General features: G+C 69.9%; 168 protein-coding genes and 1 pseudogene. 90 read left to right on the plus strand and 79 right to left on the minus strand.

Features of this window, described 5'->3' with window-relative positions:
- The 6 genes from ACFP3H_RS13230 to ACFP3H_RS13255 all read right to left on the minus strand — a co-directional run.
- Positions 1 to 1,323 (minus strand): DEAD/DEAH box helicase (locus ACFP3H_RS13230; protein WP_378604797.1); only part of this gene is annotated, 1,323 nt, incomplete at its 3' end.
- 151 nt (positions 1,324 to 1,474) lie between these two features.
- A complete protein-coding gene (locus tag ACFP3H_RS13235) occupies positions 1,475 to 2,413 on the minus strand; it encodes a M56 family metallopeptidase (protein ID WP_378604800.1) in 939 nt (312 codons plus the stop codon).
- A gap of 65 nt (positions 2,414 to 2,478) precedes the next feature.
- The gene (locus tag ACFP3H_RS13240) at positions 2,479 to 2,868 is read right to left on the minus strand and encodes a BlaI/MecI/CopY family transcriptional regulator (protein WP_279537543.1); all 390 of its coding nucleotides are present in this window, start codon (positions 2,866 to 2,868) and stop codon (positions 2,479 to 2,481) included.
- 63 nt (positions 2,869 to 2,931) lie between these two features.
- Positions 2,932 to 3,756: an ABC transporter ATP-binding protein gene (locus tag ACFP3H_RS13245; protein WP_378604803.1), complete on the minus strand. Its 825-nt coding sequence runs from the start codon at positions 3,754 to 3,756 to the stop codon at positions 2,932 to 2,934.
- On the minus strand, positions 3,753 to 4,865 hold the full coding sequence (locus tag ACFP3H_RS13250; RefSeq protein WP_378604806.1) for a FecCD family ABC transporter permease: 1,113 nt from the start codon (positions 4,863 to 4,865) through the stop codon (positions 3,753 to 3,755). Before ACFP3H_RS13250 ends, ACFP3H_RS13245 begins: the two co-directional genes overlap by 4 nt.
- The gene (locus tag ACFP3H_RS13255; RefSeq protein ID WP_378604808.1) at positions 4,862 to 5,908 is read right to left on the minus strand and encodes a FecCD family ABC transporter permease; all 1,047 of its coding nucleotides are present in this window, start codon (positions 5,906 to 5,908) and stop codon (positions 4,862 to 4,864) included. The genes ACFP3H_RS13250 and ACFP3H_RS13255 overlap by 4 nt, the downstream gene beginning before the upstream one ends.
- Before the next feature lie 111 nt (positions 5,909 to 6,019).
- Here ACFP3H_RS13255 and ACFP3H_RS13260 point away from each other — a divergent pair, with 111 nt between their 5' ends.
- Positions 6,020 to 6,718 (plus strand): hypothetical protein, encoded by a 699-nt coding sequence (locus ACFP3H_RS13260; RefSeq protein WP_378604810.1) that lies wholly within the window; start codon positions 6,020 to 6,022, stop codon positions 6,716 to 6,718.
- Between the two features lie 3 nt (positions 6,719 to 6,721).
- Here ACFP3H_RS13260 and ACFP3H_RS13265 read toward each other — a convergent pair whose 3' ends face one another.
- From ACFP3H_RS13265 to ACFP3H_RS13275, 3 genes are all read right to left on the minus strand, one after another.
- Entirely contained in the window at positions 6,722 to 7,744 is a 1,023-nt protein-coding gene (locus ACFP3H_RS13265) for an alpha/beta hydrolase (protein WP_378604813.1), read from the minus strand.
- A gap of 85 nt (positions 7,745 to 7,829) precedes the next feature.
- Entirely contained in the window at positions 7,830 to 8,342 is a 513-nt protein-coding gene (locus ACFP3H_RS13270; protein WP_378604816.1) for a pyridoxamine 5'-phosphate oxidase family protein, read from the minus strand.
- A gap of 35 nt (positions 8,343 to 8,377) precedes the next feature.
- Positions 8,378 to 11,944 carry an AfsR/SARP family transcriptional regulator gene (locus ACFP3H_RS13275; RefSeq protein WP_378604819.1) on the minus strand — a complete coding sequence of 1,189 codons (3,567 nt, stop codon included), beginning with the start codon at positions 11,942 to 11,944 and terminating at the stop codon, positions 8,378 to 8,380.
- A 115-nt stretch (positions 11,945 to 12,059) separates the two neighbouring features.
- On the opposite strand from ACFP3H_RS13275, the gene ACFP3H_RS13280 reads away from it, so the two are divergent.
- A complete protein-coding gene (locus ACFP3H_RS13280) occupies positions 12,060 to 13,622 on the plus strand; it encodes an MFS transporter (protein ID WP_378604822.1) in 1,563 nt (520 codons plus the stop codon).
- Positions 13,623 to 13,663: 41 nt separating this feature from the next.
- On the opposite strand, the gene ACFP3H_RS13285 is transcribed toward ACFP3H_RS13280, so the two are convergent.
- The 4 genes from ACFP3H_RS13285 to ACFP3H_RS13300 are packed head-to-tail and all read right to left on the minus strand — an operon-like array spanning position 13,664 to position 19,747.
- Positions 13,664 to 14,683 (minus strand): polyprenyl synthetase family protein, encoded by a 1,020-nt coding sequence (locus tag ACFP3H_RS13285; RefSeq protein WP_378604825.1) that lies wholly within the window; start codon positions 14,681 to 14,683, stop codon positions 13,664 to 13,666.
- The gene (locus ACFP3H_RS13290; RefSeq protein WP_378604828.1) at positions 14,680 to 16,074 is read right to left on the minus strand and encodes a family 2B encapsulin nanocompartment shell protein; all 1,395 of its coding nucleotides are present in this window, start codon (positions 16,072 to 16,074) and stop codon (positions 14,680 to 14,682) included. The genes ACFP3H_RS13285 and ACFP3H_RS13290 overlap by 4 nt, the downstream gene beginning before the upstream one ends.
- Positions 16,071 to 18,329 (minus strand): terpene synthase family protein, encoded by a 2,259-nt coding sequence (locus tag ACFP3H_RS13295; protein WP_378604831.1) that lies wholly within the window; start codon positions 18,327 to 18,329, stop codon positions 16,071 to 16,073. The genes ACFP3H_RS13290 and ACFP3H_RS13295 overlap by 4 nt, the downstream gene beginning before the upstream one ends.
- Positions 18,330 to 18,334: 5 nt before the next feature.
- On the minus strand, positions 18,335 to 19,747 hold the full coding sequence (locus ACFP3H_RS13300) for a family 2B encapsulin nanocompartment shell protein (RefSeq protein WP_378604834.1): 1,413 nt from the start codon (positions 19,745 to 19,747) through the stop codon (positions 18,335 to 18,337).
- Positions 19,748 to 20,233: 486 nt separating this feature from the next.
- On the opposite strand from ACFP3H_RS13300, the gene ACFP3H_RS13305 reads away from it, so the two are divergent.
- Positions 20,234 to 21,151, plus strand: a complete 918-nt coding sequence (locus ACFP3H_RS13305) for a MerR family transcriptional regulator (protein WP_378604837.1) — start codon at positions 20,234 to 20,236, stop codon at positions 21,149 to 21,151.
- Positions 21,152 to 21,244: 93 nt separating this feature from the next.
- On the opposite strand, the gene ACFP3H_RS13310 is transcribed toward ACFP3H_RS13305, so the two are convergent.
- The 4 genes from ACFP3H_RS13310 to ACFP3H_RS13325 all read right to left on the minus strand — a co-directional run bounded on the left by ACFP3H_RS13310 (position 21,245) and on the right by ACFP3H_RS13325 (position 24,031).
- Positions 21,245 to 21,655 (minus strand): arsenate reductase ArsC, encoded by a 411-nt coding sequence (locus tag ACFP3H_RS13310; RefSeq protein WP_378604840.1) that lies wholly within the window; start codon positions 21,653 to 21,655, stop codon positions 21,245 to 21,247.
- Entirely contained in the window at positions 21,652 to 22,728 is a 1,077-nt protein-coding gene (gene arsB, locus ACFP3H_RS13315; RefSeq protein WP_378604843.1) for an ACR3 family arsenite efflux transporter, read from the minus strand. Before arsB ends, ACFP3H_RS13310 begins: the two co-directional genes overlap by 4 nt.
- Entirely contained in the window at positions 22,725 to 23,087 is a 363-nt protein-coding gene (locus ACFP3H_RS13320; protein ID WP_378604846.1) for an ArsR/SmtB family transcription factor, read from the minus strand. The genes arsB and ACFP3H_RS13320 overlap by 4 nt, the downstream gene beginning before the upstream one ends.
- Positions 23,088 to 23,164: 77 nt before the next feature.
- Positions 23,165 to 24,031: a helix-turn-helix domain-containing GNAT family N-acetyltransferase gene (locus ACFP3H_RS13325; RefSeq protein ID WP_378604849.1), complete on the minus strand. Its 867-nt coding sequence runs from the start codon at positions 24,029 to 24,031 to the stop codon at positions 23,165 to 23,167.
- A 101-nt stretch (positions 24,032 to 24,132) separates the two neighbouring features.
- Between ACFP3H_RS13325 and ACFP3H_RS13330 the strand changes: the two genes are divergently transcribed.
- The gene (locus tag ACFP3H_RS13330) at positions 24,133 to 25,464 is read left to right on the plus strand and encodes an FAD-dependent oxidoreductase (protein ID WP_378604852.1); all 1,332 of its coding nucleotides are present in this window, start codon (positions 24,133 to 24,135) and stop codon (positions 25,462 to 25,464) included.
- A gap of 3 nt (positions 25,465 to 25,467) precedes the next feature.
- The gene (locus ACFP3H_RS13335; protein WP_378604855.1) at positions 25,468 to 26,691 is read left to right on the plus strand and encodes an MFS transporter; all 1,224 of its coding nucleotides are present in this window, start codon (positions 25,468 to 25,470) and stop codon (positions 26,689 to 26,691) included.
- A 4-nt stretch (positions 26,692 to 26,695) separates the two neighbouring features.
- Here the strand turns inward: ACFP3H_RS13335 and ACFP3H_RS13340 are convergent, their stop codons facing one another.
- From ACFP3H_RS13340 to ACFP3H_RS13355, 4 genes are all read right to left on the minus strand, one after another.
- The gene (locus ACFP3H_RS13340) at positions 26,696 to 27,952 is read right to left on the minus strand and encodes an MFS transporter (protein WP_378604858.1); all 1,257 of its coding nucleotides are present in this window, start codon (positions 27,950 to 27,952) and stop codon (positions 26,696 to 26,698) included.
- Complete coding sequence (locus ACFP3H_RS13345) at positions 27,949 to 29,010, minus strand: LLM class flavin-dependent oxidoreductase (protein WP_378604861.1); 1,062 nt, start codon at positions 29,008 to 29,010, stop codon at positions 27,949 to 27,951. Before ACFP3H_RS13345 ends, ACFP3H_RS13340 begins: the two co-directional genes overlap by 4 nt.
- Before the next feature lie 28 nt (positions 29,011 to 29,038).
- On the minus strand, positions 29,039 to 30,118 hold the full coding sequence (locus ACFP3H_RS13350) for an acyl-CoA dehydrogenase family protein (protein WP_378604864.1): 1,080 nt from the start codon (positions 30,116 to 30,118) through the stop codon (positions 29,039 to 29,041).
- 130 nt (positions 30,119 to 30,248) lie between these two features.
- Positions 30,249 to 30,674 (minus strand): PaaI family thioesterase, encoded by a 426-nt coding sequence (locus ACFP3H_RS13355; protein ID WP_378604867.1) that lies wholly within the window; start codon positions 30,672 to 30,674, stop codon positions 30,249 to 30,251.
- 297 nt (positions 30,675 to 30,971) lie between these two features.
- Here ACFP3H_RS13355 and ACFP3H_RS13360 point away from each other — a divergent pair, with 297 nt between their 5' ends.
- A complete protein-coding gene (locus ACFP3H_RS13360) occupies positions 30,972 to 31,484 on the plus strand; it encodes a L,D-transpeptidase (protein WP_378604870.1) in 513 nt (170 codons plus the stop codon).
- A 77-nt stretch (positions 31,485 to 31,561) separates the two neighbouring features.
- Here ACFP3H_RS13360 and ACFP3H_RS13365 read toward each other — a convergent pair whose 3' ends face one another.
- From ACFP3H_RS13365 to ACFP3H_RS13400, 8 genes are all read right to left on the minus strand, one after another.
- Positions 31,562 to 32,896: an NtaA/DmoA family FMN-dependent monooxygenase gene (locus ACFP3H_RS13365; RefSeq protein WP_378604873.1), complete on the minus strand. Its 1,335-nt coding sequence runs from the start codon at positions 32,894 to 32,896 to the stop codon at positions 31,562 to 31,564.
- A 69-nt stretch (positions 32,897 to 32,965) separates the two neighbouring features.
- Positions 32,966 to 33,997, minus strand: coding sequence for an aldo/keto reductase (locus ACFP3H_RS13370; protein WP_378604876.1), 1,032 nt, complete (start codon positions 33,995 to 33,997; stop codon positions 32,966 to 32,968).
- Between the two features lie 25 nt (positions 33,998 to 34,022).
- A complete protein-coding gene (locus ACFP3H_RS13375; protein ID WP_378604879.1) occupies positions 34,023 to 35,399 on the minus strand; it encodes an acyl-CoA dehydrogenase family protein in 1,377 nt (458 codons plus the stop codon).
- Complete coding sequence (locus ACFP3H_RS13380) at positions 35,396 to 36,766, minus strand: acyl-CoA dehydrogenase family protein (protein WP_378604882.1); 1,371 nt, start codon at positions 36,764 to 36,766, stop codon at positions 35,396 to 35,398. Before ACFP3H_RS13380 ends, ACFP3H_RS13375 begins: the two co-directional genes overlap by 4 nt.
- Positions 36,763 to 38,415, minus strand: coding sequence for a dipeptide ABC transporter ATP-binding protein (locus tag ACFP3H_RS13385; RefSeq protein WP_378604885.1), 1,653 nt, complete (start codon positions 38,413 to 38,415; stop codon positions 36,763 to 36,765). The genes ACFP3H_RS13380 and ACFP3H_RS13385 overlap by 4 nt, the downstream gene beginning before the upstream one ends.
- Positions 38,412 to 39,278: an ABC transporter permease gene (locus tag ACFP3H_RS13390; protein ID WP_378604888.1), complete on the minus strand. Its 867-nt coding sequence runs from the start codon at positions 39,276 to 39,278 to the stop codon at positions 38,412 to 38,414. Before ACFP3H_RS13390 ends, ACFP3H_RS13385 begins: the two co-directional genes overlap by 4 nt.
- On the minus strand, positions 39,275 to 40,318 hold the full coding sequence (locus ACFP3H_RS13395) for an ABC transporter permease (RefSeq protein ID WP_378604891.1): 1,044 nt from the start codon (positions 40,316 to 40,318) through the stop codon (positions 39,275 to 39,277). Before ACFP3H_RS13395 ends, ACFP3H_RS13390 begins: the two co-directional genes overlap by 4 nt.
- Positions 40,319 to 40,331: 13 nt before the next feature.
- Positions 40,332 to 41,966 (minus strand): ABC transporter substrate-binding protein, encoded by a 1,635-nt coding sequence (locus ACFP3H_RS13400; protein ID WP_378604894.1) that lies wholly within the window; start codon positions 41,964 to 41,966, stop codon positions 40,332 to 40,334.
- A 209-nt stretch (positions 41,967 to 42,175) separates the two neighbouring features.
- On the opposite strand from ACFP3H_RS13400, the gene ACFP3H_RS13405 reads away from it, so the two are divergent.
- The 10 genes from ACFP3H_RS13405 to ACFP3H_RS13450 all read left to right on the plus strand — a co-directional run bounded on the left by ACFP3H_RS13405 (position 42,176) and on the right by ACFP3H_RS13450 (position 54,795).
- The gene (locus ACFP3H_RS13405) at positions 42,176 to 43,831 is read left to right on the plus strand and encodes an ABC transporter substrate-binding protein (RefSeq protein ID WP_378604897.1); all 1,656 of its coding nucleotides are present in this window, start codon (positions 42,176 to 42,178) and stop codon (positions 43,829 to 43,831) included.
- Between the two features lie 3 nt (positions 43,832 to 43,834).
- On the plus strand, positions 43,835 to 44,788 hold the full coding sequence (locus tag ACFP3H_RS13410; protein ID WP_378604900.1) for an ABC transporter permease: 954 nt from the start codon (positions 43,835 to 43,837) through the stop codon (positions 44,786 to 44,788).
- Entirely contained in the window at positions 44,785 to 45,639 is an 855-nt protein-coding gene (locus ACFP3H_RS13415; protein WP_378604903.1) for an ABC transporter permease, read from the plus strand. The genes ACFP3H_RS13410 and ACFP3H_RS13415 overlap by 4 nt, the downstream gene beginning before the upstream one ends.
- Positions 45,636 to 47,552: a dipeptide ABC transporter ATP-binding protein gene (locus ACFP3H_RS13420; RefSeq protein ID WP_378604906.1), complete on the plus strand. Its 1,917-nt coding sequence runs from the start codon at positions 45,636 to 45,638 to the stop codon at positions 47,550 to 47,552. Before ACFP3H_RS13415 ends, ACFP3H_RS13420 begins: the two co-directional genes overlap by 4 nt.
- A 111-nt stretch (positions 47,553 to 47,663) precedes the next feature.
- Positions 47,664 to 48,569, plus strand: coding sequence for a LysR family transcriptional regulator (locus ACFP3H_RS13425; protein ID WP_378604909.1), 906 nt, complete (start codon positions 47,664 to 47,666; stop codon positions 48,567 to 48,569).
- Positions 48,570 to 48,851: 282 nt separating this feature from the next.
- Positions 48,852 to 50,042 carry an acyl-CoA dehydrogenase family protein gene (locus ACFP3H_RS13430; RefSeq protein ID WP_378604912.1) on the plus strand — a complete coding sequence of 397 codons (1,191 nt, stop codon included), beginning with the start codon at positions 48,852 to 48,854 and terminating at the stop codon, positions 50,040 to 50,042.
- A complete protein-coding gene (locus tag ACFP3H_RS13435; protein ID WP_378604915.1) occupies positions 50,039 to 51,382 on the plus strand; it encodes an LLM class flavin-dependent oxidoreductase in 1,344 nt (447 codons plus the stop codon). Before ACFP3H_RS13430 ends, ACFP3H_RS13435 begins: the two co-directional genes overlap by 4 nt.
- The gene (locus ACFP3H_RS13440; protein ID WP_378604918.1) at positions 51,379 to 52,719 is read left to right on the plus strand and encodes an NtaA/DmoA family FMN-dependent monooxygenase; all 1,341 of its coding nucleotides are present in this window, start codon (positions 51,379 to 51,381) and stop codon (positions 52,717 to 52,719) included. Before ACFP3H_RS13435 ends, ACFP3H_RS13440 begins: the two co-directional genes overlap by 4 nt.
- 4 nt (positions 52,720 to 52,723) lie before the next feature.
- Complete coding sequence (locus ACFP3H_RS13445; RefSeq protein WP_378604921.1) at positions 52,724 to 53,767, plus strand: aldo/keto reductase; 1,044 nt, start codon at positions 52,724 to 52,726, stop codon at positions 53,765 to 53,767.
- Entirely contained in the window at positions 53,764 to 54,795 is a 1,032-nt protein-coding gene (locus tag ACFP3H_RS13450; RefSeq protein WP_378604924.1) for an aldo/keto reductase, read from the plus strand. Before ACFP3H_RS13445 ends, ACFP3H_RS13450 begins: the two co-directional genes overlap by 4 nt.
- Before the next feature lie 152 nt (positions 54,796 to 54,947).
- Here ACFP3H_RS13450 and ACFP3H_RS13455 read toward each other — a convergent pair whose 3' ends face one another.
- Genes ACFP3H_RS13455 through ACFP3H_RS13465 form a run of 3 tightly spaced genes read right to left on the minus strand, consistent with a single transcriptional unit; the run spans position 54,948 to position 56,719 of the window.
- Positions 54,948 to 55,457 (minus strand): nuclear transport factor 2 family protein, encoded by a 510-nt coding sequence (locus ACFP3H_RS13455; protein WP_378604927.1) that lies wholly within the window; start codon positions 55,455 to 55,457, stop codon positions 54,948 to 54,950.
- Positions 55,458 to 55,468: 11 nt separating this feature from the next.
- Complete coding sequence (locus ACFP3H_RS13460; RefSeq protein ID WP_378604930.1) at positions 55,469 to 56,041, minus strand: 3'-5' exonuclease; 573 nt, start codon at positions 56,039 to 56,041, stop codon at positions 55,469 to 55,471.
- 42 nt (positions 56,042 to 56,083) lie between these two features.
- Positions 56,084 to 56,719, minus strand: a complete 636-nt coding sequence (locus tag ACFP3H_RS13465) for a DUF3761 domain-containing protein (protein ID WP_378604933.1) — start codon at positions 56,717 to 56,719, stop codon at positions 56,084 to 56,086.
- A gap of 191 nt (positions 56,720 to 56,910) precedes the next feature.
- Between ACFP3H_RS13465 and ACFP3H_RS13470 the strand changes: the two genes are divergently transcribed.
- The 7 genes from ACFP3H_RS13470 (at position 56,911) to ACFP3H_RS13500 (ending at position 62,324) form a co-directional block, all read left to right on the plus strand.
- Complete coding sequence (locus tag ACFP3H_RS13470) at positions 56,911 to 57,213, plus strand: urease subunit gamma (protein ID WP_101467224.1); 303 nt, start codon at positions 56,911 to 56,913, stop codon at positions 57,211 to 57,213.
- Between the two features lie 9 nt (positions 57,214 to 57,222).
- Entirely contained in the window at positions 57,223 to 57,534 is a 312-nt protein-coding gene (locus tag ACFP3H_RS13475) for an urease subunit beta (RefSeq protein WP_378604936.1), read from the plus strand.
- Between the two features lie 57 nt (positions 57,535 to 57,591).
- Positions 57,592 to 59,313, plus strand: a complete 1,722-nt coding sequence (locus ACFP3H_RS13480; RefSeq protein ID WP_378604939.1) for an urease subunit alpha — start codon at positions 57,592 to 57,594, stop codon at positions 59,311 to 59,313.
- Between the two features lie 332 nt (positions 59,314 to 59,645).
- A complete protein-coding gene (locus ACFP3H_RS13485; RefSeq protein ID WP_378604942.1) occupies positions 59,646 to 60,173 on the plus strand; it encodes a YbaB/EbfC family nucleoid-associated protein in 528 nt (175 codons plus the stop codon).
- Positions 60,174 to 60,270: 97 nt separating this feature from the next.
- Positions 60,271 to 60,600 carry a type VII secretion target gene (locus ACFP3H_RS13490; protein WP_378604945.1) on the plus strand — a complete coding sequence of 110 codons (330 nt, stop codon included), beginning with the start codon at positions 60,271 to 60,273 and terminating at the stop codon, positions 60,598 to 60,600.
- A 2-nt stretch (positions 60,601 to 60,602) separates the two neighbouring features.
- Positions 60,603 to 61,610 (plus strand): WXG100 family type VII secretion target, encoded by a 1,008-nt coding sequence (locus ACFP3H_RS13495; RefSeq protein ID WP_378604948.1) that lies wholly within the window; start codon positions 60,603 to 60,605, stop codon positions 61,608 to 61,610.
- A gap of 42 nt (positions 61,611 to 61,652) precedes the next feature.
- Entirely contained in the window at positions 61,653 to 62,324 is a 672-nt protein-coding gene (locus ACFP3H_RS13500) for an O-methyltransferase (RefSeq protein ID WP_378604950.1), read from the plus strand.
- 74 nt (positions 62,325 to 62,398) lie between these two features.
- Here ACFP3H_RS13500 and ACFP3H_RS13505 read toward each other — a convergent pair whose 3' ends face one another.
- Positions 62,399 to 63,625 carry a cytochrome P450 family protein gene (locus ACFP3H_RS13505; protein WP_378604952.1) on the minus strand — a complete coding sequence of 409 codons (1,227 nt, stop codon included), beginning with the start codon at positions 63,623 to 63,625 and terminating at the stop codon, positions 62,399 to 62,401.
- Positions 63,626 to 63,701: 76 nt separating this feature from the next.
- The gene (locus tag ACFP3H_RS13510) at positions 63,702 to 64,688 is read right to left on the minus strand and encodes a zinc-binding dehydrogenase (RefSeq protein ID WP_378604954.1); all 987 of its coding nucleotides are present in this window, start codon (positions 64,686 to 64,688) and stop codon (positions 63,702 to 63,704) included.
- A gap of 195 nt (positions 64,689 to 64,883) precedes the next feature.
- Here ACFP3H_RS13510 and ACFP3H_RS13515 point away from each other — a divergent pair, with 195 nt between their 5' ends.
- Positions 64,884 to 66,086: a DUF418 domain-containing protein gene (locus tag ACFP3H_RS13515; protein WP_378604957.1), complete on the plus strand. Its 1,203-nt coding sequence runs from the start codon at positions 64,884 to 64,886 to the stop codon at positions 66,084 to 66,086.
- Here the strand turns inward: ACFP3H_RS13515 and ACFP3H_RS13520 are convergent.
- The 3 genes from ACFP3H_RS13520 to ACFP3H_RS13530 form a co-directional block, all read right to left on the minus strand.
- Complete coding sequence (locus ACFP3H_RS13520) at positions 66,083 to 66,757, minus strand: class I SAM-dependent methyltransferase (RefSeq protein WP_378604960.1); 675 nt, start codon at positions 66,755 to 66,757, stop codon at positions 66,083 to 66,085. The two genes, ACFP3H_RS13515 and ACFP3H_RS13520, sit on opposite strands and share 4 nt — an antisense overlap.
- A gap of 122 nt (positions 66,758 to 66,879) precedes the next feature.
- Positions 66,880 to 67,848 carry a zinc-binding dehydrogenase gene (locus tag ACFP3H_RS13525; RefSeq protein ID WP_378604963.1) on the minus strand — a complete coding sequence of 323 codons (969 nt, stop codon included), beginning with the start codon at positions 67,846 to 67,848 and terminating at the stop codon, positions 66,880 to 66,882.
- Positions 67,849 to 68,031: 183 nt separating this feature from the next.
- Complete coding sequence (locus tag ACFP3H_RS13530) at positions 68,032 to 68,751, minus strand: TetR/AcrR family transcriptional regulator (RefSeq protein ID WP_378604966.1); 720 nt, start codon at positions 68,749 to 68,751, stop codon at positions 68,032 to 68,034.
- Between the two features lie 90 nt (positions 68,752 to 68,841).
- Between ACFP3H_RS13530 and ACFP3H_RS13535 the strand changes: the two genes are divergently transcribed.
- The 4 genes from ACFP3H_RS13535 (at position 68,842) to ACFP3H_RS13550 (ending at position 72,499) form a co-directional block, all read left to right on the plus strand.
- Positions 68,842 to 70,311 carry an MFS transporter gene (locus ACFP3H_RS13535; RefSeq protein WP_378604969.1) on the plus strand — a complete coding sequence of 490 codons (1,470 nt, stop codon included), beginning with the start codon at positions 68,842 to 68,844 and terminating at the stop codon, positions 70,309 to 70,311.
- 108 nt (positions 70,312 to 70,419) lie between these two features.
- Positions 70,420 to 71,070, plus strand: a complete 651-nt coding sequence (locus ACFP3H_RS13540) for an urease accessory protein UreF (RefSeq protein WP_378604972.1) — start codon at positions 70,420 to 70,422, stop codon at positions 71,068 to 71,070.
- Positions 71,071 to 71,136: 66 nt separating this feature from the next.
- A complete protein-coding gene (gene ureG / locus ACFP3H_RS13545) occupies positions 71,137 to 71,844 on the plus strand; it encodes an urease accessory protein UreG (RefSeq protein ID WP_378604975.1) in 708 nt (235 codons plus the stop codon).
- Positions 71,834 to 72,499, plus strand: a complete 666-nt coding sequence (locus tag ACFP3H_RS13550; RefSeq protein ID WP_378604978.1) for an urease accessory protein UreD — start codon at positions 71,834 to 71,836, stop codon at positions 72,497 to 72,499. Before ureG ends, ACFP3H_RS13550 begins: the two co-directional genes overlap by 11 nt.
- A 76-nt stretch (positions 72,500 to 72,575) precedes the next feature.
- Here the strand turns inward: ACFP3H_RS13550 and ACFP3H_RS13555 are convergent, their stop codons facing one another.
- The 4 genes from ACFP3H_RS13555 to ACFP3H_RS13570 all read right to left on the minus strand — a co-directional run bounded on the left by ACFP3H_RS13555 (position 72,576) and on the right by ACFP3H_RS13570 (position 76,173).
- Entirely contained in the window at positions 72,576 to 73,313 is a 738-nt protein-coding gene (locus ACFP3H_RS13555; protein WP_378604981.1) for a hypothetical protein, read from the minus strand.
- A 154-nt stretch (positions 73,314 to 73,467) separates the two neighbouring features.
- Complete coding sequence (locus tag ACFP3H_RS13560; RefSeq protein WP_378604984.1) at positions 73,468 to 74,904, minus strand: NAD(P)/FAD-dependent oxidoreductase; 1,437 nt, start codon at positions 74,902 to 74,904, stop codon at positions 73,468 to 73,470.
- Positions 74,905 to 74,986: 82 nt separating this feature from the next.
- Positions 74,987 to 75,883: a serine hydrolase gene (locus ACFP3H_RS13565; protein ID WP_378604987.1), complete on the minus strand. Its 897-nt coding sequence runs from the start codon at positions 75,881 to 75,883 to the stop codon at positions 74,987 to 74,989.
- 83 nt (positions 75,884 to 75,966) lie between these two features.
- The gene (locus ACFP3H_RS13570) at positions 75,967 to 76,173 is read right to left on the minus strand and encodes a hypothetical protein (protein WP_378604990.1); all 207 of its coding nucleotides are present in this window, start codon (positions 76,171 to 76,173) and stop codon (positions 75,967 to 75,969) included.
- A gap of 189 nt (positions 76,174 to 76,362) precedes the next feature.
- On the opposite strand from ACFP3H_RS13570, the gene recC reads away from it, so the two are divergent.
- From recC to ACFP3H_RS13585, 3 genes are read left to right on the plus strand one after another with little or no spacing between them, the layout of a single operon-like run.
- Positions 76,363 to 79,773 (plus strand): exodeoxyribonuclease V subunit gamma, encoded by a 3,411-nt coding sequence (recC, locus tag ACFP3H_RS13575; RefSeq protein ID WP_378604993.1) that lies wholly within the window; start codon positions 76,363 to 76,365, stop codon positions 79,771 to 79,773.
- A complete protein-coding gene (locus tag ACFP3H_RS13580; RefSeq protein ID WP_378604996.1) occupies positions 79,770 to 83,132 on the plus strand; it encodes a UvrD-helicase domain-containing protein in 3,363 nt (1,120 codons plus the stop codon). The genes recC and ACFP3H_RS13580 overlap by 4 nt, the downstream gene beginning before the upstream one ends.
- 49 nt (positions 83,133 to 83,181) lie before the next feature.
- The gene (locus ACFP3H_RS13585; RefSeq protein ID WP_378604999.1) at positions 83,182 to 85,308 is read left to right on the plus strand and encodes an AAA family ATPase; all 2,127 of its coding nucleotides are present in this window, start codon (positions 83,182 to 83,184) and stop codon (positions 85,306 to 85,308) included.
- Positions 85,309 to 85,550: 242 nt separating this feature from the next.
- Here the strand turns inward: ACFP3H_RS13585 and ACFP3H_RS13590 are convergent, their stop codons facing one another.
- From ACFP3H_RS13590 to ACFP3H_RS13605, 4 genes are all read right to left on the minus strand, one after another.
- Positions 85,551 to 87,911, minus strand: coding sequence for a DUF4153 domain-containing protein (locus ACFP3H_RS13590; protein WP_378605002.1), 2,361 nt, complete (start codon positions 87,909 to 87,911; stop codon positions 85,551 to 85,553).
- A gap of 70 nt (positions 87,912 to 87,981) precedes the next feature.
- Entirely contained in the window at positions 87,982 to 88,989 is a 1,008-nt protein-coding gene (locus tag ACFP3H_RS13595; RefSeq protein WP_378605527.1) for a HAMP domain-containing sensor histidine kinase, read from the minus strand.
- A 35-nt stretch (positions 88,990 to 89,024) separates the two neighbouring features.
- Positions 89,025 to 89,726, minus strand: coding sequence for a response regulator (locus tag ACFP3H_RS13600; protein ID WP_378605005.1), 702 nt, complete (start codon positions 89,724 to 89,726; stop codon positions 89,025 to 89,027).
- Between the two features lie 69 nt (positions 89,727 to 89,795).
- Entirely contained in the window at positions 89,796 to 90,476 is a 681-nt protein-coding gene (locus ACFP3H_RS13605) for a TetR/AcrR family transcriptional regulator (protein ID WP_378605008.1), read from the minus strand.
- Positions 90,477 to 90,624: 148 nt separating this feature from the next.
- Between ACFP3H_RS13605 and ACFP3H_RS13610 the strand changes: the two genes are divergently transcribed.
- Together ACFP3H_RS13610 and ACFP3H_RS13615 are read left to right on the plus strand one after the other, a co-directional pair.
- The gene (locus tag ACFP3H_RS13610) at positions 90,625 to 92,199 is read left to right on the plus strand and encodes a succinic semialdehyde dehydrogenase (protein ID WP_378605011.1); all 1,575 of its coding nucleotides are present in this window, start codon (positions 90,625 to 90,627) and stop codon (positions 92,197 to 92,199) included.
- A gap of 33 nt (positions 92,200 to 92,232) precedes the next feature.
- Positions 92,233 to 93,060 carry an SDR family NAD(P)-dependent oxidoreductase gene (locus ACFP3H_RS13615; protein ID WP_378605014.1) on the plus strand — a complete coding sequence of 276 codons (828 nt, stop codon included), beginning with the start codon at positions 92,233 to 92,235 and terminating at the stop codon, positions 93,058 to 93,060.
- 51 nt (positions 93,061 to 93,111) lie between these two features.
- On the opposite strand, the gene ACFP3H_RS13620 is transcribed toward ACFP3H_RS13615, so the two are convergent.
- Positions 93,112 to 94,170, minus strand: coding sequence for a putative protein N(5)-glutamine methyltransferase (locus ACFP3H_RS13620; RefSeq protein ID WP_378605017.1), 1,059 nt, complete (start codon positions 94,168 to 94,170; stop codon positions 93,112 to 93,114).
- Between the two features lie 177 nt (positions 94,171 to 94,347).
- Between ACFP3H_RS13620 and ACFP3H_RS13625 the strand changes: the two genes are divergently transcribed.
- On the plus strand, positions 94,348 to 95,199 hold the full coding sequence (locus ACFP3H_RS13625; protein WP_378605020.1) for a bifunctional 5,10-methylenetetrahydrofolate dehydrogenase/5,10-methenyltetrahydrofolate cyclohydrolase: 852 nt from the start codon (positions 94,348 to 94,350) through the stop codon (positions 95,197 to 95,199).
- Positions 95,200 to 95,292: 93 nt separating this feature from the next.
- Here the strand turns inward: ACFP3H_RS13625 and ACFP3H_RS13630 are convergent, their stop codons facing one another.
- The 3 genes and pseudogenes from ACFP3H_RS13630 to ACFP3H_RS13640 all read right to left on the minus strand — a co-directional run bounded on the left by ACFP3H_RS13630 (position 95,293) and on the right by ACFP3H_RS13640 (position 98,305).
- The gene (locus ACFP3H_RS13630) at positions 95,293 to 96,789 is read right to left on the minus strand and encodes a DUF8176 domain-containing protein (protein ID WP_378605023.1); all 1,497 of its coding nucleotides are present in this window, start codon (positions 96,787 to 96,789) and stop codon (positions 95,293 to 95,295) included.
- 188 nt (positions 96,790 to 96,977) lie between these two features.
- Positions 96,978 to 97,367: pseudogene (locus ACFP3H_RS13635) on the minus strand (L,D-transpeptidase); the annotation flags it as partial.
- Between the two features lie 278 nt (positions 97,368 to 97,645).
- Positions 97,646 to 98,305 (minus strand): cyclodeaminase/cyclohydrolase family protein, encoded by a 660-nt coding sequence (locus ACFP3H_RS13640; RefSeq protein WP_378605026.1) that lies wholly within the window; start codon positions 98,303 to 98,305, stop codon positions 97,646 to 97,648.
- Positions 98,306 to 98,454: 149 nt separating this feature from the next.
- On the opposite strand from ACFP3H_RS13640, the gene ACFP3H_RS13645 reads away from it, so the two are divergent.
- Complete coding sequence (locus tag ACFP3H_RS13645; RefSeq protein ID WP_378605029.1) at positions 98,455 to 99,492, plus strand: LLM class F420-dependent oxidoreductase; 1,038 nt, start codon at positions 98,455 to 98,457, stop codon at positions 99,490 to 99,492.
- A gap of 79 nt (positions 99,493 to 99,571) precedes the next feature.
- Here the strand turns inward: ACFP3H_RS13645 and ACFP3H_RS13650 are convergent, their stop codons facing one another.
- The gene (locus tag ACFP3H_RS13650) at positions 99,572 to 99,907 is read right to left on the minus strand and encodes an STAS domain-containing protein (RefSeq protein ID WP_378605032.1); all 336 of its coding nucleotides are present in this window, start codon (positions 99,905 to 99,907) and stop codon (positions 99,572 to 99,574) included.
- Between the two features lie 163 nt (positions 99,908 to 100,070).
- Here ACFP3H_RS13650 and ACFP3H_RS13655 point away from each other — a divergent pair, with 163 nt between their 5' ends.
- From ACFP3H_RS13655 to ACFP3H_RS13665, 3 genes are read left to right on the plus strand one after another with little or no spacing between them, the layout of a single operon-like run.
- The gene (locus ACFP3H_RS13655; protein ID WP_378605035.1) at positions 100,071 to 100,550 is read left to right on the plus strand and encodes a cation:proton antiporter regulatory subunit; all 480 of its coding nucleotides are present in this window, start codon (positions 100,071 to 100,073) and stop codon (positions 100,548 to 100,550) included.
- Positions 100,551 to 100,609: 59 nt separating this feature from the next.
- A complete protein-coding gene (locus ACFP3H_RS13660; protein ID WP_378605038.1) occupies positions 100,610 to 101,092 on the plus strand; it encodes a cation:proton antiporter regulatory subunit in 483 nt (160 codons plus the stop codon).
- Between the two features lie 4 nt (positions 101,093 to 101,096).
- On the plus strand, positions 101,097 to 102,296 hold the full coding sequence (locus ACFP3H_RS13665) for a cation:proton antiporter (RefSeq protein WP_378605041.1): 1,200 nt from the start codon (positions 101,097 to 101,099) through the stop codon (positions 102,294 to 102,296).
- A gap of 50 nt (positions 102,297 to 102,346) precedes the next feature.
- Here the strand turns inward: ACFP3H_RS13665 and ACFP3H_RS13670 are convergent, their stop codons facing one another.
- Together ACFP3H_RS13670 and ACFP3H_RS13675 are read right to left on the minus strand one after the other, a co-directional pair.
- The gene (locus ACFP3H_RS13670) at positions 102,347 to 103,003 is read right to left on the minus strand and encodes a response regulator (RefSeq protein ID WP_378605044.1); all 657 of its coding nucleotides are present in this window, start codon (positions 103,001 to 103,003) and stop codon (positions 102,347 to 102,349) included.
- Positions 103,000 to 104,016 carry a sensor histidine kinase gene (locus ACFP3H_RS13675; protein WP_378605047.1) on the minus strand — a complete coding sequence of 339 codons (1,017 nt, stop codon included), beginning with the start codon at positions 104,014 to 104,016 and terminating at the stop codon, positions 103,000 to 103,002. Before ACFP3H_RS13675 ends, ACFP3H_RS13670 begins: the two co-directional genes overlap by 4 nt.
- Before the next feature lie 178 nt (positions 104,017 to 104,194).
- Here ACFP3H_RS13675 and ACFP3H_RS13680 point away from each other — a divergent pair, with 178 nt between their 5' ends.
- From ACFP3H_RS13680 to ACFP3H_RS13690, 3 genes are read left to right on the plus strand one after another with little or no spacing between them, the layout of a single operon-like run.
- On the plus strand, positions 104,195 to 104,470 hold the full coding sequence (locus ACFP3H_RS13680) for a hypothetical protein (RefSeq protein WP_378605050.1): 276 nt from the start codon (positions 104,195 to 104,197) through the stop codon (positions 104,468 to 104,470).
- A gap of 29 nt (positions 104,471 to 104,499) precedes the next feature.
- Positions 104,500 to 104,958 (plus strand): CBS domain-containing protein, encoded by a 459-nt coding sequence (locus tag ACFP3H_RS13685; RefSeq protein WP_378605053.1) that lies wholly within the window; start codon positions 104,500 to 104,502, stop codon positions 104,956 to 104,958.
- 13 nt (positions 104,959 to 104,971) lie between these two features.
- Positions 104,972 to 106,255, plus strand: a complete 1,284-nt coding sequence (locus tag ACFP3H_RS13690; RefSeq protein WP_378605056.1) for an ArsB/NhaD family transporter — start codon at positions 104,972 to 104,974, stop codon at positions 106,253 to 106,255.
- A 48-nt stretch (positions 106,256 to 106,303) separates the two neighbouring features.
- Here the strand turns inward: ACFP3H_RS13690 and helR are convergent, their stop codons facing one another.
- Positions 106,304 to 108,496 carry an RNA polymerase recycling motor ATPase HelR gene (helR, locus tag ACFP3H_RS13695; protein ID WP_378605059.1) on the minus strand — a complete coding sequence of 731 codons (2,193 nt, stop codon included), beginning with the start codon at positions 108,494 to 108,496 and terminating at the stop codon, positions 106,304 to 106,306.
- 630 nt (positions 108,497 to 109,126) lie between these two features.
- Between helR and ACFP3H_RS13700 the strand changes: the two genes are divergently transcribed.
- The 13 genes from ACFP3H_RS13700 to ACFP3H_RS13760 all read left to right on the plus strand — a co-directional run bounded on the left by ACFP3H_RS13700 (position 109,127) and on the right by ACFP3H_RS13760 (position 122,907).
- Entirely contained in the window at positions 109,127 to 109,327 is a 201-nt protein-coding gene (locus tag ACFP3H_RS13700; RefSeq protein ID WP_378605062.1) for a hypothetical protein, read from the plus strand.
- A gap of 9 nt (positions 109,328 to 109,336) precedes the next feature.
- Positions 109,337 to 109,924, plus strand: coding sequence for a hypothetical protein (locus ACFP3H_RS13705; protein ID WP_378605065.1), 588 nt, complete (start codon positions 109,337 to 109,339; stop codon positions 109,922 to 109,924).
- Between the two features lie 821 nt (positions 109,925 to 110,745).
- Complete coding sequence (locus tag ACFP3H_RS13710) at positions 110,746 to 111,795, plus strand: polyprenyl synthetase family protein (RefSeq protein ID WP_378605068.1); 1,050 nt, start codon at positions 110,746 to 110,748, stop codon at positions 111,793 to 111,795.
- Positions 111,792 to 113,051, plus strand: a complete 1,260-nt coding sequence (locus ACFP3H_RS13715; protein WP_378605071.1) for a hypothetical protein — start codon at positions 111,792 to 111,794, stop codon at positions 113,049 to 113,051. Before ACFP3H_RS13710 ends, ACFP3H_RS13715 begins: the two co-directional genes overlap by 4 nt.
- 36 nt (positions 113,052 to 113,087) lie before the next feature.
- Entirely contained in the window at positions 113,088 to 114,083 is a 996-nt protein-coding gene (locus tag ACFP3H_RS13720) for a fatty acid desaturase (protein WP_378605074.1), read from the plus strand.
- On the plus strand, positions 114,083 to 114,868 hold the full coding sequence (locus ACFP3H_RS13725; protein ID WP_378605077.1) for a methyltransferase family protein: 786 nt from the start codon (positions 114,083 to 114,085) through the stop codon (positions 114,866 to 114,868). Before ACFP3H_RS13720 ends, ACFP3H_RS13725 begins: the two co-directional genes overlap by 1 nt.
- Before the next feature lie 46 nt (positions 114,869 to 114,914).
- On the plus strand, positions 114,915 to 115,961 hold the full coding sequence (mvk, locus tag ACFP3H_RS13730; RefSeq protein WP_378605080.1) for a mevalonate kinase: 1,047 nt from the start codon (positions 114,915 to 114,917) through the stop codon (positions 115,959 to 115,961).
- On the plus strand, positions 115,958 to 117,022 hold the full coding sequence (gene mvaD, locus ACFP3H_RS13735; protein WP_378605083.1) for a diphosphomevalonate decarboxylase: 1,065 nt from the start codon (positions 115,958 to 115,960) through the stop codon (positions 117,020 to 117,022). The genes mvk and mvaD overlap by 4 nt, the downstream gene beginning before the upstream one ends.
- Entirely contained in the window at positions 117,019 to 118,101 is a 1,083-nt protein-coding gene (locus tag ACFP3H_RS13740) for a phosphomevalonate kinase (RefSeq protein WP_378605086.1), read from the plus strand. The genes mvaD and ACFP3H_RS13740 overlap by 4 nt, the downstream gene beginning before the upstream one ends.
- Positions 118,098 to 119,198 carry a type 2 isopentenyl-diphosphate Delta-isomerase gene (fni, locus tag ACFP3H_RS13745; RefSeq protein WP_378605089.1) on the plus strand — a complete coding sequence of 367 codons (1,101 nt, stop codon included), beginning with the start codon at positions 118,098 to 118,100 and terminating at the stop codon, positions 119,196 to 119,198. The genes ACFP3H_RS13740 and fni overlap by 4 nt, the downstream gene beginning before the upstream one ends.
- Positions 119,191 to 120,249 carry a hydroxymethylglutaryl-CoA reductase gene (locus ACFP3H_RS13750; protein ID WP_378605092.1) on the plus strand — a complete coding sequence of 353 codons (1,059 nt, stop codon included), beginning with the start codon at positions 119,191 to 119,193 and terminating at the stop codon, positions 120,247 to 120,249. The genes fni and ACFP3H_RS13750 overlap by 8 nt, the downstream gene beginning before the upstream one ends.
- Entirely contained in the window at positions 120,246 to 121,418 is a 1,173-nt protein-coding gene (locus tag ACFP3H_RS13755) for a hydroxymethylglutaryl-CoA synthase (RefSeq protein ID WP_378605095.1), read from the plus strand. Before ACFP3H_RS13750 ends, ACFP3H_RS13755 begins: the two co-directional genes overlap by 4 nt.
- 7 nt (positions 121,419 to 121,425) lie before the next feature.
- A complete protein-coding gene (locus ACFP3H_RS13760; RefSeq protein WP_378605098.1) occupies positions 121,426 to 122,907 on the plus strand; it encodes a flavin-containing monooxygenase in 1,482 nt (493 codons plus the stop codon).
- Between the two features lie 20 nt (positions 122,908 to 122,927).
- Here ACFP3H_RS13760 and ACFP3H_RS13765 read toward each other — a convergent pair whose 3' ends face one another.
- The 6 genes from ACFP3H_RS13765 to mftR form a co-directional block, all read right to left on the minus strand.
- Positions 122,928 to 125,285, minus strand: coding sequence for a SpoIIE family protein phosphatase (locus tag ACFP3H_RS13765; protein WP_378605101.1), 2,358 nt, complete (start codon positions 125,283 to 125,285; stop codon positions 122,928 to 122,930).
- The gene (locus tag ACFP3H_RS13770; protein WP_378605104.1) at positions 125,282 to 125,905 is read right to left on the minus strand and encodes a PP2C family serine/threonine-protein phosphatase; all 624 of its coding nucleotides are present in this window, start codon (positions 125,903 to 125,905) and stop codon (positions 125,282 to 125,284) included. Before ACFP3H_RS13770 ends, ACFP3H_RS13765 begins: the two co-directional genes overlap by 4 nt.
- A complete protein-coding gene (locus tag ACFP3H_RS13775; protein WP_378605107.1) occupies positions 125,898 to 126,311 on the minus strand; it encodes an ATP-binding protein in 414 nt (137 codons plus the stop codon). The genes ACFP3H_RS13770 and ACFP3H_RS13775 overlap by 8 nt, the downstream gene beginning before the upstream one ends.
- Entirely contained in the window at positions 126,301 to 126,681 is a 381-nt protein-coding gene (locus ACFP3H_RS13780; protein ID WP_378605110.1) for an STAS domain-containing protein, read from the minus strand. The genes ACFP3H_RS13775 and ACFP3H_RS13780 overlap by 11 nt, the downstream gene beginning before the upstream one ends.
- Before the next feature lie 10 nt (positions 126,682 to 126,691).
- Positions 126,692 to 127,597 (minus strand): STAS domain-containing protein, encoded by a 906-nt coding sequence (locus tag ACFP3H_RS13785; protein ID WP_378605113.1) that lies wholly within the window; start codon positions 127,595 to 127,597, stop codon positions 126,692 to 126,694.
- A gap of 108 nt (positions 127,598 to 127,705) precedes the next feature.
- Positions 127,706 to 128,305, minus strand: coding sequence for a mycofactocin system transcriptional regulator (gene mftR / locus ACFP3H_RS13790; protein WP_378605116.1), 600 nt, complete (start codon positions 128,303 to 128,305; stop codon positions 127,706 to 127,708).
- A 68-nt stretch (positions 128,306 to 128,373) separates the two neighbouring features.
- Here mftR and mftE point away from each other — a divergent pair, with 68 nt between their 5' ends.
- Positions 128,374 to 129,075 (plus strand): mycofactocin biosynthesis peptidyl-dipeptidase MftE, encoded by a 702-nt coding sequence (gene mftE / locus ACFP3H_RS13795; protein ID WP_378605119.1) that lies wholly within the window; start codon positions 128,374 to 128,376, stop codon positions 129,073 to 129,075.
- Positions 129,072 to 130,316, plus strand: coding sequence for a pre-mycofactocin synthase MftD (gene mftD, locus ACFP3H_RS13800; protein WP_378605122.1), 1,245 nt, complete (start codon positions 129,072 to 129,074; stop codon positions 130,314 to 130,316). Before mftE ends, mftD begins: the two co-directional genes overlap by 4 nt.
- 100 nt (positions 130,317 to 130,416) lie before the next feature.
- On the opposite strand, the gene ACFP3H_RS13805 is transcribed toward mftD, so the two are convergent.
- The gene (locus tag ACFP3H_RS13805) at positions 130,417 to 130,638 is read right to left on the minus strand and encodes a hypothetical protein (RefSeq protein ID WP_378605125.1); all 222 of its coding nucleotides are present in this window, start codon (positions 130,636 to 130,638) and stop codon (positions 130,417 to 130,419) included.
- Between ACFP3H_RS13805 and ACFP3H_RS13810 the strand changes: the two genes are divergently transcribed.
- On the plus strand, positions 130,631 to 130,903 hold the full coding sequence (locus tag ACFP3H_RS13810) for a hypothetical protein (protein ID WP_378605128.1): 273 nt from the start codon (positions 130,631 to 130,633) through the stop codon (positions 130,901 to 130,903). The genes ACFP3H_RS13805 and ACFP3H_RS13810 overlap by 8 nt on opposite strands.
- Here the strand turns inward: ACFP3H_RS13810 and ACFP3H_RS13815 are convergent.
- Positions 130,900 to 131,412 (minus strand): MarR family winged helix-turn-helix transcriptional regulator, encoded by a 513-nt coding sequence (locus ACFP3H_RS13815; protein WP_378605130.1) that lies wholly within the window; start codon positions 131,410 to 131,412, stop codon positions 130,900 to 130,902. The two genes, ACFP3H_RS13810 and ACFP3H_RS13815, sit on opposite strands and share 4 nt — an antisense overlap.
- A gap of 256 nt (positions 131,413 to 131,668) precedes the next feature.
- Between ACFP3H_RS13815 and ACFP3H_RS13820 the strand changes: the two genes are divergently transcribed.
- From ACFP3H_RS13820 to ACFP3H_RS13830, 3 genes are all read left to right on the plus strand, one after another.
- Positions 131,669 to 133,345 carry a fumarate hydratase gene (locus ACFP3H_RS13820; RefSeq protein WP_378605133.1) on the plus strand — a complete coding sequence of 559 codons (1,677 nt, stop codon included), beginning with the start codon at positions 131,669 to 131,671 and terminating at the stop codon, positions 133,343 to 133,345.
- A 74-nt stretch (positions 133,346 to 133,419) separates the two neighbouring features.
- Entirely contained in the window at positions 133,420 to 134,817 is a 1,398-nt protein-coding gene (locus ACFP3H_RS13825) for an ABC1 kinase family protein (protein ID WP_378605136.1), read from the plus strand.
- Between the two features lie 10 nt (positions 134,818 to 134,827).
- The gene (locus ACFP3H_RS13830) at positions 134,828 to 135,337 is read left to right on the plus strand and encodes a M15 family metallopeptidase (RefSeq protein WP_378605139.1); all 510 of its coding nucleotides are present in this window, start codon (positions 134,828 to 134,830) and stop codon (positions 135,335 to 135,337) included.
- Positions 135,338 to 135,356: 19 nt separating this feature from the next.
- Here the strand turns inward: ACFP3H_RS13830 and ACFP3H_RS13835 are convergent, their stop codons facing one another.
- The gene (locus tag ACFP3H_RS13835; protein ID WP_378605142.1) at positions 135,357 to 136,493 is read right to left on the minus strand and encodes an epoxide hydrolase family protein; all 1,137 of its coding nucleotides are present in this window, start codon (positions 136,491 to 136,493) and stop codon (positions 135,357 to 135,359) included.
- A gap of 85 nt (positions 136,494 to 136,578) precedes the next feature.
- On the opposite strand from ACFP3H_RS13835, the gene ACFP3H_RS13840 reads away from it, so the two are divergent.
- Positions 136,579 to 137,541, plus strand: a complete 963-nt coding sequence (locus ACFP3H_RS13840) for a helix-turn-helix transcriptional regulator (protein WP_378605145.1) — start codon at positions 136,579 to 136,581, stop codon at positions 137,539 to 137,541.
- Positions 137,542 to 137,778: 237 nt separating this feature from the next.
- Entirely contained in the window at positions 137,779 to 138,087 is a 309-nt protein-coding gene (locus ACFP3H_RS13845; RefSeq protein ID WP_378605148.1) for a hypothetical protein, read from the plus strand.
- Between the two features lie 48 nt (positions 138,088 to 138,135).
- Here the strand turns inward: ACFP3H_RS13845 and ACFP3H_RS13850 are convergent, their stop codons facing one another.
- Entirely contained in the window at positions 138,136 to 138,558 is a 423-nt protein-coding gene (locus ACFP3H_RS13850) for a RidA family protein (RefSeq protein ID WP_378605151.1), read from the minus strand.
- Positions 138,559 to 138,620: 62 nt separating this feature from the next.
- Here ACFP3H_RS13850 and ACFP3H_RS13855 point away from each other — a divergent pair, with 62 nt between their 5' ends.
- Positions 138,621 to 139,634, plus strand: coding sequence for a helix-turn-helix transcriptional regulator (locus tag ACFP3H_RS13855; RefSeq protein WP_378605154.1), 1,014 nt, complete (start codon positions 138,621 to 138,623; stop codon positions 139,632 to 139,634).
- Here ACFP3H_RS13855 and ACFP3H_RS13860 read toward each other — a convergent pair.
- From ACFP3H_RS13860 to ACFP3H_RS13885, 6 genes are all read right to left on the minus strand, one after another.
- Positions 139,599 to 140,036 carry a hypothetical protein gene (locus ACFP3H_RS13860; RefSeq protein WP_378605157.1) on the minus strand — a complete coding sequence of 146 codons (438 nt, stop codon included), beginning with the start codon at positions 140,034 to 140,036 and terminating at the stop codon, positions 139,599 to 139,601. The two genes, ACFP3H_RS13855 and ACFP3H_RS13860, sit on opposite strands and share 36 nt — an antisense overlap.
- Complete coding sequence (locus ACFP3H_RS13865) at positions 140,033 to 140,824, minus strand: hypothetical protein (protein WP_378605160.1); 792 nt, start codon at positions 140,822 to 140,824, stop codon at positions 140,033 to 140,035. Before ACFP3H_RS13865 ends, ACFP3H_RS13860 begins: the two co-directional genes overlap by 4 nt.
- A 515-nt stretch (positions 140,825 to 141,339) precedes the next feature.
- Positions 141,340 to 145,809, minus strand: coding sequence for an SbcC/MukB-like Walker B domain-containing protein (locus tag ACFP3H_RS13870; RefSeq protein ID WP_378605163.1), 4,470 nt, complete (start codon positions 145,807 to 145,809; stop codon positions 141,340 to 141,342).
- 2 nt (positions 145,810 to 145,811) lie between these two features.
- A complete protein-coding gene (locus ACFP3H_RS13875; protein WP_378605166.1) occupies positions 145,812 to 147,164 on the minus strand; it encodes a TIGR02678 family protein in 1,353 nt (450 codons plus the stop codon).
- Complete coding sequence (locus ACFP3H_RS13880) at positions 147,161 to 148,657, minus strand: TIGR02677 family protein (protein ID WP_378605530.1); 1,497 nt, start codon at positions 148,655 to 148,657, stop codon at positions 147,161 to 147,163. The genes ACFP3H_RS13875 and ACFP3H_RS13880 overlap by 4 nt, the downstream gene beginning before the upstream one ends.
- A 131-nt stretch (positions 148,658 to 148,788) precedes the next feature.
- Positions 148,789 to 149,928 (minus strand): XRE family transcriptional regulator, encoded by a 1,140-nt coding sequence (locus tag ACFP3H_RS13885; protein WP_378605169.1) that lies wholly within the window; start codon positions 149,926 to 149,928, stop codon positions 148,789 to 148,791.
- A 267-nt stretch (positions 149,929 to 150,195) separates the two neighbouring features.
- On the opposite strand from ACFP3H_RS13885, the gene ACFP3H_RS13890 reads away from it, so the two are divergent.
- A complete protein-coding gene (locus tag ACFP3H_RS13890; RefSeq protein WP_378605172.1) occupies positions 150,196 to 150,501 on the plus strand; it encodes a hypothetical protein in 306 nt (101 codons plus the stop codon).
- 58 nt (positions 150,502 to 150,559) lie between these two features.
- Here ACFP3H_RS13890 and ACFP3H_RS13895 read toward each other — a convergent pair whose 3' ends face one another.
- Positions 150,560 to 151,390 carry a PAC2 family protein gene (locus tag ACFP3H_RS13895; RefSeq protein ID WP_378605533.1) on the minus strand — a complete coding sequence of 277 codons (831 nt, stop codon included), beginning with the start codon at positions 151,388 to 151,390 and terminating at the stop codon, positions 150,560 to 150,562.
- Positions 151,391 to 151,582: 192 nt separating this feature from the next.
- On the opposite strand from ACFP3H_RS13895, the gene metH reads away from it, so the two are divergent.
- The 10 genes from metH (at position 151,583) to ACFP3H_RS13945 (ending at position 164,655) form a co-directional block, all read left to right on the plus strand.
- Entirely contained in the window at positions 151,583 to 155,179 is a 3,597-nt protein-coding gene (gene metH / locus ACFP3H_RS13900; protein ID WP_378605175.1) for a methionine synthase, read from the plus strand.
- 221 nt (positions 155,180 to 155,400) lie between these two features.
- Entirely contained in the window at positions 155,401 to 157,287 is a 1,887-nt protein-coding gene (locus ACFP3H_RS13905) for a serine/threonine-protein kinase (protein ID WP_378605178.1), read from the plus strand.
- A gap of 71 nt (positions 157,288 to 157,358) precedes the next feature.
- Positions 157,359 to 158,030: an HAD family hydrolase gene (locus ACFP3H_RS13910; protein ID WP_378605180.1), complete on the plus strand. Its 672-nt coding sequence runs from the start codon at positions 157,359 to 157,361 to the stop codon at positions 158,028 to 158,030.
- 190 nt (positions 158,031 to 158,220) lie between these two features.
- The gene (locus ACFP3H_RS13915; RefSeq protein ID WP_378605183.1) at positions 158,221 to 159,084 is read left to right on the plus strand and encodes a HalD/BesD family halogenase; all 864 of its coding nucleotides are present in this window, start codon (positions 158,221 to 158,223) and stop codon (positions 159,082 to 159,084) included.
- A gap of 12 nt (positions 159,085 to 159,096) precedes the next feature.
- Entirely contained in the window at positions 159,097 to 159,927 is an 831-nt protein-coding gene (locus ACFP3H_RS13920; RefSeq protein ID WP_378605185.1) for a class I SAM-dependent methyltransferase, read from the plus strand.
- Positions 159,924 to 161,735 carry a choline/carnitine O-acyltransferase gene (locus ACFP3H_RS13925; RefSeq protein ID WP_378605188.1) on the plus strand — a complete coding sequence of 604 codons (1,812 nt, stop codon included), beginning with the start codon at positions 159,924 to 159,926 and terminating at the stop codon, positions 161,733 to 161,735. The genes ACFP3H_RS13920 and ACFP3H_RS13925 overlap by 4 nt, the downstream gene beginning before the upstream one ends.
- A 131-nt stretch (positions 161,736 to 161,866) precedes the next feature.
- Entirely contained in the window at positions 161,867 to 162,148 is a 282-nt protein-coding gene (locus ACFP3H_RS13930) for a phosphoribosyl-ATP diphosphatase (protein ID WP_378605191.1), read from the plus strand.
- A gap of 58 nt (positions 162,149 to 162,206) precedes the next feature.
- Positions 162,207 to 163,058, plus strand: coding sequence for an ATP phosphoribosyltransferase (gene hisG, locus ACFP3H_RS13935; protein ID WP_378605194.1), 852 nt, complete (start codon positions 162,207 to 162,209; stop codon positions 163,056 to 163,058).
- A 335-nt stretch (positions 163,059 to 163,393) separates the two neighbouring features.
- A complete protein-coding gene (locus ACFP3H_RS13940) occupies positions 163,394 to 163,528 on the plus strand; it encodes a hypothetical protein (RefSeq protein ID WP_378605197.1) in 135 nt (44 codons plus the stop codon).
- Entirely contained in the window at positions 163,528 to 164,655 is a 1,128-nt protein-coding gene (locus ACFP3H_RS13945; protein ID WP_378605200.1) for a YeiH family protein, read from the plus strand. The genes ACFP3H_RS13940 and ACFP3H_RS13945 overlap by 1 nt, the downstream gene beginning before the upstream one ends.
- A 79-nt stretch (positions 164,656 to 164,734) precedes the next feature.
- On the opposite strand, the gene ACFP3H_RS13950 is transcribed toward ACFP3H_RS13945, so the two are convergent.
- On the minus strand, positions 164,735 to 165,811 hold the full coding sequence (locus ACFP3H_RS13950; RefSeq protein ID WP_378605203.1) for a helix-turn-helix domain-containing protein: 1,077 nt from the start codon (positions 165,809 to 165,811) through the stop codon (positions 164,735 to 164,737).
- A gap of 94 nt (positions 165,812 to 165,905) precedes the next feature.
- Here ACFP3H_RS13950 and ACFP3H_RS13955 point away from each other — a divergent pair, with 94 nt between their 5' ends.
- On the plus strand, positions 165,906 to 167,111 hold the full coding sequence (locus ACFP3H_RS13955) for a cytochrome P450 (RefSeq protein ID WP_378605205.1): 1,206 nt from the start codon (positions 165,906 to 165,908) through the stop codon (positions 167,109 to 167,111).
- A 194-nt stretch (positions 167,112 to 167,305) separates the two neighbouring features.
- On the opposite strand, the gene ACFP3H_RS13960 is transcribed toward ACFP3H_RS13955, so the two are convergent.
- Positions 167,306 to 168,217, minus strand: a complete 912-nt coding sequence (locus ACFP3H_RS13960) for a RecB family exonuclease (protein ID WP_378605208.1) — start codon at positions 168,215 to 168,217, stop codon at positions 167,306 to 167,308.
- A gap of 210 nt (positions 168,218 to 168,427) precedes the next feature.
- Between ACFP3H_RS13960 and ACFP3H_RS13965 the strand changes: the two genes are divergently transcribed.
- Positions 168,428 to 169,261 (plus strand): tRNA (adenine-N1)-methyltransferase, encoded by an 834-nt coding sequence (locus ACFP3H_RS13965; RefSeq protein WP_378605211.1) that lies wholly within the window; start codon positions 168,428 to 168,430, stop codon positions 169,259 to 169,261.
- On the opposite strand, the gene ACFP3H_RS13970 is transcribed toward ACFP3H_RS13965, so the two are convergent.
- Complete coding sequence (locus tag ACFP3H_RS13970; protein ID WP_378605214.1) at positions 169,262 to 170,542, minus strand: acyltransferase family protein; 1,281 nt, start codon at positions 170,540 to 170,542, stop codon at positions 169,262 to 169,264. It lies immediately after the preceding gene.
- A 274-nt stretch (positions 170,543 to 170,816) separates the two neighbouring features.
- Here ACFP3H_RS13970 and ACFP3H_RS13975 point away from each other — a divergent pair, with 274 nt between their 5' ends.
- The 4 genes from ACFP3H_RS13975 to ACFP3H_RS13990 are packed head-to-tail and all read left to right on the plus strand — an operon-like array spanning position 170,817 to position 176,117.
- Positions 170,817 to 172,079: a glycosyltransferase gene (locus ACFP3H_RS13975; RefSeq protein WP_378605217.1), complete on the plus strand. Its 1,263-nt coding sequence runs from the start codon at positions 170,817 to 170,819 to the stop codon at positions 172,077 to 172,079.
- Entirely contained in the window at positions 172,076 to 173,656 is a 1,581-nt protein-coding gene (locus ACFP3H_RS13980; protein ID WP_378605220.1) for an ArnT family glycosyltransferase, read from the plus strand. Before ACFP3H_RS13975 ends, ACFP3H_RS13980 begins: the two co-directional genes overlap by 4 nt.
- Entirely contained in the window at positions 173,653 to 175,707 is a 2,055-nt protein-coding gene (locus ACFP3H_RS13985) for a galactose oxidase-like domain-containing protein (RefSeq protein WP_378605223.1), read from the plus strand. Before ACFP3H_RS13980 ends, ACFP3H_RS13985 begins: the two co-directional genes overlap by 4 nt.
- 11 nt (positions 175,708 to 175,718) lie before the next feature.
- Positions 175,719 to 176,117 carry a hypothetical protein gene (locus tag ACFP3H_RS13990; RefSeq protein ID WP_378605225.1) on the plus strand — a complete coding sequence of 133 codons (399 nt, stop codon included), beginning with the start codon at positions 175,719 to 175,721 and terminating at the stop codon, positions 176,115 to 176,117.
- A gap of 106 nt (positions 176,118 to 176,223) precedes the next feature.
- Here the strand turns inward: ACFP3H_RS13990 and ACFP3H_RS13995 are convergent, their stop codons facing one another.
- Positions 176,224 to 176,754, minus strand: coding sequence for a WKL family lipoprotein (locus ACFP3H_RS13995; protein ID WP_378605227.1), 531 nt, complete (start codon positions 176,752 to 176,754; stop codon positions 176,224 to 176,226).
- A 187-nt stretch (positions 176,755 to 176,941) separates the two neighbouring features.
- Here ACFP3H_RS13995 and arc point away from each other — a divergent pair, with 187 nt between their 5' ends.
- Positions 176,942 to 178,702, plus strand: coding sequence for a proteasome ATPase (arc, locus tag ACFP3H_RS14000; protein WP_378605229.1), 1,761 nt, complete (start codon positions 176,942 to 176,944; stop codon positions 178,700 to 178,702).
- A 297-nt stretch (positions 178,703 to 178,999) separates the two neighbouring features.
- Here the strand turns inward: arc and ACFP3H_RS14005 are convergent, their stop codons facing one another.
- From ACFP3H_RS14005 to ACFP3H_RS14015, 3 genes are all read right to left on the minus strand, one after another.
- The gene (locus tag ACFP3H_RS14005; protein ID WP_378605231.1) at positions 179,000 to 179,680 is read right to left on the minus strand and encodes a peptidylprolyl isomerase; all 681 of its coding nucleotides are present in this window, start codon (positions 179,678 to 179,680) and stop codon (positions 179,000 to 179,002) included.
- Positions 179,681 to 179,791: 111 nt separating this feature from the next.
- The gene (locus ACFP3H_RS14010) at positions 179,792 to 180,943 is read right to left on the minus strand and encodes a methyltransferase (protein ID WP_378605233.1); all 1,152 of its coding nucleotides are present in this window, start codon (positions 180,941 to 180,943) and stop codon (positions 179,792 to 179,794) included.
- Positions 180,944 to 181,160: 217 nt separating this feature from the next.
- Positions 181,161 to 182,558 carry an aminotransferase class I/II-fold pyridoxal phosphate-dependent enzyme gene (locus ACFP3H_RS14015; protein WP_378605235.1) on the minus strand — a complete coding sequence of 466 codons (1,398 nt, stop codon included), beginning with the start codon at positions 182,556 to 182,558 and terminating at the stop codon, positions 181,161 to 181,163.
- 123 nt (positions 182,559 to 182,681) lie between these two features.
- Here ACFP3H_RS14015 and ACFP3H_RS14020 point away from each other — a divergent pair, with 123 nt between their 5' ends.
- The 7 genes from ACFP3H_RS14020 (at position 182,682) to ACFP3H_RS14050 (ending at position 189,847) form a co-directional block, all read left to right on the plus strand.
- On the plus strand, positions 182,682 to 183,521 hold the full coding sequence (locus ACFP3H_RS14020; RefSeq protein ID WP_378605237.1) for a nitrilase-related carbon-nitrogen hydrolase: 840 nt from the start codon (positions 182,682 to 182,684) through the stop codon (positions 183,519 to 183,521).
- Positions 183,521 to 184,939: a dihydropyrimidinase gene (gene hydA / locus ACFP3H_RS14025; protein WP_378605239.1), complete on the plus strand. Its 1,419-nt coding sequence runs from the start codon at positions 183,521 to 183,523 to the stop codon at positions 184,937 to 184,939. The genes ACFP3H_RS14020 and hydA overlap by 1 nt, the downstream gene beginning before the upstream one ends.
- 24 nt (positions 184,940 to 184,963) lie before the next feature.
- On the plus strand, positions 184,964 to 186,004 hold the full coding sequence (locus tag ACFP3H_RS14030; protein ID WP_378605242.1) for a TIGR03842 family LLM class F420-dependent oxidoreductase: 1,041 nt from the start codon (positions 184,964 to 184,966) through the stop codon (positions 186,002 to 186,004).
- A 112-nt stretch (positions 186,005 to 186,116) separates the two neighbouring features.
- Positions 186,117 to 187,058, plus strand: coding sequence for an ABC transporter permease (locus ACFP3H_RS14035; protein WP_378605245.1), 942 nt, complete (start codon positions 186,117 to 186,119; stop codon positions 187,056 to 187,058).
- A 47-nt stretch (positions 187,059 to 187,105) separates the two neighbouring features.
- Positions 187,106 to 187,930, plus strand: a complete 825-nt coding sequence (locus ACFP3H_RS14040) for an ABC transporter ATP-binding protein (protein WP_378605248.1) — start codon at positions 187,106 to 187,108, stop codon at positions 187,928 to 187,930.
- Positions 187,927 to 188,691: an ABC transporter permease gene (locus tag ACFP3H_RS14045; protein ID WP_378605251.1), complete on the plus strand. Its 765-nt coding sequence runs from the start codon at positions 187,927 to 187,929 to the stop codon at positions 188,689 to 188,691. Before ACFP3H_RS14040 ends, ACFP3H_RS14045 begins: the two co-directional genes overlap by 4 nt.
- A gap of 13 nt (positions 188,692 to 188,704) precedes the next feature.
- Entirely contained in the window at positions 188,705 to 189,847 is a 1,143-nt protein-coding gene (locus ACFP3H_RS14050) for an ABC transporter substrate-binding protein (protein WP_378605254.1), read from the plus strand.
- A 54-nt stretch (positions 189,848 to 189,901) separates the two neighbouring features.
- Here ACFP3H_RS14050 and ACFP3H_RS14055 read toward each other — a convergent pair whose 3' ends face one another.
- Positions 189,902 to 191,197, minus strand: coding sequence for an NtaA/DmoA family FMN-dependent monooxygenase (locus tag ACFP3H_RS14055; protein ID WP_378605257.1), 1,296 nt, complete (start codon positions 191,195 to 191,197; stop codon positions 189,902 to 189,904).
- 12 nt (positions 191,198 to 191,209) lie between these two features.
- Complete coding sequence (locus ACFP3H_RS14060) at positions 191,210 to 192,127, minus strand: LLM class oxidoreductase (protein WP_378605260.1); 918 nt, start codon at positions 192,125 to 192,127, stop codon at positions 191,210 to 191,212.
- Positions 192,128 to 192,401: 274 nt separating this feature from the next.
- Between ACFP3H_RS14060 and ACFP3H_RS14065 the strand changes: the two genes are divergently transcribed.
- Both ACFP3H_RS14065 and ACFP3H_RS14070 read left to right on the plus strand, forming a co-directional pair.
- Complete coding sequence (locus ACFP3H_RS14065; protein ID WP_378605263.1) at positions 192,402 to 193,610, plus strand: acyl-CoA dehydrogenase family protein; 1,209 nt, start codon at positions 192,402 to 192,404, stop codon at positions 193,608 to 193,610.
- 184 nt (positions 193,611 to 193,794) lie between these two features.
- Positions 193,795 to 193,926: a hypothetical protein gene (locus ACFP3H_RS14070; RefSeq protein ID WP_378605265.1), complete on the plus strand. Its 132-nt coding sequence runs from the start codon at positions 193,795 to 193,797 to the stop codon at positions 193,924 to 193,926.
- The last annotated feature ends 40 nt before the right edge of the window (positions 193,927 to 193,966 follow it).

A 193,966-nucleotide genomic window follows, 5' to 3' on the forward strand; every position in this document is an offset into this window, starting at 1 on the left:
CTCGCGGCGCGGGGCACCGCCACGGCTCGCCTCGCCGGTCGGCGCGCCACCGGCACGCGGACGACGGGTCCGCCCGCCACCGGTCGCCGAACGGGCCGGCTGCGCGGGCGCGGCCGGGGCGGCCAACGCGATACCGGAGGGCTTGCGGGCGCCGGTGATCTCCACCAGGTTCCGGTCGCCGGGGCGCACGTCGACACCGTCGGTGCGCACGCCCGCCTTGCGGGTCATCGCGGCGACGTCCTTGCGCTCCTCGTCGGTGACGAGGGTGACCACGACACCGTCCTCCCCGGCGCGCGCGGTGCGCCCGGCGCGGTGCAGGTAGGCCTTGTGCTCGGCGGGCGGATCGAAGTGCACGACCAGCGACACACCGTCGATGTGAATGCCACGCGCGGCGACATCGGTGGTGACCAGCACCGGCACCGACCCGTCGGCGAAGGCAGCCAGGGTGCGCACGCGGTTGTTCTGGGCCTTGCCGCCGTGCAGCGAGCCCGCGTCGACACCGGCGCCGCGCAGCTGCTTGGCCAGGCGGTCGGCGCCGTGCTTGGTGCGCACGAACATGATGGTCAGGCCCTCGCGGGCGGCGATCTCGGTGGCCACGGTGCGCTTGATGTTCTTGTCGCGCACGTAGAGCAGGTGGTGGGTCATGGTGCTGACCGAGGCCTCGGCGGGCGCGGTGGAGTGCGTCACCGGGTTGTTCATGTAGCGCTTGACCAGCTTGTCCACGTCACCGTCGAGGGTGGCCGAGAACAGCAGGCGCTGGCCCTGCTTGGGGGTGCGGTCGAGCAGGCGGGTGACCTGGGGCAGAAAGCCCATGTCGGCCATGTGGTCGGCCTCGTCGAGGGCGGTGATCGTCACATCGGACAGATCGGCGTTGCGCTGCTTGATCAGGTCGTCGAGGCGACCCGGCGTCGCGATGAGCAGGTCCACGCCGCGCGCGAGCCGGTCGGCCTGGCGCTTGATCGGGGCGCCACCGACGACCGAGGCGACGCGCAGGCCCAGCGAGCGGGCGGCGTCTTCGAGGGCCTTCTCGATCTGGGTCGCGAGCTCGCGGGTCGGCACCAGCACGAGACCGCGCGGGCGACCGGGCTTGGCCGGGGAACCCTCGGCCAGGCGGGTCAGCATCGGCAGGCCGAAGGCCAGGGTCTTGCCCGAGCCGGTCGGGCCGCGCCCGAGCACGTCGCGCCCGGACAGCGCGTCACCGATGGTGGCGGCCTGGATGGGGAACGGCGCGTCGATCCCGGCGTTGCGCAGGGTCTGGATGAGCGCGACGGGCAGGCCGAGGTCGGCGAAGGTCGGTTCGGCGGGCAGAGAAGTGGTAGTCAAAGTGGCCTTTCGTTGGGCTGCGAATCGCGCCGGAAGAGGACCGGCGCCGATTACCCGAATACGCGCGAGGGCGTGAGCGGGGCGCGGCCCAGCAGGAAGGACCGGTCTCCCAGGATAGGCGCGTTCGGCCTCGGTTGGGTAAACCGGCAGGTCAGCCGCGGAAGAGTCGGCTCAGTTCCTGCAACCACGGCACCGCGACGGCCAGCGTCGGCACGACCAGGATCGCGGCCGAGCCGAGGTAGGCGGCGGTGGCGACGCGCACATCGCCGGTGGTGCCCGCGAGACGTTGGATGCGGATGAGGGTGCTCGGGCCGCCCGCGGCCAACGCGCCCTGCGGGGCGGTCGATTTCGCGCAGGCGATCAGGGCGCGGGCGAGCGGTTTGGGGCCGGTGACCTTCACGGCCGAGTCGTCGGCGAGCAGTTCGATGAGCAGTTTCACCTGGCCCAGCGCGGCCTTGCTGCGCACCACCCGGGGAAACGCCTCGTGCACGGCGGTGAACGCCTCGAGCACCAGATCGTGGCGGGCGCGCAGGTGCGAGCGCTCGTGGCTCACGATGGCGGTGACCTCGGCGTCGTCGAGGCTGGTCAGCGTGCCCTCGCTGATCACCACGCGCTGGCGCAGGCCCGGCAGGCAGTAGGCGATGGGCTCGGTGGCGGCCAGCACCCGGATATCGGCGGCGCGGCGCACCGGGCCGCTCTGATCGAGCAGATCCACGAGCATGCGATGGCGCGAGCGACGGCGGCGGGTGTGCACCCCGACGCGCACGATCGAGAAGATCAGGCGGGCGCCGACCATCAGGGTCAGGGCGAAGACCAGCACATACAGCGACCACAGGGGCAGTCCGAGCGCGTCGATCTCCCGGGTGGGGGAGGTGGTCGGGCGGCCGTCAGGGCCGGGAACGAGCAGCATGCTCGCGATCGCCAGGCCCGAGCCGAAGGCGCTGAGCACGGCGGCCAACGCGATGGCCTGCCACAACACCAGGGCCGCGCGGGGCGTGCGATGCACCCAGCTCGCACGACTGAGCAACGCTGGTACCGGCCCTGCGAGAAGCAAGGCGAGACCGGCGAAGACTGCCGCGGTTGCGTTCATCGACTCTGCTCACTGCGTTGTGGGGCGAGGTGGCGCTCACCCCATTGTGAGAGCCGCCAGGGAGTCTAGCCGCTGTTTTCGTCGGATTCGAGCTTGGCGAGCGCTTCGCGCAGCGCGTCGGCCTCGTCCTTGCCCACCTGTTCGACGAAGTGGACCAGGGCCGCGGCCCGACTACCTGCGGCGTCGGCCTGTTGTAGCGCGTCGACCATGAGGCTCGCGACGAGTTCGTCGCGACTGTGAACCGGTGCGTATCGGTGCGCGCGATCGTCGCGCCGCTGCACCACCAGATCCTTCTTCGCCAGTCGTTGCAGCACGGTCATCACCGTGGTGTACGCGAGCTCGCGTCGCGCTGCCAGCGCTTCGTGTACCTGTCGCACCGTCAGTGGTTCGTCGGCTGACCACAACTGGTCCATGACCGCTTTTTCGAGTTCGCCCAGACCTGCCATCCCACCGATTTTACGGGCACAACGACAATGATGCGTACTACAGGTTGTCGTAACGGGGTGTTTGCTGGTGTGTCATTCGTCATACCCGGTCGCGCCGTGCACGTGTCGGGTGCCGATCGGCACGATCATCGGCCGCCCCGAGACCGGATCGGTGAGCACGGTGGCGTCGAGTCCGAAGACCTCCGCGAGCAGTTCGGCGGAGATGATCTCGCCGGGTTTTCCCCGCGCGACGATCCGGCCCGCCGACATCACCACGAGCTCGTCGCTGTAGCGGATGGCCAGGTTCAGATCGTGCAGGACCATGACCACGGTGCGCCCGTAGTCGTGGTGCAGGCGGTCGACCAGGTCGAGCACTTCCAGCGAGTGCGCGAGGTCGAGATAGGTGGTCGGCTCGTCGAGCAGCAGGATGTCGGTGCCCTGGGCCAGCGCCATCGAGATCCAGGCGCGCTGGCGCTGACCGCCGGACAGTTCGTCGAGGGTGCGTTCTGCCAGGTCGGCGATGCCGGTCTGGGCCAGCGCGGCGGCCACCTCGACCTCGTCGTCGGCCGACCACTGCCGCATCCAGGACTGATGGGGATGGCGTCCGCGCGCGACCAGGTCGGCGACGGTGAGTCCTTCCGGGGCGACCGGGGTCTGCGGCAGCATGCCGACCACCTTGGCCACGTCCTTGGTCTTCATCGACGAGATCGCCTTGCCGTCGAGTACGACCTGGCCCGCGCGCGGGCGCAGCAGCCGGCCCAGCGACTTGAGCAGGGTCGACTTGCCGCAGCCGTTGGGCCCGATCACCGTGGTGACCACGCCGGGTGCGATGTCGAGGCTGAGCTCGTCGACGATCACCCGCTCGCCGTAGCCGAGGGACACGGCGTCGGCGGCAATGCGATGCGCGGGGCTGGTCATGACAGGGTGGCCTTCCGATTCATGCGGACGAGCAGGTAGAGCAGGAACGGTCCACCGAGTGCCGCTGTGACGATACCGACCGGCAACTCCACCGGCAGCAGTGCGCGCGAGATGAGGTCGGCGACGGTGACCAGGGCGGCGCCGGTCAGCGCCGAGGCGATCAGCGGTTCGCCGGGGGTCCGCAGGGCCATTCTGGCGATCTGCGGCGCGGCCAGCGCGATGAACCCGACCGGGCCCACGGCCGCGGTCGCCACCGAGGCCGCCACGACCGCGGCGCCGATGAGCAGGGCCTGCTGGGTTTGGATCCGCACCCCGAGCACGCGCGTGGACTCCTCGCCCAGGCGCAGCGCGGCCAGGGTGCGCGCCGAGATCAGGGCGACCACCGCGACCACGGCCAGCGCGAGCGCGGCGGGGATCACCCGGGAGATGGCGGCGGCGTTGAGCGAGCCGCTGAGCCAGAGTTGGGCGCGGGCGGCGTCGGTGAGGCTGGCGCGGGTGAGCAGCCAGCTGATCATCGAGACCAGCACCGCGTTCACGCCGATACCGATCAGGACCAGGCGGAATCCGGTCACCCCGCGTTCACCGCTACCGCCGCGACCCCACGCGAGGACGTAGATCGCGGCCGCGGTGAGCAGCCCGCCTGCCAGCGCGGCCAGTGGCGCGCCGACGGTGGCCAGCACCCCGGTGGTCGCGCCGCCGGTGAACACCAGCACCGCCACCGCGCCGACGCTCGCGCCGGTGGTGATGCCGAGTACGTCGGGTCCGGCCAGCGGGTTGTGCAGGATGGACTGCATCAGCGCGCCCGAGAGCCCGAGCGCGGCCCCGACCACCACGGCCGTGAGCGCGCGCGGCAGTCGTGATTCCAGGACGATGAACCGCTGCGATCGACTGCCGCCGCCACCGAGCACATCGAGTACCCGACCCAGCGGGATCGTCGTGTCGCCGACGGCGATATCGAGGCAGAACAGCGCGAACACGGCCACCGCCAGGGCGATCACCGCGCCCAGCATCACCGGGCGAAGGACCAGCGAGACCGGTCCGACCCGCAGCGCGGGCCGCACTTTGCGCAGAGCCTGTGCGGCAGAGGGCTTTTCGAGGTCGATACTCACAGACTCACCAGCTTCTTGCGACGCACCAGCGCGATGAAGAACGGCGCGCCGACCGCGGCCAACATCACCCCGACCTGGAGCTCACCCGGACGCGCCACCACCCGGCCCGCCACATCGGCGACCAGCAGCAGCAGTCCGCCGAGCAGGCCGGAGTAGGGGATCAACCACTTGTTGTCGGGTCCGGTGAAGGCGCGCGCGATATGCGGCACGACCAGCCCGAGGAACGCGATCGGCCCGATCGCCGCGGTCGCGCCGCCGCTGAGCAGCACCACCGCGAACAGGCCGTAGCCCCGCGCCCGGGTGACGTCGACACCGAGCCCGCGCGCGACGTCGTCGCCCAGGCTCAGCAGGTTCAGCGTCGGCGCCGCGCTCACCGCCATGCCGACGCCGAGTGCCAGGAACGGCAGCACCTGCCAGAACACATCCGCTTCGCGTCCGGCCACGTTGCCGACTACCCAGAACCGGTAGGTGTCGAGCGCGGCGTTGTCGAGCACGATGATCGCGTTGGTCATCGCGGTCAGGAACGCGGTGACCGCCGCACCGGCCAGGATCAGGCTCAGTGGACTGGCCTTGCCGCCGCCGATCGAGGACACCCCGAACACGATCACGCCCGCGATCGCCGACCCGGCGAAGGCGAACCAGATGTACTGCGCGGGCATGGTGAATCCGAACAGGAAGATGCTCAGCGCGGCCAGAAAACCCGCGCCGGCATTGAGTCCCAACAAACCGGCATCAGCGAGCGGATTGCGGGTATACCCCTGGATGAGCGCGCCCGCGATGCCCAGTGCCACTCCGGCGGTCAGGGCCAACGCGGTGCGCGGCAGACGTAGCTCACGCACGATCTCTTCGGCGGTGGAGCGGGCCGGGCATCGGAACGGGCCGCCGTCGCAGCCGAGAGCGTGGGTGATCGCGTCGAACACCACCGAGGGTGCGAGCGAGCGGGTGCCGATGGCGATGCTGGCCACCACCGCGAGGGTGAGCAGGACGGCGAGCAGGAGCAGCCCGGTCAGACGACGACGTCTGACGGTGCCAGGTGTGATCACGGCGACGAACTTCTCCTACCTCGAATCAGCACTCGACTTGTCGAGTCTGGTAAGCCTAACCTAATGTTCCGGACAGCATCGTCACGGGATCCCACAGTTCGAGGAGGTTCGATGTCCGAGCCCGTCACCACCGCCACGTCCCGCACCACCGCCGCGTTCGACCGCGCGTGTGCCAGATTGCAGGCCCTGCAACCCGAGCATCCGCGCGTGTACGCCGTGGCGGCGATGAGTGGACAGGGTAAGCGGCGATGGTGGCACGTGCCCAACGGACTGTCGGAGGGCCGCGTCGAACTCATGTACCGGCGCCACACCGCGGAGATGATCAGCGACGAGATGGCCGCCGAGGTGGTCGCGACCGCGCTCATCCACGCGGTGGTCGGTCGGGTGACCGCGCTGTTCGTGATGGACGCCCAAGCCTGGGATCCGGGTCATGACAATCTGTGGATCCACCACGACAACGACGGCGGTATCGACTGGGCGGGCTTGTCCGACATCAGGATTCGCGTCGTCGACGGCGATCCGGAGCCCGGCGTCGTCGCCTTCCCGTGTGAAGCGGCGATGGCTGTGTGGCTCGCTCAACGCTGCGCGTCCTCCCTGATCCCGTTGCAGTCGGTCCTCACCCGCTGCTCGGGTCTACCCGCGCGACGTTTCTGGACCCTGGTCGGCGAGTCCATTATCGGTGCCGCGACCTACGTGCCGGATCTGGCCCGTGCCGACAGTGCCGCCGGTGCGCGACGCGGCCAGTTGTTGCTGGCCGCGTTCGGTGAGCGGGGCCTGCAGGTTCGGCGCAGTCGTTGCCTGCAACGGTAGGGCTCAGAGGCCGAGCGCGGTGGCCATCATCGGCCAGGAGTCGTGCAGATCGTCCTGCCAGTATCCCCACGAGTGGGTGCCGGTGGGGCGGATGTTGTAGGTGATGTTGGTGCGGCCGAGTTCGCGGGTCCGGTTGGCCAGGTTCGCGGTGCACAGGCCGGTGACCGCCTCGATCGCACCGCCGACGATCATCTGGCTGGTCACCGCCGCGTCGGGGTCGGTGCCCTGCGCCTGGATGCGCGGATTGGCCACGGTGTCGTGCGCGCCCGGCAGTCCGGTGCCGCTGGAGATGTACATCGGGATGTCGGGCAGGAGCGCGGCCTGCACGAACGGGTCGCGTTGGCGCCACGCCTCGGCGTCGGTGCCCCACATGTTGGCGATATCGCCGCCGCCCATGCCCACCACGGTCGAGACGAACGTCTTGCCGAGCGGATCGCTGGTCATCGCGCAGCCGCTGTAGGCCGCGACGCTGCGGTAGAGGTGCGGTGCCCGGATCGACAGGTCGAGCACCGAGGTTCCGGCCATGGAGATCCCGGCCAGGGCGTTGACGCCGGTGGTGCCCAGCGCCGCGTCGATCACCGGCGGCAGTTCCTCGGTGAGGAACGTCGCCCACATGTTGCGCCCGTTGTTCTTCAGGTTCTCGCCCATTTTCGCGTCGGGCGCCAGCCAGTCGGTGTAGTAGCTGAACGCGCCCTCCATCGGGATCACGACGTTGACGTGCTTGTCGGCGAAGAACGCCGCCGCGTCGGTCTGGCCCGGCCAGTTCGCCTTGTCCTCACCGCCGCCCGCGCCGTTGAGCAGGTACAGCGTCGGCGCCGCGACCCCGGTCTCGGCCGCCCGCAACACCTTCAACGCGATCGTGCGATCCATCGACGGCGAGTACACCCCGATCTCGGCGACGCGACCGACCTGGGTCTGCGTGACCACGTGCGCACCGGGCGCCGCGTGCGCGCCGAAGGTCGGGGTCGAGATCAGCGCGGCGGCACACAGCGCCACCCCGAGCGTGCGGAGCGTGGAAAGGTTCATGAAACGACGAGCCTGCTGACTTCTCGAGGGGCGTTGTGACGTCGGTAACATAAACCGCCCACGCGGCATCTGGCAAACCGATGTTTCACTCCTTGGTGTTCGGGCTGCGCCAGATCCGGGCGGGGATCCCGGTGACGAGATCGTGGCGGCGCAGGACCTGGACGCGCCACGGCGTCAGCCGCAGCACTCCGAACTTCGGGTCCTGGGGCCCGTGCCAGAACTGGCCGGGGTCATAGCCCGCGCCGGGCGGGCTGCCGTGGCGGTAGAGGTCCCACACGTGCGCGCGTTCGGCGGTGTCGGCGGTCCACGCGGCGACGGCATCGACGGCGACCGTGTTCTGCGCCGGACTCCAATAGGAGAAGGTGACGTGCGGATTTCCCGCGAGATGGGCGACCTTCACCGGGGTCCGGTAGGTGCCGAGCCACCCCACCGGCTCCTCGCCGTCGGTCTCCCACACCGGGATCAGCACCCGCGAGCGCGGTCGCCCCATGGTGTCGACGGTGGTCATGGTCGCGTAGTTGACGGCGCCGACGATCGTGTCGAAGTCGGCTCGGAGGTCGGCGAAGGTGTGGACGTGGGCGCGGTGGCGATCGGTCATGTGCTCCACCGTGCCGGGGTGGGCTTCGGATCGACTCAGGGTCGGCTCGAGGGAGTGGCGAGGGTCAGGGGATCGAGGTGGTGGCCGTGGTCGAATTCGGCGGCGAAGCGGGCGGCGCCGAGGTCGGTGCGGATGCGGGCTTCGATGCGGTCGACGTCCGCGCGTTCGGCGGCGGGTAGGGGTGCGCCGGTGGATCGCCGCAGGGCGTCGGCCGCCCCGAGCAGGTGGGCGGCTCGCACGGAATGCCCGGCGAGGGAACGGGATCCGGCGAGTCCTTCCAGGGCGAGGGCGTGGGCGCGCGGGTCGCCGGTGGGTAGGGCCGAGGCCAGGCCGCGCAGGTGCAGCGCTTCGGCCTCGGTGGCCTCGCCCGCGAGTTCGGCGGTGAAGCCGAGTTCGGCCAGGATCAGGGCCGCCCCGAAGTGCGAGCCCGCCCGCAGGTGCCAGTCGAGCCAGGCGCCCAGGTGCTCGCGTGCCGCCGCCAGGTCGCCGCGCCGCCGGGCGACGAGCCCGAGCCCGAGCACCGCGGATTCCTCGCCGACGAGGTGGCCCTGCCCGACGGCGATCCGCCGAGCCCGTTCGTGCAGCTCAGCGCTGCGTTCGAGGTCGCCCCGCAGCAGCGCGATCCGCCCCAGCGAGGTCAACCGCTCACCGACCTCGTTCCACAACCCGAGTTCCTCGGCGGTGCTCAACGCGGCCCGGTGGTGCGCGCGGGCGGCATCGAGATCCCCGGTGACCTCCGCGTACCCACCGAGCAGGAATCCCGCGATACCCAGCCCCCACCGATCGCCCGTCCGCGCGAAGATCTCCCGCGCCCGCTCGGCGTTGTCCCGCAGCCCCGCGAGATCCCCGTGCCCGAACGCTTCCCGCGCCAGCGACGCCGACGCCGCGGCGACACCCCAGTCATCGCCGTTGTCCGCGAAAGCCTTTCGCAGCACGTGCGCGTCGTCCATGCCCTGGTGCGCGGCGAACCCGGAGTGGGTGTGCGCGAGATACCAGCGGGCGCGAAGTTCGGGCAGGGACAGTCGATCCGGGCTCGGTGTCGAGGCGTGGCGGTCGACCTCCGTGCCTGACGGAGTTGCCGTGACTGCGGGCCGGTCACCATCGGTGCGCGGCGAAGGCGTTGCCGGGCCTGTGGGCCCGTCACCATCGCCGTGTGGTGTGACCGCTGTCGGCGGCTCGGGCGGGAGGTCGACGGTGATGCCCGCGCCGAGTCGCAGGGCGCGCCGCCACAGGTCGGCGACGCGGTGGGCGGTTGAGTGGTGCTCGCTCGGGACGGAGAGCGCGATGCCGAGTGAGCGGATTCCCTCGGTGAGCCGTCCGCGCATCACCCAGTACCAGGCCAGCGCGTTCACCAGGCGCAGCGCGTCCTCGGATCGTGCTGTCGCGCGGGCGGTGTCGAGGGCGCGGCGCAGGTCGGCGGATTCGGCGTCGAGGCGGGCCAGCCAGCGGCGCTGGTCGGTGGAGCGTAGATGGCGGTCGGCCTCCTCGGCGACGGCGACGTAGTAGGCGAGGTGGCGAAGTCGGGTGTCGGCGTCCTCGCCGCTGTCGGTGAGCTGTTCGCTCGCGTACGCGGCGACCGACTTCAGCAGTCGGTAGCGCGGGCGCGCGTCGGCGGCGGGGGTGATGATCAGCGAACGGTCGACCAGGCGGGCCAACGATTCCGCGACCTCGACCCGCGCGACCGCGCCACCGGCGCACACCGCCTCCGCCGACTCCAGGGTGGCCCCGTCCGCGTGCGCCGAAAGCCTGCGCAGTACAGCGCGTTCGGGCTCATCGAGCAGTTCCCAGCTCCAATCGATCACCGCCCGCAGGGTGCGCTGCCGGTCCGGTGCGTCCCGGTATCCGGCGGAGAGCAGCGTGAATCGATCCTCGATCCGTTCGGCGAGGACGTGCACGCCCAGTGCCCGCACCCGGGTCGCCGCCAATTCCAGCGCCAACGGCAACCCGTCGAGGTGCGCGACGATGGTGGCGATCGCGGCGGCATTGTCCTCGGTGACCGTGAAATCGGGCAGCGTCGCCCGGGTGCGCTCGACGAAAAGCCTTACGGCGGGCGCGGATTCCGCATCGATCCGAGCGTCCGTGCCCGCCCGCGCGGCAACCGCGACGTGGCGGCTGTCGTGCGCCGCCGGCCGGCTGTCGGTCGAGACCTGGCGGGCATCCGCGACGTGGCGGCTGTCGTGCGCCGCCGACCGGTTGTCGGTCGAGACCTGGCGGGCATCCGCGACGTGGCGGCTGTCGTGCGCCGCCGCCAGGCTGTCGGTCGAGACCTGACGGGTATCGCGCGGGAGTGCTGGAACCGTCAGGGGCGCAACGGAGTACACGTATTCGCCGGCGATGTTCAGCGGCACCTGGCTGGTGACCAGCACTCGCAACCCGGGCACCGCCGCGAGCAGCCGTGACACCACGATCGCGGCGGCCTCGGCGACGTGCTCGCCGTTGTCCAGTACCAGCAGCACCTCTTCGGCGCGGATCGCCTCCACCAGGTGCGTGAGCTGAGTTCCGCTGTCGGGCAACGGGAACGGGCTCGAGCCGGCCGAATCATCGCGCACCTCGAACGCCGCCGCGACGACCTCGGTCAGCGTCTGCACCGCGCCACCGGTGTCGCTGTCGAGGCACAGCCCGGCCAGTTCGACGAACAGCACCCCGTCGCGCACCACTTGGGCCGCCGCTGTCGCCAGCGCGAGTCGGGTCTTCCCGACACCGCCGGGCCCGGTGAGCGTCACCAACCGCCGCGCACCCACCAGCTCGGCGATCGCGGCGAGGTCGTCTTCGCGCCCGATCAAGGATGTGGCAGGCACCGGCAAACCGCGTCGTGGCGGCACCGGTGCCGCGAGCACGGGCCGCACGGACGCACCGAGCGCCGGATCCTGTTCCAACACAGCACGATGCAGCGCGACGAGCTCAGGACTCGGATCCAACCCGAGCTCCTCGGCGAGATGCTCGCGCAACCGCCGATAGGAATCCAGCGCCTCCCCGTGCCGCCCCGACCGGTACAGCGCCAGCATGTGCGCCCCCCGTAACCGTTCCCGCAGCGGATGTTCCTCGGTGAGCGCGCCGAGCTCGTCGGCCACCTGATCGTGCTCGCCGAGCGCGATCCGCGCCCGCGCGTGCTCCTCCACGGCGGTCAGGCGCTGCTCCTCCCACCGCGACACCGGGATCCGCGCGAAGTCGTGATCGGCGAGGTCGGCCAGCGCGGCACCCCGCCACAGTCCCAGCGCCTCGGCGAGAAGCGTTGCCCGCGCACCGATGTCGTCGGCCGCGCGCGCCCGGTGCAGCAACTGATGGAACACCTGGGAATCCACCGAGCCCTCGGCGACGTCGAGGAGATAGCCGGGGGAGCGCGACACCAGCAGTCCCCGCCCACCCGCCTCGGCGTCTTCGAGCACGCGCCGCAACTGCGAGGCCCTGGTCTGGAGCGACCCGGCCGGGTTCGCGGGCAACGCGGTACCCCACAGCTGTTCGACCAGCCGGTCCGCGGGCACGACCCGACCGGGTTCGACCAGCAGCGCGCCGAGCAGCACGCGCACCTTGAGTTCGGGTATCCGCACCGGCTGCCCGTCCTCGGTCCACACCGCCAACGACCCGAGCACCCCGAAACGCATGGTGACCACCCTAGTCGCGCGCTCGAGCCGACCCGGAGTCGATCCGAAGGGTTTCCGAAGGGCGCGCGAGCAGTGTCGGTGCAGTTCGCATCATCGCCGAAGGGAAGACGTCCTGATGTCCGAGTTCACCGAAGTCCCCGAGCGGGCGGGCACCCGCCAGTGGTGGGGGTTGACGGTCCTGCTGCTGCCCACCGTCCTGCTGTTCCTGACCATGACCGTGCTGTTCCTCGCCACCCCCTATATCGCCGCCGACCTGTCGCCGAGCAGTGGCCAGCTGCTCTGGATCAACGACATCTACGGGTTCGTCATGGCCGGTTTCCTGGTCACCATGGGCACCCTCGGTGACCGGCTCGGCCGCCGCCGACTGCTGATCGCCGGCGCCGCCCTGTTCGGTGTCGCCTCGGCGCTGGCCGCGTTCGCGCCGAACGCGGAACTGCTGATCGGCGCGCGCGCCCTGATGGGCTTGGGCGCCGCGGCGGTCATGCCCGCCACCCTGTCGTTGATCACCACCATGTTCCGCGACGAGCGCCAGCGCGCCACCGCGATCGGCCTGTGGGCGGCGTCGGTGTCGGTGGGCGTGGCACTGGGCCCGCTGCTGGGCGGGTTGATGCTGGCCACGATGTGGTGGGGCGCGTCCATGCTGATCGGTGTGCCGGTGATGGCGGTGGTCGTGCTGGCGGTGCCGGCGCTGATCCCGGAATATCGTGCGCCGCAGGCGGGTCGGATCGATCCGCTGAGCGTGGTGCTGTCGCTGGCGGCGCTGCTGCCGTTCGTCTACGGGGTGAAGAAACTCGCCGAGACCGGGGCGAGCGCCGAATCGGTGCTCACCCTGCTCGCCGGGATCGCCTTCGCGGTGATCTTCGTCCGCAGGCAGCTGCGCCTGGCCGACCCGATGCTGGACGTGCGGTTGTTCGCGAACCGCACCTTCAGCGGATCGCTCGGCGTCTACATGCTCGCCGCGATCGCCCTGGGCGGGGTGTATCTGCTGTTCACGCAGTACCTGCAGTTGGTCGCCGCGCAGTCGCCGCTGCGGGCCGGCCTGTGGATCCTGCCCGCCGCACTGGGCCTGGTGGTCGTCTCCACGCTCACGCCCGCCCTCGCCCGCCGGGTCCGTCCGGCGTACCTGATCGCCGCCGGTCTGCTGGTGTCGGCCGTGGGCTACCTGGTGCTCGCGCAGGTGCCCAGTGCGGCGGGTCTGCCGCTGCTCATCGTCGGCTTCTACATCCTCTACCCCGGTATCGCCCCGGCGATGGCCCTGATTCCGGGCCTGGTGATCGGCGCGGCGCCGCCGGAGAAGGCCGGTGCGGCCTCGGCGGTGGAGAGCACCGCCAGCGACCTCGGGGTGGCACTGGGTGTCGCGTTGCTGGGCAGTGTGGGCGCGGCGGTGTATCGCGCCGGGATGTCCGAGACCGAGGGTGACGCCGCCGAAACCCTTTCCGGCGCACTGACTTCGGCCGAATCGCTGCCCGCCGACCTCGCGCAATCGCTGACCGCCGCGGCGCGCGACGCCTTCACCGACGGGTTGAACGCGGCCTCCTGGACCGCCGCGCTGCTCTCGGCCGTCGGTGCGGTCCTCGCGGTGGCGCTGCTGCGCCGGATTCCGGCCGGTGCGACCACCGTCCCGGAACCCGCACCGGCCGTGGACATCTCGACGGATCGTCCGACTGTCACGGCCTGAGCGAACAGCCCGGATCGCAGCACGTCGATCCGGGCTGTCGGTCAGCTCTGGCGGTGCGTGGCCGAGTCGGCCAGGCTCGCCAATCCGGCGATGGCGGTCGGGTCGCCGTCGAGGCCGGACAGGGCCAGCATGGCGCTGGAATGGAGCAGTTCGATCTGGGCTCGACTCCAGTCCCGCCCGCCGGCCGCCTCGACGAGTTCGGCCGCGTGCGCCAGTTCGGCCTCGTCGAGATCGTCGGTGCGACCGTACAATTCGGCCAGCGCCCGTGCCTCCGGGGTCTGCGAGCGCAACGCCCACACGACCGGCAGCGACTTCTTGCGATTGCGCAGGTCGGAGTGGGCGGGCTTGCCGTGTACCGCCGGATCGCCCCAGATACCGAGCAGGTCGTCGGCGTGCTGGAAGGCGCGCCCGAGCGCGTTGCCGAAGCCCTGTAGTCGGGCGATATCGCTGGGCCCGGCGTCCCCGGCCAGCGCGCCGAGCGCGCCCGAGCACCCGAACAGCGCCCCGGTCTTGCGGTCGACCATCGCCACGCATTCCTCGACCCCGACATCGGCCCGGCGCTCGAATTCCATATCCGCGGTCTGTCCCTCGACCAGGCTCAACACCGCCGCACTGAGAATCCGGGTCGCCGCGTCGGCATTGGCCCGACCGTTGCCCGCGAGCCCGGCGAACGCGAGCGTCACCAGCGCGTCCCCGGCCAGAATGGCCGGGCCGATGCCGAAGACGTGCCAGGTGGTGGGACGGTGGCGGCGGGTGGTGTCGCGGTCCATCACATCGTCGTGCAGCAGCGAGAAATTGTGCACGAGTTCGACCGCGACCGCCGCGGGCAGCCCGCACGTGCTGTCCCCGCCGACGGCTCGGGCGGCGAGCTGAACCAGAGTGGGCCGCAATGCCTTTCCGCCATCGGCGTGTTCGGGGGCTCCGGCGGGATCCCACCACCCGAAGTGATACCCGGCGATGTGGCGAATCGACTCGGGCAGGGTCTCGACCGATGCCCGCAGGGCCTGGGGAAAGCGGCCGCCGGCCTCGGTGGCGGGGTCGACGATCGGACTGGCGGTCATCGCGCGGTCTCCTTTCTTGGCTGGACCGAGACGGTCAGCGAACCGAGTGCGTCGGGCACCAGCACCGCCGCGCTGTGATAGGCGCTGACCAGGTACGACGCGATCGCCTGGTCATCAATCCCGGTGAGCCGGACATTGACGCCGGGGGAGTACTCGTCGGGCAGTCCGGTACTGCGCAGCGCCACCACGCCCTCGTCGGCCTCGCCGACCCGCATCGCCAGGATCGTGCTCGACCCCGCCGCGCTGATCGGGATCTTGTCCGACGGCAGCAGCGGCACATCACGCCACGTGCGCACCGTCTTGCCCTCGAATTCGGCGGTGGCGGGATAGATTCCGCGCGCGTTGCACTCGTGCCCGAACTGGGCGATGGTGCGCGGGTGGGCCAGGAAGAACCGGGTCTTGCGGCGCCGGGCCAGCAGGCGATCCAGGTCGTCGGGGGTCGGCCGGTCGGTGCCGGACCGCAGCCGCTGGGTCGGGTCCACATTGTGGAGCAGCCCGTAGTCGGGGTCGTTGAGCAGATCCGATTCCTGGCGTTCCCGCAGCGCCTCGACCGCCAAGCGCAGCTGCTGGTCGAGCTGGTTCATCGGCGTGTTGTAGAGGTCGCTGACGCGGGTGTGGACCCGCACCACGGTCTGCGCGACGGCGAGTTCGTATTCGCGCGGGCTGAGGTCGTAATCGGCGAAGGTGCCCGGCAGCACGGGCTCACCCGCGTGCCCGGACGCGAGATCGATCGAGGCCTCACCGCGTTTGCTGTACTTGCCCCGCGCCGCGCGATCGGCCTCGCGCACCTGCGAAAGCTGCTGTGCCAGTGCGGGACTGCGGTCGAGGATGCGGTCCAGTTCGGTCCGCGACAGGCTCAGCACCGTGCACGCGGTCTCGGCGGTGGCGGTGAATTCCCAGATCGCCGACGCGTCGAGCAGCACGTCGCTGCCCAACGGCGCGCCGTCGCCGAGGACATCGAGCACGACCCGGTCGCCGTACTCGCCGGTGCGCTCGGTGACCGCCTGCCCGTGGGCGAGCACGGACAGGCGGTCGATCGGGTTGCCGAACGCGGCGATGGTCTCGCCCGCAGCGAACTCCTCCTGCACGAAAGCGGCGGCGAGTTCTTGCAACACGTCGTCGTCGGCGCCGCGCAGGGCGCGCAGTTCCCGCAGGTCCGGCGCGATCACCTGGTACCGGCCACCGGCCAGCGTGCAGGTGATGAGGTCGTCGCCGACGGTGTAGGTGCGACGGCGGTTGACCCGGTAGGTGGCGCCGGCGACCTCCACCCACGGCAGGGTGCGCAGCAGCCAGCGCGGGGTTCGCGACTGGTTCTGCGGCGGGGTTTTGGTGGTGGTGGCCAGCGCCCGCGCGGCGGGCAGGCCGAGGGCGGTGAGTTCGGGAAGGGTCACAGTGTGCTCCTGACCTCGGTGGGAAGAAGGTGTCGGGCGGCGGCGGTGCCGAGCCCGCGCGGTCCACGCGAAAAGGCTGGGGTGGCGGGGTGTTCGGGGCCGCCGCCCACGGCCGGTGGGTAGCGCAGGTTCTCGGGCAGATAGCGACTGCATCGCTGGTGCCACAGCAGGATTCCGGCGATCCAGTCCTGGAGTTCGCCGACGTAGTCGGACAGGGCCGAGCGGGCGGCGGCGTCGAGTCTGTGGTGCTCGAACACGATCGGCAGTTCTTCGAGCACCAGCCGCTGGAACTGGCGCATCCTGGCCTTCATCAGATCGGCCACGATCCGAGCGGCGGCGTCGCGATCGCAGTCGAGGAAGGTCTCGACCACGAGCACCATGTTGTGCAGCTCGCCCTCGTACTCGATCTCCTTCTGATAGGAGAACCAGTCGTTGATCAGGCACCCGTAGTCCTGGGCGGCGTTCTCGATGCCGCGCAGGGTGCTGGTCGCGAACACCTCGTCGGGCACGATCCCGCCGCGCGCCAGTTTCGACAGCCCGATCGTGAGCTCGGAACCGAAAGTGCGCCTGCGCATTTCGAGGTAGTCGACCGGGTCGGGCACCCGGTGCTGGATGTGGTTGGCCAGCTCCCACAGCCAGCTCTCGATCATCGATTCGACCGAGGCCTTGAAACTGGCCCGCGCCGCCGGGGTCAGGGTCGCGGTGGTGCGCGGCCACAGCTCCTCGAGACCCCGTTCCAGCGGGTTGAGCGGTTCCGGTGTGGTGTCACCGGCCAGGGGCATGAACAGGGACAGGCGCGCGTTGGCGGCCTTGGCGGCGGCCATCGCGCCGGTCGGGTTGAACACCGCCGGGTAGTAGTCGTCGGCCCAGGTGCCCCAGGTCAACCAGCACGCCGACAGGGTCAGCGCCTCGGCCGTGGCGTCGGGATCCAGGCCCGCCGAACACAGCGCGAAGTCGAATCCGATGTTGTCCTGGCGGGTCCACAGTGGGCGCCCACCCAGTTCGGGAACCGGATCGTAGAACCCGACAGCGCCCGCCCAGTCGACACTCTCGCGCCGCGCGGTGGGCAGGTGCGGGCACACACTGACCTCGAACGGCAGGTCGAAATCGGGCAGCGGCAGGTGTCCGCGCGGCGGCGACGGCGTCCGGGTGTGGTTGCGCAACCCACCCGGCCCCGCCAGCCCCCGCAGGAACCCCGAGTAGCCCGAGGTGCCAAGGCCGGTCGGACCGCCGAGCACCGGTACTGTCCCGGACCCGGCCGAGTCGTTCATGTACCGGTTGGACCGCAGGTGCCACTCGTGCCCACCGGACTGCCAGTCCTGCAGACCCTGCACGTACGACAGCGTCGCCGCCCGCCCGGCCCCGTCGATCGCGTGATCGTCGAACAGCGGCCCGAGCTCGGTGAGGACCGTGTTCTCGAACTGGTGGATGCGCGAGGTGAGCTGGTCGTTGACCCGGTCCGCGGCCTCCTGCGGTGAGCACCCGAGAAAGCGCTCCGCGACCAGCACCCCGTTGTTGACCTCGCCTTCCTGCTCGGTTTCGCGCTGGTACGAGAAGATGTCGTTGCGCAGGTGCACCGCGTCGGAGAAGGTGTCCTTGAGTACCCGCAGCGGCCGCGAACCCACCAGGCACTCCGGGATCTCGATGCCGCGCGCGTACTCCACCAGGTCCGCCGACCACGGCGCGCCACCGACTTTGCGCCGCATCTCGATGTAGTCGATCGGGTTGGGCACCCGGTCGCCGTTGATATTGCGGATCTCCCACACGCAGTCCAGCAGCAGATTGCGGGTGCTCTCGACGAACCGCCGCTGCCACGCCGCCGACATCACCGGCACCGTGCGCGCCCACAGATCGCCCAGTCCGGCCTCGTCGGGATTGGTCGGCTCCGGCATCGTGTCCAACGTGGCTGGCATGAATGTGGCCAGGCGGTCGAGGTATTCGCGGGCGCCGTCGAGATCGCCGGTGCGTTTGAACGCCTCGAGGAAGTGGTCGTCGAAGTAGAAGACCCACGTGTACCAGTCGGTGACGGTGTTCAGGACATCGGCGTCGGCGTCGGGATGGGTGTACGCGCACAGGCCCGCGTAGTCCATCCCGTCGAAAGTCGGTTCGTCCCAGACGATGTCGCCGCCCACGGTCTCCCCGAGCATCCCCATCTCGTAGGCCCACGCCTTGGTGTGCGCGCGGGCGGTCTCGACGTGCGGATTGAGCCGTGGGGGATGGGCGACATAAAACTCCGGGAGCTGAAAAGGCTGCACGCCGCTCAGCCTTCGCGCCCGATTTCGACGTCTTCGAGGATGGCGAGCGCGTCGGGGACCAGCACCGCGGTGGAGAAATAGGTGCTGACCAGGTAGGAGATGATCGCCTTGTCGTCGACGTTCATGAACCGCACGTTCAGGCCGGGCTCGACCTCGTCGGGAATGCCGGTCTGGCGCAGGCCCACCACGCCCTGGTTCTCCTCGCCGGTGCGCAGCAGCAGGATCGAGGTGGTGTTGGTGGCCGAGACGCCGATCTTGTTGCACGGCAGGATCGGAATCCCGCGCCACGCGGGGACCTTGTGCCCGCCGAAGTCGATGCCGGCCGGGTAGAGCCCGCGCCGGTTGCATTCGGCGCCGAACGCCGCGATCGCGCGCGGGTGCGCCAGGAAGAACGACGGGTCCTTCCACACCAGGGCGAGCAGGTTGTCCAGGTCGTCGGGTGTCGGTGCGCCGGACTGGGTGGGAATGCGCTGGTCGAGGTCGGCGTTGTGCAGCAACCCGAAGTCCGGGTTGTTGATCATCTCGTCTTCCTGGCGCTCGCGCAGGGCCTCGATGGTCAGCCGCAACTGCTGTTCGGTCTGGTCCATCGGCTTGTTGTAGAGATCGGCGACGCGGCTGTGCACCCGCAGCACGGCCTGGGCGACGCTGAGTTCGTACTCGCGCGGGGCCAGGTCGTAGTCGACGAAGGTGGTCGGCAGCACCGGTTCGCCGACGTGCCCGGAGGCCAGGTCGATCGCCGCTTCACCGTGCGCGTTGGCCTGGGCGGCGAGCTGCTCGATCTCGGTGCCGACCGACTCGATGTGCGCGCGCAAGCTCGGGTGGGTGCGCCACAGCTGTTCCAGGGCAGTGCGTTCCAGGATCAGCGCGGTGACCGGGGTGACCGCGTCGACGCTGAACCCCCACCGGGTGTCCTCGCTCGCGAGGGCCTGCTCGCCGAAGAACGAACCACCCACCGACGTCGCGACCACGGTCGGTTCGCCGTACTCGCCCGCCGCGATCGTGTTCGTCTTGCCGTGCGCGATCAGCACCAGCCGCTCGACCGGGTCGCCCTCGGTCACCAGCTGCTCGCCCGCGGCGTAGTCGCGTCGGACGAACAGCTCGGCCAGCGCCGCCAGGGCCGCGTCGTCGTCCGCGTCGCGCAGGGAGCGCAGTTCGCGCAGCTCGGCCGGGATGACTCGGATCTCGGAACCGGTGGTGACGAAGGTGATCTTCCCGTCGCCGATGGCGTAGGTGAGCCGCCGGTTCACCCGGTAGACGCCACCGTCGACCTGCACCCACGGCAGCAGCTTGAGCAGCCAGCGCGAGGTCTTGCCCTGCATCTGGGGCGCGGTCTTGGTGGTGGTGGACAGCTTGCGCGCCGCCGCGGTGCTCAGGCTCTGCTGGGGCGTGGAAGCGATGTGATCGGCCAGATCGGTCATGTGAAGTCCCTTGTCTCGCAGGATGTTCAGGTCACGAAGGGCTAGCAGGATGAGGCATGGAACCAAAAATGTTGCGGCACAACATAATTCAAACCTCACCAGGGCATGACGGAACAACGCTCAGGTCCTGTGGAAGCGCGCAGTGGCGACGAAGGGTAATGAATAACGTTGTGACACAACGAGTCTCGATACTCGAGCTCGGCTCAGGATGCGATCACCCGGCAACAAGATAACCACGCCGGCGACAACCTGGCAATCCCCCCACCCGCTTCGACCACCCGATAGAACCGGCCGGTCGGTGCTCGAATTCCCCACCAGCACAACAACTCTCGAGCAACCCCCGATCCCACCGAAATTTTCCGAACCCACCCCGCACAACTCCGGCAACCCCTATGATCGACCACGCCTAACCGGATCGCCCGTGAGGCGAGTTCCGGTCGTTATCGGTACCGTAGGAATTCCACCGAGGTGGAGGTGCCAACGGAGATGACACAGGTCAGGTACACGACGATCGGGGAGCTCGCCGCCCGCTCCGGCGTGGCGGTACGAACCATCCGGTTCTATTGCGACGAAGGACTTCTCGACGCCACCCGCACCGCCACCGGCCACCGGGTCTTCGATCCGGCAGCGGTCGAGCGGCTGATGCTGCTACGCAGACTCCGGTCCTTCGGCATCGGCCTGTCCGCCATCCAGGACATCCTGACCGGCGCCCGCTCGATCGCGGAGGTGGTCGCCGCCGAACGCCGCACCCTCGACGACGACATCGACGCACTCAACCACCGCCGAGCCCTGCTGCGCGCCGTCGAATCCGGCACTCCCGACCGCTGCGACGAACACCTGAATCACCTGGCCGCCGTGATCGATCCCCGCGCCGCCCGCGAAGCCCTCATCACCTTCTGGCGTCGCCAACTATCCCCACTGCCCTCTTCGTCCATCGACGGCTTCCTCGCCATGAACGTCCCCGAACTCACCCCCGACGCCCCACCCGAACATCTCATCGCCTACGCGGAACTCGTTGCGGCAGTGTCGAACCCGGATGTTTCTGTTTCCGTCCACGACACCCTTCGTCACCACGCCACCCCCGGCGTCCGCGACGAACGCCGCCTCCTGCTCGATATCGCCGATACCTGTCTGGAAGCCGCGCCCCACGTAGCCGCAGCGACCCCGCCCACTCCTGGCCCCGAACTCGACCACTACGTCACCGCCCACGCCACCGCCCGATCCCGCCGCGACACCCCCGCCTTTCGTCACCAACTCCTGCGAGACGCCCCCGGTGCCAGCCCTCACGTCCGCCGATACTGGCAACTGACAACAACACTCACCCCGGAGCCCACCTCCGGCACGGCCCAACTCTGGCTCTCCGACGCCCTCGCGGCCTCGGTCGAGTCCGAGGGTCGGTGTTGAGGACCGCGTTCCGTCGGTCGCGTGTACGGTCCTGGCTCGATGATGTGATGTCGCTGATCTTGCTCACCGACATGGTGGTTTCTCGGGGGATGTTCAGGTGTGGGCGGGGAGCAGTTCGGTGATCAGGTCCTGGATGCGCTTTTTGATCTCGTCGCGGATCGGGCGCACCGATTCCATGCCCTTGCCCGCCGGATCGTCGAGCTGCCAGTCGCGGTAGTCGACACCGGGGAAGTACGGGCAGGCGTCGCCGCAGCCCATGGTGATCACGACCGAGGAGGTCTCGACCGCGTCGGGGGTGAGGATCTTCGGTGCCTGGGTGGTGATGTCGATGCCGAGTTCGGCCATTGCCTCGACCGCGGCGGGGTTGAGGGCGTTGCCGGGGGCGCTGCCGGCGGAGCGGACCTCGATGGCGTCGCCGGCGAGATGGGTCAGGAAGCCCTGGGCCATCTGGGAACGGCCCGCGTTGTGGACGCAGACGAAGAGCACGCTGGGCTTGGTTGTCATGGGAGGCAAGGCCTTTCGGGGCGGAATCGTTTGCGTAGGGCGAGCGAGACGTAGACCAAGCCGACCAGTACCGGTACCTCGATCAGTGGGCCGACCACGCCGGCGAGGGCTTCGCCGGAGCCGGCGCCGTAGGTGGCGATCGCGACGGCGATGGCCAGTTCGAAGTTGTTGCCGGCGGCGGTGAAGGCGAGGGTGGTGGTGCGGGCGTAGCCGAGGCCCATGGCGGCGCCGAGGGCATAACCGCCGCCCCACATGACGGCGAAGTAGATCAGCAGCGGGATCGCGATGCGAACCACGTCGAGGGGGTGGGAGGTGATCTGGTCACCCTGTAGCGCGAACAGGACCACGATCGTGAAGAGCAGACCGTAGAGCGCCCACGGGCCGATGCGGGGTAGGAACTTCCGCTCGTACCACTCGCGCCCCTTGGCGCGTTCGCCGAAGCGGCGGGTCAGGTACCCGGCCAGCAGCGGGATGCCGAGGAAGATCAGCACCGATTTCGCGATCTCCCAGGGCGAGACGTCGATCGTGGTCTGTTCCAGGCCCAACCAGCCGGGCAGGACCGACAGGTAGAACCAGCCGAGCACGGCGAACATGAACACCTGGAACACCGAGTTCAAGGCGACCAGTACCGCCGCGGCGTCACGGTCGCCGCACGCGAGGTCGTTCCAGATGATGACCATGGCGATGCAGCGGGCCAGGCCGACGATGATCAGACCGGTGCGGTACTCGGGCAGGTCGGGCAGGAAGATCCAGGCCAGCGCGAACATCAGCGCGGGGCCGAGGATCCAGTTCAGCACCAGCGAGCCGATCAGGAGCTTGCGGTCGCCGGTGACGGAATCGAGCCGGTCGTAGCGGACCTTGGCCAGCACCGGGTACATCATGATCAGCAGACCGATCGCGATCGGCAGCGAGATGCCGTCGATCTCGACCGCGCCCAACGCGTCGCCGAGGCCCGGAATCGCCCGGCCCAGCAGCAGTCCGGCGGCCATCGCGACGCCGATCCACACCGGCAGGAATCGGTCGAGGGTGGACAGTGTGCCGACAACGGGCGGGTGGTCGGTCGTGGTGCTCACGCGTCGGCGCTGTCGGTGCTCAGCGCGCTGGACACGCGGGCGAACGCGTCGGGCACGACGCGGTAGTACACCCACGACGCGCGGCGCTCACTGGTGAGCAGACCGGCTTCGCGCAGCACCTTGAGGTGGTGCGAGATCGTCGGCTGGCTGACCTCGACACCGTCGGAGATATCGCACACGCACGCTTCCCCGCCGGCCCGGCTCGCCACCAGCGAGAACAGTCGAAGGCGCACCGGATCCGCCAACGCCTTGAATACGGCGGCGAGCTCGACCGCCTCGGCGGGGCTCAGGGGATCGCGGACGACCGGCTCGGCGACACAGGCCGCGACCGGCGTCAGACTCAGCTCCGACTTAGACATTCTTCGATATTGACGTATGTCGAATCAATGCGCAAGCAAACGCCGGGTGAACAGGTGTCGGCGCGGATTCGGCCGCGTCAGGAACGCGCGTTGCGCCGTTCGAGCAGGACGGTGTCGCGCCAGACGCCGTCCAACTGCGCGATCCGTTCGCGGACGCCGACGGTGCGGAACCCCGCCGAGTGATGCAGGGCGATACTGGCGCGATTCTCCGGGAAGACGGCGCTCTGGAGGGTCCACAGGCCCGCGTCGTCGGCGGCCATGACCTGGGTTCGCAGCAGCGACTTCCCGACACCGCGTCCACGCATGCCGTCCGCGACATAGACCGAGTTCTCGACGACGCCGGCGTAGCAGTCCCGCCCGGAAACCGGACTCAGACCGGCCCATCCGACAACCGTGCCGTCGATCTCGGCCACCCAGCGATGCTCGGGCAACCACTGCGCTTCCAGGGTCGCGCGGTCGGGCACCTCGGTGGCGAAGGTCGCGAGTCCGGTGGCGATGCCCTCGCCGTAGATCCGGCGAACCGCGGCCCAGTCGTCGTCGCGCATCGCTCGCACCGACACGTCCGAGGGCGGGTCGGTCGGGCAGCATGGCCGTGGCGCGAGCACGCCCATCACCGCGTCGGCGGCGTGCGGAAGGCCGGTGCAGCAGGACGGGTTGACGGCGACGACCGTGGAGGTCCCGCTCTTGTGGGTGGTGACGAAGCCGACCTCGGCGAGCTTGCGGACATGGTGCGACACCGTCGGCTGCGTGATGTCGAGGGCGGCGGTCAACTCGCGCACCGTGATCCCGGTCGGGCGGGTGGCGACCAGGTGCAGCAGCTGGATGCGGGTCGGATCGGCCAGGCAGGCGAACCATTCGGCGTAGGTCGTGGCGTCGCCGACGGCCAGCGCGTCGACCCGTGCGGGGTTGGCGTCGCGCACGACGGGCATATCCAGGGACGTCATGACCGCCATTGTATCGACGGTGATCAATGGTTGCATTCATCGACGGCTGTCGATACAGTCACTCCTGTTGGATCGATGAGTGTCGATGAATGGAGAGTGTGATGACCGATCTGCCTGTCGTCGTCGTGGGAGCGGGCCCCGTGGGGCTGGCCGCCGCCGCGGAACTGCGTGAGCGCGGTGTGGACGTGCTGGTGTTCGAGCGTGGACCCCGCGCCGGTGCCGCCGTCGCGGAGTGGAATCACGTGCGGTTGTTCTCCCGCTGGGCCGAGCTGGTCGCCCCCGCCGCGCGCCGAGTGCTCGACGGAACCGGCTGGGTCGCCCCGGCCGACGAGGGCTATCCGACCGGGCAGGAGTGGGCGCGCGACTACCTCGCCCCGCTGGCCGCCGCGCTCGGCGACACCGTGCGCTACGACACCGAGGTCGTCGGCCTCGCCCGGCGCGGCCGTGACCGCGTCGTCGACGCCGGCCGCGACAGCGAACCGCTGTCGGTCCATCTGCGCCGCGCCGACGGCACCGAGGAACGAGTCCTCGCGCGTGCGGTGATCGACGCGTCCGGCACCTGGGGAGCACCGAATCCGCTGGGCGGCGAAGGACTTCCGGCCCTCGGCGAGCGCACCTCCGACGCGGTGACCTACCGGGTTCCCGACCTCGACGCCGTCGAGCAGGTCGAACGCTTCGGCGGGAAGCACACGGTCATCGCGGGTGGCGGCCACTCCGCCCTCGGCGCGATCGTGGCGCTGGCGCGATTGTCGCGGCAGCGGCCCGGCACCCGGCTCACCTGGATCCTGCGGCGCGGATCCGCCGACTCGACCTTCGGCGGCGGCGACGCCGACGAACTGCCCGCGCGTGGGGCGCTCGGTCTGCGGGCGAAGGAGGCCGTCGACGCCGGTCTGCTGGATGTCGTGACCGGGTTCCGCACCGCGGCAGTCGAATCCGGCGCGGACGGGCGCGTCGTGCTCGTGGCCGACGACGGTCGCCGGATCGACGATGTCGACAATGTCGTGGCGCTCACCGGTTTCCGGCCCGAGCTCGGTTGGTTGTCGGAAGTGCGCCTCGATCTGGACCCGGTCCTGGGGGCGCCGGTCCGGTTGGCGCCGCTGATCGACCCGAACGTCCACTCCTGCGGCACCGTCTATCCCCACGGCGTCGCCGAACTGACCCACCCCGAACCCGGCGTCTATCTTGTCGGCATGAAGAGTTATGGACGCGCGCCCACCTTCCTCGCGATGACCGGCTACGAGCAGGTTCGCTCCATCGCCGCCTCGCTGGTCGGCGACCACGAGTCCGCAGCCCGGGTCGAGCTCACCCTGCCCGAGACCGGAGTCTGCGGCGGCGCGGGCGTTTTCGATGAACCGGAAGGGGCGAGTTCGGGTGGCTGCTGCGGCGCCGCACCCGAAGTGCTGACCCTGACGGCACCCTCGCGGGTCCGCTGAGACGTGTCGAGGTCCACCACCATCGCGCAGACCGGGTCCACCGAGCCCGGTCTGCGGCGGCGCGTACTGATCATCCTGTGCCTGACCGAGATCACCAGCTGGGGAATCCTCTACTACGCCTTTCCCGTGCTGTCGGTGTCGATCTCGGCCGACACCGGCTGGTCGCTGCCGATGATCACCGCGGCCTTCTCGCTGGGCCAGTTCGCGGCCGCGCTCACCGGCATCCCGGTCGGTCGCGTGATCGACCGCGTCGGGCCGCGCACGGTCATGACGGCGGGTTCGATACTGGCCGTGCCCGCACTGATCGTCGTCGCGCTGGCACCCAACCCTGCCGTGTTCTTCGCCGGGTGGTTGGTCGCGGGTGTCGCGATGGGCGCGGTGCTGTACCCGCCCGCGTTCGCGGCGTTGACGCGCTGGTTCGGCGCCGATTATGTCACAGCGCTGATGATCCTCACCCTCGTCGGCGGGTTCGCCAGCACCGTCTTCGCCCCGCTCACCGCGGCGCTGGACCAGCGGACCGATTGGCGCGCCACCTATCTCACGCTCGTCGTCGTCCTGGCGGTCGTCACGATTCCCGCGCACCTGTTCGGACTGTCCGGCCCGTGGCCGAACCCGCCGATCGCCGCCTCACCCGGCGACGACGACCACGGCGCGGTGTCGCGCAGTCCCGCGTTCGTGATGCTCGTCCTGGCCTCTAGCCTGGGTGCGTTCGCGGCCTTCGCCGCGGTGTTCAACCTGGTCCCGCTGCTGATCGAACGCGGGTTCTCGCCCTCGCTGGCCGCGCTCACCCTCGGACTGGGCGGCGCCGGGCAGGTGCTCGGACGCATCGGCTACCTGCCCCTGGTCACCCGCACGACCGCGCGTGCTCGCATCGTCGGCGCCTTCGCGGCGACCGCTGTCGCGACGGCGCTGACAGGCTGGGCGACAACAGTATTCGCGCTGATCGCCATCTCGATCGGGGCCGGCTTGGTTCGCGGGATCATGACGCTGGTCCAAGCCACCGCGGTGACCGACCGCTGGGGCGCCACCCACTACGGGCGCCTCAACGGCCTGTTGTCCGCGCCGGTAGTGATCGTGATGGCGCTGGCCCCGTGGGGCGGAACCGTGCTGATGACCTGGACCGGCAGCTACGCCGGCACCTATTTCGTCCTCGGCGGCATCGCCGCGGTGGCGGCACTCGCCGCCGTCTCGACCATGCCACGCCCGTCGAAACAGCCTGTGTCGTGACCGGCTAGGGAGCCGCCGCACCACCCGGTCCCGCGACCGCCTCCGTCGTCGGGACCGGTGGGTGGTCGACCGGGGGTGTGCGGGACAGGGGGATCAGGGCGAGGGCGGCGAGGAGGGCCGCCACGCCGATCGCGACCAGGAAGCGCCAGTCGCCGAGCCAGGTGGCGGCCAGGGGCACACCGGCCCGGGACAGGGCGATCGGGACCGTCATGACGGCGAGGATGCCCGCGAACTGGGGGACGCCGAAATTGTCGGCCACGATCGAGGGGCGGGCGATCACGCTGATGCCGTAGCCGGTGCTGAAGGCGGCGATGCAGACCAGGGTGAGCGGCAGGGAGGTCCCCGCCAGCGGCAGAGCCAGCAGACCGAGGCCCTGGAGGGCGAAGGACACCCCGGTCACGCTGGTCATGCCGAAGCGGCGAGCCAGGGGCGCCAGGGCCAGGCGGGAGGCGATCTGGGTGACGCCGACCGCGATCGGCAGCGCCGCGGCCGAGACCGGCGAGTACCCGATGTCGCGGAAGTAGGTGACCATCATCAGCAGAAACGCCGACGTCGAACCGCTCTGGGCGACGAAAGAGACCACCAGCAGCCAGAATCGGCGATCCCGCAGCGCGTCCCCGAGGGGAACACCGGAGCGCTGCGCCACCCGACTGGTGTGCGCCACTCGCCCCGGCACCGCCCACAGGTGCGCGGGCACCACGATCACCGCGAAGCCGACCGCGAGCACCAGCAGTGTTGTGCGCCAGCCGAGTTCGGTTTCCAGCCACCCCGCGAAGAAGTAGTACAGGCTCGTGGCCAACCCCACCACGGTCGTCACGGCCACGATCGCGGAGTCGCGGTGCTCGGGTTCGGTGGCCACGACCAGCACCGCGAACGCGGCCTCGTAGGTGGAGGTGGCCAGCGCCAACCCGATCAGCGTGAACGCCACATACAGCTGGGTCAGGTTCTGCGCCTGCGACCACAGCACGACCGCGCCGACCCCCAGCGCCGACCCGGCCGTCATCAACGCCCGCCCACCGTAGCGGTCGAGCAGAGTGCCCACCGGCACCGCGGCCAATGCCCCGACCAGCGTGGAAATGGTCGCGGCCGCCGCGATTTCGGTGCGCGAGACCGCCAGCGCCTGCGCCATCGGCACGAGCAGCACCGTGAAGGCCTGGATCATCGCGCCGTAGCCGACGGTCTGGGTCACCGCGAAGACCACGATGAGCCGCAGCCGTCGACCGCGGGTGGGATCGGCGATCAGAACAGGGGCAGCACTCATTCTCCGAGCAACGGCAGCAGCTGGGAACCCTGACGTTCGATCTCACGCAGGTACGGGGTATCCGACAGCACGAAGTGGGTGATGCCCAGATCGCGGTACTTGCGCAGCGACTTGGCCACGTCCTCGGCGGAACCGACGAGCCAGGTGGTGCCCGCGCCGCCGCCACCGTAGCGGCCGGGCGCGGTGTAGAGGTTGTCGTCGAGTACGTCACCGCGCGCGGCGAGGTCGAGCAGGCGCTGCTGGCCGACGGCGGTGCGCCGGTGCGGATTCTGGGTGCCCTGGTGCTTGTCGGCCATCTCGGCCACCTTCGCCTCGGCGTCGGCCCACGCCTGCTCGGTGGTGTCGCGCACGAAAGTCGTGACGCGCAAACCGAATTCGAGCGGGGCGTGTTCGCGGCCGAGTTCATCGCTCAGCGCGCGCAACCGTTCGATCCGTTCACGCACTCCCTCGAGGGGTTCGCCCCAGAACAGCTGCACGTCGGCCTCGGTCGCGGCGACCCGTTCCGCCGCCGCCGAGGCCCCACCGAAGTACAGGGTGGGATGGCGACGCGCACCGCGCGGCACGATCCGCGGCACCACCGTGGAATCGGTGACCTGGAAGTGCTCGCCCCGGTAGGTGACGTTCTCCTCGGTCCACAGTTTGCGCACGAGCTGGAGGAATTCCTTGGTGCGCGCGTACCGGTCGGCCTGATCGCCCTCGCTGTCGCCGTAGGCGGCCAGATCGTCCTTGCCCGAGACGATGTTCACCCGCACCCGGCCGCCGGACAGATGATCGAGGGTGGCCGCGGCGGAGGCGAAGTTCGCCGGACGCCAGTAGCCGGGCCGGATCGCGATGAGCGGTTCGAAGCTCTCGGTCCGCGCCGCCAGGGCCGCGGCGACGGTGAGGGTGTCGGGGCGGCCCCAGCCGGTTCCCAGCAGCGCGCCCTTCCAGCCGTTGGCCTCGAGGGCCTTCGCCTGGGCGGTGAGCGTGTCCAGGCTGTTGTGGTCGGCGACGACGGGTTCGCCCCGGTGGCCGGGGGTGACCTGATTGGGGATGTACCAGAGGAATTCGAGACTCATTGTTGCGGTGTTTTCCATTCGGTGGTGATCAACGTGCCAGCGCGGCGAGCTGGGCGCGGCGGACATCGGCGGTCTGGCCTTGGACCAGGACGAAAAGCACGGAGCGAGCGTGCAATTGGGCGGTGTCGTCGCGGCTGAGCCCCCGGCCCGACCGGGCGATGAGCAGGGCGCGACTGATGGCCGAGAGTGCTTCTCCGCTGGCGGCTTTGGTGGCCAGGCGCTCGTCGAGACGATGCGGGCCACCACCGGCGGCCAGGGCTTCGTCGGCCAAGGCGTAGGCGGTGGAACGGATCTCGGCGACCCGGGGGCGCCAGGTCGCGGCGACCTCGGCGGCCAGCGGAACCGTGGCGCGTTCGAGCTCGGTCAGGATGGTCTCGGCGAGCCCGAAGTGGTGGGCGCGGGCGTCGCCGGCGGTGCCGACATCCACGAAGCGGGCCTGCTCCAAACTCTGGGTGCTGAGGACGTTCTCGTCCGGGACGAAGACCGCGTCGAGCTGGACCCGCGCGGTGCGACTGCCCGACACCGCGCCCAGTTCCAGGGGCCCGGGGCTGTGGATGTGCTCGTCGATCGGTACCAGCGCGGTGACGACCGTTTCGGTGTCGGGCTCCACCGCCGCCAGGGTCAGCGCCGAATTCAGCCCCCACCCGCTGACCCAGGACAGGGTGCCGTCGAAGATCCACCCGTCGGCGACCCGGCGAGCCGCGACGTAGTGGTCCGGGAACCTGCGCACATCGCTGACCCCGGCGCCGAGCAGCAATTCGCCGCGCAGAATGCGGGCGGCCAGAGGTGACACCGTGGCGCCCTGCGCGCGAAGCGCGGCGATCCGGCCCGCCAGCGGCGCGTGTTGCGCCCATACCAGCCAGGTGTTGAAGCAGGCGCCCGCGATGGTCTCGTGCACGCGCCGGTCGGTGTCGCGATCGAGCGCGAGGCCACCGAATTCGCGCGGCGAGAGGTGGTTGAGCAGGCCGAGGGCGCGCAGTTCGTCGACGCGTTCGGCGGGCACGCCGTCCCGGTCGGTCGTGAGCGCGGCGGGTCGAAGGACCCGGTCGGCGTAGTCACGCACCGAGGCGAGGAACGTGTCGAGAGAGGTGTCGTGCGCTGCCTTCACCTCGAAAGTATCGACCCGAAATCGGCGTCGAAGTCCTTACCGGCCCGCGTCTTTCGCTCTTGTCAGGGCGTTCACCTGCGACGACGGGCCGGTTGCTGAGATAAATTCCCGCAGATCGAGACGTCGCGGGTCAGGAGAGGTTCTGCAACCGCACCTGTCCGCGCGCCACCGTGCGACCCTCGGCGTCGGTGATCACGACGACCCACAGCTGCTGCGAACGGCCGCGATGAATCGGGGTGGCCTCGCCGGTGAGCACGCCCTCGCGCACCGCGCGCAGGAAATCGGTGTTGTTGTTGACGCCGACGACCGTGCCGCGCTCACCCAACCACACGCCCGCGCCCACGCTGGCGAGGGTTTCGATGACGGTGCAGTACACGCCGCCGTTCTGGATCCCGGCGGGCTGATACAACGTCGGCCGCACTTCCCATTCCCCGCGCACCCGATCGGGGGTGACCTCGGTGAATCGCAGCCCGATCAGATCGGTGAAGGTCCCCTCACTGAGTTCGGTCATCAGTTCGGGGGTGACATCGGCGAGGGACAAGGGCTTTTCACTCATACCGTCCGGTCTACACCATCGGCGAGCGACGTAGCGGCGGACCCCGTCACGAAGACGGAGCCCGCCGCGGCTGAATGAGGGGGTCGACCGCAGCCCTCGGGACCACCGACTCATCCGTACGCCGAGATCAGCGTAGGTCAGGCTTACCTAAGTAGTCAAGTCCGGGCTTGCTCAACACGATCGCAATACTCCATGATCCCTACTACCTCTATGTTCCGAGGCTTGTGTCGATGGTGAAAGCTCACTGCTCGGTCGCACGACGGCCTGGGGTGGGCGTGGCGAGAGAGGCAAGATTTCGTGAGTAGTAGTCGTATTCCCCGATGGGCCGTGCGGGCGGCGATGTGCGCGGCGGTGGTCGGGGCCGCGGTCACCGCGCCCGCGCACGCGGAGCCGCTGTGGCCCGGCGGACCCGATGTCCCCGGCGTCCCGGCCATCGTGCCCGCGCCCGAACCGGAGCCCGTGGTGGCACCGTGCAGCGAGAAAGCCCGTGCGTGCCTGCAATTGTCGACCAATAACGCGTGGTTGATGGACAACGGCAAGGTCACCTTCGGCCCCAGCCCGATGTCGCACGGCCGCCCCGGTTACGAAACACCCCCCGGCGTGTTCAAGGTCGCGTTCAAGAAGCCCTTCCACTGGAGCACCCTGCACAACGCCCCCATGGAATACGCCGTCTTCTTCAACGGCGACATCGCCTACCACATCGGACCCACCGAAGAGCAGTCCCACGGCTGCATCCGCCTGACCCCCGAAGGGGCCAAGGCGCACTACGAATGGCTCGAGCCGGGCGACATCGTCGAAGTTGTTCCCTGAGTTGATTTCTCGAACAGGGGAGGCCGCTGGTCGGCCTCCCCTGTTCCTGTCTCGTGGTGCTCCCGCTCGAAAACCGACTACGCCGGCAGGCTCTCGACCGCACGATCGGCCGGGAACGGCAGACCGAAGCGGGCGCGCAGAGTTGGTGCGGTGTAGTCCTTTTGGAAGAGGCCGCGTTCCTGGAGGATCGGGACGACCAGGGTGGTGAAGTTCTCCAGGTCGACGGCGGTTTCGGCGGGCATGATGGTGAAGCCGTCGGCGGTGCCTGCTTCGTACCAGGAGGTCAGGTCGTCGGCGACCTGTTCGGCGGAGCCGACGAGCAGGCGGTGGCCGGAGCCGCCCGCGCCCTGGTGGATCAGTTCGCGTGGGGTGCGCGGGGATTCGGCGATGAGGGCGCGGGTGGAGATGCTGAATCCGGTCGAGAACGCTCCGGTGGGGACGGTGTCGGGGAGGTCGGCGGCGGTGATCGGGTCGTCGGGGCCGAAGGAGTCGGCGGGGAGGCCGAGGTTGCCGAGCAGGACGGTGGTGAGGCGGTCGATCGGGAGCAGGTCGTAGAGCTCCTGTTCGCGGCGGCGCGCTTCCGCCTCGGTCGCGGCGACCAGCACCACCACGCCGAGCGAGATCTTCACATCGTCGGGGTGGCGGCCGGCTTCGGCGGCGCGGCGGCGGATGTCGTCGCGGAAGGCGACCGCCTTGGCCTGGGTCTGGGCGACGGTGAACACCACGTCGGCGAAATCACCGGCCAGTTTCAGCCCGCCCTCGGACCCGCCCGCCTGCACCACCACCGGTCGACCCTGCGGTCCCGGCGCCACCGGCAGCGGGCCGGCGACGGCGAAGAACTCGCCCTCGTGGTCGATGCGGTGGATCTTGTCGGTGTCGGCGTAGCGGCCGGTGGACTTGTCCGCGATCAACCAGTCCGGCTCCCAGCTGTCCCACAGCCGCGTCACCACATCGAGGAACTCCCACGCCCGCCGGTACCTGGTCTCCTTCTCCGGATGGTCGGTGAGGCCGAAATTCGCTGCGGCGGCGGGTGTTCCGGTGGTGACGATATTGACCGCCGCGCGCCCCTTGGTCACGTGGTCGAGGGCCTGGAATCGGCGCGCGAGGTTGTAGGGAGAGTTGTAGGTGGTCGAGGAGGTGATCACGACGCCGAGGTTCTTCGTGACCGCCGCGACGCTGCCGAGCAGGACCAGCGGGTCGATGCCGGTGCCGGGCGCCTCCTCGATCTCCCCGCGCAGGGCTGGGCCGTCGCCGAGGAAGACCGCGTCGATCTTGGCGTCCTCGGCGATCTTCGCCAGGCGCTGGAAGTAGTCGATGTCGAGGTAGGCCAGCGGGTCGGCGTGGGGCAGGCGCCACGCCTGGCGGAAGTGTCCCGGGGTCATCAGGGACAGGTTCAGGTGGAATCCGGACATGTCGGTGCCTTCGGAAATCGGCGACGCCGATGACGCGGTGGTGTCCACGTCATCGGCGTCGGGAGGGGATCAGAGCTTCAGGCCGGTGCCGTGGACACCGTGCTCCTCGATCAGGGCGAGTTCCTCGGCGGTGAAGTCGGGGAAATTCAGGGCGGCGGTGTTGTGGTCGAGCTGGGCCACCGAGCTGGCGCCGATCAGCGCCGAGGTGACCTCGGGGCGCCGCAGCACCCACTGCAACGCCAGCTGGGCCAGCGACTGTCCGCGCGCGGCGGCGATCTTGTTCAGCTCGGCGGTGCGCTGGCGGTAGGTCTCGTCGATGACATCGGGGGACAGGAAGGTGCTGTTCTGCGCCCGCGCGCCCTCGGGGATGGTCTCGAGGTACTTGTCGGTGAGCAGGCCCTGGGCCAGCGGCGAGTACACGATCACGCCGAACCCGTCCTGGGTGGCGGTATCGAGCAGACCGTTCTGTTCCGGGCGGCGATCGTAGATCGAGTAGCGGGCCTGGTGGATCAGCAGCGGCACACCGGCCGCGCGCAGCTGCTCGGCGATCTCGTGGGTGCGGTCGGGCAGGTAGTTGGAGATGCCGACGTAGAGCGCCTTGCCCTGCTGCACGGCGCTGACCAGCGCGGAGACGGTCTCCTCGAGCGGGGTGCTCAGGTCCGGGCTGTGGTGGTAGAAGATGTCGACGTAGTCGGTGCCCAGATCGCGCAGGCTGTGCTCGAGGGAGTTCAGGATCGACTTGCGTGAGCCGCCGCGCAGGTAGGGGCTCGGGCCGATGGCGTTGCCCGCCTTGGTCGAGAGCACGATCTCGTCGCGGTAGGGCGCGAGGTCCTTGGCGAGCACCCGGCCGAAGTTCTGCTGGGCGGCGCGGTGCGGGGGACCGTAGCGGTCGGCGTTGTCGAAGTGGGTGATGCCGAGATCGAAGGCATGCAGGATGATCTCGCGCTGGGTGGCGAAGGCGTAGTCGGTGCCGAACTTCTGCCACAGGCCGAAGGAGAACGCGGGCAGGTCGAGCCCGGAGGTGCCGGTGCGGCGGTACGGGACCTTCTCGTAGCGGTCTTCCGCGGCGGTGTAGGTGCGGTCGAAGGGGCCGTAGCTCATCAGGTGTGTTTCTTTCTCTCGGTGTTCAGAACAGGCCGGTGGTCGGGGGATGCTCGCCCGTCAAGTGAAACGCGCCCGCGACGGCTTGCTTCCACTGGCGGGGGTTGTGGTTGGCGGCGGTGCGGGCGTTGCGCCAGTGCCGGTCGAAACCGAGGGCGCGGTCGGTGATCGAACCGCCGCCCACGTCGAAGACGAGTTCGGCTGCGGTGAGCGCGGATTCGATCGCGATGACGCCCGCCTGGGCGATCTCGATCGCCGCCGTCGCACCTGCCGCGCGAGCGTCGTCGCCGGTGCGGCCGCGCACGCCCTCGAGGGTTTCGGCGGCCAGCAGGACCACCGCGCGCGCCGCCTGGGCGCGGGCGGCGATCTCGCCCACGGTCTCACGCACGTAGGGGTCCTCGGCGCTGGTGGACGCGGTGCTGTGTTTGATCGGGCGGGCCCGCTCGCGCACGTAGGCGATGGCGTCGTCGCGGGCGCGGGCGGCGATGCCCGCCTGCACGGCGGCGAGGTAGAGCTGGGCGGCCGAACCCTGCCAGGGGTTGTCGGGTTCGGTCTCCGGGGTGGGGGTGATCTCGTCGTCGGCGATCCGCACGCCGGACAGGCGGGTGGTGCCGCTGGCGGTGAGGCGCTGGCCGACGGCGTCGAAATCGTCGAGACGCTCGACACCCTCGCGATCTACCGGCACGGTGAACCGCAGCACCTCCCCGTCCTCGGTGCGGGCCTGCGTGGAGAACCAGTTCGCGTACAGGCCACCGGTCGAGTAGTACTTCTCCCCGTCGATCACCCACTCCGCACCGTCGCGGCGCGCCGTCGCGTTGACCTGCCCGCTGGCCCCACCGGTGCGTTCGTTGACGGTGCCCGCGAACACGTCCCGGTCGCGCAACCGCGCCAGAATCCGCTCCCGATGCGGGAGGTCGGCCCGACCCGCCACCTGGTTCGCGATCAGGAATGTGCCCCGGAGTGCTTGCGCCACACTGGAATCAGCGTGTGCGATGGCGATCACGAGGTCGATGACATCGCGCAGGGAACCCCCGGCTCCGCCCTCGGCGACGGCGATGCCGGTGAGCGCGATCCCGGTGTCGACGAGCGCGCGCACGTCGGCGAAGGCGTAGTCGTGGTCGACCTCACGCTGGTGCGCGGTCTCGGCGAGGCGGCGCAGAATCGGTTCGGCGGCGACACGAATACCGTTGACCGACAGGGGAACCGAGCCCGGAAGGGGATCAGCGACCAGGTGGAGCCGTTCCTTCGTCCCGGGTGAGCGGTCCGGCGCGCCCACGTCGTTCGCGACATCCGCCGATCGACCCGGCCCGGTGGCGGAATTCGAGTCCGGCGAGGTGCCCGCCGAGGCATTCGTGGTTGTTGCGCGCAGGGGTGGCGGGATCGACTGGCCCAGCGGGGTCATCGGGCCTCGCTCGTCGTGGCGGCGGCCGACGCGAGTTCGCCACTGTCGGGGTTCGACTCGAAGACGTCGTTGCCGGGGCTCGAGGTGACATGACCGCTGTCGACGGGCGAGGAGACCTGAGTGTCCTCGTCGGGGGTGTCGTTGATCGAGGGGCGCTGGCGGTAGTAGCCGGGGACGGGGGCGTTGCCGTTGAGGACGAAATCGCCCAGGACGCGGGGCTTGTAGATGACCGGGTTGTGGGAGGCGAGGGTGCGGGCGTTGCGCCAGTGGCGGTCGAGGTGGACGCTGTTGCGGACCGTGGAGGAGCCGCCCGCGTCGAAAGCCCGGGTGGCGGCGTCGAGTACGGCTTCGATCACCGCGATCTGGGCGGCGGAGGTGTCGAGGTAGGCGCGGGTGTAGGCGGCTTCGGTGCCCGCGGCGTGGGCGGTCTCGAGCTGTTCGGCGGCGTGGCGCAGCAGGGTCTCGGCGGTCAGGCGACGGGCCTCGAGGGTGCCGATGACGGAGAGGATGTCGGGGTCCTCGGTGGCGCGGGGGGACAGCGCGTGCAGGCTGGTGCGGGTGCGGGCGCGCACGATGTCGGTGGTCTCGGCGACGATGCTGCGCGCGATGCCGGTCAGGTTCGCCAGGTGCACGATCTGGACGAAGGAGTCCAGGCCGCGCAGCGACTCCTTGAACCGGCCGATGTCGCCGTTCTCCTCCACCGGCACGTTCTCGAAATAGGTGGTGCCGCTGCCGGTTTGGCGCTGACCGATGCCGTCCCAGTCGTCGGCGTGGGTGACCCCGGAATGGCGTGCGGGAATGACCACGAACCCGCGCACGTCCTGCTCGTCGATCACCGCGGCCCGGATGTAATCGGCGAAACGCGCACCGGTGGAATAGAACTTGGTGCCCGAGACCGTGCGCACCCCGTCCGCGCCGACCACGGCGCGCGTGGTGGTCACGCCCCAGCCGACGGCCTCGCCGACCGCCTCGGCCACCAGCGCCGAGGGCTCGGACTGGGCGTTGCCGAACACCGCGCCCTGCCCGATGCGCCGGAACCAGTGCTCGCGCACCACCGGATCGGTTTCGGCGCGCAGGATCTCGGTGGTGGTGAAGTGCCCACGCCAGATCTGCGGAATATTGGAATCGGCCTGACCCGCCTCGGCCAGCAGCCCGAACAGCGTCGGCAGGTCGACCCCGAAACCGCCGTATTCCACCGGCACCCGCAACCGGCCGAAACCGGCGTCGGCCAGCGCCTGGATCAGCGCGTCGGGGTGCTCGAAGGCGAGGTCGCGCGCGCCGACGCCGGGGGCGAACTCGGCCAGGATCGCTCGGATGCGGGGCAGCGCTTCGGCCAGGGTGGCGGGCGCGGTGGTGGCAGTGGTCATGGCAGTCCTCCGATGAGGTCGCGGCCGGCGATGGCGTCGAGCAGACGCACGGTGTAATCGTCGGTGGGGGAAGAGAAGACCTGGTCGACGGTGCCGTGTTCGACGATGCGGCCCTGCCGCATCACCGCCACCCGATCGGAGATCGCGCGCACCACGGCCAGGTCGTGCGAGATGAAAACGTAGGTGAGCCCGCGCTGTTCCTGGAGACCGCGCAACAGGTCGAGAATCTGCGCGGCCACCGAAACATCGAGGGCCGAAATGGGTTCGTCGAGCACGATCACCTTCGGCTCGAGGATCAACGCGCGCGCGATCGCCACCCGCTGGCGCTGTCCACCGGACAGTTCGCGCGGGTGCCGGTTCACGAAGTCGGCGGGCAGGGCGGCGGCCTCGAGCGCGGCCACCACCCGGTCCCGATTCGGCCTGCCGCGCCGCAGTCCCCGACGCGGCTCGAACGAGCGCAGCGGCTCGTCGACCACGTCGTAGACATCGAAACGCGGATCGAACGAGGAGTAGGGGTTCTGGTAGACGATCTGCACCTCCCGGCGCAGCGGCCGGAACTCGCGCCGACCCAACCGGGTGATATCGGTGCCGAGCAGTTCGACCCGCCCCGAATCCGCCTCGGTGAGCCCGGTCAGCACCCGCGCGGTGGTGGACTTGCCGCTGCCGGATTCGCCCACGATGGAATAGGTTTCACCGCGCCGCACCCGGAAGGAGATGCCGTCCACGGCGGGCACGCCGCCGTAGTCCTTGCGCAGGTCGGTGACCTCGATGACGGTGTCGGTGCCGACCTCGACCGGGGTGCGGGCACGCACCCAGGGCCGGCGCGAGGGCACACTGTCGAGCAGTCGCCGGGTGTAGGGGTGCTGGGGATCGGCGACCACCCGCGCGGTCGGCCCGAACTCCACCAGCTCGCCCCGGTGCAGCACGCCGATCAGATCGGAGCGGTCCGCGGCCACGCCGAGGTCGTGGGTCACCAGCACCACGCTGGTGCCGGTGCGCACCCGGATCTCGTCGAGCAGATCGAGAACCTGCTTCTGCACGGTCGCGTCCAGTGCCGAGGTGGGTTCGTCGGCGATGATCAGTTCCGGTTCGGCCGCCACCGCCGCCGCGATGAGCACGCGCTGGCGCATCCCGCCGGACAGTTCGTGCGGATACTGCCGGTAGCGCCGCTCCACATCGGTGAACCCGACCAGCTCGAACAGCTCGTAGACCCGCTCGCGGCGCGCGTCGGCGTCGAGGTCGGTGTGCAGGCGCAGCACGTCCTCGACCTGGTGGCCGACCCGGCGCACCGGGTCCAGCGAGACCGTCGGATCCTGGGGGATCAGGCTGATCGCCCGCCCTCGGATCGAGCGCCACCCCTTCGCGCCGAGTTCGGTGAGCACCTGGTCGCGGAAGGTGATGGAACCGCCGGTGACCTCGCCGTTGCCGGGCAGCAGGCCGAGCACGGCGTGGGCGGTGGTGGTCTTGCCCGACCCGGATTCGCCCACCAGCGCCAGCACCTTGCCCGCCGGGACGTCGAAGGACACCCCGTGCACGACGGGGGAGACCCGGTCGCCGACGCGGTAGCCGACGCGCAGGTCGCGCACCCGCAGCACCGGTTCGACCTCGACTCCGGTTGCGGTGGTGCGGGTTTCGTCGATGACGCTCACGCCGGGTTCCTCCTGGACAGGTGACGGGACAGGTGGTTGGTCGCCAGCACCATCGCGACGATGGTCAGCCCCGGCCACAGCGTGAGCCAGCCGCGGGTGGCGATGTAGTTGCGTCCGTCGGAGACCAACCGACCCCACTCCGGGTCCGGCGGTTGCGCGCCGAGCCCGAGGAAGCTCAGCGAGGCGATCCAGATGATCGCGATGCCGAACTGGACGGTGACCAGCGAGGCGGTCGGCGCGATCGAGTTGGGGATCACGTGCCGCCACAGGATCGCCGCCGTGGAGGCCCCGCTGGTGGTGGCGGCTTCGACATAGGTGCTGGTGCGGGCCTTGACCACCTCCGAGCGGATGAGCCGGGCGAAGGTCGCCGAGGATGTCAGGCCCACCGCGATGCCCGCCTGCCACACACCGAAGCCGAGCAGGACCACGATGGTGATGGCCAGCAGGAACCCCGGAATTGACAGCACCACGTCGATGAGTCGCATGACCACGCTGTCGGGGAACCCGGCGAACCAGCCGGCCACCGCCCCGAGCAGCGAGCCGACGAGCACCCCGACCCCGACCGCGATGGCCGAGCCGAGCAGCGAGGGGCGCGCGCCGTAGACGATGCGCGCGTAGAGATCTCGGCCCAGATGGTCGGTGCCGAAGAGGTGTTCGCCCGAGGGCGGTCGGAGTTTCTCGCGCGGGTTCACCGCGAGCGGGTCGTAGCTGGTGAACAGGTGCGGCACGAGGGCCCAGAGCAGGATGGTGGCGACCACCAGGATGGCCAGGGCCACCGTCGGGTGGCGTCGTATCCAGCGCAGGGTCGCGCGGACCCGACCCGGCGCGGTGCGGGTCTCGGACTTGTCGAGGGTTGTGGTCATGGCATTGCCACCTCGGCGGGCAGGCGGCGCGGGCGCGAGGCCACGGCCGGGACGGGGACGGCGATCCGGGTGCGGCCCACGGTCCGCGCGCGGGTGACCCGGCGCGTGCGCCCGTCCACCAGCACCCGCGGATCGATGAACGGGTAGGCCAGGTCCACCGCGAGATTGACCAGCACGTAGGCCACGGTCGAGAGCAACACCACGCCCTGCACCACCGGCAGGTCCTGGGTGTCGACCGCGCCGACGGTGAGCTGACCGATGCCCTGCCGGGCGTACACCGACTCGGTCACCACGGCCCCGGCGATGAGTTCGCCGAAGGCCAGCCCGAGCAGCGTGAGCACCGGCAGCGAGGAATTGCGCAGCACGTCCTTGCGGAAGATGTAGCCCTCACCCGCGCCCCTGGCCGCCACCACGTGCACGAACGGTGTCGCCCGTGTGCTGCGCACCGAGGTGGCGAACACCTGGGCCAGCGGCGCCGCCACGATCAACCCCAGCGTCGCGGCCGGGGCGATCAGGGCGAGCACGGTGCCGTTGTCGACCGAGGGGATCAGGTGCCACCGGAACGAAAGATATTGCAGGGCGAGCACACCGACCACGAAGGTCGGCACGGAAGCGAACAGTGCGGGCGCGGAATCGAACAGCCCGCGCAGCCACGCCCACGGCGCGTAGTTGGCCGCCACCGCCACCACCGCGGCGAACACCAGACCGAACACCAGACCCAGGCCGGTGAGCGTCAGGGTCGAGGGCAGCGCCTCGGCGACCGCCTGGGTCACCGGCCGCCCTGAGGTGAGCGAATAGCCCAGGTCACCGTGCAGCAGGGCCCACAGCGCGCGCAGGTACTGCTCCCAGACGGGCCGGTCGAGTCCGTAGAACTCGAGCATCAACCGACCCGCCTCGGGGGTGATCTGCGCTTCCGGGTCCTGGATCCGGTTGGTGACCGAGTCCCCTGGCAGCGCGCTGAGCAGGATGAACGACAGGGTGTAGGCGGCCAGCAGGACCAGTACCGCCTGCACCAAGCGCCGAAGGACGTAGCTGCGCATTGTGTTTCGCCCCCTACCCGGTGATCCAGGTGTCGTAGAGCCAGGTGCGGGCCGTGGACTCGGTGGTGAAACCGTGCACGGTCGGCGCCAGGCCGAACACCTGGGTCTCGTCGTAGAGCGGAATGGCGTAGCCTTCGCCGAACACCCGGTCCTCGACGGCCTGGATGGCCTTGGTGCGGGCGGCCGGGTCGAACTCGAACGCTTGGGCGCGGACCAGCTCGTTGAGCGTCTCGTCGGGCACCGGCGCGAAGAACTCGTTCTGCGCGGTGCTGTCGAACGCGGTGCGCAGCACGTCGGCCTCGGCGCGCGAGGTCTGACCCTGCACCAGCGCCCAGTTGTCGGGACGCGCGTTGCGCACCGACTCGTACTCGGTCTGGGAGACGGTGTGCAATTGCAACTCCACCCCGGCCTTCTTCCACTGCGACTGCAGCAGTTCCAGCACCGGCTGGGCCACCTGGTACACCGGTGCCACCCAGATCTCGAGCTTCAGGCGGTTGCCGTCCTTGACCCGGATACCGTCGCCGCCCTTGACCCAGCCCGCGCCGTCGAGCAGCGCGTTGGCCTTGGTCAGGTCGTAGCCCAGATACTTGCTCGCGTCACCACGATTCGGGGTGTTCCGGACCAGGATGCTGGTGGGGATCGGGTAGCTCGGCGAGAGCACCGTCTCGTTGATCTCCTTGCGGTCGGTCGCGGCCTGCAACGCCAGGCGCACGTCCTTGTCGAGGATCGCCGCGGTCGAATCCAGTTGCACCGACAGCTTGTTGGTCTGGCCCTGCACCGCGAACGCCTCGATGCGGCCGCCGTTGGCGGTCACCGTGTCCTCGTCGTAGGGGCTGATATTGCGCGCGATGTGCGCCTCACCGGATTGCAGCGCGCCGACCCGGGTCCCGGCCTCGGGCACAGTCTTGAAGACCACCCGCTCGAGGTATGCCTTGCCCTGGTGGCCCGACCCTTCCGGCGCCCAGTTGTAGTCTTCGCGACGCTTGAGGGTGATGCCGGTGTTGCCGGTGACCGACTCCACCACGAACGGCCCGGTGCCGATCCAGTTCTTGGCCTGGCCCTGGCCGTTGAGATCGCGCTCCAGGAAGGGCTTGGCCAGGATGGAACCGGCCCGATAGAACGAGGCCACCTGCAGGAAGCCGGCATTGGGCTTGGTGAAGGCCACCTTCAGGGTCAGCGGGTCGACCACCGTGGAGCCCTGGTAGTCGGAGAAGAAGCGGTCCGGCGGGATGCCCAGGGCCTTGTCGCCGAGGGCGTGCTGGTCGTAGTTGGCCTTCACGATCGCCGCGTCGAACGGGTCACCGTTGCTGAAGGTGACGCCCTCGCGCAGGCGGAAGGTGTACTCGAGCTTGTCGGGACTGATCTCCCACGACTCGGCCAGCCACGGCTTCAGGGTGCCGGTCTTCGGGTCCTGCCAGATCAGCCGCTCGGCCAGGTTGTTGGCGACCTGACTGTTGGACCAGATCGAGTTGGTCGGCGTCCACGCCGTGTACTCGATGGGGTCGTAGAAGTTCAATGTGCCGCCGAAGACGGGGTCGCCCACGGCCTCGTTCTGCGACGCACCACCACCACACGCGGCCAGGACGGTGGCGAGGGCGATGGCCGCGGTGCCGGTGGCCAGGAGTTGACGGAATCGGGTATTCCTCATGCGGTCGTGGGTCTTTCGTCGAATCGGATTGTCGTGTTTGACACTTCGGAGGTTAGGTGCGCGACCGCCGAATTCCGCGAGTTCGGATCGCCAAGAATGACTACACCGTCGTTGAAGTTTCCCTTCACGATCCGGATTCACTAAAACTGAACAAATCCGAAAGTTCAGCTTGGTTGTTCGCGGAGTCGGCCTTGTGCAGACTTCGCGAAATGTCATCGAAAAGATTTTCCGCGGCGACGGTGTTGGTCGCCGTCGCCCTGCTCGCCTCCGCGCTGACGGGCTGCGCGGCCTCGGGCAACCGGGTCGCGGGCAGCGACGACGCGGGTCCACCGGTCGCCGGCGGCACCCTGCGCTTCGCCGTGCTCGACGCGCCCGCCAACCTCGATCCGCATTCGGGCAGTTCGTATCCGGAGTCGCTCATCACGAGCAATATCACCGACAAACTGACCTATCAGAATCCCGAAACCGGGGCCATCGAGCCGTGGCTGGCCAAATCCTGGGAAATCAACCCCGAACTCACCGAATTCACATTTCGGCTGCGCGACGACGTCACCTTCACCGACGGTACGAAATTCACCGCCGATTCGGTGAAGGAGAATTTCGACCTGCTCGGATTCGGGAACAAGGAACTCGGCATCGTGCCGGTGACCGCCTACTGGGTCGGCTACACCAGCACCACCGTGCTCGACCCGACCACGGTCAAGGTCGTCTTCAACCGCCCGAATGCGGGGTTCCTGCAGGCACTGTCGCTGTACTTCTCGGGCATCGTCGGGCATTCGACCTTGCAGCTGAGCAAGGAGCAGCGCGCGCTGGCGCAGAATCTGGTGACCACCGGTCCGTTCGTCGTCGCCGAACACGTCTACCAGCAGAAAACGGTGCTGAAGAAGCGGCCCGGCTACAACTGGGCGCCCGCCAGCCGCAAGCACAATGGTGAGGCCTATCTCGACGCCGTGGAGATCTCGGTGATTCCCGAGGCCGCGGTGCGCACCGGTGCGTTACGCGCGGGCCAGGTCGACGCGATCCTCGACGTCAACAACACCGACGAGGCACCGCTGAAGGCCGAGGGCTACCGGATCGTGCCGCAGCTCATCCCCGGCCGCGACATCTCCTTCGACCTCAAGACCGACCTGTTCCCGACCGACGACCGCGCCGTGCGCGAGGCGGTGAAGCTGGGCTGGAATCGCGACGCGCTCACCAAGACCGTGCTCACCCCGAGCTACACCGTGTCGAGTTCGGTGATCTCCTCGCGCGTGCCCGGTCACGTCGACTTCTCGGCGGAACTGAAGCAGGACCAGGCCGAGGCCGAACAGATCCTGGAGGCCGCGGGGTGGAAGAAGGGTTCCGACGGCATCCGGGTGGACGGACAGGGCCGCCGCCTGGAACTGGCGCTGCTCGGCATCAACAACCTGGTCAACAACAAGCCCGCCTATGAGCTGATCCAGCAGGACCTGCGCAAGATCGGCATCGACCTGAAGCTCAATGTGCTGCCGATCCCGGACTACACCGCCGCCGCCACCCAGCAGAAACGCTGGAACATCCAGGTGGCCAACCAGAGTCGCGCCGACGTGGCGGTGCTCGAGCAGGTGTACTCGCCGCAGTACACGAACTCGGCCAAGCTCGCGCCGGAGAACCCGATCTACCAGCAGGCGATCGACAAGCTCAGCGCGGTGAGCAAGACCCTCGACCCCGGCAAGCGGGCCGAGGCGGCCGAGGCGGCGCAGCGGTTCCTGCTCGTGGACCAGGTGCTCACGGTGCCGGTGTACAACCCGGCGCAGGTCACCGCGGCCTCGCCCCGGGTGCACAACATCGGCTACGAGGCGCAGTCGCGCAATGTCTTCTACGACACCTGGATCGAGCCGAGGTAACCGATGACGCGCTATGTGCTCGCCACACTGGGGCAGGCGGTGTTCGTGGTGTGGGGCGCCTACACCCTCACCTTCGTGCTGCTGTTCGTGCTGCCCTACGACGCGGTCGACTTCCTGTTCGACCCCTCGCAGGGCGACCTGATCTCCGAGACGGACAAACAGAACTCCCGGGAGTACTTCGGGCTGAACCAGGACCTGCTCGGCCAGTACACCGACCGGCTGTTCGCCGCGCTGACCGGTGATTTCGGGGCCTCGACCCGCACCGGTGAGCAGGTCTTGCCGCTGATCGTGTCGGTCCTGCCGCACACCGCCCTGCTGGCGGGCGCCGCGCTCGTGCTCGCCGTCGCGTTGGCCTTCGCGGTCGCCGTGACGGCGGGCTACACCCGCACCAAGTGGGTCGCCGACTTCGTCGCGACCCTGCCCGCGGCGGGGGTGTCGGTACCGGTGTTCCTGGTGGGACTTGCGCTGCTGCAAGTGTTCTCGTTCCAGCTGGGGTGGTTCCCGCCGATCGGCAACGAGGGTTTCGGGGCGCTGGTGTTGCCCGCGGTGACCCTGGCCATCCCGGTGTCGGCGCCGATCGCGCAGTTGCTGATCAAGAACTTCGACGCCGAACTGCACGCCGGGTATGTGACGGTGTCGGTGGCCAAGGGCGCGACCCGGCTGTGGGTGCTGGTGCGGGAGGTGCTCGAGAATGCCGCTTTGCCCGCGCTGACCATCGCCGGGGTCACCTTCGGCAATCTGCTCGCCGGCGCGGTGATCGTCGAAACCGTGTTCTCCCGTGCGGGATTGGGCCGTCTGACCGAGACGGCGGTGCGCACCCAGGACGTGCCGCTGGTGCAGGCCGTGGTGGTGTTCGCCGCGCTGGTGTTCGTCACGGTGAACTTCCTGGTCGATCTCGTCTATCCGCTGGTGGATCCGCGGCTGCGGTCCCGTGTGCGAGCAAGGACTCCGGCATGACCGTCCTCGACAACGACCTCCGCACCGCGCCAGGGGGTTTCGCTCGCGTGCGGCGGGTGCTCACCGCCGCGCCGGGACTCACCCTGGCGTGGTTGGTGATCGCGACCGTGCTCGCCTGGGCGGTGGTGCCGTCCTGGTTCACGAAATACTCGCCGCTGGAAGGGGATTCGGACGCCAGTTTCAGCGCGCCGAGTCTCGAGCACCTGTTCGGCACCGACCGGCTCGGGCGAGACCTGCTGGCCCGCACCATCTACGGCACCTCCACCACGCTGACCGCGACCTTGCTCGCGGTGGCGTTGGGGTTCGTGGTCGGGTCGGCGATCGGGTTGCTCAGCGGGTTCGTGGGCGGACGGGTCGACGCGGTGATCATGCGCTGTGTCGATGTGCTGCTGGCCATCCCGAGCCTGCTGCTGGCCATGACCGTGGTCACCGCGCTGGGCTACGGCACCGTGAATATCGCTGTCGCCGTCGGTATCTCGGCGGTGGCGGCGTTCGCGCGGGTGATGCGCTCGGAGGTGCTCAAGGTCGCGGGCACCGACTACGTGGAGGCCGCCTACGGGTCCGGCGCCGGTTTCGGTCGGGTGGTGGTGCGCCACGTGCTACCGAACTCGGTCTCGGCGGTGCTGTCGCTGGCCGCGCTCGAATGCGGCACGGCGGTGCTGGCCGTGGCGGCGCTGGGCTTCCTCGGTTACGGCGCGCCGCCGCCGGACCCGGAGTGGGGCCTGGCGGTGTCGGAGGGCCGCGACTACCTGGCTACCTATCCGTGGATCTCGCTGCTGCCCGGCATCGTGATCGCCGTGGTCGTGCTGTCCACCAATCGAATCGGGCGAGCACTGGGAGAGAAGCGATGAGCGAGAAGGACACCCTGCTGCGGGTCGATGACCTGTCCGTGCGCTACCGCGCCAGCCGCACGGCGGCGGTCGACGGTGTGTCGCTGAGCGTGGACCGGGGCGAATTCGTTTCCATCGTGGGCGAATCCGGCTCGGGCAAGAGCACCACCATCCACGCCGCCCTGCACCTGCTGCCCGCCTCGGCGCGGGTCGAGGCCACGGCGTTGGAATTGAACGGGCACGACACCGCGTCCTGGAGCGACCGCAAGCTGGCTCGGTTGCGCGGCCCGTTCGTCGGTTTCGTGCCCCAGGACCCCGGCACATCGTTGAACCCGGTCAAACGGGTCGGCACCCAGGTGCTCGAGGCATTGCGGCTGCACCGGCGCGTCGAGTCCGGGCCGGGTCGCGCGCTGGCGGTGGAGAAGTTGGCCACCGCCGGCCTGCGTGACCCCGAACGGGTCTACCGGCAGTACCCGCACGAACTGTCCGGCGGCATGAAACAGCGCGTGCTCATCGCCATCGCCCTGGCCAACGACCCGGCTCTGCTGGTGGCCGACGAGCCCACCTCCGCCCTGGACGTGACGGTGCAGAAGGTGATCCTCGATCACCTCGCCCACCTGCGCGAAACCCTCGGCCTCGGCGTCCTGCTGGTCACCCACGACCTCGGCGTCGCCGCGGAACGCTCCGACCGCCTGATCGTCATGCAACACGGCCGCATCGTCGAGGAGGGCCCCGCCACCCGCATCCTCACCGACCCCCACCACGACTACACCCGCCGCCTGGTCGCGGCCGCGCCCACCCGCCACAGCACCCGGCTGACCGGCACCGAACCGGGTGGCGGCACTGGGACGACGAGCCCGCGGTCCGGCACCGAACCGCGCTACGAATCGGGCGCCGGTTCGACCGCCCGACCCGGGACGACGAGCCTGCGCTCCGACACCGACCCGCGCCACGAATCAGGCGCCGGTGCGACCACCCGAGCGGGGACGATTCGCAGGTCCGACACCGCCCCGCGCCAGGGCACCACCGAGCCGACGCCGGACATCGGCTCGTCCGCGAGGCCCGGTGCGGATGCGACGTCGGCGCCGATCTCCATCGGTACCGCCTCGGCGCGCGCGAAACCGGTGCCGACGGCGGGCACGGCGCTGCTCGAGGTCCGTGATCTGGCCAAGACGTTCGCCCACGGTGGTGTGCGGGCGGTCGACAAGGTCTCCCTGGCGGTGCGCGCGGGCACCACACACGCGCTGGTGGGGGAGTCGGGGGCAGGCAAGTCGACCGTCGCGCGGATCGCGGCCGGGTTCGCTTCGGCGGATTCGGGTGAGGTGTGGTTCGACGGTGCGCGGATCGACGGACTCTCGCGGGGCAAGTTGCGGCCGATCCGGCGCGGGATCCAATTCGTCTACCAGAACCCGTATTCGTCGCTGGATCCGAAGTTCACGGTCGAGCAGATCATCGCCGAACCTCTTGTCGCGCTGGGCTTGCTCCCGCGCGGACCGCGCCGCCGCGAGCGGGTCCTGGAACTGCTCGACGAGGTGGCGCTGTCACGAGAACACTTGGCGCGCAAGGCCACCGAGCTCTCGGGCGGTCAGCGTCAGCGGGTGGCGATCGCGCGGGCGCTGGCCGCCGGACCGCGCATGCTGATCCTGGACGAGGCCGTGTCGGCGCTGGATGTGTCGGTGCAGGCGCAGATCCTGCGGTTGCTGGTCGACCTGCAACACCAGCAGGGCCTGACCTACCTGTTCATCACCCACGACCTGGGGGTGGTGCGCCTGGTGGCCGACGAGGTGACCGTGATGCGGGCGGGCGCGGTGGTCGAATCCGGTTCGGTGAGCACCGTTTTCGAGAACCCGACCCAGGACTACACCCGGCAGTTGCTCGACGCGGTCCCCGTCGGCGCGGACCGCGCGACGCCCGTGGCGGCGGTGGTCGCGTGATCGGCGTAGACGAGCTGCGCAGAATCGCTCTGATCGTAAGGATTTCCTGCATTGTCGGTGGTGCGGATGATTAGCGCATCCGGACGGCAACCGGTCGAAGCGAGGAAACCCATGTACGACATTCGACGCCTTGTCCTGTTGCGCGATCTCGCCGAGCGAACCACCATGACCGCGGTGTCGGAACTGCACGGGATCACCACCTCGGCGGTCTCCCAGCAGTTGCGCATCCTCGAGGAGGAGGTGGGCACCGTGCTCACCCGCCGCGAGGGCCGGGTACTGCGCCTGACCCACGCGGGGCGGGTCCTGGTCGACTACACCTCCCGGATCATCACCGCGCTCGAGGAAGCCGAGAGCGCGGTGGCCGCGACCGCGGAGGCCATCACCGGGGTGCTCACCCTGGCCACCTTCCGCACCGCGCAAACCCAACTCGCGCTGCCCTGCGCGGCCAAGCTCATGGCCGAGAACCCGGGCCTGCGGGTGCGCGTGGTGGACCTGATCCCGGTGGAGTCGGTGCCCGCGGTGCGCCAGCAGGAGGTCGACATCGCGATCACCTACTCCTATTCCTTCCGCGCCCGCGACCTGCCGCTGGGCTTGGCCTCGGAGTTCCTCTTCGCCGACCCGCTCGTGCTGCTGGCCCCGCCCGGCCTGCGCGAACGGGCCCGCCAGCAGGGACTGTCGGCGGTGCGTGACGCGGACTGGGTGGCCGCGCGCGACGGCGCGCCCTCGATCGTGTCGGTGATGTACGCCTGCCGCGAGGCCGGGTTCTCCCCGCGCATCGAGCACCGCAGCGGCACCTTCGTCGGGATGGCCGAGATCGTCGACCACGGGCTCGCGGTGGCGGTGGTGCCAGAGATGTCGGTGCCGCCGCAGTACCGGCACCTGGTGGCGTGCACGGTCGCCAACGGGTCGCGCCAAATCGGGGTGACCTACCGGCAGGCGTCGCTGGAACGGCCCGCCATCGCCGCCGCCATCCGCGCCCTGCGCACCATCGCCGCCCCCGAACAACTGGCGTCCTGACCGTGCGCACGGTCGAGAAAAACTGAACGAATCTCGTAGACCCGCTGTCTTGTTCGGCGGCATGGACCGTTCCGATACTGGGAGCACGGAAACCGCACGCGGAAAGGAGGTCTCGTGACATTCCCGGCGCGGACCTCGACGGTTCCGCTCTGTTGTCGTCGCTGACTTCGACGATTCCCCTTCCTCGCGCACCGAGACGCCGTTTCGGCGAATGCCGGTGTGCCGCACAACCATGCGTCACGACCACCGCTGTCGTGACGCGACCAGGAGAGTGACCACCGCATGACTTCCGTGGCCCCAGCGCCCACCGCGCACGGTCTGGACGAGGACGCGTTCGCCGCAGCGCTGACCCTGATCGCCGACCGCGCCGCCGACCACGACCGGGCGGGCGGATTCCCGTTCGCCGCCTTCGAAGCCCTGCGCGCCATCGGCGCCCCCGCGCTGACGGTGCCGGTCGAATTCGGCGGGCTCGGTGCGGGATTGGCGCAAGCCGTCGAGGTGATCGAACGCGTCGGCGCCGCCGATCCCTCGGTCGGGCTGATCCTGCAGTGGAACTACACCAACCAGCTCGGCCTGATCCGCGACGACAGCCCGTGGCCTGCCGACCTGAAGGAACTGGTGCTGCGCTCGGCGGCCACCGACGGCGCGCTGATCAACGGCCTGGCCGTGGAACGCGAACTCGGCAGCCTCTCGCGCGGCGGCGTCCCCGCCACCACCGCCACCCGCCTGCCCTCGGGCGACTGGCGCATCGACGGTGAAAAAGCCTATGCCACCGGCATTTCCGGGCTGACCTGGTTCACCGTCACCACCAGCACCGCCGAACCGAATCCGCGCATCGCCACCTTCCTGCTCGACCGCTCCGCCACCGGCTGGCATGTCGAACCCACCTGGAACCACCTCGGATTGCGCGCCTCCGACACCCAGTCGGTGATCTTCGAGGGCACCGTCGTGCCGCACGAGCGCCTCGTCGACCTGCGCGATCCCAACGCGGGCACCGCGAAGATCCGTCGCGCGGGCCGTCAGGCCCTGCCGCTGCTGCTGGCCGCCAACTACAACGGCGTCGCCATCGCCGCAAGGGACTGGCTGGTGCGCTACCTGCACACCAGAGTGCCCACCGCCCTGGGCGATTCGCTGGCCACCGTGCCGCGTTTCCACGACCGGGTCGGCGAGATCGAAGCCTGGATCCAGACCAGTCGCGCCCTGCTGCGCCAGGGGGTGGCGAGCCTGGCCGACGACGAACACGGCCGCCTGCCCGCCCTGGCCAAACACGTGGCCACCGCCACCGCCATCCGGGTCACCGAATCCGCGCTGGACCTCACCGGCAACCCCGGCCTGGACCGGCGTCACCCCCTCGAACGCCACCACCGCGACGCCATGGTCGGCCGAATCCACTTCCCGCAGAGCGATTTCGTGCTCGCCGATCTCGGTCGCGCCGCCCTGGCCGCGGGCCGCACCGAGGAGGCACGGCCGTGACCCGACGCCAGGTGCACCTCAACGTCAACATCCTCAACGCGGGCGTCTTCGGCGGCTCGTGGCGGTTCCCCGGCACCGACCCGGCCGCGAGCTTCACCCTCGACCACTACGTCCGCATCGCCCAGCGCGCCGAAGAGGCCAAGTTCGACGCGATCTTCCTCGCCGACGGCCCCGCTGTCCGCGAGGACATCCGCTACCGCCCGTTCAACAGCCTCGAACCGTCGGTGATCCTGGCCGCACTCGCCGCCGCGACCGAGCGCGTGGGCCTCATCGCCACCCTGTCCTCGAGCTACAACGACCCCTACGACGTGGCCCGCCGTTTCGCCTCCCTCGACCTGCTCAGCGGCGGACGCACCGGCTGGAACGTGGTCACCACCGCCGGCGTCGAATCCGCCCGCAACTTCGGTTTCGCCGCCGAACCCGCCCACGCCGCCCGCTACGAACGCGCCGCCGAATTCGTCGAGGTGGTGCGCACGCTGTGGAACAGCTGGGAGCCCGACGCGCTGATCGGCGACAAGGCCACCCACCGCTTCGCCGACTACACCCGCATCCACCCCGCCGATCACCACGGCCCACACTTCGACGTGGCGGGCCCGCTCAATGTCCCGCGCTCGCCGCAGGGCGAACCGGTGGTCGTGCAGGCGGGCGCGTCCAAGGACGGTCGGGCGCTGGCCGCGAAGATCGGCGAGGTCATCTTCACGGCCGCGCAGACGGTCGAGGAAGCGGGGGAGTACTACCGCGATGTGAAGGCCAGGGCGGTCGGCTACGGACGCCGCCCCGAGGACATCCTGATCCTGCCCGGCCTCTCGACCGTCATCGGCTCGACCGAAGCCGAAGCGGCGCAACGCCGGGAGCTGCTGGCCGAGTTGGTCCCCCCGGACTACGCCCTGGACCGCCTGGCCACCCAGCTCGGGGTCGACCGCGACGACCTCACCCTCGACGGCCCCCTCCCGTGGCACCTGCTCGCCGACCCGGACGAGGCGGGCGGGTCGCAGACCTTCTACAAGATCGCCCTCGGCCTGGCCCGCCGCGAGAACCTCACCGTGCGCCAACTGCTGCGCAGACTCGGCGGCGGTGCGGGCCACCGCATCGTCACCGGCACCCCCGAACAGGTCGCCGACGCCATCATCGACTGGGTCGATCGGGGCATCGCCGACGGCTTCAACCTCATGCCCGACGTGCTGCCCGGCGGCTTCGACGACTTCGTCGACGGCGTCGTGCCGATCCTGCGCGAACGCGGCGTGTTCCGCACCGAATACGAGACCACCACCCTGCGCGGTCACCTCGGACTGCCCGTCCCCGCCTACCGGGGCACCATCGCCGAAGGGGCTGCCCGATGACCCGTAAACTGCACTTCTTCGTCAATGTCGGCAGCGCCGGATACCACCCGGCCGCCTGGCTCGAACCGAGCCTGCCCGCCGACGCCTTCATCCAACTCGCGCACTACCAGCGGATCGCGGCCGAGGCCGAACGCGGCGGACTCGACGGGTTGCTGTTCCCCGACATTCCCGTGCAGCAACCCGGCATCGCCCGCGGACCCGCCGCCACCCTCGACCCGATCCTGCTCAGCTCCGCCCTGGCGGTGACCACCGAGCGCATCGGCCTGATCCCCACCGCGACCACCTCGCTGAACCTGCCCTACAACCTGGCCCGGCGGATCCTGTCCCTCGACCATGTCAGCGGGGGCCGCGCGGGCTGGAACGTGGTCACCACCTTCGAGCCCAATGCCGCCCGCAACTTCGGCATCAGCGCACTGCCCGAGCGCGACGAACGGTACCGCCGCGCCGCCGAGTACGTGTCGCTGACCGAAAAGCTGTGGGACAGTTGGGAATCCGACGCGCTGATCGGTGATCAGGAAGCCGGGGTCTTCGCCGACCCCGATCGCGTGCACGCGGTGAATCACCAGGGCGAGTTCTACTCGGTGGCCGGACCGTTGAACGTGCTGCGTTCCCCGCAGGGCCGCCCCGTCCTCGTGCAGGCCGGCGCGTCCGAGCAGGGCCGGGCCTTCGCCGCCGCGCACGCCGAGGCGATCTACACCACCCAGCTCAGCCTGTCCGCCGCCCGCGCCTTCACCACCGAGATCCGCGCGGCCGCAACGGCGTCCGGCCGCGACGGCAACGCCATCCGGATCCTGCCCGGCCTGGTCCCGGTCATCGGCTCCACCGAGGTCGAGGCGCACGCCCGGTTCGACGAACTCCAAGCCCGCCTGCACCCCGACAGCGCCCCGGTGCGCCAGTTCGCCCGCTGGCTCGGCTACCCCGACGCCGAACTCGACCTCGACGCCCCGCTGCCCCGGCACCTGACGATCCTGCCGCCGGACCGCGTCGGCCCGCAGGGCTTCTTCGCCTCGATCACCGGCTACGCCCTCGAAACCGGCCACACCGTACGCGAATTGCTCACCGAGTTCCTCGGCGGGCATCGCGTCGTGATCGGCACACCGCGCACGGTCGCCGACCACATCGAACTGTGGCACCGCAACGCGGGCATCGACGGCTTCACCATCATCCCGGCCGTGCTGCCCGGCTACCTCACCGATTTCGTCGACGAGGTCATCCCGGAACTGCGCCGCCGCAGGCTCTTCCGCCGCGACTACGAACACACCACCCTGCGCGGTCATCTCGACCTGCCCGAGCCGGCGAATTCCTTCGCCCGCCAACCCGTCTCCACCGGAAAGTGACTCCATGACCTTGCGATACCTCGGCCGCACCGGCGTGCTGGTGAGCCCACTCACCCTGGGCGCCATGAACTTCGGCGCCTGGGCCAACCCCGACCACGACGACGCCGCCACGATCATCCACCGGGCCCTCGACGCGGGCATCAACGTCGTCGACACCGCCGACGTCTACTCCCAGGGCGAGAACGAGGAAATCGTCGGCAAGGCCCTGCGCGGTCGCCGCGACGAGGTGGTGCTGGCCAGCAAGTTCCACGGCCAGATCGGCACCAACCCCAATACCCGGGGCAATTCCCGGCGCTGGATCATCCGGGCCGTCGAGGACTCGCTGCGTCGCCTCGGCACCGACCACCTCGACCTGTACCAGGTGCACCGCCCCGACCCGGAGGTTCCGCTCGAAGAAACCCTGCGGGCCCTCGACGATCTGGTGCGCGCCGGCAAGATCCGCTACTACGGCACCACGACGTTCGAACCGCACCAGCTGGTGCAGGCGCAGTGGGTGGCCCAGGACCGCCACCTGACCCGCCCGGCCACCGAACAGCCGCCCTACTCGATCCTGGCGCGCGGCGCCGAACGCGCCACCCTGCCCCTCGCCGAACGCTACGGCCTCGGCGTGCTCACCTGGAGCCCCCTCGCGGGTGGCTGGCTGTCGGGTCGGTACCGGGCGGGCGAGACCGCGCCCGAGTCGAGCAGGCTCACCCGTCAACCGCACCGTCACGACCCCGAACTCGTCGCCAACCAGCGCAAACGCGCCGCCGCCGAGGAACTCGCCAAGCTCGCCGACGAGGCGGGGCTGTCGCTGGTGCACCTGTCGCTGGCGTTCGTGCTGCAACACCCGGCCGTGAGCAGCGTGATCATCGGACCGCGCACGCTGGCCCACCTCGAAACCCAACTCGGCGCCGTCGACGTGCGCCTGAGCTCCGAGGTTCTCGACCGGATCGACGAGATCGTCGCCCCCGGCACCACCCTCAGTCCCGCCGACGAGGGCTACCTGCCGCCCTCGCTCACCGACGCGTCCACCCGCCGTCGCCCCACGATCGGAGCCACCCGATGAGCCTGTCCGACCTGCGCCCGCTCGGCCGCACCGGAGTCCGCGTCAGCCCGTATGTGTTGGGCACCATGAACTTCGGCTCCCGCGGCGGCACCACCCACGAGGAATCGATCGCCCTGATCCACCGGGCCCTCGACGCCGGCATCAACATCGTCGACACCGCCGACACCTACTCGCGCGGCGAATCCGAGATCATCGTCGGCAAGGCCCTGCACAGCCGCCGCGACGACGTGATCCTGGCCAGCAAGTTCCACAACGCCGTCGACGACGACCCCACCCACCGCGGCAACTCACGGCGCTGGATCGCCCGCGCCGTCGAGGACTCCCTGCGCCGCCTCGACACCGACCACCTCGACCTCTACCAGGTGCACCGCCCCGAGTCGGTCACCGCGCTCGAGGACACCGTCGCCACCCTCGACGATCTGGTACGCGCCGGCAAGATCCGCTACTACGGCACCTCGGTGTTCTCGCCCGGCGAACTCATCGAAGCCCAGTGGATCGCCGACCGCACCAAGGCCAATCGCGCTGCCACCGAACAGGTTCCGTACTCGCCGCTCGTTCGCGGCATCGAACGGGAAACTCTGCCGATCGCGCGTACCTACGGTCTCGGCGTCATCACCTACGGCCCCCTCGCCGCGGGCTGGCTCTCCGGCAACTACCGCCTCGGCGCCGACCAACCGCACTCCCACCGCGCCGACCTGATCCCCGGCCGCTTCGACATCGACGCCCCCGCCAACGCCGCCAAACTCGCCGCCGCCGACGCCCTCGCCGTCCTCGCCGAAGAATCCGGCCTCACCCTGATCCAATTGGCGATCGGTTTCGTCCTCGCCCACCCCGACGTCACCGCCGCCATCATCGGCCCCCGCACCGAAGAACACCTCGACACCTATCTCGAGGCGGCCGAGGTGGTGCTGAGCCACGACATTCTCGACCGCATCGACGAGATCGTGCCCCCCGGCACGATCTTCCACGAACGCGACACCGGAAAGATCCCGGACGCATTGGCCGATCCGGCGCTGCGCCGCCGCTGAGTTGTCCTCGACCGTCCCCGAGTGGAATTTCCGTTCCGCTCGGGGACTTTCGCGTTCTCCGCGGCGGCTCCCGAGCGCGACTCCGACCGATGCCGTGGTTAGGCGGATGAGCTCACGGCAGCGGGACAGATCCGCGCCGGTGCTCCGGGCGATCAGGCGGGGCCGTGCCCGGCGGCTACTCGGCCCGCGACGTGGCGGACGTCGCGGTGGGAGATCAGCCATTCGCCGTCGTGCTGGGCGAACTCGTCCCGGACCAGGCCGATGACGACCCAGTCGGCGGGGCGGCCCACATCGGCGGCGGCGGTGCTCGAAAACCAGTGCCAGACAGTGGCATAGGCGGTGAGGAGGGGGCGGTCGGCGGTCCATTCGATGGTGGTCTGGCCGATGACGTGGGCGACGAGGGAGCGTTGGGATTTCGGGACGCGGCTCATGTGGGCGGTGAACGAGTCACGGCCGTGGAAGAGCACGGGCGGGCCGGGCATGATGCGGTATTCGATCAGGGCGTCGGGGGTGAAGCACTCGGCGAAGCGTTCGCTCTGGGCGGTGTCGGCGATGCGGAAGAACCTGTGGAAGGTGCGCAGGATCGCGCGCTCGGCCTCGATCGCCGGGTCACACGGGCGGAGCCGACCCGACAGGAACAGGCGGGCCAACCGGTCGGCCACGGCCAGCCGGGTCAGTCGACGGTCGTGACCCGCCAGCCGCCGCGATCGAGGACGTCGACGACCAGGGCGCCGATATTCCACGCGTCGTCATCACCGCGATGATGGGTGCCCTCGAGCGGCAGGTCGGCGATGCGCAGGGCGCCGTCCATGCCAGGACGACGGCGCAATCCGTAGGACTCGGCGAAAACCTGCTTGGCGTTGGTGTGTTCGGAGCTGAACGGGTAAGGGACGCCGGTGATCTCGCACTGGGAGCGGAACTGTTTGCGGTCGTAGTCGCCCCAGCTCGCCCACGGGCGTTCGGTGGCCGCGAACTCCGCCACCAGCAGGCGACACGCCTCGTCGAAGGTGACGCCGGTGTCGACCTGTTCCTGGGTGAGGCTGGTGAGTTCGGTGCAGAACGCGCTGACGGTCGAGCGGGTGGGACGCACGAGGATTCCGTGCTTGCTCACCCGCGTTCGAGTCGCCAGATCGACCACGGTGACACCGATTTCGATGATCTCGTTCATCTGGCCGGGTGGCGGTGCGCCATCCCAGCAGGTGGCTTCCACATCGACCACGTTGAGAAGTCCGGTCCATTCGCTCATGCGTGCGACGCTAGACCGCGAGTCGCGCTGGGAGCCAACGAATTACCCCAGCCAGCGCGCGACCCCGCCGTTGCTCGAACAGGCCCCCGACCTGGTCTTGCTGTAGGAGTACTCGCCGTTGTTGCACAGGGCGGTCGCGCCGGGCGGGGCGTCGGGGGCGGGCGCGGGAGTCGGGACACAGTCGCCCGCGCTGTTCTCGTAGGAACCCGGTCCGCACTCGACCGGAGGGACCTCCGATGGCGTCGTCGGAGCGTCGGTGGTCGGTGGTGTGGTTGTGGTCGACGGGGGTGGTGTGGTCTTCGGTGGCGGCGGCGGAACGATGGGGGTGGCGACCGGGGTGCGCGGTACGTTCGCGGGCACTCGGGGCGCCGGAGCGGGCGGTCGCGGGTCGGCGGCCGAGGGTGGGCCCTGCCGGGTGGTCGGCGGCTCGTCCGGGGAGCGCGGCGGGGCACCGGGGGACGGCGGTGGGTCGCCGGGAGACGGTGGCGGATCGCCCGCCGCGGTGTTCGGCCGCTGATGCAGGATGTCGCCGACCTGATCGGGTTCGATCACCACCGGCTTCGTCCGGGTGGTGGTGCTCTTCGTCATCGGCGCGTCCGGTTCGGGAACCGGCGCGCAGGCCGCGCCGGCGGTGAGCAGAGCGGCCGCCGCGAGCGCGGCGAGCAAGCGCCTGACCATGGAACATCACCTGGTTTCGCCATCGGAACTATCAGTAATGTCGATTGGCTATCGTCTCGGGTCGGTGCTTCGTTAACATCTGGTGAACCGGTTCGGAGTCGTCCCCGGTCACGGTCGCCGCGGTCGGGCAGCGGTGCGTGGGGCGTGTCAGAATGTCGCTCACCGACCACCACCCGCCGAGGAGAGAACGTATGCGCCTGTCGCCGCACGAGCAGGAACGGTTGCTGCTGAGTTACGCGGCCGAACTGGCACGCCGCAGGCAGGCGCGGGGGTTGAAGTTGAACCACCCGGAATCGATCGCGCTGATCACCGACCACGTGCTCGAGGGCGCGCGCGACGGGCGGACCGTGGCCGAACTGATGTCGTCGGGACGCTCGGTGCTCACCCGCGAGGACGTGATGGAGGGCGTGCCCGAGATGATTCACGACGTGCAGGTCGAGGCGACCTTTCCCGACGGGACCAAGCTCGTCACCGTGCACCACCCGATCGGATAGGCGACGCGCATGATTCCCGGTGAATACCTCTGTGCCGAGGGCACGATCGAACTCAACGCCGGCGCGGTGCGCGTCGAACTCGAGGTGGTCAATACCGGCGACCGGCCGGTGCAGGTCGGCAGCCACGTGCACTTCCCGCAGTCCAACGCCGCCTTGGACTTCGATCGCGACGCCGCCTACGGGCACCGCCTCGACATTCCCGCCGGTACCGCCGTGCGATTCGAACCCGGTCTGCCACAGCGGATCTCGCTGGTTCCGCTCGGCGGAACCCGCGAGGTCTACGGAATCAGCATGAACCCGCCGGGGCAGCTGGATGCCTGAGCACAACGACATTCACCGCGCGGCAGCCGAATCGCCGCGACGTCCGGGAGAGAGCCGATGACCGAACTGAGCCGCGCCCGCTACGCCGAACTGTTCGGGCCGACCACCGGCGACCGAATTCGCCTGGCCGACACCGACCTACTCATCGAGATCACCGAAGACCGCAGTGGCGGACCGGGACTCGCGGGCGAGGAAGCGGTGTTCGGCGGCGGCAAGGTGCTGCGCGAGTCGATGGGGCAATCGCGCGCCACCCGCGCCGACGGGGCCCCCGACACCGTCATCACCGGCGTGGTGATCGTCGATCACTGGGGCATCATCAAAGCCGACGTCGGCATCCGCGACGGGCGCATCTGCGGCATCGGCAAGGCGGGCAACCCCGACACGATGTCGGGCGTGCATCCTGACCTGGTGGTCGGGCCCTCGACCGAGATCATCGCCGGGAACGGGCGCATTCTCACCGCCGGGGCGATCGACTGCCACGTGCACTTCATCTGTCCGCAGCTGATGGACGAGGCGCTCGGCGGCGGCATCACCACCCTCATCGGTGGCGGCACCGGCCCGGCCGAGGGTTCCAAGGCCACCACCGTCACCCCCGGGTCCTGGCACCTCGCGCGGATGCTCGAATCCCTCGATCACTGGCCGATGAACATCGTGCTGCTCGGCAAGGGCAACACGGTCAGCCAGGAATCGATGTGGGAGCAATTGCGCGGTGGCGCATCGGGTTTCAAACTGCACGAGGACTGGGGCTCGACCCCGGCCGCGATCGATGCCTGCCTCACCGTCGCCGACGCGGCGGGCGTGCAGGTCGCCTTGCACTCCGACACGTTGAACGAGGCCGGGTTCGTCGAGGACACCCTCGCCGCCATCGCCGGACGCGGCATCCACGCCTACCACACCGAGGGTGCCGGCGGTGGGCACGCGCCCGACATCATCACGGTCGCTTCGCATCTCAACGTGCTGCCCAGCTCCACCAACCCCACCCGACCGCACACCGTGAACACCCTCGACGAGCACCTCGACATGCTCATGGTGTGCCACCACCTGAGCCCGTCGATCCCCGAGGACCTGGCCTTCGCCGAATCCCGGATCCGCCCGTCCACGATCGCCGCCGAGGACCTGCTGCACGACCTCGGCGCCATCTCCATGATCGGCTCGGACTCCCAGGCCATGGGGCGCATCGGCGAAGTGGTGATGCGCACCTGGCAGACCGCCCACGTGATGAAACGCCGCCGCGGCGCCCTGCCCGGTGACGGGGCCGCCGACAACGCGCGCGTGCAGCGCTACATCGCGAAATACACCATCTGCCCGGCGATCTCACACGGACTCGACGACGAGATCGGCTCGGTCGAGGTCGGCAAACTCGCCGATCTGGTGCTGTGGGAGCCCGCGTTCTTCGGTGTCCGCCCGCATGCGGTGCTCAAGGGCGGCATGATCGCCTGGGCCGCCATGGGCGACGCCAACGCCTCCATCCCCACCCCCCAACCGGTCCTGCCGCGCCCCATGTTCGGCGCCGCCGCCCCCGCCGCCGCCGCGACCTCCCTGCACTTCGTCTCCCAGCAGGCCATCGACGACGGCCTCGCCAACCGCCTCAACGTGCGCCGAAAACTGGTGCCCGTCAAGAACGCCCGCCGCGTCACCAAGGCCGACATGCCCCACAACGACGCCATGCCCCACATCGAAGTCGACCCCGACACCTTCACCGTCCGCATCGACGGCGAGGTCTGGGCCGAACAACCCGCCACCGAACTCCCCATGGCCCAGCGCTACTTCCTGTTCTGAACGGTTGATCACCACGCTCTCAGGGATGGTCGGCGAGGAATTCTCGCCACCAGAGCGTGGTGATCAACGGTCCAGATGGGGGAGGATTGTGCTATGGGTGGGGGCGGTTGGTGCCGTTGTGGCGGGAGGCACGCTCCTCGTCGGTGGTGCGGCACCGGTTTTCGTCGGGATCCTGTCGGTCAGCGTGATAGTGGTGGGCGTCGGTGTGCGACAGGGGAGAATGGGCGTTCACGTGGTGGGGTGGGGTGGGGGTCGGGTAGTCTCGGCGCGGTCTGAGTGGGGTTGGGTTCGGGGCCGTCCTGCTGTGTCGAGGGTCGGTGGGAGGGTGTGGCGTGGACGATTTGAGTAGTGCCGCTGAGGATCTCGCGCGGCGGGCTCGGGAGCTCGAGGGGCAGGCGCAGCGGTATCAGGAATTGCACGACCGGATGGCGCAGGTCAGCGTGACCGAGACGTCGGCGGACGGGCGGATCAGTGTGACCGTCGATGCGAATGGGTCGACGACGGCGATCACTTTGGCGCCCGCGGTGCGGGGGATGGATCCGGCGGCGGTGGCGACCGAGTTGATGGCGTGCACGCGGCGGGCGCAGACGGGGTTGCGCGAGCGGGTCACCGAGTTGGTGCGGGACACGGTCGGTGGGGACGAGGCGGGGGCGGCCATCGTCGGGCAGTACAGCGAGCGATTCCCCGGTGGTGACACGGCGGGGGCCGTTCCGCCACCGCCGCCACCGCCGGTCGAGCCGTGGACGCCGCCTGCGCCGGCCGGGCCCGCGACGCGCACGCCCGATCGTGACCGGGTCGTCGCACCCGACGAGATGTCCGATGAGGACTTGTTCTACCAGCGGAAATCCTGGTTGCAATAGGATCGCCGACCCCGTCGCGGGCACCGGACGGGGCACGTTTCACCTGAATCGAGAACGTTGCGGGCTCGTTCGAGTTCGCCGACGAAGGGAACTCAGCGTGACCGGTCTCGTGAATATCGACCTCGAAGCGATCAGGGCGCAGGCCGGGTCGGTGGACGGCGTCTCGAACGGAGTCGCCAAGGCCCTCGAGGCGGTGAACTATCTCGCCCACGCCGACGACGGGTACGGCCTCCTCGTGAAGCCCTACGCGGTGATCACCCTGAACTCGCTGCACGACGAGATCACCACCGCCTTGGCGCGGCTCGACACCGTGACCGCGAGCATGCCCGGCAAATTGCGCACGGCCGCAGACACTTTCGAATCCTGCGACACCACACGGGCAGGCGAACTCGCCGCGCAGGCCGCCGAGATCGATCGGCGGGTCTGATCATGGCCGACGGACCCAACGCGGCGGGCAGATTCCTCAACGAGAACACCCTGGCGTTTCCCGGCAACGCCGACACCTTCGACGACGGCCCCGCGCCGGACAACGATCTGCTCACCGTCGAGGACGGCTCGGTGGATTTCCGCGACACCTATTACCAAGAGGGCAACCCGTTCCTCAGCAGTGTCGGCCTGCCCGAGGTGAAGGACAAAGACGGCAAGCAGGAAGTCGACTCGGGCATTTTCAAAGGCACCATCCATGGCGACACGCTGGAGAACGGATATGGCCTCTACCAGGCGCTGACCACCGATGCCTCGGTCCTGGACCGCACCGAGGCCATCGCCAAAGCCGCCATCACCGGCCGTGATTGGTACGACGCGGCCACGACCATCGGCAAGGCCGTCAAGGGCGGCTCCGCGCTGGCGAAATTCGACCCGTTCAATTTCCTGGGCTCTCAGCTGATGAGCTGGATGCTCGAACATGTCGAACCGATGCGTAAATCCCTCGACTCGATCAGCGGCAATCCCGACATGGTCCAGGCCTACAGCGACGCGTGGGGGAATATCGCGCAACATCTGCGGACCACCGCCACGGAATGGGCGGCCGCGCTCGACACCGGTATCGGGGGTTGGGTGGGCTGCGCGGCCGACGCCTACCGCACGAGGGCCACCGAACTCACCGGGCAGATCGCGGAGAAGGCCGCGATCGCTGAGGTGCTGTCGAAGTGCAACGAGGGCATGACGCGGGTCGTGGAGACGGTGCGCGCGATCATCATCGAGATCCTGAGCAGTCTGGCGGGGATGCTCGCCGAGGCGACCGCGATCCTCATCGTGTCCGGCGGGACCGCCACACCCGGGTTGATCGCGCGGGCACTGCTGGACATCTCGCTGGCCATGACCTCGGTCGGGAGCCTGTTGGTGGAACTCGGCAAATCCCTGATGACATTGAAGACGATGGCGATGGACGCGGTGCAGCTGATCCGCGGCGTCACCGAAGTGGAGACCGCGAAGTAGCGGCTCTGCGACACCGGGGTCGCTCGGTGGCAGACTGCGAGCATGACCACCAACGATTGGGCCGACGTCGACAACTACCTCGTCACCACGCTCGTCGGCGAGGAAGGGGCGCCCGCCCTCACCGCCAACGCCGATGCCGGACTGCCCGCCATCGACGTCTCCCCGCCGCAGGGCAAACTGTTGAACCTGTTGGCGCGCACCGCGAAAGCGCGCCGCGTGCTCGAGATCGGCACCCTCGGCGGCTACAGCACCGAATGGCTGGCGCGCGCGGTCGGCGACGGCGGGCTCGTCGTCACCCTCGAATTCGAACCCCGCCACGCCAAGGTCGCCCGGGACAATCTCGACCGCGCCGGCGTGGGCGACCGCGTCGAGATCCTCGTCGGCGCCGCCCTGGACACCCTGCCCGGTGTCGCCGAAGACCTCACCGAACCCTTCGACCTGGTCTTCATCGACGCCGACAAGGTCAACAACTCCAACTACGTGCAGTGGGCGCTGCGCCTGACCCACCCCGGCTCGGTCATCATCGTCGACAATGTGGTCCGCGCGGGCACCGTCGCCGACGAACAGACCGACGACCCGAACGCCCGCGCCAGCCGCGACCTGATCGACCTGCTCGCCGCCGAACCCAGCCTCGACGCCACCGTCATCCAAACCGTCGGCGCCAAAGGCTGGGACGGCTTCGCCTACGCGGTGGTCAACGGCCCGACCTCCTGACCGCACAGGGACGCTCGCCCCGCATCGCCGCGCGACGGGAGTTCGGAACCCGTTCTCGCGGTGCGGGTTCGAGGTCATCGACGCAACCGCACCGGGAGGTCTCGTAGTCCTCGGATGAGGGTGCTGGATTGCCAGTGGAGGTCGGCGGTGGGGGACAGGGTGGGGTCGGGGTAGCGGGCGAGCAGGGCGGTGAAGGCTATTTCGGATTCCAGACGGGCCAGGGGGGCGCCGACGCAGAAGTGGATGCCGTGGCCGAAGGCGAGGTGGCCGGAGGTGGGGGTGGCGGTGGCGAGGGTGTCGGGGTCGGTGAAGCGGGCGGGATCGCGGTTGGCGGCGGCGAGGGCGACGTAGACGAGTTCGTCGGCGGGGATCTCGATGCCGCCCAGGGTGACCGGCTCGGTGGTGTAGCGGACGGTGGCCATGTCGACGGGGCCGTCGAAGCGCAGGAACTCCTCGATCGCGGCGGGGATGCCGGTGGGGTCGGCGCGCAGGGCCTGCCACTGTTCGGGGTGGCGGAGCAGGGCCAGCACGCCGTTGCCGATCAGGTTCACCGTGGTCTCGTGGCCGGCGACCAGCAGCAGGAAGGCCATCGACACCAGCTCGCGGTCGGTGAGTCGGTCGCCGTCGTCGTCGGCCAGGACGAGGTGGGAGAGCAGATCCTCGGCGGGCCGGGACTGCTTGGTGCGCACCAGTTTCGCGAGGTAGCCGACCATCGCGGCCGAGGCGGCGGGGCGATCGTCCTGCTCGCCCTCGCCGACCACCGTGACCAGGGTTCTCGTCCACGCCTGGAAGTCGTCGCGGTCGGCGAACGGGACGCCGAGGAGTTCGCAGATCACCGTCACCGGAAGGGGATCGGCGAAGGCGCTCATCAGGTCGACCTCGTCGTGCTCGCTCATGGCGTCGAGCAGGGACGCGGTGATCTGTTCGATGCGCGGGCGCAGCAGCGCGACCCGGCGGCTGGTGAACGCCTTGTTCACCAGCTTGCGCAGGCGGGTGTGCTCGGGCGGGTCGGAGCTGAGCATATGGCTCAGCAGGGCAACGACATTCGGGTCGCTCGGGGTGGAATTCCTTTTGGCGTGCAGGATCTCGTCGACGCGGCCGATGTTCTTGCGGAACCGAGGATCGGCCATGGCGAGCTTGGCTTCTCGGTAGCCGACGATCACCCACCGCACGACATCGTCGGGGAAACGCACCTGATGCACGGGACCTGTTGCGCGCCAGCGGTGATAGTGGGCGTGCGGATCGTCGAAGAAGTCGGCGCCGATGGACTCGACAGGGGTGGAGGCGATGAGGTCGGCCATCGGATCGACGGTACCTGCGCGGGGGTGACGGCGCATCAGCCGGGCGATACGCGACCGCCCGGCCGGACGGGAGAACTCAGCGGTTCCCCGCGTGCAGCACCACCTTGCCGTTGCGGCCGGGCGTCTCGGAGACCACGGCGGCCGCACCGGCCTGATCGAGTGGGAAATCGGCCTGCACATCCAGGCGCAAGGTGCCGTCGGCGGCGAGGGTGACGAGCTCGGTGATCAGTCGGACGTAATCGGCCCGGTCGATCTCGGAACTGCGCTGCTGCCCCCAGAAGCCTTTCACCACAGCCTGTTTGAAGATCAGCGCGCCGGTGTCGATCACCATCTGCTTGCCCGAGAGCGCACCGAAGGAGATCAACTCGCCGCGCGGGGCGAGCAACGCCATCAGATCGCCCGCGCCGGGGCCACTGACCTGGTCGACCGCGCGCACGATCGGCTCACCGCCGGTGATGTCGGTCGCCGTGGCCAGCCACCCCACCGACTCGGTATCCAGGACCGGACCGTAGCCGAGCTTCTCCAACGCCAGCACCGACGACGGGCCGCGGACCAGGCTCAACACCCGCACCCCGCGTTCCTTCGCGAACAGATTCAGCAGTCGACCCACCGCGCCGTTGGCCGCGTTCACCACGATCCACTGCCCGGATTTCACCCGCAGATCGTCGAGCAGCATCAGCGCGCTCAGCGGCATGGCGAGCAGCTGGCAGGCGGTCTCGTCGGACACCGAGTCCGGAATCGGCACGGCCTGCTCGGCGCGGGCGACGAAAGAATCCGCCCAGGCGCCCCGCACGCCGGCGATCGCCACCCGCTGCCCGACCGCGAGCTTCTCGACCCCGGGCCCGACCGCGTCGACGACACCGGCGGCCTCGGTCCCCGGCACGGCGGGCAGCGGCGGCCGATAGCCGTAGACGCCGCGGATGATCGCCAGATCGTGGTTGTGGATCGGCGACAGCGACATCGCGATCCGCACCTCACCCGGGCCCGGCTCGGGCGTCGGCACCTGCTGTGCGGTGAGGACGTCCTTCGGTTCGCCGAACTCGTCGATGACAACTGCCTGCATGTCCGCCTCCGTGCTGGTTGCGAGTACCTGCCGTGCTGGTCGTGTCCCATTGTGGCACCGCGGGCCGCGGGCGCGGCGGAGGCGGTCGCCGCTGTCAATACGCCGCGGGGATGATCGGCGCACCGCCCGGCGTGGGGGTGCGGGTCCCCCGCGAGGAGGACGAATTCGGTCCGGTCGCGCGCCTACGCTCGATCGGTGGTCGAATCCCGTTCTCGCGCAGCTCGATCCGCTGAGCGGATCGCCGAGGTCGATATCCTGCGCGGGTTCGCCCTGTTCGGGATCCTGATCACCAACGCGATCGTGGCCACCACGCTGTGGTCGGTGGTCGGCACGCGCGAGAACCCGGTATCGCACTTCGCCGGCACCGCCGACGTGCTGGTGCGCGCGGGCGTCGACGCGCTGTTCACCGGGCGGTTCTACCTGCTGTTCGCGTTCCTGTTCGGCTACTCGTTCACCCTGCAGATCGCGGCGGCCGAACGCGCCGGGGTGTCGCCGACACCGCGACTGGTGCGGCGCGCCGTCGCGCTGCTGGCGATCGGGGCGGTGCACGCCTACCTGCTGTGGATCGGGGACATCCTCACGCTGTACGCGGTGCTGTGTCTGATCCTGATCGCGATGCGCGCGATGGCGCCGCGCACCGCGGTGATCACGGCGGTGGTGCTGTACACGATCTGGTCGGCGTGGAGTTTCATCCCGGGCTACCACGGTGTGCTGGCATTCGCGCAGTTCGCCGATCTGCCCGCGCTGGCAGCCGATTACACCGGCACCCCGGCCTCGACCCTCGCCGCCCAGACTTCGGTGGCGCCGGGTTTCGCGCTGATGATCTGGTTCGGGCAGGGCGTGCCGAGCCTGGCGATGTTCCTGCTCGGCCTGGCGGCGGGCAAACGTGCCCTCTTCACGGACCCGGAACTGTTGCGCCGCTGGTCTTCTCGCGTGCTCGTCAGCGGGCTCGTGATCGGGCTTCCGGTCTCGGCCATGACCTTCGCCGAACTGATGAACTGGTGGCACCTGCCTGTCGTCCACGGCCTGCAGATGCTGGTCAACCCGGCCGTGACCTTCGCCTATGTGGCCGCGATCCTGGTGGCGGCACGGTCGGCGCGCCTGGGTCGATTCCTGGCCCCGCTGGCCCCGGCCGGTCGCATGGCCGCCACCAACTACATCGGACAGTCGATCGTCCTGGTCCTGGTCTACACCGGCTACGGCCTCGCCCTCGCCGACACCGTCGCACCGCTCGGCGTCCTCGCGATCGCCCTGCTCACCTTCGCGGCGCAACTCGGTGTCAGCGCGTGGTGGTTGCGCCGACACCCCTACGGCCCGGTCGAGTGGATGCTGCGCGCCGCGACCTACCTGACGGTGCCGCCATGGCGACGGCCCGCCGGTCAGCGCGGTGCGGACTAGGGGTTCGGTTGTGCCGGGCGGTGGAATTCCGCGCGCCAGCGGTGGCGGTCGGGGACATCGGGGCGGGGAACGGTTTCCACGCGGATCTGGGTGAGGGCGGGGGTGGTGAAGGAATCGATGTCGGCGCGGGTGAGGGGCCAGGGTGGGCCGGAGGTGGCGGGAGCGGGGGCGATGTCGGCGATGACGAGCAGGGTAGCGTTGGGGGCCAACAGAATTCGGATATTGGCGATGGCGGCGTCGCGCACGGCCGGGGGCAGGGATTGGACGGTGATGGATTCGACGACGAGGTCGAAGGCGTGCTGCCAGGACTCGGGTGGGTTGAGCAGGTCGGCGACGGTGTAGGTGACGGGGGAGCGGGGGAAGCGGGCGCGGGCACCGCGGATGGCGGTGGGCGAGATGTCGAAGGCGGTCGTCCGGATGCCCTGGGCGGCAACGAATTCGGCGTCGGTGCCGTAACCGCAACCGAGCACCAGACCGCGGGTGCCCGGGGGTTGCGGGGTCGCGTGGAGCCAGTCGACCAGCAGGGGATTGGGTTCGTCGCGATCCCACGGCACCATCGACGTGCCCGCCGCGGCCTCGGCGTAGAGCGGCTCGAACCACCCGGTCGGATCATCGGCCGCCAACGCCTGCGCGGCCAAGCGGCGATCGGCGGGTGGCTGCGCGTCGTTCATGGGCCCAGTCTTGCGCACCGAGGGGCAAACCGCCGCGCGACAGTCGGTCCGGTGGTCGACCAGCACGCGTCGGCGGCCGAGATCCGGCCGGGGAATCTCGGCCGCCGATCACGGCTGATCGACTAGGGGATCAGCACGACCTTGCCGGTCGTGGCGCGCGATTCCAGGGCGCGGTGGGCGGCGGCCGCCTCGGCCAAGGGGAATTCGGTGAGCGCGGGTCGGAACAGGCCGGTGGCCGCGGCGGTGAGCGCGCGTTCGGACAGGATGCGCAGGTCGCCACCGGCCCGCTCGACCATCGCCGGGCCCAGGACGTTCCGGGAGGTGATGTTCAGGGCGGGGTCGAGGACGGCGGGGGCGCCGCTGGACCAGCCGAAGACGACGTGGGTGCCGCCGGGCGCGAGCAGGTCGACGGCGGCGCGGGCCGTCGGGCCGCCGATGCCGTCGAAGACGACCGTCGCCGCGCGACCGCCCAGGTGGGCGCGCACCTTCTCGGGCCAGTCCGGCAGGGTGTAGTCGACGGCGATATCGGCGCCGTTCGCGCGCACCAGCGCCACCTTGTCCGGTCCACCGGCCAGGCCGACCACGGTCGCGCTCGCCGCCACGGCGTACTGCACCAGCAGCGTGCCGAGCCCGCCCGCCGCCGCGGTGACCACCACGACGCTGTCGGGCGTGATCTCGGTGAACAGGGTGATGCCGAGCGCGGTGCGGCCGGTGCCGACCATCGCGACCGCCGCGGCGGGACTCACACCGTCGGGGATCGTGAGCAGGCGCTCGGCGTCGGTGATCGCGAGCTCGGCGTACCCGCCGGGCGCGGCGCCGAGGTGGGCGACGACGCGCGTGCCGAGCAGCGCCGGGTCGACACCGGCACCGAGTCGGTCCACCACCCCGGCGACCTCGCGGCCGGGCACGGTCGGCAACGGCGGAACCGGGAACGGGCCGGGTTCGCCGCGCCGCAACGCGGTGTCGACGAGATGGACCCCGCTCGCCGCCACCGCGATGCGCACCTGACCCGGACCCGGTTCCGGATCGGGGATCGACTCGTAGCGCAGGTTCTCGGCGGGACCGAATTCGTGAAGCTGAATCGCGTGCATGAGCCCAGTGTTCAACCTGAACCATAGTCTAGGTCAAGGGCGTGTGAGCAGCTGTGGCCGCGCAGTCTCAGTGGCCGGCTCTGAGGCTGGGTCGACCTCGCGGGAGCAGCCGGGGCCGCGCAGTATCGGCGGTCGGATCTGGGGCTGGGTCGACTTCGCGCGAGCGCCGGTGGCCGTGCCGGCTCAGCGGTCGGAACCATCCGGCGTGCCCGCGGGTCGGGTGTCGGTCGCGGCGGCGCGGCGGGCGGCTCGGTCGGCGAAACCGTCGCAGAGGGCGTCCAGGCCGAGGAACAGCAGGTCCTCGGAGGTCAGGTCGCTCACGCCGGCGCCGTTGAGGTCGGCCAGTGCGGGCGGCACGGGGAAGGAGGGCTTGCCCTCGAGTAGGTCGCGCAGGCCGTTGGTGTCGTCGGTGGCGGTGCGCTTCTCGGCGAGCAGCGCGCCGCCGACCACCGGCAGGCTCGCGCCGGAGATGTAGTTCCAGACGGTGAACCCCATCGTGGTCGCCTCGCGTGCGGACACGTCGAGTTCGCGCAGGCCCTCGACCAGCCAGGCCAGGCTCGTCAGGCCCTGCGGGCCGAAGCTGTAGCGGGGGACGGCGAAGGTGAGCAGCACCCAGGGGTGCTGCTGGTAGAGCTGCCAGTCGATCTCCGCGGCGATGCGCACCCGGTCGCGCCATGTCCAACCCTGGCCGGTCGGGTCGGGGTAGGGGTGGCGGGCGGCGATCTCGTCGGTCATCGCCGCGATCAGTTCGTCCTTGTTCGCCACGTGTCGATACAGCGACATGGTGCCGACATCGAGGCGATCGGCGATGCGCCGCATCGAGACGGCATCGAGGCCGTCGGCGTCGGCGAGGGCGATCGCGGCGTCGACGATCGCGGGGCGGGTGAGCTTCGACTCGGTCATCCCATGACTCGCTTTCGTAATACGACCTTCATGCGTACACTGTACCCAGAACTCGCGTACACCGTACGCAATCCTCGGAAGGAAGTCGGAATGACGAAGCTGGAACCGGCGGTGCCCACCGCAGTCGCCGGTGGACGCCGCGCATGGCTCGGACTGGGCGTGCTGCTGCTGCCGGTGCTGCTGGTGTCGATGGACATCTCGGTGCTCTTCCTGGCCATGCCGACCCTCACGGCCGACCTGGATCCCTCTGCCGCCCAACAACTCTGGATCCTCGACATCTACGGGTTCCTGCTGGCGGGCCTGCTCATCACCATGGGCAACCTCGGCGACCGGATCGGGCGACGCAACATCCTGCTCGTCGGCGCCGCCATCTTCGGCGTCGCCTCGGTGCTGGCCGCGTTCGCGCCCACCGCCCCGATCCTGATCGCCGCGCGCGTGCTGATGGGCATCGGCGGCGCGACCCTGCTGCCGTCGAGCCTGTCGCTGATCTCCACCCTGTTCCCGAACGCGCGCGAACGGGCGACGGCGATCGGCATCTGGACCGCGTTCTTCGCCGGCGGCGGGGCGGTCGGGCCGATCATCGGCGGGCTGCTGCTGCACCACTTCTGGTGGGGTTCGGTGTTCCTGATCAACATCCCGGTGCTGGCGATCCTGCTGATCTTCGGGCCGATCCTGCTGCCCGAACACCGCGCGGTCGCGCTCGGCCCGATCGACCTGCCCAGCGTGGCGCTCTCGATCGGTGGCATCCTGCCGCTGATCTACGGGATCAAGCACATCGCCGCCGAGGGGCTCGACGCGATGTCGGCGGCGATCGCGCTGATCGGCGTGGTGCTGCTGGTGCTGTTCGTGCGCAGGCAGCGCCATCTCAGCGAACCGCTGCTAGACCTGTCGCTGTTCACCCGGCCGCTGTTCCGGGTGGCGATCGGGGCGAGCATGGTGGGCATGATGTCGCTGGCCGCGATGAGCTACCTGACCAGCATCTACCTGCAATCGGTCACCGGGCGCGACGCGCTGGCCGCCGCACTGCTGGGCATTCCGATGGCGATCGCGGTGTTCGTGTGCTCGATGAGTGGCGCGCGGGTCGGGCTGCGACTGGGCGTGCGGGCGACGTTCACCCTGGCGCTGTTGCTCTCGGCGCTGGGCAACCTGATGCTGCTCGGCGTGGGCGTCGACGGCGGAATCGGCTGGTACATCGCGGGCTCGGTGATCGCCGGTGTCGGCTACGGCCTGTCGTTCACGCTCGTGTCGGACGTGGCGGTGTCGGCGGTGCCCGCCGAGCGCGCCGGTTCGGCGGTCGGGATCTCCGAGACCAGCTTCGAATTGGGCAATGCGCTGGGCCTGGCCCTGCTCGGTTCGGTGGCGGCGCTGGTGTTCCGCTCCGGCGGCGACTTCGGCGACACCCTCGGCGATACGCTGCTGCACTCCGGGGGTGACGCCGGGTTGATCCACGCCGCGCGCGAATCCTTCGTCAGCGGAATGCATCTCGCGACCACCGGTGGCGCGCTGCTGCTGATCGGAATGGCTGTGTTGGCTTGGCGTTCGGCCCGCGCCGATCGCTGAGCCGCCGGGCGTGGGCCGGAGCCGGCGCCGGCGTGATCGTCGCCACGGTGCGGGTGGTGGGCGGGGCTCACCGGGCGGACCGGCGGGGTTATTGCTTAGGATCGGCGGATGCGAAACGAGGGTGCGGCGGGACTGGCGACATTGCTCGCCCTGGCCGATTCGCGCCTGCCCATCGGCGGGCACGTGCATTCGGGCGGGGTCGAGGAGGCGGTGTCGTCGGGGCTGCTGCGCGACAACGCGAGCGTGGAGCTGTACCTGCGACGGCGCGTCGCCACCTCGGGACTGGTGACCGCCTCGCTCGCCGCCGCGGTCTGCGCGGGCACGCTCACACCCGAACGTGCCGAGCTCGAAGCCGACGCCCGCACCCCCGCCCCGGCCGCGCGCACCGCATCCCGCGCGCAGGGGCGTGGGCTGCTGCGGTTGGCCAAACAGTTGTGGCCGCACCAGGATTGGGTCGCGGCGGGTCCGCGTCCGCACCTGTCGACAGTGTTCGGAATGGTCGGCGTCGCGACCGGTGCCACCACCGAACAGCTCGCGGGCGTCGTCGTCTACACCACGCTCACCGGGGCCGCGACCGCCGCGCAACGCCTGCTCGCGCTCGACCCCGCCGCCATCGCCGCGAGCACCGTGCGCCTCGCGCCGCTGTGTGACCGCGTCGCCGCCGAGGCCGCCCTCGGACTCGCGGCGCTGTCGGATCCGCTACAGGACGCGATGGCCGAACGTCACCTGCTGCGGGACATGCCGCTGTTCGCCTCCTGACCCCCGCGGACCCATCGCCGGTGTCCGCGTCCCGTCCCCCGAACATCCCGAGAAGAATGGAGCCCCATGCCTCCCCACCTGATCGACGGCGAACCGCACGATCACAGCCACGACCGGCCCAAGCGCGACCGCGCGGCCGGGGAGGCGCTGCGGATCGGGATCGGCGGACCGGTCGGGTCCGGCAAGACCGCGCTGGTCGCCGCGCTGTGCAGGCAGCTGCGCGACGAACTGTCCCTCGCGGTGCTGACCAACGACATCTACACCACCGAGGACGCGGACTTCCTGCGCCGCCACGCCGTGCTGCCCGACGAGCGGATCACCGCCGTGCAGACCGGCGGCTGCCCGCACACCGCCATCCGCGACGACATCACCGCCAACCTCGACGCCATCGACGATCTGGTCGCGGCCAACCCGCCGCTGGACCTGATCCTGGTCGAATCCGGCGGCGACAACCTCACCGCCACCTTCTCCTCCGGCCTGATCGACGTGCAGATCTTCGTCGTCGACGTGGCCGGCGGCGACAAGGTGCCGCGCAAGGGCGGACCCGGCGTCACCTTCTCCGACCTGCTCGTGGTCAACAAGACCGACCTCGCCCCGCTGGTCGGCGCCGACCTGGGCGTGATGGAGCGCGACGCCGCCAAGGTGCGCGAAGGCCGTCCCACCGCGCTGGTCTCGCTCACCGACGACCCGGCCGCCACCCCGGTGCTGGCGTGGGTGCGCGAACAGCTGCGGGTCGCCGCCGAACAGGACGCGGCCACCGGCGTTGCGCACTGAACTGAGCATTATCGCGGCACCGGGCAGGTTGCCGCGCATCGACGCGGTCGGCGGCCTGGCCGGGCGCCACACCGGCACCGACACCGTGCACCTGATCGGCACCGCCGCGACCCCGCTGGGCGGGGACGAACTCGACATCACCATCGTCGTGCGGCCCGGCGCGCGGCTGGTGGTGCGCTCGGTCGCGGCGACGATCGCGCTACCCGGCCCGGACACGCTGTTCTCGAGCGCGCGTTGGCATTTCGAGATCGGGGCGGGCGCCGAACTGGATTTCGATCCCGAACCGACCATCGTGGCCGGTGGGGCGATCCACCACACCGTGACCACGGTGCAGGTGGCGCCCGACGCGCGGCTGCGGCTGCGCGAACGGGTGCAACTGGGCCGCAGCGGTGAGGACGGCGGCGGGTGGCGCGGGGATCTGAGCGCGGATCTCGGTGACATTCCGCTGCTGCGACACCGGCTCGAGGTGGGTGCGGGTGCCTCGACCGACGACCGGTTGACCGCGCCGCGCGCCCTCGACAGCGAACTGGTCTACCCCGACACCAGGCCCGCGTGGGCGGGCAGCGTCGAGGAGGTGCGGTTGCCGCTGGCGGCGGGAGGATCGCTCACCACCCGCACGAGTGCGAGGTTGCACGCGGCAGTCGCCGTGCACTGATGGGTGCGCGTCGGGCCGATCGACGACGAAGGGGAGCCGGGCACTCGGCCGGGCTCCCCTTCGCGATAACAATCGACTACGCGTCGACGAGCACACCCTCGGAATCAGCCGGGGTCTCGCCGTGCGCGGGGGCGAGGAAGCCGCTCGCCGCACCCACCGCCGCGCCGATCCCGGCCCCGACCGCCGTGAACGGCAACGACACCGCCATGTAGGCGACGGCCGCGCCCAGGATCGGGCCCGCGACCAGACCGACCGGCAGCAGCGGAATGCCGGCGACGAGCCCGGCGACCGCGCCCAGCGGGGCGCCCAGCATCGCGATCGGCGAGGCGAGGGTGTTGCCGATCGCCGCGCCGCGCACCGCCGAACCGATGGTCTCGGCCGCGATCCGGTCGGACCGGCTGCGCTCGAGGCCGACCGAGTCGAGGAAGGTCGCCAGGTCCGCCTCGGTGCGCGCGGACGCGTCGTTGATCTGGATCGAGGCGTCGACCGGAACGAAGTCGGGCACCGGAACCAGCTGGTCACCGAAACGGAACTGGCCCGGCGGCGGCAGGATCGGCGCCACCGGGGTGACCGCGGTGGGCGCGTGCAGCGTGCCCACCGGGGAGAGATAGTCCTGCTCGGGACCGGAGCGCGCGTTCTGCAACGAGCTGCGGGTATTGGCGGGTACCACGGCGTCGGCCACCACCGTGTCGACGCCGGGCGCGGCCTGGTCGGACTGGGTCACCGCCGCCTGCGTGGGATCGGCGTTCGCGGTGCCGGTGCCGACCAGCGCCATGATCAGCGGTACCGCTCCGGCAGCGACGACCGACCCCACTTTGTGTCGCTGCGGGTTGGGTACCCTGTGTTTCCCCGTCGCCATAGATCACCTTTCGTCTTCCGGTTCGGTCACACATATGACGTCCGGCATTCGGATCAGTGCTCGGCGCGGATGGGTCGCAATCGCCCGCGAGCCGCAAACGTTACAGGTGCTACCCGATCTTGCGTTGTTCCTCGGTGAGCGGTTCGGCACTCGCCGGTGGCGCGCCCACATCGGCCGCGAGCTGTTTGGCCTCGGCCTGATCGGCGTTGACCTCCTCGATCGCGAGTCGGGCGAAGATCCACTGCTCGGTCGCCGCCATCTGGCCGCGATTGCGACCCAGGAACGACACGAACCAGCCGATCACCGTGACGATGCGGCTGCGGTAGCCGACCAGGTAGTACAGGTGCAGCGCGAGCCAGGCGAGCCAGGCGAGAAAGCCGCTGAACTCGAGCTTGCCGATCTGGCAGACCGCGTCGAAGCGCGAGATCGTGGCCATCGAGCCCTTGTTGAAGTACTTGAACGGCCTGCGCTCGTCGGCGGTCTGACCGTGCAGCCCGGCCTTGATCGCCTTGGCCGCGTAAGTGGAACCCTGGATCGCGCCCTGGGCCTGGCCCGGCACGCCGGGCACCGACATCAGATCGCCCACCACGAACACGTTCGGGTGACCCTTGACGGTCAGGTCGGGCTCGACGATGACGCGGCCCGCCCGGTCGACCTCGGTGCCGTCGGAGCGCTCGGCGATCATCTTGCCCAGCGGGCTGGCCTGTACGCCCGCCGACCACACCTTGCAGGTGGCTTCGATGCGGCGGGTGGAGCCGTCGGCGTCCTTGACGACGACGCCGTTGGCGTCGACGCCGGTCACCATGGCGTTGAGCTGGATCTCCACGCCCATCTTCTCGAGCCGCTTGGCGGCCTTGTGGCCGAGCTTGGGGCCCATCGGGCCGAGCACCGCGCCCGCGCCCTCGAGCAGGATCACGCGCGCGTCACGGGGGTCGATGGTGCGGAAGGTGCCGTCGAGCGTGCGGTCGGCGAGTTCGGCGATCTGACCGGCCAATTCGACACCGGTGGGGCCCGCGCCGACGACGATGAACGTCATCAGCCGATCGCGGTCCTCCTGCGTGGTGGCCAGTTCGGCCTGCTCGAACGAGCCGAGAATGCGCGCGCGCAACTCGAGCGCGTCGTCGATGGTCTTCATGCCCGGCGCGAACGTGGCGAAGTGATCGTTGCCGAAGTAGGACTGCTGGGCGCCGGTCGCGACGATCAGGCTGTCGTAGTCGGTGACGGTGTCGCGATTGAGTAGTCGCGAGGTGACCTTCTTGCTCGCCAGGTCGACATCGATCACGTCGCCGAGCAGCACCTGCGCGTTCTTCTGCTTGCGCAGGACCAGGCGCGTGGCCGGGGCGATCTCGCCGGTGGACAGGATGCCGGTGGCCACCTGGTAGAGCAGTGGCTGGAACAGGTGGGTGGAGGTTTTGGAGATGAGGGTGACATCGACATCGGCCTTGCGCAGATGCCGCGTTCCGAACAGTCCGCCGAATCCGGAGCCGATCACCACGACGTGGTGCCGCTTGTTGGCAGACCGCTGTTCGACAGGTTCAGTGCTCATCGTCGCGCTCCTCGACTGACTGGGGCGGGCCCCGCGGTGGTGGTGACAGAACCTCGAGTCCGACAATACGGGATGTGGGGGGTCAGCGACCTGACAGCAGCAGTTCGGCCACGCGAGTGTCGGTTTCGGCTCCCTCGGTGTATCCCCCGGCGTTACCGAGCGCGTTCATGATCGCCAACGTATAACGCTCGTCGCCGCCCGCGACACCGACCGAATTGACCACCCAGCCGTCGGCTTCGGCCGACCAACCGTTCTTCAGACCGGGCCGCATCCGCGCGCCCGCGCCCCACACGCCCCAGTGCTGGTTGGAGTCCACCGAGCGCATCCGGTCGAGCAGGTAGGCGCGGTCGTCGGGGTGCATGGTGTCGAGAATGCTGTTCATCAGCCGGTCCAGGTCGGCGGCGGTGCACTTCTGGAACGACCAGTCCGGGAACAGCGCGGTGGTGGTCGGCTGCGGGATCAGGCTGACCATGCCGTAGGCGCGGAAGGCGTTGTTGTAGGCCATCCGGTCGAAGCCGATGTACTTGTGCCACAGCACGTCGGCGGCGTGATCGTTGGAGGTGGCCAGCATGGCCTCGAGGTTGAAACGGTCCTCCGGGGCCAGCCCGATCGCGCCGACCCTGGCGCGGTTGAGCAGATCGGCGGCGATGGCGAGTTTGATCGTGGAGGCGGTCCAGATCTGCTGCTCGGCGTGCTGGTTGGCGTAGACGCCGCCGGTCTTGCGATCGCGCAGCACATAGCCGACCACGCCGGGGCGACCGGCGAGATAGGCGTCCACGCGCGCGATCCTGGCACTCATATCGGCGTCGAATCCGGGCACCGTCACCTGGGTCAGGGCGGGCGGGGCCGCGTGGGCTCCGGCGACGAGAACGGGCACGCCCGGGGTGAGGGCGGCGCCGGCGGCGAGCAGGCAAGCAGTTGCTGCGACTCGGGAAACGACACGGGTGGAACGAGAACGGTCACGCACGAGGGACCACATTCGCACACCCGCGCCCACATCGCACTAATTCGCCCGAATCACCCCGCCTCGGACGGCGCCGTTGGGGCGCACGATGATTGCGCTCAGTGGTGCGCGGCGTGCGGGGTGGCGATGGGGCAGCCGTTGAGGCGATGGCAGTGTTCGAACGCTTCGCCGTGGCGGTCCAGCGGCCACGAGTGCAGGACCTGATCAGGCCCGTAGCGGCGGGAATTGATCAATTCCCAGCGCGCGCCGACGCGACGGACGATGAAGCCACCATCGGGAACCAGGGCTAACACCTGCGCGATCATGAAACGAAACCAGCCTTTCGCCCGCGGCCGAACTGTCCCACCGGAGGAGCAACGATCCCACGGGCGCGCACGGGGTCGTCGCAGGCGCGGCGGGGACCGCTCGGGGTGTGGCGTATCTCACTAACCCGGTTCAGTGATGGTCGCGGGGGCGCGCGATTGCGGGTCGGTCGCTGGGCGTATAAACAACGGATGCCGTTGCACCTCCATCGCGCCGAACGCGCCGACGCGTTGGCCGACGGACTGGGGCGATTGCTGGCGGCGGTGCCCGCCGATCCGTTCGTTCCCGAGGTCGTGTCGGTGCCTGCCAAAGGCGTGGAGCGGTGGTTGGCCCAGCGACTGTCCGGGGTGCTCGGGGTCGACGGCGGGGCCGGAGACGGGATCGCCGCCAATATCGCGTTTCCCGCGCCCGCCGCGCTCGTGGCCGAGGTGCTCGCGGGGGCCGGTGGGGTCGCGCCCGCCGATGATCCGTGGGTCGGTCAGCGGCTCGTGTGGACGCTGCTGCGGGTGATCGACGAGAGCGCCGCCGAACCGTGGGCGGCGGTGCTGGCCCGCCATCTCGGGCTGCCGGAGTCCGATCATCGCCTCGGTCGGCGCTATGCCACCGCCGCGCACCTGGCGGCGCTGTTCGAGTCGTATGCGGCGCAACGGCCGCGGGTCCTGCTGGACTGGACGGCGGGGGCCGACACCGACGGTGCGGGCGGGCCGGTGCCCGACGATCTGGCCTGGCAGCCGCGACTGTGGCGGGCGTTGCGTGCGGCGGTGGGGTCGCCGAGTCCCGCCGAGCGGCTCGCCGCGGCCTGCGCGCGGTTGCGGGCCGCGCCGGATTCGGTGGATCTGCCGGAGCGGCTGTCGGTTTTCGGCCTCACCCGGTTGCCCGCCGACCAACTCGCGGTGCTGTCGGCGCTGGCCGTTCACCGGGACGTGCACCTGTGGATGGCACATCCGAGTCCGCGGCTGTGGGAGGCGTTGTGCGGTGCGCGCGACCTTCCCTCGGCCGACCTTGTCGCGACCCGCGCCGACGCTGTGGACGACGAAAACCGCAGTGCCGGTGGGGAATCGGCACACGATGTCAGGGTCGGTCCGCGCGTCGCCGATCGCAGTGCCGATCTCGTCGCTCACCCGCTGCTGTCCGGGCTCGGTCGGGACGTGCGGGAGTTGCAGCTGCGGCTGATGCCGTTGCTGGACAGCGATATTCACCTGACCGGTGCCGAACCCCCGGCCACGCTGCTCGGCGCCGTCCAGCAGGCCCTGCGTGAGGATCGGACACCCGAGTCGGGTGCGCACCCGGACGGGACCGTCGAAGTGCACGCCTGCCACGGACCCGCCCGGCAGGTGGAGGTGCTGCGGGATCTGCTGCTGCGGATCTTCGCTGCCGACCCCACGCTCGAGCCGCGCGACGTGCTGATCATGTGCCCGGATGTCGAGGCGTACGCGCCGCTGGTGCGGGCCGCGTTCGGGCAGCGCGGAACCGGTGTCGACCTCCCGGTCGAGGGCGAGCATCCGGCGCACCAGCTGCGGGTGCGGCTCGCCGATCGCGGGCGCGCGGTCACCAATCCGATGCTCGCGGTGGTGCTCGAGCTGCTGGAACTGGCTGACGGGCGCGTCACGGTGACGCAGGTGCTCGACCTGGCCGCGAGCGAAACTGTCCGCCGCCGTTGCGGTTTCGACGATGACGAGATCGAACGGCTGCGCCAGTGGGCCGCCGAATCCGGTGCGCGGTGGGGGATCGGGCAGCGGCAACGCGAGGCGTTCGGGCTGGCCGACTTCGCGCAGAACACCCTCAACGCCGCGGTCGACCGCATCCTGCTCGGGGTCACCGCCGACGAATCCGGCGACGACTGGCTCGATCTGGCGTTGCCGCTCGACGATGTCGACTCCAACGATGTCGATCTGGCCGGTCGCTTCGCCGAGTTCATCGACCGGCTCGCGGTCTGCCTGCGTGATCTGCGCGGCCCCCGCCCCGGCGCGGAGTGGACCACGGTGCTGCTGCGCGCGGTCGAGCTGCTCACCGAGGTGCCGGTCGCGCAGTCCTGGGTTCGCGCCGAAGCGCGTCGCGAGATCGTCGCCGCCACCGAACACGCCGACCGGACCCCGTTGCGCCTGGCGGATGTGGCGGTCCTGCTGACGAGTCGGTTGGCCGGTGGTCCCGGCCGCGCCAATTTCCGCACCGGCGAACTCACGGTGTGCACGCTGGTGCCGATGCGCTCGGTGCCGCACCGGGTGGTGGTCCTGCTCGGTCTCGACGACGACGTCTTCCCCCGTCCGGGCAGTGTCGACGGTGACGATCTGCTGGCCCGTGACCCGCTCGTCGGCGAACGCGACGCGCGCGGCGAGGACCGCCAACTCCTGCTCGACGCGATCATGGCGGCCGGTGAGCGCCTGGTGGTCCTGCACACCGGCGCCGACCCGGTGACCGGTGCCGTGCGCCCGCCCGCCGTGCCGGTGGCCGAACTGCTCGATGTGCTCGCCGCCCACGTGGGCCCGGCCGCGAGGGACGCCGTCCACGTGCGCCACCCCCTGCAAGCCTTCGACCGCCGCAACTTCGCCCTGGGGAACCCGCGCAGCTTCGATCCCGTCGCCCTCGCGGGTGCGCGCGCCGCGGCCCGCCCGTCCCAGCCGCGCCCGCCGCTGCTCACCGCCCCGCTCCCACCGGTTCCGGCCGCGGATATCGCACTGGCGGAACTGATCTCGTTCGCCGAACATCCGGTGCGCGCGTTCCTGTGGCAGCGCCTCGGGCTGCGGGTGCCCGAGGAATCCGAGGACATCGCCGATCAGCTCCCGATCGAACTCGACGGCCTGGCGAAGTGGGATCTGGGCGAACGGATGCTGACCGCGCGCCTCACCGGCGCCGACCCGGCCGGGCTGCGGGCGGCCGAGTGGCGTCGAGGAACGTTGCCGCCCTTCGGTTTCGGGACCAAGGTGCTCGACGAGGTGGAGGGCACCGTCGACACCCTGGTCCGCACCGCGCTGCCCGACTACGAGGCGCCGGCGCGCGCGGTCGACATCGCCATCGACCTCGGCAACGGGCGCACCCTCGCGGGCACGGTTCCCGAGGTGCGCGGCGAGACGCTGGTGCGCACCACCTACTCCCGGCTGGCGCCGAAACACCGTCTGGCCGCGTGGGTGTCGCTCCTCGCGCTGGCCGCCACCGAGGACCGCTCGTGGCAGGCGATCAGCACCGGGCGGGGTCAGTTCCGCAGCCGACCGGTCACCCGGTCGATCATCACCGCACCGGAATCGACGGCGGCGCTGGCGATCCTGCGCGACCTGGTCCGTCTGCGCGATGAGGGACTGTGCGAACCGCTGCCCTGCGCACCCACCGCCACCGCCGCCTACGCCGAGCGCCGCGTCCGGGGCGACAGCGTCGCCGACGCCCTGCTCGCCGCCGAACACGCCTTCGACGGCGGACAGCACGGCCCCGACAAATTCGGCGACCACACCGACCGCTACCTGCGCTACGTGTGGGGTCGCGCGCCCCGATTCGCCGCGCTGGCCACCGAATCCGCGCGACCGGGCGAACCCGAGACCACCCGCTTCGGTGCGCTGGCCCGTCGCTGGTGGGCGCCGTTGCTCGCCGCGGAAAGTCAGGGGCAGCCGTGACCGGGACGATCTCCGCGCCGACCGCGTTCGACGCCACCGGCCCGCTGCCACAGGGCACCACCGTGCTCGAGGCCAGCGCGGGCACCGGCAAGACCCACGCCATCGTCTCGCTCGCGGTCCGCTATGTGGCCGAGGCCGGGATCGCGATCACCGAACTGCTGCTGGTCACGTTCAGTCGCGCGGCCACCCAGGAACTGCGCGAACGCACCAGGGACCGTTTCGTCACCGTGGCGGCGGCCCTGGCCGAACCCGACGCGGCCCGCCATCACGCCGACGAACTCGTCCGCGCGCTGGCCGAGGCCGATCCGGTGACGGTGCGGCAGCGCAGGCACCGATTGCTCACCGCCCTGGCCGATTTCGACGCGGGCACCATCGCCACCACCCACTCGTTCTGTCAGCGGATGCTCGACGAACTCGGTCTGGCCGGGGAACACGATCCGGGTGCCCGGCTGGTCGAATCGGTCGACGACCTGGTCGCCACCGTCGCCGACGACCTGTATCTGGCCCGCTACGCCCGCGCTCGGGCTCCCTTCTCGCTGCGCGACGCGCACACCCTCGCGCTGGCCGCGGTGCACGACCGCCACGCCGAACTCGCGCCGCGCACCGACGGGACCGCGGGCGAGCGGGTCGCGTTCGCCTGCGCCGTGCGTGCCGAGACCGACCGGCGCAAACGCCGTGCGGGACTGCGCGATTTCGACGATCTGCTGGTCCTACTGCACGACGTGCTCGCCGATCCCGAGCACGGGCCGCGCGCTCGCGCCCGGATCCGGCAGCGGTATCGGGTCGCGCTGGTCGACGAGTTCCAGGACACCGACCCGTTGCAGTGGGACATCCTGCGCCTGGCCTTCCACCAGCACGCCACCCTCGTCCTGGTCGGTGACCCCAAACAGGCCATCTACGCCTTCCGTGGCGCGGAGGTGCTCAGCTATCTCGACGCCGTGAGCTCGGCCGATCGGCGCAGCGAGCTCACCCGCAACTGGCGCAGTGACGCCGGGCTGCTGCGCGCGGTCGACCACCTGTGCGGCGGTGCGGAATTGGGGCATCCCGAGATCAGCGTGTACCCGGTGACCCCCACCCGCCCGGCCACCCGCCTGCACGGCGCGCCGGAGATGATCACCCCGCTGCGGGTGCGGGTGCTGCCGCGCACCGGCGCCGGACCGCGCAACAAGTCGGGTTTTCCCTCGGTGGGCAGGCAGCGGGCGAAGGTGGCCGACGACCTGGCCGCCGACATCGTCACCCTGCTCGAATCCGGCACCACCATCGAGGCCAAACCCGAACGCGGCGTGGATCATTCGCTCACCGAGGTCGGTGACGGGCGGGTGCGCAGGCCGATCGGGCCCGGCGACATCGCGGTGCTCGTGCGGACCCGCTCGCACATCGAGGTGGTGCGGGCGGCGCTGGATCGGGTCGGGGTGGCCTCGGTGCTCGCCGGTGGCACCAGCGTGTTCGCGACCCCGGCGGCGACCGACTGGCTGTGGGTGCTGCGCGCGCTGGAACAGCCGCATCGCGGTGACCGGGTCCGGCTGGCGGCGTGTACGCCGATCCTGGGGGCGAGTGCCGCCGAGATCGACTCCGGCGGTGCGGATCTCGTCGGTCGGATCTCCACGCAGTTGCGCGACGCGGCCCGGCTGTTCGCGCGCGCCGGGTTCGCCGCCGTCTTCGACAAGCTCGCCACCGAAACCGATCTCGCGCCGCGCCTGCTCGCGGTGGACAACGGCGAACGCGAACTCACCGACCTGCGCCACCTCGCCCAGTTGCTCGACGAGGTGGCCATGGCCGAAGGGTTGGGGCTCACGGCACTGACCCGCTGGCTCGCCGACCGGGTGCGCGAGCCGGAGGCGGGCAGTGTCAGCGGGCGCAGTCGTCGGCTCGATCGGGACGCGGCGGCGGTACAGATCGCGACCGTGCACGCCAGCAAGGGGCTCGAATTCCCCATCGTGTACCTGCCTTTCGCGTGGGACAGCGCCAAGAACCCCTACCCGGCGACGCTGCTGTTCCACGACGACCACGGCACCAGGGTCCTCGACATCGGCGGCAAGGAAGCGCCCGGCTACAGCGAACGCCAATTGCGCTGCGAGACCGAGGAATCGGGGGAGGAACTGCGGCTGCTGTACGTGGGGCTGACCAGGGCCATGTGCCAGGCGGTGCTGTGGTGGGCGCCCGCGGTGACCACCGGGGCGGCGCCGCTGCACCGGATGATGCTGGGGCGGCGACCGGGTTCGGCCCAGGTGCCGCGCCGCGCCGAGATCCCCGCCGATTCTGCTGCGGTGCAACGGATTTCCGACTGGGCCGCACCGGCGGGCGAGGTGATCTCGGTGACCGCGGTGGACCGGCCCGAGGATGTGGCGCCGCGGCGGGTGCGCGCCGACCTGCCGACCGGTGAGCTGGCGGCCGCGGAGTTCACGCGTTCGCTCGATCAGCAGTGGCGGCGCACCTCCTACTCGGCGTTGACCGCGGGCGCCCATGACGCGGCGGGTGCGCGCGCGGAGGAACCGGAGGACGGGCCGGGCCCCGACGACGAACCCGCCGAGGCACCCCTGGACGCCCCGGTCGCGGCCACCGGGGCGCCCTCGCTGATGAACGCGCTGCCCTACGGCGCCGAATTCGGCACCCTGGTCCACAGCGTGCTCGAAACGGTCGACACGTCGGTGCCCGACCTGGCCGCCGAGGTGCGTGCGCGGTGTGTCGAGGCCGTCGAGCACACCATGGCCGAACTCGATGTGGACCTGCTGGCGACCGCGCTGCTCGAAGTCATGCGCACCCCAGCCGATTTCGGGTCGCTGGCGGCGATTCCGACCCGCGACCGGCTCAACGAACTGGACTTCGAACTGCCCCTCGGCGGTGGGGACACGCCCGGCCCACGATCGGCGGGCATGCACGCCATCGCCGCCCTGCTACGCGCGCACCTGCCCGCCGACGACGACCTGGCCGAGTATCCCGATCATGTTGCGGCGCTGCCGGATACGGTGCTGCGCGGGTATCTCACCGGCAGTATCGACGCGGTGCTGCGGGTGCCCGACGGGGCGGGCGGGCACCGCTATCTGATCGTCGACTACAAGACCAACCGGCTCGGCACGGGTGACCTCACGGTCGAGCACTACCGGCGTGAGCACATGGTCGCGGAGATGATCCGGTCGCACTATCCGCTCCAGGCACTGCTGTATGCCGTGGCGCTGCACCGGTATCTGCGGTGGCGGCTGGCCGGATACGACCCGGCCGTGCACCTCGGCGGCGCGCGATATCTGTTCGTGCGCGGCATGATCGGGGCCGAGACGCCGTCGGGGCACGGGGTGTTCGACTGGTATCCGTCGGCGGAACTCGTGGTGGCGCTGTCGGATCTGCTGGCGGGGCCGCGATGAGGGCTGGTCTGTACCCGCGACCCGCCGACGCTGTCGAGGAGGGGCGATCGTGACGTCGATTCAGGTGGCGCAGCGGGGGACCGGGTTGCTGCGGGTGTTCAACGAGGCCGGCGTGCTGTCGGCGGCGGATGTGCACGTGGCCGTGCGGCTGGGACGGCTCGGGCGTGAGGACAGTGAGGATGTGCTGTTCGTGGCCGCGCTGGCGGTGCGCGCGGTGCGGTCGGGATCGGTGTGTCTGGAACTGTCGCGGATGCGGGAGATCGGCATCGATGCCGACGAAAACCGTGACGGCACACCGGGAATCGACCCGGCGACACTGCCGTGGCCCGATACCGACCGGGTGCTCACCGCCCTGCGGCGCAGCCCGCTGATTCGCGGTGGACAGTCGGGGCCGTTGCGTCCGCTGCGGATCGTCGAGGCCGACGCCGAGGGCGGGGCGCTGCTCTACCTGGACCGCTACTACCAGCAGGAACAAACCCTGCGTCGCGTGCTGATCGAACGCAGCACCGACCACCCGGTGATCGATCCCGAACTCGTTCGCGCCCAACTGGATCGGCTCTTCGCCGACCCGCTGGGCGAGGGCCCCGACCGGCAACGCCTGGCCGCCGCCCTGGCCGCGACCCACTGGACCACCGTCGTCGCGGGCGGGCCCGGCACCGGCAAGACCCACACCATCGCGCGCATTCTCGCCCTGCTCACCGCCCACCGCGCCGCCAGCCCCAAGCTGCCCGCCCTGCGCATCGCCCTGGCCGCCCCCACCGGCAAGGCCGCCGCCCGCCTCCAGGAAGCCGTCCGCGAACAGGCCGCCGACCTGGGGCTGCCCGAACTCACCGCCGCCACCCTGCACCGCCTGCTCGGCTGGCAGCGCGGGCGCACCACCCGCTTCCGCCACCATGAACACAACCGGCTGCCCTACGACGTGGTCGTGGTCGACGAGACCTCCATGGTGTCGCTGACGATGATGAGCCACCTGTTCTCGGCCCTGCGCCCCGACACCCGCCTCGTCCTCGTCGGCGACCCCGATCAGCTCGCCTCCGTCGACGCGGGTGCGGTGCTGGCCGACCTGGTGGCCGGGCCGGTGACCGGGGCACCCAACCCGGCGTTGCGGGAGATCCTCGATCTCGAGGAATCGCGAACGGAGCGGACCGGCGCGCTCGGTTACGAACAGTCGGTGGGCGCCGGTGATGGGCGGGCGGTGAGCGCCGGTGACGGGCAGTTGGCGGGCGCTAGTGACGGGCAGTCGGCGGGCGCCGGTGATGGGCGGTCGGCGGGCGCCGGTGGCGGGCAGTCGGCGGGCGTCGGTGCGGATTCGGGTGCTGTGGCGTCGAGCGCGACCACCGACTCCTCGACCGGCGGCTCGGTGAATTCGACTGTGGCACAGGGGCTCAGCGCGCTCGAGCGGCGGCGGTTGCAGGGTGGGATCGTGCGGTTGACCAGGGGGCGGCGGTTCGGTGGGCACATCGCCGATCTGGCGGTCGCGGTGCGGGCGGGCGACGCCGATACGGCCCTCGCGATCCTACGGGCCGGGGGTGAGGATGTGTCGCTGTGCGGTCCCGACGATGTGCGGGCGGTGCGGGCCGATGTCACGACCGCGGCGCTGGCTGTCACCGCCGCCGCTGATGCGGGGGACGCGGTCGGGGCGCTGAGCGCGCTGGAATCGCACCGGCTGCTCTGCGCGCACCGCCAGGGCCCCTTCGGCGTCGAACGGTGGGATCGGATGGCGGCCGAGTGGGCGGCGGCGGGCGGCGCCGGACCCGAAGGGCCGCAATCGGTCTGGTATCCCGGGCAACCACTGCTGGTCACCGCCAACGACCACGAAGCCCGCATCTACAACGGCGACACCGGCGTCATCATCCGCCGCCCCGACGGTTCCCTGCGCGCGGCCCTGCAACGCGGCAGCGAGCCCTACCTGGTCCACCCGACCCAATTCCCCGCCGTGGTCACGGTTTTCGCGATGACCATCCACCGCAGCCAGGGCAGCCAGTACGACACGGTCTCGGTGGTCCTGCCCGAACCCGAATCCACCCTGCTCACCCGCGAACTCCTCTACACCGCCATCACCCGCGCCCGCACCCACGTCCGCATCATCGGCACCGAGGACTCCATCCGCGCCGCGATCGGCCGCCGCGTCCTACGCGCGAGCGGCCTGTCCAGAACCGTCGCACCCCAGTCCTGATCGCGATCGGCCGACAGCTGGGCGGGGCGGCGCAGTCGACGCGGTGCAGAGGATCTCGCACCGAACCGGGTGTCGGGAACTTGATCGTGACCTGCGTCGATGTGGTGGGATCGCCGCACGGCCGACAGGCAGGTCGGGACCACCGTGCGGCCGACCGGCAGGTTGGGATCGCCGTGCGGCCGACAGGCAGGGTGGGACCATCGTACGGCCGACGGGGATTACGGTGTCGGCCGTGCGGTGGATCAGTGGGCCGAGCTGCGGGACAGGTTCCAGGCCCACCACGGGTCGTTGTCGACCTCCGAGCGGATGGTGGATTCGATGCGGGTTCGCAGGTCGGTGGGGAGGGGAGTGAGGGCGGGGAGGATGTCGGGGGACAGGCTGCTCAGGTAGTCGGTGTCGAGGCGGCCGCTGGTTTGCCAGCGGTCGATATTGCGTTCGGCGACAAGGTGTTCCGGGTCGACCACGGCCAGGGCGATGAGGGTGCCGAGGGCGGTGGCGAGCGCGGCGCGGGTGACCCAGGTCCAGCGCAGGCGGGCGATGGCGAACAGCACCAGCACGTACACCAGGCCCACCCACAGTTCGAACACCGTCACCAGCAGGCGCAGGACGGTGAAGCCGTAGGCCTGCTGGTAGGTCCACATGCGGGCGAGCGCGGAACCGACGATGACCAGGGCCAGCACGCTCACCGCGCTCAGCAGCACGCGCAGGGACAGGCGGTCGGTGGCGTGGGCCTGGACCGACCAGTGCAGCACCGCCAGGATCACGGCCAGGGTCAGGATGCTCACGGCCGACAGCTGCCAGAACCCGCTGCGCGCGTACTCGGCGTAGGTCAGGCCCGCGGTGCGCTGCACGTAGTCGTCGCCACCGAACAGGGCGACGAACTGGGCGCCGACGAACACCGCGAACAAGGTGGTCAACGCGCCCACCGGCAGCATCCACTCACCGCGCGACCACAGGCGCAGTGGCCGAACCGAATCCGCCGCTCGCGCGGGCGGCCCGGCCAGCACGTACAGCGCGCCGAGCGCCCCGATCGCGACGACCACGAACAACGCGATCCAGCCCCAGGTCGCCGCCGCGTCCACGGTCGGCACCAGGTCGTTGAGCAGCCCCGCGAACGTCGCGTCGGCCCCGCCCAGCAGCGGAACGAACACCACCAGCAGCGCCGCCGTGGCCGCCACCGACACCCCGTAGCGCCGCACACTCGCCTGCGCGGGCCGCGAATCCCGCACCCCCGAGAACGCCCACGGCACCGCACCGAACACCGCGCACGGCACCGCGAACACATCGTGCACGATCCCGCGCACACTGCGCCGCCCCAACACCGCCAACGACCCGGCGACCCCGGCCCCGATCACACACAGCACGAACAACCACCCGGCCGCCCGAAACGTCCCCACCCCGAGCAGTGCCAACGCGGCCACCGCCCACCACACCCGATCGTGCACCGAAACCGGCTGTGCGCCGGCGACAGGTGCCTCCGAGTCCGCCGCCTCGCCCGCCAGCGGATCTGCTACATGGCCACCCGTGCTCGAGTCGACACCGTCGCGAGGGAGCGGACCTGCCTTCGTGCCACCGAGTTCCGTGCCGTTGTCGGTCAGCGGCGCTGTCTTCGTGTCACTGAGTTGTGCACCGTTGTCGGTCAGCGGGCCTGCGTTCGTGTCACTGAGTTCTGCGCCGTTGTCGGTCAGCGGGCCTGCGTTCGTGTCACTGAGTTGTGCACCGTTGTCGGTCAGCGGGCCTGCGTTCGTGTCACTGAGTTCTGCGCCGTTGTCGGTCAGCGGGCCTGTCTTCGCGTTACCGAGTTCCGTGCCGTTGTCAGTCAGCGGACCCGCCTTCGCGTCACCCACTTCCGTGCCGTTGCCAGTCAGCGGACCTGTGGTCGCGCTCGCGGTGGGTTTCTCGGCGTCGATGGCGGCTGATGCCGAGATCCCGTCAACGGGTCGGCCTGCCCTCGGGTCTGTTTCGGAGTCGTCGTCACCCTGTCCGTCGGTGGGCCGACCCACTACCGTGCTCGCTCCGGAGACCTTCGCGGAAGGTTCGACCGCCGGCTGGGCACGCACACCGGTGGCGTCGTCATCGGGGGCGGAATTCTGTTGCGCCCCAGCAGTGTTCACCCCGAGTGCATAGTCGGAGGTGGGCTCTCTGACATCGACCGACGTCGGGGCCACCCCCTCAGCCGCGCTGTCGATCTCGGGAGTATCGGATACCTCCGCCGACCGCGATGTGGACGAGTTCGTTTCCTCGGGGCCGCGAGTGCGGGCGCGGTAGTCGACCACGCACAGCGCCCCCGCCGTGGTGAGCCCCGCGAGGAGCCAGCCGATGCCGGGGCGGTCGACGGGGATCACCGTCGCGCCGACGATGCCGGTGATGGCGGCGGCGGGCAGGACGCCCGGGGGACGGGCGACCATGCGCCAGCGGGGTGGGACCGGGGGGATCGGTGGGGGCATGGTGGGCAGGGCGGGCATGGGACCGAGGGCGGCCGGTTGCCAGGGTTGCGCGGGCCGGTCGGTGTTCTCGCGTCGGGCGGCGAGCAGGGTCGTGACCGGCACCGAACTCGACTCGGCCGGTTCAGCGGGTGTTTCGGACAGTGACTTCTCAGACATGGTTTTCCCCTCCGATAGGTGTGCGACATGGGCCCGGGACCGTGTGGTCTCGGGAAGTGGTCGGTGTGGGTCAGTGCGGTGGCAGGACCACGCGCATGCGGGAGCCGGGGTCGGCGACGGCGATGGTGCCGCCGTGCAGGTCGATCACCCAGCGGGCGATGGCCAAGCCGAGGCCGGTGCCGCCGCCGTCGGTGCGTCCGCCCCGGGTGAAACGGTCGAAGACGGTGGCGCGCTCGGCTTCCGGGATGCCGGGGCCCTCGTCCTGGATCTCGAGCACGGTGGCCTCGGGTCGCGCCGTCACCGAGACCCGCACCTCGCCGCCGGAGGGCCCGTGCCGGGCGGCGTTGTCGAGCAGGTTGAACAGCACCTGGTGCAGCCGTGCGCGGTCGGCGTAGACGACGGCGTCGGCGGGTTCGACCGAGGTCGTGAACCGCACCCCGCGTCCGAGCGCGGCCGTCATCACCTCGGCCTCGGCGATCACCTGCGCCAACAGTGTTGCCACCGGCAGGTTTTCGCGATCCAGGGTGAACGCGCCCGCTTCGATGCTGGACAGATCGAGCAGTTCGGACACGAGCAGTCCGAGCCGTTCGGTCTGGGCCAGCGCGGTGCGCAGGGTGGCCGGATCGGGTTCGCTCACCCCGTCCACGAGGTTCTCGAGCACGGCGTGCAACGCGGTCACCGGGGTGCGCAGCTCGTGGGAGACATTGGCGATGAGGTCGCGGCGCTGACGGTCGGCGGCGGCCAGATCCGCGGCCATCTGATTGAACGCGGTCGCCAACTGACCCACCTCGTCACGCGAGGACGCCCGCACCCGAAAGCTGTAGTCGCCGTGGGCCATATGGCGTGCGGCGGCGGTCATCTGGCGCAGCGGGCGGGTGATGCCGTGCGCGAGGAACTGCGAGGTGATCAGCGCGATCACGAACGCGGCGAGCGTGGTGCGCGGCGGCAACCAGCCGATCTGCCACCGGAAATACCCGAACGCCACCCCGCCCGAACACAACATCAGCACGGCCAGTTTGAGTTTGATCGAGCGCAACCGGTCCAGCGGACGCGGCAGCACATCGGCGATCCGGTCCATCACCGTCGGCACGGGCACCCCGTGTTCGCGGGTGATCATCGCGCGTCCAGGGCGTACCCGACACCGTGCACGGTGCGGATCAGATCGGCACCGAGCTTGCGCCGCAACGCTTTCACGTGGGAATCCACCGCGCGCGTGCCCGCCGCGTCGGACCAGTCCCAGATGTCCTCCAGGAGGCGTTCCCTGGCCAACACCGCGCGCGGCCGTTGCGCGAGCCGGGTCAGCAGATCGAATTCCAAGGGGGTGAGCCGGGCTTCGGTGACCCCGCGCCACACCCGCCGCTGCGCCAGATCGATCCGCAGGTCACCGACGACGATGCTGCTGTCGCCGCGCTCGGCGGCCCGCTCCACCCGACGCAACAGCGCGTGCACCCGCGCGGCGAGCACCCGCATCGAGAACGGTTTCGTCAGATAGTCGTCCGCGCCGACTCCCAGCCCGACCAGCTGATCGGTCTCGTCGGTGCGCGCGGTGAGCATGAGCACCGGCACCGGCCGGGCGGCCTGGATCCGGCGACACACCTCGAGCCCGTCGAAGCCCGGCAGCATCACATCGAGCACCACCAGGTCCGGTGCGGTCGCCGCGGCCGCCGCCACCGCGGCCGGACCGTCGTGCGCCAGCTCGACCACGAAACCCTCGGCCCGCAACCGCGCCGCCACCGACTCCGCGATCGTCACCTCGTCGTCGACCACCAGGACCCGGCGAACCGCCGGACCGGACCCGCCCCCACTGTTTTCCATGGTGCGACCCTAGCGAGGCCGTGTGGAGGGATGTGCGCCCGAATGTGGAGATTCTGTGTGGGTGTGGGCTCAGACGTCCGGGAAGATTCCGGGCAGCTCCATCGCGTAGGCGAGGTCGTCGCGGGTGCCGAGGGTGACCAGCAGGACCCGGATCATGGTCAGCCGGGCCTCCGAGGCCAGCACCGGATCGGGATCCTCGCCGGGCTCGGTGCCGGCGGCCAGCCGGTAGACGATGTACTCGCACACGTGCAGGGCCGCGTCCAGGTCCAGCGGCGCGGGTGGGCGGCGACCGAGTTCGTCGAAGGATTTGCGCACCAGCGCGCGGATGTCCTCGATCGCGCGTTCGCGATAGGCCGACACGACCGAGCTCGGGTCGTGCAGTTCGGCGAACAGCGGGCGCAGCATCGGCCCGTGCCCACGCGCCCAGTCCATATAGGCGTCGATCAGGCGTATACCCAGCTGAACGGGCTCGTCGGTGCCCTCGAGCGCCGCGCCGATCCCGCCGACCAGCCCGTCGTTGGACACCTCGAGCACCGCGTGCAGCGGCTCGGCGGCGTTCCCGAAATAACGGTAGAACGTGGGTCTGGCCAGGCCCGCCTGCTCGATGATCTGGGCAACGCTCAATCCGCGCGAGCCGTGCCGGGCGAACACCGCCGCGGTCGCGTCCACGATCCGGGCGCGCACTTCCTCGGCCTGCTCCTGGGTTTGCGGCGGACGACCACGACGTACCGCCGTCGCTTCCTCGGTCATCGACACCTCCTCACCCTCGGCGCACGCGCACTGAAAGCTTGACACGAACCAGGGCGCACGGATTAATCTAACACTAGTGTTCAGCAAATAATCTGAACCTGCGCGACCCGCTTGCGCGCGACACTTTCGTTGAGGAGAAGGGCCGACAATGACGACCGCCCCCGAGTTGACCGCCGAACCGACCGCGCTGCCCACCAGCCTGGTCAAGCCCCTGTTCGATCGCGGAGTCGCCGGCGGCGCCCCGTCGGTCCCCGTCTTCGCCCCCGCCACCGGTCACAAGATCGGCGACCTGCCGCAGTCCTCGATCGCCGATATCGAGCGCGCCTTCGCCGTGGCCCGCCACGCGCAGCGCGACTGGGCCAAGGTCGAGGTCAAGACGCGCACCGAGATCGTGCGTCGCTTCCACGACATCCTGCTCGCCGAGCAGAACACCATCCTCGACATCGTGCAGACCGAGACCGGCAAGTCCCGGCCGCACGCCTTCGACGAGGTCGCCGACGTCGCGCTGAACTCGCGCTACTACGCCACCGTCGCGCCCAAGCTGCTCGCCGACCGCAAGCCGCGCGGCGTGCTGCCGGTGCTCACCTCGGTCGAGGTGCACAACCGGCCCAAGGGCGTCGTCGCGGTCATCTCGCCGTGGAACTACCCCCTCGCGCTGGCCGCCTCCGACGCGCTGCCCGCCCTGATCGCGGGCAACGCGGTCATCGCGCGCCCCGACAACCAGACCGCCCTGTCGGCGCTGTGGGCCATCGACGCCGCCGAGCGCGCCGGTCTGCCGCGCGGGCTGTGGCAGGCGGTGCTCGGCCGTGGTCGCGAGATCGGCGGCGAGGTCATCGCGCGCGCCGACTACGTCGACTACACCGGCTCCAGCGCCACCGGTCGCACCATCGCCCAGCAGGCCGGTGAGCGCCTGATCGGCTACTCCCTCGAGCTCGGCGGCAAGAACCCGCTGCTCGTGCTGGCCGACGCCGATGTCTCCAAGGCGGCGAAACTGGCTGTGCGCGCGTGCTTCTCCTCGGCCGGTCAGCTGTGCGAGTCGATGGAGCGCATCTACATCGACGCCGCGGTTTATGACCAGTTCGTCGCCGAGTTCGTCGGCAACGTCAAGAACATGTCGCTCGGTGGCGAACTCGACTACAGCCGCGACATGGGCTCGCTGACCTTCCAGCGTCAGCTCGACACCGTCACCGCCCACGTCGACGACGCGGTCGCCAAGGGCGCCAAGGTGCTCGCCGGTGGCCGCGCCCGCCCGGACCTGGGCCAGTACTTCTACGAGCCCACCGTGCTCGCCGACGTCGCGCCCGGCATGACCGTCTACCGCGAGGAGACCTTCGGCCCGGTCGTCTCGGTCTACAAGGTCGACTCCGACGAAGACGCCGTCGAGGCCGCCAACGACACCGCCTACGGCCTCAACGCCAGCGTGTGGAGCCGCGATGTCGACCGCGCCAAGGCCGTCGCGGTGCGCATCAACGCCGGTTCGGTGAACATCAACGAGGGCTTCAGCGCCGCCTGGGGCAGCGTCGACGCGCCCTCGGGCGGGCTCGGCATCTCCGGTCAGGGCCGTCGCCACGGACCCGAGGGCCTGCTGAAGTACATCGACACCCAGACCGTCGCGGTCCAGCGGGTGCTGCCGATCGCGCCGCTGCCCGGCATGTCCGAGCAGATGTGGGCCAAGACCATGACGGTCGTCTTCGGTGTCATGAAGACGCTGCGCCAGAAGTAGTCGGAAATCGAGCAGGGGTTAGGTAGTCGTCAGATGAAGTTGGAAACGGTCGCGGGCAAGCGGGTGCTGGTCACCGGCGCCGCCATGGGTCTGGGCAAGTTGTTCGCCGAGAAGGCGGTCGCCGAGGGCGCCGACGCGGTGGTGCTGTGGGATATCAACGAGATCGCGTTGCGCGAGACCGCCGCGCAGCTCACCGCCGCGGGCGGCAAGGTGCACCACTACGTGGTGGACGTGTCCTCGCAGGACTCGATCCGGGCGGCGGGTGAGGCGGTGCGCAAGGAGGTCGGCGGCATCGACATCCTGATCAACAACGCGGGCATCGTGCGCGGCAACACCTACTTCTGGGAAACCGAGAACCGCGCCGACATCGACAAGACGATGGCGATCAACTCGCTGGCCCCGATGTATGTGACCCTCGAGTTCCTGCCCGCCATGGTCGCCGGCGCCGGGCAGGCGCGCGTGCTCAACATCGCGTCCTCGGCCGCGCTGGTCGCCAACCCGCGCATGTCGGTGTACGCGGCCTCGAAGTGGGCGGCGCTGGGCTGGTCGGACTCGGTGCGCCTGGAGCTCGAGCAGGCGGGCCACGACCACGTGAAGGTCACCTCGGTCTGTCCCACCTACATCAACACCGGCATGTTCGACGGGGCCAAGGGCATCCTGTTCACCCCGATGCTCGAGCAGCACGAGGTCGTCGACACCTCCTGGACGGAGATGAAGAACGGTGGCGCGCTGGTGGTCATGCCGTGGACCTCGCGGATGAACCGGGCGCTGACCGGCCTGCTGCCGATCAAGGTGCGCGATCTGTACCTCAACGCGGTGGGCGTGTACCACTCGATGGATCAGTTCACCGGACGCAAGTAGGCACTCGGTGCGCGAACGCCCCCGTCGGTTCGGCGGGGGCGTTTCGCGTGCTCAGGGGGTGCCGATGACCACCGTGGCGTAGTGGTCGCGCGAGCGCGCCACCCGGGATGCCAGACCGTGCGCGGTGAGCACCGCGCACGCGGTCTCCACCTGGCCCGCACCGATCTCCACCAGGACCCGACCGCCGGGCGCGAGCCACTGCGCGGCACCCGCGGCGACCCGACGGAACACATCGAGGCCGTCCTCGCCGCCGTCCAGGGCGACGAGCGGCTCGTATTCGCGCGCCTCCGGCGGCAGCTGCGCGACCCGCGCGCTGGGCACGTACGGGGTGTTGGCGAGCAGGAGGTCGACGCGGCCGCGTAGATCGCCGGGCAGCGCGTCGAACAGGTCGCCGCCGAACACCGGTGCGTGCAGCGCCGCCAGATTCTCCCGCGCGCACGCCACCGCGACCGGGTCGATATCGGCGGCGACGAGTTCGACGGCGCACCCGCGCGCGGTGAGTTCGGTGGTCGCGCTCAACCCGAGAGCCCCGCAGCCGCAACACAGGTCGACCATGCAGACTCGCGTCGCCGTCGTCGCGATCACCGCCTGTTCCACGAGGAACGCGGTGCGCTGACGCGGCACGAAGACCCCGGGGCGCACCCGCACCCGCATGCCACGGAATTCCACCCAGCCCAGCAGATATTCGAGCGGGGTGCCCGACACCCGCTGCCCGACCAGCGCGTCGAGTCGGTGCTGATCGCCCGCCGCCGCGTCGAGCAGCAGGGCGGCCTCGTCCTCGGCGAACACACACCCCGCGCGGCGCAGCGCGCCGACCACGTCGGCGAGTACGGATGAACTCATCCTCTGATTGTCTCGCGCCCGGCCAACGGTTTTCGGGGCGAACCGGTCGTGGGTGCCCGCCGCCATGGCCGGGTCGAGGCCGCCGAGCCTGGTCAGCGCGTCCCCGACGGCGGCCGTGTCACCGGCGTAGTGCGACCGGATGGCGTGCAGCGCAAGGGCTTCGGTGTCGTGGGGGTCGGCGGCGATGAGGGCGCGCAGGTCGGCGCGGCCTGCGACGTCGTCACCGTTGGTGAAGTGCTGCTGCGCGGAGTTGTAGAGCGCGGTCACCTCCGCGTCGGCGGTGGCGGGGCGCGGGACGGAGCGGACATCACCCTACGGTCGCGCGCACGCGTCGCACCGGACCCCGACCAGGTCCCGCGCGTCGGCCGGGGTCCGCGTCGGAGGTTGCGCGCCTCGCGGCCCGGCGGAGGGGGGTGGGGGTGGCGGCGGATAAGGTGACTCATCGTGGATACCGCTTCGCTGACCGGCAAGGAACTCGCCGCCGCCATCAACGCCGACTCGAAGGAGCGCGCCGCCGCGCTCACCGCCGCGGGCACCGCGCCCACCCTGGCGCTGGTGGTCGCCAACGACGACCCGGCCAGTGCCTGGTACGTGAACTCGCTGCGCAAGGCCGCCGAACGGCTCGGGATCGCCTGCGAGCGCATCGATCTCGGCGCCGACGCGAGTGCCGAGACGATCCGCGCCGAACTCGACGCGCGCAGCGCCGACCCGGCCACCGACGCGATCATGCTGCAGACCCCGCTGCCCGCCGGGGTCGACCTCGACGATGTGAGCTCGGCGATCGCCGCGAGCAAGGATGTCGACGGGGTCAGCCCGCTCTCGCTCGGCCTGCTCGCCTCGGGTCTGCCCGGTTTCGTGCCCGCGACCTCCGAGGCCGTGGTCGAACTGCTGAAGCATCACGGCATCGCGCTGCCGGGCCGCCTGGTCACCGTGGTCGGCCGCTCCAATATCGTCGGCAAGCCGCTGGCACAGCTGTTGCTCGCCGAGAACGCCACCGTCACCGTCGCCCATTCGCGCACCGCGGATCTGGCCGCGGTCACCACCCCCGCCGACATCGTGGTCGCCGCGGCCGGCCGGATCGGACTGGTCACCGGCAAGCACATCGGCGAGGGCGCCGTGGTGATCGATGTGGGCACCAACGAGGCCGCCGACGGTGGCATCGTCGGCGATGTCGAGGCCGCCTCGGTGCTCGGCAAGGCCACCGCGCTGAGCCCCGTGCCTGGCGGTGTCGGGCCGGTGACCACCGCGCTGCTCATGCGTCACGTGGTCGTCGCGGCCGAGAACGCCCGCGCCTGACCACCATTGCCGAAGCCCGACCTCAGTGTCTCGAGGTCGGGTCCGGTCAGCGGCTGATGAGTGCCCGGCTCCTGACGCGGACCGAGTGTTCGGTCAGCGCGCGGGCGCGATCGCGGTGATCAACGTCTTGGTGCCGACGGCGGCGGTCTCCACGAGCTGCGCCGAGTAGCTGTAGGGGACGGCGTCGGGCGGGTACACGGTGACGGTGACCCGGTACTGTCCCGGCACCGTGATCGAGGTGATCTCCACGCAGTGGCCGGTCCCCACCGGGGTGGCGTCGATCCCGGCCTGGATGGCGTCGGCGGGCGGCGCCACGGCATCGGGAGCCAGCAGGGTGCGCGCCTGATCACCGGAGCGGGCGACGTAATACGCGTGCTGGAAGGCCAGGATCGCCGCGACGCCGGAATCGGTGCCGCCGGACCCGTTGCCGCGCACCGTGTTCCCGGATTCGACCGTGGGGCACTGGCTCGCGAGCGGATTCACCGCGGGCGCGCTCAGCGGCGTGCTCGCCGCGGTGGATTCCGGTGCGGGACCACGCAATTGGAGATAGGTGCCACCGATCAGCACCGCACCGGCCACCGACGCGGCCAACGGCGCGATCCACAACGGCACCCGCCGTCGCGGCGACCGGTCGATCATGCGCGCGAACGCCTCGTCGTCGCGCCCGTAATCCGGTGCGGTGCGCGAGGATTCGTCCGCCGCGTCGGCCGTCGGACGGGGCGGGTAGGTCCGCGCCTCGTCCTCGGCAGGCGTGGCGCGTGGCGGGAACGTCTCCGCTTCCCGCTGATCAGCCGACGAACGCGGCGGGTAGGTGTCGGCGGGCCTGCGCGCGGCGGAAAAGGAATCGGCACCGTAGGGATCAGCGGCCGGGCGCGGCGGAAAGGTGTCGGTGGGTCGGCCGACTGTCGGCGCGGCATCGGCGCCGTAGGGGTCGGCGACCGGGGGGTACGTGTCCGTGGTTCGGCTATCGATGGTCGGCGCGGCAGTGCGGGCGTCGGCGCGGTACGGATCGGCGACCGGGGGGAACGTGTCGGTGGGTCGGCCGTCGATCGTCGGTACGGCGGCGAAGGTGTCGGTGCTGTACCGGTCGGCCGGGCGGGCCGGGGGGACCGTGCCGTACGCGGGGTTCGGGGTGTCGAAGTCGAGGTCGAGGGTGAGGTGTGGGGGGAAGGTGTCGGGGGCGCGGTGTGCGGCCGGGCGCGGGGTGACGGGGTGGGAGGTGTCGTCCCAGAGGTCGGGGGTGACGATCGGGAACTCGTCGGTGTCGGGGCCGTTGTCCTCGATCGCGAAGGGGCGATCGTGCTCGGCGGCGAACGGCTCCGGCTCGTCGGCGGCGTCGGGAAGACTGTGGCGCGCACCGGGATCGAATTTCCCGCCCACCACCGGTAGGCGGTCGGTGGGGTAGGCGGCGTCGATCGGAACCACGTTGTCGTACTCGGGTTCTCGCTCGCTCTCCGACGCGATGATCGGAATGCCGGCGGGTGTCGTCGGACCGCCCTCGATGCGGTGCCGGGCACCGCCGACCGATTGCTCGGTGAGGCGACGCGGACGCGGCGCGCCCAGGTCACGGGCGCGCCGGATCGGAGTCACCGCGGCGGACGGAGCACCGGCCGATCCCGGGTCCTGCTGTCGAGCCCCGATCGGTCTGTGCGCTTCCGGTCGATCCATCGCCCCACCTTCATCAGGCTCGTCGCCGTCAGGGTATGTCCCGCAACGATTTCGTTACGGGCACGATACTGCCCTGACGGCGGGTTCGCCGAATGCCACGTGGGAAATCTTCACCAGTGGATGTAGACCTGGTCGCCGATGCCGACATTCTCGAAGTACCAGGCGGCGTTGTCGGCCGAGAGGTTGATGCAACCGTGGCTCACATTGGCGTTGCCCTGCGAGTCCACCGACCACGGCGCGGAGTGCACCATGACCCCACCCCACGTCAGTCGCACGGCGTACTCACCGTCGATGATGTAGCCCTCCGGGTCTTCCAGGGGGATGCCGATGGTGCGCGAATCGAACACCACCGCACGGTCCTTCTCCAACACGCTGAACGTGCCCGTCGGCGTCTCGAAACCGGGCTTGCCCATCGACGCGGGCATCACACGGGTCTCGCCGTTGGCGGTCACGGTGAACGTGTGGTTCGTCAGGTCCGCGACGGCATAGGTGCCACCGCCGTACTGGGTGCGCTGTCCTCCGATCAGATCCGCGGACGCGGCTCCCGACCAGGATGCGGCCAACAGGGCCGCCATGATCGCGACGAACAGGAAACGAAATGCGCTCCTCATAAACGCCACCCCTTCACTCACTCGTAGGCGGAAACCAAGTCTAGGCCGCCAAGATCGAATCGACCTCACGGAGTGATAACGGGCATCAGGGGCGACGGTGTGTCGACTTGCGTTCACCCTGGTCGGAGCACTCGCGGATTGTTTCCGCTTCGAGACCTGGGGCGCCCTCAGCCGCGAACGGCGTGCAGCACGTCCCCGTGCAGGCCGTCGGCGCGCGCGGCGATGGTGTCGACCCGCAGCAGGGCCGCGGCGAACGGATCGCCCAGTTCGGCGGGCAGCGAGGCCACATTGATCTCGATATTGAGCTGCGAGCTCATCGCCGCGGCCCGCGCGGCGTCGGCGGCGGCGCCGATATCGGTGACCACGTTGGGATTGCCGATCGGCAACAGTTCGGCGGCCAGGCACAGGATCTCGTCGGCCTCGTCGACCACCGCGGCGGGCACCCGGGCCGCCTCGACCAGCGCCGCGTTGATCGCCGCGGTGCGGGCGGCCAGCTCGTCGTCGGTGCCCTTGGGCAGCTTGTAGGCCGCGCCGACCGCGGTGAACGCGGCCGCGTCGGCATCGGCGAGTTCGAGCGCGCGCGCCAGCGCCTTGTCGGCGGCCTCGATGATCCGATCGATCACCGGGCGGTTCACCTCGTCCTTGGCGCGGGTGGTGTAGCGCGCCACCATCGCCACCAGCGCGGCGGCCTGGGCGGCGTGCAGCGCGGCCACCGCGCCGCCGCCGGGGGCGGGCAGCTTCGCGGCCAGCTGCGACAGATAGTGCTCCAAGGTCACCGAACCGAAGGAGGGGGCGATCTGCTGCGGCGAGACGGTGGGCTGCGACACGACGTGGTGGCCTTTCGATGCGGCGAGAAGTGCGTGGAATCACCGTCAACGCTACCGTGCGCCCCCGGATTCACCCCGCGCGACCAGCACCGCATCGCACAGACCGACCGGTCGGGGTGTGCCTCGGGGGCCGGGGCTATGTTGGACCGATGCGGATCGGATTGAGCATCAACTACTCGAGCGGCTTCAAGGAGACGGCGGCCGAGGTCGCCGACCTCGAGAACGCCGGGCTCGACATCATCTTCGTCCCCGAGGCGTACTCGTTCGACGCGGTGAGCGCGCTGGGCTACCTGGCCGCCCGCACCGAACGGGTCCAGCTGGCCTCGGGGATCCTGCAGCTCTACACCCGCACGCCCAGCCTCACCGCGATGACCGCGGCCGGCCTGGACTACGTCTCCGACGGCCGGTTCATCCTCGGCATCGGCGCCTCGGGCCCGCAGGTGATCGAGGGCTTCCACGGCGTGCCCTACGACGCCCCGATCGGACGCACCCGCGAACTGCTCGAGATCTGCCGTAAAGTGTGGCGGCGCGAGAAGCTCAACTACCAGGGCAAGTACTACCAGATCCCGCTGCCCGCCGATCGCGGCACGGGCCTCGGCAAAGAGCTCAAGCTGATCAATCACCCGGTGCGCGCCGACATTCCGGTGCTGCTGGCCGCGCTGGGCCCCAAGAACGTGGAACTGGCCGCCGAGGTCGCCAACGGGTGGCAGCCGATCTTCTTCCTGCCGGAGAAGGCGAAGGACGTGTGGGGCGACGCGCTGGCCGCGGGCAAGGCCAAGCGCGACCCGTCGCTGGGCGAGCTCGACATCTTCGCCGGCCCCGCGCTGGCGATCGGCGAGAACGTCACGCCGCTGCTCGAATTCGTCAAGCCGCACCTGGCCCTCTACATCGGCGGCATGGGCGCCAAGGGCAAGAACTTCTATCACACCCTGGCCACCAAGTACGGCTACGGCGCGGCCGCCGACCGCATCCAGGAGCTGTACCTGGCCGGGGACAAGCAGGCCGCCGCCGCGGCCGTGCCCGACGAGCTGGTCCGCGACGTGTCGCTGATCGGACCGGAGAGCTTCGTGCGCGAGCGCATCGCCGCGATGGCCGAGGCGGGCGTCACCACGCTCAACGTCACCCCCATCGCCGAGGACGCGGCGGGCCGGGTCAAGCTGATCGAGCAGTTGCGCGCCCTGTGCTGAGTCGCCGCACCCCGAGTCGCTGAGACGACGAACGCGCCGCCGCCGGGAGGGTTCCCGGTGGCGGCGCGTTCGTGTGGTGTCAGGACGTGAACGACGCCAAGGCGGCGGCCAGGGTGGTGTGCATGGCGAACACCTGGTCCAGGCTCGTCATCTTCAGCTGACGACTGGTGGCCGGGCCGTCGGCGACGACCGCGATCGAGGTGGTCTCGCCCGCCCGCTGGTGCGCGGCGACCAGGGTCGCCATGCCCGCCGAGGCGAGGAACCCGACCGCGGTCAGGTCGATCACCAGCGCCGCCGGTTTCTCGGCCAGGATGGCCTCGATGGTGGCGTCGAGGGCGGGCGCGGTGGCCAGGTCGACCTCGCCGGTCACCGTCAGCACCGTGACGCCGTCGTGTACCGCCGTCGTGGTGGTCATCGTGTCCGTGAGTGGATACGCGTCTCCGGAAGAGTTGGTCACCGTTCAACAACACACAACTTCGCCCGAGAACGCAACCCGTCGCGACGTGACGTTCGGGCAGGTCGGGTCGGTGGGCAGGGTTGGGGCCGATGTCGGCGGGTCCGCGTCGTACTGTGTGGGCGTGAACATCGAAGTGACGCCGCTACCGGGGATCGGCGTGTGCAAGGACTTCCCGCTGGCACAGGCGCGGCGACGGATCGGCGTGATCGAGCATCGCGACGGGTCGGTCGATCTGGTCGTCTCGCGCGCGGGCGACTACGACACGACCACCTCGATCCCGTTGTCCGACACCGAGATCGGCGTGCTGGCCGGGCTGCTCGGCGCCCCGAGGGTGGTGCAGAAGACCCGCGAGACGCACGGTGCGGGGGAGCTGTCGACCCGACAGTTCGCGATCGATCGCGGCAGCCCGTTCGACGGACGTCCGTTGCGCGACACCGCGATGCGCACCCGCACCAAGGCCTCGGTCGTCGCGGTCGTGCGCGCCGGCGAGGTCACCCCGTCGCCGAGCACCGATTTCACGTTCATCCCCGGCGATCTCGTCGTTGTGGTCGGTACCGACGAGGGCCTGGACGCGGCTGGACGGTTGCTGGGCGCGGGCTGACAATCCATGCGATTGGTAAAGGGCAGGTAAGGTATCCCTAGCTGAGGTTAGGTGATCCCATGAATGTAGAAGTGACATCCCTGCCGGGAATCGGTGTCCGCAAAGAGTTCTCACTCTCGAAGGTGGACCGGCAGATCGGCATCGTCGACCACCGCGACGGTGGTACCGACCTGATTTTCACCAGGGTCGGCGACCCTGATTCGACTGTCCAGATCCCGCTGTCGGTGTCGGAGGCCCGTGCGCTGGCCAGCCTGCTCGGCGCGCCGCAGTTGGTCGCGCAGCTGCGCGAGGAGCACCGCGAACTCGACGGCGTGAGCACCCGCTCGATCCCGGTGCTGGCCGATTCGCCCTATGCCGCACGGCGATTGGGCGACACCGAGCTACGGACCAAGACCCGCGCCTCGATCGTGGCCGTGTTGCGCGCGGGCCAGGTCTCGGCCTCGCCCGGACCCGAGTTCGTGTTCGCGGCAGGCGACATGGTCGTCGTGGTCGGCACCACCGCCGGACTCGATGCCGCCGCTTCGATCCTGACCGACGGCTGAGCCCATGCATGTCAGTGCGACCGCGATGGCGTTGATCCAGCTGGGCGCGGTGTTCTTCGGATTGGGTGTGCTGGGTCGGATCGCGGCCAAGATCGGGCTCTCGCCGATTCCGCTCTACCTGCTCGGCGGTCTGGTGTTCGGCACGGGTGGACTGGTCGAGCTGCACGAGGTGGACGGCTTCATCCACATCGCCAGCGAGATCGGCGTGGTGCTGCTGCTGTTGCTGCTCGGGTTGGAGTACACCGCCGGGGAACTGGTCACCGGGATGCGCAAGTCCTGGCCCGCGGGTCTGCTCGACCTGGCGCTCAACGCCACGCCGGGGGTGATCGTGGCGCTCATGCTGGGTCTGGGCCCCACCGGCGCGATCGCGATGGCGGGCGTCACCTACATCTCCTCCTCGGGCATCGTCGCCAAGGTGCTCAACGACCTCGGTCGACTCGGCAACCGGGAGACGCCGACGATCCTGTCGATCCTGGTGTTCGAGGATCTGGCGATGGCGGTGTATCTGCCGGTGCTCACCGCGGTGCTCGCCGGTGTCGGGTTCATGGCGGGCATGACCACCGTCGGCATCGCGTTGATCGCGGTGACCCTGGTGCTGGTCATCGCGCTGCGCTACGGCAAGTACGTCTCGGCCATCGTGGCCAGTGAGGATCGCGAGATCTTCCTGCTCAAACTGCTCGGTTCGGCGCTGCTGGTGGCCGGAATCGCCTCGGCGGTACAGGTTTCGGCGGCGGTCGGCGCGTTCCTGCTCGGCATCGCGATCTCGGATTCGACCGCGCACGACGCCACCAAGATCCTCGAACCGCTGCGCGATCTGTTCGCGGCGATGTTCTTCGTGCTGTTCGGCCTGAGCACCGATCCGGCGAGTATCCCGCCGGTGCTGGGGTGGGCGGTGCTGCTGGCGGTGGTCACCACGGTCACCAAGATCGCCACGGGCTGGTGGGCCGCCAAACGCGCGGGCGCCTCGCAACTGGGTCGAGCCCGCGCGGGTACCGCCCTGGTCGCGCGCGGTGAGTTCTCGATCGTCATCGCCGGTCTGGCGGTGGCCGCCGGTGCGGTGCCCAGCGAATTCGCCGCGCTGGCCACCACCTACGTGCTGCTGATGGCCATCATCGGCCCGATCGGCGCGCGGGTCGTGGAACCGGTGATGCGGATGACCGTCGGTCGCAAGCAGCGGGTGCAGGTCGACCAGCTCGCGGAGTGAGCGACGCCGCCACGCCGAGCCCCTGCCCCACGGCGGGGGCTCGGCGCGTCTCACGGCTCGATCAATCCGGCACGGATGGCGTACCTGGTGAGGTCGAGCCGGTCGCGCAGCCCGAGTTTCTGCAGGATGTTGGCGCGATGGCGGTCGACGGTCTTGGCGCTGATCACCAGTTCGGCGGCGATCTCGCGCGCGGAGTAGCCCTCGGCGATCAGCTTGAGCACTTCCTCCTCGCGCGGGGTCAGGATGGTCTCGGGCAGGTTCGAGCCCTGCCGTGCCAGCTGCAGATAGTCGCGCACGAGCGCGGTGACGGCGCCGGGATAGAGGAACGACTCCCCGCGCATGGTCGCCCGGCAGGCCTCGATGAGGTCGCGGTCGGCCACCGACTTGAGCACGTAGCCCGACGCGCCCGCCTTGAGCGATTCGAAGAAGTACTGCTCGTTGTCATACATCGACAGCATCAGGATGCGCACCGGGTAGTTGCCCCTGGTGATCTCGCGCGCGGCCTGGATGCCGGTCATCCGGGGCATGGCGATGTCGAGGATGACCAGGTCGATGGTGTTCTCCTCGGCCAGCGCGGTGACCGCGTCGAACCCGTTGGCGGCCTCGGCGACCACGAGCAGATCGGGTTCGTTGTCCAGGATCATCCGCAGCCCGCTGCGCACCAGGGCGTGATCGTCGGCCAACAGGATGCGGGTGGGGGCGCTCACGCGGGCACCTCGTCGAGGGCGCAGACCGGGATGACCAGCTCCACCGCGGTGCCGCCCGAGGGCGGGGAGGTGATGGTCAGGCTCGCGTCGACGAGCATGGCGCGTTCGCGCATTCCGCGAATGCCCGCCCCGTCCTCGGCCGCGCCGCCGCGACCGTTGTCGGTGACCTTCAGGATCACGGTGTCCGCGCGCGCGGCGATGAGCAGGGTCACCTCGTCGGCGCCGGCGTGGCGCAGCACGTTGGTCAGGCTCTCCTGGGCCACCCGGTAGCAGACGAGTTCGATATCGGGATCGAGGCGACTGATCGCCGGATCGACCTCGCGGCGCACGGAAATGCCCGCGGTGCGGCTGAATTCGTGACACAGGGCGGTGATCGCGCTGTGCAGGCCGAGGTCCTCGAGCACATCGGGGCGCAGGCGCGAGGCGATCCCGCGCACCTCGTCGAGACAGCTGCGCACCGTCTCCTGGGCCGCCTCGACCTCCTCGCGCAGCTCGGTCGGGGCCCGGTCGACCACGCGTTTGAGCCGCAACAGCGCCACGGTCAGGCTCTGGCCGATCTCGTCGTGGAGTTCGCGGGCGATGCGGCGGCGTTCGCCCTCCTGGGCGGCCAAGGCGGTGCCGCCCGCCACCGAGCGTTCGGCCTCGAGGCGATCGAGCATGGCGTTGAACGAATCGATCAGCTGATGGAAATCCCCGCTCGCCCCGCGTTCGACCCGCACCGCGCGCCGGGGCGGATCGACCCGACGCATGGAGGCGACCAGCTCGTCGAGCGGGGCCAGTGAGGTGCGCAGCGCCACCGCGTTCGCCGTCAGGATCACCGCGAGCCCGATCACCAGCACCGGCACCTCGGTCAGGCGCAGCCGCGCCGAGACCGTGGCCGGGGAGAAGGCCAGGATCAGCGTGCCGAGGGTGAAGATCACGCCGTTGAGCAAGCAGATCCGCCAGAACAGCGCCGTCACCGGCGTGCGGATCCGCTGCTCGCGTCCTGCTCGCAGCGCTGCGAGACGGTTCATGACACCAAGCATGGTTGCGCTCCTCTCTTCTGTCCATGGTGCCCCGCACCCATCCCGTCCCCGGTTACGGGCCCTGACCGGGCGATGAAATGGGTGTCGCGGCCGATAGTGCCCGCGACCCGGTCGAACAACACTGGCGAGCAGAGGCATTCGACGATCCAAGGAAGGACCGCCGGCAATGGATATCGACCGGACGACGATCCCGGGAGCCGGTGTGCTGCACAGCTTTCACACCCGCCACGGCCACCGATTCGCCCTGCTGACGGAATCGACGGGCGCGCGCCGCATCCTCGCCTACCTCGGCGACAGCGACGAACCCGCCATCGACATCGAGTTGGAGCCCGACGAAGCCGACCAGGTCGCCGAACTGCTGCATTCCCGGCCGTTCGGCGACCGCTTGGCACGTGTCGAGCAACGTCTCGATCTCCTGACCGGACGAAAGGCCAATCCGTGAGCACCGTCGAATCCCCTCGGAGCCATGCCATGCGCGCACGCGATATCGCGATGAACCTGCCGACCGTCCGCACCAGCGACCCGGTGTCGCGCGCGGTCCGGTTGATGGTCGTCAATCGGTTGCCGGGTCTGATCGTCGTCGACGAGCTGGACCGGCCGGTGGCGGTCCTGCCGGGCACCCAGGTGCTGCGCCTGGCCATTCCGGCCTCCTATCACGACGACCCGACGCTGGTCCGCACGATCGACGAGGTGCACGCCGACCTGTTCTGGCAGGAACCGGGCAGCCTCACCGTCGGTGACTGCCTGCCCGACGGCGCGAGCAAGCCGGTCACCGTCGCCCCCGACGCGACCCTGCTCGAGATCGCGATCCTGATGGCGCGCAAGCACAGTCCGCTCATCGCCGTGGTCGATCGCTCGCGCACCCTGCGCGGCGCGATCACCCTGGAACGGTTGCTGACCAGCCTCGCTGTCGTCGGCCCCGGCGACTGAGCGGACGCCGCGCATGGCCGCAGCTCTTGCCGTCATCATCTTCGTGGTCGCGTTCTTCTTCATCGCCACGGAGAAAGCCGACAAGGTCAAAACCGTTCTGATCGCCGCCGGGGCGATGGCCATCCTTGGTCTGATCCCCGGCGACGAGGTCTTCTATTCCGCCCACGAGGGCATCGACTGGAACGTCATCTTCCTGCTGCTCGGGATGATGATCATCGTCGGCGTCATCAAACAGACCGGCCTGTTCGACTATCTGGCGATCTGGTCGGCCAAGCGGTCGCGGGGCAATCCGTATCGCCTGATGGTGATGCTGATGGTGATCACCGCGATCGCCTCGCCGTTCCTCGACAACGTCACCATCATCATGCTGGTCGTGCCGGTGACGCTGGTGGTGTGTCGTCGGCTCGGGATCGCCGCGCAGCCGTTCATCATCGCCGAGGTGCTCGCCTCCAATATCGGTGGCGCGGCGACCCTGATCGGTGACCCGCCCAACATCATCATCGCCAGCCGGGCGGGGTTGACGTTCAACGACTTCCTCGTGCACATGGCGCCCATCGTGGTGATCATCTTCGTGCTGTTCGTCGCGTTCACCCGGGTGCTGTTCCACTCGGCCCTGCGCACCGATCCCACCTCGGTGGACGCGGTGATGGCGCTGCAGGAGCGGCGCGCGATCCGTGATCCGAAACTGCTGGTGCGCTCGATGATCGTGCTGACCGGCGTGGTCATCGGGTTCTGCCTGCACAGCGTGTTGCACGTGGCGCCGTCGGTGATCGCCCTGGTCGGCGCGGGCATCATGGTGCTGGTCTCGGGCCTGGACATCGGCGACATCCTGGCCGAGGTGGAGTGGCCGACGCTGGTGTTCTTCATGGGCCTGTTCGTGATGGTCGCGGGCCTGGTGCACACCGGGGTGATCGCCGCGATCGGCGAGACCGCGATCGGGTGGGTCGGGGACAACTACTTCCTGGCCGCCACGGCCCTGGTCTTCGGCTCGGCGATCCTGGGCGCGTTCGTGGACAACATCCCCTACACCGCCACCATGGCGCCGGTGGTCGAGGACATCGTGGCGGGTGCTCCCGACGCGGCGACCGGCCAGTCGCTGTGGTGGGCCTTCGCCCTGGGCGCCGACTTCGGTGGCAACGGCACCGCGGTCGCGGCCAGCGCCAACGTCGTCGCGCTCGGTATCGCGGCGCGGGCCGGGCAGAAGATCACCTTCTGGCAGTTCACCAAATACGGTGCGCTGGTAACCCTGCTCAGCAGTGTCATCGCCTGGATCTACGTCTGGGTGCGGTACTTCTGAGCTCGCCGACGCGGTGGTCGAGAACACTCGACCACCGCGTCGAACCGGTTAGGCCGGAAGCTGTCGCGCGGCGCCGATCTCGGTGAGACCGCGCAGCGATCGCGGGAGCGGTCCGTGGTGCAGCACGCCGAGTCGCTGGGTCGCGCGGGTGAGCGCGACGTAGAGCTCGGCCGCCCCGCGTGGGCCGTCGTCGAGGATGCGCTGCGGGTCGACGACCAGCACGGCGTCGAACTCCAGCCCCTTCGTCGCCGAGGCGGGCACCGTACCGGGCACCCCGGGCGGTCCGATCACGATGCTCGTGCCCGCCCGCTGAGCCTCCGCGCGCGCGAATTCCTCGATCGCGCCGGGCAATTCGTCGACGGTGACCTGCCGCGACCACGGCGCGACACCGCAGGAGCGCACCGACACCGGCGGCGGCACCTCCGGGGCGAACTCGGCGAGGACCTTCGCGGCCACGGCCATGATCTCGGCGGGGGTGCGGTAGTTCACCGACAGCCCGCGATAGACCCAGCGGCCGGGCACATACGGGGTCAGCATCGCGCCCCACGAGGTGGCCCCGGCGGGAGAGCGGCGCTGGGCGAGATCGCCGACGATGGTGAACGAACGGCTCGGGCAGCGGCGCATGAGCACCCGCCAGTCCATCGCCGAGAGTTCCTGCGCCTCGTCGACCACCACGTGCCCGTAGGTCCAGGTCCGGTCGGCGGCGGCGCGTTCGGCGAGTTCGCGGGTGTCGCGCTCGAGGAAACGCTCGGCCAGGTCCTCGCCGTAGAGCATGTCCTGGGCGAGCAGGTGGTCCTCGTCGTCCATCAGGTCCTCGCGGCTGATCAGCGTGTCCAGCACGCCCGCGGCGTAGTCGGCCTCGGCCTTGCGCGCGCGGTCGGCGGCGTCGTCGACGGGCTTGTCCGGGCCGAGTAGGTCGACCAGTTCGTCGAGCAACGCCACATCCGAGACTGTCCACGCCGCGCCGTCGGCCCGCCACAGCGCCGGATCGGCGCCGGCGCCCGCCAACCGTCGCGGCGACGAATAGAGCTGCGCGAGCAGCCCTTCCGGGGTCAGGATCGGCCAGCACTGATCCAGTGCCGCGGTGAAGTCCGCGTTCTCGGCGAGTTCGGCGATCAGGTCGGCGCGCAACTGCTCCCACGCCTCGGTGTCGTCGCGGGTGAGCCAGCCCTCGCCGATCCGGGCGATCGCGCGTTCGGTGAGCACGTAGGTGACGATCTCGGCGAACACCGCGCGGGCCTCGTTGTGCGGGCGGCCGCTCTCGCGCGCCTCCTCCCGCGCCCACTGCGCGGTCGCGGTGTCGATGCGCAGGGTGACATCGGCCAGCGCGATCGTGAGCGGTTCCTCGGGCAGGCGCTGGTGATCGGCGACGGCCGCGTTCAGCACGTCCAGGATGGACAGGGAACCCTTGAGCCGGGCGGCCTCGGGTGCGTCCTCGGCGCGCGGGCGCAGGCCGGGCACGAGATCGGCGGGGGTCGCGAACACCACATTGGTCTCGCCGAGCGAGGGCAGCACGTGCGCGATGTGGTCGAGGAAGGCTGGGTTCGGGCCGACCACGAGCACGCCCTGGCGTTCCATCCGCTGCCGCTGGGTGTAGAGCAGGTAGGCGACGCGGTGCAGCGCCACGACGGTCTTACCGGTGCCCGGACCGCCCTCGATCACGCTCACCCCGGGGTGGTCGAGGCGGATGATCTCGTCCTGTTCGGACTGGATGGTCGCGACGATGTCGCGCATCCCGTCCCCGCGCGGGGCGTTCACCGCGGCGAGCAACGCCGCGTCCGTCCCGGCCTCGCCGCCGTCGGGGCGGCCGAGCACCTCGTCGGTGAAGCCGACGACCCGTCTGCCGCGCGTGTGGAACTGGCGACGCCGGCGCATCCCCTCGGGACGGGCCCCGGTGGCCACGTAGAACGCGCGAGCGGCGGGCGCGCGCCAGTCCAGCAGCAGCGACTCGAACTCGTTCGACTCGTCGAACAGCCCGATCCGCCCGATGTAGGTCCGTTCGCCCGACACCGCGTCCAGGCGCCCGAAGCACAGCCCGCCCTCGGCCACATCCAGGCGCCGTACCTCCCGGCCCAGCGCCCGCACCGCGTTGTCGCGCTCCATGGGGGAGTCGCCCTTGTCGCGCAGCGCCGCGTCGTAGCGGTCCTTCGCCTGCGCCCGCTCGGCATCCAGGCGCGCGTAGAGCCCGGCCACATAGGCCTGCTCGGCGCGGCGTTGTTCGTCGTACCCGTGCGCTGACATGTGCTCCTGACTGTGCTCTCGGTGCCTCGACGACGACGATTGTGCAGCACCTCCCCGGCCTTGCCGCAAGTCCGGGGGTGCGCTATATATTGAAAGTGGAGCAGCCCGTTGCGTGCTGCCGACCCGCTCGCCGAGGCCGCTGACGGCCCGCCTGCCCGGCCGCGCGAGCCCCTCGCTCGACTCCGTCCCCTCCCACCCGCGTCGCCCTCGTATCGGGCCCAATCCGCCGGTGTCACGAATTGGCCGAATCCCGCGGATAAATGCGCGGAAGTAATTACCGGTTCCGCCGGAGAGAATCGTTACAGGTGCTCGCGAATGCCCGGAAATTGTTATCCGATCTGAATGAAATCCAATGGTAGCAATTGGTTGGCTACCGGGATTATGCCCGCTGAACTGCATGTTCTCGGCGCGGTTCGATGATCGACGAATTCGGGTCATCACTGTTTCATGACGAACTCCGTAGGAGGTCGGATCGGGCTGTACGTTGAGATCTCACTGGTTTCGCCGGGTTCCATTCAGATAACGGAGAGGGCGGAAATGGCAACAGTCAGTCAGCCATCGGGGCGGCGCACAGCGATCTCTCAGCACCATTACTCCACAGCGAAGAATACGTTGACACCCGCGACGTTGGTGACACTCGGGTTGATCGCGCTGATTCCCGTGCTCGTCATCGTCGGTCCCGTCCTCGCCTCGGCGCTGATCGCGCGATACAACGGCGTCGGCTGGACCGGGGGAGCGGGACTCACCGGGGGGATCGGAGTACTCGTCGGCATGTCGGTGCTGGCCGCGGCCTGGGCGTTCAGCCTGGCCTGGCAGCGTGGGACACGATAGGAGATCGGCATGCAGACGTACCGCCCGGTGGCGACGCCACCCATCGACCCGCCTGTGCCCACGGCCGCCGACGACTGCCGGCTGCTGCGGATCGTCGCCCTGATCGAGACGCCGCACCTGTTGGACTCCACCGCCGCACGCCTGCTCGGCTGCGCGCGCAGGCGCTGGCAGGGCAGGCCCGATATCGCCGACCATCCCGCCCTGTGCCGCTGGTCGGCGATCCAGGACGCCCAGCGGCGACCCGAGCAGCCGTGTCTGCGAACGCTTTTCGCCGCGCTGGCCGCCGGATCGCTGGTCGAGGGCGACGCGTGCGCCGATCTGGCCGCCGCGATCATGCTCCTGTCGAGCTGCCCGACCGAGGCGGTGGCGCAGGCCGACCCGCACAGCGAGCAACGCACCGTGCGCTTCTCGGTCTACGCCTACCGCGAGGACGACCTCCCGCTCGCCGAGGATCTGATCACCACCACGATCCGCGCCTGCGGCACCGTGCTGGCGCGGCGCAGCTCGATCCTGCACCCGGCCTACCGGCCCGCCACCCCGCTGCTGGATCGCCCGGCCCCGGATCTGCTCGTCCTTGGTAGCACCGCCGCTCGCTGACCCCGATTCCCGCGCGCCGCCCGACGCGCGCCGGACCTCGCGTCCGGTCGCGTCGGGCGTTCGCGTGTGCGCGGTGGGGATGTTCGCCCGAGGCGGTCGCGCGCGCGTTGCTGCCGTTCGGAATCGTCGTCGATCCTTCGTTCGCGAAACTCACAGTGCGCCAGTGCGTTTCATTGCCGATCCGAACGTAACGCACACTATCGTCGGGCTGCCGAATCAAGCCGCAGTGCTTGGTTCGGCTCGCGATGACGCGAATCGGATTGTATGGTTCAGCCAGAGCTGGCCTGCGTCACCGGAGTTGTTGACGATCTGACAGTTCGTGTCACTCTGGTTCGAGACTACTTGCGCGCCAACAACATTGACGTTGTCCGCACGGCGCTTACCGTCCCGTCGATCGACTACCGCATCGGCGCGCGGCCCCCGACGGTCCGTCCGCGCCGGGTACCCGGTGACCCGACTCCGTGATCCACCGGATCACGGAGAATTTTGCGACGACGCGAAATGCCTTGCAGCACAACGAGTTACGTGATGTGTGCCGGATTCGCCCAGTGTCGTGCATCCCTGTTTTCCATCACATGCAAATGTGTAAACCGTTGTGGCACAGCCCAATTCGAGCCAGCCAAACTGGAAGATGTTGCAATGCTTGACATCTTGAGGTTCCTACAGAAAACTACCCGTCGGTAGCCAGCGGGCGAGGTTCTCGACACCGCAGGCCGCGACAGGCATTCCCCTACGACTGCCCCCGGAAACTCCCCCCAAGAACCCGTGTCCAGTCGGGCGTGCCCTGCCGCATCGTGACCACATCGAAGGAGCTCAGCGCTATGGATAATCCCGCGCTACCCGCAGCACAGCGGTCAGGAGACCAGCACTCGGGCGACCAGGTGGTTCTCACCCAGGACGCGACCGGACCGGCCGAACGACTGGCCCTGGTCACCGAGCGACTGCGCGAATTGCTGTTCACCGGCGAGGACTTCGACGCGATCTACGCCCACATCCTCGCCGCCCCCGGCAAGCGGGTGCGGGCCCGGCTGGTCCTGGACTGCGCCGGCCTGCTGCCCGAGGCCACCGACACCGCCGCCCCGCTGCGCGACGCCGTCGACCTGGCCTGCGCGATGGAGATGCTGCACGAATCCTCGCTGGTCCACGACGACATCTGCGACGGATCGCTGCTGCGCCGCGACGCACCCTCGGTGGCCGCCGAATTCGGCGTCAGGATCAGCGCCCGCGCCGGATTCCACCTGGCGGGCGCCGCGATGAACGTCGTGGCCCGGGTCATCGACGACAACCCCGAGGTCTTCGCCCGGGTCGGGCAGGCGCCCGGAGTCACCTACGCCGACCGGCTCTCGGATCTGTCCTACGGCCAGCTCATCGAGACCCTGCCGCCCTCGGTGGACGAACTCGCCCTGCGTCGCCACTACGAACTGGTGGCCGCCGCCAAGACCGGCACCCTGTTCCGGCTCTCGTGCTCCTACGGCGGCACCGCGGGCGGGGTCGACCTGGACCGACTGCGCGCGCTGATGGACTACGCCGACGGTCTCGCGCTGGCCTTCCAGATCATGGACGACGTCCGCGATGTCGAAGGCGGGCCCGAGCTGGGCAAGGACGCCGGCGGCGATCTGCAACGCCGCGTACCGACCTGGCCGGTGATCGAATGGCTCGGCATCCGCCCCGGCGCCCGCGAGATGTGGTTGGACCCCACCACCTCCGGCGACACCCTGCAGGCCGACCTGATCGCCAGCGGCGCGACCAAACTCGCCCGCGAGGTCGCCCTCGACGCCACCGAGAAGGCCACCCGCGCCCTCGATGTGTTCCCGTCCTCTCCCGCGCGTGACGACCTGCGCGAACTCTTACACCAGGTGATCTCCCGATGAGCAATGCCAGAATCCCCGTCCTGTTCCGCGGTCTGCGGCATCTGCGCCGCGCCCCCGATCTGACCGCGATGCGCGCCGCGCCCACCCCGCAGGACCTGGCGAAACTGGCCCTGATCCCGGCCGGTCGCAACCTGGGTATCGCGGTGGGTTTCCTGCCCGCGAACCTGCGCGCCGAGGCCACCGCCGCCCTGCTGGCCTGCCGCGTGCTCGACGCCTACGAGGACCTGGCCGAGCGGTCCGTCGCGGCCACCGCGGTACTGGCCGCGGTGGACTACCTCAACGGCATCACCGAGACCGAGCCGCCCGCCCTGCGCGAGTTCGACGGCGCGATCCGCGACAGCGAGGCCGTCGACCGCGTGCTGGCCGAGCGGATCGCCGATGTGCGCGCCCTGCTCACCGAGCTCTCGGCGCAGGGCCGCGAACGCGTCGCGCACGTGCTCTCCGATGTCGGCCGGGTGATGGCCGCCAATATCGAGAACCCGTTGCCTCGGGTGACCTACAGCGAGGGCGTGCTCGGTCGGATCACCCACTACGCGTGTGACCTGGTCGCCGCCGGGGTACTGCCCGAGGCGGATCTGCGCGAACTCACCGGCTGCGTCGCGGTCATCGCGCAATCGGCGAACGACTTGCGCGACAACGAGTTCGAGCTCTACGGTGCCGTCGACCGGGAAGAACTGACGCGCATGGTGATGCTGCGCCAGCTCACCCCGGCGCTGGGCGGTTTCGCCCTGCTGGCCAAGCTCGGACCCGGCACGCCCAGCATCGGTGGCCGCGCGGCGATGGCGTACATGACCATCACCACCTCGGCGTTCCTGTGCCACGCCGTCGACGCGCCCGCGCCCTACCGGCGTCCCGTGGCGGCGGCCCTGGCGGCGGCGTGCTCGTCGAAGTACTGGGTCACCATGCTCGAACGCGTGCGCACCAGCGCCGACGCCGCGATCCACCGCATGCTCGACACCTCACCGGAGTTCACCGAAGGCTCGGCCTCGGCGACCCAGGTGCTGGGCGCGGGTGATCTGAACTCGACGGCCACCTCGCTGGTGCCGCTGATCGTGGACACCACCTTCGCGCTGGTCGCGACCCTGCCCGAGGACCGGCTCACCGGCGAACTGTCCGACGCCGCGATCCGCACCATGATGATCGCCGACCACCTGGCCTTCGGCGCCATCGAGCGTGTGCCCTCGCATCAACCCGAGGCGATGCGCGCACTCGCCACGCGACTGCAACGCGCCGCCCTGGAAAACAGCAGCTCTTAAGTAGTTCAGTCAGTAGCTATGGAAGGGAGCTCTCCTATGAGCACCGGAACCCCCGTCGCGCCCACCGAGAAACCGCCGTTCAGCCGGCGGATCCTCAAACTCGAGCACGCGTCCAATGTCGGCCCGCTGATGCACATCGTGCTGTGGATGGCCATGACCGCGGGCGCGCTGTTCATACCGGGCACCTCCACCTGGTACATCGCGGTGCCGTTGATCATCGTGCTGTCGCTGCTGAACCTCTCGCTGACCATCGGCGTGATGCACATGCACACCCATCGGCCGCTGTTCGTCTCGAAGCTGCCCAACCGGGTCGTCGACATCCTGTGCTGCCTGCCCGGCAACCTGACCGCCGCCGAGATGCGCGAGGTGCACGTCCTCAACCATCACCGGTTCAACGACGGCCCCGGTGACGTCACCGCGACCACCGGCATGGAGAAGGGCCTCGGCGCCATCTGGTACTGGGTGCGCTATGGCATGGTCGTGAAGTTCCACACGGTCCGCACCGTGTTCGCCGCGAACCCGGCGCCGCGTCGCAAGCGCACGCGTCACCAGTTCATCTTCGATCTCGCGGTGTACGCGCTGGTCATCGGCTCGGTCTGGTACGTGGCCGGGCTCGAGAAGTTCGTGCTGTTCTACTGGGTGCCGTTCCTGATCACCCAGGTCAACGCCGGCTACTTCGCCTGGCTCAGCCACGCCCCCGCTCGCGGTTTCTCCGACGAGCCGAGCACCTCGCTCAACAACGCGGGCAACATCTTGAACTTCCTGATCTTCAACCAGGGCTACCACAGCGTGCACCACCGCTACCCCGGCATCCACTGGAGCCAGATCCCCGACAAGCTCGACTACATGCGTGATGTCAACCCCGGCGTCATCGTGCCGTACTGGATGGTCGCGCAGTCCGGCTGGCGCCTGGTCGTGCCCGGTGGCTTCCTCAACGAGGGCTACGGCAACAAGTGGAAGGCCCGTCTGGAAGCCCGCCTCGAGGCCGGCACCGTGCGCTCGCGCTACCTGCCGTGGTTCGCATGGATCTGATGACCCCGACATCGGAGCAGGCGCGGGGCGTGGTCTCCACCCCCGGACGGCTCGTCCCGTTCCTGTTCTCCTTCGCCGTGTACGGCTTCGCCGGGATCACGGTGCCGCTGATGCTGCTGTTCGCGGGCGGCTGGTGGCTGCCCAAGACGGTCGACAAGGGCCCGCACGTGTCCACGATCCCCGCGATCGTGATCGACCTGGCGCTGCTGTCGCTGTTCGCCCTACAGCATTCGGGCATGGCGCGGCCCGCGTTCAAGGCCTTCATCACCCGCTGGGTCCCCGAGGCGCTGGAACGGACGATGTATATCGTCGGTGTGTGCGTGGTGATGTGGGTGATCATGGCGGCCTGGCAGCCGATTCCGCAGGTGCTGTGGTCGGCCGACGGGGCGCTGGGTGTGGCCCTGGACACCGGATTCTGGATCGGCTTCGTGCTGGTCTACGCGGCGACGCTGCTGCTCAATCATTTCCATCTGCTCGGGATCAGCCAGGCCTACCGCCAGTACGTGATCCAGGTCCCCGACGCCACGATGGACCGATTGCAGGTCAACGGGGTGTACAAGCTGGTCCGCCACCCGCTGATGACCGGTCTGCTGGTCGCCTTCTGGTTCGCCAGTGAGTTCACGGTCGGCCATCTGGTGTGGGCGCTGGGCCTGACGGGGTACATCCTGCTCGGAACCTATCTGGAGGAGCGTGACCTCATCGCGCGGTTCGGTGCGTCCTATCGCGCCTATGCCGCGCGGGTGCCCGCCTTCTTCCCGTCGCTACGTGCTCTTCTCGGCCGGTAGGCTCGGTAGCCGACACGGCCGGGCCGAGTCTGGAGAGGAAAACGACGTGAACAGTCCCGTGCGAGAGCGCGCCGACCATCACCGCACCGCGCGGGAGCCGGTCGGCGGAGTGGGTCGGGCGCACGCCAAGGCGATCCTGCTGGGCGAGCACACCGTCGTGCACGGTACGCCCGCGATCGCGTTCCCGCTGCCGACCCTGTCGGTGCGGGCGATCGCTCGTCCCGGTACGGCGGGTGCGGCCACCGTGCTGCCCGAGGGGCACTTCGGGTTCCTCGCCGGCGACCCCGAGTCCGGGCGGCACACGCTGTCCGGGCCGCGCGTCGCCGTCGAGGAGGCGCTGCGGCGCTGGGGCCTGACCGACCGGATCGTCGATGTCGTGGTCGAGTGCGATATCCCGCTCGCGCGGGGTCTCGGCTCGAGCGCGGCCTGCGCGGGCGCGGCGGTCCGCGCGACCGCCGATCTGTTCGGGCGCACGGTGGATCCGGTCACCCTGTACGAGTTGGTGCAGGTCGGTGAGCAGATCGCGCACGGCAGGGCCAGCGGTATCGATGCGAGCGCGGTGCTGGCCCAGGGACCCATCCGGTTCCACGGCGGCACCGCCACCGCACTCGACATCGGGCTGGACGCGGTGCTCGTCATCGCCGACACCGGTGTGCCCGGGTCCACCCAGCACGCGGTGGCCGGGGTGCGCCAGGTCCTCGAGCGCGACCCCGGGGCCGCGCGGCGGACCCTGGCCAGGGCCGACGAGCTGATCGACGCCGCGGTGCACGACCTGTCGGCCGGGCACGCGGCGGCGCTGGGCAAGTCGATGCTGGCCTTCCAGGAGCTGCTGTCCGAGCTCGGCGTGAGTACCACCCACATCGACACCCTGGTCACCGCCGCCCTCGACGCGGGCGCCTACGGCGCCAAACTCACCGGTGCGGGCCTGGGCGGGTGCGTGTTGGCACTCACCGAGCCCGCCGAGGCGGCGAGCGTCAGCGCGGCGCTGCGTCGGGCCGGCGCGGCCCAGACCTGGACGGTCCCCACCCGCGGCATGCGTGCCGACGCGGGTTCCCCTACCCCTTCGACCCCGGAACGTGGTGCTGATCGATGACATTCACCCCCGCCTCGACAGCAGGGGCCGGGCCCGCGACGGCCCTCGGCGAGTCGGTCGCGGTCGCCTATCCGAACATCGCTCTGGTGAAGTACTGGGGCAAGCGTGACGAAGACCTGTTCCTGCCGGTCACCAGCAGCCTGTCGATGACCCTCGACATCTTCCCGACCACCACCTCGGTGGCCGTGAGCGACGGACCGGCCGACGTGGTCGAGTTCAACGGGGCGCCCGCCACGGGCGCCGCGTTGCGCAAGATCGAGACCTTCCTCGAGCTGGTGCGCGCCAAGGCCGGGCGCACGGAGCGGGCGGTGGTGGTCACGGCCAACGCCGGGCCCACCGGCGCCGGACTGGCCTCCTCGGCCAGTGGCTTCGCCGCGCTGGCCACCGCCGCCGCGGCCGCCTACGGCCTCGAGCTGGACCCGCGCGCGCTGTCGCGGCTGGCCCGGCGCGGGTCGGGCTCGGCCTCGCGGTCCATCTTCGGCGGGTTCGTCGTGTGGAACGCCGGCGAGGGCGAGGGCCAGGCCGGGGACCTGAGTTCCTACGCCGAACCGATCGGGGGCGACGATCTCGATCCCGCGCTCGTCGTCGCGGTGGTCAACCAGAGCGCCAAGTCGGTGTCCAGTCGCGTCGCCATGCGTCAGACCACCGACACCTCCCCGTTCTATCGGCCGTGGGCGGAGTCCTCGGTGCTCGACCTGGCGCAGATGCGCGAGGCCGTGGCGCGCGGTGACCTGCCCGCGATCGGGGAGATCGCCGAGCGCAACGCCCTGGGCATGCACGCCACCATGCTCACCGCCCGCCCGGCCGTGCGCTACCTGTCCCCGCATTCGCTGGCCGTGCTCGACGCGGTCCTCGCCCTGCGGGCCGACGGTGTCGCGGCCTACGCCACCATCGACGCGGGCCCGAATGTGAAGGTGCTGTGCACCCGCGCCGACGCGGCCCACGTCGCCGCCACCCTGGACGGCCTCGGCGATTTCGTCACCACCACCACCGCCCACATCGGCCCCGGGGTGGCGGTGACGACGCCGCACGGCGCGCTGTCGGTGGGTGGCGATCGATGATCAGTTGTCGCGCACCGGGCAAACTCTTCATCGCCGGTGAGTACGCCGTGGTCGAGCCGGGACACCTCGCGGTACTCACCGCGGTCGACCGCTACGCCACCGCCACCGTGTCGGCGGCGACCGACACCGAGCACATCACCCTGGGGTCCGATCTCGACGGCGGCATCACACTCTCGTGTGGCCGTCACGGTGACGAATTGATCCCCACCTCCGATCCCGTTGTGCCCCCGGCGTTTTCGTATGTCTTCGCCGCCGTGTCGGTGGTGCATCGGCTGCTCGTCGAACGCGGCGTGCCGATTCGGCCGTTCCGGTTGGACGTGCGCGCCGAACTCGGCGACGCCGACGGACGCAAGTTCGGTCTCGGCTCGAGCGCGGCGGTCACGGTCGCCGTGGTCGCGGCGCTGGACCGGTTCTTCGCCCTCTACCTCGACCACATGGACCGCTACCGGCTGGCCATGCTCGCCACGATCGCGGTCAACCCCCGCGCCTCCGGCGGCGATGTGGCCGTGAGCACCTGGGGCGGCTGGCTGGCCTACCGTTCCCCCGATCGCGCCCAAGTGGCCGACATCCTCGCCCGCGACGGCGTCGAGGCCGCCCTGCGCGCGCCGTGGCCCGGCCTGTCGGTGCGCCCGCTGCCCACCCCCGACGAGCTCACCCTGCAGGTCGGCTGGACCGGAAACCCCGCCTCCACACCGGGTCTGGTCGCGCGCCTCGGCGGCGACCGCAGCACCTTCCTCGCCCACAGCGAGCAGTGCGTGCAACGACTCGTCACCGCGATCGATACCGGCGACGCCGCCGCGACGCGCACCGAGATCGACCGCGCGCGCACACTTCTGGTCGGTCTCGACGACGACTCCGGCCTCGGCATCATGACCCCGCGCCTGCGCGCACTGTGCGCGGCGGGCGCGGCCGTCGGCGCGGCGGCCAAACCGTCGGGCGCCGGTGGCGGCGACTGCGGCATCGCGCTGATCGAACGCACCCGCCCCGCCGCCATCGCCGAACTCACCGGGCGCTGGATCAGCGCGGGCATCCGTCCGCTGCCCCTGCGAACCCACCCATTCGAGGGGGACCACCGATGATCTCCGATCGCAAGGACGACCACGTCCGCCACGCGGTGAACCACCAGCGCCACGCCGTGGGCGCCAACGATTTCGACTCGGTCACCTTCGTGCACCACGCGCTGGCTGGTATCGACGCCGACGAGGTCTCGTTGGGCGTGGAGGTGGCCGGAAAGCACTGGGCCACACCGCTCTACGTCAACGCCATGACCGGCGGCAGCATCGACACCGGCGAGATCAACCGCAAACTCGCCATCGCCGCCCGCGAGACCGGCATCCCGATCGCGTCGGGTTCGATGAGCGCCTACTTCCGCGACCCGGCCATCGCGGGCACCTATCGCGTGCTGCGCCAGGAGAATCCGCACGGCGTGGTGCTGGCCAATGTCAACGCCAACGCGACCGTCGACCAGGCGCGCAGCGCCGTCGACCTGCTCGAGGCCGACGCCCTGCAGATCCACCTCAACGCGGTGCAGGAAGTGGTCATGCCCGAGGGCGACCGCTCCTTCGGGGCGTGGCCCGCCCAGATCGAACGCATCGTCGCCGCCAGCGCCGTGCCCGTCATCGTCAAGGAGGTCGGGTTCGGACTGAGCCGCCAGACCGTGACGTGGTTGCGGGAGGCCGGGGTGACCGTGGCCGACGTCGGCGGTCGCGGCGGCACCAACTTCGCCCGGATCGAGAACGATCGGCGGGTGGGCGGGGACTTCGCGTTCATCGAGAGCTGGGGTCAGTCCACCGCGAACTGCCTGCTCGACTGCACCGGGGTCACCGGCATCGACATCGCCGCCTCCGGGGGCATCCGCTCCCCGCTGGACATGGCGCGCGCCCTCGCGTTGGGCGCCAAGGCCACCGGGGTGGCCGGGGTGTTCCTGGAGACCCTGGTCAGCCACGACACCCAGACCCTGATCGACAAGATCGAGACCTGGCTGGCCCAACTTCGCACCATCCTCACCGTCCTCGGCGCCCGTACCCCCGCCGACCTCGTCGACACCGACCTGCTGGTCACCGGGGACGTCGCGACTTTTTGCCGGCTGCGCGGCATCGACGCCGCAGCACTAGCCCACCGGAGCCCCGGTGGTGCGAATCGGAAACATCGAGAAGGAGTCACCACCCATGAATGAGACGTCGTACGCGGCAGTGCCGCTGCAGTGGGTGGGGCCTGTGCGCATTACCGGAAACGTCGTCGACGACGCGGTCGACGTTCCCCTGGCCACCTACGAGACCCCGCTGTGGCCCTCGGTGGGTCGTGGCGCGCGGATCTCCACGCTGACCGAGAAGGGCATCGTCGCGACCCTGATCGACGAGCGCATGACCCGCTCGATCCTGCTCGAGGCCGACGACGCCAACACCGCCTACGTCACCGTGCAGCAGTTGCAGGCGCGCTTCGCCGAGTTACAACAGGTGGTCTCGGGCAGCAGCCGCTTCGCCAAGCTCATCGACCTGCACCACCAGATCGCGGGCAACCTGCTGTTCCTGCGCTTCGAGTTCACCACCGGTGACGCCTCGGGCCACAACATGGCGACCCTGGCCAGCGATCACCTGATGGACCACATCCTGTCCACCGTGCCGGGTGTGCGCTACGGGTCGATCTCGGGCAACTACTGCACCGACAAGAAGGCCACCGCCGTCAACGGCATCCTCGGTCGCGGCAAGAACGTCATCACCGAACTGCTCATCCCGCGCGAGGTGGTCGAGCAGCGACTGCACACCACCGCCGCGCAGGTCACCGAGCTCAATATCCGCAAGAACCTGATCGGCACCCTGCTGGCGGGCGGAATCCGTTCCGCCAACGCGCATTACGCCAACATGCTGCTCGCGTTCTACCTGGCCACCGGTCAGGACGCGGCCAATATCGTCGAGGGCTCCCAGGGCATCACCCATGCCGAGGACCGCGACGGTGACCTGTACTTCTCCTGCACCCTGCCCAACCTGATCGTGGGCACCGTCGGCAACGGCAAGCACGCGAGCTTCGTCGACGAGAACCTCGAGCGGCTGGGCTGCCGCGCCGATCGCGAGCCCGGCGCGAACGCGCGTCGCCTGGCGGTCATCGCCGCGGCGAGCGTGCTGTGCGGCGAGCTGTCGCTGATGGCCGCGCAGACCAATCGCGGTGAATTGATGCGTGCCCATACCCAGTTCGAGCGGTCCACCACGAGCAACGGAAGCCAACGATGACAACTACGCCGGTCGGTATCCACGACCTCTCGTTCGCCACCACCCACTACGCCCTCGACCACGCGGTGCTCGCCGAGCGCCTCGGCGTGGACCGCGACAAGTTCTACCTCGGCATCGGCCAGGAGAAGATGAGCGTCGCCGCGGCCGACGAGGACATCGTCACCATCGCCGCCGCCGCGGCCAAGCCCATTCTCGAGCGGCACGGCACCGACAACATCCGCACCGTGCTGCTGGCCACCGAGACCGGTGTCGACCAGTCCAAAGCCGCTGCGCTGTACCTGCATTCGCTGATCGGGCTGCCCAACGCCGCGCGCGTCGTCGAGCTCAAGCAGGCCTGCTACGGCGGCACCGCCGGGCTGCAGTTCGCGGCCGGGCTGATCGCGCGCGATCCGTCGCAGCGGGTGCTGGTGATCGCGGCCGATATCGCCAAGTACGAACTCGACACCCCCGGCGAGCCCACCCAGGGCGCGGCCGCGGTGGCGATGTTGGTCAGCGCCGATCCCGCGATTCTGGAGCTGGACCCGATCTCGGGGCTCTACAGCGCCGACATCATGGACTTCTGGCGCCCGAACTACCGCACCGAGGCGATCGTGGACGGCAAGACCTCGGTCAACGCCTACCAGAAGGCCGCCCAGGAAGCCTGGACCGACTACCGCCGCCAGGGCGGTCGCGACCTCGGCGAGTTCGCCGCGTTCTGCTACCACCAGCCCTTCACCAAGATGGCCTACAAGGCGCACCGGCACCTGCTCGAGAGCCAGGGCCACACCGCCGACGCCGCCGCCATCGAGGCCGCGATCGGCACCACCACCACCTACAACCGCACCGTCGGCAACAGCTACACGGCCTCGCTGTACTTGGGCTTGGCGTCGCTGCTCGACCACGCCGACGACCTCACCGACAAAGCGCTCGCGTTCGTCAGCTATGGTTCCGGAAGTGTCGCCGAATTCTTCAGTGGCACAGTACAATCCGGTTACCGCGAGCATCTGCGCACCGAGGCCAATCGGGCCGCGATCGACTCGCGTGAACTGCTGGGCTACGAGCAGTACCGGACTCTGCACGAGGCCGGCTCGCCCACCGATGGCGCCTATCACGCCATGGCGGAGCAGACCCGTCGCCCGTACCGGTTGGCCGCCGTCTCCGGCCACAAACGCATCTACGAATCCCGCTGAGGTCGCAATGAGCAGTAACGACACACGCCACGTCCAGATCATGATCATCGGCAGCGGGCTCTCCGGCCTGGGCACCGCGATCCGGTTGAGCCAGCAGGGCCTGACCGACTTCCTGGTCATCGAACGTGGACCCGATGTCGGCGGAACCTGGCGCGACAACACCTATCCCGGTGCCGGCTGCGATGTTCCCTCGCACCTGTACTCGTACTCGTTCGCGCTGAACCCGAACTGGTCGGCGACGTTCTCCCCGCAGGCCGAGATCGAGCAGTACATGCGCGATGTGTCGCAGCGCTACGGCGTGCGCGACAAGCACATCTTCGACTGCACCATGACCGGCGCCCGCTGGAACGACGAGGACGGCCGGTGGGAGGTCAGCACCAGTCAGGGCTCGTTCACCGCCGACTTCGTCGTCTCCGCGGCGGGGGTGCTCGCCGAGCCGAATCTGCCTGACATCAAGGGCATTTCGAGCTTCGAGGGCGAGATATTCCACTCCGCGCGGTGGAACCACGACGCCAGCCTGGCGGGCAAGAAGGTCGCCGTGATCGGCACCGGTTCGTCCTCGGTGCAGATCGTGCCATCGATCGCGCCCGAGGTCGCGCACCTGGATGTGTACCAGCGCACCGCGACCTGGGTGATGCCCCAGGTCAAGCGCCCCTACCTGGGGCTGGAACGCTTCGCCTTCAAGCGTGTTCCGGGCCTGCAGCGGCTGCTGCGCGCGCTGATCTACATCCAGCGCGAGCTGTTCGTGGTCACCCAGGTGAAGTACCCCGCGACCGGCATCGTGCTGGAAATGATCGGCCGGCTCAAGATGCGGTTCGAGATCAAGGACCCGGAGCTGCGCCGCAAGGTCATGCCCCAGCACCGCATCGGCTGTAAGCGGATGCTGGTGTCGAACAAGTTCTACGGCGCGCTCGATCGCGACAACGTCGATGTCGTCACCGACGGCATCGCCGAGGTGCGCGCCCACTCGATCGTCACCGACGACGGCACCGAGCGCGAGGTCGACGCCATCGTGCTGGCCACCGGCTTCCACGTCGCCGATTCGCCGACCTACAACCTCTACACCGGACGCGACGGTCGGACCATGTCCGAGGCCGCCGATGTCGAGGGCTTCCAGATGTACAAGGGCATCACCGTCGCGGACTTCCCGAACATGTTCTTCATGCTGGGCGCGAACTCCGGGTTGAACTACACCTCGCTGATCTACATCATCGAGTCGCAGATCAACTACCTCGTCGACACGATCACCACGATGCAGGCGAAGAACCTGCGCTCGTTCGAGGTGCGGGTGGACGCGCAGCACGAGTACAACCGCCGGCTCGCGCCGAAGCTGGCCAAGGCCGTGTGGGCCGACGGCGGGTGCACCAGCTGGTTCCTCGACAAGCACGGCAACAACGCCGCGCTGTGGCCGGACTTCAGCTACAAGTACCGCAAGATGGTGCGTACCTTCGACATCGAGGCCTACGACACCAAGGCCGAGACCGCCTGACCCGCGGCGCGCGTCGGAACTCAGAACGAGTTCTGGCGCGCGCTCACCGTCGGGGGCCGCGAGGACGTGCGCAGCGGGTTCGCGGTGGGGAAGGTGATCGAGGGCAGCGTCACCCACATGCGCACCCGGGTGCCGTGCTCGTCGTGTTCGAAGCTCAGATCCTCGGTGAGCACCCGCATCATCTCGACCCCGCGCCCACGATAGCCGGGGTTGGTGGGGGTGGGAATCCAGGCGCCGGTGTCGGCGATGTCGATGACCACCCGGTCGCCGTCGCAGTGGGCGGTGAGGGTGACCCGGCCGGGTTCGCGGTCGCGGTAGGCGTGTTCGACGCTGTTGCTGCACGCCTCGTTGGCGGCGGCGACGAGATCGGCGGCCAGATCGTGTGGGACCGCGGCGGTGGCGAACCAGCGATACAGTTCCCGGCGCAGACCGGCCAATTCCGTTGCCGCGGCGGGGATATCGAGTCGCAGGGGCTCGGGGGGCTGGCGGTAGACGACCATGGCGACGTCGTCGTCGTAGCCCGCGGGCGGGCACAGCCGCGACAGCACCGCGTCGGCCACATCGCGGGGCAGCGCCGCGCCGGTCTCGCTGAGCACCTCGGCGATCTTGACGAAACCCTCGGCGATGTCGTACCCGCGCTGTTCGACCAGCCCGTCGGTGAACAGCACCAGCGTCGCGCCGGGCGGCAGCGCGGTGGTGGCCTCGGGCCTGCGCGGGGTGTCGAAGGTGGCCAGCGGCACCGCGCGCCCGCCCTCGAGGATGCGACCCGGTCCACCGGGCGGGGCCAGCACCGGCGGCATGTGCCCGGCGTTGGAATAGCGGACCATGCCGCGTTCGGGGTCGAGCACCGCCGCGCACACCGTGGTGCACATCGCGCCCGGAATCCGGGAGGCGACCGCGTCGAGTTCGGTGAGCAACTGCGCCGGACCGGCCCCGCGCAGCAGCAATGCCCGTGCGGCGGTACGCAATTGGCCCATCACCACCGCGGCTGACAGACCGCGGCCGACACAGTCGCCGACGACGACGCCGATGGTGCCGTCGCGCAGCGGCACCACGTCGTACCAGTCGCCGCCGATCTCGAGCGGCGGCAGGGCGGGTTCGTAGTGCACCGAGAACCGTGGCGGCAGCTCGATCGGGCCGAGCATCGCCCGCTGCAGGGTGAGCGAGGTGGCGCGCGCCTGGTCGAAGTTGCGCGCCCGCTGCAAGGCCACGCTGAGATGGCCGACCAGCAGCGAGTACAGGGCCCAGTCGGCGGCGCTGATCGCGCGCGGGGCACCGAAGCGCACCCACAGCGCGGCGTCGCCGGTCTCGCCCAGCGGCGCCACCACCGCCTCGACGCCCTCGTCCGCGCCGGTGATCGCCGACAGGCCGCGCGCGGAGTGCCTGCGCGCCCGGTCGAGCAGGGCCTGGGTCTCGTCGTCGAGCACCACCGGTCCGTCGGCGCGCGGACCGCTCTGGCGCATCGGCACGGCGACGAATTGTGGTGCCGGACCGGTGTTCTCGGGTTCGGGTTCGCCCTGCGGCGCCGTCGGCGACACCCCGCAGGAGTACACGTCGGGGCGGCCGGTGCGGCTGGGCCAGATCGCGACGAGCGCGGTCTCGGCGCCCATCGTGCGACGCAATTCGTCCAGCCCGACCGCGAGCACCTCCACCATGCTCGTCGCCGCGCCCACCGCGGTGGCCAGGCGCGAGGCGGCCTGGTCGCGGGCCTGGGCGTCGTGCTCGGCGGTCACGTCGCGCACGGTGCCGACGAAGATCCGCTCGTCGTTCTCCTGCTTGACCAGCGAGCTCGCGCTCACCGCCAACCACCGCTCGCGACCGTCGCGGTGCCGGATCGGCGTCACGAAACGGGAAGCCTCCGTGCCGATCTGGGGGTAGCCGAGCCGTTCGGGCAGCGCCCACGGATGCGGTAGTCGAAACGGCACCGCGTCGGCGCCGTACCCGGTGAGCACCCCGAACGCGGAATTCACCTCGACGATGGTGCCGTGGTCGTCGGCCACGAAGAACCCGTCCTGCAGCGACTCCACCAGCGCGGTGCGGAAGGCGTCGCGCCCTTCGAGATCCTCGGCGCGCGAACGCTGTTGCTCGTAGCGGCGGGTGCCGTCGAGGTAGCCGCGGGTGGCGATGTCGAGGGCGGCCAGGGTCTGCAGCAGGAATTCCAGCGCCACCTCCGCGGTCTGCGGATCGGCGTTGGCTCCCGCGTAGTCGGCGACGGCGTGGAAGTGGTTCTCGGTGAGGTCGAGCAGGCTGATGCCCTCCACCAGGGCGCGGCGCCCGAGGTCGTAGCCCTGCGTCAGGCCGTCCTGGCCGGGCTCGGCGACGTGGCGGCGCAGTGCCTCGGAGTAGTCGTCGAGAAACGCGGCCAGCGTCGCGCTCACGCGCTCGGTCCTCGGAAACGCGCCGCCAGCACCAGGGCGTCGTCGGTGTCCTTCGCGTCGCGCGCGAGCAGGTCGCCCGCGATGGCGGTGGCGGGTTTGGCCAGATCCAGTGACTGCGGGCCCACCGCGACGATGCCGTCGGTGGCCATCAGCAGCAGGTCCCCGGCCCGGATCGGCAGCGACTGCGGTTGCAGGTGCGAGGGCAGTCGGTAGCCCACGATGCCACCGGTGAGCAGCATCGTGGCCCGTAGTTCGGTGCCGGCCGGACCGAGGGTGAGCAGGCGCGAGTCGACATTGCCCACGCCGAGCCACTGCAGCGTCTCGCCGGGCCCGATCAGCGCCAGAGACACTGCGGCGCCGCGGGTTTCGACCATCGCGCGATGACACAGCACCATCAGCACGTCCAGGGGTTCGCCGCAGTTCTCGGTGAGGATGACCGTGGCGCGATCGGCCGCGTCGGCCGCCGCGGCGCCGTGGCCGAGCCCGTCGAGTACCGCGAACAGCGCGCCGCCGTCGCCGGTGTCCAGCACGAGCGCGCGGTCACCGGAGATGTCCTGGCCGGGCAGTGCGCGCCCGGCGGTCGACCATTCGGTGCGGCCGATGATCCCGTCCTCATGCAACGTCGGGTACCCACTTCCACATCTCGATCAACGTCCCGCGACCCGGGGCGGAGTCGATGGTGAGTCGGTCCATCAGGCGACGCGCGCCGGGCAGGCCGAGGCCGAGCCCGCGCCCGGTCGAATAGCCGTCCTCGAGCGCGCGCGGAATGTCACGGATGCCGGGGCCCTGGTCCTCGGCTTGGACGATGAGCGCGCGACGGCCCTCGCGCACATCGATGAGCAGGCGGATCTCGCCACTGCCCGCGTAACTGGTGATGTTGCGGGCGATTTCGGAGATGGCGGTGGAGATCATGGTGCGGTCGGTGATGGTGAAACCGAGGTCCGCGGCGAGTTCGCTGCCGGCCTGGCGGGCGATGACGATGTCGCCGGACACCTTGACCGCGATCGCCACCCGCTCAGCGGCCACCGTCGCGGCCCTCTCGACGACGCGGGTGCCGGTTGAGCCAGGACAGGCCCTCTTCCAGATCCAGCGCGGTGTGCATACCTTCGAAGGTAAGCCCCAGTTGCACCATCGCGAAGGCGACTTCGGGTTGCAATCCGACGATCACGGTTTCCGCGCCGCGCAACTGGGTCATGTGCGCGATGGTGCGCAACGAGCGTGCGGCGAAGGAGTCCATCACGTCGATCGCGGTGACGTCGACGATGATCCCGGTCGCGCGATAGCGACTGACCTGCTTCATCAGGTCGTCCTGCAGGCGCTCGGTGTCGGCGTCGGTCAGTGCCGACTGCACCGAGGCGATCAGGAACGTGCCCTGTTTGAGAATAGGTACCGGCATGGTGGGGGACTCAGCGCCCGTCCCGCTCACCGGCACGCTCGGAGACGCGCGAGACCTCGTAGCCCAACAGTCGCTCGGCCTCCTCGATGCCACCCTGGAGATCGCCGACGGCGTTCATCTTCGACAGGTCCAGACCGATGGTGACCAGGGTCAGCGCGATCTCCGAGGACAGGCCGGTGATGATCACGCTGGCGCCCATCAGGCCCGACGCGTCGACGGTCTGCACGAGGTGGTTGGCCACCACGGAGTCGATGGCGGGCACACCGGTGATGTCGATGACGACGACCTTGGCGCGGTTGGCGCGGATGGCGCGCAGCAGCTGCTCGGTGAGCTGGCGGGCGCGCTGGGAGTCGAGCACGCCGATGATCGGCAGGATGAGCAACTGCTCGCGCACCTGCAGCACCGGGGTGGACAGCTCGCGGATGGCTTCCTGCTGCTGGCGGATGACGCGCTCGCGCTCCTGCACGAACGACACGCCCACGGTGTTGGCGATGCGGTTGGCGGCCGGTTCGTAGGCGTCGAGCACCTGGTTGAGCAGTTCGAAGTTGGACTGGTACTTGGAGAACAGCGAGCGGGCGAGCACGTCGCGCAGCAGCAGCACGATGCCCAGAACCTCGTCGGTCTCGACGCCTCGGGGGATGATGCGCTCGGACAGGTCGCGCGCGTAGGCCTGCAGCGCCTCGACGCTACCGGTCTCGAGCACCTCGACGTAGTTGTCGAAGATCGAGGTGGCCTCGGAGAAGATCTCCTCCGGGGTCATCGCGGTGAGCAGCTGGGCGTCGGTGATGCGCCGGGCCCATTCCTCGCGCAGGGCGGTGCGGTTCTGCCGGAGGTGGTCGACCAGTTGCGGTAGCAGATTGTCTACCGGGCGCACGGGCACCGAATCCGCCGAAAGACTCATGGACACCTCGGACATGGAAACCCCTGCCCCTTTCGACGACGAATATCTCGGTGCGCACAGTGCGCGTTGAGCCTGAGCCTACTCATACCCCCGCGGTGGTGCTGCCCAAACATCATGTCTCGGCTAATCCGGGGCGAACCCGCGTTCGAGGGCGCGCAGGGCGCGGTCGAGGTAGACGGTCAGGTCGGTGTCGCCGCGTTCGAGCCAGGCGTCGAAGGCGGCGCGGGCCGCGGCCAGGGTGGTGCGGCCGATGGCGAGCGGGAGCAGGTCGGTGGCGGTGGTGTCGAGCCGACTCGCGGCGAACTCGCCGACGGCGCGTTCCCAGGCGTCGTAGTGGGCGCCGGCACCGGCCGACAGCGCGGGCACACCCGAGATCAAGCGCATCCTGGTGCGCAGTTCCGGGATGTCCTCGGCGCGATATCTGTTGGCCGCCACCACGATTCGTCGGACCGCCGCCATCATCGGTTCCTCGGCCGGTACTGCGGCGAAGGCGGCGCGCAGGTCGGTGACCTCGTCGTCGAACTGGTGCCAGAGCACCTCGGCCTTGGTGGGAAAGTAGCGGAAGAAGGTGCGTTCGCTGACCCCGGCCTCGGCGGCGATGCGGTCGACGGTGATGTCGTCGAACCCGTGCTCGGCGAACAGGCGCATCGCGATCACTTCGAGTTCGCGGCGCGTGGTGCGCGGCGGGCGACCGCGGGTGGCGCGCGGGGTCGAGGTGGACATGGAGACAGCGTAGGGGGCGGTCGAGACCGGCCCTTGATTATGTCAGTGACTGACGTTAATGTTGCGCCATGTTCGTGGCGCACCTCACATCTCCGCAGGTGCATGCCCGTGCCGTCGCCGATGTGATCCTCGTCGTTCCGCTCGGGTCCACCGAGCAGCACGGGCCGCATCTGCCGCTGTCCACCGACACCGATATCGCCGTCGCGGTGTGCGCGCGGGTCGCCGCCCAGCGCGCCGACGTGCTCGTCGCGCCCGCCCTCGCCTACGGGGCCAGCGGTGAGCACGCCGGGTTCGCGGGCACCCTGTCCATCGGGCAGGCCGCCCTCGAGCTGCTCGTGGTCGAACTGTGCCGCTCGGCGACCGAGACGTTCGCGCGGATCGTGCTCGTCAACGGGCACGGCGGCAATGTCGAGGCCCTGCGCCGGGCGGTGGCGCTGCTGCGGTCCGAATCGCGCGACGTGCGCCTGTACTCGCCCCGCTACGGCGGCGACCCGCACGCGGGCCGCACCGAGACCGCCATCCAGCTCGCCCTGCGCCCCGAAGCGGTGCGCGTCGACCTGGCCGCACCGGGGGACCGGCGCCCCCTGGCCGAGCTGCTGCCGCTGCTGCGCGCCGGTGGCGTGCGCGCGGTGAGCCCCAACGGCGTCCTCGGCGACCCCACCGGGGCCGACGCCGCCGAAGGCGCCGCGCTGTTGCGCCGCGCCACCGACGATCTACTGGAAGACCTGCGCCGCTGGTGGCCGCGGGATCGTGAGGAAGGACCCCGATGAATCCCTGGTTCGAGACCGTGGCCGAGGCGCAGCGCCGCGCCCGCAAGCGCCTGCCGAAGTCGGTGTACGGCGCGCTGATCGCGGGCTCCGAACGCGGACAGACCATCGAGGACAACCAGAGCGCGTTCACCGAACTCGGTTTCGCCCCGCACTGCGCCGGCCCGATCGGCGCACGCGACCAGTCGACCACCGTGCTCGGCCAGCGGGTGTCCATGCCGGTGCTCATCTCGCCGACCGGCGTGCAGGCGGTACACCCCGACGGGGAGGTGGCCGTCGCCCGCGCGGCGGCCGCGCGCGGAATCGCCATGGGGCTCAGCTCTTTCGCGAGCAAACCGATCGAAGCGGTGATCGCCGCCAACCCGGCCACCCTGTTCCAGCTCTACTGGTGCGGCGACAAGGACCAGATCCTCGAACGCATGGCCAGGGCGAAGCGGGCGGGCGCGGTGGGCCTGATCCTCACCCTGGACTGGTCGTTCTCGCACGGGCGCGACTGGGGCAGCCCGGTGATCCCCGAAACCCTGGACCTGCGCACCATGCTGAGATTCGCGCCGCAGACCCTGGCCCGCCCCCGCTGGCTGGCGACCTACCTGCGCTCGGGCTCGATCCCCGACCTCACCGCCCCCAACATGGCCGTCGGCGGCGGTCCGGCCCCCGGCTTCTTCGGCGCCTACGGCGAGTGGATGCAGACCCCCGCTCCCGACTGGGCCGACGTCGCCTGGATCTGCGCCCAGTGGGACGGCCCCGTCCTGCTCAAGGGCGTGATGCGCGTCGACGACGCCCGGCGCGCCGTCGACGCGGGCGTCACGGGCATCTCGGTGTCCAACCACGGCGGCAACAACCTCGACGGCACCCCCGCCGCAATCCGCGCCCTGCCGGTCCTGGCCGAGGCCGTGGGCGACCAGATCGAGGTCCTGCTCGACGGCGGCATCCGTCGCGGCAGCGACGTCGTCAAAGCCGTGGCGCTGGGCGCTCGCGCCGTGCTGATCGGGCGCGCCTACCTCTGGGGCCTGGCCGCCAACGGTCAGGCCGGCGTCGAGAACGTCCTCGACATCCTGCGCGGCGGTATCGATTCCGCGCTGCTCGGCCTGCGCAAGACCGCGATCACCGACCTCACCCCCGACGACATCGTCATCCCCGCCGGCTTCTCCCGCGCGTTAGGGGTTCCTACGGGGGAAAAAGATTCTGGCAAGCGGGATTTCACGAAGGACGGAAGTGTCGCCGCGGCGGGTGCGCGTCACTAGTATCGGCGCGAGGTCAGCACCGTCGAAGGGGGTCTGTGGTGAGTGTCGAGTCGGTGGTCGAGGGCTCGCGGGGTCGAATCATGATGTCGCGCAGCGTGTCCTACACGCTGCCCGCCGTGGTCGCGGTCGCGCTGGTCTCGGCGGGGTGTAGTTCCACGGCCGCGAAGCCGGCGCCGCGCGCGGCCTCGGCCACGCTCACCACCACGTCCACGCCGCCGACCACGACCTCCTCGGCCAGGCCGACCACCACCCGCCCGACCACCACGACCGCCACCGCGGCCGCCACGGCCACCGGCGCCTCGGTGGGGGTTTGCGTGGACAAGACCACCAATGTCCGCGTGGCCGACAGTCAGTGCGATACGGCCGACACCCGCTACGCGCGCTTCTGGTACCAGCACACCGACACCTTCGTCTACCCGGCGATCGGCGTGGCCGTCGCTCTCGCGGCGGGCAGTTTCCTGCGCCCGACCCGGGGCGAGGTCTTCGATCGCGGCGCACCCGTGACCGGCGGCACCGTGGCGCGCGGCGGCCTGGGCACCTCCCGACCCGGCAGCACCGACGGTGGCGGCGGCAGCGGCGGCGGTTAGTCCTCGCCGGGCGCGGCGGTCTGCAGGCGACGCGGCGGTTCGGTCGCGGCGCCGTGCGCGCGGTGATGATCGACGAGCACGTCGTAGATCTCGGCGAGGGTGGCCAGCTGCTCGCGATCGAGCACATCGATCATGTGCTTGCGCACACTGCGCACATGCGCGGGCGCGGCCGTGACCAGCAGTTGCCCGCCGGTCGGGGTCAGCTTGGCGACGGTGCGCCGCTGATCGTGCGGCATCGTCTCGCGCGAGACCAGACCGCGCTTCTGCATGCGGGTGATCTGATGCGAGAGTCGGCTCTGCGACCACTCGAGCGCGCACGCCAGATCGGCGAAGGTGAGTCGCTGACCCGGTGCGTCGGCGAGATAGACCAGCACGGAATACTCGACATAGCTCAGGTTGGCCGCTCGGCCCGCGTCGCGTCCGATCGCCGCGGCGATCAGGTCCCTGGTCCGGACATAGCCCAGCCACGCACGCATTTCGACATCATCGAGCCACTGTGGATCGGTCACGATCGAGCTCCGGATTCTGAAGGCGCGGGCTTCGGTATGAACGGTGCATCCCCGCCACCGCCCGGAGAATGGGTAGCACCGTTTGGGTTGAACGTGCAACCTCGACAATGGTTCCGGTCACTCCGAATTCTCACATAGGGTTGCCTAACCCCTGTGCGGGGAACCGTGGTGGTTAGGCTGCGGATTGCTTTGTGACCAGCCCTGCCTGGTGCTCCGCCGTGGTGCGGTGCCCGCCCTGCCCGAAGGAGTGCGATCCGTGACCGCCCCGGACTTCCGCTATTCCGATCTGCTGCCGATCGGCGCGGACGAGACGCCCTACCGTCTGCTCACCAGCGAGGGGGTCAGCACCGTCGAGCACAACGGGCGCACTTTCCTGCAGGTCGATCCCGAGGCGCTGCGGCTGCTGGCCAAGACCGCGATCCACGACATCAGCCACTACCTGCGCCCCGATCATCTGCGCCAGCTGCGCAAGATCATCGACGACCCGGAGTCCTCGGGCAACGACCGTTTCGTCGCGCTGGATCTGCTCAAGAACCTCAACATCTCCGCCGGCGGCGTGCTGCCGATGTGCCAGGACACCGGCACCGCGATCGTGATGGGCAAGAAGAACGAGGGCGTGCTCACCGGCGCCGACGACGCCGAGTGGCTCAGCCGCGGCATCTTCGACGCCTACACCGAGCTGAACCTGCGCTACTCCCAGCTCGCCCCGATCACCATGTGGGACGAGAAGAACACCGGCACCAATCTGCCCGCCCAGATCGAGCTGTACTCGACCGAGGGCGACGCCGACAACCCGGTCTACAAGTTCCTGTTCATGGCCAAGGGTGGCGGTTCGGCCAACAAGTCGTTCCTGTACCAGGAGACCAAGGCCGTCCTGAACCCCGAGCGCATGCTCGAGTTCCTCGACGAGAAGATCCGCTCGCTGGGCACCGCGGCCTGCCCGCCGTACCACCTGGCCGTGGTCATCGGCGGCACCAGCGCCGAATTCGCCCTGAAGACAGCGAAATACGCCTCCGCGCACTACCTGGACAACCTGCCCACCGAGGGCTCGATCACCGGCCACGCCTTCCGTGACCTCGAGCTCGAGGAAGAGGTCTTCCAGCTCACCCGCGAGTTCGGCATCGGCGCCCAGTTCGGCGGCAAGTACTTCTGCCACGACGTGCGCGTGGTCCGCCTGCCCCGCCACGGCGCGTCCTGCCCGGTCGCGATCGCGGTCTCCTGCTCGGCCGACCGCCAGGCCCTGGCCAAGATCACCAAGGACGGCATCTTCCTCGAGCAGCTGGAAACCGAACCGGCCCAGTACCTTCCGGAACAGACCGCCGACATCCTCGGCGGCGACGTCGTCGAGATCGATCTCAACCGCCCCATGGACGAGATCCGCGCCGAGCTGTCGAAATACCCGGTGAAGACCCGTCTTTCGCTGACCGGCCCGCTGGTCGTGGCCCGCGATATCGCCCACGCCAAGATCAAGGAACGCCTCGACGCGGGCGAGCCGATGCCGCAGTACCTGCGCGACATGGCCGTCTACTACGCCGGCCCGGCCAAGACTCCCGAGGGGTACGCCTCGGGATCCTTCGGCCCCACCACCGCCGGTCGGATGGACTCCTATGTCGACCAGTTCCAGGCCGCGGGCGGCTCGATGATCATGCTGGCCAAGGGCAATCGCTCCGCGCAGGTCACCAAGGCCTGCCACGAGCACGGCGGTTTCTACCTGGGCTCGATCGGTGGTCCGGCCGCGCGCCTTGCCCTGGACTGCATCAAGAACGTCGAGGTGCTCGAGTACCCCGAACTCGGCATGGAAGCGGTCTGGAAGATCGACGTCGAGGACTTCCCGGCCTTCATCGTCGTCGACGACAAGGGCAACGACTTCTTCGCCGAAACCGCCAAACCGCTGGCCCTGCGCGTGCGTACCCGGTCCAAGGAGCGCGTGTAGATCCCTCGCCGCGGGCAGCGACATACCGCCCGCGGGTGTAATGTGACGCGCGACATAACGGCGTACAGGGCTTCATGGGGGTGCGAGTGGTCGGCGGCGAAGTGCCACTGGGTCGGCGAGCGCGCACAGCGAAGCTGGGGCAGCTCGCCGCCGGCCAGGCCATGCGCGGCGTCGGTCGACGATTGTCGATGATCGGGCGCACCGAGGAGGCCAGGCAGGTGCTGGCCGAGCGCTCGGCGCTCACGACCGCGCAGCAGGTCGTCGCGGTGCTGGGCAGCATGAAGGGCTCGGCGATGAAGCTGGGTCAGATGGCCTCGGTGCTCGACCTGGACTTCGTTCCCGAGGCCCATCGCGAACAGTTCCGCGTCCAGCTGGCCGCGCTGCAGGACCGCGCGCCCGCCGTCGACTTCCCGACGATGCGCGCGGTGATCGAGGCCGATCTCGGGCCGCTGGCGCGGGTCTTCGCCGAGTTCGACGAGACCGCGGTCGCGGCCGCCTCGATCGGGCAGGTGCATCGGGCCCGGCTGCACGACGGGCGCGTGGTCGCGGTGAAGGTGAAGTATCCGGGCATCGATCGGGCCGTGCGGGCCGATATCGAGAACCTCGAGTTCCTCGGCAAGATGGGCAGGTCGATACTTCCCTCGATCGCCGATTCCGGGGTGCTCGAGGAGATCGCGAACAACCTGCGCAGCGAACTCGACTACGCGCGCGAGGCGCGGACCCAGCACCGGGTGGCGCGGCGCTATCGCGACCACCCGTTCATCGTCGTGCCCGACGCCGTTCTCGAGCACTGCACCGGCACTGTGCTGGTCACCGAATTCGTTGACGGCCAACCCTTTTCGCACCTTCGCACCCGCTCCGCCGCCGAGCGCGACCGCTACGGGGAGCTGATCTACCGCTTCTATCTCGGGTCGCTGTTCGTCGACAACGAGTTCTGCGGTGACCCGCATCCGGGCAATATGCTGGTGGCCGCCGACGGCCGGATCGCCTTCGTCGATTTCGGGCTGTATCACGAAATGGACAGCGTGCACGTCGAATTCGAGCGCTCGTGTCTGCGCGCGGCGGCCGAGGGCCGGGCCGAGGATCTGTACCGGGCGTGGGTCGGGCGGGGGATCATCGACCCGGACGCGGCGGTGACCGTCGAGGAGTGCATGGCCTACGTGTGGGCGGTGACCGGCTGGCATCTGCTCGACGAGGAGGTCACCATCACGCCCGAATACGCCACGGGCGCACTGCTTCTCGCCGCCGACCCGCGCTCGGCGGACTTCCAGGGCATCCACAAGCAGTTCCTGCCCCCCGAACACGTGTTCTCCCGGCGGGCCGACCTGTTCACCTTCGCCACCCTCGGGCAGTTGCGCGCGACCGCGAACTGGCATCAGCTCGCCCGCGAGTGGCTCTACGACGAACCACCGAGCACCGAGATCGGCCGGGCGATCGCGGACTGGCGGTCAGGGCGCGAACCCGGTCGATAGGATCAACGACATGAACTCTGCGCGGGGCCGCCTGACCGACCGGATCCTGGTGACCGTCGCCGCCACCGCGGCGCTCACGGCCGTCGGCGCCGGTATCGCCGACGCGCACCCCGCCCTGAGCGAACAGTCCCAGTCCGCCGAGGGCACCGAGGGCCTCGACCCCGCCCTCGCCCTGGCCTACACCCTCGCCGAACAGCAGGCCCACGCCGAGGGCGTCCCCCTCTCGATCACCTCCGGCCACCGCACCTACGAGCAGCAGCAGTGGCTCTGGCAAGACGGCCTCGCCACCCACGGCACCCCCGAGGAAGCCCGCCGCTGGGTCCTGCCACCCGAGGAATCCACCCACGTCTCCGGCCACGCCATCGACGTCGGCCCCCAGTTCGCCGCCCAGTGGCTCGAGACCAACGGCAACCGCTGGGGGCTGTGCCGAACCTTCGACAACGAGTGGTGGCATTTCGAGTTGGCGACCGCGCCCGGGGCGGCGTGTCCGCCCCGGGTGGCCGACGCGAGTATGCGCTAGCGGCGGAAGCCGCTGTCGGTCAGCGCAATTCGGCGAAGAAGGTGCGGATGTCGGTGGCGTGGGCGGTGGGTTCCTCCATGGCGACGAAATGGTTGCCGGGGTTGTCCGCGGGCCAGTGGGTGATCTTGTTGCCGCGGTCGGCGAGGGTGCGCATGAGGGGCGAGCCGCCGCCGTAGACGCCGGTGGGGACCAGGTTCTGGTCGCGGGGCCAGGCGAAGCCGCCGTCGCGCAGGCCGTCGTACATCGGCCAGGACGAGGTGCCCGTGGTCTGGGTGAACCAGTACAGGGCGACGTTGGTGAGCAGGTGGTCGCGGTCGATCACGTCCTCGGCCAGCTCGGCCATCGGGGTGAACTCCTGGAACTTCTGCAGCATCCACGCCAGCAGGGCGACCGGGGAGTCGTTCCAGCCTGCGGCGAAGCTCTGGGGCGCGGCTTTCAGCAGGGCGTGGTGGTCGACGCCGCCGGTCATCCACTGCTGCATCTCGTCCCATTCGGCGCGATCGCGTGCCGACATCGCGGGTACGTCCGCCGCCGTCGGCATCCCGATGCCGCCGTCGAGATGCACGCCGATCACGTGTTCCGGTGCGGCCACGGCCATTTCGGGGGCGATGTAGGCGCCGAGGTCGCCGCCCTGGGTGCCGTAGCGGTCGTAGCCGAGCCGGGCCATGAGGGTGGTCCACATGCGGGCGACCGTCGCGGTGGTCATGCCGGTCTCGCGCGGCGCCTGGGAGAAGGCGAAGCCGGGGACCGAGGGGATCACCACGTCGAAGGCGATGGCCGGGTCGAGGCCGTGGGCGCGCGGGTCGGTGAGCGGGCCGATGGTGCGGGTGAACTCGACGAACGAATTGGGCCAGCCGTGGGTGAGCAGCAGCGGCACCGCGTCGGGTTCGGGGGAGCGGACGTGGACGACATGCACGTCGAGTCCCTCGATCTCGGTCACGAACTGCGGGAACGCGTTGAGGGCGGTTTCCTGCGCGCGCCAGTCGAATTCGGTCGCCCAGTATTCGGCTACCTCGCGCAGGTATTCGGTGGGCACGCCGCGCTCCCAGTCCGCGCCCGGCAGCGACGGCGCCCAGCGGGTGTTGCGCAGGCGGGCGCGCAGGTCGTCGATCTCGGCCTGGGGGATGTCGATGCGGAACGGGCGAACGGTGCTCATCGGAACTCCTCGTTGTCGGTGTGATGCCGACGCTATCGGCCATCTAGGACAGTTTCGGTCCTAGATGCGCGCGATACTGGAAACCATGACCGACACCGCCGCCCGCCTGCTCCGTCTGCTCTCGCTGTTGCAGTTGCCCCGCGAATGGCCGGGCAGTGAACTGGCCGACCGGCTGGGCGTCACCGACCGGACCGTGCGCCGCGATATCGACCGGCTGCGCGAACTGGGCTATCCGGTGGTGGCCGCCATGGGGGCGAGCGGCGGGTACCGGCTCACCGCCGGTTCGGCCCTACCGCCGTTGATTCTCGACGCGGACGAGGCGGTCGCGGTGGCCGTGGGGCTCAGAGTCGCTGCGGGACAGGCGGTTGCGGGCATCGAGGACGCCTCGGTGCGCGCCCTGACCAAACTCGAACAGGTCCTGCCCGCGAAATTGCGCCGCCGGGTACGCGTGGTCGGCGCGGCGGTCGCCGTCCGCACCGGCGAGGGCCCCACCGTCGACCCGGAAGTCCTCACCACCCTGGCCGCCGCCGTGACCAACCGCGAACGCCTACGGTTCACCTACCGGGACGCCACCGCCACCGAATCCCACCGCCACACCGAACCCGTCGGCGTCGTCGCCGCGGGCCGCCGCTGGTACCTCGTCGCCTACGACCTGGACCGCGCCGCCTGGCGCACCTACCGCGCCGACCGCATCACCGACCCCCACCCCACCGGCGCCCGCGTCACCCCGCGTGAGCTCCCGGCCGCCGATGTGGCCGACTATGTCGCCGGCCGCCGAACCGACTGGGGCACAACGAAATACCACGTCGACGTGACCATCGAAGCCCCCGTACACCGAGTCACCGGCCGCCTGGGCGAGGAACCCGGCACCCTCCACCCTGTCGACGCCACCACGACCCGCCACCTCGACACCCGCGACGACGACCCCGCATGGCTCGCCACCCAACTCCTCACCCTGGGCGCACCTTTCCACCTCCACAATTCCCCAGAACTCCGCACCTGCCTCCGCACTCTCGAGGCCCGACTGGCCTCCGCACTCGCCGACTGAACACGAAACCCGGCCCACCGGCCGGTCCAGGTTCGCGGCTCGGGCCGACCCTGTCGGTTGGTGCGCGCACGCCGAGTCCGCGTGACGCGCAATCGCGCGACCGCCACGCCATATCGCGGTCGATAATGCGCTGCGGCAAGGGATTCCGACTCAGTACAGTCAGTGGATGGTCTTCGATCGAGTGCCGTGCCGGTGGCGGAAAGAACCGTTCGAGATCTCGGTCCGGGGATCGGCGTCGTGTTGTGTGTGCTGGGCGCGGCCCAGGAGACGGTCGCGGACCGACTCGTGGAATGGGAGCGGTTGGACTCGCTCGGGGCGGTCCGCGCGCTGCGCGACCTGGTCCTGGACGGATGCCGGGTCCGGGAGGGCCGGGTGCTCCCGACGAACTCCTACTGGGAGCGGGACCGGATCACGTATCGGGAAGTGGTCGACTGGCTCAACGACGGCCCGGCCCTGGCGGCGGTGACGGCGGCCTTCGATCGGGCCGACGAGCCGGAGCTGCTCGAGCTGCTGGCCGAAACGTACAGCGCGCTCGACCTTCGGTGAACCGCCTCGTAGGCGAGCGGTCGGCTCGCCTACGAGGGGTCGGGTGGATCAGGGGTGGGCGGCGATGGCCTCTACCTCGAAGAGCATGTCGGGCATGGCCAGGCTGGTGATGCCGAGGAGGGTTTGGGTGGGTGGGGTGGTGCCCCAGTGCTGGGCGATGGCCTCGGCGAGGGGGCCGAGTTTGGTGACGTCGTGGTCGACGACGTAGGCGCGGAAGGAGACGACGTGGCTCAGGTCCAGGCCGTGGGCCGTCAGGGCGGTGGCGAGGTTGGCGAAGGTCTGGTTCACCTGGGCGGCGAAGTCGGGGGAGACAACCGAACCGTCGGGGGCCGAACCGTATTGGCCCGAGACGAACACCAGGCCCGTGCCCGCGGGGACGGCGGCGGTGTGGCTGTAGCCGAAGCGGACCGGATCGTGCAGGGCGGGCGGGTTGAGGAGGGTGTGGGCAGGATGCGGCTTGGTGTTTGTCATGAACGAGAGCCTGCCGGGATTACCTGACATCTTCTGTCGTGTATTTCGGTACAGTTTCTCGCATGCGCGCCGACCGCCTGGTTTCCCTGGTGCTGCTGCTGCGCCGACACGAACGGCTCTCCGCCGAGACGCTCGCGCGCGAACTGGAAGTGTCCACCCGCACCGTGCTGCGCGATATCGAGGCACTGTCCACCGCGGGCGTCCCGGTCTACGCCGAACGCGGCCGCCACGGCGGCTTCTCGCTGCTGCCCGGCTTCCGTACCGAACTCACCGGCCTCAACCACGACGAGGCGCTGGCCCTGCTGGTGGCCGGATCACGCCGGGGCGCACAGGCTTTCGGCCTCGGCTCGGCCCTGTCCTCGGCCATGCGCAAGGTGCTCGACGCCCTGCCGGAGAGCTATCGCGACACCGCCACCGGTTCGGCCCGGCGCCTGCTCATCGACCCGGACACCGACCTGCTCGCGCGCCCGTCGATCCCGCGCGACGCCTCCGACACGACCATGGTCGAGGTCCGGCGCGCGGTGCTCGACGGGCACCGCCTGCGAATCCACTACGCCGCCGCCGAACAGCAGGCCCGCTGGCGCACGGTGGATCCGATCGGCCTGGTCACGGTGCGCGGCCAGGGCTACCTGCTGGCCATGCGGGCGGGCGTCGACCGCACCTACCGGCTGTCGCGAATCCTTGCCGCCGAGGAACTGCCCGAACCCGCCCAGCGCCCCGAACTGGTCGACCTGGACCGGATCTGGCAGGAACGCGGCGCGCGATTCCGCGCGGGCGGCGACCAACTCACCGTGCTCGTCGCCCTCGATCCCGCGCGCCGGGCGGAGCTGCTCGACACCGCGCTGGGCGTGCGCGCCGAGGAGACCGGCGCCGACGGCAGGGTGCGCATGGAACTGACCTTCCACGATCCCCGGCACGCCGAGTGGGCGCTGTGGCAGCATGCCGAGACCGTGGAAGTCCTTGCCCCGCAAGGGTTACGGGACAGTTTGCGCGACCGGGCCGCCGCGATCCTCACCCGCTATCGCGCGCCCGCCGACGACTCAGAGCCGCCCGGCGTCCTTGAGCACCCGGCGTGACTGCGCGAACAACATCCCCACATTGACCGTCTTGCGGCACACCACGACCACCACCATGTCGTCGCGGCTCTCCGCGCGCAGGAACAGGTGCGTGAGATTGTCGGAGTTGACCAGGATCTCCTGGAAGTAGTGGTCGTCGCTGCGCACCCCGCGACGCTCCTTCCAGATGTCCTCGATCATCACCACATTGCGCCCCTGGAACAGGTCGAGGGTGGCGGCGGCGAGCAGGTCGAGCACCTCCGGCGGATGGTTGTCGACGGTCTCCACCGACAGCAGCATGCCGGTGGACATGTCGATGATCCCGGTCGCCAGACAGTCGGGCACCTCGGCGCGTAGCGATTTGACCAGCGCGCCGAGCCGTTCGGTCATGCTGGACGTGGCGGGAATGTCGATGTTGTTCATAGGATCCTCTCGGTGCCCCGCAACAGCGGCGCGTCGGGTGCGTCCACGGCGGTCGCGGACGGGAAAACGGGCTGGGGTGGCCGGGGCCGCAGGGTGTCGTTGATCCCGCTGGCCCCGCGCCGACGCCGCGGCAGCGCGGAATCACCGCCGGACACCGGAATCGGGGTCTGCGCGCGCGGCAGCGGCACGGTCAGATGCCCGGTGGACAGCAACCGCGCCACCTCGACGGTGACCGGATAGAGCGAGCGCCCGAGCAGGAAGGCCAGATCCCGGCAGGTGCGGGTGCCGTCGGACAGGCGCAGGATCTCCCCGGCGATCCCCTCGGTGTGCTGCCGCGCCGACCGCCCGAACGGCGTGGGCGTCAACAGGTTTCGGTGCGGGGACAGGCCCGCGTGCGTGAGCGCGCCGAGTCGGCGTTCGGTCTCGTCGAGCAACCAGCGCGGGTCGTAGCCGAGTTCCTCGAGCTCGATTGGGGCGGGCTCGGCGTCGATGCGCCGACCGCGATCGACCCACCCCGCCGCGATGGCGAAGGTCGCGTCCACCACGGCGGTCATCCGCAGCAGGCGCGTGTGGGCCAGCCCGTGCGGTCGGTCGTCGCCGTGGTCGAGCAGCGCCACACCGGGTGCGCCGCTGGTGATGACGGCCACGACGAGTCCGTCGACGAAACGGATGTCACCGCCCGGCTCGCCGGTGATCCGCAGGATCCCGGTGAACCGGTGCGCGCCCGCCTCGGTGAGAACCGAGGCGAACGCGACGGTGGCGTCGCGCGGCGCGACAGGGAATTGCATGGTGATCACATCCCGCCCTCGGTTGGGGAACGTCGGCGCCGGATCGGTGCCCTGGTCGTTTCGGCGACGGCGCGCCGGCAAAGCCCACGCGGCGATTCCGGTGAACAATTCCGGCACTCTCATCGGCTCGGCGCGTGAATTCGACAGCGAATTCAGCGCATCGGTGCACGAAGGGGCAACCCACGCCCCGAGTCCACCGCGCGGGCGGACCGCACACGATCGGAAACTCGCCGGTAAGTTACCGGTGCGGGCTGATATCTACGGTGACAGCGCACGTCGATCCCCTGATAATTACGGAAAGGGCCACTCCAGGACCGCGTCGCCGGGGGCAGGCCGGAATCGACGCGTGAGCGAAATCCTGGCAGCACCACGGTTTTCGAGCAACCGATTCCGCGAAATTGCCCGAGTTATTTCCGTGGAAATCAACTGGTCGGTCTTTTACCCTCCGGCAAATGCCTGGATACCGGTCGGTACTCGCGCATGCGGCGTCAAGTCCGGTTGGCGCAGTGGGTGTTTCAGCCCACCGGCGCGGGTTCGCCCGGCATGCCCTCCAGGGTCAGTCCGCCCTCGATGGTGGTGGGAACGCGCCGACGATTCGGGGAGCCGAGCGCGGCGGTGAGGTCGCCGCCGTCGTGCTCGGCGAGCAGTTCACCGCTGTCCCACACGAGCAGGGTCGCGCTGACGGTGTTCTCGGCGGTGGAGTGGGCCAGGTCGTAGTGCGCGCACCCGGGGACGTGCGGGTAGGTGATCCACAGGTCGTAGCCGGTCATGAACAGGTCCAGATCGAATTGCACACTGAGACCGAGCAATTCGCTGCGCCCGTTGTCGTCCACACCGGCGAACGCCTCGTCCAGGGCCAGCAGGCGCGGGGCCTGCGGGTCGGCGGAATCGAGCATCACGTGCGCCGCGGCGAACAGCGGCAGGTGCAGCGAGACCGACTGCTCGCCGCCGGACAGGGCACTGTGGCGGGCCACGGTGAGCTTGTCCTCGGTGCCGTCGCCGGTGATCAGGGTGAACGAGAACACCCGCCAGGTGCGGTAATCCAATGTGGCGGCGAGGATTTCGGGGTAGGAGCGTTCCGGGTGGGCGCTGCGGGCGGCGCGGATCTCGGCGGCGAAATGGGCGCGCACCGCACCGAGGTCCTCGGCGCTCAGGGCCGTGGTGTCGCGGTCGAGCAGCTTGCACACCGCGCGCGCCGCCTCGGACAGCCCGTCGGCCAGCACCCAGTGCACGCCGATGGTGTTGCCCGAGGACATGCGGCGCTGCTTCATCTCCGCGCCCATCCGGGTGATCAGCCCGCGGGCGTCGGTGGTGCGCTCGTGGATCTGCTGGGCCAGCCCGGTCAGCAGCGCGTCTTCGAGGATGCGGCGTTCGGCGTCGGTGAGCAGCAACTCCTGGTCGCGGCGGGCGGCGTCGATGCGGGCGGCGAAGTCGGCCAGCGCGGTCTGGCCGTTCTCGTCGTGCACGGCCACGACGGTGAGCCCGTCGGCGGCGTCCCAGTGCAGGCGATAGTCGCGGCCCGAGGCGGTCAGGGCGGCGTCGAACTCCTGCAGCGCGGTGGTGACCGCGGAGCGGGTGGACTTGCGGCCCGCTTCGGTGGGGCGCACCTGGGCGGTGGCGGCGTCGAGGTCGGCGAACAGGGCCGCCACCTCGTCGGGGAGCACCACCGGGTCGACGTGCGGGCCCGCGGCGACGATGCGGTAGCGCAGTTGCTCGGGGGTCGACCACGCGGCTTCGCTACCGGGCCACCGGTGTTCGACGCCGGCGCCGAGCAGGCGCAGCAGGTCGGGGCGGGCGTAGGGGGCCAGGGAGCGGACCTCGGCGAGCACCTCGGTCAGCGCCCGGGACAGGGCTTCGGTGGCGGTGCGGGAGGCGGCTTCGGCGTCCCCGACCGCCTCGATCGCGGCATTGGCGGCCTTGCGCGCGGCCCGCTGTTCGGCCTTGGCGGCGTCGATCGCGGCACGGGCGCGGTCCAGGTCGCGGTCGATGTCGGCGGCGCCGGCGCCCAACGCCTCACGCAGGGTTTCGAGTTTGCGCTGCTGTTCGGTGTAGCCGAGACGGGCGGCCTCGGCCTCCTCGGCGAACGCCTCGGCCAGGGCGCGGGCCTCTTCGTGTCGGTCGGCGCCCTCGCGTTCGCGTTCGCGTTCCCGCTCGTGTTCGGCGCGCAGGCGCAGCAGGCCGGTGCCGGTGTTCTCGAAATGGCGGATCGCGGCGGCGAGGGCGTCGAGTTCGCGGGCCTCGCGGGGGGTGCGGTGCGCGAGGGCGGCCGCACGGACCTTCTTGTCCAGGGCGGCGACTTCGGCGACGGCTTGGTCGAGTTCGCGTTCGGCCTGGGTGGCGGCCTCGGCCCGAGACCGCATCAGGCCCGCGGTCTCGGCGACGGCGCGCAGGGCGGAGGTCACCGCGGCCGGGCGCGGCAGGGCCTTCGCGGCGGTGGTGATCGCGGCCAATTCGGCTGTGGCGCCGGCATCCTCGGCGCGGGCGGCCTCATGCTCGGCCGTGGCGACCTCGATGGCCGCGTCGATCTCGGCCAGCCTGGCCGCGCGGCGGCGGGCGCGCGCGGTGGCGCCGATGAACTCGGCCTCGGGCTTGTGGTGATGGCCGAGCAGAACGCCGTGGCGGAAGAAGCCGGTGGTGGCGATCACGACGTGCGTGACATCCGCGTCCACGCCGGTGGTGAGCGACGCTGAGGTGGCGGCGCGGGGGGAGTGGCCGTCGGCGTGAGCGGCGGCGACGGGCGGTGTCGGATCGATGTCGTGGAGGGCGATCGACGCGAGGAGGGCGGTGACAGTGTCGGTGGGGACGGGTGAGTCCTCTTCTGCGACAAGGACATCGGCGAGGGTGGGGCCGGTGGGGCGCTGGTCGTGGGGGAGGGGGACCAGGAAGTGGTCGGAGTCGATGGCGGCGGGCATGGTCGGGCCGCTGATCCAGCTGTCGAGGAGACCGGCCGCGTGCAGGGCCGCTTCGATTCCGGCGGCGTCGGGGGCCGACACCGTGTCGGCGAAGCGGACCAGTTGCCACAGCGGCGCGCCCGGAAGTGCTTCGCGCACACCGGTTCTGGTGGGGTGCGGTGGGGGAGCGTCGTCGCGTTGGGCGGCGACGCGGGTGCGTTCGGCGGTGAGGGCGGTGCGGCGGCCCGCGGCCTCGGTCGCCCGAAAGCGGGCTTCCTCGCGGCGGGTGCGGATCTGCTCCCGCAGTGGTTCACAGCGCTGCGCCAACACCTCGGACGCGGCGGGAATGTCCGCCACGCCGGCGCCCGCCATGGCGGCCTCGAGTGCGGTGAACAGGTCGACACCATCGGATCGGCCTGCCTCGGACACGCGGTGGACCGTCGGCCCTCGGTCACCGTTCGCAGCTCCCGCGCGCAGGTCGGTGCCTACACGCGGGTCGTGGCCGCCACGGGGTTGCGCCGAGGACGTGACGGTGTCGTCCGGTGCCGAATCGGCTGCCGCGGACGCGCCGAGGGCCTCGTCCGGCGTCGTGACGGCGGCGAAGACCTCGGCGTTGGTGTTCCACCAGGTGCGCAGGGCGGCGGCGGATTCGGTACGGGCCAGTGTGACCGCCGCTTCGGCGTGGGCCACCTCGGCGGCGGCCGCGTCGCGGAGTTCGACGGCGCGCTCGGCCATGCGCTCGCACCGGGTGCGGTCGGCGGCGGCAGATTCCCACGCGCCCAAGGCTTTTCGGACGGCGCGCACGTCGGCGTCGCGTTCCTCGGCGTGGCCGTGGACGGTGGCGGTGAACTGGTCGCCGCGACCGTCGGTGACCGGCGGGGTCCACTCGATGCCCGCCTCCTCGGCGGCGGCGCGCAGGGCCTCTTCGCCACGCACGAGCGCGGCGGCGGCGGTGTGGGCGGCTTCGGCGGCGCGGTCGGCTTCCTCGGCGCGACGCTGCACCGTCTGCCCGGCCTCGGCGGCCTTGTCTCGGTGCGCGGTGGCGGAGGTCTCGAGGCGGCGCACGGCGTCGGCGAGGTCGTCGAGCTGCTGTTTGCCCTCGTAGGCGCTGGAGCGTTGCAGGTTCTCGCGGTCGGCGATGGCCTGCTCGTAGGCGTGGTCGGCGGTCTCGGCGCGGGTCTCGGCCTCGGTGCGCTCGGTCTCGCGCCGGGTGCGCAGGGCGGTGGCGGCGAACAGGGCGGTGGCGGTGGCGGTGACCTCGTCGAGGCGGGTGCGCACCTGATCCACGTCGGTCTTCGCCTGCACCGCGAGATATTTGCGGTAGACCTCGACGAAACGGCGGGTGGCGGTATCGGCCTGGACGAGCCCGTCGAGGGTGCGCCCGACCTCCTCCATATCGCTGAACGAGCGGGCCGCGTCGAGGATCAATTGCTCGTCGAGGGGGCGCAGGCCGTCGGTGAGCGCCTGCGACAGGCCGCGCGGGTCCAGGTTCTTGGCGAGCTGGGGGCGGCGCAGGGTGAGGATCAGGTTGATCAGCTGGTCGTAGCGTTGGGTGCCGAGTCCGAACATGCGCGCGTCGATCGCGGCGCGATAGTCGACCGGGCGGTCGACGATGGCGTCGCCGCCGATCTGCTCGGCCAGCTGCTTACGGGTCAGCGGGCGGTCGTCGGGGCCGATGAGGGAGAAGTCGACCCCGGCGCGACCGTCGGCGACGAAATACCAGCGGGTCACCTTGTCCGAGGAGCGGGTGGCGCGCATGCCGATGCCGACGGTGACGACCTCGGGGTCGTCCCAGTCTCCGCGCGCGAACTCCATCCACACATACGAGTAGGCCGATTCCTGCTTGCGGTAGAGCAGGTTCGACTTCATGGTGCGTTCTTCCCCGGCGAACGGGTTGAGCCTGCGCGGTTCGATGCGCCCGTCGAGCACGAACGGGAACAGCACCTCGAGGGCCTTGGTCTTGCCCGAACCGTTGGGTCCGCGCAGCACGAGGCGACCGTCGGCGAAGCTGAACTCCTGGTCGCGGTAGTCCCACAGGTTGACGATGCCCGCGCGGGTCGGGATGAAGCGCACTCCGTCGTGAACGAGTGACATGCTCAATTCCCTTCCGTGGCGGTGTCGGCGGCGGTGACGAACAATTCCTCGGCGCGGCGCACCCGCACGGTGACCACCGCGCCCCGATACCGGGCCAGCGCGGGCAGCACCAGCACACCGTCGGGGACCGGGCGCACCAGGCGCAGCTTGGTGAGCAGGGTCAGCGCCTCGGTGGTGAGGCCACCGACATCGGCCTGCCACTGGGCGGCGAAGGTCGCGCCGTAGCGGTCGGTCAGGGCGGTGACGGTGGTGCGGAGCCAGGTGTGGTCGAGGAACGGATACGGGCGCGGGTCGACCGTCGGCTCCTCGGAGTCCGCGAGCGAATCGGCGGTGTCGTCGGCCAGGGGAGTGAAGACACCGGCTTCGGGGATGGCGGCGTCGAGCTCGCGGAGCAGGACCTCGGCCGCGTCCGGGGGCGAATCCTGGTGCGGCAGTGGGTTGTCCAGGTCGAGCACGGCGTCGGCGATCTCGCCGATCAGCAACAGCGCCACCTGCGCGAGCGTGCCGGTGCCGGGGAACCTGGTGTCGGACAACCGACCCGAGGTGTCGATGAGCGCGACGCCCTCGGCACGACGCTCGGCCCGCAGACCGGTGCAGTACTCGACCTCGCTCACGAGCCGGTCGCCGCCGAGCAGGGCCTGTTCGGCGGTGGGCAGGTCGTCGAGGTACACCACCGGGCGCTCGACCAGGGCGCGTCGCACCCGCCGAGCCTGTTCGGCCGGGGTGTGGTCGGTGTCGTCGCCGAGCAGGCCGCGCACGCTGTGCAGGTGTTGCAGGGCGCGCGGCGGTCGGAACAGCGCGAACACCACTGGGCGGTCGATGTCGTAGAGGGCCTCGCCCGCTTCCGGGTCGCTGGCCCATCCGCCCGCGTCGCCGTCGGCCAGGGTCAGCGCCCCGCGCGCCCCTAACCAGCCGATCGCGTCCACGAAGGCGTCCCGATCGGCGGCGCGGTCGGTCGACAGTTCCAGCCCCTCGATCCGGCTCGCGTAGTCCGCGACGTGCTCGGCCAGTTCGGACAGGGTGATCTGATCGCCCGCCCTGCCGAGCGCGGCCAAGGCCAGGGACAGATAGGCGTAGCGGCGACGATCGAATACGCGATCGTTCACGCTGCGCGCGGGCCTGGCGTCGTCGAGGCGATCGTGGACCGGGTAGAGCCGAGCCGTGGTCTCGGTGACTTCCAGGCGATACCCGAACAACTCGCCCAGGTCCTCGCGCAATTCGGTGGCCCATCGCCGGATCAACGGCAGCGCGATCCGATCCGGATAGGTCCGGGTGATGAGGTGATTGGCCAGCATCACCCGGGCCGCGCGCTGGTAGCTGTCGAGCGCGAGCGCGTCGATCCGCGGACGCCTCATCGCGAAGCTCCCCGCCGCGTCGAGGCGCGCACTTCGAGGCGGCGGTTGTCGAGGTGGAGCAGGCCCGCGGACGTGCGGATGACGGTGGAACCGTCGCACGGGCGGACGGTGAGGGTGACGCCGTTGTCGGAACCTGTTGTGCCCTCGACGTTTCCGCTCACCGGCACCCACGCGGTCGAGGCCGCGTCGAGTAGGCGCAGCAGGACCTCGGTCTCGCGGTGGTCGAGCACGCGGTCGTGCACATTGCCGGTGGCCAGCGAGGCGGCGGCGGTGGCGCGTTCGCGTTGCGCGGCCAACTGGGCCTCGCGCAGGCGGCGGATGCCCGCGTCGTTGCGCGAGATCCGGGCCGGGGCGCCCGCGCTCGGCGCGCGACCGGTCTCGGCGAGGGTGCGCGAGATCTCCAACGGTGGTGCGTCCCACCAGGATCGGCTGGTCGGGATCAGGTCGGCGTCGGGGTGTTCGAGGGCGAGGTGGCGGGGTTTGCCGAGACCGAAGACCGCGTCGTAGAGCGCGTGCGCGCTCCCGGCGCTCGGGGTGGCGACGAACCATTCGGCCAGGTGCCGCAGCGCCGACTCGCGGCTCACCCCACCGCGCCTCGTCTCGGTGACCCGGCGCAACAGCGACAGCACCGCCGCGATCGCGCTCATCGTCGCCTCGCGCAACCGGTCGGCCTCGCAGGTCTCGCCCGCCTCCCCGCCGTCGGTCACGAACCAGGTCCGCAGGCCCTCCCAGCGCGCGCGCCAATCCGCCTCGCGCTCGGCCGGGCTCACCAGCACCCGCTCGTCACAGCTCGCGGCCCGCTCGAGCAACCGCGCGACCCCGGTGTCCTCGACCTCGCCGATCGCCGCCGCCAGCCGCGGGGCGAACCGGGCCAGATCCATGCTGAACTCGCGCATGTGCGAGAGCAGCGCGTCCTTGTGCGCCAGGAACGACTCCGGGGTGATCTCGGTGGTGCGCACCAGATCGCCCAGTGACAGATAGAAGTGCGCGGCCCGCGCCGCCATGTCGGTCAGCGTCGCGTCGAGGCGGCGCAGCGTGGTGTAGACCCGTTCGGCGTCGCCGTCGCGGTTCGCCACGGCCAGGGTGCGCAGGTCGGCGAGCAGTTCGGGCAGGACGAGGCGCGAGAGCGAGGCGTCCTGCAGCCGGGCCGCGAGCACCCCGGCCACCGCCCGATAGGCCTGGTACCCGGCCTGCGCGAACTGGTAGACGTAGTGCCGGTTGCGGTACTCGGCCAGCGTCGCCGCGCGGGTGCCGTCGTAGCTGCGCTCGAGCACACCCCAGCGGTGCAACTGCTCGAGCAGCGGGCCGATCTCGGCCGCGGGCAGCGGCACCCCGGCGACCGCTTGCCCGCCCGCCTCGGCCCGCGCGATCCACTCGGCCACGTCGTCGGCGTGCAACAACACCACGTAGGCGGCGCGGGCGCTGTCGAAGGCGCGCAGCACCCGCAGGTAGTCGGCGCGCTTCTCCGCGGTGGCGAAGGAGAACAACCGCAACCGCTCGTCCCACAGGGCGGGGACAGCGCTGGGCAGGCCGTCGGCGGAGTCGGTCACCGGAGACAGGGTAGTGGTGCCCCCTGACACCGAAGCCGACCCGTCCCGCGACGGCCCGCCCACGCGCGCCGAACTCACCCGACGTTGAGCGATCGCAGCTGGTCGAGGAACGCCTGGGTGCGCTGATCTCCTGGGTAGCGTTCGATGATCTCCCTGGCGGCCTCGCCCGCGATCCAGGCCAGCGACGGCAGCGACTTGCGGCCCGCGCCGAACGCGGCGACCCCCTCCTCGACCGCGCGCTCGAGATCGCGATCGCGCACCGCCACCACCGCCAGGGTCAACCGCGCCTCCGAGACCCGCATGGGATTGCGGATCGAACCGTCGGGCCGGGTCGAATCGGCGATCACTTGATTGGCGTAGCGCTCGGCGAGGCGGTCCTGGCCCGAGACCCGGCAGCAATCCATCGCGTAGAAGTCGAACTTGGTGGCGTCGACGACGAAGTGATTGTCCAGATCGGCCGGATGACCCATCCGCGACAGGATCTGGCGACCCTCGTCGAGCGCGGTCTGCACATTGCGCAGATCGCCCAGCCGCGCCCAGCCCTTGGCGCGCTGGGCCGCCAACTGCACCCCGACGCTGGAGGACCCGGTGGCGGCCATCGCCTTCTCCGAGACATCGATCGCGCCGCGGAAGTTGCCCTGGGTCAAGGCGAACCACGCCGACATCTCCGCGGCCCACCCGATGATCTCGGGATTGCCCGCCTCGCGACCCAGCGAATCCGCCGCGCGCCGTGTGGCTTCCGCGCCGCTGCGCCGCCCGAGGTCGTAGTCCACGCAACCGACCAGCAATGCCACCCAGCCGGCCAGAACGAGGATTTCCCGATGCTGGCCGAGCGTGAGTCTGCCGTCGAGCAGCGACGTGATCCGACGCAGCCACGCGGTGCCCTCGGCGTGCAGCGCGTGCGGTTCGGCGTAGGCGTATTCACAGCACAGTCTTTCGGCGGTGATCCGCACCGCGTCCAGGGTGGCGCTGTTGACATCGGACATTCGGAGTCGGCTGATGAACTCCACGGTGTCCATACCGGTTGCCGATAACAGCTCGTCATCGCGGTTGGGACGCGACTTCGGGAAGAAGGCGGCGGTGACGGTGTCGAACGCGGCCGCGATGATCGGCGCGTAGAACTCGTCAGGTCGTGATTCGCCGGATTCCCAACGGCGCCAGTTGCGCAGCAGGGTACTGTCCGTCGGGAGGTTGTGGGAGGACTTGGCTCGCATCGCGCGTACGGCATCGGCTTGCGACCACCCCCTCACGTCACGTTCCGAGCGCATCCGAACAGCCCATACGGGTCGATCATCAGTTGCGGTCACGGCGGTAGTATTTCACCAGTTAACGTTTGGCGTACCGGATAGGGCATGTAGATGTCATCGGATTGACATCTGCTGCCCGGCGCCACAACAGTTCATGATGTAAGTGGTACGAAACCTTGCAGCAAACAACAGATCCGACAACAGAACAGCGATCCCAATCCAACGGAGGTTCGGGTGGAAGCGTTGATCTATGGATACTTGCGGGACGATCTGGCCGAGGGCCAGAGCGACCAATTGGAGGATGCGCTACGCAGCCTCGCCCGCACCGCGGGCATGTGCTTCGCCGCCACGTTCCACGAGGCGACCGAGGGTGACGGCGCCGCGTTCGTCGAGCTCACCCAGGAACTCAAGCGCGCCGACGCCCACCACGTGGTGGTCCCGTCGCTCGATCACCTTGCCGGCCAGACGATTCCGCGCGATATCTTGATCGCGAAGCTGGCCCACGAAGCCGCCGCCCAGGTGTTGACCCTGGAGCACTAGGCGAACAGCACGCGGTACCACCGCTTTTCGCACCGCCGGATCTCGTGCACGGCGAGGACTACAGACCGAAGTTGCCCGGTCCTCGCCTGCGCAGATACTTCTCGAACTCCGCCGCGATCGCGTCGCCGTCGATCTTGGACATGGTCTCGTTGAGATCGATGGCGGCGTCGCCGCGCTCCTCGAGCGAGCGCACGTACTCGCTGATCTCCTCGTCGCCCAGCGTCATCTCGTTGACGGCGACTTCCCATTCCTCGGCCTGGGCGGGCAGCTCACCGAGCGGCACCTCGATATCGAGGACGTCCTCCACCCGGTGCAGCAGCGCGATCGTCGCCTTCGGGTTCGGCGGCTGCGACACATAGTGCGGGACCGCGGCCCAGAACGACACCGCGGGCACCCCGGCCTTGACGCACTGGTCCTGCAGCACCCCGGTGATCCCGGTCGGGCCCTCGTAGCGGGTCTGTTCCAGGCTGAACCGCTCGGCCGCCTCGGGGCTGTAGGCCGAACCCGTCACCGGCACCGGCCGGGTGTGGGGGGTGTCGGCCAGCAGCGCGCCGAGGATGACCACGGTCTCCACGCCCAGTTGTTCGACGAACTCGAGCAGGTCGTCGCAGAAGCTGCGCCATTTCATGTTCGGCTCGATGCCGCGCAACAGCACCACGTCGCGGTCGCTGCCGGGCGGGGAGCACACCGACAGCATGGTCGAGGGCCACTGGATCTCCCTGGTCACGCCGTCGACCTGGCGCACCGTGGGACGGTTCACCTGGTAGTCGTAGTACTCCTCGGAGTCGAGTTCGGCCAGCGGCTCGGCATCCCAGATCAGCTCCAGGTGCTCGATGGCACCGCTGGCGGCGTCACCGGCGTCGTTCCAGCCCTCGAAGGCGGCAACCATGACGGGATTGCGCAACGTCGGCAGTTCCGTCTCGGGGGTCTCACTGGCATCCACCCGGTCAGCCTAGTGTCTCGGTCGAATTGTTTTGCGGCGACCGGCGCTGTTGCGTGTTCGCGCGGTCGGCAGTGGCGCGGACCACTCGATTCGCCCATGGTGGTCTTGTCCGTCGGTGGGGCCCTCTAGTCTTGAATCATGTCAGCGTCCTCACCCACCGGTTTCGATACCACGCTCCTCGACACGCTCCGGCGCCGTGTCGTCATCGGTGACGGCGCCATGGGCACCATGTTGCAGGCCGCGGACCTGTCGCTCGACGACTTCCGCGGCCTCGAGGGCTGCAACGAGATCCTCAACGACACCCGCCCCGACGTGCTCGCCGAGATCCACCGCGCCTACTTCGCCGCGGGCGCGGACGCGGTGGAGACCAACACCTTCGGCTGCAACCTGCCCAACCTGGCCGATTACGACATCTCCGACCGGATCCGGGACCTGTCCGAGCGCGGCACCCGGATCGCGCGCGAGGTCGCCGACGAGATGGGGCCCTCCGCCGACGGCACCCCGCGCTACGTCCTGGGCTCGATGGGTCCGGGCACCAAGCTGCCCACCCTCGGTCACGCGCCGTACGTGACGTTGCGCGACGCCTACACCGAGTCCGCCCTGGGCATGCTCGACGGCGGCGCCGACGCGATCCTGATCGAGACCTGTCAGGACCTGCTCCAGGTCAAGGCCGCGATCACCGGCAGTCGTCGGGCGATGATCCAGGCCGGGCGCCGGATCCCGATCATCACCCACGTCACTGTGGAGACCACCGGCACCATGCTGGTCGGCAGTGAGATCGCCGCGGCGTTGACCTCGCTGGAACCCCTCGGTATCGACATGATCGGCCTGAACTGCGCCACCGGGCCCGACGAGATGAGCGAGCACCTGCGCCACCTGTCGCGCCACGCCACGATCCCGGTGTCGGTGATGCCGAACGCCGGTCTGCCGGTGCTGGGCGCCCACGGCGCGGAGTACCCGCTCACGCCCGAGGAACTCGCGATCTCGATGAGCGGGTTCGTCTCGGAGTTCGGGCTCTCGCTGGTGGGCGGCTGCTGCGGCACGACTCCCGAGCACATTCGCCAGGTCGCGCAGGCGGTGCGCGAGGTCGAGAAGACCCTGCCGCCGATCACGCAGCGTCGCGATCCCGTGCACGAGCCCGCGGTGTCGAGCATGTACACGGCGGTGCCGTTCGAGCAGGACGCCTCGATCATGATGATCGGCGAGCGCACCAATGCCAACGGCTCCAAGGCTTTCCGTGACGCCATGCTCGCCGCCGACTGGCAGCGCTGCCTCGAAATCGCCAAGGACCAGACCCGCGACGGCGCGCACATGCTCGACCTGTGCGTGGACTACGTGGGCCGCGACGGCGCCGACGACATGAACGAGCTGGCCTCGCGCCTGGCCACGGCCTCGACCCTGCCGATCATGCTCGACTCCACCGAGGTGCCGGTGCTGCGGGCGGGTCTGCAGCATCTGGGCGGTCGGTGCGCGGTGAACTCGGTGAACTACGAGGACGGCGCGGGCCCGGAGTCGCGCTTCCAGCAGATCATGAGCCTGGTCTCCGAGCACGGCGCCACGGTCGTCGCGCTGACCATCGACGAGGAGGGCCAGGCCCGCACCGCCGAGCACAAGGTCGCGATCGCCGAGCGCCTCATCGACGACATCACCACCAACTGGGGTCTGGCCGAGTCCGACATCATCGTCGACACCCTGACCTTCACCCTGGGCACCGGGCAGGAGGAGTCGCGCAAGGACGGCCTCGAGACCATCAACGCCATCCGCGAGCTCAAGCGGCGCCGGCCCGCCGTGCAGACCACGCTGGGTCTGTCCAATATCTCCTTCGGTCTGAATCCGGCCGCCCGGCAGGTGCTGAACTCGGTGTTCATGCACGAATGTGTCGAAGCCGGACTGGATTCGGCGATCGTGCACGCGTCGAAGATCCTGCCGATGAGCCGCATCCCCGACGAGCAGCGCCAGGTCGCCCTGGATCTGATCTATGACCGGCGCACCGAGGACTACGACCCGCTGCAGACGCTGATGGCGCTGTTCGAGGGCGTGTCCACGGCGTCGTCGAAGGCCTCGCGCGCCGAGGAGATGGCGCTGCTGCCGCTGTTCGACCGGCTCGAGCGCCGCATCGTCGACGGCGAACGCAACGGCCTGGGCGACGACCTGGACGAGGCGATGCAGACGGTGCCGCCGCTGCAGATCATCAACGAGACCCTGCTCTCGGGCATGAAGACCGTCGGTGAGCTGTTCGGGTCGGGCCAGATGCAGCTGCCGTTCGTGTTGCAGTCGGCCGAGGTGATGAAAGCCGCTGTGGCGCACCTGGAACCGCACATGGAGGCCACCGACGACGCGGGCAAGGGCCGCATCGTGCTGGCCACGGTGAAGGGCGATGTGCACGACATCGGCAAGAACCTGGTCGACATCATCTTGTCCAACAACGGCTACGAGGTCGTGAACCTGGGCATCAAGCAGCCCATCGCGACCATCCTCGACGCCGCCCAGGACAAGAAGGCCGACGTGATCGGCATGTCCGGGCTGCTGGTGAAGTCCACGGTGGTGATGAAGGAGAACCTCGGCGAACTCAACGCCAAGGGCGTCGCCGACCAGTTCCCGGTGCTGCTCGGTGGTGCGGCGCTGACCCGCTCGTATGTGGAGAACGACCTGACCGCGGTCTACGACGGCGAGGTCTACTACGCGCGCGACGCCTTCGAGGGCCTGCGGTTGATGGACGAGATCATGACCGTCAAGCGCGGCGGTGGCCTCGATCCCGACAGCCCGGAGGCGATCGCGGCCAAGGAGAAGGCCGCCGAACGCAAGGCCCGCCACGAGCGGTCCAAGCGCATCGCCGCCGAGCGCAAGGCCGCCGAGGCCCCGGTCGTGGTGCCCGAGCGTTCCGATGTGGCCGCGGACCTGCCCGTGCCGACCCCGCCGTTCTGGGGCACCAGGATCGTGAAGGGTCTGCCGCTGGCGGAGTACTCGGGGCTGCTCGACGAGCGCGCGCTGTTCCTGGGCCAGTGGGGCCTGCGCGGCCAGCGCAAGGGCGAGGGCCCGACCTATGAGGATCTGGTCGAGACCGAGGGTCGCCCGCGCCTGCGGGCCTGGCTGGATCGGCTGTCCACCGAGGGCGTGTTGCAGCACGCGGCCGTGGTGTACGGGTACTTCCCGGCGGTGTCGGAGGGCGACGAGATCATCGTGCTCACCGAGCCGGATCCCGACGCCCCCGAACGGTATCGGTTCACCTTCCCGCGTCAGCAGCGCGACCGGTTCCTGTGCATCTCCGACTTCATCCGCTCGCGGGAGAAGGCGCGCGAGACCGGGCAGGTCGACGTGCTGCCGTTCCAGCTGGTCACCATGGGTCAGCCGATCGCCGACTTCGCCAACACCCTGTTCGCCGCGGACAACTACCGCGACTACCTCGAGGTGCACGGCATCGGCGTGCAGCTCACCGAGGCGCTGGCCGAGTACTGGCACCGGCGCGTGCGCGAGGAACTCACCGTCGAGGGCAAGTCCATCGCCGCCGACGACCCCGCCGACGTGCAGGACTACTTCAAGCTCGGCTACCGTGGCGCGCGCTACTCCTTCGGTTACGGCGCCTGCCCCGACCTCGAGGATCGGGCCAAGCTGGTCGATCTGCTCGACGCGGGTCGGGTCGGGGTGACGCTGTCGGAGGAGTTGCAGCTGCATCCCGAACAGTCCACCGACGCGTTCGTGCTGCTGCATCCCGAGGCGAAATACTTCAACGCCTGAGACACTGACAACGGCGTCGACCGGATCGGACCGCACGCGCGGTCCGATCCGATTGTCGTTGCGGCGCTTGTGAGTCTGGTCACGATGGGCCCTCGCGGCCGTGGACCCCGGCGTCTCGCAACAGAATCGAAGCAGTTCAGCACGTAGGATTTTCGGAAGTTTCATCCCGCTGTGGCGCGGAGGGCGAGACGACTCAGCGGTAAGCAGGAGGGGCAGCAGATATGACATCGGATCGGTTGATCGCGGGACGCTATCGACTCACCGACCCGATCGGCACGGGCGCGATGGGCGTGGTGTGGCGCGCCACCGACGTGCGGTTGCGGCGCACCGTCGCGGTGAAACAGGTCCTGCTCGCCCCCGGCCTGACCGGATCGCAGGCGCTGGAGGCGAAACTGCGCGCGATGCGCGAAGGCCGCATCGCCGCGCGCCTGCACCACCCCAACGCCATCACCGTCTTCGACGTCGCCGAAGAGGACGGCCAGCCGTGGCTGGTCATGGAGTACATGAACGCCCCGAGCCTGGCGGCCAAACTGGCCGGCGGGGCCACCCTGCCGCCGATCGAGGTCGCCGGCATCGGCGCCCAGGCCGCCGCCGCCCTGTCGGCCGCCCACGACGCGGGCATCATGCACCGCGACGTGAAACCGGCCAACCTGCTCGTCGGCGACGACGGCACCGTCAAACTCACCGACTTCGGCATCTCGCACGCGACCGGCGACGTCACCGTCACCGCGACCGGCTTCCTGGCGGGCACCCCCGCCTACCTGGCCCCCGAGATCGCCCGCGGCGACAACCCGCGACCCGCCTCGGACGTGTTCGCCCTCGGCTCGACCCTCTACGCCGCCACCGAGGGCGCCCCGCCGTTCGGCGAGGGCGACAACCCCCTGGCCGTGCTGCACGCGGTGGCACGCGGTGTGGTGCCCGAGCCCGAGCACGCGGGCCCGCTCGGGCCGGTGCTGATGTGGCTGCTGACCGCCGACGTCGAGGACCGCCCGACGATGGCCCAGGCCCGCACGGCACTGGAAGACGTTGCGGCGGGCCGGGTTCCGGTGCTGCCCGGCACCGCGACCAGGATGCTGCCGCTGGTCGAACCGCCCACCACGATGATCCCGCGCAACGGCGGCGCGAACGGTTCGGCGGGCGCGAAATCCGGTGCGGCCGCCCTGTTCGGCAGCGGGCTCGCCCTGGCCAAGGCGGCCCGTTCGGCCATGTCGGGGCGCAACGCCACCGCGGACATCGCCGGCGCCGCCGGCGGGTCCGCGCCGATCGCGAGCGCCGCGGTCGGTCAGGCGGCGGCGGGGGATCCGGGTCTGGTGCGTCCGCGCGACGCGGCCCCCTCCGACGGTGTCGAGCGCGCCGGTGTCGAAGCAGACGCGCGCGCCCGCGCCGCCGCCGCGCCCGGCCAGTCGGGACTGGCACCGGCGTTCCCCGCTCCGCCCTCGCGCACCGACCGGGTGAACAACAATCGCGCCGTGCTCCTGCTCGCCGCCGCCGTCGCCGCGTTCACGGTGATGCTGGTTGTCCTGGTCGTCACCCGTGATCGCGGCGGCGACCGCGAACAGCAGGCGCAGGTGGCGCCCGATCCGATCACCGTCACCACCGTCGTCGACGGCAAGGTGAGCACCGTGGTGATCGTGCCCGAACAGGAGACGGTCACGGTGCCGGGACCGCCCGTGCCGCTGCCGCCCGGCGCCGTCACGACCACCGGCAGTGCCCCCACCAGCACCTCGGCCAAGCCCACCCCGACCACCCCGAAGCCGTCGAGCACGACCAGCACGGCCATCACCACCACCGCGTTCGGCCCGCCCACCCCGGACCGGATCAACCAGTTCATCGCCGGGTACTACGGCATGCTGCCCGGCAATATCGGCGCCGCGTGGGCCCAGCTCTCGCCGGGGTATCAGGCCCAGACCGGCGGCTTCGGGCAGTACTCGTCGTTCTGGTCCTCGGTGCGCTCGGTCAGTGTCGGCTCGATCACCCCCAGCGGCCAGAACCGGGCCGTCGTCGTGCTCACCTATCAGCTCGCCAACGGCACCGTGACCTCGGAGAACCGCTGGATCCAGGTCTCGGGCGAGGGCGGCAACTTGCAGATCGCCGGCTCGGGCGTCTGAGCGCGACCCGCTACCCTGGATCGGGTCCGGCGCCGGTGCCGGACACCGACCGGAACGAGGGCGATCAACAGGTGAGTGCGCGACCGGCGGCGGTGCTGTGGGACATGGACGGCACCCTGCTCGACTCGGAGAAGCTGTGGGACATCGCCGTTCGTGAACTGGCCCGCGAACACGGGGCCGAGATGACCGACGAGACCCGCCACGCCCTGATCGGCGCCTCCGGCCCGAACGCGCTGCGGATGCTCTTCGACGGCATCGGGGTGGCGCCGACACCCGCCATGATCGCCGATGCCGGACACTTCCTCGAGCGCCGCGTCACCGAGCTGATGCTGGGCCCGATCCCGTGGCGGCCCGGCGCCGAGGACGCCCTGGCGATGGTGCGCGCGGCCGGCCTGAAATGCGCGCTGGTCACCAATACCAAGCGCTCGCTGACCGAATACGGCCTCGACACCCTCGGCCGAGACTTCTTCGACACCTCGGTCTGCGGCGACGAGGTGCCCCACGGCAAGCCCGATCCGGCCATCTACCGCCGCGCCGCCGAACTGCTCGGGGTCGACCCGGGCGCGTGCGTGGCGATCGAGGACTCACCCACCGGCTCGCTCGCCGCCCAGGGCGCGGGCTGCGGGCTCATCGTGATCCCGTGCGAGATCGATGTTCCGCGCGCGCCCGGTCGGGTATTCAGGACATCACTGGAGGGATTGTCGGAGCGTGATCTGCGCGAGGCGCTGGCCGCGCGGGTGTGAAAGCGTCGACAGCGCAGCGTGATTGGTTGTGATGGGGCGCAATAGCCTACCGTAATCAATCGGATATCCGGTCGTATTGTGCGAAAACTGTTGTCACACAGTTGATTTCGCACGATTGTGATCTTCCCGGGATACGCCCGATTTGTCGAAACCGCCGCCGCGCGCTCGAATATTCCCGCAAACTGGGTACATGACAGGCACGCGGGGGCTTGATGAAATCGTCGACATCGCACGCTATCCACTGACCGACTTCGGTGGTGCGGGCAGAGCGGCCGCGATCGAGGCGGCCCGCGCCGAACTCGCGCAGGACGGCTGCACGGTCCTGCGCGAGTTCCTGCGCCCGGAATTGTTCGACACGCTGCGCACCGAGGGCGAGGCGATCGCGCCGCACGCCCACTACAAGGTGGAGCGGGTCAACGCCTACAACATCCCCCTCGACGCCGACCTGCCCGCCGACCACCCGGCGCGGATCGTGCTCGACCGCGGCAACGCCTTCGTGGCCCGCGACCGCATCCCCGCCGACGCGCTCATCCATCGCCTCTACACCGACCCGGTGTTCCAGTGCTTCGTCGCCGACTGCTTCGACCTCGACGAGCTGCACGAATTCGCCGACCCGCTGGCGGGGCTGTGCCTGAACGTGGTGGAACCGGGGATGTCGCATCCGTGGCACTTCGACACCAACGAGTTCACCGTCAGCATGCTCACCCGCAAGCCCGAGGCGGGCGGGGTGTTCGAGTACTGCCCCAACATCCGCGACCCGCACGCCGAGCACCTCGACGACGTGCGCGCCGTGCTCACCGGGCAGGGCGAGCGGTTCATCCGCGCGCTGGAACTGCGCCCCGGCGACCTACAGCTGTTCAAGGGCCGCTTCTCCCTGCACCGGGTGACCGAGGTCGCCGGTGCGGGACAACGACATTCGGCGATCTTCGCCTACACGGACCGACCAGGGGTGATCGGCACGGTCGAACGCACCAGGCAGTTGTTCGGCCGTGTCCTGCCCGACCATGTGGCCGCCGCGGCCGACGCCGTCCGAGGTGACCGACTGCTCGACTGAGAGGAACCGCCCATGTCCGTTCCGTTGCACACCACCGGCAAAGCATCCTTCGACGACATCTACGAAAGCCCCGACCCGCGCGCGTATTTCGCGCGGATGAACGAGCTGGACTACCGGATTCCCGAACTGGCCAAGCCGCACTTCGCCGAGCAGCTGCGCCAACTGCGCGCCGCCGCGCCGAACCGGATCCCGACGGTGCTCGACCTGGGCTGCTCCTACGGGGTGAACCCGGTGCTGCTGCGCACCGACGCCACCGTCGACGAACTGGCCGGGCACTACCGCGATCACGCCGACACCGACCGGGTCGGGCTGATCGCCGCGGACCGGGAGCGGTTGCGCGGCGACCTGATGCCCGACGTACGCTTCATCGGGATGGACGCCGCACGCCCGGCGCTGACCTACGCCCACGCCGCCGGATTCCTGCACGACTACGTGCACGCCGACCTCGAGGCCACCGAGCCCACCGAGGCGCAGCGCCGTGTGCTCGCCTCCGCCGATCTGGTGATCTCCACCGGATGCGTCGGCTACATCACCGAGAAAACACTGTCCAGGGTGGCCCAGGCCGATCCGCGCAAGCGACCGTGGATGGCGCATTTCGTGTTGCGGATGTTCGATTTCGGTCCCATCGCCGCCGAGCTCGCCGCACTGGGCTATCGCAGCGAGCAGCGTCCCGGTATGTTCCAGCAGCGGCGGTTCGCCTCGGCGCAGGAACGCGAACAAGTGCTGGATGCGTTGGCGGCCAAGGGAATCGACACCTCCGATCACGAAGCCGAGGGCTGGCTCTACGCCAACCTCTACCTGTCCCGCCCGCATCCCATCGAATCCTGTGAGGACTTGGAGTGAACCAACCCACGTTCGCCGCCGAAGACACCCTGCCCCGGGTACCGCTGCCGAGTCTGGATGACAGCGCCGCCCGGTTCCTGCGGTGGTGTCAGCCGTTGCTCGGCGCCGAGGAATACGCCACCACCGAGGGCGCGGTAGCCGAGCTGCTGCGCCCCGGTGGGGCCGGGCGCGCCCTGCACGCCGCGCTCGCCGAGTACGACGCCACCCCCGGGGTCGGCAGCTGGCTCGACGAGTTCTGGCCCTCGCGGTATCTGGGTCGGCGCGACCGGATCGCGTTGAACGCCAACTTCGTGTTCCTGTTCCGCGACGACACGCCACTGGCCGCGTCGACGGCGGCCGGGCAGGTCGAGCGGGCCGCCGCGATCATCGAGGCGGCGGTCGACTACAAGCTGGCCCTCGACACCGAGGCGATCCCGCCGGTGACCCAGCGCGGGCAGGCCCTGTCGATGTGGCAGAACGAGTACCTGTTCTCCGAGACCCGGATCCCCGGGCTCATCCAGGACAGCGTGCGCAAGCCCTACAGCCCGCAGTGGCCCGGTCCCTCCGACGCGCGCCACATCGCGGTCTTCTACCGCGGCAACATCTTCCGGCTCGACGTCATCGGACCCGACGGCGCGCCGTACGCGTTCGAGGACGTGGTCGACGGGTTGCGCGCGGTGATCAAGGGCGGCACCAAGCCCGCCGCGACCGACACCTCGATCGGGCATCTCACCACCAAAGCGCGCGCCGAGTGGGCGCAGAGCCGGGCCGCGCTGCGCACCGAACCGGCCAATGTCGAGGCGTTCGACGCGGTCGAGACGGCACTGTTCGCGGTCTGCCTCGAGGACTTCGCGCCCCGCGACGAACTGCACGCCTGCGATCAGCTGCTCCACGGCGACAGCGGCAACCGCTACTTCGACAAGTCGGTCTCGTTCATCGTCTTCGCCGACGGCCAGGCCGGGATCAACATCGAGCACTGCGGCCTCGACGGCACCACCGTGCTCTCGTTCGTCGACGCGCTGCTCGAGCGTTCGGTCGAGGACCACACCGCCACCAGCGGGGCACGGGCCCAGGGACTGCCGCCGGTGGAACCGATCGAATTCGTGCTCGACTCGGCCGCGCGCGCCGACATCGCCGCCGCCGGGGCCGACTTCGCCCGGTTCGCCGCCGACACCGCCACCTCGCTGGTGTCGTTCGAGGACTTCGGCACCGCCGAGGCCAAGAAGCTGGGCATCTCACCCGATGCCTTCGCCCAGCTCAGCTACCAGCTCGCCCACCGGCGCAGCAAGGGGCTGACCGGCGCCACCTACGAGTCGATCGCCACCCGCCAGTACCGCAACGGCCGCACCGAGGCCATGCGCGTGGTGACTCCGGAGATGGTGGCGTTCGTCGACGCGATGGTCGATCCCGACATCGACCGGGAAACGAAGCTGGTCGCGGCGCGCACCGCCGCGGCGGCGCACGTGGCCCGCGCCAAGGAATGCCAGGCCGGGCAGGCGCCCGAACAGCACCTGTGGGAGCTGGAGTGGATCCAGCGCCGCCGGGGCGAACAGCTCGGGGTGGCCGACGAGCGGATCGCGCTGTTCGACAGCCCCGGCTGGACGGTCATGCGCGACGACTACCTCTCCACCAGCTCGGCGCCGTCGAAGTACATCCGCTACTTCGGTTTCGGCTCGACCAGCCCGCGCTGCATCGGCGTGGCGTACGTGCTGCTGCCGGACCGCTGGAACATCTACCTCGCCACGCCCAAGTCGGTGTCGGACCAGATGTACGCCTTCGCGGACCACCTGCGCACGGCGGTCGCGGATCTGCGCGAACTGCTCAGCTGATCTGGGGAAACCGCTCAGCGCCCGGGATCTCGGGTGCTGAGCGGTTTCATCCGATCCAACCTCCAGGTGTTGCGTCGACTAGCCCCATGTGTTGAATCGCGATCAACCCCGCGGAATCTGCAGTTCGGGGTGTGAAACAATTTCCCCTCGTGAAGAACTTCGAATCCCTGTTCGCCGAGCTGACCGAGCGTGCCAAGACCCGTCCCGAGGGCTCGGGCACCGTGGCCGCGCTGGACGCGGGCGTGCACTTCCAGGGTAAGAAGGTCCTGGAGGAGGCCGGGGAGATCTGGCTGGCGGCCGAGCACGAGAGCGACGAGGCGCTCGCCGAGGAGATCTCCCAGCTGCTCTACTGGGTCCAGGTGATGATGGTGGGTCGTGGGCTGACGCTCGAGGACGTGTACCGACATCTGTGACGGGTGATCCGTCCCGATTCGACACGTCGTCCCCCTCCCCCCGAAAGGCCCCCATCCCATGTTGCGCGTCGCAGTCCCCAACAAGGGTTCGCTCTCGGAAGCCGCCGTCTCGATCCTGAGCGAAGCCGGCTACCGCAAACGCACCGACTCCCGTGACCTCACCGTCCTGGACCTGGCCAACCAGGTCGAGTTCTTCTTCCTTCGCCCGAAGGACATCGCCATCTACGTCGGCTCCGGCGAGCTCGACCTCGGCATCACCGGCCGCGACCTCGCCCTGGACTCCGGCTCGCCGGTCAGCGAGCGGCTCTCGCTGGGCTTCGGCCGCTCGAGCTTCCGCTACGCCGCCCCGGCCGGGGAGGACTGGAAGGTCGAGGACCTGGCGGGCAAGCGCATCGCCACCTCCTACCCGAACCTGGTCCGCGCCGACCTGGCCCGCTTCGGCATCGACGCCGAGGTCATCCGCCTCGACGGCGCCGTGGAGATCTCGATCCAGCTCGGGGTGGCCGACGCCATCGCCGACGTGGTCGGCTCGGGTCGCACCCTGCGCCAGCACAACCTGGTCGCCTTCGGTGAGTCGCTGTGCGACTCCGAGGGCGTGCTGATCGAGCGCGCCGGGTCCGATCGCGACGATCGCGCCCGCAACCAGCTCATCAACCGCATCCAGGGCGTGGTGTTCGCCCAGCAGTACCTGATGCTCGACTACGACTGCCCCAAGAACCTGCTCGACCAGGCCGTCGCCATCACCCCGGGCCTCGAGTCGCCCACCGTCTCGCCGCTCACCGACCCCGACTGGGTGGCGGTGCGCGCGCTGGTGCCGCGCAAGCAGGGCAACGACCTGATGGACCGCCTCGCCGACCTGGGCGCCAAGGCGATCCTGGCCACCGACATCCGGTCCTGCCGAGCATTCTGAGCGGTGATCGCCGCGAGTAGGCTGGACGGACAGATTTGTCCGGCCAATCGATGATCGGGGCGAACATGTCGAACAAGAACGAGCACGAAGAGAAGATCGAGAAGGAACAGGTCGACCGCGAGGAAGAGCGCCGTCGCCTGGAAGAAGAAGAGGAACGCCGCCTGCAGTAGTGCGCGGGTGTTCGCGGCCCCGGTGGATGCTCGATATTCGCCGGGGCCGTTGCGTGTTCTTCGCGCACCATGGTGAGTTCGGTTCAGGCTGAACGCAATCGGTGTGCGCCGCCGATTCCGTTGCTACCTTGCGTTTTTCCGATGAGGGACAGCGAGGAGTCAGCGATGGCGCAGACGGAATCCGAACCGCGGCCGGGCGGCGCGTTTCGGTGGAACGAGGACTGGTTGGCGACCGTCGTGGGGCTCGCGCTGATCGGCCTGGTGCTGGTCGGGGCGATCCCGGACTGGTTGGTGCCGTGATGAGCGAGGCGAAGACGACCACGGAAACCGCCGCGCTGCAAGCCAATCCGCGTCCGACCGCGACCGATATCGTGGCGGGCATCGCGCTGGTGCTGGCCCTGGGCGCGCTGACCCGGTTCTTCGACACCCACGTGCCGCAATGGGCCGCCGATACGCCCGTGAAGCGGATCGCGAAGTCGGTGGAATACCCGGTGTACGCGATCGCGATCGGCTTGATCGGCAATGTGGTGCTCACCAGACTCGGTCTGCGCGAACGGCTTTCGGCCGGGTTCCGCACCGAGTTCTTCATCAAGACCGGTGTGGTGCTGCTCGGCGCGTCGATCAACCTGAAGATCCTGGTCACCGCGGCCGCGCCGGCGATCGTGCAGGCGTTCGCGCTGATCACCATCGTGTTCGGGTTCACCTGGTGGTTCGGCGGGGTGCTCGGCCTCGACGACAAGCTGCGGGCGCTGCTGTCCTCGGCGGTGTCGATCTGCGGGGTGAGCGCGGCGATCGCGGCGGCAGGCGCGGTGCAGGCCCGGCGCGAGCAGATCGCCTACGCGGCCTCGCTGGTGATCATCTTCGCGCTGCCCTCGATCTTCCTGCTGCCCTGGCTCGCCGACGTCTTCGGCCTGTCGGACGCGGTGGCCGGTGCGTGGATCGGCGGCAATATCGACACCACCGCCGCCGTGGCCGCCGCCGGGGCGCTCGCGGGCGAGGAGTCGTTGCAGATCGCGACGATCGTCAAGACCACCCAGAACGCGCTGATCGGCCTGGTCGCCATCGCGCTCACCGCCTGGTTCGCCTTCCGGGTGGACCGCACCGGGGCCGCCGCGCGACCGAGCCTGGGCGAATTCTGGGCCAGGTTCCCGAAATTCGTGCTCGGCTTCATCGCCGCCTCGATCATCGGCACCCTGTACCTGCAGTCGGTGGACAAGAAGGTGGGCGCCGCGCACATCGCGATCATCAACGATCTGCGCACCTGGTTCCTGATCCTGGCCTTCGTCTCCATCGGTTTGGAGTTCTCGCTGCGCGGGCTCAAGGAAGCCGGGTGGCGGCCGATCGCGGTGTTCGGCTCGGCCGTGCTCGTGAATCTGGTTGTCGGACTCGGCCTTTCGGTGCTGCTGTTCCGCGACTTCGCGGTGTGAGTGCTGTCCTCGCCCGCTGTCGTGCCGGTCGGTCTCCGGATCCACCGGTGCGGCGGCGGGCGAGGACGTCTGTCGGGGCTCAGTCGGGCGGGTCGGCGCTGAGTATGCCTGCGGTCGTGAGGAGTTCGGCCCGGTAGCGGTTGCGGGTCGTGGGGGAGACGGCCGGGTGCAGGGGGCCGATCTGGAGTTCCCAGCGGGGGATGTCGTCGTGGTCGAAGACCGGCGCCGCCAGGTAGGCGAGGGGAAGCGGTCGGTCGCTGTTCAGGTCCGCGAGAGTGTGCGGGTAGCCGCTGAGACCGGCCAGCAGGCCGAGGACGCGGCGGCGCAGGGGGCCGGTGGCGGGGGAGTGCGCCAGGTGGCCCGCGACCTCGGCGAGCACATCGAGCGTGGCGAGGTCGGCGGGGTCGATGCCCCAGATGGCGAGACCGGTGGAGCGGATCTCGGTGAGGGCGGTACTCAGTTCGCGACGCTGGGTGGGGTCGGCGGAATCGAGCCAGGCGCGTTGCCGTTGCGGCGGGGAGAAGGCGATGACAGCGGCGGCGGCCGGTGCGCGCAGCGGTAGCCGCGTGCCGACCTCGATGCCGGTGGGGATTCGACCGTGGCCTGTGATGGTGCTGATCAGGGGGAAGTCGTGGTCGGAAGCGGTAGCGGGTCGGCCGTGTTCGGCGGCGGTGGGGATTCGACCGTGATCGGTGGCGGCACGGTGCGCGCGGCGGTTGGGGTCGGTGTGGGTTCGGTCGTGGTCGGTGGCGGTGCCGATCAGGTTGTGGTCGACGGCCGTGGTCGGGTGATCGGGGGTGGTGGATCGCGTGGGGGCGGCGAGGGCGACGAAGGTCATCGATCGTTCGGTGACGGCGGCCAGGGCGGCGCCGCAGCCGACGCGGTCGGCGAGGGCGCGCAGGGCGTTCTGGGCGTTCGGTGGCATCGCGAGCTGGTTGGCGGGGCGCACGTGGTGGGGGAAGGCGGGGCCGAGGCGGTAGGTGAGGTCGGGCAGGCGTTGGACCCAGCTGCGGGCGTCGAGCGTGGTGAGGATCGCGCCGACGGTCGAGCGGCTGAGCTCGAGGGTGTCGGCGATGGCGGCAGCGTGGAGCGGGGCGCGCGCAGCGAGGAGCTCGACGACGGAGACGACCCGGTCGGTCGGTGGTGACGCGGTCATGGATTGCCCCTTGTCCTTCCCGGCCCACTCACCTACGGTCTGCGTGCCGAAAACTCGTCTCACTGGCACGAATATTCGTGTCCCGGAGGATTCTATGACGATCCCGCCGATCCTGGACCAGCTCGACGTCCCCGACCTCGACTTCGCCTTCCAGGACACCCCCGACCTGCACCACCTGCTCGCCGAACTGCGCGCACGCAAGCCGTACGCGGTGGTCCCGTTCGCCGGCACGCGCGCGGTGCTGCTGCTCACCCACGACCTGGTGTCGGCCGCGTTAAAGGACGAACAGACCTTCCCCGCCCCGGCGATGTACTCGCTGACCACCGAACCGGTGCTCGGGCGCACCCTGCAGTGCATGACCGGCGACGAACATCGCCTCCATCGGGCGATCGTCTCGCCGCCGTTTCGACGCAGCCTGGTCACCGGTTGGATCGAACCGCTGCTCGAGCCGTTCGCGCACACCCTGATCGACCGGTTCGACGCGGCGGGCCACACCGACCTGGTGGCCGAATTCACCACGCGCTACCCGGTTCTCGTCATCGGCAAGCTGCTCGGTCTGCCCGTCGGCGACGAGGCGACCCTGCTGCGCTGGGCCCACGACCTGTTCTACTTTCCGCTGGATCCGCCTGCCGCCCAGCGTGCTTCGCGCGAATTCGCCGACTACGTGCTGCCGATCATCGCCGCGCGACGCCGCGACCCCGGTGATGATCTGATCTCCCGACTCGTCACCGAGGTGGTCGACGACACCACCCTGTCCGACGAGCAGGTGCTGGCGTTCCTGCGCCTGCTGTTCCCGGCGGGCGCCGACACCACCATGCTCGCCCTGGGAAACACGCTGTCGGCCTTGCTGACCCACCCCGACCAGCTCGCGATCCTGCGCGCCGACCCGGCCGAGAACGTGCAGTGGGCGATCTGGGAGGGCCTGCGCTGGGAACCCCCGGTCGGCCTGCTGCCGCGCGCCTGCCCCGCCGCCACCCACTGGCAGGGCCTCGACATCCCCGCCATGACCCCGGTGATCTTCGCCATCAACGCCGCCCACCGCGACCCGACGAAATACCCCGACCCGCACCACTTCGACCTCACCCGCCGCGCCACCACCATGCTCTCCTTCGGCCAGGGCCCGCACAGCTGCCTGGGCAGTTGGCTGGCCCTGGCCGAACTCCGCACCGGCCTCCGCGCACTGCTCGACCGACTACCCGACCTGCGCCTGGCCGAGCACGCCGCCGCCGACGCGACGGTGACCAGCCAGGTCGGCACCGCCCTGCGCGGCCCGACGGCGCTGCGGGTCGAGTGGGGGTGAAGTCGAGGACAGCGCGATGGGGAGGGTGGTCGGCGAGTCGATGCGCGACCACGAGCGCGGTGGAAACCCTCCGAGCGGACCTGTGGGCGTGACGGCGGGCACGTCGATGTCGCGGTGGGGTACGGCGGACCTCAGGAGATCCAGCTCCGTGAACTGGCCGCGCCGCGCGGACGTGCGTCGAGAGTCGGCCCGCGTCAGAGGTCTTCGGGCGGGAGTTCGGTCGGGACCGGGAGTTGCTCGGGCCAGCCGGGGTACGGCGGTGGGGTACCGCCGAATTCGGGGCACAGGGCCTTGAAATCGCAGAACTTGCACATTGCGTTGCGGGTCGGGGGGAAATCGCCGGTGGCGCCCGCGTCGAGGATGGCCCGCCACAGGGCGGTGAGGATGCGCTGGAAGCGGTCCAGTTCCTCGCGGTCGGGAGCGTAGGTGAGCACGTTCTTGTCCGCGAGGTAGATCAGGCGCAGCTGCGCGGGGACGATATCGCGGGTGCGCAGGATCATCAGGGCGTAGAACTTGAGCTGGAACAGCGCGCGCGCCTCGTGCAGCGGGCCCGGCGAGCGGCCGGTCTTGTAGTCGACCACGCGCAGCATCCCGTTGGGCGCCACATCGATTCGGTCGACGAACCCGCGCAGCGGAACATCGCCGTCGAGGTCGGCCTCCACCCGCTCTTCCAGGCCGTGCGGTTCGAACCGGCGCGGATCCTCGAGCTCGTAATAGCTGGCGACCAGCTTGCGCACCTCGGCGAACAGCGCTTCCGGCCCGCCCTCGGCGACGAGTTCGTCGATCCCGTCGCGTTCGGCGCGCACCCGCTCCCACGCCCCCGGCACCAACTCCGCCGCCCGCTGCGGTTGCCGCTCGTCGGCGGGCAACCCGAACAGGTCCTCGAGCACCGCGTGCACGACCGTCCCACGCACCGCCGCACGCGAGGGCGGCTCCGGGATCCGGTCGATCGCCCGCAACCGATACTTCAACGGACACTGCTTGAAATCGGCTGCGCGCGAAGGCGACAGCGCAGGCCGCGACCGCGCCACCGGAGCAGCCGACCCCTCGCGGATCGGTCCGGCGGCGGCATCATCGGCAAAGGGCACGGACACGGGCACTGACATGGTCGGCAGCGTAACCGCGCCCACCGACAACTCGGAATCGGTCACTCCGGGCCCCATGGCGCGCCGATCGAGGCGAGCGTGGGTGCCCGAGCGCACCCGTGGATCGGGCACCGGCAGCGCGCGCAGGCCGCCGCGAAATAGCTGACCCGTCTACCGGGTGGTTCCTCGCGCCTGGCAGGCTGGTGGCTCCATTCGACGAACGGGAGATTCATGACGGCCAGACGGACCGGTCCATTCGCGATCGGGGACCGCGTGCAGCTGACCGACGGCAAGGGGCGCCTGTTCACGGTGGTGCTCGAGGAGGGTAAGGAATTCCATACCCACCGCGGCGGCATCAAGCACGACGACCTGCTCGGCGCCGACGAGGGCACCGTGGTGAAGTCGGTCAACGGCACCCCGTACCTGGCCCTGCGCCCGCTGCTCACCGACTACGTGCTGTCGATGCCGCGCGGTGCCGCGGTCATCTACCCCAAGGACGCCGCCCAGATCGTGCACGAGGGGGACGTGTTCCCCGGTGCGCGGGTGCTGGAAGCCGGCGCTGGTTCCGGTGCGCTGACCTGCTCGCTGCTGCGCGCGGTCGGCCCCGAGGGCGAGGTGATCTCGTACGAGATCCGCGACGACCACGCCGAGCACGCGGTCCGCAATGTGGAGACTTTCTTCGGGGAGCGCCCGCCGAACTGGTCGATCACCATCGCCGATGTGGCCCAGTACGAGGGCCCGCAGGTGGATCGCGTCGTGCTCGACATGCTCGCCCCGTGGGACGCGCTCCCGGCGGTGTCCAAGGCGCTGGTGCCCGGTGGTGTGCTGGTCGTCTACGTCGCCACGGTCACCCAGCTGTCGAAGGTGGTCGAGGCGCTGCGCGAGCAGGAGTGCTGGACCGAACCGCGCTCGTGGGAGTCGATGGTGCGCGGCTGGCACGTCGTCGGCCTCGCGGTGCGCCCCGAGCATCGGATGCAGGGTCACACCGCGTTCCTGGTGAGCGCGCGCCGACTGGCCGAGGGCACCGTCACGCCGAAGCCGCAGCGGCGTCCGTCCAAGGGCTGATCAGTCCCGGGTGAGCAGGCGGGCGACGAGCAGCGCCGTCGCCGCGCCTGCGAACCACACCCCGCCGTCGGGGGTCAGTCCCCAGCGGGTGGCCTGCAGGATCGCGATCCCGGCCGCGCACACCGCGAGCACGGTGGCGGCGGCGCGCAGACCACGCACGGCGGCGACCGGGCCGTCCCACCCGCGCAGCGGGGTGTTCTCCAGCCCGCGCAGGGTGATGAACAGGACCCCGGTCAGCGCGGCGGTCGCGGCGAGCTGTGCCGCCGTGAGCAGCCAGAATCCGGGTTCGGACGGTCCCGCGCGGTCCACCCCGGCCAGATGGCTGAGCACGAGCACGCTGAGCAGGGCGGGCATGTGCCACAGGTACAGCGTCATCGCGCCGGTATTGCCGATCACCGTCCACCACCAGACCCGCGGCCGCGCGGCCAGCCGGCGCGCCCACGGCGCCACGGCCACCGCCGCGCAACACAGCACCACCGCGTGCCCGGCCAGCAGCAGCGACGGCGGCGCCAGATTCGACAGTCGCTGCCCCGGCACCGTCACCAGGCTCACCTCGTACGGACCGACCAGCACCAGCAGCACATCGGCGAGCAGCACCACGCAAGCCAGCACCGCCGCGACCCGCCGTGCCAGCAGCGCGCGCAGATAGCCGATCCCGAGGATCGCGGGTACCAACCACACGATCACCGTCGCGTAGCCCAGTTCCGCCGGACCACCGTTGAGCCGCACCGCGTCGACCACCGCGGTGACCACGGCGATCACCGCCACCGCCGCGAACATCCGCCGCGTACTGGTCACCGTCGCGGCGAGCAGCGGCACACACGCCAGCACCGCCAGGTACATGCCGAGAAACCACAGCAGCTGCACACTCGTCACCGCCAGCGGCCGCTGCCACCCCGGCGCGAGCACCCGGTCGGCCACCGCCACCAGTACGGCGGAGGCGAGCAGGAAGTAGCCCAGCGGTCGCACCAAACGCTGGGTGCGCCGGAAAAGCCAAGCGCCCCACGACACTCCGGGACCCAGACCACGCGCCCCCGCCGCCACTCCCGCGAAGAAGAACAGCGGAAGCACCTGCAAGACCCACGTAATCGGTTGCAGCGCGGGCAGATCCGCCAGCACATTGCCGAAATGCACGGTCTCGCCCGAGACCGTCACCGTCAGCATCAGGCAGTGCCCCACGACCACGACCACCAGCGACGAGATCCGCACCAGATCCAGGAACCGATCCCGATCGGCGGGGGTGTTCGCGCTGACCGCCGCGACACCGGGAACAACACTCATGGCACGACGATCGCAGACCCGCGAGCGACGCCACAGCGCGGATCTACCCGGAGCCCCGGGGGGAACTACTCGGGTCACGTCCGTGCAAGCTTGCACAGCGAACCGGTGAACGCTTGGCACGCAAAGGATTTCCCAGTTCAGCGCACGCAGGCTTTAACCTGGAATTCACGCGAGCGAACCCTGAGCAGCGGCGCGACGGCGCTACGGTGGGGGTGCGACGTCGGGGGCGATAGTCGCAACCGTCACCCGTTCGGGGCACGCCATTGGGGGCTCGATGCTTTCGCTCGTTCTTGTTGTGCTGTCGCTCGCCTTGTTCGCCAACTCCGTCGCCACGCTCACCTGGATGCTGCACGCGTGGCGCACCCCGGAAAACCTCGCGGCGACCCGCTTTCCCGACCCCGACGGACCCGGTGAGCTGAAATTCTCGCTGCTGGTCCCGGCCCGCCACGAATCGGCGGTCCTCGAACACACCCTGCTCGGCCTGCTCGAGACCCGGCACTGCCTGGTCGAGATCGTCGTCATCGTCGGCCACGACGATCCTGAGACGGCCGCGGTCGCCGAACAGGTGGCCCGCCGCGATCCCGACCGACTGCGGGTGGTGGTCGACTATCACACGGTCAAGAACAAACCCAAGGCCCTCAACACCGGCCTCGCGGTCTGCACCGGCGACGTGGTCGGGGTGTTCGACGCCGAGGACCACGTGCACCCCGACCTGCTCGACCACGTCGACTTCGCCTTCCGCTCCGAGGACGCCGACGTCGTCCAGGGCGGCGTGCAACTGGTGAACTTCCATTCCAGCTGGTACGCGCTGCGCAACTGCCTCGAGTACTTCTTCTGGTTCCGCAGCCGCCTGCACCTGCACGCCGCCCAGGGTTTCATCCCGCTCGGCGGCAACACGGTGTTCGTGCGCGCGCCCCTGCTGCGCGCGGTCGGCGGCTGGGACGAGAACTGCCTGGCCGAGGACTGCGAACTGGGCACCCGCCTGTCGAGCCGGGGCGCGCGCACCGTCGTGGCCTACAACTCCGCCCTGGTGACCAGGGAGGAGACGCCCGGCACGCTGTACGCGCTGTTCAAACAGCGGTGCCGCTGGAACCAGGGCTTCATGCAGGTCTACCGCAAGAAGGAATGGCGGCGACTGCCCACCTTCACCCGCCGCCTGCTCGCCCGCTACACGCTGGCCAGCCCGTTCCTGCAGGCGTTCTCGGGCATCGCGATGGTGATCGGCATCCTGGTCGGCCTGTTCGTGAAGGTGCCCGACGGCGTCGCCATGATCACCTTCCTGCCGCTGGTGCCGACCCTGGCCACCCTCGCCTTCGAGATCGTCGGCCTGCAGGACTTCGGCAGGCAGTTCGGGGTGCGGGTGCGCGGACGGCACTACGTGAAACTCGTGGTGGGCTCGGTGTTCTACAACCTGGTGCTCACCGCCGCGGCCGCGCGGGCGGTCTGGCGCGAGTACACCGGACGCAACAACTGGGAACTGACCGCGCACGTCGGCGCGCACCTGCCCGACGCCAGGGTGGCCGGGGCGGCGTCATGACCGTCACCGCGCTGCCGCCCGTCCCCGACCTGGTTCCGGCGCCGCCGCCGACCGCCCCGAGCACCGGCCTGCGCACCAGGGTCGACGGGGTGGTGCTGGCCGTGCTGCTGCCGGTGATCGCCGTCGTGCAGGGCACCAACATCGGCAACTATCCGGCCTTCAGCGACGACGAGGGCACCTACCTCGCCCAGGCCTGGGCGGTGGGCACCGGCCGCGGCCTGACCCACTACACCTACTGGTACGACCACCCGCCCATCGGCTGGATCCAGATCGGGCTGTTCAGCTGGCTGCCCGAACTGCTGTCCCCCTACGAATTGACCGCCGCCAACGGCAGATTCGTGATGCTGGGCGCCGTGCTGGTCTCGGCGGCGCTGCTCTACGTGCTGGCGCGGCGACTGTCGATGCGGCCGTGGGCGGCGGCGCTGGCGGTCGCGCTGTTCACCCTCTCGCCCCTGGCCGTGGAACTGCAACGCCAGATCTACCTCGACAGCATCGCCGTGCCGTGGATGCTGGGCGCCTTCGTGCTCGCTAGTTCCCCGCGCCGTGGGCTCGGCGTGCACATGGCGGCCGGGTTGTGCGCGGCGATGTCGGTGCTGTCGAAGGAGACCATGGTCGTGGTCATCCCGGCCCTAGTCTACACCCTGTGGACCGCGAGCCACCCGAGCACGCGCAAGTTCACCGTCATCGGCGCGGGGGTGTCGTTCTGCCTCGCGGTGGCGTTCTACCCGCTCTACGCCCTGCTCAAGAACGAGTTCTTCCCCGGCGAGGGTCACGTGTCGATGCTCGACGGCGTGGCCTGGCAGCTGCACAGTCGCGCGGGCACCGGGGCGCTGTGGGCGTCGGATTCGCTCGCGCGCGGACTGCTCGAATCGTGGCTGACGGTGGACGCGGTGGTCCTCGTCGGCGGCGCGTTCGCGCTGGTGGTGGCGGTGACGGTGCGCCGGCTGCGCGGGATCGCGCTGGCCGGCCTGATCCTGGTCGCGGTCGGGCTGCGTCCCGGCGGGTACCTGCCGACCATGTACGTGCTGCAACTGCTGCCGTTCTTCGCCCTTGCCCTGGCCGCGGTGATCGAAATCGGCGCGCGCCGAGGGATTCACGCGCTCGAGCGGTTGCGCGTGGGGCAGCGGGCGGCGACGGCGGTGGTGCTGGGGGTGGTCGCGCTGGTCGGGCTGAGCGTGGTCGCGCCGCGCTGGGTGGCGGGCAACGAGCGCGCCATGACCGAGCACCGCACCGACACCTTCACCGACGCCGTGCGCTGGATCGGCGCCAACCTGCACCCCACCCCGTCGACGAAGATCGTGGTCGAGGACGTGATCTGGCTCGACATGGTCGAGGTCGGGTTCGGGCCCGGTCTCGGCGCGATCTGGTTCTACAAGCTCGACGTCGACCCCGCGGTGCACCTGGACAACGGGTGGCGCGACGTGGACTACATCGTGTCCAGCCCCGTGGTGCGCGGGTCGGCCGCCGAGTTGCCGACCCTGCGCGACGTACTCGAACATTCCTCGCCCCTGGTCGTTTTCGGCACGGGGGACGGGCGCGTCGAGGTACGCGCCGTGAACAAGGACACCACCTCATGACCCCTGGATTCGCGCGCCGCGCCGTACTGGTCCTCGCGCTCGCCGTAGTCGTCATCGCCCCGCCGGTGGCGGCCCAACCGACCAATGTCGTGGCCAACGCCGGCATGGAAACCCTCGGCCCCGACGGCTTTCCGCAGTGCTGGGAGAAATCCGGCTGGGGCACCCACGAGTACAGCTTCACCGTCACCCCGGCCGCCCACACCGGTGCGGCCGCGATGCGCATCGACATCGGCGCCCACACCTCCGGCGACCGCAAGGCCATGATGCTCGAAAGCCCTTCCTGCGCACCACAGGTCACCGTCGGACACCAGTACGACCTGTCCGTCTGGTACACCACCACGACCCCGAACACGGTCTTCACCGTCTTCCGCCACGACGTCACCGACGGCTGGCAGTACTGGACCGACCTGGCCTCGCTGCCGGTCACCGACACCTACACCGCCGCCCAGGTGCGCACCCCGGTCGTGCCGCCCGGCACCGACCGGATCACCTGGGGCGTCACGATCTACGGCACCGGCACCCTCACCACCGACGACTACGCCATGACCGACGCGACCATCACCCCCGAACCCCCCACCTGCACCGGCACGCCCACCCAATGCGCCACGGGCAGTTGGGAAGTGCTCGCCATGCCCGCCCCGGTGCGCGGCATCCACGCCGCGGTCCTGCCCACCGGCAAGGTGTTGCTCATCGCGGGCTCGGGCAACGACCCGGACGCCTTCGCCGCGGGCACCTTCGACACCGCCGTGTTCGATCCGGCGACCAACCAGTTCGTCGAACTGAGCACACCCTCGGACGTGTTCTGCGCCGGGCACGCCCAACTCCCCGACGGGAAACTGCTCGTCATGGGCGGCACCCTCGCCTACACCTCGCCCGAGCACGGCTACGAGGGCCTGCGCGACTCCTACGTCTTCGACCCCGCCACCACCTCCTACACCCGCACCAACGACATGATCGCCGGACACTGGTACCCCTCGGCGACCACCATGGGCAACGGCGACATCCTGTCGCTGGGCGGACTCGGCGAGGACTCCAACGGCACGGTGATCACCGAGGTGTTCTCCGCCGCGCAGAACCGGTGGCTCGGCTTCGGCGAGGTGAACCAGACCTGGGCGTGGTGGGGCCTGTACCCGGCGATGATCCTGCTCCAGGACGGGCGCCTGTTCTATTCCGGCGCCCACGTTTTCGGCAGCGGACTCGAGGGCACCGGCGCGTCCCTCTACGACTACGCCGCGGGCACCATCGTCGATGTGCCGGGCCTGCAGAACAAGGACGAACGCGACCAGTCCATGAGCGTGCTGCTGCCCCCGGCCCAGGACCAGCGCGTGCTCACCCTGGGCGGCGGCAACACCTTCACCAACCCCGACGCCAACCGTCTCACCGACCTGATCGACCTCAAACAGCCCAGCCCGGCCTATCAGGCGGGCCCGCTGATTCCGCACGGCACGCTCACCGGCGGCGTCGCGCAGACCGGCGCGCAGGGCAAGATGTACCCCTCGGCGGTGATCCTGCCCGACGGCACCGTCCTGGAAACCGGTGGCGCGCTGCACAATCGGGCCGACCCGGTCTTCGAGGCCTCGATCTTCGATCCCGCCACCGACACCTTCACCGCGGGCATGGCCACCGACCCGGTGCCGCGCGGTTACCACTCCTCGGCGTTCCTGCTGCCCGACGGGCGGGTCATGGCCGTGGGGGAGAACCCGGCCGACGGATCCTTCGACCAGCGGGTGTCGATCTACTCGCCGCCCTACCTGTTCAAGGGGACTCGACCGCAGCTCACGCCCGCGAACCAGGAGTGGGGCTACGGCAGTGCCCAGTCGATGACGGTGAACGCGCCGGTGGTCAAGGCGTCGCTGATCCGGCCCGCGGCGGTCACCCACTCCTCGGACCCGAATCAGCGCTACGTGGATCTGCCGCTCACGGTCGCCGGCGGCACCGTCACCGCCCACGTCACCTCGAACCCGAATATCGCGCCGCCGGGCTGGTACATGCTCACGGTCGTGACCGCGGCCGGGGTGCCCTCGGTCGCCCAGTGGATCCACCTCGGATGAAAGGCGGACCGATGCGCCGCGCACTGCTCACCGGAACCGCCGTCGCGGCGGTGGCCGCCGCGCTCACCCTCGCGCTGATCGCCGACACCGACCACCCGGCGGGCGCGGCACCGGGCCGGCCCGTCGCGCCCGCCCCGCACATCCTGCCGTTCGCGGAGGAACCGGGCGCGGCGGCGCGGGCACCGCTCGCGCGTCGCGACAGCGTGCAACTCGAGGGCAATATCGACGGCTGCGACCACCGCTACGGCACCGCCGCGCAGTGCGTGCCGTGGACCCTGCCCGCCGCCGCGAGCAAGGACCGCTGCGGGTGGCTGCGCGAGCGCGGGCTGGTGGCGTTGCCGGTGGTCGGGGCCGACCGACTGGGTCTGGACCGCGATCGCGACGGGATCGCCTGCGGCAAAGGCGACTGAGCGCGAGCCCCGGCGCTACGAAGTCGATCTTGCCCGTCTGGTTGCCCGCCAGGGCGCCGCGGACGTCACCGACGTGGGTCGGGCGTCCGCGGCGCGCGTCGAGGCGTCAGGCGGGCGTGCAGGGCGCCTGGGCGAAACCGAGCAGCAGGCAACCGCTGTTGTCGGAGAGCTTCCAGGCGCCGTCGGAGAGTTCCCAGGTGAGCGGGAACGACGGGGCGGTGCCGTGCGGTGAGGTGATCGTCACATCGGCGGTCGCGGTGTTGTCGCTGGTGGTGACGTTTTCCACGACGAAGCTCAGGGTGTAGCCGCCGAGCATGGCGTTCATCTGATCGATGCTGGACTTGCGCGCGTCGCCGTTGACCATCAGTTTCGCTTTGTCGTCGGTGGAGAGCGCGGGATCGGCGAACTGGACCAGCACGGCCTTGAGGGAATCGGCGGTGGGGGCGTCGGTGTTGTCACCCGAAGGGGCCGGAGTTGCCGAAACGCTGGACGGAGCGGCCGCGATACTGGTACTGCTCGTGGTGGCCTTCGTCGAGGAATCGTCGGAGTCGCCGCAACCGGTCAGTCCGACGGTGACGGCGAACGCCGCTGCGGCGGCGACGACGGTGACACGGATCGTGCGGGGAGGAAGGAGCATTGCTCAGCAACCTTTCGGCTCGGTAGTCGAGTGCCCCAGCGGGCAGTTAGGGCAGCCTAACAGTCATCGATCGCTGATTGATGTCGTACCGACCGTACAAGATGTGATCACGACGAAACCATGTCGGAAAGCGAGAACGGACCGCGCCCGGTAGCGTTGAAAGACCGGGACTGGGAGGAGCAGCATCATGAGCCCCAACGAGAATTCGGATTCGGCGGCCTGGCGAGAGCTCGAGGCGGTTCGCGCCGAGTCGGCTGCTCTCCGCAGGCAACTCGCCGACTCGCCGGATCGCGCACGCGAATTGGAAGCCAGGATCGATTCACTGACCATCCGCAACGGCAAGTTGATGGACACGCTCAAGGAAGCGCGCCAGCAGCTGATCGCCCTGCGCGAGGAAGTCGATCGCCTCGGCCAGCCCCCGAGCGGCTACGGCATCGTCATCGGCGTCTACGAGGACCAGACGGTCGACGTGTTCACCTCCGGTCGCAAGATGCGCCTGACCTGCTCGCCCAATATCGACACCGCCACACTGGAATACGGCCAGACGGTCCGCCTCAACGAGGCACTCACCGTCGTCGAGGCCGGAAATTTCGACGCCATTGGCGAAATCGGCACGCTGCGTGAGATTCTCGACGACGGTCGCCGCGCCCTGGTGGTCGGCCACGCCGACGAGGAGCGGGTGGTGTGGCTGTCGGGTCCGCTGTCCAAGATCGCCGAATACGACGACCTGGCCGACCCGGATGTGCCGATTCGCAAACTGCGGCCCGGAGATTCGCTGCTGGTCGACACCAAGGCCGGCTTCGCCTTCGAGCGGGTGCCCAAGGCCGAGGTCGAAGACCTTGTGCTCGAAGAGGTTCCCGATGTCGACTACACCGACATCGGTGGCCTTGGTCGCCAGATCGAGCAGATCCGCGACGCGGTGGAACTGCCCTTCCTGCACAAGGATCTGTTCCGCGAGTACGCGCTGCGCCCGCCCAAGGGCGTGCTGCTCTACGGTCCGCCCGGCTGCGGTAAGACGCTGATCGCCAAGGCCGTCGCCAACTCGCTGGCCAAGAAGATCGCCGAGTCGCGCGGGCAGGATGCCAAGGAAGCCAAGTCGTTCTTCCTCAACATCAAGGGCCCCGAGCTGCTCAACAAGTTCGTCGGCGAGACCGAGCGCCACATTCGGATCATCTTCCAGCGGGCGCGCGAGAAGGCCTCCGAGGGCACCCCGGTGATCGTGTTCTTCGACGAGATGGACTCGATCTTCCGTACCCGTGGTTCGGGCGTGTCGTCGGATGTGGAGACGACCGTTGTGCCGCAGCTGCTTTCGGAGATCGACGGCGTGGAGGGGCTCGAGAACGTCATCGTGATCGGCGCGTCCAACCGCGAGGACATGATCGACCCCGCGATCCTGCGGCCCGGCCGGCTCGATGTGAAGATCAAGATCGAGCGGCCGGACGCGGAATCGGCGCAGGACATCTTCTCGAAGTACCTCACCGAGACGCTGCCGCTGCACGAGAGCGATCTGCGCGAGTTCGACGGCGACAAGCAGGCCTGCGTGGAGGCGATGATCGAGAAGGTCGTCGAGCGCATGTACGCCGAGAGCGACGACAACCGGTTCCTGGAGGTCACCTACGCCAACGGTGACAAGGAGGTCCTGTACTTCAAGGACTTCAACTCCGGGGCGATGATCCAGAACATCGTGGACCGGGCGAAGAAGTACGCGATCAAGTCGGTGCTCGACACGGGTAACCCGGGTCTGCGGATCCAGCACCTGTTCGACTCGATCGTCGACGAGTTCGCCGAGAACGAGGACCTGCCCAACACCACCAATCCTGATGACTGGGCGCGGATCTCGGGCAAGAAGGGCGAGCGGATCGTCTACATCCGCACGCTTGTCACGGGCAAGAACGCCTCGGCCAGCCGGGCGATCGACACCGAGTCCAATACGGGTCAGTACCTGTAGTCACACCATGCGGGCCGCGTTCCTCCGGGAGCGCGGCCCTTGTGTTCTGTTCGAGTTTTTTTCACCGAAACGCTGCGCCGTCACAAGTGAATAAGGCACGCTTCACTTGTTCGTTTCACCTGATGAGACTCGCCAACGAGGAGTAGTGCCATGACCGGTTCGGCCGCCGATTTTCTGTCGCAAGTGATCCTGCAGGTCATCCAGGGTCTGTTCAGCTCGATCAGCGCGGGCTGAACCAGCAGCTGGCATCGACGAGGGCCGCGTCTCCACTTCGGAGACGCGGCCCTCGTCGTCTGGTCAGTTCGCGGTGGTGGTGACCGCGTTCAAGACCACATCGGCGACCGGGGCGCCGTCCCCGCCGCCGCCCGCCACGCCCGCGTTCGCGATGGTGGTGAGCGCGTCCATACCCGCGGTGACGGTGCCGAAGGGGGTGTAGGCCGCCGGGAGCGCGGTGTCGCGGTAGACCAGGAAGAACTGGCTGCCGTTGGTGCCGGGGCCCGCGTTGGCCATGGCCACGGTGCCCGCCGGGTAGACCGCGCCGGTCAGGTTCTCGTCGGCGAACCCGTAGCCGGGACCACCCATGCCGGTGGCGGTGGGGTCGCCGCACTGGAGCACGAAGATGCCCTCGGTGGTGAGGCGGTGGCAGCGGGTGTGGTCGAAGTAGTTCTCGGCGGCCAGGAAGGCGAACGAGTTCACCGTGCGCGGGGCCGCGGCGGCGTCGAGCGCGATCGTGAGGGTGCCGCAGGTGGTGTCGAGGGTGGCGGTGTGGTGCGCGGCGGTGTCGATGGTGAGCGCCGGCTCGGTCGGCCACTGCTTGCCGTTGGGCTGACCGGCCACGGCGGGCAGGCACCCGGGGATCACCGCCTGCGGCCACGGTGTGGTCTGGGCGGCGGGGGCCAGTGCCACCAGGGCGGCCGCGGCGACGCCGAGGCCGAGCAGGGCGGAGAAGAGGGGGCGGTCCTGCGAAATGCTGCTCACCTTGTCGGGATCTCCTCGAGAACGGGTGCTGCCGGACGATGTACCGCGCATCCTGCCAGGCACCGCCGCCGCACGGGCAGGGACCGCCGGATCCGAAGGGTGGCGGGGCACTCAGCGGGCGCGCAGGCGCCAGAGGGTGGTGGTTTCGGCGGTGCGGGCGGCGGCGAGGGGGTCGTCGCGGTCGGTGGCCCGGGGGTGGCGGGGGCGGGTGGTGAGGGTGTCGTGGACGGTCAGGCCCGCGCGGTCGAGCAGGGTGGGGATGTGGGCGGGGGAGCGCAGGCCCAGGAGTTCGGCCAGGTCGGACAGGACCAGCCAGCCTTCGCCGTCGGGGGTGAGGTGCGCGCGCAGGTCGGCGATGAACTCGGTGAGCATCGACTGATCGTGGTCGTAGACACCGCGTTCCAGGTCCGAGGTGGGGGTGCCGGGCAGCCAGGGCGGATTGCACACCACCACATCGGCGCGGCCGTCCGGGTACAGGGTCGGGCCGGTCACCTCGATCGTCGCGCCGTAGCCGAGGCGGTCGGCGTTCTCGCGCGCGCAGCGCAGGGCGCGCGGATTGATATCGGTCGCCACGACTTTCGTGAGGCCGCGCCGGGCCAGCAGGGCGGCCAGCACGCCGGTGCCGGTGCCGAGGTCGAACGCGGTGCGCGCGCCGGTGGGCAGGGGCGCGGCGGCGACCAGGTCGACGTATTCGCTGCGGGTGGGCGAGAAGACGCCGTAGTCGGGGTACACGCGGGCGCCGAGCGCGGGCACCTCCACGCCCTGCTGCTGCCAGCGGTAGGCGCTGAGCACGCCGAGCAGTTCGGTGAACGTGACCACCCGCGACTCGGTCGCCGGACCGTAGGCCGCCGCGCAGGCCGCGCGCACATCGGGTGCGCGACGCAGGTCGAGTTCGTAGTCGGCGTCGAGTTCGACGAGCAGACTGCCGAGAATTCCTGCGCGCGTGCGCCTTCGGGCTCGCTCGTGCTCGTAGCGGGCACCGAGATCGGCGGCCGGCGCCTGCTTGTTCGGCTTGCGATCGGCGCGCCGTCCCAGGGCCTGCAACAGTTGGCGACCGTTGTTGTAATCGCCCTGCCACAGCAGCGCCGCACCCGCCCGGATCCGCCGATACGCCTGATCGGCGGACAGTCGATCGTCGGCGACGGTGACGGTGCGCGGGGCGAGCGCGCCGTTCTCCGAATGCCAGGCGGCGGTGCGCGGGGTGTGGTCGTCGGTCCACTCGATGCGGGACAGGATGATCTCCGATGATCGGCAGCGTCCCATTCTGCCGCACCCGTCCGAGTCGACCAGGGCCAGGTCTGTCGGACGTGCCGATCCGTGGGCCGCCGATGGTGGAGTTGTGGTCGACCACGGCTCGGAGTCGGACGTCGGCGGCGGTGGGGGCGGTGACGAGTGGACAGCTCGCCGACAAAGGCTCCGAGGCACGTCTGCCGGATGCGCCGATACGTGGCGCGTCCGGGTGGGGGCGGCGGGCCTGCGGTCAGGTGCGGCGGATGCGGCGGTAGGTGGGGGCGGCGGTGGTGGCGGTGGCGAGTTCGGCGGCCAGCCACGGGAGGTCGGTGGTGGAGTCCAGGGCGCCGAGGGTGAGGCGGAGGTGGTCGCGGGTGGGGTTGGGGGCTACCTCGAAGGGGCCGCCGGGGGCGGCTTTGATGCCGGCGGCGGCGAGGCTGATCATGGCGGCGTTCTCGTCGTCGACCGGCAGCCACAGGTTGATGCCGTCGCCGGTGGCCAGGGTGACGCCGTGGCCGGCCAGGGCGCGGCGCAGGGCGGTGGCGCGGCGGCGGTACTCGAGGCGGGCGCCGGCGACGGTGGCGCGGGCGCCGGGGTCGTGCAGCATGGTCAGCAGGACGCGCTGGAGCAGCCGACTCGACCAGCCGGGGCCCAGCATGCGCCGTTCGACCACCGGGTCGAGCAGCGCGGCGGGCCCGCCCGCGACCGCAAGGCGCAGGTCGGCGCCGTGGGACTTGGAGTACGAGCGGATGTAGACCCCGCGCTCGGGGAAGCGGGCCGCCAGCGAACGCAGCGGGGTGGTGGCGATACCGGCGGAGTGATCGTCCTCGATGATCAGCGCCGACTGCGCGTCGAGCACCACGGCCAACTCCCGTACCCGGCTCGCCGAGAGCGCGGCCCCGGTGGGGTTGTTGGCGCGCGGTTGCAAGATCACCGCGCGCGGGGCGGGCCCGTCGAAGGCGCGCGCGAATTCCTCGGGGCGGAAACCGGATTCGTCCAGGCGCACCGGAATCGCGCGAGCGCCCAAGCGCGCCAACAGATCCAGGAACGGCGGAAAGCAGGGATCCTCCACGATCACCGGATCGCCGAAGCGCACATGCGCGCCCAGCAACCGGTCGACCGCGTCGAGCGCGCCGTCGAGCACGGTCAACCGCTCGCACGCCCACGGCCAGTCCGCCCGCAGCGTCTCGGCCAGCGCGGGCAGCACCGCCTCGCCCAGATAGTGCGCCGACAGATCGCCCGGCGCGGTGTCGCGCGAGAGCGCGTGCAGGGCCGCGGCCAGGTCGGGCAGCAGCGACGGGTCGGGGGTGCCGCGCGAGAGGTCGAGCCGAAAAGCGTTGTCCGAGGGCGAATGCAGACGCTGATAGCGCCCCACCGGTTCCCGCGGGAGCTCGGCGACGAAGGTGCCTGCCCGCCCGCGCGCGGTGATCGCGCCGGTCGCGGCCAGCGCGCGCCACGCCTGACTGACCGTGGCGGGGGAGACCCGCAGTTCGCGGGCCACCTCGCGCACGGTGGGGAGACGGGTGCCGGGGGTGAGCGCGCCCGAGCGGATCCGGCGCCCGATGGCGGCGGCGATGCCCGCGGCGGTTCGTTCATCCAGATCCCCGGCGAAGTCCGCGGGTAGGGCGGTCGGCGAGGCTTCGGTCATGGGCCCATTCTGCGGGGTCGTGCGCGGGGCGATCCGGGTGCCCTGTGAAGGTTTACGGCACCGAAACTGTTTCCGCACTCTTGTAACACAACGGAATCAGTTGTACGTGCAGTATAACAAAGCATGGGAATCGTCAGAGCGGCGCTCGTCCAGACCAGCTGGACCGGTGACAAAGAATCAATGATCAAAGTTCACGAGGACTACGCACGGGAGGCCGCGGCACAGGGAGCACAGGTCATCTGCTTCCAGGAGTTGTTCTACGGACCGTATTTCTGCCAGTTGCAAGACCCCAAGTTCTATGAGTACGCCGAATCCGTGCCAGGCCCGACCACCGAGCGCTTCGCCGCGTTGGCCGCCGAGCTGAACATGGTGATGGTGTTGCCGGTCTACGAACGCGAAATGGACGGGCTGCTCTACAACACCGCGGCTGTCATCGACGCCGACGGCTCCTACCTGGGCAAATACCGCAAGCATCATATCCCGCAGGTCGCCGGTTTCTGGGAGAAGTTCTACTTCCGGCCGGGCAATCTGGGCTGGCCGGTGTTCGACACCGCGGTCGGCAAGGTGGGCGTCTACATCTGCTACGACCGCCATTTCCCCGAGGGCTGGCGGGCACTGGGGCTGGCGGGCGCCGAAATCGTGTTCAACCCCTCGGCCACCTCGCGCGGCCTGTCGAACTATTTGTGGAAGCTCGAACAGCCGGCCTCGGCGGTGGCCAACGAGTATTACGTCGGCGCTATCAATCGGGTGGGCATCGAGAGCGAATACGGCGACGACGACTTCTACGGCACCAGCTATTTCGTCGACCCCGAGGGCAAGTTCGTCGGCGAGGTCGCCTCCGACACCGACCCGGAATTGGTGGTGCGCGATCTGGACATGGATCTGATCAAGACCGTGCGCGAGCGGTGGGCCTTCTATCGCGACCGTCGCCCGGATGCCTACGGCCCGCTGGTGGCGCCCTGATGCGTACCTTCATCCACGGTGGGACGGTGGTCAGTGCCACCGGGTCCCAGCTCCTCGACGTGCTGATCGAGGACGAGACGATTGTCGCTGTCCTGCAACCGGGTTCGACCGCGCTCGGCGCGGATCTGGCCGCCGACGCCGACACCGTGATCGACGCGACCGGCAAGTACGTCATCCCCGGCGGCGTCGACGGGCACACGCACATGCAGTTGCCCTTCGGCGGCACCGAGGCCAGCGACACCTTCGAGACCGGCACCAGGGCCGCGGCCTGGGGCGGTACCACCACCATCGTCGACTTCGCGGTCCAGAAACCGGGCCAGCGGGTCCAGGACACCCTGGCCGAATGGCACGCCAAGGCGGCCGGGCAGTGCGCGATCGACTACGGGTTCCACCAGATCATCGGCGAGGTCAACGACGAATCCCTCAAGGGGATGAGCGAACTCGTCAACGAGGGCGTCACCAGTTTCAAGCTGTTCATGGCCTATCCGGGCGTCTTCTACTCCGACGACGGCCAGATCCTGCGCGCCATGCAGTCCGCCGGTGACCTCGGCGCGCTGATGATGATGCACGCCGAGAACGGCATCGCCATCGACGTGCTGGTCGAACAGGCCCTCGCGCGCGGCGACAGCTCGCCCTACTTCCACGGCACCAGTCGCCCGTGGCAGATGGAAGAGGAGGCCACCCACCGCGCGATCATGTTGGCGCAGTTGACCGGTGCGCCGCTGTACGTGGTACACGTCTCGGCCAAGCAGGCGATGGAACAGATCGCGGCCGCGCGCGGCCAGGGGCAGAACGTCTTCGCCGAGACCTGTCCGCAGTACCTGTACCTCTCGCTCGAAGAGCAGTTGGGCGCACCGGGTTTCGAGGGCGCCAAGTGGGTCTGCTCGACGCCGCTGCGTTCACGCGCGGAGGGGCACCAGGACGAACTGTGGCGGTTCATCCGCACCGGCGATGTCACCGCGGTGAGCACCGACCACTGCCCGTTCTGCATGAAGGACCAGAAAGAGCTCGGCGTCGGCGATTTCAGCAAGATCCCCAACGGGATCGGCGGGGTCGAGCACCGGATGGACCTGCTGTTCCAGGGCGTCAAGGACGGTCGGATCTCGCTCGAGCGCTGGGTGGAGGTCTGCTGCACCACCCCGGCGCGGATGTTCGGCCTGTACCCGCGCAAGGGCGTGATCAGTCCGGGCGCCGACGCCGACGTGGTGATCTACGACCCCAACGGGCACACCAGCATCGGCCTGGGCAAGACCCACCACATGAACATGGATCACTCGTCCTGGGAGGGCTTCGAGATCGACGGCCACGTCGACACGGTGCTCTCGCGCGGCAAGGTGATCGTCGACGACGGCGCCTACCACGGACGCACCGGACACGGTCGCTTCCTGCGCCGCGGCCTGTCCCAGAACCTTCTGTAGCACCGACCCCGAACGGAGAAACCCATGGACATCGGTGTGGTCCTGCAGTGCACACCACCCGCGTCGCGGGTGATCGAATTGGCCAGAGTGGCCGAGACCCATGGGTTCTCGCACGTGTGGACCTTCGATTCGCACCTGCTCTGGCAGGAGCCCTATGTGATCTACAGCCAGATCCTGGCCGCCACCCGCAAGGTGATCGTGGGCCCCATGGTCACCAACCCGGCCACCCGCGACCAGACGGTGACCGCGTCCACCTTCGCCACGCTCAACGAGATGTTCGGCAATCGGACCATCTGCGGCATCGGGCGCGGCGACTCGGCGATCCGCACCCTCGGCGGCAAGCCCACCACCCTGGCGACCCTGCGCGAATCGGTGGAGGTGATCCGTGAGCTCGGCAACGGGCGCACCGCCCGGATCGGCGAGACCGAGGTGCGGTTCCCGTGGGCGGCCGACTCCCGGCTCGAGGTGTGGGTGGCCGGATACGGGCCCAAGGCCCTGGAACTGACCGGTCAGGTGGCCGACGGGTTCATTCTGCAACTGGCCGACCCCGACATCACCGCGTGGACCATCGCGAAGGTGCGCGCGGCGGCCGAGGCGGCGGGGCGCGACCCGGACTCGGTGACGATCTGCGTCGCCGCGCCCGCCTATGTGACCGACGGGTCGGCGGCGGCGCTGGAACACGCCCGCGACCAGTGTCGCTGGTTCGGCGGCATGGTCGGCAACCACGTCGCCGACATCGTCGCCAAATACGGTGCGGGCGGCGATGTTCCGGCCGCGCTCACCGATTACATCGCCGGTCGGCAGGGCTACGACTACAACCAGCACGGGCGCGCCGGCAATACCCACGCCGACTTCGTGCCCGACGAGATCGTCGACCGGTTCTGCCTGATCGGCACCCCCGACGAGCAGTTGGCTCGCCTGTGGGAGCTCGAGAAGCTCGGGGTCGACCAGTTCGCGGTGTACCTGCAACACGACGCCAAGACGGCCACCCTCGAGGCCTATGGCGAGCAGATCCTGCCGCGCCTGCACGCACCGGTCACCGCGACCAAGGCGGCGGATTCGTGAGCGTGGATCTGGCACTGCTGTGGGGCGCCTACACCGTGGGCGTCGGCGCGTTCGGCTTCGCCGCGGCGCTGCTCGGATGGCGGCGGGTCGAGCGGCGCGGGGGAGGGCGGCGGTGAGTACGGCGACCATCGATCCGGCCACCGCCGTTGTGCCCCAGCAGGTTCGGGCCAGCACGGTCACTCGGACCCGGGTGTTGCGCGCGGTCTACGCGGTGAGCGCGTTCGTGCTCGTGGCGGTGATCTGGGAACTGGTGAAGGTGCTGGTGCCCACCAACGGGGTGAGCATCGGCGGCACCCGGATCCTGCCGCGCACCAGTGACGGCGCGCTGCCGCACGTGTGGGCGGTGTTCACCGTGCTCGGGGAAGCGGACGGCAAGGGCACCGTGGGCGGAACCCTTTTGCGCACAGGGCTTTTCACGCTCGGACTCTCGCTGCTCGCCCTGCTACTCGGGGCCGTGGTCGGGGTGATCCTGGCCGTGGCGATGCAGCGGTTCGGGTGGCTCGAACGCGGACTGCTGCCGTATGTGGTGCTCTCGCAGACGGTTCCGTTGATCGCGCTCGCGCCGCTGGTCGCGGCGTGGGGCGGGAAACTGTCCATCGGCGGGGAACCGTGGCGGCCGTGGATGAGCATCGTGGTGATCGCGGCCTACCTCGCCTTCTTCCCCATCGCCATCGGGATGCTGCGCGGCCTGCAAGCGCCGTCCACGGCCTCGGTGGAACTGATGCGCAGCTGTTCGGCGGGCTGGTGGGCGACGTTGACCCGCTTGCGATTTCCCGCCGCCGTGCCCTCGCTCATCCCCGCCCTGCGGCTGGCGGCCGCGGCCGCGGTGGTCGGCGCGGGCGTCGCCGAGATCTCCACCGGCACCGCGGGCGGCATCGGCCGCCAGATCATCGTGTTCTCCCAGCAGGCCACCGGCGACTCGGCCCGGCTCTACGCCGCCGTGCTCGCCGCCGCCCTGCTCGGAGTGGTGCTCACCGCCCTGGTCGGCCTGGTGGAACTGGCCCTGCGCCGCTACAGCCACCCGCCCGGTACCGGCCCCTCGAACGACCGCTGATGCGCACCGAAACACTCTCCGCCACAACGTTTCAGGAAGAAGTTTCCATGACCACATCGGTCACCGAACCCGACACCCCGGCCGCGGTCGCGCTGAGCCACCTCGGCAAGACCTTCGCCGCGGGTGCGGTGACGGCGCTCTCGGATGTCAGTCTCACCGTCGCCCCCGGGGAATTCGTCTCGCTCATCGGCCCGTCGGGCTGCGGTAAATCGACGCTGCTGCGGATCATCGCCGACCTCGAGACCCCCACCAGCGGCACCGCCACCGTGCACGGCAAACCCGCCCGCCAGGCCCGCATCGACCAGGACTACGGCATCGCGTTCCAGCAGGCGGGCCTGCTCGAATGGCGCACTGTCGCAGCCAATATCGAGCTGCCACTGGAACTGCACCGGGTGCCCAAGGCCCAGCGCAAGGCACGCAGTGCCGAACTGCTGGACATGGCCGGGCTCAGCGAGTTCGCCGACCGGTACCCGGCCGAACTGTCCGGCGGCATGCAGCAGCGGGTCGCCATCGCGCGGGCACTGGCCCGCAAGCCCTCGCTGCTGCTGATGGACGAACCCTTCGGCGCGCTCGACGAGATGACCCGCGAACGCATGCAGGGCGAACTGCTGCGCATCGCCGGCGAGACCGGCGCGGCCGTGGTGTTCGTGACCCACTCGATTCCCGAGGCGGTCTACCTGTCCGACCGGGTGGTCGTGCTCTCGGCGCGGCCGGGACGGATCAGCGAGATCGTGCCCACCGGCGGCTGGGATCGCCAGGCGGGCACCGACGTTCGCGCCTCCGGCGAGTTCTTCACCGCCGTCGCCGCGGTGCGCGCGGCCCTGCGCGGCGAGCACGACGACACGGCCGTGGCCGGACGGGACCTGCGATGAGAACCTGGTTGCCGCCGATCGTCGTCGGTGTCGTCGCGCTCGCCCTGTGGCAGCTGCTCACGGTGGTGGGCGGGGTGCCCTCGTTCCTGCTGCCCGCGCCCAGCGCCATCGCCACCCAGTTCGTCGAGAACGCGGGCCGGATCTTCGACGCGTCGGTGGCCACCGGAACCAACGCGCTGGTCGGGTTCGTCGCCGGGACCGTGCTCGGGCTGCTCGCGGCGATCGTCGCGGTGCGGTTCAGTGTCGTCGACGGGCTGCTCACCCCGCTGGCCGCCGCGGCCGCCGCGGTGCCGATCGTCGCGCTCGCCCCGCTGCTCAACTCGATGTACTCCACCACCACCGAGACCCCGCGTCGACTCGTCGTCACCATCGTGGTGTTCTTCCCGGTCTTCGTCAGCACCGCGCGCGGCCTGCGCCAGGTGCCCAAGGTCCACGCCGACCTGATGACCTCCTACGCCGCCTCGGGCTGGCAGATCACCCGCACCGTGCGCCTGCCCGCCGCGCTGCCGCACCTGTTCACCGGGTTGCGCATCGCGGCGCCGGGCGCGGTGATCGCGGCCATCATCGCCGAGTACTTCGGCGGTCTGCAGAACGGTCTCGGCAGTCGGATCACCTCCGCCGCGGCCAACACGGCCTACCCACGGGCCTGGGCTTACGTGGTCGGCGCGATGTGCGTCGGCCTCGTCTTCCTGGCAGCAGTGTTGCTGCTCGAACAACTCACCCGCCGACCCCGAACCCCCCTGCTGTCCACGATCCGATGAGGGAGATCCATCCATGAGCAAGACCGCACTCCGGTTGCGTAGCGCGGTGGCCATAGCCGCCGTGGCCGCCGCCGCACTGACCGGCTGTAGCACCACCGACAGTGGTTCGCAGACCACCGCCGACGGCCTCACCAAAGTGACCCTGCAACTGCAATGGTTCAAACAGGGCCAGTTCGCCGGCTACCTGGCCGCCGTGGACCAGGGCTTCTACAAGGAACAGGGCCTCTCGGTCGAGATCCTCGACGGCGGCACCGACATCGTCCCGCAGACGGTGCTGGCCCAGGGCCAGGCCGACTACGCGGTCGCCTGGGTACCCAAGGCACTGGCCTCCCGTGAGGCGGGCGCCGGCATCACCGAGATCGCCCAGATCTTCCAGAAGTCGGGCACCAAGCAGGTCTCGTTCAAGGCCGACAACATCGTCGGACCCGCCGCGCTGCGCGGCAAGACCGTCGGAAACTGGGGCTACGGCAACGAATTCGAACTCTTCGCCGGCATGACCAAGGCCGGACTCGATCCCGCCAAGGACGTGACCCTGGTCCAGCAGCAGTTCGACATGAACGCGTTCCTGGCCAAGGACATCGCCGCCGCCCAGGCCATGTCCTACAACGAGTACGCCCAGCTGCTCGAAACCAAGAACCCCGCCACCGGTGAGCTCTACACCGCCGACGACTTCACCACCATCGACTGGAACGACGAGGGTGTGGCGATGCTGCAGGACGCCCTGTGGGCCAACACCGAGAAGCTGAAGGACAGCGCGTACCAGGACCAGACGGTCAAGTTCCTGGTCGCCTCGCTCAAGGGCTGGGCCTTCTGCCGCGACAACCTCGACAAGTGCCGCGACATCACCGTCGCCGCGGGCGCGACGCTGGGCGCGGGACACCAGCAGTGGCAGATCAACGAGGTCAACAAGCTGATCTGGCCCTCCCCGGCCGGCATCGGCACCATCGACAAGTCCGCGTGGGACCGCACCGTCTCGATCGCCAAGAACACCAAGAACGCCGAAGGCGCGACGGTGCTCACCAAGGATCCCGTCGCCGAGGCCTACACCACCGAGTACGTCACCAAGGCCCTCGACCAGTTGAAGGCCGACGGTGTGGACGTCACCGGCGCGAACTACCAGCCCACCGTGGTCACTCCGACGGAGGGCGGTAAGTAACCCACATGTTCGACGGCCCATCGCCTTTCACGGCGGTGGGCCGTCGGCGTGTGCTCACACCGCGGCGGGCAGCCTCGTCGCGGTCGGGGCGAGGCGCTCGCGCAGGGTCGACTCGGCGTACTCGTGGCGGAACAGGCCGCGGCGGCGCAGGATCGGGACCACCTCGTCGACGAAGAGCTCCAGGCCTGCGGGGAAGGCGTCGGGCATCAGGTTGAAGCCGTCGGCGGCGCCCGCGCGAAACCACTGTTCGATCGTGTCGGCGATCTGCTCCGGCGCCCCGATGACGCGGCGGTGGCCGCCGTCGCCGAACTCGCCGATGGCCTCGCGCAGGGTGTAGCGGCCGCCGGTGGCCGCGAGGCGTTCGCTGACGCCGCGCACGACCGACTCGCGGAAACCCAGGGAGCCGGTGAAACTCTCGGGGTCGGGCAGCTCGGCCAGGACGTGGGCGGGGAAGGGCTCGTCGAGGTGGTAGGGGACCAGGTCGTGCAGCAGGACCGCGCCGAGCCGGCGCAGTTCGTGAACGGGACCGAGGAGTTCGCGGGCCCGTTCGTAGCGGGCCACGGCCTCGGCGTGGGTGCTGCCGATGATGGTGATCAGGCCGGGCAGGATCGCCACGTCGTCGCGGCGCCGACCGTGGCGTACCGCGACCTGCTTGACCTGCTCGTAGTGTTCCACGCCCGCCGCGAGCGAGAGTTCGGCGCTGAACACCGCGTTCGCGGTGCGGCCGGCCAGTTCGCGACCCTGCGGGGAGCCACCGGCCTGCACGATCAGCGGATGGCCCTGCGGTGACGGGCCCAACGGCAGGCGCCCGGAGACGGTGAAATGTGTTCCGCGGTGGTCGATGTCGCGCCCCTCGGCGGCACCCTGCCACAGGGCGGTGACGACATCGACGAATTCGTGGGCGCGCGAATACCTTTCGGCCCGGCTCGGTACCTCGAGAAGACCGAAGTTGCCGCCCGCGGCCGGGTTGTAGGTGGTCACCGCGTTCCAGGCCGCGCGGCCACCGCTGAGGTGGTCGAGGGTGAGCAGGCGTTCGGCCAGTTCGACGGGATCGTTGAAGGTGGTCGACAGGGTGCCGATCAGGCCGAGGTGGGACGTGGCGGCGGCGACCGTGACCAGGATGGTGGTCGGTTCCAGGGCGCGACCGGGGGTGCGGCGCGGGTCCTCGCGCACGGCCGGGTTGTCGGCCAGGAAGTACGCGTCGAGGGTGCCGCGCTCGGCGATCCGGCCGATCTCGGCGTAGTAGTCACCGGAGGCGACGGTGTCCCTCGGCAGCCCGGACAGTTCCCAGGCGGCCCCGCTGATGCCGAGGTCGAGCACATTCGCGTTGAGGATGACGTGGCGGCTCATGGGTGTGTCCCTTCAGGAGGCGGCGAAGACCGGACGGTGCCGACTCAGGTCGGGTTCTTTGCGGCGGTCGATGCCGAGATGCGCACGGAGAGTGCGGGTTTCGTCGCTCGGTCGCAGGCGAAGCAAACCGGCGTCGGCCAGGGCGGGCAGGGTTCGGTCGAGGAAGTCCGGCAGGGCGGGCAGATCGACGCGGATCGCGACGCCGTGGATGTCGGGGAGTTCGGCGAGCGGATTCCCGGTGCGGGGAGCCAGGTCGGAGGCCTCGAGTCGGACGTGTCGGTGGACCGCTGCCGGGAGCTCGGCGTCGAGGTCGTCGGGGTCGACGAGCACGACATCGGCCACCGCGACCCGGGCGGGATCGTCACCGCGTTCGTAGCGCCACCAGACCACGGGCTCGCCCTGTGGGGTGGTGGGCACATTGAGGGGGCCGGTGGTCGGGTACTCACCGGTGTGGTCGGCGTAGCGCACGACCGAATCGTCGGCGCGGGTGAGGGTTTCGATGGGCCAGGTACGCCACAGCGCGCGCACGGCGGTGACGGCATCGGCCACTCCGGCCGCGTCGACCGGGCGGTCGGTCCAGCTGCCGTGTCCCTGGCCGAGCGTGGTGGCGCGGTCCTCGCGCAGAGCCAGCCACCCGGCACGCCCGTGGGTGAGGTGGTCGAGGGAGCCGAGTCGGCGGGCGATGTTGTAGGGGTGATCGCGCTGCGGGGAGGCCGCGGCGACGATGCCGAGTCCGTGGCTGTGTCGGGCGAACAGGGTGCCCGCGAGTGCCGGACTCAGCGATTCGGCGGTGCCGGTGGCCCGGTCGGCGCCGAGCACGACGTAGCCGATCCCGGCGGCATCGAGCAGCCGTGGCACCGCCGCGAATTCGGGACCTACCGACCGCGCGAGCGCCGCGTCCGCGATTTCTATCCCGACCACCGGTGTCATACTCGAACTCCTCTGTTTTCCTGGCGAACAATCAACGATCGAGCGCACCGGAATGACAGCTACGCGGCGCAGTGCGAATGACCGCGACTCTAACGATCGGCGTCGGGGGTGAATAGTGTTCTTCTCACCACGAATGTTTCTTCGCGCTGGTCAGCGCGGGGATGAACCGAAACTTCACCGTGGCGTCAGCTGTACTTCACGGTGCTCGAGACCCGTATGAATTACGGGGGGAGAAAGTATTGTTCGCCTTTTTCCGCACTCACATACTGTCCCCATGACCACCACTGCCGCACCTCGCCCCGTCGCCCTCGATTCGCCCGAACTGGGGGAGGTGATCGAGGCGATCGCCCAGGATGCGCGCCGTCGCCTCGACTTTCCCACGGAGAAACCGGAATTGGCGCTGCGGCTCCTGCGCGAACACCGCCTCGGCGCGGTGCGGGTTCCCCTCGCCGACGGGGGCGGTGGCTACAGCACCAGGGAACTGTTCGAACTGCTGATCCGGCTCGGGGAAGCCGACCCGGACGTGCCGCACATCCTGCGCATCCACTACGGCTTCGTCGAGGAACTGCGCCGCGACCCGACGGTGTATCGCGAACGGCCCTGGCTCGCCGAAGTGGTGGCCGGAAAACTGTTCGGCGGCGCCAGTTCCGAGCTCGGCAACCGGGTCGGCGTCTACACCTTCGACACCACCCTGCTGCCCGACGGCGCGAACTTCCGGCTCACCGGACGCAAGTTCTACAGCACCGGCAGCCTGTACTCGGACTACCTGCGCGTCACCGCCAACGACGCGAACGGCGAGCAGATCAGCGCGCTCATCCCCGCCGACCGCGCCGGCATCGTGCACGTCGACGACTGGGACGGCATCGGCCAGCGCCACACCGGCACGGGCACAACGATTCTGGACAATGTGCTCGTCGAGCCCGCGGAGCTGGTGCCGTTCCGCCACGTCGGCTCCGACCGGCGACCCGGCGGCGCCCAGCCGCAACTGCTGCTGCACGCGATCGCCGCGGGCATCCTGCGCGCGGTCACCGCGGAGGCCGCGACGCTGCTGCGCGAGCGGCCACGCTCCTACGCGTGGGGCAATGCCGACCCCTCCCGCGAGGACCCGCAGCTGTTGCAGATCGTCGGCGAACTGTCCGCCGCCGCCTACGTCGTGGAGGCCGCGGTGCTGGCCGCGGCCGAGACCCTCGGCCGCGCGATCGAGCACGCGCACACGCACGGTCAGGTCGACGACGAGCTCGAGCGGGCGGCGTCGCTGGCGGCGGCCAGGGTGAAGGTCGGCGTGGAGGACATCGCGTTGCGGGCGGCCGGTGCGCTCTACGGGGTCGGCGGGGCCTCGGCCGTTCGCCAGGCCACCCACCTCGATCGGCACTGGCGCAACCTGCGAACCCTGTTCTCGCACAACCCCACCGCGTTCAAGGCGCGCGCGATCGGCGACGCGGTGGTCAACGACGCACCGCTGCCCACCGTCGGATTCTTCTGACCGGGCTCGGCTTGCCGCGCCTCCCGAATCGACGAGCCGGTCGAAGGGCGACAGGTACTGCCGGGTCGGCGTGCGCGAGATCTCAGATCGCGTCCCGCGCATATAAGGGCAGATCGCGGTCCGGGCGAAGTATCGGGCGCCACACCGGATTTCGACCCGTCACCGCGAGTTACATGATGGACACGTGACCAGTCGAAACTCGGGGGCCACATCCGAACTCGACCTGGGAGCCACCATGGGATCCGCCTCCGCCGTACTGACCGCCGTGCTCATCGACCTGATCCTCAACGCGCTCAGCAGCGCCAGCGCGGCCTGACCCACCCCTGTTCGACGGCCCACCGCCCGGCCCGGCGGTG

This window comes from Nocardia lasii (genome assembly GCF_042658545.1).
GTDB lineage: Bacteria > Actinomycetota > Actinomycetes > Mycobacteriales > Mycobacteriaceae > Nocardia > Nocardia lasii.

Coding starts and splice junctions, on each gene's coding strand:
- ACFP3H_RS13825 (WP_378605136.1), top strand. CDS start 133,420: ATGGGGGTGCGAGTGGTCGGCGGCGAAGTGCCACTGGGTCGGCGAGCG.
- ACFP3H_RS13995 (WP_378605227.1), bottom strand. CDS start 176,754: ATGCTCCTTCCTCCCCGCACGATCCGTGTCACCGTCGTCGCCGCCGCA.
- ACFP3H_RS13895 (WP_378605533.1), bottom strand. CDS start 151,390: ATGGTTGCCGCCTTCGAGGGCTGGAACGACGCCGGTGACGCCGCCAGC.
- ACFP3H_RS13830 (WP_378605139.1), top strand. CDS start 134,828: ATGAACTCTGCGCGGGGCCGCCTGACCGACCGGATCCTGGTGACCGTC.
- ACFP3H_RS13725 (WP_378605077.1), top strand. CDS start 114,083: ATGACCCCGACATCGGAGCAGGCGCGGGGCGTGGTCTCCACCCCCGGA.
- ACFP3H_RS13720 (WP_378605074.1), top strand. CDS start 113,088: ATGAGCACCGGAACCCCCGTCGCGCCCACCGAGAAACCGCCGTTCAGC.
- ACFP3H_RS13780 (WP_378605110.1), bottom strand. CDS start 126,681: ATGCCGGTACCTATTCTCAAACAGGGCACGTTCCTGATCGCCTCGGTG.
- ACFP3H_RS13480 (WP_378604939.1), top strand. CDS start 57,592: ATGACCGAACTGAGCCGCGCCCGCTACGCCGAACTGTTCGGGCCGACC.
- ACFP3H_RS13980 (WP_378605220.1), top strand. CDS start 172,076: ATGACCGTCACCGCGCTGCCGCCCGTCCCCGACCTGGTTCCGGCGCCG.
- ACFP3H_RS13970 (WP_378605214.1), bottom strand. CDS start 170,542: ATGAGTGTTGTTCCCGGTGTCGCGGCGGTCAGCGCGAACACCCCCGCC.
- recC (WP_378604993.1), top strand. CDS start 76,363: ATGCCGTTGCACCTCCATCGCGCCGAACGCGCCGACGCGTTGGCCGAC.
- ACFP3H_RS13420 (WP_378604906.1), top strand. CDS start 45,636: ATGAGCGAGAAGGACACCCTGCTGCGGGTCGATGACCTGTCCGTGCGC.
- ACFP3H_RS13920 (WP_378605185.1), top strand. CDS start 159,097: ATGTCCGTTCCGTTGCACACCACCGGCAAAGCATCCTTCGACGACATC.
- ACFP3H_RS14055 (WP_378605257.1), bottom strand. CDS start 191,197: ATGAGCCGCCACGTCATCCTCAACGCGAATGTGCTCGACCTCGGCATC.
- ACFP3H_RS13460 (WP_378604930.1), bottom strand. CDS start 56,041: ATGAGCGAATGGACCGGACTTCTCAACGTGGTCGATGTGGAAGCCACC.
- helR (WP_378605059.1), bottom strand. CDS start 108,496: ATGTCAGCGCACGGGTACGACGAACAACGCCGCGCCGAGCAGGCCTAT.
- metH (WP_378605175.1), top strand. CDS start 151,583: ATGTCAGCGTCCTCACCCACCGGTTTCGATACCACGCTCCTCGACACG.
- ACFP3H_RS13505 (WP_378604952.1), bottom strand. CDS start 63,625: ATGGCCGACCTCATCGCCTCCACCCCTGTCGAGTCCATCGGCGCCGAC.
- ACFP3H_RS13990 (WP_378605225.1), top strand. CDS start 175,719: ATGCGCCGCGCACTGCTCACCGGAACCGCCGTCGCGGCGGTGGCCGCC.
- ACFP3H_RS13440 (WP_378604918.1), top strand. CDS start 51,379: ATGACCCGTAAACTGCACTTCTTCGTCAATGTCGGCAGCGCCGGATAC.
- ACFP3H_RS14065 (WP_378605263.1), top strand. CDS start 192,402: ATGACCACCACTGCCGCACCTCGCCCCGTCGCCCTCGATTCGCCCGAA.
- fni (WP_378605089.1), top strand. CDS start 118,098: ATGATCTCCGATCGCAAGGACGACCACGTCCGCCACGCGGTGAACCAC.
- ACFP3H_RS13540 (WP_378604972.1), top strand. CDS start 70,420: ATGCGAAACGAGGGTGCGGCGGGACTGGCGACATTGCTCGCCCTGGCC.
- ACFP3H_RS13300 (WP_378604834.1), bottom strand. CDS start 19,747: ATGACCGATCTGGCCGATCACATCGCTTCCACGCCCCAGCAGAGCCTG.
- ACFP3H_RS13570 (WP_378604990.1), bottom strand. CDS start 76,173: ATGATCGCGCAGGTGTTAGCCCTGGTTCCCGATGGTGGCTTCATCGTC.
- ACFP3H_RS13535 (WP_378604969.1), top strand. CDS start 68,842: ATGACGAAGCTGGAACCGGCGGTGCCCACCGCAGTCGCCGGTGGACGC.
- ACFP3H_RS13610 (WP_378605011.1), top strand. CDS start 90,625: ATGACGACCGCCCCCGAGTTGACCGCCGAACCGACCGCGCTGCCCACC.
- hydA (WP_378605239.1), top strand. CDS start 183,521: ATGCGTACCTTCATCCACGGTGGGACGGTGGTCAGTGCCACCGGGTCC.
- ACFP3H_RS13405 (WP_378604897.1), top strand. CDS start 42,176: ATGTCATCGAAAAGATTTTCCGCGGCGACGGTGTTGGTCGCCGTCGCC.
- ACFP3H_RS13470 (WP_101467224.1), top strand. CDS start 56,911: ATGCGCCTGTCGCCGCACGAGCAGGAACGGTTGCTGCTGAGTTACGCG.
- ACFP3H_RS13865 (WP_378605160.1), bottom strand. CDS start 140,824: ATGCAATTCCCTGTCGCGCCGCGCGACGCCACCGTCGCGTTCGCCTCG.
- ACFP3H_RS13955 (WP_378605205.1), top strand. CDS start 165,906: ATGACGATCCCGCCGATCCTGGACCAGCTCGACGTCCCCGACCTCGAC.
- ACFP3H_RS13345 (WP_378604861.1), bottom strand. CDS start 29,010: ATGAGTCTCGAATTCCTCTGGTACATCCCCAATCAGGTCACCCCCGGC.
- mftE (WP_378605119.1), top strand. CDS start 128,374: ATGTTCGTGGCGCACCTCACATCTCCGCAGGTGCATGCCCGTGCCGTC.
- ACFP3H_RS13400 (WP_378604894.1), bottom strand. CDS start 41,966: ATGAGGAATACCCGATTCCGTCAACTCCTGGCCACCGGCACCGCGGCC.
- mftD (WP_378605122.1), top strand. CDS start 129,072: ATGAATCCCTGGTTCGAGACCGTGGCCGAGGCGCAGCGCCGCGCCCGC.
- ACFP3H_RS14030 (WP_378605242.1), top strand. CDS start 184,964: ATGGACATCGGTGTGGTCCTGCAGTGCACACCACCCGCGTCGCGGGTG.
- ACFP3H_RS13715 (WP_378605071.1), top strand. CDS start 111,792: ATGAGCAATGCCAGAATCCCCGTCCTGTTCCGCGGTCTGCGGCATCTG.
- ACFP3H_RS13645 (WP_378605029.1), top strand. CDS start 98,455: ATGCGGATCGGATTGAGCATCAACTACTCGAGCGGCTTCAAGGAGACG.
- ACFP3H_RS13560 (WP_378604984.1), bottom strand. CDS start 74,904: ATGAGCACTGAACCTGTCGAACAGCGGTCTGCCAACAAGCGGCACCAC.
- ACFP3H_RS13600 (WP_378605005.1), bottom strand. CDS start 89,726: ATGGAAAACAGTGGGGGCGGGTCCGGTCCGGCGGTTCGCCGGGTCCTG.
- ACFP3H_RS13330 (WP_378604852.1), top strand. CDS start 24,133: ATGACCGATCTGCCTGTCGTCGTCGTGGGAGCGGGCCCCGTGGGGCTG.
- ACFP3H_RS13905 (WP_378605178.1), top strand. CDS start 155,401: ATGACATCGGATCGGTTGATCGCGGGACGCTATCGACTCACCGACCCG.
- ACFP3H_RS13885 (WP_378605169.1), bottom strand. CDS start 149,928: ATGCGAGCCAAGTCCTCCCACAACCTCCCGACGGACAGTACCCTGCTG.
- ACFP3H_RS13235 (WP_378604800.1), bottom strand. CDS start 2,413: ATGAACGCAACCGCGGCAGTCTTCGCCGGTCTCGCCTTGCTTCTCGCA.
- ACFP3H_RS13675 (WP_378605047.1), bottom strand. CDS start 104,016: ATGAACCGTCTCGCAGCGCTGCGAGCAGGACGCGAGCAGCGGATCCGC.
- ACFP3H_RS13855 (WP_378605154.1), top strand. CDS start 138,621: ATGCGCGCCGACCGCCTGGTTTCCCTGGTGCTGCTGCTGCGCCGACAC.
- ACFP3H_RS13305 (WP_378604837.1), top strand. CDS start 20,234: ATGACACAGGTCAGGTACACGACGATCGGGGAGCTCGCCGCCCGCTCC.
- ACFP3H_RS14060 (WP_378605260.1), bottom strand. CDS start 192,127: ATGACACCGGTGGTCGGGATAGAAATCGCGGACGCGGCGCTCGCGCGG.
- ACFP3H_RS13840 (WP_378605145.1), top strand. CDS start 136,579: ATGACCGACACCGCCGCCCGCCTGCTCCGTCTGCTCTCGCTGTTGCAG.
- ACFP3H_RS13520 (WP_378604960.1), bottom strand. CDS start 66,757: ATGAACGACGCGCAGCCACCCGCCGATCGCCGCTTGGCCGCGCAGGCG.
- ACFP3H_RS13595 (WP_378605527.1), bottom strand. CDS start 88,989: ATGGACCGGATCGCCGATGTGCTGCCGCGTCCGCTGGACCGGTTGCGC.
- ACFP3H_RS13860 (WP_378605157.1), bottom strand. CDS start 140,036: ATGAACAACATCGACATTCCCGCCACGTCCAGCATGACCGAACGGCTC.
- ACFP3H_RS13245 (WP_378604803.1), bottom strand. CDS start 3,756: ATGACCAGCCCCGCGCATCGCATTGCCGCCGACGCCGTGTCCCTCGGC.
- ACFP3H_RS13590 (WP_378605002.1), bottom strand. CDS start 87,911: ATGTCTGAGAAGTCACTGTCCGAAACACCCGCTGAACCGGCCGAGTCG.
- arc (WP_378605229.1), top strand. CDS start 176,942: ATGAGCCCCAACGAGAATTCGGATTCGGCGGCCTGGCGAGAGCTCGAG.
- ACFP3H_RS13410 (WP_378604900.1), top strand. CDS start 43,835: ATGACGCGCTATGTGCTCGCCACACTGGGGCAGGCGGTGTTCGTGGTG.
- ACFP3H_RS13395 (WP_378604891.1), bottom strand. CDS start 40,318: ATGCGCAGCTACGTCCTTCGGCGCTTGGTGCAGGCGGTACTGGTCCTG.
- ACFP3H_RS13665 (WP_378605041.1), top strand. CDS start 101,097: ATGCATGTCAGTGCGACCGCGATGGCGTTGATCCAGCTGGGCGCGGTG.
- ACFP3H_RS14020 (WP_378605237.1), top strand. CDS start 182,682: ATGGGAATCGTCAGAGCGGCGCTCGTCCAGACCAGCTGGACCGGTGAC.
- ACFP3H_RS13375 (WP_378604879.1), bottom strand. CDS start 35,399: ATGACCCCGCTGGGCCAGTCGATCCCGCCACCCCTGCGCGCAACAACC.
- ACFP3H_RS13945 (WP_378605200.1), top strand. CDS start 163,528: ATGAGCGAGGCGAAGACGACCACGGAAACCGCCGCGCTGCAAGCCAAT.
- ACFP3H_RS13355 (WP_378604867.1), bottom strand. CDS start 30,674: ATGAGTGAAAAGCCCTTGTCCCTCGCCGATGTCACCCCCGAACTGATG.
- ACFP3H_RS13310 (WP_378604840.1), bottom strand. CDS start 21,655: ATGACAACCAAGCCCAGCGTGCTCTTCGTCTGCGTCCACAACGCGGGC.
- ACFP3H_RS13915 (WP_378605183.1), top strand. CDS start 158,221: ATGACAGGCACGCGGGGGCTTGATGAAATCGTCGACATCGCACGCTAT.
- ACFP3H_RS13450 (WP_378604924.1), top strand. CDS start 53,764: ATGAGCCTGTCCGACCTGCGCCCGCTCGGCCGCACCGGAGTCCGCGTC.
- ACFP3H_RS13875 (WP_378605166.1), bottom strand. CDS start 147,164: ATGAGGCGTCCGCGGATCGACGCGCTCGCGCTCGACAGCTACCAGCGC.
- ACFP3H_RS13755 (WP_378605095.1), top strand. CDS start 120,246: ATGACAACTACGCCGGTCGGTATCCACGACCTCTCGTTCGCCACCACC.
- ACFP3H_RS13525 (WP_378604963.1), bottom strand. CDS start 67,848: ATGCACGCGATTCAGCTTCACGAATTCGGTCCCGCCGAGAACCTGCGC.
- ACFP3H_RS13960 (WP_378605208.1), bottom strand. CDS start 168,217: ATGTCAGTGCCCGTGTCCGTGCCCTTTGCCGATGATGCCGCCGCCGGA.
- ACFP3H_RS14015 (WP_378605235.1), bottom strand. CDS start 182,558: ATGACCGAAGCCTCGCCGACCGCCCTACCCGCGGACTTCGCCGGGGAT.
- ACFP3H_RS13660 (WP_378605038.1), top strand. CDS start 100,610: ATGAATGTAGAAGTGACATCCCTGCCGGGAATCGGTGTCCGCAAAGAG.
- ACFP3H_RS13320 (WP_378604846.1), bottom strand. CDS start 23,087: ATGTCTAAGTCGGAGCTGAGTCTGACGCCGGTCGCGGCCTGTGTCGCC.
- ACFP3H_RS13275 (WP_378604819.1), bottom strand. CDS start 11,944: ATGCGTTTCGGGGTGCTCGGGTCGTTGGCGGTGTGGACCGAGGACGGG.
- ACFP3H_RS13280 (WP_378604822.1), top strand. CDS start 12,060: ATGTCCGAGTTCACCGAAGTCCCCGAGCGGGCGGGCACCCGCCAGTGG.
- ACFP3H_RS13270 (WP_378604816.1), bottom strand. CDS start 8,342: ATGACCGATCGCCACCGCGCCCACGTCCACACCTTCGCCGACCTCCGA.
- ACFP3H_RS14045 (WP_378605251.1), top strand. CDS start 187,927: ATGAGAACCTGGTTGCCGCCGATCGTCGTCGGTGTCGTCGCGCTCGCC.
- ACFP3H_RS13940 (WP_378605197.1), top strand. CDS start 163,394: ATGGCGCAGACGGAATCCGAACCGCGGCCGGGCGGCGCGTTTCGGTGG.
- ACFP3H_RS14040 (WP_378605248.1), top strand. CDS start 187,106: ATGACCACATCGGTCACCGAACCCGACACCCCGGCCGCGGTCGCGCTG.
- ACFP3H_RS13285 (WP_378604825.1), bottom strand. CDS start 14,683: ATGACCGCCAGTCCGATCGTCGACCCCGCCACCGAGGCCGGCGGCCGC.
- ACFP3H_RS13950 (WP_378605203.1), bottom strand. CDS start 165,811: ATGACCGCGTCACCACCGACCGACCGGGTCGTCTCCGTCGTCGAGCTC.
- ACFP3H_RS14010 (WP_378605233.1), bottom strand. CDS start 180,943: ATGGGACGCTGCCGATCATCGGAGATCATCCTGTCCCGCATCGAGTGG.
- ACFP3H_RS13530 (WP_378604966.1), bottom strand. CDS start 68,751: ATGACCGAGTCGAAGCTCACCCGCCCCGCGATCGTCGACGCCGCGATC.
- ACFP3H_RS13565 (WP_378604987.1), bottom strand. CDS start 75,883: ATGTGGTCCCTCGTGCGTGACCGTTCTCGTTCCACCCGTGTCGTTTCC.
- ACFP3H_RS13445 (WP_378604921.1), top strand. CDS start 52,724: ATGACCTTGCGATACCTCGGCCGCACCGGCGTGCTGGTGAGCCCACTC.
- ACFP3H_RS13690 (WP_378605056.1), top strand. CDS start 104,972: ATGGCCGCAGCTCTTGCCGTCATCATCTTCGTGGTCGCGTTCTTCTTC.
- ACFP3H_RS13760 (WP_378605098.1), top strand. CDS start 121,426: ATGAGCAGTAACGACACACGCCACGTCCAGATCATGATCATCGGCAGC.
- ACFP3H_RS13325 (WP_378604849.1), bottom strand. CDS start 24,031: ATGACGTCCCTGGATATGCCCGTCGTGCGCGACGCCAACCCCGCACGG.
- ACFP3H_RS13615 (WP_378605014.1), top strand. CDS start 92,233: ATGAAGTTGGAAACGGTCGCGGGCAAGCGGGTGCTGGTCACCGGCGCC.
- ACFP3H_RS13605 (WP_378605008.1), bottom strand. CDS start 90,476: ATGACCGAGGAAGCGACGGCGGTACGTCGTGGTCGTCCGCCGCAAACC.
- ACFP3H_RS13430 (WP_378604912.1), top strand. CDS start 48,852: ATGACTTCCGTGGCCCCAGCGCCCACCGCGCACGGTCTGGACGAGGAC.
- ACFP3H_RS13965 (WP_378605211.1), top strand. CDS start 168,428: ATGACGGCCAGACGGACCGGTCCATTCGCGATCGGGGACCGCGTGCAG.
- ACFP3H_RS13475 (WP_378604936.1), top strand. CDS start 57,223: ATGATTCCCGGTGAATACCTCTGTGCCGAGGGCACGATCGAACTCAAC.
- ACFP3H_RS13495 (WP_378604948.1), top strand. CDS start 60,603: ATGGCCGACGGACCCAACGCGGCGGGCAGATTCCTCAACGAGAACACC.
- ACFP3H_RS13870 (WP_378605163.1), bottom strand. CDS start 145,809: ATGTCACTCGTTCACGACGGAGTGCGCTTCATCCCGACCCGCGCGGGC.
- ACFP3H_RS13510 (WP_378604954.1), bottom strand. CDS start 64,688: ATGCAGGCAGTTGTCATCGACGAGTTCGGCGAACCGAAGGACGTCCTC.
- ACFP3H_RS13750 (WP_378605092.1), top strand. CDS start 119,191: ATGAATGAGACGTCGTACGCGGCAGTGCCGCTGCAGTGGGTGGGGCCT.
- ACFP3H_RS13265 (WP_378604813.1), bottom strand. CDS start 7,744: ATGAACCTTTCCACGCTCCGCACGCTCGGGGTGGCGCTGTGTGCCGCC.
- ACFP3H_RS13975 (WP_378605217.1), top strand. CDS start 170,817: ATGCTTTCGCTCGTTCTTGTTGTGCTGTCGCTCGCCTTGTTCGCCAAC.
- ACFP3H_RS13415 (WP_378604903.1), top strand. CDS start 44,785: ATGACCGTCCTCGACAACGACCTCCGCACCGCGCCAGGGGGTTTCGCT.
- ureG (WP_378604975.1), top strand. CDS start 71,137: ATGCCTCCCCACCTGATCGACGGCGAACCGCACGATCACAGCCACGAC.
- ACFP3H_RS13705 (WP_378605065.1), top strand. CDS start 109,337: ATGCAGACGTACCGCCCGGTGGCGACGCCACCCATCGACCCGCCTGTG.
- ACFP3H_RS13365 (WP_378604873.1), bottom strand. CDS start 32,896: ATGTCCGGATTCCACCTGAACCTGTCCCTGATGACCCCGGGACACTTC.
- ACFP3H_RS13340 (WP_378604858.1), bottom strand. CDS start 27,952: ATGAGTGCTGCCCCTGTTCTGATCGCCGATCCCACCCGCGGTCGACGG.
- ACFP3H_RS13850 (WP_378605151.1), bottom strand. CDS start 138,558: ATGACAAACACCAAGCCGCATCCTGCCCACACCCTCCTCAACCCGCCC.
- ACFP3H_RS13710 (WP_378605068.1), top strand. CDS start 110,746: ATGGATAATCCCGCGCTACCCGCAGCACAGCGGTCAGGAGACCAGCAC.
- ACFP3H_RS13425 (WP_378604909.1), top strand. CDS start 47,664: ATGTACGACATTCGACGCCTTGTCCTGTTGCGCGATCTCGCCGAGCGA.
- ACFP3H_RS13680 (WP_378605050.1), top strand. CDS start 104,195: ATGGATATCGACCGGACGACGATCCCGGGAGCCGGTGTGCTGCACAGC.
- ACFP3H_RS13370 (WP_378604876.1), bottom strand. CDS start 33,997: ATGAGCTACGGCCCCTTCGACCGCACCTACACCGCCGCGGAAGACCGC.
- ACFP3H_RS13785 (WP_378605113.1), bottom strand. CDS start 127,597: ATGTCCGAGGTGTCCATGAGTCTTTCGGCGGATTCGGTGCCCGTGCGC.
- ACFP3H_RS13260 (WP_378604810.1), top strand. CDS start 6,020: ATGTCCGAGCCCGTCACCACCGCCACGTCCCGCACCACCGCCGCGTTC.
- ACFP3H_RS13465 (WP_378604933.1), bottom strand. CDS start 56,719: ATGGTCAGGCGCTTGCTCGCCGCGCTCGCGGCGGCCGCTCTGCTCACC.
- ACFP3H_RS13500 (WP_378604950.1), top strand. CDS start 61,653: ATGACCACCAACGATTGGGCCGACGTCGACAACTACCTCGTCACCACG.
- mftR (WP_378605116.1), bottom strand. CDS start 128,305: ATGTCCACCTCGACCCCGCGCGCCACCCGCGGTCGCCCGCCGCGCACC.
- ACFP3H_RS13685 (WP_378605053.1), top strand. CDS start 104,500: ATGCGCGCACGCGATATCGCGATGAACCTGCCGACCGTCCGCACCAGC.
- ACFP3H_RS13985 (WP_378605223.1), top strand. CDS start 173,653: ATGACCCCTGGATTCGCGCGCCGCGCCGTACTGGTCCTCGCGCTCGCC.
- ACFP3H_RS13380 (WP_378604882.1), bottom strand. CDS start 36,766: ATGACCACTGCCACCACCGCGCCCGCCACCCTGGCCGAAGCGCTGCCC.
- hisG (WP_378605194.1), top strand. CDS start 162,207: ATGTTGCGCGTCGCAGTCCCCAACAAGGGTTCGCTCTCGGAAGCCGCC.
- ACFP3H_RS13740 (WP_378605086.1), top strand. CDS start 117,019: ATGATCAGTTGTCGCGCACCGGGCAAACTCTTCATCGCCGGTGAGTAC.
- ACFP3H_RS13390 (WP_378604888.1), bottom strand. CDS start 39,278: ATGACCACAACCCTCGACAAGTCCGAGACCCGCACCGCGCCGGGTCGG.
- ACFP3H_RS13835 (WP_378605142.1), bottom strand. CDS start 136,493: ATGAGCACCGTTCGCCCGTTCCGCATCGACATCCCCCAGGCCGAGATC.
- mvaD (WP_378605083.1), top strand. CDS start 115,958: ATGACATTCACCCCCGCCTCGACAGCAGGGGCCGGGCCCGCGACGGCC.
- ACFP3H_RS14050 (WP_378605254.1), top strand. CDS start 188,705: ATGAGCAAGACCGCACTCCGGTTGCGTAGCGCGGTGGCCATAGCCGCC.
- ACFP3H_RS13650 (WP_378605032.1), bottom strand. CDS start 99,907: ATGACCACCACGACGGCGGTACACGACGGCGTCACGGTGCTGACGGTG.